The sequence below is a fragment of the Luteimonas sp. RIT-PG2_3 genome (assembly GCF_054902115.1).
In genome coordinates this window covers 57672-288357 of record NZ_JBUBPF010000004.1, presented here as the reverse complement: position 1 = coordinate 288357, position 230686 = coordinate 57672, and the positions used below count along the sequence as shown (strand labels likewise).

At 66.7% G+C, this 230686-nt stretch carries 182 protein-coding genes, 1 tRNA gene, 3 pseudogenes and 2 riboswitches (2 of these 188 only partly in view); of the genes and pseudogenes, 102 read left to right on the top strand and 84 right to left on the bottom strand.

The genetic code is table 11. The features are described 5' to 3' along the window. From ACYX7E_RS08265 to ACYX7E_RS08245, 5 genes are all read left to right on the top strand, one after another. Positions 1-1073: the 3' portion of an OprO/OprP family phosphate-selective porin gene (locus ACYX7E_RS08265; RefSeq protein WP_462080092.1), read on the top strand. 541 nt of this gene lie to the left of the window's left edge; the window shows 1073 of its 1614 coding nt (coding positions 542-1614); its start codon lies beyond the left edge, outside the window; it ends in the stop codon at positions 1071-1073. Between the two features lie 105 nt (positions 1074-1178). Further along, the gene (locus tag ACYX7E_RS08260; protein ID WP_462080091.1) at positions 1179-2183 is read left to right on the top strand and encodes a sulfate ABC transporter substrate-binding protein; all 1005 of its coding nucleotides are present in this window, start codon (positions 1179-1181) and stop codon (positions 2181-2183) included. A gap of 168 nt (positions 2184-2351) precedes the next feature. After that, entirely contained in the window at positions 2352-3233 is an 882-nt protein-coding gene (cysT, locus tag ACYX7E_RS08255; protein WP_462080090.1) for a sulfate ABC transporter permease subunit CysT, read from the top strand. After that, on the top strand, positions 3226-4086 hold the full coding sequence (gene cysW, locus ACYX7E_RS08250) for a sulfate ABC transporter permease subunit CysW (protein WP_462080089.1): 861 nt from the start codon (positions 3226-3228) through the stop codon (positions 4084-4086). The genes cysT and cysW overlap by 8 nt, the downstream gene beginning before the upstream one ends. A 209-nt stretch (positions 4087-4295) precedes the next feature. After that, on the top strand, positions 4296-5339 hold the full coding sequence (locus ACYX7E_RS08245; protein WP_462080253.1) for a sulfate/molybdate ABC transporter ATP-binding protein: 1044 nt from the start codon (positions 4296-4298) through the stop codon (positions 5337-5339). Positions 5340-5382: 43 nt separating this feature from the next. Here the strand turns inward: ACYX7E_RS08245 and ACYX7E_RS08240 are convergent, their stop codons facing one another. Further along, positions 5383-6795 carry a mannose-1-phosphate guanylyltransferase/mannose-6-phosphate isomerase gene (locus tag ACYX7E_RS08240; RefSeq protein ID WP_462080088.1) on the bottom strand — a complete coding sequence of 471 codons (1413 nt, stop codon included), beginning with the start codon at positions 6793-6795 and terminating at the stop codon, positions 5383-5385. A gap of 87 nt (positions 6796-6882) precedes the next feature. Between ACYX7E_RS08240 and ACYX7E_RS08235 the strand changes: the two genes are divergently transcribed. Both ACYX7E_RS08235 and murU read left to right on the top strand, forming a co-directional pair. Next, on the top strand, positions 6883-7890 hold the full coding sequence (locus ACYX7E_RS08235; protein ID WP_462080087.1) for an aminoglycoside phosphotransferase family protein: 1008 nt from the start codon (positions 6883-6885) through the stop codon (positions 7888-7890). Then, on the top strand, positions 7887-8621 hold the full coding sequence (gene murU / locus ACYX7E_RS08230; protein WP_462080086.1) for an N-acetylmuramate alpha-1-phosphate uridylyltransferase MurU: 735 nt from the start codon (positions 7887-7889) through the stop codon (positions 8619-8621). The genes ACYX7E_RS08235 and murU overlap by 4 nt, the downstream gene beginning before the upstream one ends. 67 nt (positions 8622-8688) lie before the next feature. On the opposite strand, the gene hda is transcribed toward murU, so the two are convergent. From hda to ACYX7E_RS08215, 3 genes are all read right to left on the bottom strand, one after another. Continuing rightward, a complete protein-coding gene (gene hda / locus ACYX7E_RS08225) occupies positions 8689-9429 on the bottom strand; it encodes a DnaA regulatory inactivator Hda (protein ID WP_462080085.1) in 741 nt (246 codons plus the stop codon). A 104-nt stretch (positions 9430-9533) separates the two neighbouring features. Then, entirely contained in the window at positions 9534-10721 is a 1188-nt protein-coding gene (locus ACYX7E_RS08220; protein ID WP_462080084.1) for an AI-2E family transporter, read from the bottom strand. 30 nt (positions 10722-10751) lie between these two features. Next, positions 10752-11861, bottom strand: a complete 1110-nt coding sequence (locus ACYX7E_RS08215) for a DUF2066 domain-containing protein (RefSeq protein ID WP_462080083.1) — start codon at positions 11859-11861, stop codon at positions 10752-10754. 275 nt (positions 11862-12136) lie between these two features. Between ACYX7E_RS08215 and purM the strand changes: the two genes are divergently transcribed. The 4 genes from purM (at position 12137) to ACYX7E_RS08195 (ending at position 15516) form a co-directional block, all read left to right on the top strand. After that, positions 12137-13162: a phosphoribosylformylglycinamidine cyclo-ligase gene (purM, locus tag ACYX7E_RS08210; protein WP_462080252.1), complete on the top strand. Its 1026-nt coding sequence runs from the start codon at positions 12137-12139 to the stop codon at positions 13160-13162. A 151-nt stretch (positions 13163-13313) separates the two neighbouring features. Next, entirely contained in the window at positions 13314-13997 is a 684-nt protein-coding gene (gene purN / locus ACYX7E_RS08205) for a phosphoribosylglycinamide formyltransferase (RefSeq protein ID WP_462080082.1), read from the top strand. Positions 13998-14005: 8 nt separating this feature from the next. Next, positions 14006-14803, top strand: a complete 798-nt coding sequence (locus tag ACYX7E_RS08200; RefSeq protein ID WP_462080081.1) for a DUF3108 domain-containing protein — start codon at positions 14006-14008, stop codon at positions 14801-14803. Further along, complete coding sequence (locus tag ACYX7E_RS08195) at positions 14803-15516, top strand: DUF3108 domain-containing protein (protein WP_462080080.1); 714 nt, start codon at positions 14803-14805, stop codon at positions 15514-15516. Before ACYX7E_RS08200 ends, ACYX7E_RS08195 begins: the two co-directional genes overlap by 1 nt. A gap of 119 nt (positions 15517-15635) precedes the next feature. Here the strand turns inward: ACYX7E_RS08195 and ACYX7E_RS08190 are convergent, their stop codons facing one another. The 3 genes from ACYX7E_RS08190 to ACYX7E_RS08180 are packed head-to-tail and all read right to left on the bottom strand — an operon-like array spanning position 15636 to position 17520. Then, positions 15636-15971 (bottom strand): EF-hand domain-containing protein, encoded by a 336-nt coding sequence (locus ACYX7E_RS08190; protein ID WP_462080079.1) that lies wholly within the window; start codon positions 15969-15971, stop codon positions 15636-15638. Continuing rightward, positions 15968-17227 carry a UDP-N-acetylglucosamine 1-carboxyvinyltransferase gene (gene murA, locus ACYX7E_RS08185; protein WP_462080078.1) on the bottom strand — a complete coding sequence of 420 codons (1260 nt, stop codon included), beginning with the start codon at positions 17225-17227 and terminating at the stop codon, positions 15968-15970. Before murA ends, ACYX7E_RS08190 begins: the two co-directional genes overlap by 4 nt. Then, the gene (locus ACYX7E_RS08180; protein WP_462080077.1) at positions 17227-17520 is read right to left on the bottom strand and encodes a BolA family protein; all 294 of its coding nucleotides are present in this window, start codon (positions 17518-17520) and stop codon (positions 17227-17229) included. The genes murA and ACYX7E_RS08180 overlap by 1 nt, the downstream gene beginning before the upstream one ends. Before the next feature lie 178 nt (positions 17521-17698). Between ACYX7E_RS08180 and ACYX7E_RS08175 the strand changes: the two genes are divergently transcribed. The 15 genes from ACYX7E_RS08175 to ACYX7E_RS08105 all read left to right on the top strand — a co-directional run bounded on the left by ACYX7E_RS08175 (position 17699) and on the right by ACYX7E_RS08105 (position 30888). Further along, on the top strand, positions 17699-18700 hold the full coding sequence (locus ACYX7E_RS08175) for a KpsF/GutQ family sugar-phosphate isomerase (RefSeq protein ID WP_462080076.1): 1002 nt from the start codon (positions 17699-17701) through the stop codon (positions 18698-18700). A gap of 43 nt (positions 18701-18743) precedes the next feature. Next, on the top strand, positions 18744-19289 hold the full coding sequence (locus tag ACYX7E_RS08170; RefSeq protein ID WP_462080075.1) for a KdsC family phosphatase: 546 nt from the start codon (positions 18744-18746) through the stop codon (positions 19287-19289). Then, positions 19289-19852: an LPS export ABC transporter periplasmic protein LptC gene (gene lptC, locus ACYX7E_RS08165; protein WP_462080074.1), complete on the top strand. Its 564-nt coding sequence runs from the start codon at positions 19289-19291 to the stop codon at positions 19850-19852. Before ACYX7E_RS08170 ends, lptC begins: the two co-directional genes overlap by 1 nt. Continuing rightward, on the top strand, positions 19833-20378 hold the full coding sequence (gene lptA / locus ACYX7E_RS08160) for a lipopolysaccharide transport periplasmic protein LptA (protein ID WP_462080073.1): 546 nt from the start codon (positions 19833-19835) through the stop codon (positions 20376-20378). Before lptC ends, lptA begins: the two co-directional genes overlap by 20 nt. Beyond that, positions 20378-21097, top strand: coding sequence for an LPS export ABC transporter ATP-binding protein (gene lptB / locus ACYX7E_RS08155; RefSeq protein WP_462080072.1), 720 nt, complete (start codon positions 20378-20380; stop codon positions 21095-21097). The genes lptA and lptB overlap by 1 nt, the downstream gene beginning before the upstream one ends. 153 nt (positions 21098-21250) lie before the next feature. Next, positions 21251-22729 (top strand): RNA polymerase factor sigma-54, encoded by a 1479-nt coding sequence (locus ACYX7E_RS08150; RefSeq protein WP_462080071.1) that lies wholly within the window; start codon positions 21251-21253, stop codon positions 22727-22729. Between the two features lie 257 nt (positions 22730-22986). Next, on the top strand, positions 22987-23313 hold the full coding sequence (gene hpf / locus ACYX7E_RS08145) for a ribosome hibernation-promoting factor, HPF/YfiA family (protein ID WP_462080070.1): 327 nt from the start codon (positions 22987-22989) through the stop codon (positions 23311-23313). Positions 23314-23343: 30 nt separating this feature from the next. Continuing rightward, on the top strand, positions 23344-23814 hold the full coding sequence (locus ACYX7E_RS08140; RefSeq protein ID WP_462080069.1) for a PTS sugar transporter subunit IIA: 471 nt from the start codon (positions 23344-23346) through the stop codon (positions 23812-23814). A 31-nt stretch (positions 23815-23845) separates the two neighbouring features. Further along, positions 23846-24811, top strand: coding sequence for an HPr(Ser) kinase/phosphatase (hprK, locus tag ACYX7E_RS08135; protein WP_462080068.1), 966 nt, complete (start codon positions 23846-23848; stop codon positions 24809-24811). Next, positions 24808-25704: an RNase adapter RapZ gene (gene rapZ / locus ACYX7E_RS08130; protein ID WP_462080067.1), complete on the top strand. Its 897-nt coding sequence runs from the start codon at positions 24808-24810 to the stop codon at positions 25702-25704. The genes hprK and rapZ overlap by 4 nt, the downstream gene beginning before the upstream one ends. Positions 25705-25897: 193 nt before the next feature. Next, entirely contained in the window at positions 25898-26290 is a 393-nt protein-coding gene (locus ACYX7E_RS08125) for a PTS sugar transporter subunit IIA (RefSeq protein WP_462080066.1), read from the top strand. An 11-nt stretch (positions 26291-26301) separates the two neighbouring features. Continuing rightward, the gene (locus tag ACYX7E_RS08120; protein WP_462080065.1) at positions 26302-26571 is read left to right on the top strand and encodes an HPr family phosphocarrier protein; all 270 of its coding nucleotides are present in this window, start codon (positions 26302-26304) and stop codon (positions 26569-26571) included. Next, entirely contained in the window at positions 26571-28292 is a 1722-nt protein-coding gene (gene ptsP, locus ACYX7E_RS08115; protein ID WP_462080064.1) for a phosphoenolpyruvate--protein phosphotransferase, read from the top strand. Before ACYX7E_RS08120 ends, ptsP begins: the two co-directional genes overlap by 1 nt. 238 nt (positions 28293-28530) lie before the next feature. Continuing rightward, positions 28531-29892, top strand: a complete 1362-nt coding sequence (gene mgtE / locus ACYX7E_RS08110; RefSeq protein WP_462080063.1) for a magnesium transporter — start codon at positions 28531-28533, stop codon at positions 29890-29892. A gap of 156 nt (positions 29893-30048) precedes the next feature. After that, positions 30049-30888, top strand: a complete 840-nt coding sequence (locus tag ACYX7E_RS08105; RefSeq protein WP_462080062.1) for a carboxylesterase family protein — start codon at positions 30049-30051, stop codon at positions 30886-30888. 88 nt (positions 30889-30976) lie between these two features. Here the strand turns inward: ACYX7E_RS08105 and ACYX7E_RS08100 are convergent, their stop codons facing one another. Genes ACYX7E_RS08100 through ACYX7E_RS08090 form a run of 3 tightly spaced genes read right to left on the bottom strand, consistent with a single transcriptional unit; the run spans position 30977 to position 32973 of the window. After that, on the bottom strand, positions 30977-31912 hold the full coding sequence (locus tag ACYX7E_RS08100) for an aspartate carbamoyltransferase catalytic subunit (RefSeq protein WP_462080061.1): 936 nt from the start codon (positions 31910-31912) through the stop codon (positions 30977-30979). Between the two features lie 18 nt (positions 31913-31930). Next, entirely contained in the window at positions 31931-32410 is a 480-nt protein-coding gene (gene ruvX / locus ACYX7E_RS08095; RefSeq protein WP_462080060.1) for a Holliday junction resolvase RuvX, read from the bottom strand. Further along, positions 32407-32973, bottom strand: a complete 567-nt coding sequence (locus tag ACYX7E_RS08090) for a YqgE/AlgH family protein (protein ID WP_462080059.1) — start codon at positions 32971-32973, stop codon at positions 32407-32409. The genes ruvX and ACYX7E_RS08090 overlap by 4 nt, the downstream gene beginning before the upstream one ends. Before the next feature lie 115 nt (positions 32974-33088). Between ACYX7E_RS08090 and ACYX7E_RS08085 the strand changes: the two genes are divergently transcribed. After that, positions 33089-33634: a DNA-3-methyladenine glycosylase I gene (locus tag ACYX7E_RS08085; RefSeq protein WP_462080058.1), complete on the top strand. Its 546-nt coding sequence runs from the start codon at positions 33089-33091 to the stop codon at positions 33632-33634. A gap of 189 nt (positions 33635-33823) precedes the next feature. On the opposite strand, the gene ACYX7E_RS08080 is transcribed toward ACYX7E_RS08085, so the two are convergent. From ACYX7E_RS08080 to ACYX7E_RS08070, 3 genes are all read right to left on the bottom strand, one after another. Further along, the gene (locus ACYX7E_RS08080; RefSeq protein WP_462080057.1) at positions 33824-34450 is read right to left on the bottom strand and encodes a superoxide dismutase; all 627 of its coding nucleotides are present in this window, start codon (positions 34448-34450) and stop codon (positions 33824-33826) included. 240 nt (positions 34451-34690) lie between these two features. Further along, positions 34691-35821, bottom strand: a complete 1131-nt coding sequence (locus ACYX7E_RS08075; RefSeq protein WP_462080056.1) for a PilT/PilU family type 4a pilus ATPase — start codon at positions 35819-35821, stop codon at positions 34691-34693. A gap of 162 nt (positions 35822-35983) precedes the next feature. Next, the gene (locus ACYX7E_RS08070; RefSeq protein WP_462080055.1) at positions 35984-37021 is read right to left on the bottom strand and encodes a type IV pilus twitching motility protein PilT; all 1038 of its coding nucleotides are present in this window, start codon (positions 37019-37021) and stop codon (positions 35984-35986) included. Positions 37022-37533: 512 nt separating this feature from the next. Here ACYX7E_RS08070 and proC point away from each other — a divergent pair. The 3 genes from proC to ACYX7E_RS08055 all read left to right on the top strand — a co-directional run bounded on the left by proC (position 37534) and on the right by ACYX7E_RS08055 (position 40094). Further along, the gene (gene proC / locus ACYX7E_RS08065) at positions 37534-38358 is read left to right on the top strand and encodes a pyrroline-5-carboxylate reductase (protein ID WP_462080054.1); all 825 of its coding nucleotides are present in this window, start codon (positions 37534-37536) and stop codon (positions 38356-38358) included. Positions 38359-38479: 121 nt separating this feature from the next. After that, positions 38480-38866 carry a DUF4426 domain-containing protein gene (locus ACYX7E_RS08060; RefSeq protein ID WP_462080053.1) on the top strand — a complete coding sequence of 129 codons (387 nt, stop codon included), beginning with the start codon at positions 38480-38482 and terminating at the stop codon, positions 38864-38866. A gap of 130 nt (positions 38867-38996) precedes the next feature. Beyond that, the gene (locus tag ACYX7E_RS08055) at positions 38997-40094 is read left to right on the top strand and encodes a DNA glycosylase AlkZ-like family protein (protein ID WP_462080052.1); all 1098 of its coding nucleotides are present in this window, start codon (positions 38997-38999) and stop codon (positions 40092-40094) included. 789 nt (positions 40095-40883) lie between these two features. On the opposite strand, the gene ACYX7E_RS08050 is transcribed toward ACYX7E_RS08055, so the two are convergent. Continuing rightward, positions 40884-42086, bottom strand: coding sequence for an amino acid aminotransferase (locus ACYX7E_RS08050; RefSeq protein WP_462080051.1), 1203 nt, complete (start codon positions 42084-42086; stop codon positions 40884-40886). Positions 42087-42476: 390 nt separating this feature from the next. Further along, the gene (gene pdxH / locus ACYX7E_RS08045) at positions 42477-43079 is read right to left on the bottom strand and encodes a pyridoxamine 5'-phosphate oxidase (protein WP_462080050.1); all 603 of its coding nucleotides are present in this window, start codon (positions 43077-43079) and stop codon (positions 42477-42479) included. 58 nt (positions 43080-43137) lie between these two features. Between pdxH and ACYX7E_RS08040 the strand changes: the two genes are divergently transcribed. Beyond that, positions 43138-43965, top strand: coding sequence for a kinase (locus ACYX7E_RS08040; RefSeq protein WP_462080049.1), 828 nt, complete (start codon positions 43138-43140; stop codon positions 43963-43965). Positions 43966-43975: 10 nt separating this feature from the next. Here ACYX7E_RS08040 and ACYX7E_RS08035 read toward each other — a convergent pair whose 3' ends face one another. From ACYX7E_RS08035 to ACYX7E_RS08025, 3 genes are all read right to left on the bottom strand, one after another. Further along, a complete protein-coding gene (locus ACYX7E_RS08035; protein WP_462080048.1) occupies positions 43976-44419 on the bottom strand; it encodes a hypothetical protein in 444 nt (147 codons plus the stop codon). Positions 44420-44510: 91 nt separating this feature from the next. Next, a complete protein-coding gene (locus ACYX7E_RS08030) occupies positions 44511-44969 on the bottom strand; it encodes a hypothetical protein (RefSeq protein WP_462080047.1) in 459 nt (152 codons plus the stop codon). 99 nt (positions 44970-45068) lie between these two features. Beyond that, on the bottom strand, positions 45069-45374 hold the full coding sequence (locus ACYX7E_RS08025; RefSeq protein ID WP_462080046.1) for a hypothetical protein: 306 nt from the start codon (positions 45372-45374) through the stop codon (positions 45069-45071). A gap of 163 nt (positions 45375-45537) precedes the next feature. On the opposite strand from ACYX7E_RS08025, the gene ACYX7E_RS08020 reads away from it, so the two are divergent. The 5 genes from ACYX7E_RS08020 (at position 45538) to hemE (ending at position 51806) form a co-directional block, all read left to right on the top strand. Beyond that, positions 45538-48324, top strand: coding sequence for a protein kinase domain-containing protein (locus ACYX7E_RS08020; RefSeq protein ID WP_462080045.1), 2787 nt, complete (start codon positions 45538-45540; stop codon positions 48322-48324). A 122-nt stretch (positions 48325-48446) separates the two neighbouring features. Then, positions 48447-49016: a shikimate kinase gene (locus tag ACYX7E_RS08015; protein WP_462080044.1), complete on the top strand. Its 570-nt coding sequence runs from the start codon at positions 48447-48449 to the stop codon at positions 49014-49016. Further along, positions 49013-50110 (top strand): 3-dehydroquinate synthase, encoded by a 1098-nt coding sequence (gene aroB / locus ACYX7E_RS08010; RefSeq protein ID WP_462080043.1) that lies wholly within the window; start codon positions 49013-49015, stop codon positions 50108-50110. Before ACYX7E_RS08015 ends, aroB begins: the two co-directional genes overlap by 4 nt. Positions 50111-50180: 70 nt before the next feature. After that, the gene (locus ACYX7E_RS08005; RefSeq protein WP_462080042.1) at positions 50181-50435 is read left to right on the top strand and encodes a WGR domain-containing protein; all 255 of its coding nucleotides are present in this window, start codon (positions 50181-50183) and stop codon (positions 50433-50435) included. A gap of 273 nt (positions 50436-50708) precedes the next feature. Further along, complete coding sequence (hemE, locus tag ACYX7E_RS08000; RefSeq protein ID WP_462080041.1) at positions 50709-51806, top strand: uroporphyrinogen decarboxylase; 1098 nt, start codon at positions 50709-50711, stop codon at positions 51804-51806. Positions 51807-51841: 35 nt separating this feature from the next. On the opposite strand, the gene ACYX7E_RS07995 is transcribed toward hemE, so the two are convergent. After that, on the bottom strand, positions 51842-55396 hold the full coding sequence (locus ACYX7E_RS07995) for a hybrid sensor histidine kinase/response regulator (protein WP_462080040.1): 3555 nt from the start codon (positions 55394-55396) through the stop codon (positions 51842-51844). 227 nt (positions 55397-55623) lie between these two features. Between ACYX7E_RS07995 and ACYX7E_RS07990 the strand changes: the two genes are divergently transcribed. The 3 genes from ACYX7E_RS07990 to ACYX7E_RS07980 are packed head-to-tail and all read left to right on the top strand — an operon-like array spanning position 55624 to position 57520. After that, positions 55624-56376, top strand: coding sequence for a YceI family protein (locus ACYX7E_RS07990; protein ID WP_462080039.1), 753 nt, complete (start codon positions 55624-55626; stop codon positions 56374-56376). Next, positions 56373-56954 (top strand): cytochrome b, encoded by a 582-nt coding sequence (locus ACYX7E_RS07985; protein ID WP_462080038.1) that lies wholly within the window; start codon positions 56373-56375, stop codon positions 56952-56954. Before ACYX7E_RS07990 ends, ACYX7E_RS07985 begins: the two co-directional genes overlap by 4 nt. Further along, the gene (locus tag ACYX7E_RS07980) at positions 56954-57520 is read left to right on the top strand and encodes a YceI family protein (protein ID WP_462080037.1); all 567 of its coding nucleotides are present in this window, start codon (positions 56954-56956) and stop codon (positions 57518-57520) included. Before ACYX7E_RS07985 ends, ACYX7E_RS07980 begins: the two co-directional genes overlap by 1 nt. A 191-nt stretch (positions 57521-57711) precedes the next feature. Here ACYX7E_RS07980 and ACYX7E_RS07975 read toward each other — a convergent pair whose 3' ends face one another. Next, the gene (locus tag ACYX7E_RS07975) at positions 57712-57951 is read right to left on the bottom strand and encodes a glutaredoxin family protein (protein ID WP_462080036.1); all 240 of its coding nucleotides are present in this window, start codon (positions 57949-57951) and stop codon (positions 57712-57714) included. Positions 57952-58015: 64 nt separating this feature from the next. Between ACYX7E_RS07975 and ACYX7E_RS07970 the strand changes: the two genes are divergently transcribed. Beyond that, positions 58016-59398 carry an L-serine ammonia-lyase gene (locus ACYX7E_RS07970; protein WP_462080035.1) on the top strand — a complete coding sequence of 461 codons (1383 nt, stop codon included), beginning with the start codon at positions 58016-58018 and terminating at the stop codon, positions 59396-59398. A 112-nt stretch (positions 59399-59510) separates the two neighbouring features. Here ACYX7E_RS07970 and ACYX7E_RS07965 read toward each other — a convergent pair whose 3' ends face one another. The 3 genes from ACYX7E_RS07965 to metX all read right to left on the bottom strand — a co-directional run bounded on the left by ACYX7E_RS07965 (position 59511) and on the right by metX (position 62922). Next, positions 59511-60533, bottom strand: a complete 1023-nt coding sequence (locus ACYX7E_RS07965) for a homoserine dehydrogenase family protein (RefSeq protein ID WP_462080251.1) — start codon at positions 60531-60533, stop codon at positions 59511-59513. Between the two features lie 74 nt (positions 60534-60607). After that, positions 60608-61858 carry an O-succinylhomoserine (thiol)-lyase gene (locus ACYX7E_RS07960; RefSeq protein ID WP_462080034.1) on the bottom strand — a complete coding sequence of 417 codons (1251 nt, stop codon included), beginning with the start codon at positions 61856-61858 and terminating at the stop codon, positions 60608-60610. Next, positions 61855-62922 carry a homoserine O-succinyltransferase MetX gene (gene metX / locus ACYX7E_RS07955; RefSeq protein WP_462080033.1) on the bottom strand — a complete coding sequence of 356 codons (1068 nt, stop codon included), beginning with the start codon at positions 62920-62922 and terminating at the stop codon, positions 61855-61857. The genes ACYX7E_RS07960 and metX overlap by 4 nt, the downstream gene beginning before the upstream one ends. Positions 62923-63024: 102 nt before the next feature. Beyond that, a riboswitch (SAM riboswitch) is annotated at positions 63025-63153 on the bottom strand. Between the two features lie 118 nt (positions 63154-63271). Here metX and ACYX7E_RS07950 point away from each other — a divergent pair. From ACYX7E_RS07950 to ACYX7E_RS07930, 5 genes are all read left to right on the top strand, one after another. Continuing rightward, a complete protein-coding gene (locus ACYX7E_RS07950) occupies positions 63272-64372 on the top strand; it encodes a phytase (protein WP_462080032.1) in 1101 nt (366 codons plus the stop codon). A gap of 98 nt (positions 64373-64470) precedes the next feature. Continuing rightward, entirely contained in the window at positions 64471-65355 is an 885-nt protein-coding gene (locus ACYX7E_RS07945) for a M23 family metallopeptidase (protein ID WP_462080031.1), read from the top strand. 74 nt (positions 65356-65429) lie between these two features. Continuing rightward, a complete protein-coding gene (locus ACYX7E_RS07940) occupies positions 65430-67046 on the top strand; it encodes a peptide chain release factor 3 (protein ID WP_462080030.1) in 1617 nt (538 codons plus the stop codon). A gap of 160 nt (positions 67047-67206) precedes the next feature. After that, a complete protein-coding gene (gene trhA, locus ACYX7E_RS07935; protein ID WP_462080029.1) occupies positions 67207-67869 on the top strand; it encodes a PAQR family membrane homeostasis protein TrhA in 663 nt (220 codons plus the stop codon). 143 nt (positions 67870-68012) lie between these two features. Beyond that, positions 68013-69968: an AsmA family protein gene (locus ACYX7E_RS07930; RefSeq protein WP_462080028.1), complete on the top strand. Its 1956-nt coding sequence runs from the start codon at positions 68013-68015 to the stop codon at positions 69966-69968. A gap of 54 nt (positions 69969-70022) precedes the next feature. Here the strand turns inward: ACYX7E_RS07930 and ACYX7E_RS07925 are convergent, their stop codons facing one another. Genes ACYX7E_RS07925 through mtgA form a run of 3 tightly spaced genes read right to left on the bottom strand, consistent with a single transcriptional unit; the run spans position 70023 to position 72218 of the window. Next, entirely contained in the window at positions 70023-70451 is a 429-nt protein-coding gene (locus tag ACYX7E_RS07925; RefSeq protein ID WP_462080027.1) for a CBS domain-containing protein, read from the bottom strand. Next, on the bottom strand, positions 70390-71478 hold the full coding sequence (locus ACYX7E_RS07920; protein ID WP_462080026.1) for a glycosyltransferase family 2 protein: 1089 nt from the start codon (positions 71476-71478) through the stop codon (positions 70390-70392). Before ACYX7E_RS07920 ends, ACYX7E_RS07925 begins: the two co-directional genes overlap by 62 nt. Beyond that, complete coding sequence (gene mtgA, locus ACYX7E_RS07915) at positions 71475-72218, bottom strand: monofunctional biosynthetic peptidoglycan transglycosylase (protein WP_462080025.1); 744 nt, start codon at positions 72216-72218, stop codon at positions 71475-71477. Before mtgA ends, ACYX7E_RS07920 begins: the two co-directional genes overlap by 4 nt. Positions 72219-72356: 138 nt before the next feature. Here mtgA and hslO point away from each other — a divergent pair, with 138 nt between their 5' ends. The 5 genes from hslO to ACYX7E_RS07890 all read left to right on the top strand — a co-directional run bounded on the left by hslO (position 72357) and on the right by ACYX7E_RS07890 (position 82407). After that, positions 72357-73262 (top strand): Hsp33 family molecular chaperone HslO, encoded by a 906-nt coding sequence (gene hslO, locus ACYX7E_RS07910; RefSeq protein ID WP_462080024.1) that lies wholly within the window; start codon positions 72357-72359, stop codon positions 73260-73262. A gap of 108 nt (positions 73263-73370) precedes the next feature. Continuing rightward, positions 73371-74237: an XOO1806 family protein gene (locus ACYX7E_RS07905; protein ID WP_462080023.1), complete on the top strand. Its 867-nt coding sequence runs from the start codon at positions 73371-73373 to the stop codon at positions 74235-74237. A 195-nt stretch (positions 74238-74432) separates the two neighbouring features. Further along, positions 74433-77396 (top strand): TonB-dependent receptor plug domain-containing protein, encoded by a 2964-nt coding sequence (locus ACYX7E_RS07900; RefSeq protein ID WP_462080022.1) that lies wholly within the window; start codon positions 74433-74435, stop codon positions 77394-77396. A gap of 376 nt (positions 77397-77772) precedes the next feature. Then, positions 77773-80616 (top strand): TonB-dependent receptor, encoded by a 2844-nt coding sequence (locus ACYX7E_RS07895; RefSeq protein WP_462080021.1) that lies wholly within the window; start codon positions 77773-77775, stop codon positions 80614-80616. A 183-nt stretch (positions 80617-80799) separates the two neighbouring features. Further along, entirely contained in the window at positions 80800-82407 is a 1608-nt protein-coding gene (locus ACYX7E_RS07890; RefSeq protein WP_462080020.1) for a tetratricopeptide repeat-containing sulfotransferase family protein, read from the top strand. A gap of 52 nt (positions 82408-82459) precedes the next feature. Here the strand turns inward: ACYX7E_RS07890 and ACYX7E_RS07885 are convergent, their stop codons facing one another. Next, positions 82460-84322, bottom strand: a complete 1863-nt coding sequence (locus ACYX7E_RS07885) for a 2OG-Fe(II) oxygenase family protein (RefSeq protein ID WP_462080019.1) — start codon at positions 84320-84322, stop codon at positions 82460-82462. Between the two features lie 5 nt (positions 84323-84327). Continuing rightward, positions 84328-84804 (bottom strand): hypothetical protein, encoded by a 477-nt coding sequence (locus tag ACYX7E_RS07880; RefSeq protein WP_462080018.1) that lies wholly within the window; start codon positions 84802-84804, stop codon positions 84328-84330. 116 nt (positions 84805-84920) lie between these two features. Here ACYX7E_RS07880 and ACYX7E_RS07875 point away from each other — a divergent pair, with 116 nt between their 5' ends. Beyond that, complete coding sequence (locus tag ACYX7E_RS07875; RefSeq protein ID WP_462080017.1) at positions 84921-86420, top strand: sulfotransferase family protein; 1500 nt, start codon at positions 84921-84923, stop codon at positions 86418-86420. 21 nt (positions 86421-86441) lie between these two features. On the opposite strand, the gene ACYX7E_RS07870 is transcribed toward ACYX7E_RS07875, so the two are convergent. The 3 genes from ACYX7E_RS07870 to ACYX7E_RS07860 form a co-directional block, all read right to left on the bottom strand. After that, positions 86442-87740, bottom strand: coding sequence for an aspartyl/asparaginyl beta-hydroxylase domain-containing protein (locus ACYX7E_RS07870; protein WP_462080016.1), 1299 nt, complete (start codon positions 87738-87740; stop codon positions 86442-86444). A 153-nt stretch (positions 87741-87893) separates the two neighbouring features. Then, on the bottom strand, positions 87894-89681 hold the full coding sequence (locus tag ACYX7E_RS07865) for a phosphoenolpyruvate carboxykinase (GTP) (RefSeq protein ID WP_462080015.1): 1788 nt from the start codon (positions 89679-89681) through the stop codon (positions 87894-87896). Between the two features lie 125 nt (positions 89682-89806). Further along, positions 89807-90547, bottom strand: coding sequence for a helix-turn-helix domain-containing protein (locus ACYX7E_RS07860; protein WP_462080014.1), 741 nt, complete (start codon positions 90545-90547; stop codon positions 89807-89809). 110 nt (positions 90548-90657) lie between these two features. Here ACYX7E_RS07860 and ACYX7E_RS07855 point away from each other — a divergent pair, with 110 nt between their 5' ends. Continuing rightward, on the top strand, positions 90658-91086 hold the full coding sequence (locus ACYX7E_RS07855; RefSeq protein WP_462080013.1) for a hypothetical protein: 429 nt from the start codon (positions 90658-90660) through the stop codon (positions 91084-91086). 161 nt (positions 91087-91247) lie between these two features. Then, positions 91248-91940 (top strand): DUF2145 domain-containing protein, encoded by a 693-nt coding sequence (locus ACYX7E_RS07850; RefSeq protein ID WP_462080012.1) that lies wholly within the window; start codon positions 91248-91250, stop codon positions 91938-91940. A gap of 17 nt (positions 91941-91957) precedes the next feature. Here ACYX7E_RS07850 and ACYX7E_RS07845 read toward each other — a convergent pair whose 3' ends face one another. Beyond that, positions 91958-92650 (bottom strand): TetR/AcrR family transcriptional regulator, encoded by a 693-nt coding sequence (locus tag ACYX7E_RS07845; RefSeq protein WP_462080011.1) that lies wholly within the window; start codon positions 92648-92650, stop codon positions 91958-91960. A gap of 207 nt (positions 92651-92857) precedes the next feature. Between ACYX7E_RS07845 and ACYX7E_RS07840 the strand changes: the two genes are divergently transcribed. Both ACYX7E_RS07840 and ACYX7E_RS07835 read left to right on the top strand, forming a co-directional pair. Further along, positions 92858-95332: an acyl-CoA dehydrogenase gene (locus ACYX7E_RS07840; protein ID WP_462080010.1), complete on the top strand. Its 2475-nt coding sequence runs from the start codon at positions 92858-92860 to the stop codon at positions 95330-95332. Between the two features lie 54 nt (positions 95333-95386). Beyond that, a complete protein-coding gene (locus ACYX7E_RS07835; RefSeq protein WP_462080009.1) occupies positions 95387-95866 on the top strand; it encodes a hotdog fold domain-containing protein in 480 nt (159 codons plus the stop codon). A gap of 79 nt (positions 95867-95945) precedes the next feature. Here ACYX7E_RS07835 and ACYX7E_RS07830 read toward each other — a convergent pair whose 3' ends face one another. After that, the gene (locus ACYX7E_RS07830; RefSeq protein WP_462080008.1) at positions 95946-97136 is read right to left on the bottom strand and encodes an NAD-dependent epimerase/dehydratase family protein; all 1191 of its coding nucleotides are present in this window, start codon (positions 97134-97136) and stop codon (positions 95946-95948) included. Beyond that, on the bottom strand, positions 97120-98499 hold the full coding sequence (locus ACYX7E_RS07825) for an NTP/NDP exchange transporter (protein ID WP_462080007.1): 1380 nt from the start codon (positions 98497-98499) through the stop codon (positions 97120-97122). Before ACYX7E_RS07825 ends, ACYX7E_RS07830 begins: the two co-directional genes overlap by 17 nt. Positions 98500-98648: 149 nt before the next feature. On the opposite strand from ACYX7E_RS07825, the gene ACYX7E_RS07820 reads away from it, so the two are divergent. Continuing rightward, the gene (locus ACYX7E_RS07820) at positions 98649-100298 is read left to right on the top strand and encodes a GMC family oxidoreductase (protein WP_462080006.1); all 1650 of its coding nucleotides are present in this window, start codon (positions 98649-98651) and stop codon (positions 100296-100298) included. A 150-nt stretch (positions 100299-100448) separates the two neighbouring features. On the opposite strand, the gene ACYX7E_RS07815 is transcribed toward ACYX7E_RS07820, so the two are convergent. Both ACYX7E_RS07815 and ACYX7E_RS07810 read right to left on the bottom strand, forming a co-directional pair. Then, positions 100449-102335: a M48 family metalloprotease gene (locus ACYX7E_RS07815; RefSeq protein ID WP_462080005.1), complete on the bottom strand. Its 1887-nt coding sequence runs from the start codon at positions 102333-102335 to the stop codon at positions 100449-100451. A gap of 139 nt (positions 102336-102474) precedes the next feature. After that, a complete protein-coding gene (locus ACYX7E_RS07810) occupies positions 102475-103077 on the bottom strand; it encodes a LemA family protein (RefSeq protein ID WP_462080004.1) in 603 nt (200 codons plus the stop codon). A gap of 85 nt (positions 103078-103162) precedes the next feature. Here ACYX7E_RS07810 and ACYX7E_RS07805 point away from each other — a divergent pair, with 85 nt between their 5' ends. Next, the gene (locus ACYX7E_RS07805) at positions 103163-104560 is read left to right on the top strand and encodes a serine hydrolase domain-containing protein (RefSeq protein WP_462080003.1); all 1398 of its coding nucleotides are present in this window, start codon (positions 103163-103165) and stop codon (positions 104558-104560) included. Between the two features lie 565 nt (positions 104561-105125). On the opposite strand, the gene ACYX7E_RS07800 is transcribed toward ACYX7E_RS07805, so the two are convergent. From ACYX7E_RS07800 to ACYX7E_RS07780, 5 genes are all read right to left on the bottom strand, one after another. Further along, a complete protein-coding gene (locus tag ACYX7E_RS07800) occupies positions 105126-105590 on the bottom strand; it encodes a hypothetical protein (RefSeq protein WP_462080002.1) in 465 nt (154 codons plus the stop codon). Between the two features lie 1296 nt (positions 105591-106886). Then, on the bottom strand, positions 106887-107282 hold the full coding sequence (gene gcvH / locus ACYX7E_RS07795; RefSeq protein ID WP_462080001.1) for a glycine cleavage system protein GcvH: 396 nt from the start codon (positions 107280-107282) through the stop codon (positions 106887-106889). 69 nt (positions 107283-107351) lie between these two features. Further along, positions 107352-108467, bottom strand: coding sequence for a glycine cleavage system aminomethyltransferase GcvT (gene gcvT, locus ACYX7E_RS07790; protein WP_462080000.1), 1116 nt, complete (start codon positions 108465-108467; stop codon positions 107352-107354). A 65-nt stretch (positions 108468-108532) separates the two neighbouring features. Then, positions 108533-108964, bottom strand: a complete 432-nt coding sequence (locus ACYX7E_RS07785) for an NfeD family protein (protein ID WP_462080250.1) — start codon at positions 108962-108964, stop codon at positions 108533-108535. A gap of 9 nt (positions 108965-108973) precedes the next feature. Then, positions 108974-109936 carry an SPFH domain-containing protein gene (locus ACYX7E_RS07780; protein ID WP_462079999.1) on the bottom strand — a complete coding sequence of 321 codons (963 nt, stop codon included), beginning with the start codon at positions 109934-109936 and terminating at the stop codon, positions 108974-108976. A gap of 122 nt (positions 109937-110058) precedes the next feature. Between ACYX7E_RS07780 and ACYX7E_RS07775 the strand changes: the two genes are divergently transcribed. From ACYX7E_RS07775 to ACYX7E_RS07765, 3 genes are read left to right on the top strand one after another with little or no spacing between them, the layout of a single operon-like run. Further along, positions 110059-110664: an RNA polymerase sigma factor gene (locus ACYX7E_RS07775; protein WP_462079998.1), complete on the top strand. Its 606-nt coding sequence runs from the start codon at positions 110059-110061 to the stop codon at positions 110662-110664. After that, positions 110657-111253, top strand: a complete 597-nt coding sequence (locus ACYX7E_RS07770; RefSeq protein WP_462079997.1) for a hypothetical protein — start codon at positions 110657-110659, stop codon at positions 111251-111253. The genes ACYX7E_RS07775 and ACYX7E_RS07770 overlap by 8 nt, the downstream gene beginning before the upstream one ends. A gap of 51 nt (positions 111254-111304) precedes the next feature. Next, a complete protein-coding gene (locus tag ACYX7E_RS07765) occupies positions 111305-112432 on the top strand; it encodes a PDZ domain-containing protein (RefSeq protein ID WP_462079996.1) in 1128 nt (375 codons plus the stop codon). Between the two features lie 182 nt (positions 112433-112614). Here ACYX7E_RS07765 and ACYX7E_RS07760 read toward each other — a convergent pair whose 3' ends face one another. From ACYX7E_RS07760 to ACYX7E_RS07740, 5 genes are all read right to left on the bottom strand, one after another. Further along, positions 112615-113658: a DUF6607 family protein gene (locus ACYX7E_RS07760; RefSeq protein WP_462079995.1), complete on the bottom strand. Its 1044-nt coding sequence runs from the start codon at positions 113656-113658 to the stop codon at positions 112615-112617. Between the two features lie 8 nt (positions 113659-113666). Beyond that, a complete protein-coding gene (locus ACYX7E_RS07755; protein WP_462079994.1) occupies positions 113667-114338 on the bottom strand; it encodes a Hemin transport protein in 672 nt (223 codons plus the stop codon). Further along, positions 114332-116617: a TonB-dependent hemoglobin/transferrin/lactoferrin family receptor gene (locus ACYX7E_RS07750; RefSeq protein ID WP_462079993.1), complete on the bottom strand. Its 2286-nt coding sequence runs from the start codon at positions 116615-116617 to the stop codon at positions 114332-114334. Before ACYX7E_RS07750 ends, ACYX7E_RS07755 begins: the two co-directional genes overlap by 7 nt. Positions 116618-116932: 315 nt before the next feature. Beyond that, a complete protein-coding gene (hemP, locus tag ACYX7E_RS07745; protein WP_462079992.1) occupies positions 116933-117133 on the bottom strand; it encodes a hemin uptake protein HemP in 201 nt (66 codons plus the stop codon). A gap of 849 nt (positions 117134-117982) precedes the next feature. Next, positions 117983-118954 carry a potassium channel beta subunit family protein gene (locus tag ACYX7E_RS07740; RefSeq protein WP_462079991.1) on the bottom strand — a complete coding sequence of 324 codons (972 nt, stop codon included), beginning with the start codon at positions 118952-118954 and terminating at the stop codon, positions 117983-117985. Between the two features lie 182 nt (positions 118955-119136). On the opposite strand from ACYX7E_RS07740, the gene ACYX7E_RS07735 reads away from it, so the two are divergent. The 5 genes from ACYX7E_RS07735 (at position 119137) to ACYX7E_RS07715 (ending at position 124731) form a co-directional block, all read left to right on the top strand. After that, entirely contained in the window at positions 119137-120264 is a 1128-nt protein-coding gene (locus ACYX7E_RS07735) for a GGDEF domain-containing protein (protein WP_462079990.1), read from the top strand. A 108-nt stretch (positions 120265-120372) separates the two neighbouring features. Beyond that, positions 120373-121671: a NupC/NupG family nucleoside CNT transporter gene (locus ACYX7E_RS07730; RefSeq protein WP_462079989.1), complete on the top strand. Its 1299-nt coding sequence runs from the start codon at positions 120373-120375 to the stop codon at positions 121669-121671. Between the two features lie 22 nt (positions 121672-121693). Continuing rightward, positions 121694-122668, top strand: coding sequence for a ribokinase (locus tag ACYX7E_RS07725; RefSeq protein WP_462080249.1), 975 nt, complete (start codon positions 121694-121696; stop codon positions 122666-122668). Between the two features lie 172 nt (positions 122669-122840). Next, the gene (gene dusB, locus ACYX7E_RS07720; protein ID WP_462079988.1) at positions 122841-123854 is read left to right on the top strand and encodes a tRNA dihydrouridine synthase DusB; all 1014 of its coding nucleotides are present in this window, start codon (positions 122841-122843) and stop codon (positions 123852-123854) included. A gap of 13 nt (positions 123855-123867) precedes the next feature. After that, the gene (locus ACYX7E_RS07715; protein WP_462079987.1) at positions 123868-124731 is read left to right on the top strand and encodes a methyltransferase domain-containing protein; all 864 of its coding nucleotides are present in this window, start codon (positions 123868-123870) and stop codon (positions 124729-124731) included. A 9-nt stretch (positions 124732-124740) separates the two neighbouring features. On the opposite strand, the gene ACYX7E_RS07710 is transcribed toward ACYX7E_RS07715, so the two are convergent. From ACYX7E_RS07710 to ACYX7E_RS07700, 3 genes are all read right to left on the bottom strand, one after another. Further along, positions 124741-125775, bottom strand: a complete 1035-nt coding sequence (locus ACYX7E_RS07710; RefSeq protein WP_462079986.1) for a metal-dependent hydrolase — start codon at positions 125773-125775, stop codon at positions 124741-124743. A 74-nt stretch (positions 125776-125849) separates the two neighbouring features. Then, positions 125850-126686: a UDP-2,3-diacylglucosamine diphosphatase gene (locus ACYX7E_RS07705; protein WP_462080248.1), complete on the bottom strand. Its 837-nt coding sequence runs from the start codon at positions 126684-126686 to the stop codon at positions 125850-125852. Between the two features lie 2 nt (positions 126687-126688). Next, complete coding sequence (locus tag ACYX7E_RS07700) at positions 126689-128569, bottom strand: lysophospholipid acyltransferase family protein (protein ID WP_462079985.1); 1881 nt, start codon at positions 128567-128569, stop codon at positions 126689-126691. Positions 128570-128841: 272 nt separating this feature from the next. Here ACYX7E_RS07700 and metK point away from each other — a divergent pair, with 272 nt between their 5' ends. The 3 genes from metK to ACYX7E_RS07685 all read left to right on the top strand — a co-directional run bounded on the left by metK (position 128842) and on the right by ACYX7E_RS07685 (position 132780). Continuing rightward, entirely contained in the window at positions 128842-130050 is a 1209-nt protein-coding gene (metK, locus tag ACYX7E_RS07695; RefSeq protein ID WP_462079984.1) for a methionine adenosyltransferase, read from the top strand. Between the two features lie 313 nt (positions 130051-130363). Further along, a complete protein-coding gene (locus ACYX7E_RS07690) occupies positions 130364-131791 on the top strand; it encodes a circularly permuted type 2 ATP-grasp protein (RefSeq protein WP_462079983.1) in 1428 nt (475 codons plus the stop codon). Further along, a complete protein-coding gene (locus tag ACYX7E_RS07685; protein ID WP_462079982.1) occupies positions 131791-132780 on the top strand; it encodes an alpha-E domain-containing protein in 990 nt (329 codons plus the stop codon). The genes ACYX7E_RS07690 and ACYX7E_RS07685 overlap by 1 nt, the downstream gene beginning before the upstream one ends. A 6-nt stretch (positions 132781-132786) precedes the next feature. Here the strand turns inward: ACYX7E_RS07685 and ACYX7E_RS07680 are convergent, their stop codons facing one another. Continuing rightward, positions 132787-134037 carry an OmpA family protein gene (locus tag ACYX7E_RS07680; protein WP_462079981.1) on the bottom strand — a complete coding sequence of 417 codons (1251 nt, stop codon included), beginning with the start codon at positions 134035-134037 and terminating at the stop codon, positions 132787-132789. A gap of 158 nt (positions 134038-134195) precedes the next feature. Then, positions 134196-134282, top strand: a riboswitch (S-adenosyl-L-homocysteine riboswitch). Between the two features lie 33 nt (positions 134283-134315). Between ACYX7E_RS07680 and ahcY the strand changes: the two genes are divergently transcribed. Continuing rightward, positions 134316-135776 (top strand): adenosylhomocysteinase, encoded by a 1461-nt coding sequence (gene ahcY, locus ACYX7E_RS07675; protein WP_462079980.1) that lies wholly within the window; start codon positions 134316-134318, stop codon positions 135774-135776. 153 nt (positions 135777-135929) lie between these two features. Here ahcY and ACYX7E_RS07670 read toward each other — a convergent pair whose 3' ends face one another. The 3 genes from ACYX7E_RS07670 to ACYX7E_RS07660 form a co-directional block, all read right to left on the bottom strand. Continuing rightward, a complete protein-coding gene (locus tag ACYX7E_RS07670) occupies positions 135930-136856 on the bottom strand; it encodes a M14 family metallopeptidase (RefSeq protein ID WP_462079979.1) in 927 nt (308 codons plus the stop codon). Between the two features lie 81 nt (positions 136857-136937). Then, complete coding sequence (locus ACYX7E_RS07665; protein WP_462079978.1) at positions 136938-137495, bottom strand: DUF3228 family protein; 558 nt, start codon at positions 137493-137495, stop codon at positions 136938-136940. A gap of 135 nt (positions 137496-137630) precedes the next feature. Beyond that, positions 137631-138761: a GGDEF domain-containing protein gene (locus ACYX7E_RS07660; protein WP_462079977.1), complete on the bottom strand. Its 1131-nt coding sequence runs from the start codon at positions 138759-138761 to the stop codon at positions 137631-137633. Between the two features lie 268 nt (positions 138762-139029). Between ACYX7E_RS07660 and metF the strand changes: the two genes are divergently transcribed. Both metF and ACYX7E_RS07650 read left to right on the top strand, forming a co-directional pair. Continuing rightward, positions 139030-139857 (top strand): methylenetetrahydrofolate reductase [NAD(P)H], encoded by an 828-nt coding sequence (gene metF, locus ACYX7E_RS07655; RefSeq protein WP_462079976.1) that lies wholly within the window; start codon positions 139030-139032, stop codon positions 139855-139857. 241 nt (positions 139858-140098) lie between these two features. Beyond that, complete coding sequence (locus ACYX7E_RS07650; RefSeq protein WP_462079975.1) at positions 140099-140683, top strand: DUF4124 domain-containing protein; 585 nt, start codon at positions 140099-140101, stop codon at positions 140681-140683. 104 nt (positions 140684-140787) lie between these two features. On the opposite strand, the gene ACYX7E_RS07645 is transcribed toward ACYX7E_RS07650, so the two are convergent. The 4 genes from ACYX7E_RS07645 to ACYX7E_RS07630 all read right to left on the bottom strand — a co-directional run bounded on the left by ACYX7E_RS07645 (position 140788) and on the right by ACYX7E_RS07630 (position 149707). Further along, positions 140788-142131 carry a sensor histidine kinase gene (locus tag ACYX7E_RS07645; RefSeq protein ID WP_462079974.1) on the bottom strand — a complete coding sequence of 448 codons (1344 nt, stop codon included), beginning with the start codon at positions 142129-142131 and terminating at the stop codon, positions 140788-140790. Beyond that, the gene (locus ACYX7E_RS07640) at positions 142118-142801 is read right to left on the bottom strand and encodes a response regulator transcription factor (protein ID WP_462079973.1); all 684 of its coding nucleotides are present in this window, start codon (positions 142799-142801) and stop codon (positions 142118-142120) included. Before ACYX7E_RS07640 ends, ACYX7E_RS07645 begins: the two co-directional genes overlap by 14 nt. Positions 142802-143210: 409 nt before the next feature. After that, positions 143211-144149 carry a 30S ribosomal protein S6--L-glutamate ligase gene (gene rimK / locus ACYX7E_RS07635; protein ID WP_462079972.1) on the bottom strand — a complete coding sequence of 313 codons (939 nt, stop codon included), beginning with the start codon at positions 144147-144149 and terminating at the stop codon, positions 143211-143213. Between the two features lie 788 nt (positions 144150-144937). After that, on the bottom strand, positions 144938-149707 hold the full coding sequence (locus ACYX7E_RS07630; RefSeq protein WP_462079971.1) for a hypothetical protein: 4770 nt from the start codon (positions 149705-149707) through the stop codon (positions 144938-144940). A 546-nt stretch (positions 149708-150253) separates the two neighbouring features. On the opposite strand from ACYX7E_RS07630, the gene ACYX7E_RS07625 reads away from it, so the two are divergent. The 5 genes from ACYX7E_RS07625 (at position 150254) to ACYX7E_RS07605 (ending at position 162777) form a co-directional block, all read left to right on the top strand. After that, positions 150254-152086 carry an AAA family ATPase gene (locus ACYX7E_RS07625; RefSeq protein WP_462079970.1) on the top strand — a complete coding sequence of 611 codons (1833 nt, stop codon included), beginning with the start codon at positions 150254-150256 and terminating at the stop codon, positions 152084-152086. Beyond that, positions 152083-152754 (top strand): 4Fe-4S cluster-binding domain-containing protein, encoded by a 672-nt coding sequence (locus ACYX7E_RS07620; protein ID WP_462079969.1) that lies wholly within the window; start codon positions 152083-152085, stop codon positions 152752-152754. The genes ACYX7E_RS07625 and ACYX7E_RS07620 overlap by 4 nt, the downstream gene beginning before the upstream one ends. Continuing rightward, positions 152754-159068 carry an AAA domain-containing protein gene (locus ACYX7E_RS07615; RefSeq protein WP_462079968.1) on the top strand — a complete coding sequence of 2105 codons (6315 nt, stop codon included), beginning with the start codon at positions 152754-152756 and terminating at the stop codon, positions 159066-159068. The genes ACYX7E_RS07620 and ACYX7E_RS07615 overlap by 1 nt, the downstream gene beginning before the upstream one ends. Further along, on the top strand, positions 159065-160417 hold the full coding sequence (locus ACYX7E_RS07610) for a hypothetical protein (protein ID WP_462079967.1): 1353 nt from the start codon (positions 159065-159067) through the stop codon (positions 160415-160417). Before ACYX7E_RS07615 ends, ACYX7E_RS07610 begins: the two co-directional genes overlap by 4 nt. 464 nt (positions 160418-160881) lie before the next feature. Continuing rightward, complete coding sequence (locus tag ACYX7E_RS07605; protein ID WP_462079966.1) at positions 160882-162777, top strand: autotransporter outer membrane beta-barrel domain-containing protein; 1896 nt, start codon at positions 160882-160884, stop codon at positions 162775-162777. Positions 162778-163051: 274 nt separating this feature from the next. Here the strand turns inward: ACYX7E_RS07605 and ACYX7E_RS07600 are convergent, their stop codons facing one another. From ACYX7E_RS07600 to ACYX7E_RS07580, 5 genes are read right to left on the bottom strand one after another with little or no spacing between them, the layout of a single operon-like run. Next, on the bottom strand, positions 163052-163525 hold the full coding sequence (locus ACYX7E_RS07600) for a carboxymuconolactone decarboxylase family protein (protein ID WP_462079965.1): 474 nt from the start codon (positions 163523-163525) through the stop codon (positions 163052-163054). 39 nt (positions 163526-163564) lie between these two features. Next, a complete protein-coding gene (gene glyA, locus ACYX7E_RS07595; RefSeq protein ID WP_462079964.1) occupies positions 163565-164836 on the bottom strand; it encodes a serine hydroxymethyltransferase in 1272 nt (423 codons plus the stop codon). Between the two features lie 10 nt (positions 164837-164846). Then, positions 164847-165032 (bottom strand): hypothetical protein, encoded by a 186-nt coding sequence (locus ACYX7E_RS07590; RefSeq protein WP_462079963.1) that lies wholly within the window; start codon positions 165030-165032, stop codon positions 164847-164849. Beyond that, on the bottom strand, positions 165029-165844 hold the full coding sequence (locus ACYX7E_RS07585) for a YggS family pyridoxal phosphate-dependent enzyme (RefSeq protein ID WP_462079962.1): 816 nt from the start codon (positions 165842-165844) through the stop codon (positions 165029-165031). Before ACYX7E_RS07585 ends, ACYX7E_RS07590 begins: the two co-directional genes overlap by 4 nt. Continuing rightward, positions 165844-167085, bottom strand: a complete 1242-nt coding sequence (locus ACYX7E_RS07580; RefSeq protein ID WP_462079961.1) for a benzoate/H(+) symporter BenE family transporter — start codon at positions 167083-167085, stop codon at positions 165844-165846. Before ACYX7E_RS07580 ends, ACYX7E_RS07585 begins: the two co-directional genes overlap by 1 nt. Positions 167086-167189: 104 nt before the next feature. Here ACYX7E_RS07580 and pdxR point away from each other — a divergent pair, with 104 nt between their 5' ends. Then, a complete protein-coding gene (gene pdxR, locus ACYX7E_RS07575) occupies positions 167190-168686 on the top strand; it encodes a MocR-like pyridoxine biosynthesis transcription factor PdxR (protein ID WP_462079960.1) in 1497 nt (498 codons plus the stop codon). A 61-nt stretch (positions 168687-168747) separates the two neighbouring features. On the opposite strand, the gene ACYX7E_RS07570 is transcribed toward pdxR, so the two are convergent. Further along, on the bottom strand, positions 168748-169833 hold the full coding sequence (locus tag ACYX7E_RS07570) for an alpha/beta hydrolase (RefSeq protein WP_462079959.1): 1086 nt from the start codon (positions 169831-169833) through the stop codon (positions 168748-168750). 316 nt (positions 169834-170149) lie between these two features. Here ACYX7E_RS07570 and ACYX7E_RS07565 point away from each other — a divergent pair, with 316 nt between their 5' ends. Then, complete coding sequence (locus tag ACYX7E_RS07565; protein WP_462079958.1) at positions 170150-170824, top strand: AraC family transcriptional regulator; 675 nt, start codon at positions 170150-170152, stop codon at positions 170822-170824. 455 nt (positions 170825-171279) lie between these two features. Here the strand turns inward: ACYX7E_RS07565 and ACYX7E_RS07560 are convergent, their stop codons facing one another. Continuing rightward, on the bottom strand, positions 171280-173139 hold the full coding sequence (locus ACYX7E_RS07560) for a hypothetical protein (protein ID WP_462079957.1): 1860 nt from the start codon (positions 173137-173139) through the stop codon (positions 171280-171282). Between the two features lie 228 nt (positions 173140-173367). Next, positions 173368-173673, bottom strand: coding sequence for a putative quinol monooxygenase (locus ACYX7E_RS07555; protein ID WP_462079956.1), 306 nt, complete (start codon positions 173671-173673; stop codon positions 173368-173370). Between the two features lie 259 nt (positions 173674-173932). Between ACYX7E_RS07555 and ACYX7E_RS07550 the strand changes: the two are divergent. The 3 genes and pseudogenes from ACYX7E_RS07550 to mobH all read left to right on the top strand — a co-directional run bounded on the left by ACYX7E_RS07550 (position 173933) and on the right by mobH (position 177466). Next, positions 173933-175046 (top strand): annotated as a pseudogene (locus ACYX7E_RS07550) (IS3 family transposase). Further along, complete coding sequence (locus ACYX7E_RS07545) at positions 175030-175287, top strand: hypothetical protein (protein WP_462079955.1); 258 nt, start codon at positions 175030-175032, stop codon at positions 175285-175287. Before ACYX7E_RS07550 ends, ACYX7E_RS07545 begins: the two are co-directional and overlap by 17 nt. A 358-nt stretch (positions 175288-175645) precedes the next feature. Next, positions 175646-177466 (top strand): annotated as a pseudogene (gene mobH, locus ACYX7E_RS07540) (MobH family relaxase). 171 nt (positions 177467-177637) lie between these two features. On the opposite strand, the gene ACYX7E_RS07535 reads toward mobH, so the two are convergent. Continuing rightward, positions 177638-177805, bottom strand: coding sequence for a CPCC family cysteine-rich protein (locus ACYX7E_RS07535; RefSeq protein WP_462080247.1), 168 nt, complete (start codon positions 177803-177805; stop codon positions 177638-177640). Between the two features lie 348 nt (positions 177806-178153). Continuing rightward, positions 178154-185641, bottom strand: coding sequence for a toxin TcdB middle/N-terminal domain-containing protein (locus ACYX7E_RS07530; protein WP_462079954.1), 7488 nt, complete (start codon positions 185639-185641; stop codon positions 178154-178156). Positions 185642-185904: 263 nt separating this feature from the next. Here ACYX7E_RS07530 and ACYX7E_RS07525 point away from each other — a divergent pair, with 263 nt between their 5' ends. Continuing rightward, positions 185905-186234 (top strand): hypothetical protein, encoded by a 330-nt coding sequence (locus ACYX7E_RS07525; protein ID WP_462079953.1) that lies wholly within the window; start codon positions 185905-185907, stop codon positions 186232-186234. Between the two features lie 131 nt (positions 186235-186365). On the opposite strand, the gene ACYX7E_RS07520 is transcribed toward ACYX7E_RS07525, so the two are convergent. The 3 genes from ACYX7E_RS07520 to ACYX7E_RS07510 all read right to left on the bottom strand — a co-directional run bounded on the left by ACYX7E_RS07520 (position 186366) and on the right by ACYX7E_RS07510 (position 190509). Then, positions 186366-188294, bottom strand: a complete 1929-nt coding sequence (locus tag ACYX7E_RS07520) for a tyrosine-type recombinase/integrase (RefSeq protein ID WP_462079952.1) — start codon at positions 188292-188294, stop codon at positions 186366-186368. A gap of 247 nt (positions 188295-188541) precedes the next feature. Further along, a tRNA-Gly gene (locus ACYX7E_RS07515) sits at positions 188542-188612 on the bottom strand. Between the two features lie 85 nt (positions 188613-188697). After that, positions 188698-190509, bottom strand: a complete 1812-nt coding sequence (locus ACYX7E_RS07510; RefSeq protein ID WP_462080246.1) for an autotransporter domain-containing protein — start codon at positions 190507-190509, stop codon at positions 188698-188700. Between the two features lie 319 nt (positions 190510-190828). Between ACYX7E_RS07510 and thiS the strand changes: the two genes are divergently transcribed. The 5 genes from thiS to ACYX7E_RS07485 all read left to right on the top strand — a co-directional run bounded on the left by thiS (position 190829) and on the right by ACYX7E_RS07485 (position 195872). After that, the gene (gene thiS, locus ACYX7E_RS07505; RefSeq protein ID WP_462079951.1) at positions 190829-191029 is read left to right on the top strand and encodes a sulfur carrier protein ThiS; all 201 of its coding nucleotides are present in this window, start codon (positions 190829-190831) and stop codon (positions 191027-191029) included. 133 nt (positions 191030-191162) lie between these two features. Continuing rightward, positions 191163-191960, top strand: a complete 798-nt coding sequence (locus ACYX7E_RS07500) for a thiazole synthase (protein WP_462079950.1) — start codon at positions 191163-191165, stop codon at positions 191958-191960. 57 nt (positions 191961-192017) lie between these two features. Continuing rightward, a complete protein-coding gene (gene trmB / locus ACYX7E_RS07495) occupies positions 192018-192800 on the top strand; it encodes a tRNA (guanosine(46)-N7)-methyltransferase TrmB (protein ID WP_462079949.1) in 783 nt (260 codons plus the stop codon). A 154-nt stretch (positions 192801-192954) separates the two neighbouring features. Further along, positions 192955-194796 carry an SLC13 family permease gene (locus ACYX7E_RS07490; protein ID WP_462079948.1) on the top strand — a complete coding sequence of 614 codons (1842 nt, stop codon included), beginning with the start codon at positions 192955-192957 and terminating at the stop codon, positions 194794-194796. A 263-nt stretch (positions 194797-195059) separates the two neighbouring features. Then, positions 195060-195872 carry a dioxygenase family protein gene (locus ACYX7E_RS07485; protein ID WP_462079947.1) on the top strand — a complete coding sequence of 271 codons (813 nt, stop codon included), beginning with the start codon at positions 195060-195062 and terminating at the stop codon, positions 195870-195872. An 84-nt stretch (positions 195873-195956) separates the two neighbouring features. Here the strand turns inward: ACYX7E_RS07485 and ACYX7E_RS07480 are convergent, their stop codons facing one another. Further along, positions 195957-196325, bottom strand: a complete 369-nt coding sequence (locus ACYX7E_RS07480; protein WP_462079946.1) for a Rieske (2Fe-2S) protein — start codon at positions 196323-196325, stop codon at positions 195957-195959. A gap of 55 nt (positions 196326-196380) precedes the next feature. On the opposite strand from ACYX7E_RS07480, the gene ACYX7E_RS07475 reads away from it, so the two are divergent. From ACYX7E_RS07475 to mscL, 3 genes are all read left to right on the top strand, one after another. After that, the gene (locus ACYX7E_RS07475) at positions 196381-196707 is read left to right on the top strand and encodes a hypothetical protein (protein ID WP_462079945.1); all 327 of its coding nucleotides are present in this window, start codon (positions 196381-196383) and stop codon (positions 196705-196707) included. A gap of 2 nt (positions 196708-196709) precedes the next feature. After that, positions 196710-197423, top strand: coding sequence for a fumarylacetoacetate hydrolase family protein (locus ACYX7E_RS07470; RefSeq protein ID WP_462079944.1), 714 nt, complete (start codon positions 196710-196712; stop codon positions 197421-197423). A 117-nt stretch (positions 197424-197540) separates the two neighbouring features. After that, positions 197541-197951, top strand: coding sequence for a large-conductance mechanosensitive channel protein MscL (gene mscL, locus ACYX7E_RS07465; RefSeq protein WP_462079943.1), 411 nt, complete (start codon positions 197541-197543; stop codon positions 197949-197951). Positions 197952-199140: 1189 nt separating this feature from the next. Here mscL and ACYX7E_RS07460 read toward each other — a convergent pair. The 5 genes from ACYX7E_RS07460 to ACYX7E_RS07440 form a co-directional block, all read right to left on the bottom strand. After that, positions 199141-200076, bottom strand: coding sequence for a TrmH family RNA methyltransferase (locus ACYX7E_RS07460; protein WP_462079942.1), 936 nt, complete (start codon positions 200074-200076; stop codon positions 199141-199143). Further along, positions 200076-201566, bottom strand: a complete 1491-nt coding sequence (locus ACYX7E_RS07455) for an alanine/glycine:cation symporter family protein (protein WP_462079941.1) — start codon at positions 201564-201566, stop codon at positions 200076-200078. The genes ACYX7E_RS07460 and ACYX7E_RS07455 overlap by 1 nt, the downstream gene beginning before the upstream one ends. 212 nt (positions 201567-201778) lie before the next feature. Further along, positions 201779-202342 carry a GNAT family N-acetyltransferase gene (locus ACYX7E_RS07450; RefSeq protein ID WP_462079940.1) on the bottom strand — a complete coding sequence of 188 codons (564 nt, stop codon included), beginning with the start codon at positions 202340-202342 and terminating at the stop codon, positions 201779-201781. Further along, a complete protein-coding gene (locus ACYX7E_RS07445; protein WP_462079939.1) occupies positions 202335-205472 on the bottom strand; it encodes an efflux RND transporter permease subunit in 3138 nt (1045 codons plus the stop codon). The genes ACYX7E_RS07450 and ACYX7E_RS07445 overlap by 8 nt, the downstream gene beginning before the upstream one ends. Positions 205473-205476: 4 nt before the next feature. Then, positions 205477-206580, bottom strand: a complete 1104-nt coding sequence (locus ACYX7E_RS07440; protein WP_462080245.1) for an efflux RND transporter periplasmic adaptor subunit — start codon at positions 206578-206580, stop codon at positions 205477-205479. A 359-nt stretch (positions 206581-206939) separates the two neighbouring features. On the opposite strand from ACYX7E_RS07440, the gene ACYX7E_RS07435 reads away from it, so the two are divergent. Then, on the top strand, positions 206940-208052 hold the full coding sequence (locus tag ACYX7E_RS07435) for a DUF1615 domain-containing protein (protein WP_462079938.1): 1113 nt from the start codon (positions 206940-206942) through the stop codon (positions 208050-208052). Positions 208053-208941: 889 nt separating this feature from the next. On the opposite strand, the gene ACYX7E_RS07430 is transcribed toward ACYX7E_RS07435, so the two are convergent. Both ACYX7E_RS07430 and pyk read right to left on the bottom strand, forming a co-directional pair. Continuing rightward, complete coding sequence (locus ACYX7E_RS07430) at positions 208942-209952, bottom strand: class I fructose-bisphosphate aldolase (RefSeq protein ID WP_462079937.1); 1011 nt, start codon at positions 209950-209952, stop codon at positions 208942-208944. Between the two features lie 339 nt (positions 209953-210291). Further along, positions 210292-211758, bottom strand: coding sequence for a pyruvate kinase (pyk, locus tag ACYX7E_RS07425; RefSeq protein ID WP_462079936.1), 1467 nt, complete (start codon positions 211756-211758; stop codon positions 210292-210294). A gap of 122 nt (positions 211759-211880) precedes the next feature. Between pyk and ACYX7E_RS07420 the strand changes: the two genes are divergently transcribed. Next, positions 211881-212474, top strand: a complete 594-nt coding sequence (locus tag ACYX7E_RS07420; protein WP_462079935.1) for a GNAT family N-acetyltransferase — start codon at positions 211881-211883, stop codon at positions 212472-212474. A gap of 79 nt (positions 212475-212553) precedes the next feature. Here ACYX7E_RS07420 and ACYX7E_RS07415 read toward each other — a convergent pair whose 3' ends face one another. Beyond that, positions 212554-213729: a phosphoglycerate kinase gene (locus ACYX7E_RS07415; RefSeq protein WP_462079934.1), complete on the bottom strand. Its 1176-nt coding sequence runs from the start codon at positions 213727-213729 to the stop codon at positions 212554-212556. Between the two features lie 286 nt (positions 213730-214015). Between ACYX7E_RS07415 and tpx the strand changes: the two genes are divergently transcribed. Continuing rightward, the gene (tpx, locus tag ACYX7E_RS07410; RefSeq protein WP_462079933.1) at positions 214016-214516 is read left to right on the top strand and encodes a thiol peroxidase; all 501 of its coding nucleotides are present in this window, start codon (positions 214016-214018) and stop codon (positions 214514-214516) included. A 97-nt stretch (positions 214517-214613) separates the two neighbouring features. Here tpx and ACYX7E_RS07405 read toward each other — a convergent pair whose 3' ends face one another. The 3 genes from ACYX7E_RS07405 to gap form a co-directional block, all read right to left on the bottom strand. Next, positions 214614-215996, bottom strand: a complete 1383-nt coding sequence (locus ACYX7E_RS07405) for a DUF3999 domain-containing protein (RefSeq protein ID WP_462079932.1) — start codon at positions 215994-215996, stop codon at positions 214614-214616. Further along, positions 215993-218911, bottom strand: a complete 2919-nt coding sequence (locus ACYX7E_RS07400) for a DUF2339 domain-containing protein (protein WP_462079931.1) — start codon at positions 218909-218911, stop codon at positions 215993-215995. The genes ACYX7E_RS07405 and ACYX7E_RS07400 overlap by 4 nt, the downstream gene beginning before the upstream one ends. 124 nt (positions 218912-219035) lie before the next feature. Then, positions 219036-220040 carry a type I glyceraldehyde-3-phosphate dehydrogenase gene (gap, locus tag ACYX7E_RS07395; protein ID WP_462079930.1) on the bottom strand — a complete coding sequence of 335 codons (1005 nt, stop codon included), beginning with the start codon at positions 220038-220040 and terminating at the stop codon, positions 219036-219038. A gap of 168 nt (positions 220041-220208) precedes the next feature. Here gap and ACYX7E_RS07390 point away from each other — a divergent pair, with 168 nt between their 5' ends. From ACYX7E_RS07390 to ACYX7E_RS07350, 9 genes and pseudogenes are all read left to right on the top strand, one after another. Continuing rightward, a complete protein-coding gene (locus tag ACYX7E_RS07390) occupies positions 220209-220832 on the top strand; it encodes an OmpW/AlkL family protein (protein WP_462079929.1) in 624 nt (207 codons plus the stop codon). A gap of 328 nt (positions 220833-221160) precedes the next feature. After that, positions 221161-221973 (top strand): S1/P1 nuclease, encoded by an 813-nt coding sequence (locus ACYX7E_RS07385; RefSeq protein WP_462079928.1) that lies wholly within the window; start codon positions 221161-221163, stop codon positions 221971-221973. A 137-nt stretch (positions 221974-222110) separates the two neighbouring features. Beyond that, positions 222111-222911, top strand: a pseudogene (locus ACYX7E_RS07380) (MBL fold metallo-hydrolase); the annotation flags it as partial. 89 nt (positions 222912-223000) lie between these two features. Further along, the gene (locus ACYX7E_RS07375; protein WP_462079927.1) at positions 223001-223534 is read left to right on the top strand and encodes a hypothetical protein; all 534 of its coding nucleotides are present in this window, start codon (positions 223001-223003) and stop codon (positions 223532-223534) included. 162 nt (positions 223535-223696) lie between these two features. Beyond that, complete coding sequence (gene modA, locus ACYX7E_RS07370; protein WP_462080244.1) at positions 223697-224464, top strand: molybdate ABC transporter substrate-binding protein; 768 nt, start codon at positions 223697-223699, stop codon at positions 224462-224464. Between the two features lie 24 nt (positions 224465-224488). Continuing rightward, complete coding sequence (gene modB, locus ACYX7E_RS07365) at positions 224489-225181, top strand: molybdate ABC transporter permease subunit (RefSeq protein WP_462079926.1); 693 nt, start codon at positions 224489-224491, stop codon at positions 225179-225181. Further along, entirely contained in the window at positions 225181-225801 is a 621-nt protein-coding gene (locus ACYX7E_RS07360; protein ID WP_462079925.1) for a molybdenum ABC transporter ATP-binding protein, read from the top strand. The genes modB and ACYX7E_RS07360 overlap by 1 nt, the downstream gene beginning before the upstream one ends. A gap of 84 nt (positions 225802-225885) precedes the next feature. Then, positions 225886-227850 carry an acetyl-CoA hydrolase/transferase C-terminal domain-containing protein gene (locus ACYX7E_RS07355; protein WP_462079924.1) on the top strand — a complete coding sequence of 655 codons (1965 nt, stop codon included), beginning with the start codon at positions 225886-225888 and terminating at the stop codon, positions 227848-227850. 128 nt (positions 227851-227978) lie between these two features. Next, the gene (locus ACYX7E_RS07350) at positions 227979-228314 is read left to right on the top strand and encodes a BolA family protein (protein WP_462079923.1); all 336 of its coding nucleotides are present in this window, start codon (positions 227979-227981) and stop codon (positions 228312-228314) included. 141 nt (positions 228315-228455) lie between these two features. On the opposite strand, the gene ACYX7E_RS07345 is transcribed toward ACYX7E_RS07350, so the two are convergent. Beyond that, positions 228456-229862 carry a virulence factor family protein gene (locus tag ACYX7E_RS07345; protein ID WP_462079922.1) on the bottom strand — a complete coding sequence of 469 codons (1407 nt, stop codon included), beginning with the start codon at positions 229860-229862 and terminating at the stop codon, positions 228456-228458. Further along, positions 229859-230686, bottom strand: the 3' end of a protein-coding gene (gene mprF / locus ACYX7E_RS07340; RefSeq protein WP_462079921.1) for a bifunctional lysylphosphatidylglycerol flippase/synthetase MprF. Its footprint extends 1755 nt past the window's final position; the window shows 828 of its 2583 coding nt (coding positions 1756-2583); the start codon falls outside the window, past its right edge — the gene reads right to left on this strand; the stop codon is at positions 229859-229861. The genes ACYX7E_RS07345 and mprF overlap by 4 nt, the downstream gene beginning before the upstream one ends.

Genomic DNA, 230686 nt, shown 5'->3' with positions numbered 1-230686 from the left:
GCATCAACCTGGACGATGACGCCAACCCGCAGAACGACACCTTCCTGTGGCGGCGCATCCGTCCCACGCTGCAGGGCACCTGGGGATCGCTGGTCGGCTTCCGCCTGACGCCCGAGTTCGCCGGCGACAGCGCCAGCGTCGTCGATGCCTGGATCGACCTGAAGTTCGATCCGCGCGCCACAGTGCGCATCGGCAAGGTCAAGGGCCCGCTGGGCCTGGAACGCCTGCAGAGCGGCAACGCGATCGCGCTGATCGAACGCGGCCTGCCGACCGAACTGGTCCCCAACCGCGAGATCGGCGTGCAGCTGCAGGGCGACCTCGCCAAGGGCAAGCTCAACTACGTGGCCGGCGTCTACAACGGCGCGCCCGACGGCCGCGATGGCGCGACCTCCAATCCCGACAACGAGTTCGAATACGCGGCGCGCGTGTTCGCCGAACCGTGGAAGGGCAGCGACAGCGTCCTGGCGGGCCTGGGCTTCGGCGTTGCCGCCAGCATCGGCGACAAGATCGGCACCGGCGCCAACGTGTTGCCTCGCTTGCGCACGCCGGGCCAGGTCCAGGTGTTCAACTACGGCACCACGGTCCGCGCCGACGGCGAACACCTGCGCTGGACACCGCAGGCCTACTGGTATGCCGGTCCTGCCGGTCTGCTGGCCGAGTACGTCAACTCCAGCCAGGAACTGGTCGAGACCGTCAGCGGCAACCGCGCCACGCTGGACAATCGCGCCTGGCAACTGGTCGGCAGTTGGGTCATCACCGGCGAGAAGGCCAGTTACCGTGGCGTCGCGCGTCCGGACCAGCCGTTCGCGGTGGGCAAGCCGGGCTGGGGCGCCTTCGAGGTCGTCGCCCGTTACGGACGCCTGGATGTCGACGACGCGACCTTCCCCGTGTTCGCCAGCGCCGCCAGTGCGGTCTCGGGCATCGAGTCCTGGGGTATCGGCCTGAACTGGTACCTGACCGGCAATCTGAAGCTGGCGACCAACCTGACCCGGACCTCGTTCACGCAGGGCGCCGCCGGCGGCGATCGTGCGGATGAGAAGATCCTGTTCACCCGTGCGCAAGTGAGCTTCTGAGGAATCATGCCGATGAACACATCTGACGCCATGGCACACCGTGCCCACGCAACCGGCACCCGCAACGCTTTCCTGATCCCCTCCCCCCTTGCAGGAATCCAGTCCATGAAACGATTGATCGCTACCGTACTGATGGCCGCCGCGCTGAGCTCGGGCGCCGCATTCGCTAAGGACGTCGAGTTCCTCAACGTCTCCTACGATCCGACCCGCGAGTTCTATGCGGAATTCAACACCGCGTTCGCCGCCAAGTGGCAGCGCGACACCGGTGAAACCGTCAAGCTGCGCGCATCGCATGGCGGCTCGGGCAAGCAGGCGCGCGCGGTCATCGATGGCCTCGAAGCCGACGTGGTGACGCTGGCGCTGTCGGGCGACATCGACGAGATCGCCCAGCACACCGACCTGCTGCCGCGGAACTGGCAGACGCGCCTGCCGCACAACAGCTCGCCGTACACCTCGACGATCGTGTTCCTGGTCCGCAAGGGCAATCCCAAGCAGGTCCGCGACTGGAGCGACCTGGTCAAGCCGGGCATCGGCGTGATCACGCCGAACCCGAAGACCTCCGGTGGCGCACGCTGGAACTATCTCGCTGCATGGGCCTGGGCATCCCGCGAATACCGCAAGGGCGACCAGGTCGTCGATTACCTCAAGCGCCTGTTCGCCAACGTGCCCGTGCTCGATACCGGCGCCCGCGGTTCGACCAACACCTTCGTCGAGCGCGGCATCGGCGACGTGCTACTGGCCTGGGAAAACGAGGCGCTGCTGACGCTGGCCGATCCGGCCACGCGCGGCAAGTTCGAGATCGTGCACCCGAGCCTGAGCATCAAGGCTGAGCCGCCTGTCGCGGTCGTCGACAAGAACGTCGCCAAGCACGGCACCGCCAAGCTCGCGCAGGCCTATCTCGAGCACCTGTACAGTGCCGAAGGCCAGCAGCTCGCCGCCCGCCACCACTACCGCCCATCCGATCCCAGCGCGGTGCCTGCCGCCCTGCTGGCACCGTTCAAGCCGCTGCCGCTGGTGACGATCGACAATGCGTTCGGTGGCTGGGCCAAGGCGCAGCAGCTGCACTTCTCCGATGGCGGCTTCTTCGACCAGATCTACCGCCCGCGCTGATGGGGTGGCCCATGACGTCACCGGTGTCGATGCCATCGCTGATGGCATCGGCAACGCTGGCGTCATCACCGTTGATGCAAGCTGCCTCGCCCTTGTTCCAATGACTTGTTCCTTCCCCCTGATGCCGATGCGCCACATGTCCCCCTCCCCCACGTTGTTGCACGGCGCATGAGCGCATCGGCATTGCACCTGCGCGCCCCCGCGCGCAGTCGCTGGCGGCAGCCGCTGCCCGGATTCGGCCTCAGCCTCGGGCTGGGGCTGACTTGGCTCGGCCTGGTGGTGCTGTTGCCGCTGACCGCACTGGCCGTCCATGCCATCGGACTGGGCAAGGCCGGCTGGTGGCGGATCCTGCAGGACGAGCGCGCGATCGCGTCGCTGAAACTGAGCTTCTTCACCGCGTTCTCGGCCGCCGTGGTCGCCTCGCTGGTCGGCACGCTGATCGCCTGGGTGCTGGTGCGTTACCGCTTCCCGGGTCGCCGGCTGCTTGATGCCGTGGTCGACCTGCCATTCGCTTTGCCCACGGCCGTTGCCGGCATCGCGCTGGTGACGTTGTACTCGCGCAACGGTTGGATCGGTCGCTGGCTGGAGCCGCTGGGCATCGAGGTTGCGTTCACGTCGCTGGGCATCATCATCGCGCTGGTGTTCATCGGCCTGCCGTTCGCAGTGCGCAGCGTGCAACCGATCCTGGAGACCCTGGGCCACGAACAGGAAGACGCTGCGGCATCGCTGGGCGCGTCGCGCTTCACCACGTTGCGGCGGGTGATCCTGCCCGAACTGCTGCCGGCGATCCTGACCGGGTTTTCGCTGGCGTTTGCGCGCGGGCTGGGCGAATACGGCTCGGTGATCTTCATCGCCGGCAACAAACCCTACCTGACCGAGATCGCGCCACTGCTGATCACCATTCGCCTGGAAGAAGGCTATTCCAGCACCGCCAGCGCGATCGGGCTGGCCGCGCTGCTGCTGGTGGCCTCGTTTCTGTGCCTGCTGGTGATCAACCTGATCCCGTTGCTGTTCGCCCACGAGCGCAGGGGGCGCCGCCGCAATGACTGACCGCGACCGCGAACACCTGCAAGGGCCCGCGTGGCTGCGCTGGACACTGATCGGCAGCGCCGTGCTGGCGATGACGCTGTTGTTGCTGATGCCGCTGGCCATCGTGCTGGGCACCGCGTTCGCGCGCGGCTTCGAGGTCTGGCGCCAGGCCATCGTCGAACCCGACACCATGGCGGCGCTGCGCCTGACCCTGCTGACCGCGGCGATCGTGATCCCGGTCAACGCGGTCTTCGGCACCTTCACCGCATGGGCGGTGACACGCTTCGAATTCACCGGCAAGCGCCTGCTGATGGCCCTGGTCGACCTGCCGTTCGCGGTATCGCCGGTAGTCGCCGGCCTGTGCCTGGTGCTGCTGTTCGGCCCGCGCATCGGCTGGTTTGCCGACCTCCTGGCGTACTTCGACATCAAGGTGCTGTACGCGCGCCCGGCCATCGTGCTGGCGACGCTGTTCGTGACCTTCCCGTTCGTGGTGCGCGAACTGATCCCGCTGATGCAGCAGCAGGGCAGCGAGGAGGAGATCGCGGCGCGCTCGCTGGGCGCCAATGCCTGGACGATGTTCTTCCGCGTGACCCTGCCCAACATCAAGTGGGGCCTGCTGTACGGCGTGCTGCTGTGCGGTGCACGCGCGATGGGCGAGTTCGGCGCGGTGTCGGTGGTGTCCGGCCACATCCGCGGACTGACCAACACCCTGCCGCTGCACATCGAGATCCTCTACAACGATTCCGGCGGCAGCACCGCCGCCTTCGCGGTGGCGTCGCTGCTGGCGGCGCTGGCGCTGGTGACGCTGGTGCTGAAGCTGTGGCTGGAGGCGCGTCACTCCGACGCGCTGGCGCAATCCCACCGGAGGCACTGAACCATGCCGTCTCCACTGCGCGCCCAGCCCGTCCACTGCCATTTCCCTGTCTTTTCGTGCGGATGCCTGTCATGACCCTTGGATACCACCCCGCCGTCGACCCGCTCGCACGCAGCCAACCGGAAGCGTTTGCGTCCGCATCGGCCGACTTGCATGCCGCTGGACGCGGGATCGGCGATGATGTCGCCACTCCTTCTTCGGTCCATGGCGTGGAACTGCAGATCCAGGGCATCAGCAAGCGTTACGCCGGCACTGCCGCCCTCGATGCGGTGGACCTGCAGCTGCGCGCTGGCGAACTGGTCGCCCTGCTCGGCCCGTCGGGCTCGGGCAAGACCACGCTGCTGCGCGTCATCGCCGGCCTGCTGGCGCCCGATGCCGGTCGCGTCCTGTTCGGCGATGTCGACGCGACCCGCCTGAGCCTGCGCGATCGCAACGTCGGCTTCGTGTTCCAGCACTACGCACTGTTCAAGCACATGACCGTCGCCGAGAACATCGCGTTCGGCCTGCGCAGCCGTCCGCGCAGCCGTCGCCCGGACAAGGCGACGATCAAGCGCCGCGTCGATGAACTGCTGGGACTGATCCAGCTGCCGGAGTTCGGCAACCGCTACCCGGAGCAGTTGTCGGGCGGACAGAAGCAGCGCGTGGCACTGGCGCGTGCGCTGGCGATCGACCCGACTGTCCTGCTGCTCGACGAACCCTTCGGCGCGCTCGACGCCAAGGTCCGCGTCGAACTGCGTCGCTGGCTGCGCCAGTTGCACGAACAGACCGGCCAGACCACCGTCTTCGTGACCCACGACCAGGAAGAGGCGCTGGAATTGGCCGATCGCGTGGTCGTGCTGCGCGATGGCCGGATCGAACAGATCGGCACGCCCGACGAGATCTACTCGCGCCCCGCATCGCCGTACGTCTACGATTTCATCGGCCGTGCCAACGCCATCGAAGGCGCGGTGTCCGGCGGCCAGTTCGTCGCCAGCGGCCAGTCGCAGTCATTGCCCGCGGACGATGTCGTCGACGGCAAGGGCACGCTGTACCTGCGGCCGCACGACATCGCGATCGGCGCAGCCGACGGCAGCTGGCAGGGCGAAGTCGTCGCGCTGCATCGCCTGGCCGACCGCATCACGCTGGAAGTCAGGCTGGCCGGACAGGCACGTACACTTGATGTCGACCTGATCGCCACGCACGGCGTCAGCGTCCCCGCGATCGGCAGCACCATCGGCGTCCGCCCACTGCACTACCGCGTCTTCGCGGCCTGACCGCTCTCCGGCGATCCGCCCGCGGCCCGCTCCACAGCCGCCGCTATGAGCGGCCGTAGACGTCCTCGTAGCGGACGATGTCGTCCTCGCCCAGGTAGCTGCCGGACTGCACCTCGATCAGCTCCAGCATTTCGGTGCCGGGATTCTCGAGGCGATGCCGCGCGCCGAGCGGGATGTAGGTCGACTGGTTGGCATGCAGTTCGAAGACATCGTTGTCGCGGGTGACGCGGGCGGTGCCGCGCACCACGATCCAGTGCTCGGCACGATGGCGGTGCGACTGCAGCGACAGCCGCGCACCAGGCTTGACCTTGATGCGCTTGACCTGGAAGCCGGCATCGGCATCGATCGAATCGTAGCTGCCCCACGGGCGGTGGACCTCGCGATGCAGCACCGCATGGCTGCGCTGCTCGGCCTTCAGCCGCGCAACGACCTCCTTGACCTGCTGCACCTTGTCCTTGCGCGCGACCAGCACCGCATCGTCGGTTTCCACGACCACCAGGTCGTCGACACCGACCAGCGCCACCAGCCGGCGCGCATAGGCGTAGCTGTTGCGGCTGTCGATCGCGATCACGTCACCGTGGTAGGCATTGCCATCGGCGTCCTGTTCGCTGACGTCCCACAGTGCCGACCACGAGCCGACGTCGTTCCAGCCGATGTCGACCGGCAGGACCTGCACGGCATCGGACTTTTCCATGACCGCATAGTCGATCGAATCCGAAGGACTGGCGGCGAAGGCGTCCTTGTCGAGGCGGATGAAATCGCCGTCCTGCTGGGCACCATCGAACGCCGCCTGCATCGCCGACAGGATGTCGGGGCGGTGGCGCGCCAGTTCCTCGAGGTAACGCGAGGCGCGGAACAGGAACATGCCGCTGTTCCAGTAGTAGTCGCCGGCATCCAGGTACGCCTGCGCGGTGGCGGCATCGGGTTTTTCGACGAAACGCAGCACCTGGCGCAACAGCGCGCCCGGTGCCACGGCCCCGGCATGGATGTAGCCGAAACCGGTCTCCGGCGCCTGCGGCACCAGCCCGAAAGTCACCAGCGCCCCGGACTCGGCGGCCGGCAGCGCGGCGGTCACCGCATCGCGGAAGGCCTGAGGATCGCGGACCACGTGGTCTGACGGCAGCACCAGCAGCAGCGGATCGCCACCGTCCCGGCGCGCCTGCAGTGCCGCCACGGCGATCGCCGGCGCGGTATTGCGGCCCACCGGCTCCAGCACGATCGCCGCATGCTCGACCCCGACCAGCCGCAGCTGTTCAGCCGCCAGGAAGCGGTGTTCCTCGTTGGCCACCACGATCGGCGCCAGCCCGCCCAGCCCGGCCACCCGTTGCCAGGTGTCCTGCAGCATCGTCGCCTCGCCGGCCAGCGGCAGGAACTGCTTGGGGTAGGCCTCGCGCGACAGCGGCCACAGGCGCGTGCCGGATCCGCCGGAAAGCAGGACAGGCTGAAGCTGGCTCATGAACGCATTCCGGTCATGTTGGACCTCGCTGAAATGTCCGCCGGAGTTTACTCTTTCGCCAGCCGGCCCCGGCGCGACGGAGATTCCATGGATTTGTCAGCTTCAGATTCACAACGCGAACAGGCACGGGACGCGTGGACCCGGTCGGTGCTGGGCGAAGAGCCCTTCACGCTTGCGCGTGCGTCGATGGATGCCGGTTTCCGCAGCTACTGGCGCGCCACCACGCCCGCGCGCAGCCTGATCGTCATGGATGCGCCGCCCGACAAGGAAGCCGTGCAGCCCTGGCTGGACGTGCACGCCCTGCTGGCGTCCGGCGGCATCCGCGTGCCGGAGGTCCTGGCGCACGATGTCGAGCGCGGCTTCCTGCTGCTCGAAGATCTTGGCAACGAGACCTATCTGCACGTCATCGAAGCCGGCAACGCCGACGACCTGTTCGATGCCGCGTTCGACCAGTTGCTGAAACTGCAATCCATCGCGGTGCCGGCCGACTTCCCCGAATACGATCCCGACCTGCTGATGCGGGAACTGCGCCTGTTCGATGAATGGTTCCTCGGCCGGCACCTGGGCGTCCAGCTCGACGACGCCAGTCTTGCGCGCCTGCAGCAGGCCTACCGGTTCCTGGCCGAAGCCGCGCTGGCGCAGCCGCAGGTGCTGGTGCATCGCGACTACATGCCGCGCAACCTGATGCCCGTGTCCGACTGCACCGCCGTGATCGACTTCCAGGATGCGGTGCGCGGGCCGATCGCCTACGACGTGCTGACGTTGTTCAAGGATGCCTTCCTGAGCTGGCCGCAGGCCGATGTCGACGGCTGGATCGCGCGCTACCACCAGCGTGCGCTCGATGCCGGGCTCCCGGTGCCGGCGCTCGCGCGCTTCCGTCGCGACATCGACCTGATCGGCGTGCATCGCCACCTCAAGGTCATGGGCATCTTCGCGCGTCTGAACCATCGCGATGGCAAGCCCAAGTACGTGGCCGATGCCGCGCGTTTTGCCGGTTATCTCGACGCCGTCGTGCCGCGCTACCCGGAGCTGGCCGCGCTCGACGAGATCCTCGCGCTGCACGTGCATCCCGCGCTGGTCGACGCCGCCGCATGAAGGCATTGATCTTTGCCGCCGGACTCGGCGAACGCATGCGCCCGCTGACCGACCACACGCCCAAGCCCCTGCTGGTGGCGGGCGGCAAGCCGCTGATCGCCTGGCATCTGGAAAAGCTCGCCGCCCTTGGCGTCAGCGACGTCGTCGTCAATACCTCGTGGCTGGCCGCGCAGTTCCCGCAACGGCTCGGCGATGGCGACCAATGGGGCCTGCGCCTGCATTACACCCATGAAGGCAGCACGCCGCTGGAAACCGGCGGCGGCATGCACAACGCGCTGCCGCTGCTCGGCGACGCGCCGTTCATCGCCATCAATGGCGACATCTGGACCGATTTCGATCTCGCCGGCCTGCCGGCCTCGCCTACCGGCGATGCCCACCTGGTGCTGATCGACAACCCCACGCACCATCCCGGCGGCGATTTTGAACTCTCTGCGGATGGTTGGCTGGCATCGGAAGGCAGCGCGAAGCTGACGTTCTCCGGCATTGGCGTCTATCGCCCGTCACTGTTGCAGGACTGGCGCGATGTCATCGGCCAGACCCCGGGCGCCGACGCTACCCCGCCACGCTTCCAGCTGGCGCCTTTGCTGCGCGCGGCGATGCGGCGGCGGGCGGTAACCGGTGAACACCATGCCGGCGCCTGGACCGACGTCGGCACCCCCGAGCGCCTTCGCCAGCTCGAACACGCGCTGGCCGCTCCCGCTGCGCGGGACAGCGCCGACGCGTCCCGATAGCGGCATGTCGGCGGTCTGAGCCAACTCACAACACCCAACGGGGCTTCCTGCGGCACACGCCTGCTTTTCAGCGTAGCGATGAAGCCGCGTCCGCGTCGCGCTGCTCCAGCAACTGCCGCAGGAACGGCACCGTGATGCGTCGTTGTTCGGCCAGCGATGCACGGTCCAGCCGGTCCAGCAACGCGGTCAGGCTGGCGAGATCGCGGTCGACCCGACGCAGCAACCAGTCGATCGCGGCGGCATCGATCTGCAGTCCACGTCGCTGCGCACGCAGGCGCAGCACGTCGCCGCGCCCGGCGTCGTCGAGCACCTGCAATGCGACGCGCGTGCACTGGTTCAAGCGCGAGCGCAGGTCCGGCAGCACCAGCGGCAGCGCATCCGGCCAATCGCGCGCGGTGTAGCAGACGGCCTTGCCGGCATCGTGGGCACGATTGTGGAAATCGAACAGCGCGATCTCGGCATCGCGGTCGCCGGCGATCGCCTCGATGCCATCCAGCGCCACGACATCGGCGTCGTGGATCGCCTGCAGCGCATCGGGCATGCGCCCGACCGCGGCCACCAACGGAAGATAGATCGCCCGCCGTGCCTGCGCCTCGGCCATCGCGCAGATCGCCATCGCCAGGTGGCTCTTGCCGGTCCCGGCCGGGCCGGCGATGTAGACCCCGGCGAACCTGCCATGTGCCGGTGCCGCCGTTACCAACGCGCGCAGCAGGTCGAGCGCGCCGTCGGGGGCGCCGACGAAGGTCTCGAAACGCTGGTCGGGCGGATAGCGCAGCGTCAGCGGCAGTTGCGGCGAAACGGAGGACATGGCGCGGTCGGAACCTGTTCGGAGTCAGTCGCGGGTGCCGCTGGTCTGGCGGCGGCGGAGGTATGCGGGAAGCGCGGACGGCGCGACAGGCATCCGGGCGATGCTCAGCCGTTCCTGTCCTGGATCGCCTGCCCCGGGCTGCCGCCGATCACGATGCTGCTGTCGGCCGCCTTCGGATCCAGCACGATGCCGGGCTTGTCGCCCGCATAGAGCCGGCTCTGCGTGTAACGCTCGTGCGCGTAACGCAGCAGCACGTTGGCGACCGCGGCCACCGGCAGGGCCAGCAGCATGCCGAGGAAGCCGAACAACTGCCCGCCCGCCATCACCGCAAAGATCACCGCAACCGGATGCAGGCCGATCTTGTCGCCGACCAGGCGCGGCGTCAGTACGTAGCTTTCAGCCAACTGGCCGATCGCAAAGACGGTACTGACCAGCAGCAGCAGGGTCCAGTCGAATCCGCCCTCCTGCACGATCGCTGCGACCAGCGCCATGACGATGCCGATCGTCGCGCCCAGGTAGGGCACGAAGCTGATCAGGCCTGCGATGATGCCGATCAACAGGCCCAGGCGCAGGCCAACCACCGACATGCCGACGGCATAGATCGCGCCCTGCGCCAGCATCACCAGGAATTGCCCGCGCAGGAACGCGCCCAGCGACTCACTGGATTCGCGCGCCAACCGGGTCGCGGTATCGATGTGGTCGCGCGGGATCATCGAGGCGACGCGCTCGACCAGCAGGTCCCAGTCGCGCAGGAAATAGAACGTCAGGATCGGCACCAGCACCAGGTTGACGACCCACGCGATCAGCGCGAATCCCGAGCGCGACAGATAGCCGAAGAACGCCGCCGCGATGCCGCCGGCCTGCTGCCAGTGCCCACGGATCAGCTCGATGATGTGCTCGGGATCCATCCAGGCGACGATCTCGTAGCCGGTGCGCGATTCGATCCACGGAATCGCCGTCTCCAGGAACCACGCCCGGTAACCGGGCAGTGCCTCGATCAGGGTCACGATCTGGCGCTCGATCATCGGCACCAGGATCAGCAGCACCAGGGTCAGCAGCAGCGACATCATCACGAACACCAGCGTCACCGCGACCGTGCGCGAGTAACCCCGACGCTCGATGCGATCGACCAGCGGATCGCCCAGCCAGCCCAGCAGCGCGGCCAGCACGAACGGCGTCAGCACCGGACCCAGCAACCAGATCACCCAGCCGGCCGCGAACACCACCAGGCCCCACTGCAGGCGTTTGAGGAAACGCGCCACGTCGGCGTTCGCCGTCTGCACCTCATTCATCGCGATACTCCGTCGTTCCGTGGGGGCAGTTCATCGCAGATGGAACGTCGGGACCAGGTTGCCGCCTTCGACCTCGCTCAGGACATCGCCGTCGACGACGCGGCGAAATCCGGCAATGCCGCTGAGCAGGTCGAGATCGACCTCCAGTTGCCCGGGCATCGCCCGCACCGGACGGAAGCCGCGCACCACCGACATCCGTTGCAGCAGTGCCGACAGGCGGGTGAAGTCCGCACTGCTGTTGATGCCGGTGAAGACCATGCGCTGCGTGGCCGGCTGGCCGCCGGGGCTGGCCTTGGCATAGCGGCGGGTCAGCGCATCGGCGGCGCCATCGGCACCGGTCGCCATCGCCCGGCGCGCGTCGCCGCTGTCCTCGGACCAGCGCGACAGCACGCGACCGTTATCGACGAAGACCCAGTCCGCGGTCCAGCCGCCCTTGTTGCGGTAGAGCTTGCCGACCAGTTGCATCGGCGGGCTGTAGCGCGCCGACAGCCGCGAGATCGCCGCGGTGTCACCGCGCCAGATCGCGCCGACCGCCGCCTGCTCGGCGGTACTGCCGGTCGGCAGGCCGAGACGGTAACCGCGCTCGATCGCACGCTGCAGCACCGGGCGCGCGACATTGTTCTGTTGCAGACCGACCAGGCGCGGCCCCTTGCCGTCGTCGATCGCCAGCCACAGTACCGGCTTGGGCCGGGGCTCCGGCCAGACCGGCAGGCCCAGCGCCGAGGCGATGGTGTCGACGTCATCCTTGCGGAAGCGCACGACCAGCATCGTCGAGAACGTCGGCGCACCCGACGCGCCGACCTGCTCGTCCTGGCGGTAGTCGTAGTGCTCCACGTAGTCCGAGGCGCGCCGCAGTTCCTGGCCCACGCCCGGGCGGCTGGCCGAACTGCGATCGCCCGACAGCTTGGCGAACACCTGCGACAGCGCGCGCGCAAACCCCGCCTGACGCTCGCTCTCGGCCTGGCTGCGCACCGGCACTTCGGCCTCGTACATGCCCTGGGCCGCCGCGCGATCGCCTTCCACGCGCTGCGCCGCTGCCGTGCCGGAAACCAGCACCAGGCCTGCCAGCAGTCCTGCTGCCATCGACCGCGCGCCCAGCGCCCATGCCCTCGTCCATGCTCCACGGTTTGCAGCGCGCATCATCGGTCCCGGATTTCTGCTTTCAACAAGGGTGAAATGGTGCCACAAGTCGGGGCCCGCCCCCTGTACGGTCCCCGCCCGGCCCTTGATGCAACCCATACGCCGCATCGAACGGCGCAGAACGGAGACCCGCACGGCCACGAGCAGCGCATCGGCAGGCGCCACAGCCACCTTGTCGTGCCCCGGCGGCCCCTGTCGGCGTGCGCGGCTGCTAAAATCGCCACCCGCCCGGCAACCGAAGCGCGTTCGTGACCAGCCCCAAGCCCCCGCTCCCCCTGACCTACCGTGACGCCGGCGTCGATATCGACGCAGGCAATGAAGTCGTCGAGCGGATCAAACCGCTGGTGAAACGCAGTTTCCGCCCCGAGGTGATGGGCGGCCTGGGCGGTTTCGGCGCGCTGTTCGACCTGTCCGGCAAGTACCGCGAGCCGGTCCTGGTCTCGGGCACCGACGGCGTCGGCACCAAGCTGAAGCTGGCCCAGCAGCTGAACCGCCACGACACCATCGGCATCGACCTGGTCGGCATGTGCGTCAACGACGTGCTGGTCCAGGGCGCCGAACCGCTGTTCTTCCTCGACTACTTCGCCACCGGCAAGCTCGACATCGACACCACGGTGGCCGTCGTCGGCGGCATCGCCCGCGGCTGTGAACTGGCCGGCTGCGCGCTGATCGGCGGCGAGACCGCTGAAATGCCGGACATGTACCCGCCGGGTGAATACGACCTGGCCGGTTTCACCGTCGGTGCGGTCGAGAAGTCCGAACTCCGCGATGGCCGCCAGGTCCGCCAGGGCGACGTGCTGATCGGCATCGCGTCCAGCGGCCCGCACTCCAACGGTTACTCGTTGATCCGCCGGATCTACGACCGCGCCGGCCGTCCCGGCGACACCGACATCGACGGCGTGCGCCTGATCGACGCGCTGATGGCGCCAACCGCGCTGTACGTCAAGCCGGTGCTGTCGCTGCTGCGCGGCCCGCAGGGCGACGCCGTGCACGCGATGGCGCACATCACCGGTGGCGGCCTGACCGAGAACATCATCCGCGTGATCCCCGATGGCCTGGGCCTGCGCATCGACGCGACCTCGTGGTCGCTGCCGCCGGTCTTCGACTGGCTGCAGCGCGAGGGCGCGGTGCCGCGCGAAGAGATGTGGCGCACCTTCAACTGCGGTATCGGCTATGTGCTGGTGGTGCCGCAGGACCGCATTGCCGCGGTCGAGTCGGACCTCGCGCAGCTCGCACTGGCGCATTGGCGCATTGGCGAAGTGGTGACCGCGCAGGGCAGCGAACGCGTCCATATCGGCTGAGAACCTGTCCACGATCTTGCTGCGCTTGCCAGCTGGCGCGCGTACGGTGGTCAAAATACTCATGTATCCGCACATACACTGCGCTTTCTTCGCTCCGCCACACACCATCTGCCGGCGCTCGCGACAGATCGTGAACCGGTTCTGACCCCGGATGGCCCCTCCTGCTCCTCCGGCCGCCCGGCCGCTGCGCCTTGCGGTGCTGGCCTCGGGTCGCGGCAGCAACCTGCAGGCGATCCTCGACGCGATCGCCACCGGGACGCTGGACGCCCGCGTCGTCGGCGTGTTCTCCGACAAGACCAGCGCCGCCGCGCTGGCGCGGGCCCGCGACGCCGGTATCGCGGCGCAGGCGCTGCGCCCCCGCGGTTTCGCGTCGCGCGAGGCCCATGACCAGGCGTTCTTCGACCTCGTCGATGCCTGCACGCCCGACCTGATCGTCTGCGCCGGCTACATGCGGCTGATCAGCGCCGCCGCGGTGGACGCGCGGCCCGGCCGCATGATCAACATCCACCCGTCCCTGCTGCCGGCCTTCAAGGGCCTGCATACACACCAGCAGGCACTCGATGCCGGGGTCGGCGTGCATGGCGCCAGCGTCCACTTCGTGACCGCCGATCTCGATGGCGGCCCGGTCATCGCGCAGGCCCGGGTGCCGGTGCTGCCCAGGGACGACGCGGCCGCGCTCGGCGCCCGCGTGCTGACCCGCGAACATCCCCTGCTGCTGGAAACCCTGCGCTGGCTGGCCGCCGGCCGCATCGGCCTGCATGAACGCACGGTTCAGTGTGATGGACGTCCTGTGACCGAACCTCTTCAGCTGACAGCCACCGGCCACTTTGCATGATGGCGTCGATGCCATCCGACCACCCCCACTCCTCTGCCGCGTCCAGGCAAGCTCCTGCCAGGTCTGCCCGGCCCACCGCCGCGCTGCGCTGGCAGTGGCGGGCATTGCTGTGCCTGGGCCTTGGCTACGGCGCGGTATCGACGGTGCAGGCCACCGACCTGCAGCCCTTCGTGGCCAGCTACGAGGCCTTCCACAACGGCAAGGCCGCCGGCACCGCCAGCATGCGCGTGGTGCGCAGGGACGACACGCAATGGCGGGTCGATCTTGCGATCCACGGCAACCGCGGTTTTGCCGGCATCGTCGGCCTGAACATCGAACAGAGCACCGTCTTCGACGAAGCCGGCGGGCACTTCCGGCCGTTGAGCCAGAGCACGATGCGGAAGGTCGCGCTGTTCCGCCGCAATACCGTCGGCACCTACGACTGGCAGGCCGGCACTGCGCAATGGACCGGCGACGTCAAGCGCGAACGCCGCGAGGCGGTGCCGCTGCAGCCGGGCGATATGAGCGGCCTGCTGATCAACCTGGCACTGATCCGCGACGCCCGTCCGGGCCAGGCCCTGCACTATCGCTTCGTCGATGCCGGCCGCATCCGCGACCACGACTACCAGGTGGCCGCAGAGACCGAAGCGGTCCAGGTCGGCGAACTGAGCTATGAAGCCATGCGGGTCGACCGCACCAATGGCGGCAACGACGAAACCATCGTCTGGGTCGCCGATGGCGTTCCGACACCCATCCGCATCCTGCAGCGCGAGGATGGCCAGGACGGCATCGACCTGCGATTGATCGAGTACCAAGGAGCCCCCTGATGCGAATCCGAGCACACCTCTCCTCCCGGCTGGCCGCGACCGCCACCCTTGCCCTGTCGCTGGCGGCGGGTCCGCTGCTGGCGGTCGAGCCGTTCAAGGCCGATTACCAGGCCAACTACATGGGACTTCAGGCCAATGCGCAGATGTCGCTGGCCGCCGACGGCCAGAACCGCTGGAAGTACGTGCTCGACATCGGCGGCGCGGGCGCCCGGCTGACCCAGAGCACGACCTTCGAGACCAGTGGCGAGCAGTGGCGTCCGCTGAGCAGCACCGATACCCAGCGTGGCGAATCCGGGCTGGGCGCGATGCTCGTCAAGAACCGCAGCAGCCAGGCCACCTACGACTGGAGCCGCAACGAAGCGCGCTGGACCGGCGACGTCAAGGCCGAGGAATCCGGCCCCGTGCGCCTGCAGCCGGGCGACGTCGACGGCATGCTGCTGAACCTGGTGCTGGTGCGCGATGTCGCCGCCAAGCGTCCGCTGAGCTATCGCCTGGTCGAGGATGGCCGTGCGAAGAACCAGGCCTACCAGCGCGCCGGCACCGAGACCATCACCGTGGCCGGCAAGGAACATCGCGCGGTCAAGGTCGTGCGCACCGATGGCAGCCGCCAGATCACCGCATGGATCGTCGAGGGCCTGCCGGTCCCGGCGCGCATCCTGCAGCAGCGCAACGGCCAGAACCAGATCGACCTGCGCCTGCGGTCGTTGCAGTAGTCGCCTGACGCATTCCCCCTGCACCACCCGTCGCGGTGCAGGCTCGCCGGCGCGATCTCGCTTCACTCATCCGGCAGGCGCGTCGCACATCCAGACGCGCCTTCTCGGCGATGCCTTGCTTATTCGGCCTCGGCTTCAGGCACCAGCTGCACGCGGCAATCCACGCGGATAGGATCTTCCGGCGCACGCCGCCACGCATAGCTGCGACAGACGCGCTTGCCTTCGACACGCTCGCGCACGATCACCGCATGGAACCCCTGCAGCATCTCGGTCTGGCTGACGGTGCCGTCGGCATTCCAGTCCATGTCGCGCATCTGCGCGCCGTTCAATCCGGCCACGCCCATCGACTTCAACGCGAACATCGCCGCGATCAAGGCCAGCATCGCGACCAGCAGGATGACCCTGCGACGCGACAGCCCGCCGCGGCCACTTTTGCCCCCGCCCCTGAGGATCATGAGATCCGCCGGATCCGTGCACCGAGCCCGGAGAGCTTGCGCTCGATGTGCTCGTAGCCGCGGTCGAGGTGGTAGATGCGGTCGATGGTGGTGTCGCCCTCGGCGACCAGGCCGGCCAGGATCAGCGAAGCCGATGCCCGCAGGTCGGTCGCCATCACCGGCGCACCACTGAGCCTGGCCACACCCGTGACGGTGGCGCGATGTCCTTCGATGTGGATGTCGGCGCCCAGGCGCAGCAGTTCGTTGACGTGCATGAAACGGTTTTCGAAGATCGTCTCATCGGTCGTCGAAACGCCGTCGGCGATGCAGTTCAACGCCATGAACTGCGCCTGCATGTCGGTGGGAAAGCCCGGGTGCGGGGCCGTCACGATGTCGACTGCCGTGGGCCGTCGCCCGTGCATGTCCAGCGTGATGCGATCGCCATCGCAGCTGACCTCGGCGCCGGTCTCGACCAGCTTGGCCAGTACCGCATCGAGGGTATCCGGCCGCGCATGGGTCACCGTGACCCGTCCGCCGGTCATCGCTGCCGCCACCAGGAAGGTGCCGGTCTCGATGCGGTCGGCCACCACTTCATGGTGCGCGCCATGCAGGCGCTCGACGCCATGCACGGTGATGCGGGCGGTGCCCGCGCCTTCGATGCGGGCGCCCATCGCCACCAGGCACTGCGCAAGATCGACGATTTCGGGCTCGCAGGCGGCATTCTCGATCGTGGTCGTGCCCTCGGCCAGCGTCGCGGCCATCAGCGCGTTCTCGGTGGCGCCGACGCTGACCATCTCGAACACGATGCGGCCGCCGCGCAGGCGTTCGGCGCGGGCCTTGATGAAACCGTGCTCGACCGTGATCTGCGCGCCCAGCGCCTCCAGCGCCTTGATATGCAGGTCGACCGGACGCGAGCCGATCGCGCAGCCGCCGGGCAGCGAGACTTCGGCGGTGCCGTAACGGGCCAGCAGCGGCCCCAGCACCAGCACCGAGGCGCGCATCGTGCGCACCAACTCGTACGGAGCGATCTGGCTGTGCACGCTACGTGGATCCACGGTGACGCGACTGCCGTCGACATCGTGTTCGACGCCAGCGCCCAGCTCGCGCAGCACCTTGGCGGTGGTCACCACGTCGTGCAGGTGCGGGACGTTGCCGACCGTGACCGGCTCATCGGCCAGCAGGGTCGCGCACAGGATCGGCAGCACCGCGTTCTTGGCGCCGGAAATCCGCACTTCGCCCCGCAGCGGGGCACCACCATTGACGACGATCTTCTGCATCAGCCCTGCCCCGCCTGGCCGGCCTGCTGGCCGCCGCCCGGTTGCTTGCGGGCGTGCTGCTCACGGGCGTGTTCCTCGGGCGTCAGGGTCCGCAACGCAAGCGCATGGATCTCGCCGCCCATGCGGTCGCCGAGCGTGGCATAGACCAGTCGGTGACGGGCGAGCGGCAGTTTTCCGCTGAATGCGCCCGAAACCACCAGCGCCTCGAAGTGCACGCCGTCGGGGCCGTGGACCTCGACCGAGGCGCCGGGAAGGCCTTGTTCAATCAGTTGACGGATGATGTTCGCGTCCAATATGTCCTGTCCTGGGGCTGGCGAGCCCGCTGAAGCGCGCATGAGTCCGATCGGCTGGCAGGGTGCCATCACCGGTTTTCACGCTGGGATGCGCATAAAATGAATGGATTAGCCTAACGGAAACAGCCCCCTCTCGGATATGGCCGCTCCCCAGATCTCACAGCCGGATACGGATTCCGTGGCGCCCTCCGCCGTGGCGGACAAGGCCGACCCGACGGCGCTGGCCGCCAGCGGCCGACGCACCTTCGACATCGAGATCCGCGGGCTCGAAAGCGTGGCCGCGCGCATCGATGGCGCATTCACCCAGGCCTGCCAGCGCATCCTCGCCAGCCGCGGCCGCGTGGTCTGCACCGGCATGGGCAAGTCCGGCCACGTCGCGCGCAAGATCGCCGCGACCCTGGCCTCGACCGGCACGCCCTCGTTCTACGTGCATCCGGGCGAAGCCGGTCATGGCGACCTCGGCATGATTACCGACACCGATGTCGTGTTGGCGCTGTCGTATTCAGGCGAGTCCGACGAATTGCTGACCCTGCTGCCGGTGTTCAAGCGCCAGGGCAATGTACTGATCGCGATGACCGGCCGGCCGCAGTCGACGCTGGCCAGTGAGGCCGATGTGCACCTGGACATCAGCGTGCCGGCCGAAGCCTGCCCGCTGCACCTGGCACCGACCGCCAGCACCACCGCGTCGCTGGCGATGGGCGATGCGCTGGCCGTGGCCCTGCTGGAGGCGCGCAGTTTCACCGCCGACGACTTCGCCCGCTCGCATCCTGCCGGAGCCCTCGGCCGGCGCCTGCTGCTGCATATCGCCGACGTCATGCACAGCGGCGACGACGTGCCGGTGGTGGCCGCCGACGCGTCCCTCAGCGATGCGCTGCTCGAGATGAGCCGCAAGCGCCTGGGCATGACCGCGGTCACCGACCATGCCGGCGTGCTGCTGGGCCTGTTCACCGACGGCGACCTGCGCCGCACGCTGGCCGACCGCAGCCTCGATGTGCACGGGACCACCATCGCCGACGTCATGACCCGCGACCCGGTCACGATCGACAGCGCCGCGATGGCCGCCGAAGCCGCGCGCCTGATGGAGACCCGCAAGATCAACGCCCTGATCGTCGTCGACGCCGCGCATCGCGTCGTGGGCGCCCTGAACATCCACGACCTGCTGCGCGCGCGCGTGGTCTGAGCCGACGCCACGCCCCGCGCCCACCGAGGACCCGATCAGCCCCATGACGTCATATTTCCCGCATTTCCCCGCCGACCTGCTGGCACGCGCCGCCAACATCCGCCTGGCGTGTTTCGACGTCGACGGCACGTTGACCGATGGCCGCCTGTTCTTCGATATGCACGGACAGGAGATCAAGTCCTTCCACGTGCTCGACGGGCAAGGCCTGGTGCAGCTGCGCAAGGCCGGCATCACGGTCGCGTTCATCACTGCGCGCACCAGCGTGATCGCGCTCAACCGCGCACGCGAGCTGGGACTGGAAGGCTTCGATGGCGTCACCGACAAGCTGGTCTGCGTCGATGCGCTGTGCACGCGGCTCGGCATCGACCGCACCCAGGTCTCGTTCATGGGGGACGACCTGCCGGACCTGCCGGTGCTGCGCAGCGTCGGCCTGTCGGTCGTGCCGGCCAACGCGCACCCGTGGGTGGTCGCACCGGCGCACTGGCAGACGCATGCCCGTGGCGGCGAAGGCGCCGCGCGTGAACTCTGCGACCTGCTGCTGACCGCCCATGGCAAGGTCGATGCGTTGCTGCAGGCGGGAGTGCACTGATGCTGGGCTGGCGCGGCGTACTGACGGTGTTGCTGCTGCTGGCTGCCCTGGTCTCGGGCTGGTCGGCCTGGCTCAAGCGCGGCGACGACGCCCCCGTGGCGGCGGGCCTGCAGCGCTCGGACTACGTGCTGCGCGACTTCGAACTGGTGACGCTGGACTCCGAAGGACTGGAGTCCTTCTCGCTGCGCGCACCCGAGCTGCGGCAGACGCCGGGGGCACGCACGATGGAACTGGCGACACCGCTGTTCCTGGTGCCCGACGCCCAGGACCGCCGCTGGGAGCTGCGTTCGCAGACCGGCTGGATCAACGAGAACAGCGACGAGATCCGCCTGCGCGGCAAGGTCGTCGCCGAAAGCCCCAAGGACGCGCCCAACCCGACCGTGATGCACACCGAGGAACTCGATGTCTTCCCGAACCAGAATCTCGCCACGTCCGAAGCCCCCGTCTCCATCACCCGGCCCGGCTCTACAATGCAGGGCACCGGCATGCGCGCGCACCTCGACGCCAACCGAATCGAGCAACTTTCCAAGGTCCACATCCGCTATGAGCCCAAGTCCCGCTAAAGCGACCCTCGCCAGCCTGCTGCTGGTGCTCGCCGCCGCCGCGCCATTCCAGGCCTCGGCGAAAAGCACCGACCGCAACCAGACCCTCGTCGTCGACGCCGACCGCAACGACTGCACCCTCGACGATTCCGGCCCCTGCATCCTGACCGGTACCGTGCACATCGTGCAGGGATCGCTGGACATCCAGGCCGCGCGCGCCGAGATCCGCCAGGCCGGCGGCGAACCGCGCCAGGTCAAGCTGACCGGCTCGCCGGTGCGGATGAAGCAGGAGATGGACACCGGCGGCACGATGAACGCCACCGCCGGGCAGATCGATTACGACCTGCAGGCCGATACCGTCGTGTTCACCGGCAAGGCCGTCGTGCAGCAGCCCGGTCGCGGCAGCATCGCCGGCGAACGCATCGTCTACAACATGCGCACCGGCCAGGTCCAGGGCGGCGGCGAAGGCAGCGGCCGCGTCCGCCTGCAGTTCGAGCCGCGCAACAAGACCACGCCGCCGGCCGCCACTTCCGGGAACGGCAGCTGATGCTGGTCGCCGAAGGTCTGCGCAAGCGCTACAAGCAGCGCGAGGTGGTCAAGGAGTTCGGCCTGACACTGGATGCCGGCGAGGTCGTCGGTCTGCTCGGCCCCAACGGCGCCGGCAAGACCACCTGCTTCTACATGATCGTCGGGCTGGTCCCGACCGATGCCGGCAAGATCGTGCTCGACGGCCACGACATCACCGCCGAGCCGATGTATACGCGCGCCAAGCGCGGCGTCGGCTACCTGCCGCAGGAACCGTCGGTGTTCCGCAAGCTCAGCGTCGCCGACAACATCATGCTGGTGCTGGAACTGCGCGACGATCTCGACCGCAAGTCGCGCCAGGCGCAGCTCGACTCGCTGATGGAAGAGCTGCAGATCACCCATGTCGCCGACCAGATCGGCGCCAGCCTGTCCGGCGGCGAGCGCCGCCGCGTCGAGATTGCGCGTGCATTGGCCGCCAACCCCCGTTTGATCCTGCTCGACGAACCCTTCGCCGGCGTCGACCCGATCTCGGTCGGCGAGATCCAGCGCATCATCGAACACCTCAAGCAGCGCGGCATCGGCGTGTTGATCACCGACCACAACGTCCGCGAGACCTTGGGCATTTGCGACCGGGCGTATATCCTCAGCGACGGCGGCGTGCTCGCGCAGGGGGCTCCGGACGCGCTGCTGGCCAATCCCGACGTACGCCGCGTCTACCTGGGGGAATCGTTCCGCCTGTAACCGCAGCGGTCGCTCTGGACAGGGGGCACGATCCGTTCGTGCGCCCGCCTGGCGCCCCTTCCGTCCGCGGCAGGGGGGTCGGGTGAGGAAAACCGGCGCCATCACGGATGGCGGCCTGCTTTCCAGACCCACCTTGTAGAGCTTCCGGGGACGATGAAACCAAGGCTGCAGACATCGCTGGGACAGCAACTGGTACTGACGCCGCAACTGCGCCAGGCCTTGCACCTGTTGCAGTTGTCGACGCTGGAACTCGAGGCCGAGATCACCGCGGCGATCGAAAGCAATCCCCTGCTGGACTGGGAAGAAGGCGACGACACCCCGGACGCCGACCCCGTGCCCGGCGAACGCGAGACCCTGCTGCCGGAGCGGGAGCCCCTGCTTCCCGACCGGGGCACCGACACCCAGGCCGACACCGGCAACAGCGGCGATGCCGAATGGGACCCCGCCGATGACAGCTGGTACGACCGCAGCGACTATGTCGGCGGCAACAGCGGCGGCGACCACGGCGACGACGACCAGGACCCGGGCAACCGCCTGGTCCAGACCGAAAGCCTGCAGGACCACCTGTCCTGGCAACTGCACCTGAGCCACCTGTCCCCGCGCGACCGCCAGATCGGTGCGGCGCTGATCGATGCCATCGACGACGATGGCTACCTGCGCGAATCCTTCGACGCCATCGCCAGCGCCGTGCAACCCGAATCCACCGTCGGCCACGACGAGATCCTCGCCGTGCTGCGCCAGGTCCAGTGCTTCGATCCGGTCGGCGTCGGCGCACGCGACCTGGGCGAATGCCTGGTGCTGCAACTCGACAACCTGCCCGAAGACACGCCCGGCCGGCGGCAGGCGCGGCGCGCCGCGGCCGAGATGATCGACCGCCTGCCCCGCCTGGGCGCGTCCGGCCTGGCCGATGCGCTCGGCTGCTCGCCGCCGGAGGCCGCCGAGGCCCTGCAACTGCTGCGCTCGCTCGACCCCCGCCCCGGCGCGCAGATCGGCGGCGTGCCGACCGACAACTACGTCACCCCCGACTGCACGATCAGCCGCGTCAACGGAGTCTGGCGCGTCGCCCTGGCCAACAGCCACCAGGCCCGGCTGACCATCCACCGCGGCTACGAGCAGATGATCCAGCACGCCTCCGGCGAGGACGGCGGCTACCTGCGCGGCCGGCTGCAGGAAGCGCGCTGGCTGCTGAAGAACATCGAGGCCCGCGGCGAGACCCTGTTGAAGGTCGTGCGCTGCGTGGTCCACCAGCAATCGGGCTTCCTCGAGTTCGGCGCATCGGCCCTACGGCCGCTGACGCTGCGCGAGGTCGCCACCCAGATCGGCATGCACGAGTCGACCGTGTCGCGCGCGGTGTCGCGCAAGTTCGTGCATACTCCGCGCGGCACCCTGCCGTTGCGCGACTTCTTCGCCTCGGGCATCGACACCGACAGCGGCGGCGGCGCCTCCAGCACCGCGATCCAACAGATGATCCGCGAACTGATCTCGGCCGAGGCCCCGCGCAAGCCGCTGTCGGACGCCCGCATCGCCGACCTGCTGAAGGCTTCCGGCATCCCCTTGGCACGGCGGACCGTGACCAAGTACCGCGAAGCGATGAACATCCCTTCGTCGCACGAGCGCGTGCGGGTCGGTTAGGCCACAGCGCCGGCAGCACGTCCCGACAGATGACGAAACGCTCACGGCGCGCAAACGGCGGGCGTGTTCGTCTGGGCCATGGGTAGACGCACGGAGACGACCGCAAGGCGATGGCGAGGCGCTGAACCAAGCCACCGCCGGGCGGTCCAAATCCGCGTGAGGGCGATCGTTCCGAACGCCCTCACGCTGCGCTACCCTGTCCCCATCGTGGCCACACCGGCCACGGTGCACTACCCCCGAAATCGAGGAGTCTGCCGATGCGCATCGAAACCCACGGCCACCAGATCGAGATCACCCCGGCTTTGCGTGAATACGTCGAATCCAAGCTGCAACGCTTGGCCCGCCATTTCGAGCAACCCGTCGATCTACGCATCCAGCTCAGTCTCGACAAGCCCAACCACTGTGCTGAAGCCACGGCCGTGCTGTCCGGCAAGACCCTGCACGCCGACGCCACCGGCGTCGACATGTATGCCGCCATCGATCTGCTGGCCGACAAGCTCGACCGCCTGCTGCTCAAGCACAAGCAGAAATCCACCAGCCAGCGCCGCGGCGACCCCGCCCTGCGCGAAAGCAGCTTTGGCTGAGCGCGACACCCAGCATCACGATCCCCCACCATGCCCTGGAATGACCTGCTTTCCCCCGACCGCATCGTGATGCTGGTCGAACCCGGCACGCGCACCAGCGTGCTCGATGCCGCCGCCCGGTTGCTGGGCGGCGCATCTCCCACCATCACCCCGCTGATCTCGCAGGCGTTGCGCGATCGCGAAGCCCTGGGCAGCACCGGCATCGGCCGTGGCGTTGCCATCCCGCATGCGCGCTGCCAGGCCTTCAACCAGCCCCGTGGCGCGTTCCTGCGCCTGGACCATCCGGTCGACTTCGGTGCGCCCGATGGCGTGCCGGTCGACCTGGTGTTCGCGATGTGTTCGCCGGAGGGCCTGGTCGAGGACCACCTGCAGCAGTTGTCCTGGGTCGCCGAGCGTTTCTCGGACCCGGAGCTGCGCGAGGCCCTGCGCACCGCCGGCCAGGTGGCGCACCTGCGCAGCCTGCTGCTCGACCGTGCCGTCGCCGGCATCCAGATTGCCTGAACAGATCGACTGACATGGATCGCCGAACCGAATGAATGCAAGCCTGACTGCCCGCGACCTGTTCGACCAGCAGCACGAACGCCTCGCCATGCGCTGGCTGGCCGGTCAATCGGGCGACCAGCGCGTGCTGGAATCTGTCGAAACCCATGCCCGCCGCCCCTCGCTGGCCGGCTATCTCAACATCATCTATCCCAACAAGGTGCAGATCCTGGGCACCGAGGAGCTGGCCTGGCTAGACGGCCTGGACTCGCGGCTGCGTTGGGAGACCATCGAACGGATGATCCAGTACCGTCCGCTGGCCCTGGTCATCAGCAAGGACCAGACCTGCCCCGAAGACCTGCGCGAAGCCGCCGAGGAATCGCAGACGCCGCTGTGGTCCTCGCCCCGGCGCGGCCATGAGCTGCTCAACCACCTGCAGTACCACCTCGCCCGCGCGCTCGCGCCACGGGTCACGCTGCACGGCGTCTTCATGGAGATCTATTCCATCGGCGTGCTGATCACCGGCGAGTCGGGATCGGGCAAGAGCGAACTGGCGCTGGAACTGGTGACCCGCGGGCACCGGCTCGTGGCCGACGACGCCCCCGAGTTCACCCAGATCGCACCCGACGTGCTCGATGGCACCTGCCCCGAACTGCTGCAGGACCTGCTGGAACTGCGCGGACTGGGCGTGCTCAACATCCGCCAGATGTTCGGCGACACTGCGGTCAAGAAGAACAAGTACCTGCGCCTGATCGTGCACCTGAGCCGCCCCGGCGCCGAACCGCACGCCTACGAGGACGGCATGATCCGCCTGACCGGCGACCTCGGCCTGCGCCGCGTGCTCGACCTCGACGTGCCGATGATCACCCTGCCGGTCATGCCCGGCCGCAACCTCGCGGTACTGACCGAGGCCGCGACCCGCACGCATATCCTGCGGGCCAAGGGCATCGACCCCGCGGCCGCCTTCCTGGCGCGCCATTCCCACTTCCTCGAACACGGCAGCGACAGCCCGGCATGAGCGATACCCCGTCCCCACCTTCCCCGCCGGCATCGGCCTCGACCCTGCTGATCGTCTCGGGCATGTCCGGCGGCGGCAAGAGCGTTGCGCTCAAGACCTTCGAGGACCTGGGCTTCTACTGCGTCGACAACCTGCCTGCGGAACTGCTGCCGGACTTCGTGACTACCGCATCGCACCCCGAACGCAGCAGCGAGAAGCTTGCGGTCGGCATCGACATGCGCAGCCGCGGCGACCTCGCGCACGTCCCCGACTGGTTGTCGGCGGTCGGCGCGCTCGGCTTCGATCCCCGGCTGGTGTTCTTCGATGCCAGCGACGACGTGCTGATCAAGCGTTACGCCGAAACCCGGCGCCGGCATCCGCTGACCCACATCGGCCTCGCGCTGGCCGATGCGATCTCGCTCGAGCGCCAGGCGCTGCGTCCGCTGCGTGCGCTGGCCGACGTGATCATCGACACCAGCGACCTCAACGTCCACCAGCTCCGCCGTCGCGTCGTCACCGAACTTGGCCTGGCGCAGGACTCGTCGCTGTCGCTGCTGTTCGAGTCGTTCGCCTACCGGCATGGCGTGCCCGCCGATGCCGACTTCGTATTCGACGCGCGCGGGCTGCCGAACCCGCACTGGGATCCGCGCCTGCGACCACTGTCGGGCCGCGACCCGGACGTACGCGCGTTCTTCGAGGAGCAGCCGATCGTCCGGGAATTCTTCGACGAGATCTCCGGGCTGCTCGACAAGTGGCTGCCGCGGATGCAGTCCGACACCCGCAGCTATGTGACCGTTGCGTTCGGCTGCTCCGGCGGCCGCCACCGGTCGGTCTACCTGGCCGAGGCCATGGCCGAGCATGCGCGCCAGCATGGCTGGCGTGACGTCGCCACGCTGCATCGCGAACTGGGTTGAGCGCGCTGGACCTGTCGATCGCGGCAAGCCATAAGGGCTGGCCGGACGATCCGCGCCCGACGCAGGCTAGCCGGTGGCCCAAGCGTCGGCACAGCGGATGTCCCGATGCGATGACAGGACATCCATCCCGTTTCCCGACGCAATGCCACGATGGCGCTTCCGGGCTGTCACCGCTGTCTGATAACGTTGCGGCATGACCGTTGGCATCCTCCTCGTGACCCACCCTGGCGTCGGCACCGCATTGACCGCGGTCGCCACGACGATGCTGCGCCAGTTGCCCCTGAAGACCGAAGCGTTCGAAGTGCCGTTCGACGGCGACCTCGACGTCCTGCTGCCGCAGGCCAGCGCTGCGTTGCGCAGGGTCGACAGTGGCGAAGGCGTGCTGGTGCTGACCGATGTCTATGGCGCATCACCGAGCAACCTCGCCGCGCGCCTGGCGCAGTTGGGCACGCCGATGCGCAGGGTGTCCGCGGCCAGCCTGCCGATGCTGCTGCGGGTGATGAACTATGCTGAGCTTCCCCTTGACGAACTCCCTGCGGTGGCTGCGGCCGGTGCCCGCAACGGGGTCATCCACGACGACGCCTGAGAGCCGACCCCATGATCGAACGTGAACTGCTGATCAGCAACAAACTGGGGCTGCACGCACGCGCCACCGCCAAGCTCGTCCAGGTGCTGTCGGGATTCCGCTGCAACGCGACCCTGGTCGCCAAGGGCCGCGAGGTCAACGCCAAGAGCATCATGGGCGTGATGCTGCTCGCGGCCGGGCATGGCACCAGCGTGGTGCTGCGCGCCGACGGCGATGACGAAGCCGCCGCCGCCGAAGCCGTCGCAGCCCTGTTCGAACGCAAGTTCGACGAGGAGAGCTGATGCGGAGACAGGTGTCCGGGCACGGCGCCTCTAGGGGAAACGCCCTGGGCCGGGCACGCGTCCGCCTGCCGCACGCACTTGAGGTCACCGAGCAGCACGTCGAACCGGCCGAGGCCGAAGGCGAGCTCAAGCGCCTGCACCATGCCATCGACATCGTCCGTGTCGAGATGCGCAACATGCGCGACCAGCTGCACGGCGCGCTGGCGCACGAAGTCGGCGAATTCCTCGACCTGCACGCCCTGCTGCTCGACGATCCCGAACTCCTGCAGGGACTGGACGAACTGGTGGGCAAGGGCCTGTACACCGCCGACTACGCGTTGCGCCTGCAGCGCGATCGCCTGGCCGCGGTGTTCGAGGCCATGGACGACGACTACTTCCGCAGCCGCATCGAAGACATCGACCAGGTCATCGGCCGCGTGCATGCCGCGCTGCACCGGCGCGAGGCCGACCTCAGCGGCATCGCCGGCGAGATCCTGGTCACCGACACCATCGCGCCATCCGAGCTGGTGCAACTGCAGTCCCAGGGCGTGCTGGCCGTGGTCACCGCTACCGGCAGCGCGCTGTCGCACAGTGCGATCCTCGCGCGCAGCCTGCACCTGCCGCTGATCGTCGGCGCGCACCTGGCGCTGCAGCAGGCCAATGACGGCGACGTGCTGCTGGTCGACGGCAGCAGCGGCGCGCTGATCATCGAGCCCGATGCCGACGACCTGCGCGCGTACCGCAGCCGGCTGCGCGAGGAAAAGCGCGAACGCAAGCAACTGCACCGCCTGCGCCGGGAGCCCTCGCGCACGCTCGATGGCAACGACATCAAGCTGTACGCGAATGCCGAATCGCGCGAGGACGTCGCCGAGGCGCATGCGCTGGGCGCGGCCGGCGTCGGCCTGTACCGCACCGAATTCCTGTTCATGCAGCGCAGCGAAGTTCCGGACGAGGAAGAGCAGTTCCGCGCCTATCGCGATGTCGTGCTCGGCATGACCGGGCGCGTGGTGACGATCCGCACCCTCGACATCGGCGCCGACAAGGCCGACCGCAGCGGACTGGCCTTGCGCGGCGAGCCCAACCCGGCGCTCGGCCTGCGCGGCGTGCGCCTGTCGCTGGCCCATCCTGACCTGTTCGAGACGCAGTTGCGCGCCATCCTGCGCGCGTCGGGCTACGGCCCGGTGCGGATCCTGGTGCCGATGATCAGCAGCCGCGAGGAGATCGTCTCGGTGCTCGCACTGGCGCGCCGCGTGGCCGCCGACCTGCGCCGCGAAGGCAAGCCGATCGCCGATGACGTGCCGGTCGGCGCGATGATCGAGGTCCCCGCAGCCGCGCTGGCGCTGCCGGGATTCATCGGCCTGGTCGACTTCCTGTCGATCGGCACCAACGACCTGGTCCAGTACCTGCTGGCCGCCGACCGCACCAACGATGCCCTCGGCGAGCTCTACACCCCATTGCACCCCGCGCTGCCGCGCCTGCTGCAGTCGATCATCCGGACCGCCAAGGCCCGCGGCAAGCCGGTGGCGGTCTGCGGCGAAATGGCCGGCGATGCGATGTTCACCCCGATGCTGCTGGCGCTGGGCCTCGAGGAATTCAGCCTGCATCCGGCGATGCTGCTGGAAGTGCGCCGGGCGATCCGCGGCCTCGACCAGGCTGCCCTGCGCGCGCGCGCGCCGGCCCTGTTGCGTGCGCACGACCGCGAGGCTCTGCAGCGCTGGCTGCATAGCGTGCAGGCTCACTGAGCGCGCATCGGCGCCCTGCCATCGCTGCGCATGCTCCGCAGGCAGCGAGCGGCAAGCCGCCCCGGCCCCGTACCGACTGAACTTGCCGTGGCCTCAGGGTGTGCAGATTCACATGCGCACGTGATAATGCGTGTTCCCGCACGAGGCTCGCAGGCGCTTGGCGCCGCAACGAGCCCCCTGTCCAGACGATAGCCCCCCGTCGCGGCGCATGCGCCGCGACGCGCAATGGAAGCGAGCCATGGCAGAAGCCGTACGCCACGACAAGACCGCGCGCCAGCTGCGTCTGCTGTCGGACGCGCTCGACAGCGGCCGCCTGGGCCCGGTGCGGCGGCTGATCAATACCCTGGCGCCGGCTGAGATCGGCAACCTGCTCGAATCGCTGCCGCATGAAAAGCGCATGGTGGTCTGGGGCCTGGTCGACGCCGAGGACGACGGCGAGGTCCTGGTCCATGTCGGCGAGGAAGTTCGCGAGAGCCTGCTGGCGGACATGGACACCGACGAGATCGTCGCCGCGGTCGAGGACCTCGACATCGACGATCTGGCCGACCTCGTCGAGGACCTGCCCGATACCGTCATCGACGAAGTCCTCAAGTCGATGGACCGCGAGAACCGCGAGCGCCTCGAACAGGTGCTGTCGTATCCGGAAGACACCGCCGGCCGCCTGATGAACCCGGACGTGGTGACGGTGCGCGCCGACACCACCGTCGACGTGGTGCTGCGCTACCTGCGCCTGCGCGGCGAACTGCCCGAACACACCGACCACCTGTATGTCGTCAACCGCCGCCACCAGCTGATCGGCTGGGTCGCGCTGCAGGACCTGGTCACCCACGACGCGCACACCCCGGTCAACGCCCTGATCGATGCCGACCTGACCGCGATCAACGTCGACGAGTCCGCCGAGCAGGTCGCCCGCCAGTTCTCCGACCATGACTGGGTGTCCGCGCCGGTCGTCGACGACGGCAACGTGCTGCTGGGCCGCATCACCATCGATGACGTGGTCGACATCATCCGCGGCCAGGCCGAGCACCAGGCCCTGGGCGCCGCCGGCCTCGACGAGGAAGAAGACCTGTTCTCGTCGATCCGTCGCGCGGTGCGCGGCCGCGTCGTCTGGCTGGGCGTCAACCTGCTGACCGCGTTCATGGCCGCTTTCGTGATCGGGCAGTTCGAAGTGACGATCGAGAAGGTCGTCGCGCTGGCGGTGCTGATGCCGATCGTCGCCGGCATCGGCGGCAACGCCGCGGTGCAGGTGCTGACGCTGATGGTGCGCGGCATCGCGCTCGGCCAGGTCGGCGCCAGCAATGCGCGCATCCTGCTGTGGAAGGAACTGCGGGTCGCGGTCATCAACGGCATGCTGATCGGCGGCCTGGTCGGCCTGGTCGCCCTCGCCTGGTTCCATGACTGGGTGCTGTCGCTGGTGATCTTCAGCGCGCTGGTGATCAATTTCTGTTCGGCCGCACTGGCCGGCGTGCTGCTGCCGCTGCTGCTCAAGCGCATGCACATCGACCCGGCGGTGGCCGGCACCGTCGTCGTCACTGCCGTCACCGACATCATGGGCTTCTTCAGCTTCCTCGGGCTGGCAACGGCGATCATGATCCGCTGAGGCAGGGCTGCACCCGATGACGCAGCACGCGGGCCCTGGCGCCGTCCTCAGGTCGAAACGCTGCAGTCAGGTATGCCGCCCTCGCGAGGGGTACATTGGCCCGGCACCCGTGGAGATGCACACCGTGGAGACCGCCCCATGCATGGAGACCGCCCGATGCCCTTGCGCCTGTTGCTGCCCTTGTTCGCCGGATGGCTGTTGATGGCCGGCTGCGCCTCGAGCGATCTCGACCGGCCCGCACCGTCCCCGGCCGATCCGGCTGCGGACCAGCCCCACGGCATCGGCCATGGCGATTTCGTCGCGCACAGCCTGTCGTTCGAAGGCCGCACGGTCCGCTACCAGGTCTTCGTGCCGATGCGACTGGAAGCCACGCCCATCCCGCTCGTACTGTTCCTGCACGGATCGGGCGAACGCGGCGACGACAACCGCCGGCAGCTGGAAGCAGGCCTCGGCCCCTACCTACGCGCGCACGGCGATCGCTTCAAGGCGCTGGCGGTGTTTCCACAGGCGCCCCGGCATAGCGAGTGGAGCGGCGACAGCGCGCGCATGGCGCTTGCCGTGCTCGACGATGCCGCGCGCTTCTACGGCGCCGATCCCGACCGCACCTACCTGACCGGCATGTCGATGGGCGGCTACGGGAGTTGGGAGCTCGCACTGATTGCGCCGCAACGCTTCGCCGCGATCGTCCCCGTCTGCGGCGGCATCACCGCGCCCGGTCATCGCCCGACGCTGATGGTCACGCCGGTCGCCGGCGGCGCCGCCGATCCGTTCGCCGCCACGGCCGCCGCGCTCAAGGACCTGCCGATCTGGATCTTCCATGGCGGCGACGATGACGTCGTGCTGCCAGAACAGTCGCAGCGGATGTACGCCGCGCTGCAGCGCCAGCGTGCCGGCAATGTCCACTACACCGAGCTCCCTGGCGTCGGCCATAACAGCTGGGATCCCGCCTACCGCGACCAGGCGATGTGGGACTGGCTGTTCGCGCAGAAGCGTTGAGTGTCCGGTTCGCGCCCATGGGCGCTCCCGCAAGCCTGTGGGAGCGGCTTCAGCCGCGAATCAGAACCCCTGACACCACCCGCACCAATCAGCCCAGCAGGGCCTCCAGCACCGCCATCCGCACCGCGACGCCATTGGCGACCTGGCGCAGGATCAGCGACTGTCTGCCATCGGCCACCGCATCGTCGATCTCGACGCCGCGATTCATCGGTCCCGGATGCAGCACAACCGCGTCGGCCGCCGCACGCTTGAGGCGCGCGGGCGTCAGTCCGTAGCGTGCGTGGTAACCATCCAGCGAATCAACCAGGCCTTCTTCCATGCGCTCGCGCTGCAGGCGCAGCATCATCACCGCGTCCACGCCATCGAGCGCGGCATCGAGGTCATCGTAGACGCTGCAGCCGGCCAGCGTCTCGTCTTCAGGCAGCAGCGACGACGGTCCGCAGACGCGGATCTCGCTGGCACCCAGTGTCCGCAGCGCATGCAGGTCCGACCGCGCCACGCGCGAATGCTTGACGTCACCGACGATGACCACTTTCAGCGCCGAGAAATCCACGCCCTTGGCCTGGCGCAGCGTCAGCATGTCGAGCAGGCCCTGGGTGGGATGCGCGCTGCGGCCATCGCCGGCATTGATCAGCGCGGTCCCGGGGTTGGCCTGCGCCGCCAGTGCCGCCACCGCGCCATCCTGGCTGTGCCGGACCACGAAGCCCTGCACGCCCATCGCCTCGATGTTCTTCAAGGTATCGACCGCGGTCTCGCCCTTGGTCGTCGACGAGGTCGCCGCATCGAAGCCCAGCACGTCCCCGCCCAATCGTTGCGAAGCACGCTGGAAGCTCAGCCGGGTCCGCGTCGACGGTTCGAAGAACAGCGTGCAGACCGCCTTGCCGGCAAGACGCTCGCGCGCATCCTCGCCGCCCGCGAACTGCTGCGCACGGTCCAGCAGGCGCTCCAGCACCGGGCGGGGCAAGCCGTCCAGCGTCAGCAGGTGGCGCAGGTGCCCGTCGGAATCGAGTTGGGAGACGCTCATGACAGGCTCACGACGGTTTCATGTGGAGGGAAGATCTTCAAGATCGACGGCATCTCCGGGCGATGCCAGCCAGCGTTCGACAATCACGGCAGCGGCCACCGCATCCAGCGCGGCAGCATCGCTGCGACGGCGACGGCCTTCGGAACGATCGACGGCGAAGCGATGCGCGGCCTCGATCGAACTCGAACGCTCGTCCATCAAGACCACCGGCACCCGGAAGCGCGTGGCGAGTTCGCGCGCGAACGCATGCGCGCGCTTGCGGATCGGCTGGTCGCCACCATCGAGCGTCATCGGATCGCCGACCACCAGGCCATCGGGGCGCCATTCCTTGTAGACGCGCTCGATGGCCAGCCAGTCGATCGCATCGGCATGCACGTTGACCACCGCCAGCGCACGCGCGCCGTGCCCGAAGGCACTGCCCACGGCCACGCCGATCCGGCGTGAACCGACATCGAAACCCAGCACGGTGCCATCGGCACGGATCGGGCCGCGACTCATGCGTTCCCCGTGTAGTCGGCCATGCGCATCAGGTCGACGCCGATCTGCCCGGCCGCCGCCTGCCATCGCGCATCCAGCGGCGTGTGGAACAGCACGTCGTTGTCGGACGGCGCGGTGATCCAGCTGCTGCCCGACAGTTCGAACTCCAGTTGCCCCGCGCCCCAGCCAGCGCAGCCCAGGGCGACGACCGCATGCTCGGGGCCCTCGCCACGCGCCATCGCTTCCAGCACGTCGCGTGACGTGGTGACCGACAGCCCGTCGGCGATCGCCAGGCTGGAATCCCAGGTGCGTCCGCCGTCGTGGACGACGAAACCGCGCTCGGGGTGGACCGGCCCGCCGGCCAGTACGCGCTGACCGCGCAGTCCGGAATCTGTCGAGGCAATGCCCATCTGCTGGAAGATCTCGCCCAGCGTGTATTCGGAGGGCCGGTTGATGACCACGCCCATCGCGCCATCGCCATCATGCTGGCAGATCAGGGCGACGGTCCGCGCAAAATTGGGATCGTCCATCGCCGGGGCGGCGATCAGCAGCTGATTGGCCAGGGGCAGGAACGGGGAGGACATGCCGGTATTCTAGGGCCTGTTGACGCCATTGACGTGTGTCGCATGCTGTCTCCGGCCACCCGCGGACACCTTTGGTTCAATGCGCGGATGTCGCCGGGGGCGCTATCCTTGCCGCATGAGCGCCTATTGCGACGTCGCCCCTGGACACCCCATCCACGGGCCCTACCACGACACCGAGTACGGTTTCCCGCAACGCGAGGAACACGTGCTGTTCGAACGCCTGCTGCTGGAGATCAACCAGGCTGGACTGAGCTGGGAGACCATCCTGAAGAAGCGCGCGGGCTTCCACGGCGCCTATCACGGCTTCGACGTTGACAAGGTCGCGGGCTATGGCGAGCGCGACCGCAACCGCCTGCTGGCCGATGCCGGCATCATCCGCAACCGGCTCAAGGTCGACGCCGCGATCCACAACGCCGGGATCATCCAGGGCATGCGCGCCTCGCATGGTGGCTTCGCGCAATGGCTGGACGCACACGTCCGCGACGAGACCGGTACGCCGCGCGACAAGGCCGCCTGGGTCAAGCTGTTCAAGAAGACCTTCCGCTTCACCGGCGGCGAGATCACCAACGAGTTCCTGATGAGCCTGGGCTACCTGCCCGGCGCGCACCGTCCGGATTGTCCGGTGGCGAAGAAGCTGGCGCGTCTGCGGCCGAAGCGATAGCCCTCCCACGAGCGCCTTCAGGCGCGACCGGGCGTCCCCCGCTAGCGATCGCGCCAGAAGGCGCTCCTGCACACGCCGCCGATGCCCTGCCCCAACGAAAAACCCCTCCGGAGGGAGGGGCTTTCCTGCGTCACGTCGTGGACCGGAACACATTGCCTACGGCAACGTCCTCCGATCCGGGCCCACCATTCAGCCCTTGACGGCTTCCTGGTAACGGCGCTCAACTTCATTCCAGTCGACGACGTTGTAGAACGCCGCGATGTAGTCCGGGCGACGGTTCTGGTACTTCAGGTAGTAGGCATGCTCCCAGACATCCAGGCCCAGGATCGGCGTATTGCCCGAGCCCACGCCCTTCATCAGCGGGTTGTCCTGGTTGGCGCTGCTCTCGACCAGCAGCTTGCCGGACTTGTCGACGCTCAGCCACGCCCAGCCGCTGCCGAAACGGGTCAGCGCCGCCTTGGTGAAGGCTTCCTTGAACGCGTCGAAGCCGCCCAGGTCGCTGTCGATGTGCTTGCCGACATCGCCGGTCGGGTTGCCGCCACCCTTGGGCGACAGCACGGTCCAGAACAGCGAATGGTTGGCATGGCCGCCGGCGTTGTTGCGCAGCGGGCCGCGCTTGTCTTCGGGCAGCGCGTCGAGGTTGGCGATGATCTCCTCGGCGGACTTGTCGGCCCACTCGGTGCCTTCCAGCGCCGCGTTGGCATTGTTGATGTAGGTCTGGTGATGCTTGGTGTGATGGATTTCCATCGTCTGCGCATCGATGTTCGGTTCCAGCGCATCGTAAGCGTAGGGGAGCTTGGGGAGGGTAAAGGCCATGTAACGTCTCCGAACCTGTCTCAGGGCCCACTATTGTGCCGTGCGCCGCATGAAAACGGCATCATGCCGGCGACAACGCAGTATCCCGGGCAACCTCAAGGCCGCCTGAGGTTGCAGGGCGGAGTCCGCCGGTCCTGGTTTGCCATGGGATGACCAGGCACACAAGGCGAGGCACACCAGTCGATCCTCAGGCACGCGTCGTGCGCCCGGCCCTCACGACAGCCGTGCCCCAGGCGCCGCTCAGGTCACCTCGGCCACCTCAACGCCATCCAGTCCCTGCGACAACGTGCGTGCGTCGCCGCCCTGTGCCAGCTTGATGCGCAGGCGCACTTCGTTGGCGGAGTCGGCGTGGCGCAGGGCGTCCTCGTAGCTGATCTCGCCGGCCTGGTACAGCTCGAACAGGCTCTGGTCGAAGGTCTTCATGCCCAGGTTGGTGGAGTCCTTCATGACCTCCTTGAGCTTGTGGATCTCGCCTTCGCGGATGTAGTCCTGCACCAGCGGGGTGCCGAGCATGATCTCCATCGCGACGCGGCGCGCCTTGCCGTCCGGTGTCGGGATCAGCTGCTGGGCGACCACGCCCTTGAGGTTCAGCGACAGGTCCATCAGCAACTGGCCGCGGCGATCCTCAGGGAAGAAGTTGATGATGCGGTCCATCGCCTGGTTGGCGTTGTTGGCATGCAGCGTACACAGGACCAGGTGGCCAGTCTCTGCGAACGCGATCGCGTGGTCCATGCCTTCGCGCGTGCGCACCTCGCCGATCATGATGACGTCGGGGGCCTGGCGCAGCGTGTTCTTCAGCGCGGCTTCCCAGCTGTCGGTGTCGATGCCGACTTCGCGCTGGGTGATGATGCAGCCTTCGTGCTTGTGCACGAACTCGATCGGGTCCTCGATCGTAATGATGTGGCCGGTCGAGTTCTGGTTGCGGTAACCGATCATCGACGCCAGCGACGTCGACTTGCCGGTGCCGGTGGCGCCGACGAAGATGATGATGCCGCGCTTGGTCATCGCCAGCGTCTTGATGATCGGCGGCAGGTTCAGTTCTTCGATCGACGGGATCCGCGTCTCGATCCGGCGCAGCACCATGCCGACCTGGTTGCGCTGGTAGAAGCAGCTGATGCGGAAGCGGCCGACGCCGGACACGCCGATGGCGAAGTTGCACTCGTGCGTCTTCTCGAACTCCTCGCGCTGCTGCGGCGACATCACGTTCAGCACCAGGTCGCGCGACTGCTGTGGCGTCAGCGGGTTCTGGGTGATCGGCGAGATCTTGCCGTGGACCTTCATCGACGGCGGCATGCCGGCGGTGATGAACAGGTCCGACGCCTTCTGGTGCGCCATCAGCTTGAGGAACGAGGTGAAGTCGATGCTGCTCATGGGTGGCTCCTGTGGCGTCGGGACTCGAGAACCGGGAATAGCGAAGGGTCAGGAGCAGGCTCCTCGACACTTCCGCGTACCCGCCCCGCCTCCCAGCTTTTGCAATTCTCTGCGCTCTGCTCTCAGTTCCAGGCCACCGGTGACCTGCTCCCGTTTACAGCCTTACTCGAAGATGCGCTTGTCCTTCGCGTATTCCCTGGCCTGCGGGCGCGTGACCAGGCCACGCTTGACCAGGTCCTGCAGGTGCTGGTCCAGGGTCATCATGCCGTACTGCTGGCCAGTCTGGATGGACGAATACATCTGCGCGACCTTGTCCTCGCGGATCAGGTTGCGGATCGCGGGGATGCCGACCATGATTTCCCAGGCCGCCGTGCGGCCGCCGCCGACCTTCTTCAGCAGCGCCTGCGAGATCACCGCGCGCAGCGATTCCGACAGCATCGAGCGCACCATCGGCTTCTCGCCGGCGGGGAACACGTCGATGATGCGGTCCACGGTCTTGGCTGCGCTGGAGGTATGCAGCGTGCCGAACACCAGGTGTCCGGTTTCCGCGGCGGTCAGCGCCAGCCGGATCGTCTCCAGGTCGCGCAACTCGCCGACCAGGATGATGTCGGGATCCTCACGCAGCGCCGAACGCAGGGCTTCGTTGAAGCCGTGGGTGTCGCGGTGCACTTCGCGCTGGTTGATCAGGCACTTCTGCGAGGTATGCACGAATTCGATCGGATCCTCGACGGTGAGGATGTGGCCGTATTCGCTCTTGTTGATGTGGTCGATCATGCCGGCCAGCGTGGTCGACTTGCCCGAACCGGTCGGTCCAGTGACCAGGATCAAACCCTGCGGCTGCTCGATCAGCTCACGGAAGATCGGCGGGCAACCCAGGTCTTCCAGCGTCAGCACCTCCGACGGAATGGTGCGGAAGACCGCGCCGGCGCCGCGGTTCTGGTTGAAGGCGTTGACGCGGAAACGCGCCAGGCCGGGGATCTCGAACGAGAAGTCGACCTCGAGGAACTCTTCGTAATCGCGTCGCTGCTTGTCCGACATGATGTCGTAGACCAGCGCGTGCACCTGCTTGTGGTCGAGCGCTGGGATGTTAATGCGGCGCACGTCGCCGTCGACACGGATCATCGGCGGCAGGCCGGCCGAGAGATGAAGATCGGAGGCTTTGTTCTTGACCGAGAACGCCAACAGTTCCGCAATATCCATGCATGATCCCCTGCACTGCCACATCGACCGGTAATGGTAGGAGCCGGACACCCCGGGATGCAGGCCCATGGCCGGCACCGCCGACCGCCGGCTCATCCCCCTGCCGGCAGTATAGCCCCGGGCAGACATTACAATTAAAGCCCTTTCACCCCGTCCACGGAACCTACGGACTTGCCAGCCTCCGCCCTGCAAGCAGCCCTGAACCGGACGGCCGACACGACGCCTGCCGCCGTCGGAGTGCCGTCGCAGACCAGGCGGCTGCCCGTCAGCGCGACCCGGTCGGCGGTTGATGTGGCAGGGCCGACATCCTTGGAAGGGTGCGCATACGGTGAGAACGGCAAGTCGGGCTACCATCCTGGCATTGGGCCCGAGCAGGCGGCCGAGGCCAGCACCGGAGCCAGCGGCGCTATCCAGCGCCCCTCGATCGCGCGATCTTTTCCATGGCGGACCCGCCCGCCACTCCCGACATCCCAGTGCAGGACCCGACGTCCTGCTACCCAACCGGAGCACATATGAGCACGTCTTCCTCGATCGCCTTCATCGGCGGCGGCAACATGGCACGCAGCCTGATCGGCGGCCTGGTCGCCAGCGGCACCGATCCCGCATCGATCCGCGTCGCCGACCCCTATGCGCCCAGCCGCGACGCACTGGCCGCTGACTTCGGCGTACAGGTCTTTGAAGACGCTTCGGCGGCAGTGGAAGGCGCTTCGACGTGGCTGTTCGCGGTCAAGCCGCAGGTGATGCGCGAGGTCTGCGCCGCGCTCGCCGCACAGGCGCAATCGACCCGCCCGGTCGCCGTGTCGATCGCCGCCGGCATCACCTCGGCACAGCTCGAAAGCTGGCTGGGCGGACAGTTGCCGGTCGTGCGCACGATGCCCAACACCCCCGCCTTGCTTGGCGCTGGCGTCACCGGCCTGTTCGCGAACGCGCATGTCGATGCCGATGGCCGCGCACGTTCCGAAGCGCTGCTGGCCAGCGCCGGCAAGACCGTCTGGATCGACGACGAGGGCAGGATGGACGCCGTGACCGGCACCTCCGGCAGCGGCCCGGCGTATGTGTTCCTGCTCGCCGAAGCGATGGAAGCGGCCGCGATCGCCGAGGGTCTGCCGGCGGATGCCGCGCGTACGCTGGTGCAGGAAACCCTGCTGGGCGCGTCGCGCATGCTGACCGAATCGGGCGAAGCCCCGGCCGAACTGCGCCGCCGCGTGACCTCCCCCGGCGGCACCACCCAGGCCGCGATCGAGACCTTCGAGGTCGGCGGTTTCCGCGAGCTGGTCGCCAAGGCCATCCACAATGCCACCGTGCGCGGCGGCGAGCTGTCGGCTGCCAATGATTGACCTGGGGCGCCGTCTGCAGGGATCCATGCCGCAGCGCCAGCGGGCGCTGCTGCTGGTAAGCGCATTGCTGTGCGCATGCACTGCGTCGGCGCCGAGCGGCACGACGTCGATGGAGCAAGCGATGGCGACCCGCGAGCCCGCCGAGGTTCGCAATGGCCAGCACGTGCTGCGCGCCAGCATCGTGCCGACCATGGCCCTCAGCGAGTCCATGGCCAAGCCTTATGGCATTGCGCGCGACGACAACACGGTGCTGTTGCTGGTGGGCGTGCGCCGCGGATCGGCCGATGCGGAGGTGGCGATCCCGGCGACGCTCGGGGTCCGTGTGCGCGACCTGCGGGGCGTGCAGCGCGACGTCGTGTTGCGCGAGATCCGCAACGCCGAATTCATCGACTATGCCGGCAGCGTCAAGGTGCAGGCACCCGATACGCTGACGTTCGAAATCCAGGCCAGCGCGGACGGCATGCCGGCAACCACGCTGCGCTTCAGCCGGGACGTCCACCGGCCGTGATGCATCGCGCTGGATGCCAGGGCTGATGCAGCCGCTCGCGTCCGGGCAGCGTCAGGCACGGCATCGTCCTCGCGCCGGCGCTTACGCTCGGCAACCGGGCGATGAGCGACAAACGGATGACTGATAACAGATGACCGCCCGGACACCGACGCTCGACGACCTGCGCCGCCATGCGGTGGCGCGCACCTTGTTCAAGCCGACCACGCTGCCGGCCGCGATCCGGCGGCTCGGCTTCGTGCAGGCGGACCCGATCCGTGCGCCCGCACGGGCGCAGGACCTGACGCTACGCCATCGCGTCAAGGATTACCGCGCCGGCGATCTCGAGCGCCGCTACACCCGGCTCGCGATCGAGGAAGACTGCCTGGTCAACTATGGCTTCCTGCCACGCGAGCATCTGGCGCTGATGCATCCGCGCGAGGCCAGGCGATCGTGGGATGCGGCCACGCGGCGCCGGGCTGCGGACGTGCTGACCTATGTGCAGGCACATGGTGAGGTCCATCCGCGCCAGGTCGAGCAGCATTTCGCGCACGGCCGGGTGACCAACTACTGGGGTGGCTCCAGCAATGCCAGCACGCACCTGCTGGACGGCCTCCACTACCGGGGCATGTTGCGGGTGGCGCGACGCGACAGTGGCACTCGGGTCTACGCCGCGGTGACGCATCCGCCGACCGACGATAGTCCAACAGGCCGCGCGCAACGTGCCGCGGCGCTGGTCGCACTGGTGGTCAGCAAATACGCGCCGCTGCCGGCAGCCAGCCTGACCTACCTGGTGCGCCTGTTGGGCTACGGCGCTCCGCATCTTGCATTGCAGACGCAGGCAGCGCTGCGTCAGGCCCGCGAGGAGCTCGCAAGCTGCCGCATCGACGGCACGACCTGGTACTGGCCGGCCGACGAGATGCCTGCCTCGCGACGTCACGCGCCTGACGACGCCGTGCGTCTGCTTGCGCCTTTCGATCCGGTGGTCTGGGACCGCCGTCGTTTCGAGCTGCTGTGGGGCTGGACGTACAAATTCGAGGCCTACACGCCGGCAGCCAAGCGCCAGTTCGGTTACTACGCGCTGCCGCTGCTGTGGCACGACCGTGTGATCGGCTGGGCCAACGTCACCGCAAAGGCTGGCCAGTTGCGGCCCGAACTCGGCTATGTCGACAGGAAACCGCGCGACGCGGCATTCCGCACAGCGCTCGACGAGGAACTGCAACGCATGAGCGTGTTCCTCACGGCACGCTAAGCCTGCCGGGCACGTGATGGGAGTCTCCTGTCGGACGATAACGACGACTCAAACTGCAGGGGCTTGCGCGGAAATCCTCCCATGCCGCGATCATGACGGGAGAAGGAGGCGTCGTCGGCTTCGAAAGCATGCCGGCGCCGCAATCCTGACGCTCGCGGCAGTGGCGGGTCGGGCGGAGGTTGCGCCAAGCACGCCATGGATGGCGTGCGCCCGAGTCAGGGCAGGATGCCCTGACCGAGGGAAGAACAGCCGCAGCCCGACACGCCTCTGCAAATCCGGGTGCAACGAATCTGCTTCTTTGCTTTCGAGCCCCGCCTTTCTCGGAGTTAAGGGCAACGGCTTGGCTTCGGAGGCCGCATCGCCCCGTCCAGGGATTACTCCTCGGCTCGGTCAGCCATTCTTGGCTGACTCGCCGCCGCGGGCCATCCATGGCCCGCTCTCCGCAATCCCCGGCCGAGACGACGCTCTGATGGCGGGAGGGCCGATGTCTTCGATGGAGGAGCATGCGCCGAGTGCCTTCCGACGTCGAAATACCGACGCGCGCGGCAGTGGAGGGTCGGGCGGAGCCTGCGCCAAGCACGCCATGAATGGCGTGCGCCCGAGTCAGGGCAGGATGCGCTGACCGAGGGAAGAGCAGCCGCAGCCCGACCCGCCGCTGCAAATCCGAAGCCAATACACCAAGATCCGCGACCCCATGAAGGCACCAAACAAAAGGGCCTCTTTCCGACGACAGGAAAGAGGCCCCGATGTCACTCCCTGCAACCGGCGCGAAGCCGGTGCGGGCCGTCCTCAGCCGCGGGTGACCGCGGCAATCGCGTTGGCGACCTTGTCGAGGTTGTTGGCATTGAGTGCAGCGACGCAGATGCGGCCACTGCCCACCGCATAGATCGCATGCTCGTCGCGCAGACGATCGACCTGCGCCTTGCTCAGGCCCGAATACGAAAACATGCCCGCCTGACGCGAAATGAAGCTGTAATCGCCGACATCGGCCACCGCGAGCTTGGCCACCAGGCCCGCACGCAGCGCATGGATGCGCTCACGCATGCCGGTCAGTTCCTGCTCCCAGCGCGCGCGCAACTCAGGGCTGGTCAGCACGCCTGCAACCAGGGCCGCACCATGCACCGACGGGCTGGAATAGATCGTGCGGATGATCCGCTTGACCTGCGACTGCACGGCCTTGGTCTCGTCGGCCGTGGCACCGACCACCGACAACGCACCCACGCGCTCGCCGTACAGCGAGAACGACTTGGAGTACGAACTGGCAACGACGAACGATTCCACGCCCACTTCCGCCAACAGGCGGATCGCGTAAGCGTCCTGCTCGATGCCCTGGTCGAAGCCCTGGTAGGCGATGTCAATGAACGGGAACAGGCCCCGCTCCTTCAATACACCCGCCACTTCGCGCCACTGCGCGTGGCTGAGGTCGGCACCCGTGGGGTTGTGACAGCAAGCGTGCAGCAGCACTACCGTGCCGGGCTGCAGCTTGTTGAGATCGGCGATCATGCCAGCAAAGTCCAGGCCATGGGCCTGCGCGTCGAAATAGGTGTAGTCGACGATCTCGAAGCCGGCCGCGCCGAACACCGCGCGATGGTTCTCCCAGCTCGGGTTGCTGATCGCGACGGTCGCATGCGGCAGCAGCTTCTTCAGCAGGTCCGCACCCACGCGCAACGCACCGCTGCCGCCGACGGTCTGCGACGTCGCCACGCGGCCCTGCTCCAGCAACGGCGAATCGGCGCCGAACAGCAGCTTGCGGGTCGCATCGGTATAGGCCGGCAAGCCGTCGATCGGCGAGTAGCCGCGCGGACGCGCGTCCTGTGCCAGTTTTCGCTCCACCTCGCTGACCGATGCCAGCAGCGGAATGCGCCCCTGCTCGTCGTAATAAATGCCCACGCCCAGGTTCACCTTGTCGGTGCGGGTGTCGGCGTTGTAGGCATCGGTCAATCCCAGGATCGGATCACCAGGAACCAGTTCCACGTTGGCGAAGAAAGACACGGCGTTGCTCGTCTCGTAGGGGAGGAAGGAGGTCCGGAGCAGCTCCGGAGGGACGTCGCCAGGCCGCGAAGACACGGGGCCGGCAAACCATGCAATCGTAACAGGGATGCGCGGGGCAAACCTTGCGTTTTCAGCACGCGCGGCAGGACAAAGCGTGTGCCAGACGGCATCGCAAACCATTTCCTGCGATCGATCGGCGGCATGTCGCTGCATGCAGCCGCGCCCGGCCTGCATACGCAGGCGCACGTTGCGAGGTGGGCGCTTGACCGCTGTTCGTGCGCAGGCCTGCGGCACCGCGCGCGATGGGCCTGGATTCATCTCAGGCAGGCCATCGACTTCCCCCGGAGACGGTCGGCCGATCCGTCCCGCCAGGGTCTCCCGCTCCCGCGCCTACGGGTACAGCATGCGCTTGCTGCACTGCCCGGCGCAGTCGAACTCATACAGCCAGCGTTCGTGCAGGCGGAACTGCGCGCCATACCAGAACTCGATCCGCTCCGGACGCACGCGCAAGCCGGTCCAGCCAGGCGGACGCGGGACATCGCGCCCTTCGAATTCGCCCTCCAGCCCATCGATGCGCTGCTCGAAGACCTCGCGCGATGCCAGCGTCTCCGACTGCAGCGACGCCCAGGCGCCGAGCTGGCTACCGCGCGGACGCGAGGCGAAATAGGCATCGGCCTCGGCATCGTCGACCCGCACCACCGGCCCTTCGATGCGGACCTGCACGCCATCGCGGACGCGCGGCCAATGGAACAGCAGCGCCGCCTGCGGATTGGCCTGCAGCTCGCGCCCCTTGCGGCCTTCCAGATGGGTGTAGAAGACGAAGCCGCGCGCGTCGTGTGCCTTCAGCAACACCGTGCGTGCTGAAGGGCGGCCATCGCGGGCGGCGGTGGCCAGTGTCATCGCGGTGCGATCGGGCTCGCCGGCAGCCAAGGCCTCGTCGAAGAGGGTGGCGAAAGTGGCGAGGGCTTCGGTCTGGAGGTCTGCGCAGTTCATTGCGCTATTGTTGCGCGATGTCGCACGCCATGCATCCCCTGCCGCAGGTCCTGCCCCGATGAGGGGCTTCGCGCCTGCCCTGGTCGCCACGCTGCTCGACGATGCGTTGGCCGGGCACGTCCGCGGCCACGCGCCCCGCATCTACGGCATCAGCGGCCTGCAGGGCACCGGCAAGTCGACGCTGGCCGCGCAACTGGTCGAGGCCGCGCAGGCGCGAGGCCTGCGCGCGGTGTCGATCTCGATCGACGATGTCTACCTGGACCAGCCCGAACGACAGCAACTGGCGCGCGAGGTGCATCCACTGCTGGCGACGCGTGGGCCGCCGGGCACGCACGATGTCGCGCTGGCCTGTCGTACGCTGGATGCCCTGCGCGCCGGTGAGCGCGTCGAGCTGCCCCGCTTCGACAAGCTGGGCGACCGGCGGCGGCCACGCGCGCAGTGGACGCCCTGCGATGCCGTCGACTTGGTCGTGTTCGAAGGCTGGTTCCTCGGCACCACGGCGGAAACCGGGGATGCCCTGGTCGAACCGGTCAACGCACTCGAACGCAACGAGGACGCCGACGGCCGCTGGCGCCGCTGGTGCAACGACGCCCTCGCCCGCGACTATCCCGCGCTGTGGGCACGGATCGACCGCCTGCTGTTCCTGCAACCGCCGGGCTTCGATGTCGTGCGGGAATGGCGCTGGCAACAGGAATGCGCACTGACGGCGACAGCCGCGCAGGCAGGCGAACCCGCGCCCGGCGGGATGACACGCCCCCAGGTCGACCGCTTCGTCCAGCACTACGAACGCGTCAGCCGGCAGGCATTGCGCACCCTGCCCGCGCTGGCTGCCTCGACGATCGCACTGGACGCAGCCCGCCGCCCCCTGCCCGCGCCCGCTAGCTAGCGCAGGGCGCTCAGCCGCATTTCCTGTACGGCGAGCCGGCGACATGGGCGCGGTACTTGTCCGGCAATGCCGGACCGCCCGGATACCCGAACTCGTAGGCTTCGATGGTCATGACCCCGCGTGCCTCTCCAGCGTTGAGGGTCAACACGTAGGGACGGGGTTCGACCGCATACGGGAAGAACGTCAGGCTGATGCCCTCGTAGAAGTTGCCCATGAAACTGGCGGCATATTCCGGCTGCGTCGCCTTCGGCAGGGCGGGCCCGCCTTCGAACGAGAATCCGGCGCGATCGATGACGACCTGCGGCTGGCGCTTGCAGTCCCCACCCGGCGCGTAGCGGCCGAAATGTGCCTCGAATCCCTGCATGTTCTGCAGCTCGATCGCCCCGGCCTGCGCGCAGCACACCAAGAGCAGGCCTGCGATGCAGATCCTGAAGCCACGACGACGACGCTCCATCTGATGCTCCTCGGCGCGACGGGCGCGCCCGTTGTGGACCGGCCGGGCGAGGGCCCGGCGCTGACGGTCGTCTTCCATCACGCCAATGCCGCTAGGAACGCGGGACCGGACCGGCGGCGGCCAGCGTGGATTCGAGCAGTTTGTTCGCCTTCGACATCTGCGCGCCCAGCCAGAGGCAGTACCCGCCGAAGCCGACGAAGATCAGCCCGACCAGGATCACGCTCAGCGGGATCCCCAGCGCGACCATCAATCCGCCCAGCAGCAACATCAAGCCGGCCGGCGACTTGTTGCGGGTGGCGCGCGTCCGGTTCGCGAAGCCATAGGCCAGCAGACCCTCCGCCTTCTGCGGCCCGGCGGCGACGACCTCGTCGCCGTCGATCACCGCGATCGGCTGCTTGTGCTTGACGATCACCGTGCGTCCAGCGACCTCGAGGGTGACCGTGCGCATTGAACTGGTCTGCCCGCTGACACGTCCCCCGCTGCCCGATACGTAACCGTGCGTCTCGGTATCGCGGTCGAGCACGCGTGCCTTGCCTTGAATGATCTCCACCACCCACTCCTTGCATTGTTTGATTGGAAAACCCGATGCACGTCGCTGCCCGGGCCCCTGCGATACCAACCGCATGAGGATCCAGGCCGTCGGCAGGCCTCAGTGGTTGCGCTTGAAACGGATTCCCATCGGACCCGACAGGGTGTCGTCGTCGATGCGCGTCAGGACCAGCGTCGCCCCCGAGGCCTCCGGGTGGGTCAGCCGGACCTTGTCGTCCTCCACCGCGTAGCGCATCTCCAACTCGACACCGGCCAGTCCGGACGACTGCACGACCGTGCCGTCGCGCCGGAACGTCAGGCTGCTCATGCCCAGCTCGTCGGCGTAGGTCCCGTCGAGACCCTTGCTGCAGCCCACCAGCAGACAGGCATCCAGCACCGCGATCGCCATCCACTTCCACGCCGTCATGTCCGCATCCTCGGTCGCCGCAAGCGCGGTGGGAGGGATGCTGGGCGAGACAGCTGCGGCCTGTCCTCACGGTCACTTCAAGAAACATTCAAGCGTGTGCCGCAGCCGCCACGACACGCCGATCCGCGCTGCCGCGCGGCATGCGCGACGCTATGATCCGGCCATGCCTTCCTCTCCCCCGACCGACAGCCACGCCTACCGCTGGCGCTTCGGCCATGCCGAGTTCGACGAGTCCCGGCACGAGCTGCGCGTTGCCGGCCTGGCCGTCGACGTCGAGCACAAACCCCTGCAGGTGCTGGCGACCTTGCTGCGCCACGTGGGCGAGGTGGTCACCAAGGAAGAGCTCTTCGAGACCGTCTGGGCCGGGCGCGTCACCGTCGACCATGTGCTGGCGACGGCCGTGGGCAAGTTGCGCAAGGCCCTGGGCGAGGCCGAAGCGCGTCGCATCGTCACCGTGCCGCGGATCGGCTACCGGTTTGCCGGCGAGGTCGAACGCACCGCGGCCGGGCGCAGGGTCGGCAGCCCGTTGCAGCTGGAGGCCGGGCAGCCCGTCCCCGGACGCGAGCATTTCCTGCTCGAACGACCGCTGGGGCAGACCTTCGGCAGCGAGGTCTGGCTGGCCCGGCAACCGCGCAGCCGCGATGAGCGCGTGTTCAAGTTCGCGCTGAACGGCGAGCAGCTGTCGGCCATCAAGCGCGAGGCCACGCTGATGCGGGTGCTGCGCGACACCCTGGGCGAGCGCGACGATTTCGTGCATGCGCTGGACTGGAACTTCGCATCGCCACCGTATTTCCTGGAGTGCAATTACGGCGGCCAGTCGCTGCCGGAATGGGCCGGGAACCAGGGAGCCGATGGCCCGCTGGCGCAATGGGACCAGGCACAGCGACTGGCGCTGTTCCTGCAGGTCGCCCATGCCGTCGCCGCCGCCCATGGCGTTGGCGTGCTGCACAAGGACATCAAGCCGGCGAATGTGCTGGTGCGACCCGATCAAGCCGGACGACCCGACCAGGGCGGACACGCGCAGGGCAGACGCTGGCAGGCCTGCCTGACCGATTTTGGAAACAGCCGGCTGTTGCAGCCCGAGCGCTTGGCCGAACTGGGCATCACCGGGCTGGGGATGACCGTGACCCATGCGGCCGGCACCGACAGCTCAGGCACGCCGCTGTACCTGGCGCCCGAGCTGATCGCCGGACAACCGCCGACCGTTCGCAGCGATCTGTACGCGCTGGGCATCCTGCTGTGGCAACTGCTGGCCGGCGACCTGCGGCGACCAATGGCACCCGGCTGGGAACGTGACATCGACGACCCGCTGCTGGTCGACGACCTTCGTCGGGCCACCGATGGCGAACCCGCGCGACGGCTGGGCAGTGTCGACGAACTGATCGGACGCCTCGAGACCCTGCCCGCCCGTCGGGACGACGCGGAGCGACAGGCGTCCGCCGCGCTGCGTGCGGACGCAGTACAACGCGAACTCGAGCGCGCACGCGTGCGCCGTCCCTGGGTCGTCGCCTCGATCCTGCTGCTCGCCACCGGCCTGCTCGCCAGCTCGCTGTTCTGGTACCAGAGCGAACGGCAGCGCCGCGATGCCGCCTTGCAGGCCGCGCGCGCCGAGGCCGTGGTGCGCTTCCTCAGCGACGACCTGATCGGTGCACTCAGTCCCGGCGGCTCGGGCTTCGAGCGCGATCCGACCGTGCGCCAGATGCTGGAGCATGCCTCGGGACCGTTGGCCGATCGCTTCGGCGACGATCCGGCGACGCGCGGCAGCATCCATGCCGCGCTCGGCGACGCCTGGCGCACGCTGGGAGACCGCGAACGCGCCGCCGACCACCTGTGCAAGGCATCGACGCATTACGCCCAGGCTTTCGGCGACGACGGCGAACTGACGCTCAAGACACGCTATGGGCTAGTGCGCACATTGGCCTATGCCGGCGCCACGCCCGACTTCACCGACGCGGCACACGTGCTGGCCGATGCCGACGCGAAGTCCGGCCCGCGTCTGCGCGGCGACAACGAACTGGCGTTGTCTGCGGCCATCGCGCGCGGGCAGTTCCATTTTCAGCAACTGCAGATCGAACCCGCACTGGCTGCGCATCGCCGCGCCGATCGCCTGCAGCGTCTACTGCGCCCCCAAGACGCGATGATGGCGGCACTTATCCGCTCCAACATCGCCGATGCCATGCTCCGCCAGGGCGATGCCGAGGCCGGCATCGCGCAGTTGCAGGCCATCCTCGCCGACCCGCTGCTCGACCCGCGCCGGATCGGCGAGGCCACCGTCGCCGGCTACCGCATCATGCTCGCGCGCGCCTTGCGCAACCTAGGTCGCCATGACGAGGCCCTGCCGCTGGCCGAAAACGCCGCGCAGGTCACCGGACGCATCCTCGGCCCCGACGAATACGCCACCCTGATCCAGCGGTCGACGGTCGCCAGCATCCACGATGCCGCGGGACGCTGCCCCGAGGCCCTGCGGATCGCACGCGACGTGCGAGAACGCATGGCCAGGCGCTACGGCGAGGATCGCCAGGCGACCCTGGTCGAGACCGGCAACCTTGGCTTCAAGGAATACGACTGCGGCGACCGCGACGCCGGGCTGGACTACCTGCGCCAGGCCGAGCGCGGCTTGCGCCGCCACTATGGCGAGGACAACGTCGCCGCACACAGTTTCCGCTACGCGCTGGCGCGCGCCCTGACCGAACAGGGTCGCCATCGCGAGGCGTTGGCGATGGTCGACGGCCTCGACATCAAGGCGCTGACCGCCGGCGACTCGACGCCGGGTTGGGAACATCGTCTGCGGGCGCTGCGCGGACGTATCCTGGTGCTCGATGGCGACACTGCGCGCGGTCTTCCGTTACTGGCCCAAGCGGTCCCCGCGCTGGTCGCACTGGGCACCGAGGACGCCGCCGACATCCAGGCGCTGCAGGGCCTGCTGCAACAGGGCGCCGCGGATCGTTGACGGTCGCCAGCGCGCGCAGCGCGGTGGCAATGCCTTGGTTGCCGTTGCAACCGACTCGCCAGGGATCACGTGGCGCGCCCCGCGGCTGGAGGGCAGATGGCCGCCGCTGGTACGATTCGACCATGAATCCCGCTTCCAACCTGTTGCTGGTCGGCCCGATGGGCGCTGGCAAGTCGTCGATCGGCAAGCGGCTGGCCAGTCGCTTCGGGCTGGTGTTCATCGACGTCGACGATGCCATCGTCGAACGGACCGGCGCGACGATCCCGATGATCTTCGAATGCGAAGGCGAAGCCGGGTTCCGCGAACGCGAGCGCGCCACGCTGGCCGCGCTGCTGGAATCGGACGACCAGTTGCTGGCCACCGGAGGTGGCGCGGTGCTCGATGCCGGCAACCGCCAGCTGCTGCGCGAGCGCGGCTTCGTGGTCTACCTGCACGTCGGCATCGACCAGCAGCTGGCGCGCCTCGCGCGCGACCGCACCCGTCCGCTGCTGGCCAACGCCGACCGCGAACAGGTGCTGCGCGGCATGGCCACGCTGCGCCTGCCCCTCTATGAAGAAGTCGCCGACCTGCGCTTCGACACCAACGTGCATTCGGCCAACAATGCCGCCGATGCCCTCGCCCGACTGCTCGATGCGCACTGGACACGGCCTGCCGCCTTCCAGGCCGAAGCACTCCTCCAGGACCCCACATGAGCCTTGAATCCCCACGCAACGTCGCCGTCGGCGGCGCGCAGCCCTATGCCATCACCATCGGCCCGGGCCTGCTGTCCGACGGCAGCCTGCTGGCCGCGACGATGCGCGGTCGCGATGCGTTCCTGGTCAGCGACAGCAATGTCGCGCCGCGCTATGCCGACCAGGTCACGCAGGCATTGCAGGCCAAGCGCCCCGATGCACGCATCCAGCGCTTCGTCATCGCCGCAGGCGAGTCGTCGAAGACGCTGGCCACCTTCAGCGCCGCCATCGAAGCCCTGGCCGACGCCGGCGCACGCCGCGATGCGACCCTGTTCGCGTTGGGCGGCGGCGTTGTCGGCGACCTTGCCGGGTTTGCCGCGGCCAGCTGGATGCGCGGCATCGACTGCGTGCAGTTGCCGACCTCGCTGCTGGCGATGGTCGACTCCTCGGTCGGCGGCAAGACCGCAGTCGACCTGCCGCAGGGCAAGAACCTGGTCGGCGCCTTCCATCCACCGCGCGCGGTGATCGCCGATACCGGTTCGCTGCGCACGCTGCCGGCGCGCGAACTGCGGGCCGGACTGGCCGAAGTCATCAAGTACGGTGCGATCGTCGATGCGCCGTTCCTGGACTGGCTGGACGCCCACGCCCCGGCCCTGCTGGCCGTCGACGATGCGGTCATGGCTGAGGCCATCGCGCGCAGCTGCGCGCACAAGGCCGCGATCGTCGAGCGCGATCCGTTCGAGCACGGCGAGCGTGCGCTGCTGAATTTCGGCCACACCTTCGGCCACGCGATCGAGACCGAACAGGGCTACGGCGGCGTGAACCATGGCGAGGCCGTCGCCATCGGTATGGTGCTGGCGGCGCGGTTGTCGGAAGGGCTCGGTCTGTCCTCGACCGCGGACACCGAGCGCCTGCGCACGCTGCTGCAGCGCTTCGAGCTGCCGGTCGCCCTGCCGCCCGGGCTGGATCCGGAGGCCCTGCTGGCGCATATGCGCCTGGACAAGAAGGCCCAGTCCAGCGGACTGCGCTTCATCACCTGGCGTGGCACCGGCCGCGCCGAAGTGCTCGCCGACGTCCCCGAAAGCGCGGTCATGGCCGTGCTGGCGCCGGCCTGAGCGCGCCACGACAGGGCGCCGGGCGGCCAGCGGCTACAATGGGGCCCCACCCTCGTAGCGCCCGCACCCGATGCGCCTGCTGCTGCAACAACGTCCAGAAGGCCACGAAGCCCCGCGCTTCGTGCAGCTGAGCCTGCAGCCAGACCTGCTCGGCGGCTGGATGCTGCTGCGCGAAACCGGTCAGATCGGCGGTCGCAGCACGTTGCGGCGCGAATTGCATCCCGACCAGCCCAGCGCGATCAAGGCGCTCGAACAGGCCCGCGACCAGCAGCTCAAGCGCGGCTTCCAGCTGATGTTCGCGCAGGGCGAGGCATCGCGCCTGTGAACAGCCCTATCGGCTGTTCACGCGATGCCGAGCGCCCGGCCATGGATGGCCGGGCCGGTGTCTCCGAAGCACGCGACTCCACGCCATGGACGGCACCGGCATTCCATCCCGCCGCGATCGCGCCTGTGAACAGCCCTGTCGGCTGTTCACACGATGCCGAGCGCCCGGCCAGAGATGACCGCTCTGGCCGCTGAGGCGACGCCACCTCCTGGCGACGGCATCGGCCGCACCGCAACGCACACCCACTCAAGCCCCAAGACTTCCTGCGTAGACATGACCAGCCCTTTGAAGAACGACCGTTTCCTGCGCGCCCTTTACCGCGAGCCCGTCGACTGCACCCCCGTCTGGCTGATGCGCCAGGCCGGCCGCTATCTGCCCGAGTATCGCGCCACGCGCGCCAAGGCCGGCAGTTTCCTGGCGATGGCCAAGAACCCCGAGATCGCCTGTGAAGTGACGCTGCAGCCGCTGCGCCGTTTCGAGCTGGACGCGGCGATTCTGTTCTCCGACATCCTGACCATTCCTGATGCGATGGGACTGGAGCTGTACTTCGTCGATGGCGAAGGCCCCAAGTTCCGCCACCCGGTCCGCGACGCCGCCAGCATCGCCAGACTGGGCGTGCCGGACATGGAAACCGAACTGCGCTATGTCATGGACGCGGTGCGCGTGATCCGCCGCGAGCTCGACGGCAAGGTGCCGCTGATCGGATTCTCCGGCAGCCCATGGACGCTGGCCTGCTACATGGTCGAAGGCGGCGGCAGCAAGGACTTCGCGCGCATCAAGGCGATGGCCCTCAACGATCCCAAGGCGCTGCACGCCCTGCTGTCGGTGACCACCGATGCGGTCGTCGCCTACCTGGCGGCACAGCGCGCGGCCGGCGCCCAGGCGCTGCAGGTGTTCGATACCTGGGGCGGCGTGCTGAGTCCGTCGATGTACCGCGAGTTCTCGCTGCCCTACCTGCAGCGCATCGCGCAGGCGCTCAAGCGCATCGACGACGAGGCGCGCGCGCGCGATGGCAGCGACCGCGTCCCGCTGATCCTGTTCGGCAAGGGCAACGCCGCGCACCTGGAAGCGCTGGCCGACACCGGCACCGATGCCGTGGGTGTCGACTGGCTGATCGAGCTCGGCGATGCCGCGCGCCGCACCGCTGGCAAGGTCGCGCTGCAGGGCAACCTGGATCCGACCACGCTGTACGGATCGCCGGACGCGATCCGCGCCCGTGTCGGCGAGGCCCTCGACAGCTATGCCGCCGGCAATGGCGGCTCGCGCGAGGGCCACGTCTTCAACCTAGGACATGGCATGTCGCCGGACATGAATCCCGACCACGTCGGCGTACTGGTGGATGCAGTGCACGCGCACAGCGCGCGCAGCTGATCAGATCGGATCAGACCCGTCCAGGTCTGATCGCTTCATCCAGCACGATCCCGGCGCTGGGCATCCGCGAGCGCGGACGAGATGCTGTCGATCAGCATCGCGCCGGTGACCGGCTTGCGCAGGAAACCGTCGAAGCCCGACTGCAGCGCCAGTGGTTCGGCATCGGCATCGGCACGAGCGGTCACCGCAAGCACCGGACGCGTAAAGCCCTGCGCGCGCAGCATGCCGACCAGGGTCAGGCCATCGACACCGGGCAGGTCGAGATCGAGCAGGGCCAGGTCGAAGTCCTCGCCTGCAATCTCCGACAGCGCCGCCAGGCCATTCGCGGCATGGGTCACGCGATGCCCGTACGCGGCCAGCAGGCCGCAGATCACGTCGGCGACGGTGGGATCGTCCTCGACCAGCAGCAGCGACAGCGGCGCGTGGGCCTCGGCCGGCGTGGTTGAACTGCCCACCTGATCGCGCGCCGCAGGCGCCTGCGTCGACGGCAAGGGCAGGGACACGATGAAGCGGGTACCCTGCCCGGGCTCGCTGTCCACTTCGATGCGGCCATCCATCGCCGCCGCCAGTTCCTGGCAGATCGCAAGGCCAAGCCCGCTGCCGCCGTAACGTGCCGCGGTCTTCGCGCCCTCTGCCTGTTCGAAGCGATGGAACACGCGCTGGACCTGCTCTTCGTTCAAGCCAGGGCCGGTGTCGGTGACGATCAGGCGCACGCCCTGCGGCGCGAGTGCCTGCACGTCCAGGCCTATTTCGCCACGCTCGGTGAACTTGATCGCATTGCCCAGCAGGTTCAGCAGGATCTGGCGCACGCGCACGGCATCGCCCAGGACGCGTTCGGGCACGTCGTCGGCTACCTGCCCGACGAAGCCGAGCCCGCGTTTTGCGGCCAGCGGCGCACTGAGCTGCACCACATCGCGCACCATCGCCCGCAGGTCGAAGCTGCGTTGCTCAAGCTCGAGCTTGCCGGCTTCAACACGCGCGAGGTCGAGGGCATCGTTGACCAGCCGCATCAGGTGCTGGCCGGCGTGCTGCAGCGATTCCACATATCCGCGCTGGCGAGGGTCGAGCGGTGTCTGCAACAACAGTTCGCTCATGCCAAGCACGCCGGTCATCGGCGTGCGCACCTCGTGGCCGAGCGTAGCCAGGAACCGGGTCTTGGCCAGCGATGCCTGCTCGGCGACCTCGCGCTTGTGTTCGTTGAGTTGCCAGGCGCTGCGGCGGCGCAGGCGTTGGCGATAGGCTGATGCCAGCCACCAGAGCCCCAGCAGCAGCAGCGCTGCTTCGATGACCAGAGCCCAGGGCGAGCGCCACCAAGGAGGCGACAGTCGGATCGTGATCTGCTGCTCGACCGAGGCACTGCCGGCCGCATCCATCGCACGCAGGTGCAACTGATAGCGTCCCGGCGCCAGCCCGCTGAATACGCGCTCGCCGCTGATGCCCTGCGCCACCCATTCGCTGTCGTAGCCGTCAAGACGCGACCAGTAACGGTTGCCCTGCGGGTCGTCATAGGCCAGCAGTCGCATGGTGACCCTGAATTCCTGTTCGTGATGCGCCAGCACGACTTCGTTCGCCATGCCGGCCGGGACCCACTGACCGTCGCGACGGATCGCGATCTCCTGCAGGCGCAACGTCGAGGTCACCGGCGCGACGTCCGGTGCCTGGGTATCGACTGCGACGACATCGCCATCGATCGTCGACCCGACCAGCATGCCGTCACTATCCAGTGCCAACGAGCGCGGATAGAACTCCTGGCTGCCCAGCCCATGCTGCACCCCGACGTGCTGCATATGACGTGCCTGCGGATCCCAGCGATACAGGCCGCGCGGCGTCGACATCCATACGCGATGATTGCGATCCACGCGCAGGCCCAGCGGCAACACGGCGGGCAGTCCGTCGGCGATGGTGACTTCGTCAATACGGCGCCAGCCGCCGGCCTCGCGCCGATAGGCCTGCAGCACGTTGTCGCGATGCAGCCATAACAGGTCCGGCCCATCGAACCCGAAGATCGCGACGCGCGAGCCGCGCAGTTCGCGATCACCCATCAAGGCTCCCGTCTCGGGATCGAGGCGGTCAAGGCCATCCACGCCGGCCAGCCACACGCCGCCATCGGGATGGACTTCCATATGATCGAGGTCCGCATAGTTGAAACCATCCTCGGCGTTGGGCAGGAAATCGCGCAGTACACTGCCACTGCGACTGTCGCGCAACTGCAGCCCCACCGAATTGACGACGACCCACAAGCGATCTCCGGGCGCTGTCGCCAGCATCTGGATCGGGCCCGGCAGCAATGGGTCGACAGGACTGTTGCGGGTCCAGTCGTCGATGCGGCCATCGGTTTCCAGACGCAGCAGCTCGACATTCCCCGCAATCCAGAACCGGCCATCGTCGTCGCGCGCAATCATCCTCGGCCTTGCATCACGCAAGCGATCGCTGAGGTGCTCTTGCATGCGTTCGACGACGCCGGTCCGATCCAGCCGTTCCATCGCGCCATTGGCCGCCAGCAGCCAGACGCCACCTTCCGGCGCAGGAACCAGTGCGCGATAGCTGTCTCCCGCCAGATCCACGCTCCTGCTGGAGAATTGCGCGACCCGACGCCAGTCCGACCTCAGGTACCCCAGCCCTTCTCCGAATACCGGCACCCACAACGCGCCATCGTCCTGCAGTTCGATCGCATGCACCGGATACGCGACCCTGCCAACCGTGGGCTCGAGCGGCATCGGGATGCCACCCTCGGGCACGCGCCAGGCGCCGCGCTGGCTGGTCAACCAGATGCCGCCGGCGGGATCAACCACGGTGTTCATGACAGCGTTCGGGCGTTCGAACATCGATGCCCATTCCGGCTGTTGCCAGCGCCCGCGTCCGTCGCCCGCGTACAGGCCGCTCTCGGCGCCGACCCACAACTGCCCGCCCTGCTCGACGACGGAGTAGATGACCTGACTGCTCTTTCCGCCAGGCAAGGCCACGCGCTGCAGGCGAGATCCATCGACGCGCGCCAGGCCCTCGGTCGTGCCAACCCACAGCACGCCCTTGCTGTCGAACGACATGTTGAAGACGATCGTTCCCGGCAACGACGCGGGGTCGCCGGGATCATGCAGGTACGCCGTCAACTGGCCCGCGGCATCGATGCGGTACAGCCCGTCCATCGTGCCGATCCACAGGTCGTCGCCATGCGTGGCCACGGCGGTGATGGAGTCCGAACGCATGCCCGGATGCGTGGCCGAACTGTAGCGCCGGAAGGTCTTGCGATCGGTATCGAGCATCGCGACGCCGGCCACCAGCGTGCCGATCCAGACCCGGTCGCGGGCATCGACGTGGACGGCCTGCACCTGGTTGTCGGGCAGCGAGCCCGCATCCTGCGGATCGTGCTGCCAGACCTTCATCTCGACGCCGTCGTAACGGGCCAGGCCGTCCATCGTGGCAATCCACAGATAGCCATCGCGATCGCGTTCCAGGCCGAAGACATGGGTGGACGGCAGCCCGGCTGCGGTGCCGACGATCCGGAGTCGCGGCGTTTCCGCCACCTGGGCACGCACACCTCCGGCCAGCATGGCGGCCATGACCAGTGCAGCGATCCCTGTGCGCAGCCCCATCGCCTCACCCTCGTCCCTGGATCCTGAATGCTCGCAACGCATCGTTGCATGCGCAAGCCCACCCTGATTCGCGGCCCCGGCGCTTTCCGACCTAGAATCGCGTTTTGGCAGGCGATCATCGTCGCCCGCATGTGTGGTACCTGCCTGCCTGCTTCAACCCTACACGCGCCCTGCCCGCTCCCTCCTGCCCGGATCGCCCCGCCATCGCAACGCCTGTCGCCCCATCGATGTCCCCGCCGCGACGCCTGCCGTCGCTCGCGCCGACACGGGCGGCGGCAGCGCTGTGCGGCCTTGGCCTGGTGCTCGCCGCGGTGCTGTCGCCTGCGCACGCCCAGGCGCAGTCCTACACCCTCGATCCGGTGCACACCCGGGTCATGTTCGCGATCGAGCACGCCGGCTTCTCGAAGGCCATCGGCACGGTGTCGGGCAGCGAAGGGCGACTGGACTTCGATCCCGACGACTGGCGCAGCGCGCGCCTGCAGGCCAGCATCCCGATCGCGCGCATCGATCTGGGCGATGCAGACTGGAACCGGGCGACGCTGACGCGCAACCTGCTCGACGCCGAGCGCTACCCGACGGCCACCTTCGTCTCGACCAGGATCGATCCGGTCGACGACACCCATGCCAACGTCGTCGGCACGTTGACACTGCGGGGCGTCAGCCGCGAGGTGACGCTGGCGACGACCTTCAACGTACTCAAGCGCCATCCGCTGCCGCCGTTCCGGCGCACCGTCGGATTTTCGGCCACCACTACGCTGTCGCGCAGCGACTTCGGCATCACCGCCTGGCCATCGGTCATCGGCGACCAGGTCGAACTGAGGATCGAGCTCGAAGCCACGCGTACGCGCGCGGGCACCCAGCCCGCCGACGCCGCGCCAACAGATGACGCAACGGATCCTGCAGAGGCCGCCCCGCGGTCGGCCGATCCTGCACCCTCCACACCGACCAGCACGACGCCAGACCGGGAGCGCGATCCATGACCTTGAAGAACACCGAGCACCGGTGGGGCGGCGTCAGCCAGGCCCTGCACTGGCTGGTCGTGCTGCTGATCCTGACCCTGGCCATTGTCGGCCTGACCATGGGCGACCTGCCGCGCACGCCGAAGTACTTCTGGGTCTATACCGCGCATAAGTCGCTCGGCATCACCGTGCTGGTGCTGGTGCTGCTGCGCCTGCTGTGGCGCTGGTATGCCGGCGCGCCCCACCCCGTCGAGGGCACGCCGGGCTGGCAGCACCGGATCGCCTCGGTGACGCATTGGCTGCTGTACGCGCTGATCCTGGCGATGCCGCTGTCGGGCTGGCTGTACGACTCGGCCAGCGGCCTGCGTCCGTTCAAACTGTTCGGCCTGTTCACGATGCCCAAGCTGGTTGGACCGAACGAATCGATCCGCACGTGGTCACACAACGCGCACGAAATCCTGTTCTGGGTGCTGGTCGCCCTCGTCGTCGCCCATGCCGGCGCCGCGATCTACCACCACCTGTTCCAACGCGATGCCACCCTGGCGCGGATGCTGCCCAGGGGCTGGCTGAAGTCCCCTTCCTCTTCAGGAGATGCCTGATGTCCCACAAGCTCACCACGCCGGCCGCTGTTGCCGCCGCCCTGGTCGCGATGTTCGCGGCCCCTGCCTTCGCTGCCGACTATGTGCAGGCCAACGGTTCGGCGCTGTCGTTCTCGACCAAGTACGACGGCGAAACCTTCACCGGCCGCTTCCCGGGCTTTGCGACCAAGCTCAGCTTCGACCCGGCCAACCTGGCCAGCGCCAACCTGGACGTCACCATCCCGCTGGCATCGGCCGAAACCGGCAACGGCGATCGCGATTCGACGCTGAAGACCAGCGACTTCTTCGACATCGCCAAGTTCGCGCAGGCGCGTTATACCGCCACCAAGTTCCGCGACCTCGGCAACGGTCGTTACGCGGCCGATGGCACGTTGAGCCTGAAAGGCGTCAGCAAGCCGGTCACGCTGACCTTCACCTGGACGCCCGGCACCCAGCCGATCCTGACCGGCAGCGCCACCATCAAGCGTCTGGATTTCGGCGTCGGCGGGGGCGATTGGGCCGACACCGGGACGATTCCGGACGAAGTCGCGATCAGCACCAAGGTGCGCCTGAACCCGGCCAACTGAGTCGCGCCAACGTCGCGCCAACCAGGCCGCGTCCGGTCGACGGCGGTCGCTCCCGCACCGCCAGCGACGGGCTCCGGCCAACCCCTTGAAGAGACCTGATCGCACCCGAAGACGTCGCGTCCAGCTGCCGCTGACGCGGCGTCGCTGTTTTCAGGACCGGTCCGTCGCCAGCCCAGGGGGAACCCGGCGGGCTAGACGGCCGCCCGCCCCGCCAACCACTGCCGCAGGCCGTCCACCGTGAACGGCCAGCCGAGTTCCTCGCCACTGCGCTCGTCGCGCAGCACCGGCACCCGGATGCCGTAACGCTGTTCCAGCGCAGCGTCGTCGTCGATGAAGACACTGTCGAACGCCGGCGCCCTGGCCTGCGCCAGCAGGTCGAGCGCCTGATCGCACAGGCAGCAGTCGTCGCGTTGGTAAAGGGTCAGCGGCACCAATATTTCCCGACTTGTGGGCACGCAGGCTCCTGCCCGCGCGCGGTCGGCATAGAATAGCCGCATGGCTGTCAGCACCTTCGATATCTACAAGATCGGCATCGGGCCGAGTTCCTCCCACACGGTCGGACCGATGCGGGCGGCCGCACGCTTTGTCGAGCGCTGGCTGACCGAAGCCGGGCAACTGGACCGGGTGCAGCGCATCCGCGCCGAAGTCTTCGGCTCGCTGGCGCTGACCGGACGCGGCCATGGCACCGACAAGGCCGTGATCATGGGACTGGAAGGGCACATGCCCAACCTGATCGATCCCGACATCATCCCGCCAGCGCTCGAGCGCATCCGCGGCAACAAGCAGTTGCAGCTGGGCGGCACGCACGCGATCGCGTTCGAAGAGAAGCGCGACCTGCTGATGAACAAGCGGCAGAAGCTGCCGTACCACACCAACGGCATGCGCTTCACCGCGTACGACGCTGCCGGCGAGGTCATCGCCACGCGCGATTACTACTCGGTCGGCGGCGGTTTCGTGGTCAACCAGGACGACGCCGCGGAGAACCGTATCGTCGCCGACACCACGCCACTGCCATACCCGTTCCATTCCGGCGCGGACTTGCTGGCGCATTCCAGCAACAGCGGGCTGTCGATCGCCCAGATGATGATGGCCAACGAAGAGTCCTGGCGCAGCCGCGACGAGATCGTCTCCGGCCTGCGTGAACTCTGGCAGGCGATGCAGTCCTGCGTCGCCCGCGGCATCCGCGAGACCGGCACCCTGCCCGGCGGTCTGCACGTTTCGCGTCGCGCGCCTTCGCTGTACGCCGAGTTGTCCGAACGCCCCGAAGCGGCGATGCGCGACCCCTTGACCGTGCTCGACTGGGTCAACCTCTACGCGCTCGCCGTCAACGAGGAAAACGCTGCCGGTGGCCGCGTCGTCACCGCGCCGACCAATGGCGCCGCCGGCATCCTGCCATCGGTGCTGCATTACTACGACCGCTTCTGTCCAGGCAGCAACGAACAGGGCGTGTTCAATTTTTTGCTGACAGCCGCCGCCGTCGGCATCCTCTACAAGGAAAACGCCTCGATCAGCGGCGCCGAAGTCGGCTGCCAGGGCGAGGTGGGCGTGGCCTGTTCGATGGCGGCTGCAGGGCTGACCGCCGCACTGGGCGGCACCACCAGCCAGATCGAGAATGCCGCCGAGATCGGCATGGAGCACAACCTCGGACTGACCTGCGATCCGATCGGCGGCCTGGTGCAGATCCCGTGTATCGAACGCAATGCGATGGGCGCGGTCAAGGCGATCAACGCCTCGCGCATGGCCTTCCGCGGCGACGGCAAACACAAGGTCAGCCTCGACAAGGTCATCAAGACCATGCGCGACACCGGCCGCGACATGCAGGACAAGTACAAGGAAACCTCGCGCGGCGGCCTCGCGGTCAACGTCATCGAGTGCTGAGCGGCGCCATGACCCGGCGTTGCCGGGTCATAACCGGTGTGGCCGTGTCATGGATGGACCGCGCGCTACACGTCGCCCACGCTGCCCGCGCGCAGAACGCGCACCCTGGGCCTCAGCCCTGCGCGACGATCCGCAATACGTCATCCAGCAATGCCGCTGCCGTGACTTCGGCACCGGCACCGGGGCCCTGGATCACCAGCGGTTGCCGCTGGTAGCGGTCGGTGAAGATCGCGACCTTGTTGTCGGTACCCTGCCCGCTGCACAGCGGGTGCGAGGCCGGCAGCGCGCGCAGCCCGACCGAGGCAACACCGTCGGCATCGAAGCGCCCCACGAAACGCAACGCCTGCCCCTGCGCGACAGCGGCCTGATAGCGCTCCAGCACAGGCGCATCCAGCAATGGCAGCAAGCCATCCACGGCATCGCCGCCGGCTGACTGCAGCGCCTGCGGAAGCAGCGAATCGCCCTCGATCTGGTGCACGTCCAGCGGCAGTCCGGCGGCACGCGCCAGGATCAGCAGCTTGCGCTTGACGTCATCGCCGGACAGGTCCTGGCGTGGATCGGGTTCGGTATAGCCGGCCTCGCGCGCCTCGCTGACCAGTGTGGAAAACGGCTGACTGCCGTCGTAGCGCGAGAACAGCCACGCCAGCGAGCCCGACAGGATGCCTTCGACCGCATGCACGCGATCGCCGCCGGCCACCAGTTCGCGGATCGAACGCAGCAGCGGCAAACCCGCACCGACGGTGGCGCTGTCGCCGTACTGCACCCCGCCTTCCTGGGCATCGCGGATCGAGCGGGCACGACCGATGTCGCCACCGGCCCCCAGCTTGTTCGCCGTCACCACGTTGATGCCGCGCAGCAACCATTCGGGATGCCAGTCGGCGACGGTTTCGCTGGCGGTGGCATCGATGACGATATCGCCCGCACGCAGGCTTTCCGCCTCTGCCCAGGGCGGAACCCCGCCGTTGCGCGGGGGCGCCAGGCGTGCGGACGCGATGACTTCATCCAGCCGGCGATCGCAGGCCAGGTGCGTGCGCGAATTGCAGACCCAGGCGCATTCGGGCAAGGGCACGCCCTGCTCGCGCAGGCGCAGGTAGCGCTCGACCAGCGCGCTGCCCACGGTCCCGGTGCCCAGCAGTGCGATCCGCACCGGGACGTTGGTACCGCGACGCTGCCGTTTGGACGGCACGGGCTTGAGCTGGACGACGCTGCTCACGCATCCAGCCTTTTCGGCGCGTCTCCGGAGCGCGCCTCGATGACCCGCTGTGCGCGATCGAGCGCGGCCGCCAGGTCGGCCAGCAAGTCTTCCTGCGCCTCGATACCGACCGACAGGCGCAGCAGGCCATCGCTGATGCCCGCGGCTGCGCGCGCTTCCGGCGTCATCGCCGCATGCGTCATCGTCGCCGGGTGCGCGACCAGGCTTTCGACGCCGCCCAGCGACTCGGCCAGCGTGAAGTACTGCAGCCCTTCGATGAAGGCACGCACGGCGTCTTCGTCGCCGTCGAGTTCCAGCGACAGCATCGCACCGAAGCCCTTCTGCTGGCGCGCCGCCACCGCATGCCCGGGATGCGATTCCAGGCCGGGGTAATAGACGCCGGTCACCGCCGGGTGCGCGACCAGCTGCGCGACGATCGCCTGCGTGTTCTCCTGGTGCACGCGCAGGCGCGCGTCCAGCGTGCGCAGGCCGCGCAGGGTCAGGAAGCTGTCGAACGGCGAGCCGGTGATGCCCAGCGCATTGGCCCACCAGGCCAGCTGCTCGTGCAGCTCCCGGGTGCGCGCGACGACCGCGCCGCCTACCACGTCGCTGTGGCCATTGATGTACTTGGTGGTCGAATGCACGACCACGTCCGCGCCGAACTCCAGCGGGCGCTGCAGCGCCGGCGACAGGAAGGTGTTGTCGACCACGGTCAGCGCGCCGGCGCGATGCGCGGCATCGATGACGAAACGCAGGTCGGTGACGCGCAGCAGGGGGTTGGACGGCGTTTCGATCAGCACCAGCTTCGGCGACTGCGCGAGGGCGTCGGCCAGTGAACGCGGATCGGTCAGGTCGGCGGTGACCAGGCTGAAGTGGCCCTTCTTCGCCAGCGCGTTGAACAGGCGCCAGCTGCCGCCGTACGCGTCGTGCGGCACCACCAGCTTGTCGCCGGGTTCCAGCAGCGCGTTGAGGATCAGCGTGATCGCGCCCATGCCGGTCGCGGTGATCACGCCGCCGGCGCCGCCTTCGAGTTCGGCCAGCGCATCGCCGAGCAGGTCGCGGGTAGGGTTGCCGCTGCGGGTGTAGTCGTACTCGCGCTTGTCCTTGAAGCCGGCAAAGCTGAAGTTGCTCGACAGCACGATCGGCGGCGTCACCGCGCCATAGGCGGTATCGCGATCGATGCCGGCGCGCACGGCCGACGTGCTGGGGCGACAGGCGATCGCGTCGGTGGCGTCAGTCCGGGAGGACGTGGTCGGGGTGTTGCTCATGCGGACTCTCCAGGGTTGCGCAGCGCGGCGGCGAGAATGCCGTCGATGCGATCGGTTTCTTTGAGGAAGGCGTCGTGGCCGTAGGGCGAGCGCAGCACGCGCAGCTGCCCCGGCGTGCCCAGGTGTTCGACCAGGGCGACCGAATCGGACAGCGGCACCAGCCGGTCGCCTTCGACGGCGACAACGGTGGTGTGCACATGGACATCGGCGGGATCGATGCGGTGCAGGTCGATCGATTCCGACAGCCGCAGCCAGGCATTGATCGGCGTGCGCGCGACGTACTGCGCACCGGTCGCATCGAGGTAATCCTCGGCCGCGACGCGGACACGGCCGTTGATGACGACCGGCGCGGCGTCGAAGCGTTCGGCGAACTCCTCGGGCGTGCGATAGCTGAGCATCGCGAACTGCCGTGCCAGCGACAGACCCTGCGCGTCGGCGCACTGCAACTGGCCCAGCGCGACCGCCTTGCGCTGCAGCGCGCGCCAGGCCGCGGCGTAGGGATGGGCGCGATGCGCGCCGCTGACCGCTACCAGCCGCTCAAGACACTGCGGGTGCCGGATCGCGAGTTGCAGGCCGACCAGCGCGCCGTACGAATAACCGACGAACGCGCGCAACCGGGTGATCTGCAGCGCCGCCAGCAGCTGGGCAATCGCTTCGGCCTGGTCGGCGGTATCGATCGGCGCGTCCAGCGTACCGTCGGCGCCGATGAAGTCGATCGCCAGGATGCGGGTGCGGGCCGGATCGAGCGTGCGACCGGTCGCGACCAGGTCGTTGGCCCAGCCCGCTTCCTGGAAGACGGCATTGGACGAGACATGGCGATGCGCGGAAATGCCGCCGGCCACGAACACCACGGGCGCGTGCCCGGGGCCGACCAGTTCGTAACGCAGCGTCAGTTCGCGGATACCGGCATGGCGCATCGGCAGGCGCAGCGCCAGTTCGCCACGGATCGCCGGGTACGCCGCGGTCGGCGCATCCTCATGCACGGACGCGTGCGGCTGGCCGACATGCGACAACGGGAGTTCGTCGTGGGAGGCAACCTGCGGCGTGGCGTCGACAAAGCTCATGGCGATATCCGGAAAAGGGACAAAGCCATCGATGCACGCGGGGCATACCGGAAGATCGCCGGAATCCGGCGGATGCGTCGCCTCCGAGAGAGCGGCGATGCGCAACCATCTTCCGGTGGACACTCAGGTCCCCGCAGGACTTGGCACCGCGACGAAGACAGGCCTGTGGCCTGTCTCCATCAGGTTGCCCCGGCTTCTTCGGGCCTGTCCCTCAGCCGGTCTCGATGGATGGAAAGCATCCTGCCAGCACTTTCCGCCCGCGTCAATCGCTCCATGCCGATAAAGCGATATTTCCTGTCGGCAGCCGCCAATCCTCCAACTTTCGCGTGTGGCTCGGCATAATCCACCCATGCGCAACGTCCTGTTTTTATTCGCCACCCTGGCCCTGGCCGGGTGTGCGACCTCCCCCCGCCCGATCGCCCCACTCCCCCTGTCCAATGCCGCCGCCCCGGCGCCGACGAGCGTCGCGGAACGCTTCCTGACTGAACCCAGGCGGGCGGACGAGCTCGACTCGCTGGCCACCTGGACCACCGAGGACGGCGCCACCTGGCTGATCGCCACCGCCAAGTCCACCCACCAGCTGGTGGTGTTCGATGCCGACAGCGGCCAGTACCTGCGCAGCATCGGCGGCAAGGGCCCGGCCCTGGGCAACTTCCAGCGCCCCAACGGCGTGGTCGTCTATGGCGACCTGGTGTTCGTGTCCGAGCGCGACAATCGCCGGATCCAGGTCCTGTCCCTGCCCGATTTCAGGCCGCTGGGCTCGTTCGGCGAAGGCCAGCTGCGCAGCCCCTACGGGCTGTGGCTGCACGAGCCGGTGCCGGGCCAGCTGCAGGTCTATGTGACCGACAGTTTCATGTACGGCGAGCGCCACGACGTCGTCCCTCCGCTCCAGGAGCTGTCGCAGCGCATCCGCCGCTACCGGCTGGAGATTGATGACGACGGTCGCTTCCAGGCCGCGTTCGTGAGCTCGTTCGGCGGGACCGATGACGCCACCGCACTGCGCGTCGTCGAATCGATCGCCGGCGACGCCGCCCACGACCGCCTGCTGATCGCTGACGAGTACACCGGCAACGGCACCGCCACCCGCGTGCAGGAATACACCCTGGCGGGGCGCCATACCGGGCGCAGCCTGCCCGAGGGCACGTTTGCCGCGGAACCGGAAGGCATCGCGCTGTGGTCCTGCCCCGAGGACCGCGGCTACTGGATCGTCGCCGACCAGTTGCAGCCGCTGACGATCTTCCACCTGTTCGAGCGCCACAGCCTGCGTCCGGTGGGCCGCTTCAGCGGCACCGCCGTGGCCTGGACCGACGGCATCGCGCTGCACGCCTCGCCGACACCGACCTTCCCGCATGGCGCGCTGTTCGCCGTCGACGAGGACCGGGCCATCGGTGCGTTCGATCTCGCGGAGATCGCACGGGCCCTGCAGCTCGACCCGACGTGCATGTACTGACGCCGGCAGCGACACCCGGCCGACATCGTCCCCCGACGATGTCGAGGGGAAGACTGCCGGGACCCACCTGCTGGCGCCTGGCGTCCTTGCAGATCCTGATGATCCTGCTGCCGGGGCTGGCCAGCGTCCATGCCGCGCCGCAAGGCCAGCCGTCTCGCGCCGACCACGACAGCCCCGGCCTCGAACAGCCCGCCCTGCTGGCGACGCTTCGGATCGAAGATGCCGATCACGCCGGCGGCCAATGGATCGTCGTCGAGAACCCGCTGCACGGCCCCATCGAAGTCCTGATCAGCGAGACCTCGCCCCAGGGCACCCAGCATCGCCTGCAGACCGACCCGCCGCTGCCCGTGCGCGGCGTGGTGCCGGCGATGACCCGCCGCATACTGGCCCGCACCGGCTCTCCGCAAGGCCAGCCACGCCTGCGGCTGGTCGCCATCCCCGGCCGGCCTGGCGGCCGCGCAAGCGATGTCGAATACGGCCTTCCCCTGCAGGACGCGGCCCTGCGCGTGACCCAGGGTTGGAACGGGGCCGGCAGCCATGCCACGCCGGAGCACCGCTACGCCGTGGATTTCGCGGCGCCGGTGGGCACGCCGGTGCTGGCCGCACGCGATGGCGTGGTGATGCAGGTGGAATCGGGCTTTGCCGACCGTCTCCCCGGCCTCGGTCGACGCCCCGGCGATGACGACATCGAACGCGCCAACCTTGTCCGCATCCTGCATGACGATGGCTCGATGGCCCTGTACGCGCATCTGCAGCGCGACGGCGTGCAGGTCCTGCCCGGCCAACGGGTGCGGCGCGGACAGGCCATCGCACGGTCCGGGAACTCCGGTTTCAGTCTTGGCCCGCACCTGCACTTCGCGGTCCAGCTCAATCGCGGCCTGCAACTGGAATCGGTGCCGTTCCGGATGTTCGGGCCCGGTGGCGTACTGCGCTTCAGTCCCGGCACCACGCAGGACACGGACGCCACCCCGCCATCGCCCTGAAGGGCATCGGGCGCATCCCCTATAATCCGTCACCATCCCGTTCGAGCCCGGCGCGCCATCGCGTGCCCATTCCCATGTCCGATGCAACCTCCACGGTGGCGACCGAATCCGCCCGCCGCCGCACGTTCGCGATCATCTCGCACCCCGACGCCGGCAAGACCACGCTGACCGAAAAGCTGCTGCTGTTCGGCGGCGCGATCCAGATGGCCGGCTCGGTCAAGGGCCGCAAGGCCGCACGGCATGCGACCTCGGACTGGATGGCGCTGGAGAAGGAGCGCGGCATTTCGGTGACCAGCTCGGTGATGCAGTTCCCGTATGAAGGCCGCATCGTCAACCTGCTCGACACCCCCGGCCACGCCGACTTCGGCGAAGACACTTACCGCGTGCTGACCGCGGTCGACTCCGCGCTGATGGTCATCGACGTCGCCAAGGGCGTCGAGGAACGCACGATCAAGCTGATGGAAGTCTGCCGGCTGCGCGACACGCCGATCATGACCTTCATCAACAAACTCGACCGCGAAGGCAAGGACCCGATCGAACTGCTGGACGAAGTGGAAACCGTACTCGGCATCCAGTGCGCGCCGGTGACCTGGCCGATCGGCATGGGCCAGCGCCTGAAGGGCGTTGTCCACCTGATCACAGGCGAAGTGCACCTGTACGAACCCGGCCGCAACTTCACCCGCCAGGACTCGACCATCTTCCCGTCGCTGGATGCGCCGGGCCTGGCCGAGCGCATCGGCGAGCAGATGCTGGCGCAGCTGCGCGACGAGCTGGAGCTGGTCCAGGGCGCCTCGCACGCCTTCGATCCCGATGCCTACCGTGCCGGCACGCAGACGCCGGTGTTCTTCGGCTCTGGCGTCAACAACTTCGGCGTGCAGCCGCTGCTGGACTTCTTCGTCGAGCACGCACCATCGCCGCAGCCGCGCGAAACTACCACCCGCGACGTTGCACCGCAGGAAGCCAAGCTCAGCGGTTTCGTCTTCAAGATCCAGGCCAACATGGATCCGATGCACCGCGACCGCGTCGCGTTCATGCGCATCTGCTCCGGCCGCTTCGTCGCTGGCATGAAGGCGTTCCACGCCCGCAGCGGCAAGGAGCACAAGCTGGCGAACGCCCTGACCTTCATGGCCAGCGACCGCGAGATCGCCGCCGAAGCCTGGCCTGGCGATGTGATCGGCATCCACAACCACGGCACGATCTCGATCGGCGATACCTTCACCGAAGGCGAGCCGCTGGCCTTCACCGGCATCCCCAACTTCGCACCGGAACTGTTCCGGCGCGCACGCCTGCGCGACCCGCTGAAGCTCAAGCAGTTGCAGAAGGGACTGGCCCAGCTCAGCGAGGAAGGCGCGACCCAGTTCTTCCGCCCGCTGATGAGCAATGACCTGATCCTGGGCGCGGTCGGCGTGCTGCAGTTCGATGTCGTCGCCTACCGGCTCAAGGACGAGTACGGCGTGGACGCGATCTTCGAACCCGTGCAGGTCTCGACGGCGCGCTGGATCCGCTGCAGCGATGCCAGGAAGCTGGAAGAATTCCGCGAGAAGAACGCGACCAACCTGGCACTGGATGCCGCCGGCCAGCTGGTCTACATCGCCCCGACCCGGGTCAACCTGCAACTGGCGCAGGAACGCGCGCCGAGCGTCGAGTTCCTGGCCACGCGCGAGCACGCGCACGCAAACACGGGCGGCTGATTCGGCCGGCAGCGTCCCGCAGGCAACCAGCGTTCGATGCCTGCCGACGCGCTCCCCGCCACGGGCGGGCGGCCCGAGGATGAATGCGCGCCTCCCGGTATCGTGGCCGTTGCGCGCGCGGCCACGACAGCGTGCCGACCGACGCGATACGATGGGCGCCATGACGATCGCCCCCCCACATGGCGAACACCGGACCGGCCCACATCCGATCCGTGAGGAAATCGCCAACGCCCTGACCCACGGCCTAGGCGCGACTGCCGCACTCGCTGGCGGCGCAGTGATGATCACGCTTGCCGCCATCCACGGCGATGGCTGGCAACTCGCCGGCGCGATCGTGTTCGGCATCGCGTTGCTGCTGCTGTACCTGGCCTCGACGCTGTACCACGCCATCCAGCATCCGGTCGCCAAGGGCCGGCTGAAAGTCTTCGACCACTGTGCGATCTACCTGCTGATCGCGGGCACCTATACGCCGTTCACCCTGGTCGGTCTGCGTGGTCCCTGGGGCTGGGGACTGTTCACCGCGATCTGGACACTGGCCATCGCCGGCGTAGCGTTCAAGCTGTTCTACACCGGCCGCTTCAAGCTGCTGTCGACCATCATCTACATCGCGATGGGCTGGCTGGTGATGGTTGCGATCAAGCCGATGCTGACCGCCCTCGACGGCTGGACGCTGGGCTGGCTGCTCGCAGGCGGCCTCAGCTATACGCTGGGCACGTTCTTCTACCATCGCGAATCGATCCCTTATTCGCATGCGATCTGGCACCTGTTCGTCCTCGGCGGCAGCGTCTGTCATTACATCGCGGTGATGGCACAGGTCGTCTGAGCTGATGCCGCTCAAACCAGTGACCACCTGAGACCATCGCTGCCACCGGCATGGCCGGAGCGGCGCACGCCGCTTTCCGGAATCTTTACATCCTGTCGCCACCGTTCGCATGCCGTCGACAATGGCGTGACGATACTCGGTTCATGAACAGGATCGCGGAACACCCCCAAGGCGATAGCTGGCGACAACGGCACCGACGTCCGCTGCAATGGATCGCGTTGACATTGCTCGTGGGCTTGGTGCTGCTCTGGATCTTCTTCGACTGGAACTGGTTCAAGCGTCCGCTGGAATCGCTGGTCGAATCGCGCACAGGCCGCACGTTCCAGATCCAGGGCGATCTTGACGTCGACCTGGGCCGCATCATCGGTGTCGACGTGGGTGGCTTCCGCCTCGGCAATCCTCCGGGGACCGAGCGCGAATGGATGGCGACCAGCGGTCCGGCGCGCCTCGATGTCGCGTTCTGGCCGCTGTGGCGCGGCAGACTCGAGGTCGAACGCGTGACGTCCAAGACGCCGGATCTCTGGCTGGAAACCGGCAAGGACGGCAACAACTGGGATTTCGGGCTGCCTCAGAGCAGCGGCGAACCCAACTGGCAGATCCGGCAGTTGTGGGTCGAAGGTGGACGCCTGCGTTTCAGCGATGCACCGCAGAAGACCCAGCTTGACATCAGCCTCGACAGCGTGGCCGCCAAGGACCAGACGCAGGCGCCAGCGCTTGCGGTGGATGGAGACGGCCAATGGCGCGGCAACGACTTCAAGCTCGCCGGGCAGATCGAATCGCCGCTGGAGCTGACCGAGGAAGGCAGGCCCTACCGGATCGACCTGCGTGCCAGCGCGGGCGCCACCCACGCACGTGCGCGCGGCACGTTGACCGATCCGTTCCAGTTGCTGCAGACCTTCGACCTGCAGCTCGCCTTGCGTGGACAGGATCTTGAAGACCTCTATCCGTTGCTGGGCCTTGCCCTGCCGCCGACCGCGCCCTACGCATTCGATGGCAGGCTGCAGCGCGATGTCGACCAATGGCGCTACAACGGCTTCAAGGGAAAGGTCGGCGACAGCGACCTGGCCGGCGACGTCCATATCGATGCCGCCGGCAAGCGCCCCTACTTCCGTGCGCAACTGGTCTCCCAGCGCCTGGATTTCGACGATCTGGCCGGCTTCGTCGGTGCCGCGCCGTCGACGTCCGGCAACGAGACCGCCAACGCCGAGCAGAAGGCCTTGAAGGCGCAACAGGCCGCCAGCACGCGCCTGTTGCCGGAAACGCCTTACGATCTCGACAAGTTGCACGCGATGGACGCCGACGTGCGCTGGAAGGCGCATCGCATCGAGGCGCCCCAGCTACCGATCGATGACATGGACGCGCACCTGCTGCTGGAAGGCGGCCTGCTGAAACTGCAGCCGCTGAACTTCGGCGTCGCCGATGGCGACATCCGTGCGACCGTCCAGATGGATGCACGCAAGAATCCGATCGTCACCCATGCCGATATCGCGGTACGCAAACTCAACCTGCCCAAGCTCCTGCCCGATTCCGCGCTGGCCAAGGACGCCATCGGCCGCATCGGCGGCGACATCAAGATCCGCGGCCAGGGCAATTCAATCGCCGCGATCTTCGGCAGCGCCGACGGCGACATCGCGCTCGGCATGGGACGTGGGCAGATCAGCAACCTGATCATGGAACTCGCCGGCCTGGATATCGCCGAATCGCTGCGATTCCTGATCGGCAAGGATCGCCAGGTGCCGATCCGCTGCGCGTTCGCCGACTTCTCGGTCAAGGACGGCATGATGCAGACGCGTGCCTTCGCGTTCGACAGCACCGACACCATCATCATTGGCGAGGGCAGCATCAACCTCAAGGACGAACATCTGGACCTGCTGTTGCGGCCGCGCCCCAAGGATCGCAGCCTGCTGTCGCTGCGTTCGCCGCTGCGCCTGTCGGGGACCTTCAAGCAGCCCACGTTCCGACCCGACCTCAAAGCGCTGGGCATGCGCGGCGCCATCGCGCTGGCACTGGCGACGATCACGCCACCGGCGGCCCTGCTCGCGACCTTCGAAAGCGGTCCGGGCGAGGACAGCAATTGCGGTGGCGAGTACGCGCGCTGACCGCGGCCAGGCACAGGGCAGCCCTTCTGGGCAGCCCCCCGGAGGGCTGGCGCACTAGCCAGCGATGTAACGCTGCAACTGGTCCAGCTCGTGCTGCTGGTCCTCGATGACCGCGGCCACCAGGTCCCCGATCGAGATCACCCCCACGATCTGCCCGCTTTCCAGCACTGGGAGGTGGCGGATGCGGTGCGCGCTCATGACCTGCATGCAGGTCCGCACGCTGTCGTCGAGCCTGGCGGTGATGACGTCGGCGGTCATGATCACGCGTACCGGCGTATCCTTGGACGAGCGCCCCGCCAGCACGATCTTGCGCGCGTAGTCGCGCTCGGACAGGATCCCGACCAGTCGTTCGCGGTCCACCACCAGCACCGCGCCGATGCTCTTGCTTGCCATCAGGCGGACCGCCTCGATCACCGCGACATCAGGTGCGGTCGCGAAGACTCCCGACGGTTTGGCTGCCAGCAACTGTCGTACCGTGCGCATGACGCTCGTCTCCCGCGGCCTCGGACTGCCCCGAGCATACGCCTGCCGCCGCCGGAATCCAGTGGTCCACCAGGTACAGCGGCCGCTGCTTGGATTCCTCGTACAAGCGGCCCAGGTACTCGCCGATCATGCCCAGCGCGATCAGCTGCACGCCGCCGAGGAACAGGATCACCACCATCATCGTCGGCCAGCCGGCGACGCGGTCGCCGAACAGCAGCGCCTTGCCGACGATCCATACCGCGAACACGAACGCCATCACTGCGGTCGCCAGCCCCGCATAGGTCGCCAGGCGCAGCGGCGCACTGGAAAAACTGGTGATGCCCTCCAGCGCGAAGTTCCACAGCTTCCACAGGTTGAACTTGCTGGTGCCGGCCGCGCGGGCGTCGCGCTGGTATGGCACCGCGATCCGGTTGAAGCCGATCCAGCCGAACAGGCCCTTCATGAAGCGATGGCGCTCGCGCAGTTGCCGCAACGCAGCCAGCGCCCGTGGCGACAACAGCCGGAAATCCCCGGTGTCGGTCGGGATCTCGGTTTTCGACAGGCGTTGGATCACGCGATAGAACACATGCGCGGTCGCCTTCTTGATCCAGCCCTCGCCCTCGCGTTCGACGCGCGTGCCATGCACATCGTCGTAGCCCTCGCGCCAGCGCGCGACGAATTCCGGGATCAGCTCCGGCGGATCCTGGCCATCGGCATCCAGGATCAACGCCGCACCCTGCTCGACGAGGTCCAGCCCGGCGGTCAGCGCCGCCTCCTTGCCGAAATTGCGCGACAGCCGCAGCGCGGCCACCCGACGGTCCCCGGACGCCAGCCCCTGCAGGACATCCCAGGTGCCGTCGCGGCTGCCATCGTCGACATACAGCACTCGGACCTGCAGGCGCGGATCGGCGGCCATCTCGAGGGTATCAACGATCCGCCGGTGCAGCAGCGGCAACGCTTCGGACTCGTTGTAGGCGGCCACGACCACCGTCAACTGGTCGATGCCGGCCGAGCTGCTCCGCGCCGGCGACGAGGTGACCGCACTCATTCCATGCCCTCCAGATAGGACTGCCCGCCCAACTGGCGGACGTTGCGCTGGATCCATTGCGCGCGCCGCTGCACATAGGGCCCCGGGCGCGCCGCGCTGTAGCGCTTGGGATTGGGCAACACCGCCGCCAGGCGGGCGCTCTGGGCCGGTGTCAGCTTGCCGGCATCGCGGCCAAAGAACGTCTGCGCCGCCGCCTGCGCGCCATAGACGCCATCACCGAACTCCACGACATTGACGTAGACCTCGATGATCCGCTGCTTGGGCCAGAAGGTCTCGATCAGCACCGTGTACCAGGCCTCGACGCCCTTGCGCAGCCAACTGCGTCCGCTCCACAGGAACAGGTTCTTGGCCAGTTGCTGGCTGATCGTGCTGGCGCCCCGGACCTTCCTGCCGCGCGCATTGTGCTCGCGGGCCTTCTCGATCGCGTCCAGGTCGAACCCCGAATGCTCGGCGAAGCGCTGGTCCTCGGCGGCAATCACCGACAACGGCAGGCTGCCCGCGATCTGATCCAGGTCGCGCCAGTCGTAGGCCACCCGGAACCGCCAGTCGCCCTGGCCCAGCGCCTCGAACTGGCGGATCGCCATGAACGAGGAAAAGGGCGGATCGATGACACGCAATGCCAGCACCTGCAGCACGCTCAGGCCCACCGCCCAGACCGGCAGCCACAGCAGGCGCCGGAACCAGCGACGGCCCCGCGAACGCACCGGTTGCGGGCGCGGCGCTTTCCCGTCTCCCGTCATCCCTGCACCTGCTTGCGACCCGGCCGACATGCCCCCATCTTGCACTCCGTGCCGGAACATCCGGCCCGCGCCCATTATTGACGATCGCGCTGCTGCCCCGCGCCATCTCCCCGAATTCCCTTGCCGACCCTGTTACCGATGCCCCTGCCTCCCGATAGCGACCTGCTGACCCGCTTCCTGATCCCCCGCGCCGGCGTGCGCGGGGTCCGCGTCCACCTGCACGAGACCTGGCAGCAGATCCGCTCGCGCAGCAGTTACCCGCCTGCCGCCGCCGAACTGCTGGCCGAGGCCACGGCCGCCGCCGCCCTGTTCACCGGCCACATCAAGATCGACGGCCGCCTGTCGATCCAGGCCCGTGGCGACGCCACACTGCGCACGCTGTTCGCCGAATGCACCGCCGCCGGCACCCTGCGCGCGATCGCCCAACTGGACGATGCGGCCGACGCTCCGCCGGTGTCCCGCGACCTGCGCGAGCTGGGCCCGAACGCGATCCTGGCCATCACCATCGAAACCCCGTCCCCCCACGGCCGCGACCCCAACCGCTACCAGGGCCTGGTCGGACTGACCGCGGACACCCTGTCGGGTGCTTTCGAGGACTATTTCCGCCAGTCCGAGCAGTTGCCGACCCGCCTGCTGCTGGCGACCGATGGCGAGTCCGTGGCCGGCCTGATGCTGCAGAAGCTGCCCGGCGATGCCGGCGACGAGGACGGCTGGGACCGCGCCAGCGCCCTGTTCGACACCCTCGGCAGCGATGAACTGCTGTCCCTGGACGCCGATACCCTTCTGCTGCGCCTGTTCCATGAGGACGGGGTCGAGCGGCTGGGAGACAGGCCCCTCCGATTCGCCTGCTCCTGCTCGCGCGAACGCGTCGCCGGCATGCTGAAGTCGCTCGGCGAGCCCGAGGCGACCGCCGCGGTCATCGACGGAGCGGCCCGGATCCGCTGCGAATTCTGCGGCCAGCAATACGCTTTCGACCCCTCCGAAGTGGCGGCCCTGTTCGCCGACCGGACGCCTGAATCCGAAGCCCCGGAACGGTTGCAGTAGACACCAACAAGGCCCCTGACATTCTTGTTAAATAAACATAAAACTTGTACAGTCAGGGGCCATCACGAAAATTGAACTTTGCCCCACCTTCAGGGTCAATAGCTCACCATGGCACTCCGTCCCGCCCATCTCTGCGTCGCACTGCTGCTCGCCCTAGGCGTGGCAGCCGGATCTGCGCACGCCCAGAACAAGCGCGAACAGACGGTACTACCGATCCTCGACAACGCCAGCGGCAAGGTCCAGGCCTATCTGCTGCTGGAGCCGACCGAGAACGGCAAGACCGGTGCACGCTGGCGCTCTGGCAACAACACGCTTGATGCCGCGTTTGGCCTGGAATCAGGTAATTCGCTGGCACTGCTGTGCCGTCGCGGCAACGGCATCACCAGCACGGTCGGCAACCTGGCACACAACTGCCAGCTCGCATCGCTCGGCGATAGCGCCGAACACACGAGCCGCCGCACCACCGCAACCGCTGCGTTGAATCGCCCCGGCGGCGCGCGCTTCGGCGTCACCCTCGGCGAGGGCCGCGACACCCTCCCCGCCTGGCTCAGCCATTCCAATGGGCATCGCGGACAACGTGCGGACGTCGACCTCAACGACCTGACTGTCTTTGCCCAGAAATCGCTGGGTGACGATGCCTATGTGTCGATTGCTGGAACCGTCGCCAAGGCCACGCTGATCCCTTACGCCTCGGCCCCGGCCGGCCTCAGCGACCGCTGGAGCAGCCGGACCCTGACCGTCGGCGGCGGCTATGGCGCCTTCAGCGCCAACATCATTGGCCAGGTCGTGGACACCCCCGGCCAGCCCAAATGGGAAGGCGTCGGCCTCGGACTGACCTGGCGCACCCCCTGGAGCGGTCAGCTGACCGTGGGCGCCGAGAACGTCGTGACCCGCGGCAAGAACCCATTCTCACCACGCGGCGAGAATCTCGACGAAGGCACCGTGCCTTACGTCCGGTACGAACAGGACCTCTAGTCCTCTGCGCTTGTGCGGAGTCGCCGTTCGCCGGCCATTCCAACGCATTTAAAGCGGTTTATTAACGACACTTTAATTTTTCTCTCCCGCCCGTTAGTATCGGCAGCAACCTTGCCGTTTTTGGCGTCAGTTTTGACGCCTCGGCGATGTTCCGATTGGCATCCGTGCCAAGCCTTACTTGGAGAGAGAGAGAAGATGACATTGAAAAACCACAAGCTCCGCAACGCGATTGCGATTGCACTTGCAGCGGGCGCTTCCACGCTCGCAGCGACGGGATCGGTGTCCGCGCAGGACAACAGCGGCCAGGAAGCGACTACCCTCGATCGCATCGAAGTCACCGGTTCGCGCATCCGTCAGGTCGACGTTGAAACGTCGCAGCCGATCCAGACCATCACGCGTCAGGAAATCGAAGCCCAGGGCTTCCAGTCGGTTTCCGACATCCTGCAGAACATTTCAGCAGCGGGTTCGCCGCCCATCAGCCGCGCCTCGCCGCTGTCTTCGGGCGAAGCCGCAGGTGGACAGGCGATCGACCTGCGTAACCTCGGCGCTCAGCGCACCCTGGTTCTGCTCAATGGCAAGCGCCTGGGCATCACCACCGGTGGTCTCCAGGACATCTCCACGATTCCTGCCGCGATGGTCGAGCGCATTGAAGTCCTGAAGGATGGTGCTTCCGCAGTCTATGGCTCGGACGCGATGGCTGGCGTGGTCAACATCATCACGCGCTCCAATTTTGAAGGCTTGCAGGCCAGTGCGTATTACGGCCAGTACAGTGAAGGCGATGGCGCGGTCGAGAAGTACGACTTCGTGCTCGGCACTTCGACCGAGCGCGCATCGGTGACTGTCGGTATCGAATACGCCAAGGAAAAGGCAGTCTGGTTCGCGGACCGCTCCTTCAGCGCGGAGCCGCTCGGCGACCGTCACCCTGGTGTGAGCTGGACGCCCGTCGGTCAATATGGCGGCTTCATCAGCAGCCCGACGTCGAACACGCTTCCGAACATCACCTATCCCGCAGCCACAACAGCAAATCCTGGCCGCACGGTCCGCGTGATCGTTCGCCCGGGCGGCGACCCGAGAAACCCGGCGGATTACATCGCGCAGAACACCGGCGCGAATCCGATCCACAAGAGCAACTCCGGTGAGCAGATGCACCTGCGCACTCCGCTTGAGCGCAAGTCCATCTTCCTGGACGGCAGCTATGAGCTGACCGACAACGTGCGTTTCCGCACGAACATGCTGTACAGCAACCGCTTCTCCGAGCGTTCGACCGCCGGCTATCCGATGCAGGCAGCTTCGTTCGCCACTTTCGACGGTAACACCGGCGTCCCGCTCCACGCCGACAGCTACTTCAATCCGCTCGACAACAACATCACCAACTGGTGGCGCCGGACGTGGGAAGTGCCGCGCTACTCGACCAGTGACTCGACCACCTACCGCTTCGGCGCCTCGCTTGAGGGTAGCTTCGAAGTGGGCGAGCGCATCTTCGACTGGGATGTCGGCGCCCTGTACAACCAGAACAAGAACGTCCAGGCCTCGTTCGGCAACCTCAACCTTGCCAGCGTTCAACGGGCACTTGGACCGTCGTTCATGAACGCGTCGGGACAGGTCCAGTGCGGCACCTCCGCCAATCCGCTGCCGTTCACCTCTTGCGTGCCGTGGAATCCGCTGCTGCATTACGGCGAGGTCGGTCCGGGGAGCCTGGACAACGCCGCACTGCAGGAGTTCCTGTTCCAGCGTGAGCACTCTCTCGGCAAGACGGAAACCACCATCTACACCGCCAACATCACTGGCGGGATGTTCCAGCTCCCGGGTGGCGAAGCATCGTTCGCGCTCGGTGTTGAGCATCGCAAGGAAGAGGGCGAGTTCATTCCGGATGGCTTGGCGGTCACCGGCGGATCCACCAACCTCGCCGGTCGTGCGACCCGAGGCAGCTACAGCGAGAACTCCGTCTACGGCGAACTCTACTTGCCGCTGCTGACGGACGTCGTCGCCGCTCGCGAACTCAGCCTGAGCCTGTCGAGCCGGTACTCCGACTACGACACCTTCGGCGAAACCACCAACAGCAAGGTCGGCCTGAAGTGGAAGCCGATCGATACCTTGATGGTTCGCGCAACCTGGGCACAAGGTTTCCGTGCACCGACGATCTCCAACCTGTACGGTGGTGGTTCGCAGACCTTTGCGTTCTTCACCGATCCCTGCGACACCCTGTATGGCGCAGCCCGCAACAGCAGCGCCGTCATGTCGCGTTGCGCACAGGACATTGCCAACGCCGCGGCATACCGTCAGCAGCAGCAGGGCTTCGTTCCGACCACCTCGGCCAATGCGCAGACCCCTCTGGCGTTCTTCTCAGGCTCAGGCAATACGGATCTGACCCCGGAAGAGTCAGTCAGCAAGAACGTGGGCCTCGTGTGGAGCCCGGGTTTCGCTGAAGGTTTGAGCTTCAACGTCGACTGGTGGAACATCAACATCGACAACACCATCGTCGCGGACACTCCGACCCAGATGTTGAACGACTGCTACGTCGAGCTCATCGCTTCGCGTTGCGGCACGTTCACTCGCGATCCTGTGAGTGGCATTGTCAACAACATGTCGTACGGCAGCCGCAACGCTGGTTACATCGAAATGGAAGGCTTTGACTTCGGCTCGAGCTACCGCTTCGAGACCGGCTTTGGCCGCTTCGGTGTCGACTGGCAGACCAGCTACACCTCGAAGAACGAGTTCAAGACCGATGACGCCGCGACCTGGGTGACGCAGGGCAACAGCTTTGCCAGCACAACGGGTGTCAATTTCCGCGTCCGTTCCAACCTGGGACTGACTTGGTCGCAGGGTGACCTCGGTGTGAGCTGGAACGTGCGCTACTTCTCGTCGATCAAGGAAACCTGCCTCAGCGCAGTCGCCTATCCCGACGAGTGCAGCGATCCCGGCTACATTGCCACCAACCCGGCTCAGACCCGTGCCATCAACCGCACCGGCTCGGTGTCGTTCAACGACGTGCAGGTTCGCTGGAGCGCGCCCTGGAATGCCACGATCTCGGTCGGTGCCAACAATGTGCTGGATCGTCTCGGCCCGCCGCTGTACTCGCAGCCGGCGGCGAACACCAACTACTACGGTGGTTTCGACATCGGTCGGTTCGTCTACATGAAGTACCAGCAGAGCTTCTGATCCACCTTGTAATCCTGCAACACAACTACGGCCCTTCGGGGCCGTAGTTCTTTGTGGCGCTTTCAAAGACGACGCAAGATCTTTTTGTGCCACACCCTTCCATGAAAGAACTACTGATCCAGAAAAAGGAAAAACACGACGGCCCGACCCGGCACTCTGCAAGACGCTTGCAACGCAGTCAGGGGCTTTCATGCCCGGCAACTGTTCCAAATTCGGGGCCAAAGCTCAATTTGACACCGAAATCAGTCGATTAACGATACTTTAATTATCTCTCTAGCAGGAATACCATCCAATTGTCTTGCAGTTTTTGGTCAATTATTTTGCGGCCGCTGCTGGACTTTTGTGGTTTCCCCACATATCCCTCGGAGAGAGACTGATGAGACTGAAGCGTTCGAAACTTCGCGACGCCATCACGGTAGCGCTGACCGTAGGCGTCGCTGCAATGGCAACGACCGGAACCTCCATGGCCCAGGACCAGACCCAGGCCACTGAACTGGACAAGATCACCGTCACCGGCTCGCGCATCCAGAGCCAGACCATGACGGCATCCAGCCCCGTCACCGAAATCTCGGCAGAAGAATTCCAGTATTCCGGAGCCACCAAGGTCGAAGACCTTGTCAATCAGTACCCCCAGCTGGCGTTAAATTTCGACAACTTCCAGAACAATCCCTCGCAGGGCTACGCAACGGTCGATCTGCGCGAGCTCGGCCCACAGCGCACGCTTGCGCTCGTCAATGGCCGACGCATTCCGAAAGGCCTCGGCGAAACTCCTGATATCAGCATCATCCCCGCCGCGCTCGTACAACGTGTCGACCTGCTGACTGGCGGTGCATCCGCCGTCTACGGCTCAGACGCCATGGCTGGCGTCGTGAATTTCATCCTCGACAACCAGTTCGAGGGAGTCAGCGTCAATCTCGGCTACTCGGCCTACCAACACGATAACGACAACGGCTACCTTCCCTCCAGGATGGATGCGCGTGGCTTCGACTATCCGTCGGGCAACTCCGGGTTCGACGGCATTTCCAAGAGCATCGATCTGGCCATCGGCGGCCGCTTCGGCGAGAACGGTCATGCGATGGGCTGGGTGACCTGGCGCAAGAACGAGTCCCTGCTCCAGGGGCAGCGCGACTACTCTTCCTGTGCGCTTAACGCTGCGGGCACATCCTGCGGAGGTTCCGCGACCGCAGACCCCGGAAATTTCTACATCTTCTCTCCATCGCTTGGCGGCTTTTACGCGCTTCCCAATGCGAGTGGCACCTGGGAACAAGCAGATCCCTTCATCTACAACTATGCGCCGATCAACTACTACCAGCGTCCTGATACCCGTTTCACCGCGGGCAGCAACGTCGAGTACGAGATCAACGAACATTTCAAGCCTTATCTGAGCACGATGTTCGTCAATCGCAAGAGCTCGACGCAGATTGCGCCCTCGGGCGCGTTCTTCACGGACTTGAGTGTTCCCTGCAGCACGTCGGTCTACGGGTCGTTGTGCGCAGACCTCGGCATCCCGGCCGACGAGGATTTCACTGTCTACGTCGCAAAGCGCAACGTCGAAGGTGGTCCGCGCATCGGGCGTGACGACAACACCAGCTACAGCATCACCAGTGGCCTTGCAGGCGCAATCAACGACAACTGGTCCTATGACGCGTCGTTCACCTACAACCGCAGCGTGACCAAGAACGAGAACATCAACGACTTCGTCACCACGCGCGTTCGCGACGCACTGCTTGGCTGCCCGGCCGGTGCCTTCGACGGCTGCCTGCCGTACGACGTCTGGAACGACAACGTCTCGGCGGAAGCGGCACAGGCCCTGCAGGGTGTCGGCATCGTCAACTACACCACCTCGATGAAGGTAGTGAATGCCTACATCACCGGCGACCTGGGCTTTGGACTGCCGTCAGCCGAAGATCCCATCAGTCTGGTGGCCGGCTATGAATGGCGTGCCGAGACCTATGACCGTGTCGCGGACAGCAACATGGCCACGGGCAACTTCACTGGATTGGGCGGCCCGACCAGCAACGCTTCAGGCGAGATCAAAGTCAGCGAATTCTTCCTGGAAGGCGCGATCCCGCTCTTGAGTGATGCAGGCCCACTGGACCACCTTGGCGCGGAAGTCGGCTATCGCTATTCCGATTACAGCAACTCTGGCGCAGTCCATACCTACAAGTTCGGCCTCGGCGCCAACTTCGCGGACAACAAGTTCCGCGTGCGTGCGGGCTACAACCGTGCGATCCGCGCGCCCAACATCACCGAGTTGTACGATCCGAACACGATCAGCCTGTGGGCAGGTGAAGATCCGTGTGCAGGGGCCAGCCCGGAGTACACCCAAGCGCAGTGCCTGCTGACCGGTGTTACCGCAGCACAGTACGGCAACATCGCCGCCAATCCGGCGGGACAGTACAACCAGATCGGCGGCGGCAATCTGGCACTCGTGCCTGAGACCGCGGACACCTGGACACTGGGCTTTGCAGCCAATCCGATCGACAACCTGAACCTGAGCGTCGACTACTACGACATCCGAATCAAGGATGCCATCCAGCCGATCGAAGGTCCCAACATCCTGGCCGGCTGCGCCATCGGCGGCAACGCCGCCCTTTGCGACCTCATTCGTCGCAACGCTGGCACCGGCGACCTCTTCCGTGGCAGCGATCCCAACGTGTCGGGACTGGTCTACAACACGCTGAGCAACTACGGAAACCTGAAGTTCCGGGGTATCGACCTGACGGCAGACTATGCCTGGAACATCGGGGCGGGACGCTTGTCCACCATGTTCCGCGGTACGTATGCACTCGAGCAGACGAAGGAGCCGATTCCCGGCTTGGACGTCACGACCTATGACTGCGCGGGCACCATCAATACGTCCTGTAACGCGGCGAAGTGGCGTCATTTCGCCAATCTTCGTTACAGCCTGGATGGTTACAGCGTCGGACTGCGCTGGCGGTACGTGGGAGAGAAGGACTACGTCAACGAGAACGGCTCGCAGGGCTCCACGGACACCATTCTGGTGGGCAATGGCAACAAGATCGCTGCTTACAACTACTTTGATCTGTCCGGCTCCATGCAATTTGGCGACTACGCAACCTGGACGGTCGGCGTGAACAACATCGCCGACAAGGAACCGCCGATGGTAGGTGGAACGGTGGTGCTCAACGGCAACTCGGTCGGCGGATACGATCAGGCAGGCCGGTACATCTTCACCAGCGTCAGCTTCAAGTTCTGATCCCTTTCGATAGTCCATGAAGCGGCGGGCCCAGGCCCGCCGCTTTTTTTTGCACGTTTCCCCTGCCCAGGCCTCAGGCCGTCATTGACTCAACGCCGTGCTTGCCCGATAACCTTGCTTTCGGCGTCTTCTACCATGACGTCGCCGCACCTTTAGGATGTGCCCACAGGATCCATCGCACCAATGAGCCATGTCGTCCACCCAGGATCTCCGCACCCTCCAGCCCCCCGGCACTTGCTGGAAGCCGGATACCGGCATCTGCAGCAGGGACAATTCGAACAAGCAAGGCACCTGGCAGACAGATTGATCGCCGCTCATCCGGACGACCCGTTCTCACTGGTATTCGCCAGTGAGGTCCAACTCGCGGTCAATGAGCCCCAGGCAGCGCTGAACCTGATCGAGCAGGCGATCTCGCATGCAAACGGCGACGTCGCTCTGCAGGTCAAAAAGGCGCAGCTACTCCTGCAGATGGGTCGGCGCGCCGATGCGATGGCCACGGCGAGCAGCGCAGCCATCCATGCAGATGCCAATGGTCAGGCGCTGTGGCGCATCGGCAGCATCTTCAACAATGGCAATGATCCGGCTGGTGCCATTCCGTACTTCAAGCGCGCGCGCGCGCTCATCGGGGATGCGCCCGGCCTGCTCTACGACCTCGCGGCCGCACAGTTCTTCACAGGCCAGTTCGACCAGGCCGAACAGAACCTCGATCGACTGCTCACCATCGTGCCACAGGCAGGGCACGCCCTGTACCTGCGCTCTACCCTGCGGCGTCAAACGCATGACAACAATCATGTTGCAGACCTCCAGGCACGCCTCAAGACAGGCTTCTCCGATGCCTCTGCGCACGCAGCATGCCTGTACGCCTTGTCCAAGGAACAGGAGGATCTCGGCGACGACGACCTTTCCTTCGCGACCCTGGTGCAGGCAGCGGCACGCATGCGCAGCACGCTCCGCTATGACGTAGGGAGTGAACGGGACGCCCTCGCCAGCATCCGGGACGCGTTCACGGTCCAACAGATGGATCTCCCGACAGCGGGCCATGATGATGATGGCGCCATTTTCATCGTCGGCATGCCGCGTACCGGCACGACGCTGGTCGAGCGGATACTGGGTGGACAGGGTCGCATCGCCCCCGCGGGTGAACTACTCGACTTCGGCAATGCGTTGGGGGCCGCGGTGCAACGCGTTCTCGCCACGCAACCCACGTTGACGGCTGCACAAGCCTCGTTGTCGATCGATTTCGCGAGCTTGGGCCGCGACTACATCGGAGCAGCCAGGCAGGCCGCCGGCGGGCATCATCGTTTCATCGACAAGATGCCGGTGAATTACCTCTACTGCGGCATGATCGCGAAGGCGTTGCCGAACGCCCGGATCATCCATGTAAGACGAGACCCGCTGGACAGCTGCTACGCCGTCTTCAAAACCCTGTTCTACGGCGCCTATCATTTCTCGTACGACTTGCAGGAGCTGGCGACTTACTACATCGCCTACCACCAGACGATGCAGCACTGGCACGAGGTCATGCCCGGAAAAATCCTGGACGTTCACTACGAAGACCTCGTAAGCAACACCGAACGCGAAGCCCAGCGCATTCTTGCCTGGTGCGGACTCGCGACCGACCGGCCGAACCTCGATGAAGCGTCGGTGGCAGCACGTCCCTTCGCCACGGCCAGTGCGGCGCAGGTCCGTGAACCCATCCACCGGCGTTCCGTGCTGAAGTCACGGCGCCATGCCAAGGGCCTGGCACCATTGTCTGACGCACTGGCTGCGGCGGGAATCGACGTCCGCTGAGTGCCCTGTGCGCTTGTCGCTACAAATCCGCCTCACACGCCATAGGCCGGAGTCAGTGCCCGCCGGGGTCAGGCAGCATATCGAATGCCACCGTCAGGCGCGGCGCGTCGTCGATAAATGGCATGGTCCCGTGCCACATGTAGGACGGAAACAATGCGACCCAGCCCGGCCTTGGCCTGATCACGCGTCGCGGCTGCAAGGACAGGCCCAGCTCTTCCAGTGGCTGTCCAAGTTGCAGGCACCCGGCATCGTCGGAACTTGCCGTCATGGACGCCGGCAAGGACACATAGAACGCCGAGCTCAACCATCCAAGCGGATGGACATGGTTGGCATGTCGACCAGACGAACGCAATTTCACTGACCACGAACCCGAGTAACGGACGCGTCCGGTATTCCTGCCCAGGAATGGATGTGCCTCCTCGGTCGGCAAGCCGGACAACCATGTCTCCACCGCGGTACGGAGCGCTGTCTCGGCAGCGACAACGCTCGGCTCGTTGCGGCCAAACAGGCGGCCACGCGTCTGCGATCCATTCCGCAGGGTCTGGTTGACGGGCGCGCGCATCCCGCGATGCATGCCATCCAATGCTTCGGTCAGATGTCCAAGAAACTCGTCCAGACTTGCGCCCGCGGGCGGTTCGGCTGCAACGAAGCCGACGAACCGCTCGTAGTCACACAGCCAGAACTCGCGCGCATCACCCAGCAAGCGCCACGCCGTCGACAGCAGCGCCCATCCTTCCTGGTTGGAGGGATCCAGAAGGGTGGCCAGACTCGCGTGCTTGCTTGCCAGCTCAGGCCGAGACGTGGCCAGATCATGGCGGGCACAGGCATTCAGCAAGGCTGGATTCCTGTCTCCCCCCAGGCGCAGAGCGCGCTCGTACTGCGCACCTGCATCGCTCAGTTGGCCCGCCAGCGTGTTCGCATCTGCGGCAAGCCAGAGAGAGACCAGATCGTCACCAAACCGGTCGCGAATGAATCGGGCCTGTTCGACCGCTTGCTCGCCGTCACGCGCTTCGAGCAGCAGTCGGAGATACGCCATCTGCAATGAGCGGTTGCCGGGTTGCCTGCCGGCAGCGATCCGCAGATCAATCAATGGATCCGACTCTGGTGAGGCGCCGTCGCCGAACTCCCATGCCAGATGTGCAAGATTCACATGACCGGCAGCGAAATCCGGATGCCTCGCCACCGTCTCTCTGGCCATGGCGAGCGCCCGATCCGGCTCGCCTGCATCTGCAAGCGTCCCGGCGACGACATCCATGAACTCCGGCGTCGCGTACCCGAGCGCGGACGCATGCGAGAAGCTTGCGAGCGCCTCGCCAACACGCCCGAGCTCGCGCTGGGTCGCGCCCAGGTTGACCCAGCCTGGGACATAACCGGCATCGATCTCGATCGTGCGCTTGAAGGAAGACAGCGCCCGCTCCGGATGACCTGCAACGCGTTGTGCGTTGCCAATGGCGTGCCATCCAGGCAACGATCGAGGAGCGCGCACAAGCAACCGGTTGAACGTGCCGATCGCCCTTGTCGCTTGCCCTGACTCAAGCTCGACCATGCCTACCTGCATCAGCAACGCCTCATCCTCAGGAGCGCTGGCCAACGCATCACGCAACGTATCGAGCAACTCGATCCCTCGCTGACGCCTGCGCAGCCAGGTCGAAAAATTGAGCAGCATCGGGCGACTCATGGGCGCCAGCGACAGCGCTGCGCGGAAAGACTGTTCCGCCGCGACATCCGCTCCCGATTCCGCCAGGCACATGGCAAGCAGATGATGGGCGTCGGCGGCGCCGGGAGCCTCGGCGACCAATGCATTGGCGAGCATGACCGCCTGCCCATGCTGTCCGGCACGCGCCAGGTGTTGTGCATGTTCGAATGTCTGCGCCTGGGACGCAGTCAGCGGACGAATGCCGGCCGCGGCAGTCATGCGATCTATCTGACGCGCTGCGCGCGCAATGGCACGCCACCTGGAGATATCAACAAATGGGACCCCATCGACGCCTTGCGGACGCTGACCTGGTCGCCCTCGACCATATGCCCCCTGCTGGTCGCCTCGACGATCCGCCAGACCTGTTTATTGTCCAGCGTCAGGGTGCGCTCGCCACGCTGGCCATATGCCAGCTTCACGATGCGTGCCTCGATGCGATCCGGGGAATGCTCCTCGCTGCGCGTACGAGGCTCTGGGGCCAATCCGAACTCGCGTGTCGCCTTCTCGGCCTCGGCCTGCCGGACCTGGGGATCCGGAGGGAAACTCCGGTCATAGCACTCAAGTCGGGCATCGCGCTCCACGACCGCGGCACAAGAATGGGAGGCTGCCGAGACCTGCCCATCAGCGGCGACGGCCGAATTGCCCAGCTGCATCGCCAGCACCGATCCCACACAGCATGCGACCAGCTTCAGTCCAGTCATCCCGACCCCCTATCCCGATTTCGCCACAGGGCATTGCCGTCCAGCATACTCCAGCCACGCCGGTCTCCTGCAACCCAAAGTCCCGTCCACCTCCGCAGCCCCCCCTGATTGACGCGATGCCAACCCTCCTGAGCCAATTGCAATCCGAAGCGGAATCCCTGCTGCGCAGCGGCCAAAGGCATGCAGCGATCGAGGCCTATCGAAGATTGCTATCGACGCATCCGGCGCATGCGGAGGCCTGGTACAACCTGGCCTATCTGCTCAAGCAGGAGGGCCATTATCAGCAGTCACTGGACGCCTATGGTCATGCGCTGCGATCTGGAATCGAAAAACCGGAAGAGATCCATCTCAACCGCGCGGTGATCTACAGCGACCATCTTCGACTCGATGAGCACGCACGCCATGATCTCGAGGCCGCCCTTCAGCTGGCCCCCGACTACCGTCCTGCGCGCCTGAACCTGGGAAACCTGCATGAGGAACGTGGCGAACGCGCGGCGGCGATTTCCTGCTATGCGCAAATTCTGGCCGACGCCGGTGACGGCAGCCACCTGGACCCACACCAGCTCGAAGCGCTGTCCCGATTATCGCAACTCACGCCACCTGGATCGACCGACGATCCACTTCTCGGGCAACTGAGACGCGCGACCGGCAAACCAGGTCCACTGGATGCGCCATCCCGCGCAAACCTGTTCTTCGCCCTTGGGCGGGCGTGTGACCGTCTCGGCGAGTACGCACCCGCTTTCGATGCCTTCGCAAGCGGGAAGCGTATCGCGCACGATGGATACCCCGCCTACGACCGCAGCCAGGCAAGACGCACGCATGATGCATTGATCCGCACCTCGGCGCCTGCGCAGGATCGTCCGGATGACGCCGACTCTCCCGCTCCCATCTTCATCTGTGGCATGTTCCGTTCCGGCTCTACGCTGCTGGAGCAGGTCCTCGCCACGCACCCTCGGATCCATGCCGGGGGAGAGCTCGATCTGCTGCCCAGGCTTCTGCGGGGAATCACGTCGGAACTGATCCAGTCGGGTCGCCCGGCAACGCCTGCCGATCTATCCGCCCTCGCGCGACGCTACATTGAACAACGGGATGTGCTGTTTCCCCAGGCGAGCGGCTTGCGCTACATCACCGACAAACGCCCGGACAACCTCCATCGTGTCGGCATCATCAAGCAAATGTTTCCGCGCGCGCGGATCATTCATACGCGGCGCCATCCAATGGATACAGGGCTTTCCATCTTCATGCAGCATCTGAATCCACGCAGTTTCGCGTACGCCGCATCGCTTGCCGACATCGGTCATCATCACGGCGAGCAGGATCGGCTGATGTCGCACTGGAAGTCCTTGTACCCCAGCGACATCCACAGCTTCGACTACGACGCCTTCGTGATGAACCCCGAGCCCGAGCTCGCCCGTGTGCTCGACTTCCTCGAACTGGAATGGAACGCCGACTGGATGCGATTCCACCTGCAATCCAATACCGTCAAGACCGCCAGCTTCTGGCAGGTCCGCCAACCCCTGAATGCGGAATCTCTGGGGCGCTGGCGCCATTACGAGATGTTCCTGGCCCCTTTGCGCGAAGCCCTTGAACAGGCGAGCGTCGATGTTGCGCGTTGACGAGGGACGAATCCCGCTCGGCTATCCCGCACGTGCACCGCTGCCGGCTGCATCGTTCCTGGTCCGGAACGCGTGCATTGCACTGCTCAAGGCGGTAACGACGTCGCGCTCGGCGTGCGACAACAAGGGATTCCACACATCAAACATCAGGATGACCCGCACCTGCTCACTGTCGTTGTGTGCCTCATGCTCGATGGTGTCGTCGAAGACCCAGCACTTGCCTTCGCGCCACTGTCGCCAGTCGAAGCCGACACGGTAACTGCACTTTTCCGGCACCACCAGGGGCAGATGCGCGACCAGCCGTGCGTTGGTCTCCCCGGTATGCGGCGGTATCTGCGCGCCAGGTGCAAGTGCGGAAAACATTGCATTTGGACACAACCCTGCAATCTCCACCGTATCCACCAGGGCCAATGCCTCTGCCGTCCGTGGGCACTCGGCAAGATGCTCCGCCACCGGTTCTCCATGCGCATACAGATGGAAGCCGCTCCAGTTGCGTGAATGGTTGAGCTTGTCCCACTGGTTGACCGGATCACCGGGGCGGTACTGGATGTAGGGAACGAACTCCTCGCCACGGTTGGCAATCATTGCCTGCAATTCGGTCTTGATCGCATCAGTACGCGACTCCAGCTCGCGCATCCAAGGAAACAGGGCATCATCGTAGAAGGTGATCGCCGGCAGCCGTGGCACATGGAGCTGATTGCATTGCGCGTGATAGGGCCGGCTCTTACCCACCATGATCGAGATCGCCTCGTCCCAGCGCCCCGACAATGACGCCTCCACCGCATCGCGTCCGGCCTTGATCTGGTGTGTGAGGAAGGCTTCCAAGGCTTCTGCGTCGAGATCGACCTTGGCCTTGGCTTCCTGCAATCGGCGACGCAACGCGGCCGGCCACTGGGACTCGTCCACGGCCACCTTGAGTGCATTGCGAAAGACCGACGCCGCCGCATTCGTTCTGCCGTTGCGCTCAAGAAACTCGCCCTTCGACAGCAGGGCAGGCAGGAAATACGGATCGATGGCCAGGGCAGCCGCAATCGCCTGCCATTCCTGATCAGCCTGTCCCACACTGCGATGCACGACACTGATGGTCAGGGGAATCATCGGATCGCGCGGGGCGGCCGCGTGGGCTGATGCCAGCATCTCGAGCGCTTGGAGCACATCGCCACGCTGGTGTGCATGGACACCAAGGCTGAAGAGCGCCTGCACGTGCCCGGGATCGATGTCCCTGACCTGCAGCCAAAGGCGTTCCGCGTCCTGCCACCGCCCCTGTGCCGCCGCGGCGCCTGCTGCCTGTACCAGCCCCATCAACTGATCGACCGACATCGCACCCTCCACGGGACTGCAAGCCCCCATGGCCCAACTCTACCCGGGAACCCCCGGCCCTGACGACCCGGGCCAGCGACTGCCCCGCCGGATGGATTGCGGTCTTTCTCCCATGCTGGGCCTGCCGGGAGGCAGGTCCCGGTCTTCAGGGCATCAGACGCCGAAGCGGTGCAGCTCCGCTGCCAGGCCCTGCGGTGTACGCGGCCCCAGCGCCTCGAAGTAGTCCGAGATGGCAGCCGCTTCCTGCTGCCAGCCCGCTTCGTCGATGCCGAGCAGCGCTTCCAGTTGCGTGGCGCCAATGCCGAGGCCATCGACATTGAACGAGCCGCGATCTGGCAACCAGCCCACGCTGGTCTCTTCCGCCGACACGCGTCCATCCACACGCCCCAGGATCCACTCCAGTACGCGCAGGTTCTCGCCGAAGCCCGGCCACAGGAACTTGCCGTCGGCACCCTTGCGGAACCAGTTGACGTGGAACACCTTGGGCAGGGTCACGCCGGGCCGGTCGAACGACAGCCAGTGGGCGAAGTAATCGCCGAAGTGGTAGCCGCAGAAGGGCTTCATCGCCATCGGGTCGCGGCGCACGATGCCGACCTGGCCGGTCGCGGCGGCGGTCGTCTCCGACGCCATCGCGGCACCGACGAGGACACCATGGGTCCAGTCGCGCGCTTCGAACACCAGCGGCACCAGCGATGCGCGGCGTCCGCCGAACACGATCGCGGAGATCGGCACGCCCTGGGCGTCTTCGGCGCGCGACGACCAGCTCGGGCACTGACGGGCACTGACGGTGAAACGCGAATTGGGATGCGCGGCCGGACCATTGGCCGGGTCGTAGGGCCGTCCCTGCCAGTCCAGCGCCGGGACGCGGTCGTCCAGACCTTCCCACCAGGGCTGGTTGTCCTGCGTGACCGCAACGTTGGTAAAGATGGTGTCGCGCTGGATCGACGCGAGCGCGTTGGGGTTCGACGCCGCCGACGTCCCCGGCGCAACGCCGAAGAACCCGGCCTCGGGATTGATCGCCCACAGCCGGCCATCTTCGCCAGGCCGCATCCAGCAGATGTCGTCGCCGACGGTCCAGACCTTCCAGCCCTGCTCGCGGTAGGCTTCCGGCGGAATCAGCATCGCCAGGTTGGTCTTGCCGCAGGCGCTGGGGAAGGCGGCGGCGATGTAATGCGTCTCGCCCTGCGGATTCTCGATGCCGACAATCAGCATGTGCTCGGCCAGCCAGCCTTCCTGGCGTGCCTGCCACGAGGCGATGCGCAGGGCGTGGCACTTCTTTCCCAGCAGGGCATTGCCGCCGTAGCCGGAGCCATAGGACTTGATGCTCAGCTCTTCGGGGAAATGCATGATGAAACGGCGATCGGGATCGAGCTCGCCGATCGAATGCAGGCCGCGCACGAACACGCCGCCCTGCTCGCCTTCGCGTTCGATCCGCGCCAGTGCGGCTGCGCCCATCCGCGTCATCAGCCGCATGTTGGCGACGACATACGGCGAGTCGGTGATCTCGACGCCACAGCGCGCGAGCGGCGAATCGATCGGGCCCATGCAATAGGGCACGACATACAGCGTGCGGCCGCGCATGCAGCCTTCGAACAGCGCGTCGATCTTCGCGTGCGCGGCGTCGTGTGCCATCCAGTGGTTGTTGGGGCCGGCATCGTCGGCGTCGCGCGTGCACACGAAGGTCAGGTGCTCAACGCGCGCAACGTCGCTGGGATCGGAACGATGCAACCAGCAGTTCGGATGCGTATCGGGGTTGAGCGGCAGCAAGGTGCCGTCGGCCTGCATGATCTCCAGCAACTGCTGGTACTCGGCATCGCTGCCGTCGCACCAGTGGATGCGGTCGGGCTGGGTCAACGCCGCAACGTCGGCCACCCACTGGTTCAACACAGCATGACGACTGCCGGTCGCAGGGGCCGCCTGCGGGCGTGGTACTGCATTCATCCGTTGTCCTCCAAAACGGCATTGCTGCCAAAGTGACGCAAGTGCGGCAATTGTAGAGTTGGGAGGAAGATCGTTCGTGCTGCGTTGCGACAAATGCCGTCGGCATCGGGCAAAACAGCAAAATCTCAGGCCTGTGCCCGCCGGTACGGTGCAAACACCTGAAGCATCCAGGGCTTCTGCGCCAGCACCAGGCTGACCCCCACGCGTTCGTTGGCGGTGAGCCCGGCGTCGCGGGCCAGCAGCCCGTCGAATTCGCGCGCCAGCTCATGCAGGCGCTGGCGGATCTGGCGGACGCCATCGGGACTCAGGCTGCCGCTGAGCAGCAGCAAGGCATCCTGCTCGCCATCGAAGGCGTCGGCGAAGAAATCGCCCAGCAACGTGTGCCGGAAATAACGTTCCATCGGCCCGTCCGTGCGCCAGCGGAAATTACGCGTGGTCAGCGCCCTACCCCGGTTGCCGGGTAGCAGTTCGATGATGCCAAGCCGGTCGAGCCGCACCAGCAATCCGGTCCACTCCGGCAGCGTGAACGCGAAATGCGCCATCACATCGGTCTGCGTCCAACGATTGATCGTCAGGAACATCGCGAGCATCAAGGCCGGATCGTCGACCAGGGCCTGCTCCTGCGCGGCATCGAGTTGTTCGAGTGGCGCACGTCCGCGACTGGCTTCGGCACCGAGCTCACCCAGGCCGATGTTGAGCACTTCGCAGATCTGCTCCAGCCGCACCAGGCTCATCGCACGGCGCGAGAACATGCGTTTGACGGCGGCCTCACTGAGCTTGAGGCGCACAGCCAGTTCGCGATAGGTCACGCCCTGCGCGCGCAGGCAGCGCTTGAGCGAATCGATGAGTTCGACGGACAACGACATGGTCTAACAATCGTATACCGCAGAACCAGCAAACGGCCACCTTGCCGATAAAGATTGCAGTGCGATCCCCCCGGGGCACTCTGCATCCACATCCAACAGGAAGGACATCCATGCATTTACGAATCCGCTACGTGTGCGCTGTTGCCGCATGCCTTGCAGCCGCCGCATGGCATGACCCGGTCTCCGCGCAGTCGCGCGCCGTCAGTGAAGCGTCCACCGCCAGCATGCAGGCCTCGGTCGAAGTGCCGATCGCGATCTACGAAGCGCTGAAGGCTGGTGGGCGCTTCACGATCACCGGCCTGCAGGCCAGCGCGCGCGGCACGGTGATGACGATTTCGCTGGCGCCCGCGCTGGGCTCGGTGCTGCTGGTCGGACTGATCGAGCCGGACTTCAACCTGTCGGAATCACCGGACTCGAGCGTCGGCAAGGTATTGGTGGTATCGGCAGGCCTGTTGCTGATGCTGGGTGAGAAGGTGGTCGCCTTCATTCCCGAGCCACGCGCGCGTGCGCACATCCACAGTCGGCGGTTGACGCCATGACGACCTGGCGGGGCAGCCCTGTCTGGAGCAGGCTTGTCTGGAGGGGCAGGCTGGTCGCGTTGCTGCTCGCATGCGTTGCCAGCAGCGTCCTCCATGCCGGCACGCGATGCGACAGCAAACCACCGACGCCTCGACAACTGGCCGATGCCGCGGCAACCGCATTGCGTGTCGTCGATGCGCTCGACGCACATCCGGCGAGCGTCGCGGTCGTCGCGCGGGTGGGCACCGACCTGTCGAAGTACGGCCTGGTCTACAGCCACGCCGGCTTCGCGTTGCGCGACCACCCCGATGGCGAGTGGACGGTGCTGCATCTGCTCAACACCTGCGCAGGCCCGACGTCGGCACTGCACGCGCAGGGCATGGTGAATTTCTTCGCCGACGACCTGGTCAACCAGGACGCACGCATCGTCTGGCTGCAGCCCGAACTCGCACAGCGACTGGCCGAGCGCCTGCGTGCCCTGCCACGCGATGCGCTGCATACGCCGACCTACAACCTGATCGCGCGGCCGGGCAGTCGCGACTATCAGAACTCCACGGCGTGGGTCCTGGAAACCCTGGCGGCAGCACTGCCGTCGTCCCGGCCGGTCCATCAACGCACACAGGCCTATGCCGTCGCGACGCAACAGGGGTATCTACCCGACCGGATCGACATTCCCTACAGCCAGCGGCTGATGGGCGGATTGTTCGGCAGCAACGTCGCCTTCACCGACCATCCGGTCGGCACCCGCCTCAGCGGGCACTACCCGGTCGTCACCGTGCGTTCGATCCTCGATTGGGTCGATGCGCGTGGGTTATCGGTCGAAGTGCGGGAGTGGCGCAATGGCCAGCGACAGGCGCAGCCTGGACCCGGCTGAAGCCGACGCGCCCGGCTTCAGGCCGGGACCAGCGTCGCCGACAGATGCTCGACGTAGGCGTCGAACTCTTCCTGCGGCATCCGCGCCTGCTGCAATTGCAGGTTCAACTGCAGGAAGCCGACATAGGCAGCATAGGTCAGCCGGGCACGATGCTGCGCATCCTCGCGCCCGAGTCCGGTCTGGCGGAACGATGCGGTGAGGTAGTCGAGACGGCGCTTGGACAGGCGGTCGATGACCGGCTGCACCGAGGGATGGTCCAGCGCTTTCAACAGTGCGCTGTAGATCACGTGCGACTTGAACTCGCGTGCGACCACGTGGAACAGCGCACGCAGGCGCTCGCGTGGATCGGGCACGCGCTCGAGCGAGCCGAACACGGTCTCCTGCTCGACGCTCTCCCAACGCTCCAGCGCGGCCTGCAACAAGGCATCGCGCGACGGGAAATGCCAGTAGAAGCTTCCCTTGGTGACGCCAAGGCGCCGCGCCAGCGGCTCGACCGCGACAGCCGCAACACCCTGCTCGGCAATCATGTCCAACGCGGCCTGCGCCCAGTCGTCGGCGCTGAGTCGGCCATTGCGTTCCGGCTTGGCGTCCGCCGCAGAGACGGCCTGCGCCGACGGCTCAGCCGGCGACGGCGTCGCGGCCGCCGGCCCTGCCGGGGTCTGTGGACGTATCGAGCGGGAGTCCTGCTTGCCTGGAGCCTGTCTGCTCATGCTGTTTCTCCCAGCTGGATGAATCCATACGCATGCGTTCTGAAACGTATTGTGACAAATCGCCCGGCCGCTGACCATCGTCCGCTCACCGCGTTGACATTGGTCGCTGACGAAACCATACTCGGCCGTACGGTTGAATCATGACATGGATGCCACGCCCTCCGGCGTAGTCTTTCCGCAACCGCGCCCACCCATCGGAGCCCGCAGATGAGCGTCGCGATCCCGTTCCTGGTTTTCCTCCTGATCGGCGCATTTGCCGCCTATCACCGCATCCGCCTGGCCTATTGGGCGGCCGCCACCGGCACCGCCCTGGTCGCCTGCTACTTCCTCGGCACCCACCCGCTCGCCACCTTGCTGGCCGGCCTGCTGGTGGTGCTGATTGCAGCCCCGCTGCTGATCCCGGCAATCCGCAAGCCGCTGATCACCACGCCGCTGCTGAAGTTCTTCCGCAAGGTCCTGCCGCCGCTGTCGCAGACCGAACGCATCGCGCTGGAGACCGGCTCGGTCGGCTTCGAGGGCGAGCTGTTCACCGGCGACCCGGACTGGAACAAGCTGCTGAACTATCCCAAGCCGCAGCTGACGGTCGAAGAACAGGCCTTCCTCGATGGCCCGGTCGAAGAGCTGTGCCGGATGACCAACGAGTGGGAGATCAACCACGTCCATGCCGACCTGCCGCCGGCGATGTGGGAGTTCGTCAAGCAGCACAGGTTCTTCGGCATGATCATCCCGAAGGAATACGGCGGCCTGGGCTTCAGCGCGCTGGCGCACCACAAGGTGATCCAGAAGCTGGCCTCGGTCTCCAGCGTCGTCAGCTCCACTGTCGGCGTGCCCAACTCGCTCGGGCCCGGCGAACTGCTGGTGCATTACGGCACCCAGGAACAGAAGGATTACTACCTGCCGCGGCTCGCTGCCGGACAGGAGGTGCCCTGCTTCGGCCTGACCGGCCCGTTCGCCGGATCCGACGCCACCTCGATCCCCGACTTCGGCATCGTCTGCAAGGGCGAGTGGAATGGCGCCAACGTGCTCGGCGTGCGCCTGACGTTCGACAAGCGCTACATCACGCTGGCGCCGGTCGCTTCGCTGATCGGCCTGGCGTTCCGTATGTACGATCCGGACGGCCTGATCGGCGAGACCCGCGACATCGGCATCACGCTGGCGCTGCTACCGCGCGACACCGACGGCGTCGACATCGGTCGCCGCCACTTCCCGTTGAATTCGCCGTTCCAGAATGGCCCGATCCGCGGCAAGGATGTTTTTATTCCGCTGAGCCAGCTGATCGGCGGCGTCGACAAGGCGGGCAAGGGCTGGAACATGCTCAACGAGTGCCTGGCGGTCGGCCGTTCGATCACCCTGCCCTCGACCGCCAGCGGCGGCGCGAAGGCCGGAGCGGTCGTCACCGGCGCCTATGCGCGCATCCGCAAGCAGTTCGGACTCTCGGTCGGCCGCTTCGAGGGCGTCGAGGAGGCGCTGGCACGCATCGGCGGCAAGGCCTATGCGATCAGCGCGCTGTCGCAGGCGACGGCCGCGGCGGTGGATCGCGGCGACGTGCCTTCGGTGCCGTCGGCGATCGCCAAGTACCACTGCACCACGATGGGCCGCGAAGTCGCCAGCGACGTCATGGACGTCATCGGCGGCAAGGGCATCATCCTCGGGCCCCGCAACATCGGCGGCCGCGCCTGGCAGGCCTCGCCGATCGCGATCACGGTCGAAGGCGCCAACATCATGACCCGCAGCCTGCTGATCTTCGGGCAGGGCGCGATCCTGTGCCATCCCTGGGTCATGAAGGAAATGAAGGCCGCGCAGAACCCCGACCAGAAGGCCGGCATCGAGGAGTTCGACCAAAACCTATTCGGGCACATCGGCTTTGCGATCTCCAACGCGGTGCGCTCGTTCTGGTTCGGCCTGACCGGCGCGAAGATCGGTGCCGCCCCCGGCGACGATTACACCCGTCGCTACTTCCGCAAGCTCGACCGCTATTCGGCCAACCTCGCGCTGATGGCCGATGTGTCGATGCTGATGCTCGGCGGCAAGTTGAAGTTCAAGGAATCGCTGTCGGGTCGACTGGGCGATGTGCTCAGCCACATCTACATGACCAGCGCGATGCTCAAGCGTTACCACGATGACGGCGCGCCGCAGGCCGACCAGCCGCTGCTGGCGTGGGCGTTCCACGACAGCGTGCACAAGATCGAGACATCGTTGTCGGCCGCGCTGCGCAACTTCCCGATCCGTCCGGTCGGCTGGCTGATGTGGGCGCTGATCTTCCCGTGGGGCCGTCGTGCCGAAGCGCCCGGCGACCGCCTGGGTCATCGCGTCGCCGCCTTGCTGATGGCACCCAACGAGGCACGCGACCGCCTCGCGCAGGGCGTGTTCATGACGCCGTGCGAGAACAACCCGGGCGGGCGCATCAACAGCTACCTGGCCAAGGCGATCGCGGCCGAGCCGGTGGAGCGCAAGTTCCTGAAGGCGCTCAAGAGCAGCGACATCGAAGCGCTGGATTTCAACAGCCAGCTCGATGAGGGTATGCGCGAGGGCTGGATCACCGCGGACGAGCGCCGGCAGCTCGAGGAACTGCGGACGTTGACACTGGACGCGATCACCGTCGACGACTTCGATACCCACGAACTCAGGTCGGCCAGCTACTACGACCTGCCCCAGCACAAGCGCCAGCGCGAAGCGGCGTAAGCATCCCGGCAACGCCCTCTGACGAGGGCGTTGTCGTTTCCGGGAGGGTCCTCCATGTCCGCAACGATCCTGTCGTTGTATCGGAAGTTCGAATCCAGGCCTTTCGGGCGCCAGCTGTTCTCATGGCTGGTCTGCCGCAAGGCGCCGTATTTCGCCAGCATCCGTCCGCGGATCGTCAGCCTCGCCCCCGGCCGCGGCGAGGCTACGATCGCGCACCGCCGGGCGGTGACCAACCATATCGGCACCGTGCATGCGATCGCGCTGTGCAACCTCGCGGAATTCGTCGGCGGCCTGACCACGGATGCCAGCCTACCGTCCGGCATGCGCTGGATCCCGAAGGGCATGACGGTGAGCTACCTGCACAAGGCCACGGGCCGCATGCATGCGGTCGCCACGCCCGACTTCGCCCCGCACGTCTCCGACAACGGCTACCCGTTGCCGGTCAGCGTGGTGGTCAGCAACGATGCCGGCGAGGCGGTGTTCCGCGCCAGCATCGACATGTGGGTCTCACCCAGCCCCAAGCACGCGTCTTGAGCCTGGCGTCCTGCGCCTACCCTCTTGAGCAGCGCGTCTTGAACAGCGCGTCTTGAAGCCGGGAGAGTTGCGACGGAACTCAGCCTGCCTTCGCGTGCCAGGCCTTCAGCACAGCCGCCTCACGCTCGGGGCTCAGTCCCGCCTTGGGCTTCGCACGCCTGTCCTCGGGCAGCGTCCGCCACCAAGCCAGCGTATCGGCGACGGTCTCGTCCAGTGCGCGGTAGGTCAGGCCGGCCTGCTGCGCACGCACGGTACTGGTGCGGCCGAAGCCGGCGTAGTCGCCTTCGGCCGGAATCCAGGCCGGGAGGTCCTGCCAGGGGCTGACTTCCTGCTGCTTCAGGACATCCACCGGCACCCAGGTCAGCGTCGACGCATGTCCGGGCGGCTGCGGACAGGGCGCACGCACGCAGTTGATGGTGTTCATGCGCTGGGCCACGCGCTGGCAGCTCGCCAGCACGGCCCCCATCGTCAGGGTCCCTGCCGGCGCATCGGCGTTGAAGACAGCGGTGTTGCGTTGCTCGATGACGTGCAGCATGAAGGCGGCCAGGTCACGGACGTCGATGACCTGGGTCAGGCCTTCCGGCGTCCCCGGAGCGAGGATCTCGCCGCCGCGATCGGCACGCACCGGCCAATAGGTGAAGCGGTCGGTGGTGTCGCCGGGGCCCACGATCAGGCCCGGACGGATCACGCTGACGCGTCCCGGCAATACCGTCTCGGCCGCCTTCTCGCACAATGCCTTCAGGCCGCCATAGGTCTCGCCGTTGACCTCGGTCACGCCCGGATCGGCCAGCACCGCGACCGGGCTGGTCTCGTCATTGGCGATGTCGTTGCGGGCGTAGACCGAGACCGACGAGATGATCTGGTAATGCCCCACGCGCGGCGCCAGCAGCGAGGCGACGCGGGTCACGTCGGCGGGCAGATAGGCCGAGGTATCGAGCACCACATCCCAGCGACGGTCGCCTTCGAGCGCGGACAGGTCGGTCTTGCGATCGCCCTTGAGCTGCTCGATGTCGGAAAACGCCTCGCCATCGAAGCGCGCCGGATTGCTCTTGCCGCGGTTGAACAGGGTCAGGTGATGTCCACGCGCGCGCGCGGCTTCGACGAAATGCGGCCCCAGGAAGCCGGTGCCGCCCAGGATCAGGATACTCAGCGGCTTGACGGGCACCGGCCCGGTGGCATCCCTGGACGGGAGGCTGCGCGCGCATGCCGGCAGTGCGGTGACGACCGCGGCGGCGAGGCTGGTGGCGATGAACTCACGGCGATTGCTCATGTGGGCGGGCCTGGGTGCCGGCGCGGCTGCCGGGGTGCTCCGGCAGCGTGCGCTCGGCACGGACCACCCGCCATGCGCCGAAAGTCATGCCCAGCGCGATGCCGATGCCGGCCAGGAACACCGTGCTGGAACCGAACGTCGCCAGCAGCTTGTGGACCCAGACAAAGGTCACGTCGCCGCCGCGGTAGACCGCCGTATCGATGACCGCCTTGGCCTTATAGCGCGACTCGCGGTCGACGCGGGTGTACAGCGTCTCGCGCGCGGGCTTGTTGAGGGAGAACTCGCTGGCGCGCGTCATCACCTGCACGATGGCCACCAGCACCGGCAGCGGCGACGCCGCCAGCAGCGAGAAGCCGACCAGGATCGCGATGGCCGGCAACAGCAGCAGCGGTGCCACGCCATAGCGCCCCAGCAGCCAGCGCGTCAGCACCAGCTGCACCAGCAGGGTCAGCCCATTCACGCCGCCATCGATCATCGAGTAATACGCGGTCGCGGCCTGCGCGGTCGGATAGAACGCGCGCACGATCGCCGCCTGCTCGTTGTAGAGCAACGTGCCGACGCCGACGCCGAAGAACATCAGCATCGACAGCGCGCGCAGCAGCGGGTCGCGAGCGACCAACTTGAGGCCGGCCCAGATCGACCCCCCCATCGGCCGCTCGCCGCTGGCCTCGCCTTGCATGCGCTCGCGCTGCATCGCCCAAGGCCGCAGTTTCAGGATGCACACCAGGCAGACCAGCAGGAAGCCGGCAGACACCAGCAGCAGGTTGGCCACACCGACGTGTGCCACCAGCAAGCGCGTGATCACCGGGCCGGCCAGCGCACCGATGGTGCCGCCGGCACCGATGTAGCCGTAGTAGCGCTTGGCGTGCACGTTGTCGAACACGTCTGCCATGAAACTCCAGAACACCATGACCGCGAACAGGTTGAACACCGCCGTCCACACGAAGAACAGCGCGCCGCGCCCGGACAACCGGCTGTCGAACGCCCACCAGAACCCGACCAGGCAGGCGATGAAGAACAGATAGACCACCGGCAGGAACACCCGGCGTGGGAAGCGCGACACCAGCGCGCCGTACAGTGGCTGCAGCAGCAACATCGTGAAGAAGGTGCAGGTGAACAGCACCTGCAGGGTGTACTGGCCCAGCACGATCCCGTGCGACGCCGCCCAATCCAGCGCGAACGTTGGAAACACCGCGGTGATATCGGCCGACGCGCCCATCGCATCGCGCACCGGGCGCAACACGTAGTAGCCGCACAGCAGACAGAAGAAATACAGCAGGGCCCACCACAGGGGTGGCGACTCGGCCAGGGCATCCCTGAGCCGGCCGGCCTGCACCGGGGCGTCTCCGGGGGAATTGGTCATCGGTGGCCCGCGCACGTCAGCTGCGCGCACGTTAGCCGATGCACCGCGCCGACGCCAGCACGTGCGCGACACGCTGCCGGCGCCCAAGGCCTGCGCCACCGGGGCCGCGGCCGAGCATATGCTCTAGCCGGTCCCCCTACCTTGCGGCGATGACAGGCCCCCACCACCCCGCGCAGCGCCAGGACTACGACTACATCATCGTCGGCGCCGGCTCTGCCGGTTGCGTGCTGGCCAACCGCCTCAGCGCCGATCCCGGCATCCGCGTGCTGCTGCTGGAAGCAGGGCCGCGCGACTGGCATCCCTTCATCCACATGCCCGCGGGCCTGGCCAAGCTGGTCAACCGCAAGGGCATCAACTGGAACTACGACACCGCCGCCGAGCCGCAGTTGAACGGCCGGCGCCTGTGGTGGCCGCGCGGCAAAGTGCTAGGCGGTTCGAGTTCGATCAACGCCATGTGCTACATCCGTGGCGTCCCGGCCGACTACGACGATTGGGCGCGCTTGGGTGCACATGGCTGGTCCTGGTCCGAGGTGCTGCCGTATTTCCGTCGCAGCGAAGGCAACACGCGCGGCGCGGATGCGCTGCATGGCGGCGACGGCCCATTGGGTGTCGCCGACCTGCGCCACCACAACCCGCTGTCCGATGTCTTCATCGCCGCCGCGCAACAGGCCGGCCATCGCTACAACCCGGACTTCAACGGCCCCACGCAACAGGGCGTGGGGCTCTACCAGGTCACCCAGCGCGACGGCGCACGCTGCTCGGCGGCGGTCGCGTACCTGGCGCCTGCGCGCGGGCGCGCCAACCTGCACGTCGTCACCGGCGCGCGCGCCAGCCGCATCCTGGTCGAGCGTGGCGGAGTGGCGGGCAGAGCCGCGCGCGCGCGCGGCGTCGCCTGGAGGATGCGGGGACGCGAACAGCAGGCGCAGGCCACGCGCGAGGTACTGCTGTGCGGCGGCGCGATCAACTCCCCGCAGTTGCTGATGCTGTCGGGCATCGGTCCGGCGGACGACCTGCGCATGCATGGCATCGAGGTAGTCGCCGACGTCGCCGGGGTCGGCGGCAACCTGCAGGACCATCTCGACATCTGCACCCTGCACCACGCCACCCGGCCGATCACCTACGACCGCATCAGCGACCTGCGCATCGGCATCGACTACTTCCTGCGCGGTCGCCAGGGCGCCGGCACCAGCAACATCGCCGAGGCCGGTGGCTTCATCCGCTCGCCGCTGGCCGGCGACGCGCGTGCCGACATCCAGTTCCACTTCGTGCCGGCCATGCTCGACGACCATGGCCGGCACCGCCTGCCCGGCGACGGCTACACCCTGCACGCCTGCTTCCTGCATCCGCGCAGCCGCGGCCGGATCTCGCTGGCCAGCGCGGATCCTGCGGACGCCGCGCGCATCGAGGCCTGCTATCTCAGCGACGCCGACGGCTTCGATCTGCGGATGATGGTCGAATGCGCGCGTGCCTCGCGCGAGATTCTTTCACAGCCGGCGTTCGCGCCGTATCGCGGCACGCCGATCTTTCCCGCGCGCGACGACCTCAGCGACGCGGAGCTTGCGGCCTTCGTCCGCGCCAAGGCGGAGAGCGTCTACCACCCGGTCGGCAGTTGCCGGATGGGCGACGATGCCTTGGCCGTGGTCGACCCTGAGCTGCGCGTGCGTGGCGTCGAACGCCTGCGCGTGGTCGATGCGTCGGTGATGCCATCGCTGATCGGCGGGAATACCAACGCGCCAACCATCATGATCGCGGAACGCGCAGCAGACCTGATCCTGGGCAAGGCTGCGGCTATCGCCTGAGCGCGGGGATGTGAGTGGCGTGTCGCCAGTGCAGTGCACGTCTGGGCGCGGATGGCATGAGCGGGGATTGCAGGAGCGGAGATCAATGCCTGATCGGGCGTCTCTGGTACAGGCACTCCCCGAGCGGGCGCTGAGCGAACGAACGCTGGCCTACGACTGCTCCAGCATCGGCGGCAACGGACAATGCAGCACGCCGCAGATCGTGCGCAGCAGTTCGGCCTCGTCCACCGATACGCGCCCGTCGTGGCTGACCGCGGCGGTGATCGCCTCGACCATGACCTGTTTGGCCAGCGGATCGAGCGCATCCAGCGGCTCCCAGACGCGATCCAGCGCCAGCACGCCGTCGCGCGGCGGCGCATAGGGCACATGGTCGCGCGGCAACACGCGCTGCAATCCCGCCAGGTAGGCGCGCTGCGCCTGCGCCGGATCGATGTTGCCGGCATGCGCCACGACCGCCAGCAGCGTCGCGAACTCCTGCTTCACGCTGCCCGGCTTGCGGCGACCGAAGCGCGCATAGCGCGATGGATCCAGTGATTCGCGCAGTTGCACTTCCAGCAGCCGGCCGAGGCAGTACTCGAACAACGAGACATGGTCGTCGGCATGCACGACCGCATGCACGGTATCCAGGAACACGCCCAGCTCCGGCCGTGGACGCATCCGCAGCACCGGAAATGCCAGCGCAGCCAGCGGCAGGCGCACCATCGGATGCAGGACCTTGAGTTGCTCTTCACGCTGGCGCTCTGCCTCGACCGCCACGGACGCGCCCAGGCGCGCACTGATCTCGACCCGCTGCTTCTCCAGCACGGCCGGATCGGCATCCAGCAGCAGGCCCAGCAGCAGCGGCATCGCGCTGTCGCGATGGGACGCCAGTGCCCGTACGCTGTCCGGCATCTGGCGGACGATGCTGTCGGCACGGCGGTAGTCGTCGTGGCGGGGGTTGGCCACCTGCGCGGCCACCATCGGCGGCGTCACGTCGAGCTGCGAGCCCCGGGCAGGCAGGCGGACGCCGCTGGCCTGGGCCAGCCCCAGTTGCACATCCTCCTCGGTGCCATTGGGAGGCGCCATGCGCCACTGCGCCTGCATCCGCGTCAGGCTCTCGGCCTTGAAGCCCGGCTCCAGTGCCTGGATCCGCTTCAACAGCGGCGGATGCGTCGCAAACAGCCCGCGCAGGCCAACGCCGTCGCCAAACAGCATGTGGCTGACTTCCTCGGCATTGCCGCGATCGGCCATGCGCGCGCCCTCCTCGACGCCGGCGACCTTCTTCAATGCGCCTGCAAGACCCGCGGTCTGCCGGGTGAACTGCACGGCCGAGGCATCGGCCAGCACTTCGCGGCTGCGGCTGACGCCGGCCTTGATCATGCGCCCGAAGAACAGCCCCACCGCGCCGATCAGGATCGCCACCAGCGCGCCGATCAACACCGGCACGCCACTCCTGCCACGCAGCGCAGAGCCGTGCAGCAACAGCTTCCGGCCGATCAGCCCCAGCATCAGGATGCCGAACAGCACGCCGATCAGGTGGATGTTCAGGCGCATGTCGCCGTTGAGGATGTGGCTGAACTCGTGCGCGATCACGCCCTGCAATTCATCGCGGTTGAGTTTCTCCAGCGCGCCGCGCGTGACCGCGACGACCGCATCCGACGGCGAGTAACCGGCCGCGAACGCATTGATCGCCGCCTCATGCTCGAGCACGTAGATCTTCGGCACCGGCACGCCGGATGCGATCGACATTTCCTCGACCACGTTGCGCAGGCGCCGCAACTGGAAATCGGTGGTGTCCTCGGGCACCGGCGAGCCACCCATCTGCAACGCGATCGGCTCGCCACCGCCGCGCAGCGACGAGATCCGGTACAGCGATCCGATGCCGATGACGCCGAGCGTCGCCAGCGAGGCGACCAGCAGCGCGACCGGACGCGGCCCGAAGACCAGCGCGACGCCGAGGTCGACCGCCACGACGATGCCGATGACCGCAAGCCCGAACAGCAGCACCAGCCGGTTGCTGGTGCGGCGCGCCTGCGATTGCCGTTCGAAGAAGTTCATTGGACGCCGGGAACCGGGCGTCCGGAATCGTGGACACCGGGATCTGGGCCGCGACATGCGGCGAACGGATGATCCATGCAACTAAGCCCCCCAATCCCGATACCCCGTGGTGGGTTCCCCGATGCCGATTCCCGGGGCTTCAGAACTGCACCCTGGGCGCCTCGCGCATGTCCGGCTTGTCGGCGGGAATCTCCAGCAACGCGGCCGGCGAGAAATGGAACATGCCCGCGACCACGCTCGAGGGGAACACCTCGCGCTTGTTGTTGTAGGCCATCACCGAGTCGTTGTAGGCCTGGCGCGCGAAGGCCACCTTGTTCTCGGTCGTGGTCAGCTCCTCGGTGAGCTGCATCATGTTCTGGTTGGCCTTGAGGTCGGGATAGGCCTCGACCACCGCCAGCAGGCGCCCGATCGCCCCATTCAGCACGCCCTGCGCCTGCCCCAGTTCCGCCATCGCCGCCGGATCGCCCGGATTGGCACTGGCCGCCGACAATCCCGACACCGCAGCGCCACGGGCCGCGACCACGGCTTCCAGCGTGCCGCGCTCATGCGCCAGGTAACCCTTGACGGTCTCGACCAGGTTGGGGATCAGGTCGAAGCGGCGCTGCAACTGCACGTCGATCTGCGCGAAGGCGTTCTTGAATGCGTTGCGGGCCATGACCAGGCCGTTGTAGATGCCGATCGCCCAGAGACCGAACAGGACGGCGACGCCGATCACAATTACCAGCAAAATCAATCCGCTCATCGTCAAAGCTCCCCTTGTTCATGCAATTTCGGAGACAGACGCTATTATCAATCTGCACTCCAAGCATACGCAGGGGCTACGTCTGATGAAAGCCAAGTCGCCGCGCCGCCGCACCCGCGTGCTGCGTACCGCGCTGATCGCCGTCCTGTTCGCCACGACGCTGGGTTCGGCGGCACAGACACCACCCCGTGACGGCGCGTCCGAACTCGGCGACGAAGAGCAGGATTTCGAATCCGCATCCCCGTTGTCGGACAGCAACAAGCCGATCCCACTGCCGGTCGACGCCAAGCACATGCCGCTGGCCAGCGGCTTCGATGTCGGCCTGTTCGAGGCGATGGCGCAGGACCTGGTCGCCAACCAGCGCGTCCCCGGCCTGGCGATGGCAATCGTCCACGACGGCAAGATCCTCAGCGCACGCGGCTACGGCATCACCGACGTGCAGGCGGCCGAGCCGATCGACGCCCACACCGTGTTTCGCCTGGCCTCGCTGTCGAAATCCTTCGCCGGCACGATGACCGGCATGCTGGTCTCCGAAGGCGCGCTGCGCTGGGACAGCCGCGTCACCGACTTCATGCCCGCATTCCAGTTGTCCGATCCGGCAGCCGCGCAGAACCTGACCGTCGCCGACGTGCTCAGCCACCGCGTCGGCCTGCGGCATCACACCTACGATCGCGACATCGAAGCCAATGCCGACTACCACAGCCTGGTGCAGCGGCTGGCCAGTGCGCCCATGACCTGCGCGCCGGGCGACTGCTACGGTTATCAGAACGTAGCCTTCAGCCTGGTCGGCGACGTGGTCTTCGCGGCGACCGGACAGTTCTACAGCGAGGCGGTCACCAGCCGGATCTTCAAGCCGCTGGGCATGAACGATGCCAGCTACGGACTGGAAGGCATCCAGGCCAGCGCACGTTGGGCCAAGCCTCACATCCGTGCCGGCGCCGGCTGGAAATCGCTGATCCCCAAGCAGACCTATTACCGCCTTGCCCCCGCTGCCGGCGTCAACGCCAGCATCAGCGACATGGCGCAGTGGCTGATCGCACAGAGCGGCCATCGCACCGACGTGCTGCCGGCACCGCTGCTGGCAACCCTGCAGGCGCCGATCGTGGGCACGCCCGGCGAGATGCGCAGCGCCTCATGGCGTGGCCAGCGCCTGAACTCGGCCGGCTATGGCCTGGGCTGGCGTGTCTACGACTACTCCGGACACCGGCTGGTCTATCACGCGGGCGCGGTGCAGGGCTATCGCGGAGTCATGGCGATGATGCCCGAACGCGACCTCGGCATCGTGGTGCTGTGGAACAGCAATAGCGGCCTGCCTTCCGGGCTGCTGCCAACGATCCTGGATCGCGCGATCGGCCTGCCCGCGCAGCGGTGGCTCGACGTCAATCCCGACATCGAGACCCTGTACGCGCAACGCCAGCCATCGGGCAGCGAGCCCGTCCGCGGTGGTCCGCAGACCTCGGCGGCCAACGCGACGCCGCATTGATTGGTCGGGCTCGATTGGTTGGCCCTGGTCGATCAGCCTTGGTCGATCAGCCTTGATCTATCGGCTTTGATCGACCGACGCTGATTGCTCGGTTCTGATGGCTTGGCTCTGGTCGGTCCCCCTTGATCCGGCCGGCCTTGCGCCGTGCCCGCACTGGCCTGCCTGCGCTGAACTGCCTGGACTGACCGACCCGCATTGACGCATGGACCGCTGGCCTTCGAGAAGCCTTGGCGTTCGGTCCCGGCTCGCGTCCCCGTGAACGGACGCCCGGGGCAACGGCAAACAGGCAAGGGATCGAGGCCGGGCGCTGGTTCGACGCGCCTGTCGCAGCCTCCGGTTACCAGCGACCGGCCGCGTTGGTCACGGGCGCTGGCATCTCTGCCACGAGGCGACCCGCCCCGCATTGCACGCGCCCACCTCCCCCATCAACCGCCACCCGGCCCAGGGTGCGGCGATCGTCGACACGCCCTGTCGCCCGCCCGCCGGCAGGCCCGATCGCCCAAAAAAAACTCCCTCTCCGCCTGGGCTTGCGGAGAAGGAGTTCTGATCACGCACTACCGCGATATCAGATCAGCGGCGTCGGGGTCGAAGGAATCACGACTGGCGCGGCCTTCTTGGTCCGCTTCACAGCTTTTTTAGCCTTTTTTTTTGCGACTTTCTTGGCTGGCTTCTTGGCGACCTTCTTCGCGGCCTTCTTGGCCGGCTTCTTGGCAACCTTCTTCGCAGCCTTCTTGGCGGTCTTCTTGACGGCCTTCTTGGCTACCTTCTTCTTGGCGGCCTTCTTGGCAGTCTTCTTCACGGCCTTCTTGGCGGTCTTCTTGACGGCCTTCTTGGCTACCTTCTTCTTGGCAACCTTCTTGGCAGTCTTCTTCACAGCCTTCTTGGTGGTCTTCTTGACCGCCTTCTTGGCGACCTTCTTGGCTGGCTTCTTCTTCGCGACCTTCTTGACGGCCTTCTTGGTGGTCTTCTTCACAGCTTTCTTGGTCGCCTTCTTGGCGGCACTTTTCTTCGCAGCTTTCTTAACGGCCATGTGATGGCACTCCTCGTCAGTTGAATAGCGGAACTACTGCCCAGCACTCAAGCAGCACACGGGTATCGGACCCGCGTACAACCGCCGGCGCGCTCAGCGCGCCGGTACGGATTGGTTACCTGGACCAGCGCGTACCGACGCGGCCCGGGGATCACACAAAAACACCCGCGACGAAGAGCGTTGCGGGTGCCTGATCGAAACGGTTCCAGTTTTCGCAGCGGAGACGATGCCTGCATCCACCTTATTTGAGTTCGGGGCGGAGGTCTGAATTGTGCTGCGCGTTTTTGTCTTGCTAGGGCTCACTCGCTTCTGCAGAAACGTCTGGTTGGGCGAAACCTAATCACGCTTTTTTCAACTGTCAACACCCCCACGCAAAAAAAATCCAGGCCGGTTCCATCCACCGGTCCGGCATCGCCTCGCGCGAGGCGCCGGCCGATACGCTCCGACGACGCCCGACTGCAATGCCATTGCAACAACGCTGTGAACGAAAGCGTACAAAACAAGCCGTTTTTTAAAACAGCATCACGACAGGACGCGCGTTCGACCGACGAGCAGACACGCGCGCCAACGTTGCGACGGCGCGCGCGAGCACCCCAACGCGAGCTGAAAAACAGTTGTCGCGAGCGGCCGCCATTTCGCGTCGCACAAGTCCAACTGCGCAAAACTGCGCAAGCTTTGGAGGACGTTTCGAGGACGCGATCCTCGCCCCGACGACCGTCCGACGACCTGCCCTCGATGACGACGTCGCACCTCGAGCGTCGCTCGCCGACGCTCGGGAGCATCGCTCGCGGCGTCCGTCCGATGCGTTCGCCGATCGGTTGCGCCGCGCGCGACGATCGTCACGGCAAGTCTTCGCGGCACCCATCGGGCCTTCGCCCGCCCCGCGCATCGCAACCGTCGACATGCCTGTTCCGCCACGTCGATTCCACTGCCTCGATTCCGTTACCTCGGTCACAGAGCGGTGACGGGAAGCCGACGCGGGCGACCGGCAAGCCGCACGTGTGCGGACGCATCGTCATGTGCTCATCACGCGACGGCCTGTGTCCGGACGACGCCGGCAGACGGCCACCACGACGCGCACCTGCCGGGATGCGCCACCCCGGATGTCACACATGGAAACGCCCGGCTGCTGTTCGCGGCCGGGCGTCGGGATGCTTCATCGATGTCGCGTTCGCGGATCGGCGCGTCGCCCGCAGGGCACGACGCCGATCCATCTTCCTGGCTGGCGGCGATCGCCCCGGGACCAGGCGAACCTGCCCAACCGGTCGAGCCGGTCGGGCGAGGATCGGGGTCGACTCAGTGCTCGTCGTCTTCGAGCAGCTCGGCGTAATCGTCCGGGCCGAGCAGTTCGTTCAACTCTTCGGGGTCGCTGATCTCGACCACGAACAGCCAACCCTCGCCATAGGCGTCTTCGTTGATCGTCTCCGGCTTGTCGGCGAGCGAGGCGTTGACGGCCACGACCTTGCCGGACACCGGTGTGTAGACATCGGAGGCGGCCTTGACCGACTCGACCACCGCGCAGGCGGTACCGGCATCGATGCTGTCGCCGACGGCGGGCAGGTCGACATAGACCAGGTCGCCGAGCAGGCCCTGCGCATGGTCGGAAATGCCGATGGTGACTTTGCCGTCGCCTTCGACGCGCGCCCACTCATGGGACTTCATGAACTTCAGGTCGCCTGGGATATCGCTCATCGTGGGCTCCGACTCTTAAGGGGGGTGGATGTTGGGAGGGGTAGTTTAACGAAGGCAGCGATCATTGGATCAAGTGCCTTCCATCGGTTTGCCGTCGCGGACGAAGGGGAACTTCACCACACGCACGGGAATGGATTTACCGCGGATGTCGACGCTGACGCCGCCGTCCTGGCCCAGCGCGATCTCGCCGGCAGGCACGCGCGCGAACGCGATCGCCTTGCCCAGCGTCGGCGAGAACGTGCCCGACAGGATCTCGCCGTCGCCATGCGGGGTCAGCACAGTCTGGCCATGGCGCAGCACGCCCTTGTCGTCCATGACCAGGCCGACCAGTTGCCGCGGCACGCCGTTGGCCTTCTGCGCTTCCAGCACGTCGCGGCCAATGAATGCGCGGCCCTCGTCGAGCGCGACGGTCCAGGCCAGGCCGGCCTCGTAAGGCGTGATCGCTTCGTCCATGTCCTGGCCATACAGGTTCATGCCCGCCTCCAGGCGCAGGGTGTCGCGCGCGCCGAGTCCTGCCGGCTTGACGCCCGCATCGAGCAGCGCCTGCCACAAAGCGACCGCATGGGTCTGCGGCACGACGATCTCGAACCCGTCTTCGCCGGTGTAACCGGTACGGGCCACGAACAACGCGCCGAGGGCCGGCTCTTCGATGTCGGCGGCGGCAAACTTGCCCAGCTTGCGGACGATCGTCGCGTTGGCCTCGCCCAGCAGGCCGATGACCCGATCGCGCGCGGTCGGTCCCTGCACCGCGATCATCGCCAGCTCAGGACGCTCGCTGACGTCGACGTCGAACGCCTTCGCCTGCTCGGTGATCCACGCGAGATCCTTTTCACGGGTCGCGGCATTGACGACGAGGCGGAAGAACGCGTCGCCGAGGAAATAGATGATCAGGTCGTCGATCACGCCGCCCTGCGGATTGAGCATGCAGGTGTACAGCGCCTTGCCCGGCACCTTGAGCTTGTCGACCGAGTTGGCCACCAGCGTGCGCAGGAAGGCGCGCACGTTCGCGCCGCGCAGATCCACCACGGTCATGTGGCTGACGTCGAACATGCCGGCGTCGCGTCGCACCTGGTGGTGCTCTTCGATCTGCGAACCGTAGTTCAGCGGCATGTCCCAGCCACCGAAGTCGACCATGCGCGCACCGAGCGCGCGATGGCTGTCGTTGAGGACGGTCTTGCTGGTCATGGCCACTCCCTGAGAAAGAGCGCCATTATCCCAGATACGCGCGCACGAAAGCGCGGGCAATCCCGTCAGGCGCGCTCGACCAGCAGCGTCATGCCGTCCACGCCGACCACGCGCACAGGTGTTTCCACCGGCAAATCCTCTCCGGCCACGTCCCAGAAGGCATCGCCGATCTTGACCCGGCCGCGACCGGCGACGATCGCGCGCTCCAGGGGCACCGTGGTGCCGACCACCTGCGCCGCACGCCTGTTCAGCGTGGGGTGATCGCTTTCGCGTCCACGTCCGCGGAACCAGGTGCGATAGACTTGGATGGACGCGAAGCTCAACACCACGAAGACCGCGACCTGGACCAGCATCGGAATGCCGGGCACCAGCAGTACGCCGAGGAACACCGCGATCGCCGCGAAGCCCATCCACAACATGAAGGCACCGGGCGCCAGCGTTTCCGCCGCGAACAACAGCAGCGCGGCGGCGGCCCAGATCACCACATCCCAGCGCATCGACATGGCTCAGCCTCCGTGGCGCGGCGGCTGGTTGAGCCGCGTCTGGGTATCGCCCTGCTGCTTGCCCAGCGCCTCCTTCGCCAGCTCGGCGATGCCGGCGATCGAGCCGATGATGCCGGCCGACTCCATCGGCATCAGCACGAACTTCTGGTTCGGTGCGGTCGCCAGTTCCTTGAAGGCTTCCACGTACTTCTGCGCGATGAAATAGTTGATCGCCTGGACGTCGCCCTGCGCGATCGCATTGGAGACCAGCTCGGTGGCCTTGGCTTCCGCCTCGGCCAGGCGCTCGCGCGCTTCGGCCTCGCGGAACGCGGCTTCCTTGCTGCCTTCGGCCTGCAGGATCGCGGCCTGCTTGTCGCCTTCGGCGCGCAGGATCTCCGACTGGCGATGCCCTTCGGCCTCGAGGATCACCGCACGGCGCTCGCGTTCGGCCTTCATCTGCCGCGCCATCGAATCGACGAGGTCGCGCGGCGGTTGGATGTCGCGGATCTCGATGCGCGTGACCTTGATGCCCCAGGGATTGGTGGCATGGTCGACCACGTTGAGCAGTTGCGCGTTGATGGTCTCGCGGTTGCTCAGCGACTCGTCCAGGTCCATCGAGCCGATGACGGTACGGATGTTGGTCTGCACCAGGGCGATCGACGCGATCTCCAGGTTGGAGACTTCGTAGGCTGCCTTCGCGGCGTCCAGCACCTGGAAGAACACCACGCCGTCGACCTTCACCACGGCATTGTCCTTGGTGATGACTTCCTGGCTGGGCACGTCCAGCACCTGCTCCATCATGTTGATCTTGCGACCGACGCCCTGCACGATCGGGATCAGGAAATGCAGGCCCGGGCCCATGGTCCGGGTGTACTTGCCGAAATGCTCGACGGTCCATTCGTAACCCTGCGGCACCATCCGCACGGCCTTGAACAGGATGACGATGCCTGCGACCAGCAGGACGGCGGCGAGAAACGTTCCAGGCATGACGGCAGGCTCCCTTTGTCGTTGAATCCAGTATAGGGTCAGGACGGCAGCCGCCCGCCATTTGTGACCGCCCCCGGTGGGGTCTGCGACGCTTTCGCCGGTTGCCGCATCCAGACCTTCATATGGCAGCAGAACCCTCCACCTCGCCCGCCCCCAGGAGCAGCTTCGCGATCGAAGTGCCGGCCGCCCTGCTGGCGCGTGCGCGGCAGGGACACCGACCGGCACAGGAGCAGCTCTACCGCTGGTTCGAACGGCCGGTGTTCACGCTGGCGCTGCGCATCTGCGGCGACCGCGAGGCCGCCGCGGACGTCATGCAGGACACGATGCTGAAGGCGATCTCGCGGATCGGCGATTTCCGCGGCAGCAGTCCGTTCTGGGGATGGATCCGCCAGATCGCCGTCAACGAAGCCCTGATGTGGCTGCGCCGGGAACGCCGGCAGGGCGACGACAGTCCGCTGGACGATCACGAGTTTGCCGACGACCTGATGCCGCCGCCGTCGGCAGCCGCGGATGCCGCGTCGCTACAGCGCGCGCTGGCCCAGTTGCCCGACACCACCCGCAGCGTGCTGTGGCTGTACCACGCCGAGGGCTATACCCATGAAGAGATCGCCGAGCTGATGCAACGCACCCCCAGTTTTTCCAAATCCCAGGTCAGCCGCGGCACCCGTCGCCTGCGCGACCTGCTCGAACCTGCGAACCACATGCCACCGGAGGCGATCCATGCCTGACCGCGCCCTTCCCGACACCGGCACCCCCGACGCTCGCGGCCAATGGTCGCAGCGGCTCGCCGGGCTGCCGCTGGAGACGCCGCCGCCCAATGGCTGGCAGCGCCTCAGCGCGCGCCTGGAGGCTGCAGCGCCCGTTTCAGCGATGACTTCGCCGCACCGGCGCTGGCCATGGTGGATGGCCTCGGCGGCCGTACTGGCGCTCGCGGTCGCGCTGCCCTGGCAACTGCGCGGCCCCGGCGAGGTCACCGACGCGCCGCTGGCATCGACACCTTCCCCCGATGCATCCCCGGCCAACCCGTCGCTTGAACAGCTGTACGCACAGTCCGCGCAACTGGAGGCCGTGCTGCGCGTCGCCAGCGACGACCGCATGGCCAGTGGCACCGCCGCCGCGCTGGCAGGCGAACTGGAAACAAGGCTGGCCACGATCGATGCCGCGTTGATGCAACCCGAGCTGTCACCGGAGCAGCAACGCTCGCTGTGGCAGCAGCGCGTCGACGATCTGCGCCTGCTGACCGGCTTCGAGAGCCAGCAGCGCTGGCTGTCGTCGCAGGGCTCGGCGTTCGACGCAGCCCTGGTCTATGTCGATTGATGCCGCTTACGGCTCACCCAGCACTCTCCCTCTTCCAGCCCCGAGATCACCATGAACACCCGATCGATGTCCCACACGCTGTTGTCGATGGCGCTGGCGACCCTGCTCGCCGCACCGGGCATGGCCAACGCGACGCCCGCCGGCACGCAGGCGACCCATCAACAGGCTTTGGCGCAGGCTCGCGCCGAACTGCAACGCGCCGCCGCGCGCGTCGCCGAACTGTCGCGCGGGCAGCCGGCGCAGCACGCCGCATCGCGCGTGCAGATGCGACACGTCAGCGATCGACCGGTGCTGGGCGTGGTGCTGGGTGCGGATGGACAGCCTGGCGTCCGCATCAGCGGCGTGACGCCTGACGGTGCCGCTGCGAAAGCGGGGCTGCGCGGCGGCGACCGGCTGGTTTCGATCAACGGCAGCCAGATCCTCGGCGCGACCGGCCAGTTGCGCGTCGACAACGCCCGCAAGCTGCTCGGCGGCACGGCGATGGAACGTCCGGTCAAGCTCGGTTACCTGCGCGATGGCCGCGCGGCCAGCCTCGACGTCACACCCAGCCGCCATCCCGGCCTGATGGTCTTCGGCAACGACGTCGATGGCACGGTGAAGATGGACAACGGCCGGATCGTCATCAACCGTAGCGTCGGCGCCCCCGTCAGCATCGACATGGATGCATTGACCGGCATCACCCCGGAAATCCAGCAGGAGATCAGCCGCATCAACAGCGGCGAAGTGCCGCGCCTGCTGTCGGCGTTCCGCTGGAACGGATTGAACCTTGCGTCCGTCGACCGCCAGTTGGGCCGTTACTTCGGCACCGACAAGGGCGTGCTGGTGCTGTCGACCGGCGAACTGGACGGCCTGCAGGCCGGCGACGTGATCCTGCGTGCGGACGGCAGGACCGTCGGCACGCCCAAGCAAGTCATGGACGTGCTGCGCGACAAGCAGGAAGGCAGCCGGGTCGCCGTCGACTACCTGCGCGACCGCAAACAGGGCCAGGCCAGGGTCGCGGTGCCGAAGGCGATGACCTGGCCGCCGATGCCGCCCGCTCCGCCCGCCGCGCCTGCGCCTCCCGCCGCGCAGAAAGCGCTGCCAGCCCCTCCGGCCCCGCCACGCGCGCCCTCGTCGATGGCGCCGGCCGTGCCCCCGGCGCCGCCTGCTCCGCCGCTACCGCCGCCCGCGATCGCCTGAGAACCTGTTTGCGATCTTGCTGCGCTTGCCATCTGGCGCGGGTGCGGTGCTCGAAATGCTCATGTATCCGCACATACACTGCGCTTTCTGCGCTCCACCACACGCCAGCTGCCGGCGCTCGCGACAGATCGTAAACAGGTTCTGAGCGCACATCCTCATGCCGTGGTCGACGGCGTCGCCATTCAAGGCCGGGCGGGATCGGCCCCCAGTGCGGGTTCGACCCATTGCGCGAAGACCGCGTCGATCTCGGCGTCGGTGACGGTCTTTCCGGACTGGATGTCCTGAGCCTGCGTGAATAATGGAATGATCAGCTCCATGCCGTCGACCTTGGTCTTCAGGCGCAACCCCCGCGCCTGCGACAGGCGCGCATCCCAACGCGCGCGAATGCGCGCCCAGTAGTCGCTGGTCGCTTTCCAGTACGCGTACGCGGGCGCGAAGTCGATGCTGTCGGTGCGCCGGTAATCGTTGAACCCCGACTCGCGCGCGATGCCGCGCAGCGGCGTCCCCGTCGCGTCGCGGACCACCTTGGCGTTGTCCTGCTCATGCGTCCATCCCGCCGGCACGATGGTATGCCGATTGACCGCCGCGACCGCGTTGTAATCGCTGCGCTTGGTGTATTCGCGGCGCGGCAGCGGTCGCCAGTCGCTGTCCGACGTCCAGGTCGAAATGCCGTTCTCGTGGCGCCATCGGCCCGTGCCGCAATACCGCGGCGCGTCGCTGACTTCATAGACGCACTGGGTCCAGGCACCGGCCACCAGGTCCGCCGGGATATCGCGCACGCGCCAGGTCTGGTCGGAGGCGAACTCCCAGCGCTGGCGCGCCTGGTACATCCAGTCCTGCCGCCAATGCTTGGTGACGTGTCCGCTTTTCACATCCAGCAGCAGATGCTGCAGCACTACCTTGGTCGGCGTGTCCTCGAGCACGATCACCACCTCGTCGCCGCCGGTACGCTGGGCCGGTGCGCGCTGATAGTCAGACGCCAGCAGCACGGTTTCATCGAAGGCGAAATCGATGGTGTACTCGCCCTGCATCGCCAGGATCGCCTTGCGGTCAGCGACCGGGTCTGGCGCAGGATGCGCGGAGGCCGGTACGCCACCTTCGCCCGCTGCAGAGGCAGGGCGCGGGGGGACTGCCGTCGCCGGCAATGTGCTGGCGCCGAACAAGCACAGCGCCAGCACGGCGCGGATCGTTAGGCCTGCGCAACGGATCCGGGTATCTGCGTCCATGTCGCCCCTCATGTCGGTGTGTGTGGGTGAAACCGGATCAACGGATAGGCGATGTCTTCGCTGCCGCTGGGCGCAGCGGCCGCACGCGCGGTCCGCGCCGCGCGCTGGCAGCAGCAGTCGTCCGACAGCGCTTCGGCATCGGCACTCTCATCCTGCGCGATGCGTCGCGCCATCGCGGCACTGAGCGCGGACACCGCGCCAAGGCTGGCGGCCAGCACCGCATCGTTCGACAGGCTGAAGCCCGGGCCGTTGCGCAAAGCATGCAGCCGCAGGATGCTGGCCTGCCAGGGCCCGCCGCGAACGCGACCGGTCAACCGACGCAGCAGGCGGTCGCCGACGCTGCCGGTCTGCGCGACCTCGCGCTGGATCGGCAGGGTTTCCTGCAGACGCTCCCAGGCCAGGAAATCGCTGTCCGGCAGCAGATACAGGCGCCAGCAGCACTGGCCGTCGCGATCGTAGAACAACAGGCTCTCACGCAGCCCTTCGCTATCCACACCCGCGCTGGCCTCCGCGCGCACCGCCTGCGACCACCCCGACAGTTCGCCGCCGGGCTGCCAGCGGTACAGGCACAGCACCACGCCGAGCCGGGCGAGCTGGTCCGGCGTCGGCAGGCGCGAGGTGGCCGATGCACCCTCGGCCGGAATCGATGACAGGCCCGACATCGCCAAGGCGCTCACCATGCCACCGACAGGCTGGCCGACAGCGACCGGCCAGGGCGCGTGTAGCGGTCCAGCACCGTACTGGCCGCCGCCACGCTGTTGACGTCGGCCCAGTCGGTCCAGGTCTTGTCGGTCAGGTTGAGCAGGCCGACGTTGAGCTTCGCGCGCGGCGCGAAGGCCCAGTGCGCATACAGGTCCAGCACGCCATAGCCCGCAGGGCGATAGAAGCTGTCCTGCGCGGCACGCGTCTTCTTCGCCGCGAACGCCCCGACCAGTTCCACGCCCCAGTCGTCGTGGTCGTACGCAAGGCCCAGCGTGCCACGCAACGGATCGATCGAATTGAGGGGGACATTGGCGGTCTTGTCGTCACCGCGCGCATGCGCCACGGACGCGCGCAACGAGAAGCCATCCCACGCCGGATTGATCGCGCCGAAATCGACGCCGGCCTTGAATTCGATGCCATAGATCCTGGCATCGGCCACGTTCTGGGACTGGAACACCATCAACGGTGTCTGCGGCGGTGCACTGACCAGGACGAAGGATTCGATGAAGTCGCGATACGTGTTGTAGTAGGTCGTCAGGCCGGCGTACACGGCCTCGCCGGAGAAGCGCAGGCCCAGCTCGAAGCCGTTGCTGGTTTCCGGCTTGAGGTCGGGATTGGCGATGACGGTGTAGCCCGACTGCAGGTTGGTGAACCCGACATTGACGTCGCCATAGGGCGGCGCGCGGAAGCCGCGTGCATAGTTTCCGAACAGCGACCATGCCTCATTGAAGCGCCAGATCGCGCCCAGCTTCGGCGAGACGCTGGTTTCGGTCATGCCCTCGACGGCGACGCCGGGATTGTCTTCGGCAAAGATGTTGTCGAGTGTCGGATCGAGCTTGTAATAGTCCACGCGCAACGACGGCAGCACGCTGAGGCGGCCATCGGCGAAGGTCATCTCATCCTGGGCATAGATACCGACCTTGGTCGTCCTGGTGATCGGGAAATCGCGGACCGGAAACCGATCCTGTCCGACCAGATGACTGACCACGCCACTGACCAGGTTGGTCGAGGTGCCGTCACGCTTCTCCTTGCTTTCGGTCCACGAGGCATCGACACCCCAGGTCAGGGCATGCGCGATACGACCGCCCTGAAGCGCCTTGTTGAACATGCCCTGCAGGCCATACACGCGCTGGTCGAAGTTATGCAGCATCAGCCGGCGGGTGTTGTTGCTGCGCAGCTCGGTGGTGCGCTGCGTCGTCTCACTGTCCTGGCGGTAGACCTGCCAGCGCAGGCTGTCGGCAAACGCGGACGCAAGCACGTCGACCTCATGTTCGAGCGAGACGCGTGCGCGTGTCTGGTGGTCCCGGCCCACCTGGTCGAGGATGCCTGCCGCGAACGGGCTCGGCACGGTACGTCCGGTATAGGCATCGATGCGACTATTGTCTTCGTTGGCATCCACGGTCAGGCGCAGGCGCTGGTCGGCACTGGGCGCGAAGACGACCTTGCCCAGCAGGCTGCGGCCATCGCGACGCTGTGGATTGGCGGCGGTGCGCGTGGCATCGGTGCTCTCCACGCGGCCCTGGTTTTCCGTTTCCTTGCCCTGGCGATGGCTGGCCGCGACCATGCCGCTCCAGCGCTCGCCGCCGAAGGCCAGGGTCGCGCCACCGAACAGGCCCTGCCAGTCGCCTTCGTAGCCGACTTTCAGGCCGAAGTAGGCATCCTTGCCCGCGGCCAGCTTGCCCGCGTCCAGGTAATCGGAAGGGTCCTTGGTGACATAGGCGACGACGCCACCCAGCGCATCCGAGCCGTACAGCGAGCTGGCAGGACCGCGCATGATTTCCACGCGCTTGAGGGTGTCGAGGTCGACGAAATTGCGATTGGCATTGATATAGCTGCCGAAGTTGAAGCTGTCGGACACCGCGATGCCATCGCTGAGGATCAGCACGCGGTTGGCGTCGAGGCCGCGGATGCGGAAGCCTCCCAGTGCGCCGAAGCGGCCACTAGTCGAGGTGACCGAGACGCCCGGCTCGTAACGGACCAGGTCCTTGATGTCGCGCACGAGCTGGTCGTCCAGTTGCTCGCGCGTGATGACCTCCACGGTGCTGGGCACATCGACGATCGCGCGAGCGGTGCGGGTGCCGGTCACCACCACGCGGTCGAATTCGGCCACGCGGGCCCCGGCCGCGACGGCATCGTCAGCGGCCGGACCGGTGGTGTCGGTAGGCAGGCCTTCGGCTGCGCTGCCGGCAGCGGCCAGAGGGGACGCAGACAGGGCAAGGCACAGGCTCAGGGCCAGGAACAGCGGGGATGGACGCATCGTCGACTCGCATCATCAAGTTGAAGGCGAGGCAGCTGGCGTCCGCAAGCGCGCAAGGGCGCTCCGGGGGGCGGGCGGGCCTGAGAACCTGTTCAAGATCTGTCGCGAGCGCAGCCAAATGGAGCGTGGTGGAGCGCAGAAAGCGCAATGTACGTGTAGGTACATGAGCAACCGAGCACCGCACGCGCGCCAGGTGGCAAGCGCAGCAAGATCTTGCATTGGTTCTGAGAGAGGGATTACGCATCCGCCAAAAACAGGCCGCTTGCGCAACCTGCCCCGGCGAAGACACACGCTTCCGAAGCCGCGACGACCGGATTACTTGGTCAGGATCAGCTTGTCGTTGCGGGTGTGGCGCAGGCGGTAGTACTCGTTGCCGTGGCGGATGCGCAGTTCGCGCTGGCCTTGCAGCAGCCTGACGCTGTCGATCTCGATGGTCACAGGACCAGCGGGGGCGCGTTCAGGCTCGGAATCGACCGAACGCAACGTAGTCGGGAACGGGGAGGGGCTGACGAGCATGGCGGGATCCTCACGATAGGATCATCGATGCTAATGATTCTCATTTAACTGTCAAGCCCCAATTGCAGCAAAGTGCGATGAAGAACCGTAGATTCTTCTCCAAGGCGAGCGGAGTGTCGTGTATCGATGTCGTGACCTGCAGGCCGCCGACTTCGGAATGCACGTCGCCCCATCCAGGGTTTGTTGCTCGGCTCGGTCAGCCCGTGCCGCTATGCGGTCCGGCCCGGCGAAGCACGCCGGGCGTTCGCAGGGGCTGCGCGGCAGGGCCGCGCAAGCAGCCCTGCTCACCCATGGCTAACTCACCGCCGCGGGCCATCCTTGGCCCGCTTTCCGCAATCCTCGGCCAAGGCGACGCTCTGATGCCGGGTGGGCCGATGTCTTCGCCGGCGAAGGCAGGTGCTAAAGACCTGACAACGCCTCAATCCTGACGCTCGCGGCATTGACGGGGCGGGCGGAGGCGTGCGCCCGAGTCAGGGCAGGATGCCCTGACCGAGGGAAAAGCAGCTGCAGCCCGACACGTCGCTGCAAGTCCAGCACCGGCGATCCGGCTTTCGCACTTTCTCTCTTCCAAGCGAAGCAAAGCAGAAACGTTGTCGGCTTCGGAGCCCGCGTCGCCTCGTCCAGGGCTTGCTCCTCGGCTCGGTCAGCCCTCCATGGCCCGCTCTCCGCAATCCCCGGCCGAGACGACGCACTGATGTCGGCTAGGCCGAGGTCTTCGGAGTTGGGGCAAGAGAGGCCGCAGCCCGCGGCCACTGCAGATCACGCATTTAGTGCTCTGGCAGACCTGTGCCCAAGCTCCAGGGAGGAAAACTTTTAAGCGAGGCACGCCAGGCAGGAAGTGCCAAGCCCTTAGCAGGTCGCAGCTTCCAGCCGGCGCCAGTCGGTGCCCGACAGCCGGTCCAGCACGGCCAGCGCCTCCAGGTTTTCAAGCAGCTGCGGCACCCGGCTGGCGCCCAGCAGCACAGAGGACACGTGCGGGTTGGTCAGGCACCAGGCGATCGCCAGCGGCGCCGGAGCGACGCCCAGCTCGGCAGCAAGTGCAGTGAACCTGCGCGCCTTGTCGAGACGCCCGGCCTTGCCGTCGCCGACCACCATCGCCTGCAGCCAGGCATGGTCGGGATGACCGAGGCGGCTGTCGGCCGGGATGCCGTCATTGTACTTGCCGGTCAGCAGGCCGGAGGCCAACGGTGACCAGATCGTCGTGCCCAGCCCGATCTCGGCATACAGCGGCGCGTACTCCAGTTCCACGCGTTCGCGATGCAGCAGGTTGTACTGCGGCTGCTCCATCGTCGGACCATGCAGGTGGTGCGTGCGGGCGATCTGCGCGGCCTCGCGGATCGCCGTCGCCGGCCATTCCGAGGTACCCCAGTACAGCACCTTGCCCTGCCGGATCAGCGTGTCCATCGCCCACACCGTTTCCGCGATCGGCGTGTCGGCATCGGGGCGGTGACAGTAATAAAGGTCCAGATGATCCACGCGAAGGCGCTTGAGCGCGGCATGGCAGGCGTCGTGTACATGCTTGCGCGACAGGCCCTTCTGGGTCGGTTGCGGCGACTGCGCCGCACCGAAGTAGACCTTGCTGGACACGCAGTAGCCATCGCGCGGCAACCGCAGGTCGGCGATGACGTCGCCCATCACGCGCTCGGCCTCGCCGTTGGCGTAACCCTCGGCATTGTCGAAGAAGTTGATGCCATGATCCCAGGCGGCGGCGATGAGCTCGCGCGCCTGGCCGCGTCCGACCTGGGTCCCGAAGGTCACCCACGCCCCGAACGACAGCGCCGACAGCTTCAGGCCGGAAGAACCAAGGCGACGATATTGCATGCAACGCTCCGCGACGATCTGGGAAGTCCGCGCAGTGTAGGCGATCGTCGCGGCGCCACTGACCGGGCCGGCCTGCCGCCCATGCCCACCCGCAGCCGCCGCCCTGCCCGCCTCCAGGCCCTCCGGCCGTGGTTTTGCCGGCGCGTTATGCTGTCGTCTTTCCCGCAACCGGCCTTGACCGCATGCATCGGCAGTACCTGCGCAATGGCGTGATCGCAACGCTGTGGGCACGCCCGGACGAAGTGATGCTCGAGCATGGCGCCGGCGGCGAACTGCTGGTCGCCAAAATTCGCGCGGTGCTGTCGGGGCTGATCCTGTTGTTGCCGCTGACCGCAAGCCTCGGTGGCGCGGGCTCGACCGAAACCCTGATCGGGCTCGGCATGGCGGTGCTGGTCAACATCATCGCGCAGGTCTGGCTGGTGCTGGCACGGGATCATCGCAGGCATCGCTGGCTGCCCTACGCGACCGGCACCTACGATGTCAGCGCGACCACCGTGGTGCTGGCCCTGATGGCCTGGCACGACCCGGCCGCCGGCCTCAACAGCATCGTCGTCTGGTGCCTGTATGCGATCGCGATCATGGTCACCGCGCTGCGCAACGACGGCCGGCTGACCTTGTATGTCGGCGGCATGGCGATCCTGCAGTACGCGATCGTGGCCGCGACCCTGATCCGCAGCAGCCCGGAAGCCCTAGCCTCGATCGACTATGGCACGGTGTCGACCGGCGGCCAGATCCAGCGCCTGATCCTGCTGTTGATGACGACGCTGCTGACCTGCGCGATCGTCTACCGCATGCAGCGGCTGATCCTGCAGTCCGGACGCGACGGCCTGACCGGCTTGCCCAACCGGGCCTGGCTGCTGCAGCACATCCCGCGACTGTTCGACGCCGCGCGCGCCAATGGCCACACGGTGACGATGGCCCTGATCGACCTCGATCACTTCAAGCGCATCAACGACCTGTGCGGCCACCGCAGCGGCGATCGCGCGATCCGGCATATTTCGGCCTTCCTCAGCGAGGTGCTGGACGAGCACGAGCAGATCGCGCGGATCGGCGGACAGGAGTTCGTGATCCTGCTGCAGGGCCCCATCGGCAGCGCCTGGGAGCGGCTGGACCGGGCGCGCCGCAACCTGGGCCAGCAGCCCTTCCATCCTGAACGCGGCACCGAGTCCTTCAAACTGGGGTTCAGCGCCGGGCTGGCGGCGTTCCCGCAGGACGGCGCCGATGCCTCCACCCTGTTGGGTTGCGCGGACCGGCGCCTGCAGCAGGCCAAGCGCGACGGCCGTGGCCGCATCAACGCGCGCGATATCTGACCGGGCGGCGCCCACGGCGGCCCGCGGGTTGCCCCGGGCAGGTCGCTGCTCTAGGCTGCGAGCCGCAACCGCCTGCGCGGTCATCTTTGCTTTGCGACGGGGAACACGATGGATGGTTTGACGCGGGTCGGCTTCGGCCTGTTCGGTTTGGCGGTGTTGATCGGCATCACTTGGCTGTTCTCCAACAACAAGGGGCGCGTCGACTGGAAGCTGGTCGGCATCGGCATCAGCCTGCAGATCGCGTTCGCCTCGCTGGTGCTGCTGGTCCCCGGCGGCCGCGACGTCTTCGACTGGCTCGGCCACGGCTTCGTGAAGATCCTGAGCTTCGTCAACGCCGGTTCCGAATTCATCTTCGGCGGACTGATGAATGTCGAGACCTACGGCTTCATCTTCGCGTTCCAGGTGCTGCCGACGATCATCTTCTTCGCCGCGCTGATGGGCGTGATGTACCACCTGGGCATCATGCAACTCATTGTCCGCATCATGGCGCTGGCGATCACCAAGGTCATGCGCGTGTCCGGCGCCGAAACCACCAGCGTCTGCGCCAGCGTCTTCATCGGCCAGACCGAGGCCCCGCTGACGGTACGCCCGTACATTTCCCGGATGACCGAATCCGAGCTGATCACGATGATGATCGGCGGCATGGCGCATATCGCCGGCGGCGTGCTGGCCGCCTATGTCGGCATGCTCGGCGGCGGCAACCCGGAAGAACAGGCGTTCTACGCCAAGCACCTGCTGGCCGCGTCGATCATGGCCGCACCGGCGACGCTGGTCATCGCCAAGATCCTGATCCCGGAAACCGGCGAGCCGCTGACCCGCGGCACCGTGAAGATGGAAGTCGAGAAGACCTCCAGCAACATCATCGACGCCGCCGCGGCCGGTGCCGGCGACGGTCTGCGCCTGGCGCTGAACATCGGCGCGATGCTGCTGGCTTTCATTGCGCTGATCGCGATGATCAACGCGCCGCTGACCTGGCTGGGCGAGATCACCGGCGCGCAGGCCGCGCTGGGCAAGCCGACCAACCTGTCGACGATCTTCGGCTACGTGCTGGCACCGATCGCCTGGGTCATCGGTACGCCGTGGCAGGACGCGAACGTCGTCGGCTCGCTGATCGGACAGAAGGTCGTCATCAACGAGTTCGTGGCGTATCTGCAGCTGGCCGACATCGTCAACGGCCGCGTCGATGGCGTCGTGCTCAGCGAACAGGGTCGCCTGATCGCGACCTATGCGCTGTGCGGCTTTGCCAACTTCAGCTCGATCGCGATCCAGATCGGCGGCATCGGCGGACTGGCGCCCGAGCGCCGCAAGGACCTCGCGCGCTTCGGCCTGCGTGCCGTGCTCGGCGGCACCATCGCCACCTTGATGACCGCGACCATCGCCGGCGTCTTGACCAATCTCGGCGCCTAGCCGTCCAGGATCGCTGGTGAACATCGTGCATTCCGGAGTCGTCGTCGTCGGCTCGTTCAATCTCGACCATGTCTGGCACAGCAGCGCGCTGCCGCGTGCCGGCGAGACGCTGCAGGGTCGCTACCAGACGGGTCCGGGCGGCAAGGGCTTCAACCAGGCCACGGCAGCGGTCCGCGCGGGCGCGAAGACGGTGTTCGTCTGCGCGCTTGGCAACGATGCGGCTGGCGACATCGCCCGCGAGCTGTCCATCCGCGACGGCATCGACCTGCGTGCGCTGGCGGCGACCGCACCGACCGGCACTGCCGGCATCTATGTCGACGACGCCGGCCGCAACACCATCGTCATCGGCGCCGGCGCCAACGCCGAACTGAGCGACAGCCACGTCGCCGCACAGGGCCAGGCCATCGCGACCGCCAAGGTCGTGCTGGCGCAGCTCGAATCGCCGCTGCCCTGCGTGCTAGAAGCGATGCGGCTGGCGCGCGCGGCCGGCATCAAGACCATGCTGAACCCGGCACCGGCCAATGCCGACTGCCTGCGCGAACTGCTCGCGGTCACCGACGTGCTGACCCCCAACGAGACCGAGTTCGCCGCCCTGCTCGCCCGCCACACCAGCGAGCGCATCGACCCCGACACCATCGCCACCAGCGACGACAGCCGCCTGCAGCGACTGTGCCGCACGCTGCTGCCACGCGGTACGGTCGTCATCACGCTGGGCGCGGCCGGGGTCTTCGTCTCCCATCGCGCCGACAAGACCCGGGGCGATGTCAGCGACGGCTATCGCCTGCCGGCGGAAGCGGCCGAGGCGATCGACACCACCGGTGCCGGCGACGCCTTCAATGGCGCGCTGGCGGCCTCGCTGTCGCATACCCCGAACACGATCTTCGCCGACCACCTGCGCTTCGCGATCCGCTTCGCGGCGCTGTCGACCGAACGCCGCGGCGGCGCGGCGTCGATGCCCACGCAGGCCCAGGTGCTGGCGCGCTACGGCCGGGACTGAACGCCCGCGCCCGGCAAGCGGGGATGCGGGGCCATGGCGTCGCCAGCTCCCTTTCGGCTGACTCCTTTCAGCTCCCCCCTCACGGCAGGCCTGCGCAACGCAGGCTGACGGCAGACGTGATGCGGACGGCGTGCTGACAGACGACAGCCCTCGACAGGCCTAGAATGCGTGCATGCAGATCGGCCCCCACAGCATTGCGCCCCGGGTGATCCTCGCCCCGATGGCGGGGGTCACCGACAAGCCGTTCCGCCTGCTGTGCAAGCAACTGGGTGCCGGACTTGCGGTCTCGGAGATGACGACCAGCGATCCGCGTTTCTGGAAGACCGAGAAATCGCTGCGGCGCATGGACCATGTCGGCGAGCCCGACCCTGTCAGCGTTCAGATCGCCGGCACCGTGCCCGCGGTGATGGCCGATGCCGCGCGCCACAACGCCGACCATGGCGCGCAGTTGATCGACATCAACATGGGCTGCCCCGCCAAGAAGGTCTGCAATGCCTGGGCCGGCTCCGCACTGATGCAGGACGAAGCCCTGGTCGCACGCATCCTGCATGCGGTCGTCAACGCGGTCGATGTCCCGGTGACGCTGAAGATCCGCACCGGCTGGGACCACGACCAGCGCAACGCGCCGGCGATCGCGCGCATCGCGGAAGATGCCGGCATCGCCGCACTGGCCGTGCATGGCCGCACCCGCGACCAGCAATACACCGGCACCGCCGAATACGACACCATCGCGGCGATCAAGCAGGCGCTGTCTATCCCGGTGATCGCCAATGGCGACATCGACTCGCCGCGCAAGGCGCTGCAGGTGCTGCAGCAGACCGGCGCCGATGCGGTGATGATCGGACGCGCCGCGCAGGGACGCCCCTGGATCTTCCGCGAGGTCGCGCATTTCCTGGCCCATGGCCAGGAACTGCCGCCGCCTTCGCTGGCGGAGATCCGCGACATCCTGCTGGGCCACCTGCAGGCGCTGCACGCGTTCTACGGCGAAGTCTCGGGCGTACGCATCGCCCGCAAGCACCTGGGCTGGTATGCGAAGGACCGGCCCGAGCATTCCAGCGAGCAGCGCGACGCCTTCCGCGCCGTGGTCAACCGCGCCGACAGCGCACAGGCGCAGATCGATCTGACCCGCGACTACTTCGACGCCCTGGTCGCCGGCGTGGCGCCCGCGTGGTCGGTGGCCGCATGAACGCCTGCTGCCGATGCCGCCGCGCATCGCACCCATCACACCCCACGACCCAGGTGTCCCGATGACCTCGCCGACCTATCTGCATGGCTTTTCCGGCACTGAACAGACCCGGTTGATCAAGCAGGCACGCCTGCTCGAAGCGACCTTGTTCAGCCAGATCGACTACACCGGCGCGCAACGCCTGCTGGAAGTCGGCAGTGGCGTCGGCGCGCAGACCGAGATCCTGCTGCGGCGTTTCCCCGACCTCCACGTCACCGGCGTGGATCTCAGCGAGGCGCAGCTCGCCGCGGCGCACGACAACCTGGATCGCCTGCCCTGGTGCCGGGAGCGCTACACGCTGCAGCAGGCCGATGCCGGCAACCTCCCGTTCCAGCCGCGCGCGTTCGATGCCGCGTTCCTGTGCTGGGTACTCGAACACGTGCCCTCGCCGGCGCGCGTCCTCAGCGAAGTGCGTCGCGTGCTGGCACCGGGCTCGCCGGTCTACATCACCGAGGTCATGAACGCCTCGTTCCTGCTGCATCCGTATTCGCCCAATGTCTGGCGCTACTGGATGGCATTCAACGATTTCCAATACGACCATGGCGGCGATCCCTTCGTCGGCGCCAAGCTCGGCAACCTGCTGCTGGCCGGCGGCTTCCGCGATGTCAGCACGACGATCAAGACGCTGCACTTGGACAACCGCGAACCCGCGCGTCGCAAGACCATGATCGCGTTTTGGGAAGAGCTGCTGTTGTCGGCCGCAGGGCAACTGCTTGAAGCCGGCGCGGTCAGCGAAGACACCGTGTCGGGCATGCGCCAGGAGATCCACGACGTCCAGAACGATCCCGACGCGGTGTTCTTCTATTCGTTCGTCCAGGCGCGCGCGACGGTGTACTGAGCGGGGCGCCTAGGGCGCCGCCTGCTCGCCGGCAAGGCGGTCGGGCTCGTGCCAGATCCGCTGCCACATCTGGGGCAACCGCTGTGTCGCCGTCCACGGCCACGACAGCTGCGTTGGCGTGACCGGCCGCCATGCCGCGCCTTCGCGCGAGGCCACGGCGAAGTTGAAGCTGTAATCGGGCTCCGAGCCCATGCGCAGGTCGCTGAGCACCAGTTGGCCGTCGCGCTGCTGGACCTTCATGAAGCCGCGGTTGAACCATTGCAGGCGCTGCACCGCCGGATACGCCTCGACCGCACGCCACGCGTCCATATCGGACCGGTAGGCGCGGAACACCATCGGTTGCCGGTCGGCCGCCAGCGAATGTTCGCCTTCGACGTAACCATCCGGCGTCATCGCCACGACCCGCCACAGCAGCGTATTGAACGGCATCGGCACCGAGAAGCGCGGCGCGTCCTGCAGGCCGATCGCGGCCAGCGAACGTCCGGCCTCGCGCTCGACCAGCGACTTGGCGACCAGCGACCAGCCGAGATAGCCGGTGCTGAGGACAAGGCCGACCATCAACGCCCGCTGCGCGCCCGGCTTCGGGCCGGCCACCGCGGCTACGACGACACCGATCAGCAACCACAGCGTGTACAGGGGATCGATGATGAACACACTCGACCACATCGCCGGATGCAGCGGGATCGGCCACAGCAACTGGGTCCCATAGACCGTGAACGCATCGAGCAGCGGATGCGTCAGCAACGCGAGCTGGATGGCCCAGAACCAGCGCCACGGCGACGCCGCCACGCGTTTGCCGCGACGGCGGAACAGCCACCACAGCATCCAGCCCAGCAATGGAAGGGCCAAGAGCGAATGGCTGATGCCCCGGTGCAGCGTCATGCGCGCGACCGGATCGTCGGTGAACAGCGCGATGACCAGGCCGTCCAGGTCGGGCACCGTCCCCAGCGCAGCACCGGCCAGCAGGGCCGCCCGGCGATGACCGGGTGGCGCGATCGCCGCGGCCACCGAAGCGCCCAGCAGAATCTGTGTGATCGAATCCATGCGCGGATGCTAGCAGGCGCCGCGCACGCACTGGACGCGTGGCGGGGCGACGCGGGGGAGTCAGGCGACGCGCATCAAGCCGCGCGCGTTACCCCGTCGCAGGTCACTCCTTTCAAGGTCACCAGCCGCAGCCGCGGCGCGACCTCGGCCAGGACTTCGCCCCGATGCGACAGCAGGCGCAGCGCACCGTCGGGCTCCTCGACCAGTGCGGTCAGGCTTTCGACCCAGTCGCCGTCGTTGGCGTAGACCAGGCCATCGCGCTGCAACAGCGCCGAACGATGGATATGTCCGCAGACGATGCCGTCCAGCCCGCGCCGCCGCACGTCGTCCAGCCCGGCCTGCACGAAACGTTCGATGTAGCGCTCGGCCGCGCCGCTGCGCCGCTTCAGGAATTCCGACAGCGACCAGTACCGCATGCCCAGGCGCCGCCGCACGTCATTGAAGACGCGGTTGCCGGTCAGGATGCGGTAGTACAGCCAGTCGCCGAACCGCTCCTGCAAGCCGCCGAAATGGGTGATCGCGTCGTAGTCGTCGCCATGCGTCACCAGCAGGCGGCGGCCGTCGGCGGTGACGTGGATTGCGCGTCGACGCAGTTGCATGGCCGGCATCATCAGGCCGCAGAAACGCCGGATCGCGCGGTCGTGGTTGCCGGGCACGTAGATGATCTCGGTACCGGCACGGTGCTGCGCGTGCAGGGCCTCGAACACACGGTTATGTGCGGCGTCCCAGCGCGCGCGTCGCTGTGCCATCCACCACAGGTCGACGATGTCGCCGACCAGGTACAGTTGGCGACAGCGCACGTTGGCGAGAAAATCGGCGAGCTCGGCGGCATGGCAGTGCTTGGAGCCCAGATGGATATCGGAGACGAAGACCGCGCGCCGCATCGGTCCCGTCTTGTTGCTGGTCGACATGCTCATGCCACCACCTCCCCGTTGTCGGTGTCCACGTTGGCGGTCGCGCGCAGCCCACCCTGACCCGACGCCGGCACTGGCGTCGTCGCAGAGGGCTGCAGGTAACGCGCGCGTTTCCTGGGCTGCATCCGCTGCAGGTCCACTTCGATCAGGCCATCGATCGAATCGCCGAAATCCGGGTCGACGCCGAACGCCAGGAAGCGCGCGCCACCCGGCTCGCAAAGTTCGGTGTACTGCTTGTAGAGCGTGGGCACGGCACTGCCCAGCGCGCTGAGGTTCTGGCGCAGCACGCGGAAGGCGGTCTCGGCATCGAGCGTCCCGAAGCTTGGCGGCGCCGCGAAGTACTGGAACGGCCGCAGCGACACCGCCATCGTCTCGCCGTCATCGTCGCCGACACCGCTGCCTGCATCACCGGCAGCGCGCGCATCGGCACCCTCATCGTGCGCGTCGTCGAAGCGGGCGCCGTAATAGTGGGAGTAGTACGCCACCAGTTGTTCTCGCGCCGGCAACGGCAGCGCCGCGCTGATCGAGACCGCGCCGTACAGGTAGCGGACGCGCGGCCAGCGCCGCAGGTAGGCGCCGATGCCCTGCCACAGGTAGTCGAGGCTGCGGCTGCCCCAGTAATCGGGCACGACGAAACTGCGACCGAGCTCCATGCCCTGGGCCAGGCGCGGCACCGCATCGTCGGCATAGCGGAACAGCGAGGCCGTGTAGAGACCCTGCAGGCCGTGCCGGGCCAGGACCGGCGCGCCGCGCGCGACCCGATACGCGCCGGCAATGCGCTGCGAGGCAGGGTCCCATAAGAGAATGTGATCGTAATGCGCGTCGAAGCGATCGAGGTCGCGGCTGCGCCCCGTGCCTTCGCCCACCTGGCGGAAGGTCAGTTCGCGCAGGCGGCCGATCTCCTGCAGCAGCGGACTGTCGCCGGGCATCGACAGCAGGCGGATCTCGATGCCATCGACGGTGCGTCCCAGGCATTGCGTGTCCGACAGCGCCGTCTGCATCGATGCAACGTCAACGGCGTCCGCCAGGGGTTCGGCGACCCGGCCGGCGGCATCGTCGACCGGCGTCGCGATGCGGGACGGGCCGCCATCTCGCCCCAGCGCGTACAGCGTCTGCCGGACCCGTCGCAGGGCCACGGCCGGCGCCATCGCCTGCAGCGGCAGCGCATCTCCGATCCGCAGGCGCAGCCGCCGCTCGCGACGCGCGAACATCTCGCGCGCCAGCAAGACGGTCGCGGCCGGCTTGTACAGCGCCGAGGCGCCGTAGAACCACATCGAGTTGCGCGCGAGGATCCGGATCGGAAGCACCGGCGTATCCGTGGCCCGCGCCAGTTGCACGAAGCCCTTGCGCCAGCGCCCGTCGCGGACCCCGCGCAGGCCCATGCGCGACACTTCGCCGGCGGGAAACACGATCACGCATTGCCCGGCCGCCAATGCCTCGCGGATCGCGCGCAGGCTCGCGGGATCGGCGCGTCCGCCGAAGATCCGCACCGGCAGCAGCAGGTTCGCCAGCGGCGCCAGCGCCGACAGCATGTCGTTGGCGATGATCCGCACGTCCTGCCGGCGCCGGCCCACGCAGTCGAGCAGCGACAGCGCATCGAGCGCGCCGGAGGGGTGGTTGGCGACGATCAGCACGCGTCCGCTGGCGGGAATGCGATCGATGCCGCCCCCCTCGACGTCATAGCGCACCTGCATGTGGCGCAGCGCCGCGGCGACGAACTCCAGGTCGCGCAGATGCGCATGGCCGGCCAGGAACGACGCCACCGCCGCCAGCCCCGACCAGCGCCCCAGCGTGCGCAGCAAGGGCCGCGCGATGCGTTCGCGACGCCCGCGGAACCAGTGCGGGTAGCGCTGTTGCAGGCGTTCTTCGAGCTGGAGCATGTCCATTCCACCTCTGCCGGGTCGGCGGCAGTGTGCTGCGCGCTCGCGACAGCCCGATGGCGGAATTGCGGCGCCGCGATGACAGCCACGGCCCGGCCGGCGTTCCGCGGGCGGTCCGTGTGCGGCCTGTGGCCCGCCCGTAGCGGCCCGGCGACAGGCCTGTCGCGGATCGCTTAACCTGCGTGAAACATCCCCCCCTGCAAGATGCGCCCTTGGCCGCGCCCGTGTATCATCTGCACCCATCTTTTCATCCGAATACAAGGATATAGTCGATGTCCAGCTACCTGTTCACCTCCGAATCCGTCTCGGAAGGTCACCCGGACAAGGTCGCCGACCAGATTTCCGACGCCGTGCTGGACGCGATCCTGGCCCAGGACAAGCGCGCGCGCGTGGCCTGCGAGACCATGGTCAAGACCGGCGTGGCGATCGTCGCCGGTGAGATCACCACCAGCGCCTGGATCGACCTGGAAGCCCTGACCCGCAAGGTCATCGTCGACATCGGCTACAACAGCTCCGACGTCGGCTTCGACGGCGCGACCTGCGGCGTGCTGAACCTGATCGGCAAGCAGTCGCCCGACATCAACCAGGGCGTGGACCGCAAGAAGCCCGAGGAAATGGGCGCTGGCGACCAGGGCCTGATGTTCGGCTATGCCACCAACGAGACCGACAGCTACATGCCGGCGGCGATCCACCTGTCGCACCGCCTGGTCGAGCAGCAGGCCAAGATCCGCAAGAAGAAGAACTCGCCGCTGTCCTGGCTGCGTCCGGACGCCAAGAGCCAGGTCACCCTGCGCTACGAGAACGGCGAAGTCTCGGCGATCGACGCGGTGGTGCTGTCGACCCAGCACGATCCGGGCATCAAGCAGAAGGACCTGATCGAGGCCGTCCGCGAAGAGATCATCAAGCCGGTGCTGCCCGCGAAGTGGCTGCACAAGGGCACCAAGTTCCACATCAATCCGACCGGCAAGTTCGTCATCGGTGGCCCCGTGGGCGACTGCGGCCTGACCGGCCGCAAGATCATCGTCGACACCTACGGCGGCTGGGCCCGTCACGGCGGCGGCGCGTTCTCGGGCAAGGATCCGTCCAAGGTCGACCGTTCGGCGGCCTATGCGGCGCGCTATGTCGCCAAGAACGTCGTGGCCGCCGGCCTGGCCGACCGTTGCGAAGTGCAGGTCTCCTACGCCATCGGCGTGGCCGAGCCGACGTCGATCTCGGTCACCACGTTCGGCACCGGCAAGATCAGCGACGACAAGATCGAAAAGCTGATCCGCAAGCATTTCGACCTGCGCCCGTACGGCATCATCCAGATGCTCGACCTGATCCACCCGATGTACCAGCAGACCGCGGCCTATGGCCACTTCGGCCGCAAGCCGAAGGAATTCAGCTACACCGACGGCAGCGGCAAGTCGCACACCGCGACCGCGTTCTCGTGGGAAAAGACCGACAAGGCCGAAGAGCTGCGCAAGGCCGCGAAGCTGTAAGTTCGCCGCTTGCCATCGCGTCATCGGGAACGGGCCGCATCGCGGCCCGTTTCCTTTTGCGGGCGGGTTGGACCAGGGCTCGTCGGTGCAGGGCTTGCTGGCTCAGGACTTGCTGACTCGGCGCGTACTCGTGTTAGCTGCGGGGCAGTCACCACCGACACGTTCGCCGCGGCCCCGTCCGGGGCCCGATCCATCGACAGGCCCGATCCATTGGACTGTAGGCAATCGGCTGATGCGCCGCAACATCTTTTGCGGGCCCTGATCGTGTGCTATCTGTGGCTGCAGGACTGGCCCACCCCACGCAGGCCCCGACATGCAGGATTGCTACGACGAGATGCACGCAGCGGACGGCAACTGCCGCCCGCATTACCACGCCTTCGACGACTGGCTGAGACGTACACCCGATGAGCAGGTCGCGCACAAGCGACGCGAGGCGGAGATCTCGTTCCACCGCGTCGGCATCACGTTCTCGGTCTATGGCGAGGAATCGGGCAACGAACGGCTGATCCCGTTCGACCTGGTACCGCGCATCCTGCCCGCGTCCGAGTGGCGCATGCTCGAAGCCGGACTGCGCCAGCGCGTGCATGCGCTGAACCTGTTCCTGGGCGACATCTATGGCGACCAGCGCATCCTGCGCGACAAACGCATTCCGGTCGAACTGGTGCTCGGCAACAGCGAGTACCGCAAGGAAATGCAGGGGCTCAGGGTCGCCGCCGACGTCTATTCGCATATCTCCGGTATCGACCTGGTGCGCGCCGGCGATGGCGAGTACTACGTGCTGGAGGACAACCTACGCGTCGCCTCCGGCGTGTCCTACATGTTGGAAAACCGCAGGATGATGGCGCGGCTGATCCCGGAGCTGTTCGCACGCCAGCAGATCGCGCCGGTGGAACGCTATCCCGATGCGCTGCTGGAAATCCTCAGCCAGGCCGCACCGGCGGGCATCGACAATCCGACGGTCGCGGTGCTGACACCGGGCGCGGGCAACTCGGCCTATTTCGAGCATGCGTTCCTGGCCCAGCAGATGGGTGTGGAACTGGTCGAGGGCGCGGACCTGTTCGTGCGCGACGACATGGTCTACGCGCACACCACGCGCGGCCCACAGCGCGTGCACGTGATCTACCGCCGCATCAACGACGACTTCCTCGATCCCGAGGTATTCCGCCCGGAATCCCTGCTGGGCGTGCCCGGCCTGTTCGGCGCCTACCGGGCCGGCAACGTGACCCTGGCCAACGCACCAGGCACCGGTGTCGGCGACGACAAGTCGGTGTATCCGTACGTGCCCGACATGATCCGCTACTACCTCAGCGAGGAGCCGATCCTGCACAACGTGCCGACCTGGCAACTGCGCAAGGCCGACGACCTCAAGTACGCGCTCGACCATCTGCCGGAGCTGGTGGTCAAGGAAGTCCATGGCGCCGGCGGCTACGGCATGCTGGTCGGACCGGCCTCGACGCGTGCGGAAATCGAGGAGTTCCGCGGACGCATCCTCGCCAATCCCGACAACTACATCGCCCAGCCCACGCTGTCGCTGTCGACCTGTCCCACCTTCGTCGAGAGCGGGCTGGCGCCGCGGCACATCGACCTGCGGCCGTACGTGCTCAGCGGCAAGCGCATCCACGTGATCCCGGGTGGCCTGACCCGCGTCGCGTTGCGCGAAGGCTCGCTGGTGGTCAACTCCTCGCAGGGCGGCGGCACCAAGGACACCTGGGTACTGGAATCCGATGGAGGGCTGGCCTGATGCTGTGCCGCACCGCCAACGACCTGTACTGGGTCGCGCGCAACATGGAGCGCGCCGAGAACACCGCGCGCCTGCTCGACGTCGCGCAGCGCATCTCGATGCTGCCCGAGCGACTGGACCGCAACAAGGCCGCCGCCGGACCGTGGCGGCGCGCGCTCGACGCACTGGGCGCCGCGCCGGCGTTCCTGCGCCAGCACGACAGCATCGATGCCGACGGCGTGGTCCGCCACATGCTGCTGTCGCCGGACAACCCGGCGTCGATCTACAGCTGCATGCGCGCGGCACGCGAGAACGCACGCGCGCAACGCGTTGCGATCACCTCTGAAATGTACGAGGACCTCAACACCTCCTGGCTGGAGATCCGCAGCCTGGATGCCGACCGCCTGCGGCGTGACGGCCTCAGCAATACGCTGGAATGGGTCAAGAGCCGTTCGGCCTCGTTCCGTGGCGTCACCATCGGCACGCTCGGCCGTGGCGAGGGCTATCACTTCCTGCAGATGGGCGCCTTCATCGAACGCGCCGACTGGGCGATCCGCCTGCTCGACATCACCGGCAGCGACAGCGACCTGCCCGAGTCCGGCGAAGCGCGCGATGCCGTGCAGTACTTCCAGTGGAGCGCGCTGTTGCAATCGCTGTCGGCGTTCGAGACCTACCGCCGCATGTATCGCGAATCGGTCAGCCCGGCCAACGTCATCGCGCTGATGCTGCTCAACGACGACAACCCGCGCTCGCTGCAGACCTGCCTGGGCGCGATCCACGACGTGTTGCGCACCCTGCTCGGCAGCGAATCGCTGGAAGTCGCGCGCCAGGCCGGCGCACTGGCGGCGCAGGCAAGATACGCGCGCATCGACGAGGTCATTTCCGGCGGATTGGAAAGCTGGCTGCAGGACGCGATGAAAAAACTGACCCGGCTGGGCGAGGAGATCCACCTGCAGTTCATGGCGACCACGCCGGACGCGCGTCCGGCGCAGCGACAGCTGCAGATCTAGCCGCGATCAGGTGCGCAGGAAGATCTCGACGCGACGGTTCAACTGGCGGCCGGCGGGATTGTCCTGGCCGTCGACCTCGTTGGGCGCCACCGGCTGCGCTTCGCCATAGCCCTTGGCCGAGGCCGTCTGCGCGGCGCCACGCTGCCGCAACGCCGCGACCACCGACTGCGCACGACGGTCGGACAGCTCCAGGTTGTAGGCGTCGCTGCCCTTGGCATCGGTATGCCCGCGGATGTCCATCTGCCTGGCCTCGACCTGCTTCAACGCCGACGCCAGCACATCCAGCACTTTGGCCGCATCCGGGCGGATCTCGGACTTGTCGAAATCGAACAGCACCTGGTCGTTCAACGTGATCAGCACCCCGCATGGCGCGCCGGGCGGCGCGAACCGGCGCAGCGGCGGAAACCTGCCGGCCGGCAGCACCTTGGGGATCGGTGCCATCGCCACGGTCCTGGATGGCGTGCCGACCTCGCCGCTGCCGTCGCCATGGTTGCGCACCAGCCCCTGCGGACCGTTCCAGGTGCCGGAGCCATCGGCGTTGATCGTCACCAGGCCCTGGGGCCCGTTCCAGGTGCCGGAGCCATCGCCGTGGTTGCTGATGATGCCGTGGTCGCCGTTCCAGGTGCCCGCGCCGCGGCCATCCAGGCTGATGATGCCGTCAGGCCCGTTGTAGCTGCCAGCGCCATCCGCCTCGACCGCGATGATGCCGTCGTCTCCACCGCCGCTGCCATTGCCGTTGATGGTGCCGCTGCCATCGGCATTGATCGTGATGATGCCGCCCTCGTAGTTGGCGGTACCGGTGCCGTCGGCGTCGATCCTGAAGATGCCCTCGTCGCCATTGCGCGTCAGGTTGCCCTGCGCATCCACGCTGGTGATGCCGGCATCGTTGACCAGCGCGCCGTCGGTGGCGCAGTTGGCGGGCTTGATGCTGACGCCCGCGACCGGATCGATGATGTCCTGCATCGATGCCTGCAAGGCGCGTTGCGCCGGCCCGATGCCGACGATCTCCGGAATCACGATCTGCGGGATCGCCGGAAAATCTCCGTCTCCGGCGGTGCCGGCCTCCGCCCGGACTGCGGAGGTCTGTACGCCGTCGACATCACCGGCCGCAGCGTCGGTCGCAGCCGTCGCGCCGGTCACTGATGCGGAGGCGGCCGCATCGGCCTCGGGCGTGCGCTGGCAGGCTGTCATCGACAGCAACACCAGCAGCGCAGCGGTGGCGCGGATTGGGACAGCCAGCCTGGCGGGATGGGGCATCGTCGTCTCCTTCTGTTCCGGGGTGCGAACGCTGTATAGCAGCCACGGATTCAGGTTTCGTGAGCGTCGCCCGCGCCGTCCCGGCCACGTGAAGACCGGCTGGATCGCGTGCGTCGCAAGCGGGCCCGGAGCGCAAAGGCGCGATATAATCGCTGGCTTGTGCCGAGGGGCGCTGCGACCACGACCGGGCGACCGGCATGGCCAGGCTCGGCAAGGTTTTCCAGCGACAACGGCGCCCGTATCGAGAGTCCCCGGACTCCCTTTTACGGAGCAATGCCATGAACGCACAGATCAAGACGTTTTCCACCGATGGCGACTACAAGATCGCCGATATTTCACTGGCCGAGTGGGGCCGCAAGGAACTCGATATCGCCGAGCACGAGATGCCGGGCCTGATGTCGATCCGCAAGAAGCACGCCGCCTCGCTGCCGCTGAAGGGCGTCCGCGTGACCGGTTCGCTGCACATGACGATCCAGACCGCGGTGCTGATCGAGACCCTCAAGGACATCGGCGCCGACGTGCGCTGGGCCTCGTGCAACATCTTCTCGACCCAGGACCATGCCGCCGCCGCGATCGCCGTGACCGGCACACCGGTGTTCGCCTGGAAGGGCGAGACGCTGGAGGAATACTGGGACTGCACGTTGGACGCGCTGACCTTCACCCTGCCCGACGGCACGCTGACCGGCCCTGAGCTGGTCGTCGACGACGGCGGCGACGTCACCCTGCTGATCCACAAGGGCTTCGAACTCGAGAACGGCTCCAAATGGGTCGACGAACCCGCCGCCTCGCACGAAGAGCAGATCATCAAGAACCTGCTCAAGCGCGTCGCCGTCGAGCGTCCCGGTTACTGGGCGCGCGTGGTCGCCGACTGGAAGGGTGTCTCCGAAGAGACCACCACTGGCGTGCACCGCCTGTACCAGCTGGCCCAGGCCGGTACGCTGCTGGTGCCGTCGATCAACGTCAACGATTCGGTCACCAAGTCCAAGTTCGACAACCTCTACGGCTGCCGCGAGTCGCTGGCCGACGGCCTCAAGCGCGCGATGGACGTGATGCTGGCCGGCAAGGTCGCCGTGGTCTGCGGCTATGGCGATGTCGGCAAGGGCTGCGCGGCTTCGCTGCGTGCCTACGGCGCGCGCGTGGTGGTCACCGAGATCGATCCGATTTGCGCACTGCAGGCGGCGATGGAAGGCTTCGAGGTCAACACTATCGAATCGACCCTGGGCCGTGGCGACATCTACGTCACCACGACCGGCAACAAGGACATCATCCGCGTCGAGCACCTGCAGGCGATGAAGGACCAGGCGATCGTCTGCAACATCGGCCACTTCGACAACGAGATCCAGGTCGATGCGCTGAATGCCCTCAAGGGCGTGCAGAAGATCAACATCAAGCCGCAGGTCGACAAGTACGTGTTCGAGGCTGCCGATGGCAGTGCCGGCAATGCGATCTTCCTGCTGGCCGACGGCCGCCTCGTGAACCTCGGCTGCGCCACCGGCCACCCGAGCTTCGTGATGTCGAACTCGTTCGCCAACCAGACGCTGGCGCAGATCGACCTGTGGGCCAACAAAGACAGCTACGAGAACAAGGTCTACCTGCTGCCCAAGCACCTGGATGAAGAAGTGGCCCGCCTGCACCTGGAGAAGATCGGCGTCAAGCTGACCACACTGACCACCGAACAGGCCGACTACATCGGCGTGCCGGTCGAAGGCCCGTACAAGCCGGACCATTACCGCTACTGATCGCTCCCGCGATCGGCAAGGCAAGAAAACGGGCGCCGCAAGGCGCCCGTTCTTTTTTGTGCCCAACGCCCCTGTGCATCCGAAGGGCATGCACCAACGAAGCAGGAATACTTCAAAGTACGCAGAAGGCGACCACGCTTCAAGGGCCGTGCGTCAGCGCTGCGGCTGCGCCAGGACGTAGGCGATCGCCGCACGGATCGCCGCGACCTGGGCGTCGTTGCATTGTGCGGCGGTCGCGCTCGCGCTATCGGGATAGACCTCGGTCGTGGTGACGTACCGCGCATCGGTGATGCCCGCGCACAGCCCCAGCCGCTTGACCGGATAGTTGATGACGCCATGCGCCACCACCGGCGACCCGATCATCCGCCCCTCGGCATCGGCCGGCGCGATATGGGTCACCCGCTCCACCGCCGCGATCACGGCCTGCTGGAACTCGGGCTGCGGATTGGCGCTGTCGCCGACCAGATAGAAGCCATCCGGGATGCTGCCGGGTTCAAACGCGACGCCATCGCGCGCGGCCAGTGCCGGCCTGAACTCGGACTCGTCGGTATCGGTGGTTTCATGCAGGTCGATGTGCATCAGCACCTGCGCATTGAACGGGGCCACCAGTCGCATCAGCGCAGCCGATTCCGGCGCCGGGCTGTCGGCACGGAACGAACGGTTCGGGTCGATCGCCTGCGGGTTCCAGCGCTGCACGCGCTCGTAGGCCCAGGGACTGATGCACGGCACCACCAGAAGGTTCGCGCATCCCGCGCTGTCATCGGCATGGAGCCGGGCGAACTGCAGGGTGCCCTGGACGCCGCTGGTTTCGTAGCCGTGCACGCCCCCGGTGACCAGCATGCATGGCAAGGCGTCGTCCCAGTCGCGGCTTTTCAGCGCCAGCAGCGTGTAGTGGTCGCCCGCATCCTCGACGCGACCGTACTCGACGACCTCCCACTGTCCGCGCAGGCCTTCGATCGCGGCGACGACCTCGTCCTGGTAGCTGCGCCGACGCTGCTGCCGGGCATGCCACAGCGCGCGTTCCGCGTCGCCCCAGGGTTGCCCGGGAACACCGATGGAATGGAAAGCCTGCTGCGTCACCGCGCCACCTGCCTGCGTGTCACCAAGAGGAGGCGACTGTAGCACCGGCCCGGCCTCGGCTCCGTGCAGGCCTTGCCGTCGTCATGGACGCCAGTTGGCGTTGCGCTCCCAGAACGCGACGCTGCGCTGGTAGGCCTCCCGGTCCAGCGCCACGCCGGAGCCGCCCTCCTCGACTCCGAGCGCGTTGCGCATCATCGTGATCGGCGCCATCGGAATCTCATCGGGCTCGGCGGTGTACATGCAGCCGACCACGCCCCAGTCGCCATCGATTGGCGCGCCTTCCTTCGCCAACTGCGCGGCGCTGTAGAGGATCACGACCAGGTAGTCGGCGACGGGCGGCGTCACGCCTTCGAACCAGCGCACCAGCACCGGGAGTTCCTCGCGCGAACGCGCCTCGTAGGCGGAACGCAGCTGATGACGATTGTCGTCGGTGACCGGCACCGTCAGGCAGCGTGTCGAGGTCCAGTTGCGATGCACGTGCAGTTTGCAGAACGGCGCGTAGCCATCGAGCACCTTCAGCGGCGTGTGTTCGTTGAGGTACCGGGCGAACTGCTCGGGCGTGCAGTCCTGGATCGTGTTGGCACGCGGCGTGCGCGGGAACAGGCGCGTACGCGCGAACGGCGTCAGGAGGATGGACATCGGGTCTCCAGGTCGGGATCGGGCGCCACGGTACAACGCCGGCCGCCGCTCCCGCCAGGCGCCCCGGCGCTGTCGTGCACCGGCATCCAGTCGTTCACCGGCTTCCAGGTGTCAGGCCACCGTTGCCAAGAACCCTCAGGCGACCCGCGCACGCTGCGTGCGGTTGCGGCCGTCGAGCTTGGCGCGATACAGCGCGGCATCGGCTTCGCGATACAGCGCATCGGCATCGGCATGGTGGGCGGCATCGAAGCTGCTGCAACCGATGCTGACCGTCACCGATTCGCGGATGCCGTCGAAGGTCAACCGCGCGCGCTCCAGGCCGCTGCGGAACGCTTCCGCGCGCGCATGCGCCGTCGCCGCATCGACGGGAAGGATCGCGCCAAACTCCTCGCCCCCGAGCCGCGCACACAGCTGTCCCTCACCGACCGGGAAGGCATCGCGCAAGTGACGGGCGAACTCGCGCAGGCAGGCATCGCTGGCGACATGGCCGAAGGTGTCGTTGATGCGCTTGAAATGATCGATATCCAGGATCAGCAGCGACAGCGTGGGCCCGGCGTTCGCCGCCTTCAGCGCGCGATCCAGCGAGGCCGAGAACTCGCGCCGATTGGGCAGGCCGGTCAGGCCATCGACGCGGCTCTGCTTCTCGAAGACATCGCGCTGCTGGCGCAGGTCCTCCTCGAGTTCCAGGCGCGTCCAGTACTCCCGATGGCTGCGGGTCATCACCAGCAGCATGTACACCGTATAGACCAGCCACATGGCGCCGACGCCCAGTGCGACGTTGTTCCACAACACCACCAGGGTCGGTGCCATCACCGCCAGCACGGCGAGCGCCCCGGTCAGCTTGCGCATGCACAGGGTGTGCGCGATCGCCATGCCGAATGCACCGGAGAACAGCAGGGCGATCAACGGACCGGGCTCGGGCAGCATGCGCTGCGCCCAGGCACTGAACGCGCCCCAGCCCACGGCCGTCGCCAGCACCACGGCCCAGATCGAGCGCAGGTAACGCTGCGCAAGGCGTTCGTCGGGGATCGCGGGCGCCGGAAGCAGGACCCGGACAATGGCCAGCAGCAGGAAGCCACCGACCACCAGCATCGAGGGCAGTCGATAGGGCGAGGCCAGCCCGGTCACCGCGAACGCCAGCCCGGCCGCTACCGCATAGAACCAGCCCCCCAATCGTGCACGTTGCCGCGTCTCCATGACCTCCTGCATCAGCAGGTTGCGGGCGCGCAGCAGACTGGGCTGGGATTCGGTCGGTGCATTGGGCATGCGCGCAGAGTAACGGGGATCGCCGGCGCAGGAAAACAGGGAAGCGCAGCATTTTCTGCGCCTTGCGGCCCGCAGCGACGACGCGCGCGTCCGCCGTCGACGCCTGCGCCAGTGACCCCGGCGGAGGCCTCGCGAGGCCATGGCGATGCGCCTGGCCAAGGATACGCGCGAGCGGGCATGACCCGGAGTCGACCCGTACGCCGCAACCTCTTCACATCCATCGCGATAAAGAGATATTATTGCGAGCAACACGCCCCGGCCTGCCGACATGATCCCGATCAGTTTCGAGTTCTACCCGCCCAAGAACCTGGAGCAGCGCGAGCAGCTGGACCGCACCGCGGCCAAGCTCAAGCCCCGCGCGCCGGACTATGTGTCGTGCACGTTCGGCGCCGGCGGCTCCACGCTGAGCTACACCTCGGAGACGGTCCGCCACCTGCAGCAGGAGCACGGCTTCGACGCCGCACCCCACCTGTCCTGCGTCGGCGGCAGTCGCGAGGAGATCCGTGAACTCCTCAAGCTCTACAAGGCCATCGGCTGTCGGCGCATCGTCGCGCTGCGGGGCGACCTGCCGTCGGGCATGGGCCATCCGGGCGATCTCCGCTATGCGTCCGACCTGATCGCATTCATCCGTGCAGAACATGGCGACCACTTCCACATCGAAGTCGGTGCCTACCCGGAAACGCATCCACAGGCCGACAGCGCGCTCGACGACCTGAAGCACTTCAAGACCAAGGTCGACGCCGGCGCCAGCGCCGCGATCACCCAGTACTTCTACAACGCCGACGCCTACTTCCATTTCGTCGATGCCGTGCGTCGACTGGGCGTCGAGGTGCCGATCACGCCCGGCATCATGCCGATCTCCAATTTCAGCCAGTTGCGTCGGTTCTCCGAACAATGCGGCGCCGAGATCCCGCGCTGGATCGGAAAGCGCATGCAGGCCTACGGCGACGATGCCGACAGCGTGCGCGACTTCGGTGCGGACGTCGTGGCCGCGCTGTGCGAACGCCTGATCGATGGCGGCGCGCCCGGCCTGCATTTCTACACGCTCAACCTCGCCAAGCCGACCAATACGGTGCTGTCGCGCCTGGCAGGCTGAACGCAACCGCGTACGCGCGATCGCTTCTGCAGCAAGCGGACTTCATTGCGCCTGCCGGCCCGGCTAGTCTTGTCGGATGCCATGCCAGCCGCCACCGCCGCATCCGATCGCAGGCCCACCGTGGCTGGCGCGATGCAGGGCAACCAGACTCGCGGCGCCTGCCGTCCTGCTCCCTGCAACGCTGCTGACCAACGGGCTGCCTCTCAGCGGACTGCTCCTCATCGGACTACTGCTCATCGGCGTGCAGCCGCCAGCCAACGCACAGGTCAACCGTTGCGAGACGGCGGACGGACGTACGGCCTACACCGACAAGGCCTGCGCGACGATCGGCGCGGTCGACAGCCTTGCGCGTACGGGGCCAGCGTCGACATCGGCGACACCCCGCCGCCGCGCCTGTAATCGCGAACTGCAGGACCTGATCTTCGAACTGACGGCGGCCATCGACAACCGCGACGCGAATCGACTCTCGGGGCTGTATCACTGGCCCGGCGCTTCGACCAGCGGCGGCTACGCGGTCATGGCGCGACTCGACGCGATCGCACAGCGCCCGCTGGTCGGCATCACCGAACTCTATCCGGCCGATCCTCCGCCACCGGCGCCTGTCGCGACGACTTCCGTCGCGCAGGCCGGCATCGGCACGCCCACGATGCCGTCACCGCATCCGCCATCACAGCCGATATCGCCATCCGTGGGCGCACGCCCCGCGCAAGCGCCGCGCCAGCCCAGCGCACTGCGCCTGGAACAGACGCTTGCCAACCAGAGCACGCCATCGCAATCGGTCTTCGGACTACGCAGGCACCTGGGGTGCTGGTGGATCAGCCTGTAGGAGGCGCGCCAGAGATCGTGGCCGTATCCGTTCGCATCGGAATACGCTCCACGCATCGTTGAAACAGGGCGGCACCGTCACGAGCAACCGCGTGCCACGACACCTCACGGCATGCTGGGTGAAAAGAACAGCGTCGCGACCACACCGTGTTCCTGACCCGGGACCACCCGGACATCCCAGTCGTAGAGCTTGCACAGTCTGCGCACGATCGACAGGCCGATGCCGCCGCCCTGCGAGTGTTCCGCATGCGTCCCACGATAGCCGCGTTCGAACAGGCGGGCCGCATCCTCGGCGCTCAAACCAGGGCCGGAATCGATGACCTCGACCGCGCCATCGAGCACGCGGACGATGACGGCGCCTTGCAAGGTGTACTTGACCGCATTGCCGATCAAGTTGCCCAGCGCGACGGACACAGCCGCTTCCGGTGCATCGACGATCAGCCCGGTCGCGCCTTCCAGCTTCAACTGGAGTGGCTTGCCACCCAGTTGCTGGCGATGGGCATCGAACAACTGCTCGGCGACCTTCGCGACATTGGTCGCGCCTCGACCGCGCTCGTTCCGGGACAACAGCAGCAAGGCACTGATCAGGTCGGTGCATTGCTGCTCGGCACGCTGGATGCGGAGCAGTCTTGCGTGCGTCTTTTCGTCCAGTTCAGCGCGCGACAGCAGGAGTTCCACCGCACCCTTGATTACCGCCAGCGGTGTGCGCAGTTCATGGCTGACATCGGCGTTGAACTCCCGGTCGCGCTTGACCACTTCGGTCAGCCGCGCCGAGTAGTCGTCCAGCGCCTTGGCCAGCTCACCCACTTCGTCGTCCGCGAAGTGCGGCGCCAGCGCCTGTGGCTGCACGCTGCCACCGGAACGGCGTAAGCGCTTGGCCAGTTCCGAGACGGGACGCATGACCCGCGATGCAGCCCACCAACCCGTCAGCAACGACAACAGCGAGAACAGCACCACCGCGCCCACCATCGCACGCCGGAACTGCGCCTCACCCTGTGCGGCCTGGGTCATGTCGTACGCGAGGTAGAACCAGGCTTCCGGCGTCTTGCGGACCGCAAGCTTGTAGGACATCGGCTGGCCGAACTCGTCGGTCCCGGTGATGCCATGGATGCCGTCGGCGAGCGAGTACCATTCGGGCCGGTTCACGCGCACGGACTCGAACCGATCAGGCGAATAGATATAGGCCTTGATCTGCGTCACCGGGGCAACCGGATTCAACGGGTCCATCGCGTACTGCCGCGCCGCCTCGTCGATATTGCGGTTCATCACGTCTTCGACGAGCGCGTTCTCGACCCGGTTACGTGCTTCCTGGGTCAGGAAGGCAAACAGCGTCGTCAGTCCCAGTCCCAACAGGACGAAGGACAGGATGATGCGGCTGCGCAGCCGCCGGCGGTAGCGCCTCGTCCTGCTTCGCGCAGGACGCTCCGGCGTCGACTCAGGTTCCGCCATCGGGCTGGGCGATCCGGTAGCCGATGCCATGACGGGTCTGGATCAACGGATTGCCGAACGGCTTGTCGACCATCGCGCGAAGACCATGGATGTGCACGCGCAGGGAATCCGAATCCGGCAGTTCCTCGCCCCAGACGCGGGTCTCCAGCTCCTGTCGGGTCACCACGGCCGGGGATGCTTCCATTAACGACTGCAGGATCTTCAACGCGGTCGGGTTGAGCTGTACCAGCTTGCCGCCACGACGCACTTCCAGCGTGTCGAGGTTGTATTCCAGGTCGGCAACGTTGAGCACCCGCGTCTGCACGCCCTTGCCACGGCGCGACAGGGCATTGAGGCGGACTTCGACCTCCTGCAGCGCGAAGGGCTTGATCAGGTAGTCGTCGGCACCGGAGTCGAAACCGGCGAGCTTGTTGTCGAGGCTGTCGCGCGCGGTCAGCATCAGCACCGGGGTCTGCTTGCGCGCATCGTTGCGCAGCTTGCGGCAGACTTCGAGGCCGTCGATGCCGGGCAGGTTGAGGTCGAGCACGATGGCATCGAAATCATGGACCACGGCCAGGTGCAGTCCGGTGACGCCATCCGCGGCGAAATCGACGGTGTGCCCGCGATCTTCGAGATAGTCGCCGAGGTTGGCAGCGATGTCCTGGTTGTCTTCGATGACGAGTATGCGCATAGGGCTGGAAACTCAGTTGCTGAGGGGCATCCGCCCCGTTGGCCACACGGGCGACTGGCCCCTGCGGCGCGATCTGTCTCTGTCCGGCCGGCGGCGATGACGGGCATCGCTGGCGGCACGGGCGTGGACGGTCTGCGGAAGATACCGCAGCCACCGCCAAACCGGTGTGACCGCCGGCCCGTCGATCAGCCTGCGGCCATCTGCGCAATGGCCCCGGCCCGCCAGCAAGCGCCGGCGCCTCCCACAAAACAAAGGGCCTGAGCGAGACCAGCGCCCAGGCCCAAAAAGGTCGTCCCCATGACCACCACATCCAACCGTCACCACATTGCACCGGCAGGTCCCGAACGGGAGTGCCTGCCTGCGATGCCAAAGTAGCGCCGGGGCAATTAAAGCGCCGTTAAAGCCAGCGTTAAGTTTTCGTGGCCTTGCCGGCACGGCCGCGCGAGGGACGCTCGCGGTTCAGCGGCCCGCGCAAGGCCACCTGTGCGGTGACGAAATCCAGCATCTCGCCGGCCACATCCACGCCGGTCGCGGCCTCGATGCCTTCGAGCCCGGGCGAGGCATTGACTTCCAGCACCAGCGGTCCACGCTCGGCACGGATCAGGTCGACGCCGGCAATGTTCAGACCCACAGCCTGCGCGGCACGGACAGCGACATCGCGCTCGTCTTGGCTGGCGTCGACGGCCTCGGCGCTGCCGCCCCGATGCAGGTTGGAGCGGAAGTCGCCCGCCGCCGCCTGCCGCCGCATCGATGCGACCACGCGATCGCCAACCACCAGGCAGCGCAGGTCCGCGCCTTCGGCCTCGGCCACGAACTCCTGGACCAGGAAGCTCGCATACAGGCCACGCAGGGTCTCGACCACGCTGCGCGAGGCGGACGGCTTCTCGGTCAGCATCACGCCATTGCCCTGCGTGCCTTCGTTGAGCTTGATGACATGCGGCGGCGGGCCCAGCATCGACAGCAGGTCGATGGTGTCGTCGGGGTTGTCGCCGAACACCGTCACCGGCATGCCGATGCCGCGCGAGGCCAGGATCTGGTGGCAGCGCAGCTTGTCACGCGCGATCGCCACCGAGGCCGAAGGATTGGGGGTGTAGCTGCCCATCAGTTCGAACTGGTGCAGCACGGCATTGCCGTAGCGGGTGATCGAGGAACCGATGCGCGGGATCACCGCGTCGTAGCCATCGATCGGCTTGCCCTTGTAATGCATCGCGAACCCCTCGCTGCTGATGCGCATGTAGCAGCGCAGCGGGTCGAGGATGCGCACGCTGTGATCGCGGTGACGTGCCGCCTCGACCAGTTTCCGGGTCGAGTACAGCTTGCTGTTGCGGGAGAGGATGGCGAGCTTCATGGCGTGCCCGGCGGGGCTCCGGAAAAAGGACGCCAACGCGCTGGCGCAGGCCGCCCAAAGAAACGGCGGCATCATCGCGAAGGATGATGCCGCCGATGTCTGGAGCGGGTGATGTAAACAAGCACCCGTTTCCAACCCATTGATTCAGAATGGGTTTTTTGTGTTCGTTAAGCGAGAAACATCCCCATTATGTACCGCCGTCTTCGAGCAGACAACCACGCCTTTTCCATGGTCATCTCCTAACGTCCAGCGAAGGCCATGCCGCGGTGCCCGGCGTGAAGGACCGCCCCGCCGCGGGAAGTCTCGACCTCAGCGAATCGATCGCGTGGCGCTCCGATTCAAGCCTGAGCGTATCGAGGCTCATAGCCTTGTCGGCCCCACCCCTACCGACACATCAGGGAGCCTGAGCCGTCCCGCCCGTGTGACGGTGGCCCAATTGTGGCCGAGCGGCGTACCCATCGTCGCGCCCCCCTTCAAAGGCTGCGATCGGCCAGGAGCAGGCGTTTGCTATGGGTCGACTTCGGACCATTCTGGACAGCAAGCCAAAGGAAAAAGCGGCCTTGCGGCGTGTTTTTCGTTTGTATGGAACCAAGGGGGTACTCGTAAGCTAGCCATAAGCCCCAGGCCTGCCCAAACTTTTGCCGGAGAAAAAGCCTCCGATACCCCAGTTTTAACCCCACGGATCCGTTTTTTAGAGTTACCCGCCCTTGCGCGGGTCCATGTCTAGCCAGCTGACCCTTCCGGCAGCCGCCCTGAATTGGCGACTGGAATTCGGCTGGAATCGATGGTTACATCCTGCGTCTAGCCCCCCTCGCCGCTCTACGTCGACGCATTGGCCGGTTGACGCCCTTAATTGGAGTCCGCTTGTCGAGATCCAGAGTGAGCTCCTGGGCCTGTGGTAGGTTGAACTCCAACATCCTCTCAAAGAGCCGCGACCCTTCGTCTCGCTGACTGGCCCCAAGGTCCTGTAAACGCAGGGCGACTGCCAACAACGGCTCAGTACTCAGGTACCACGAAGTGGCCATATTCCCCATTTGCTCGTTTGCGACGTCCAGCACAGCATTGGCAACCCTCGAAACCCGGTCTGGGTCGTAGACGACGAGACTTTCCAAGATTTCTGGAACCTGTTCCGCGTGTTGCTGGGCCAGGATGCCCGGACGTGAAACGAGAGAATCAAGGAATTCGCGTGTTTGCTCGTCGGGCAAAAAGCCGCCTGTCCTAAATATCTTTGACAACGCGCCCAGCACTGGCTCGTTCGAGCTGCCCACTAGCTGCAGAAGCATTGGATGCACCACCAGACGAAGCATCGGTGAAGGCCACAGCTGCGCCACCGCATGGGCAATTCCGATTCTGCGCATCAGCGCCGCTTCCTCTGTGCCCGCCAGAGCGGTCGCGACCGCATCCCTAGCCCAGCCTTCGGCAGGGAACATCGCATGTCGCAAAGCGGCAAGCTCACCCAAGCCGATGTCGTTCCGCCCCGCTGCTTCAAGGCGTTCGAACCATTGCTGGACCTTGGCTACCGACATCCAGCGAAACGACTCAGCCAGAAAACGCACGCCGTCTGAACTAGCCAATAGTTCGGGATGCGCGTTAAAGAGGCCATCGAGAAATGCTTCCGCACGAGAGCGATTGGCGAGGCTGAGCTTCGATAAGTAGCGCCATTGCATCGCCCGCCAGACTTGGGACGAATCCGATCTCCTCACGTGTCGCTCCAGAATACCCAGCCAGCGATCGACCTGTCTCGGATTGCTCTTCAAGCAGGCTTCGGTCAGAGATCCCAGGATTGGAAAGTTGCCGCCTGGCAAAGCCCTCGACGACGGGCCACCCCAGAGAACGGATGAATCGTCCGACCTGCGCGATGCGCTGTCATCCTCTTCGTCCTGTTCCGTCGGGGTAAGCCAACTTTCCATGCGCTCCATCAACGAATCCGGCACAGGGCAATCTGGCGTCATCGCGGCGCTTACAGTAAATGCAGCCTCTTGGCGAAATCCTTCGCTCGCGAACCCCCCGTCCTCCAATTCCTCAATCAGGGCATAGAGCTCGACCGCAGGAAAACCCGATGAGCCAAGTTCACGAACAACAATCCCGGCCGGGATTTCATTGGTGCCTGGTTTCAACCCCCGCACTACCCTCAGCACCTTTTCACGATCGGTTTTCGCAAGGGCGCCTAACTCTCGGCCGGCCTGAATCGCCCCACCCTTCATCCAGTCAGTCGGATGGTCCCAAGCGGACTCATCACTGAGTTCGTCAAACAAGTTCAGGATGTCCTCATCCTTGCTCCTCGCCATTTGATCAGCCGTCACTGGACTTCCAATCCATTGAGCGCCAGAAAAATAGACGTCCTGGTCGCCGAGGTCCGGAAAAGCGCGTTCCTCCTCCTCCAGCTGCCGGGCCAACTCAGGCCTCAAACGTTCCTTCGGAAGGCCGCGGAGAAGGCGCAGGCGGTGCTGCCTGGCCCACCGCAACCGCTGACGCCTCGTTTCCGCATCTTCCTGTTCTGGCGTTGCTTTGTAACGTTCCCAGCCAAGAATGGTTCCTGCCAAAGAAGCGAGCTGCACGTGGTCTAGGTGAGGACTGACGGCACGGATCAGCGCAACGCTTTCCTTATGGACGTTCGAGTACGGACCTAGCGCGAAGCGACGCAAGTCGCCCTGAATGTAGGCAAGCGCTCTGCCGGGGTATGCCGCCACACACTCCTCAACGCCCTTTGCTAGCAGGCGCTCCGCAACCAGGAGCTGCGAAGATGGGTTCGACTCAACGAAGTCCATAAAGCCTCCGGGGTCGTTGCTTGCCCAGCCTTGCACTCCCCTCCACATCGCCTCGACTAACGGTTTTTCGATTCGCTCTTCATCGTCCATTTCATCAAGAACCAGATCACGACTCTGTCGAAAACCAACCAAAATATCGTGGTCCGGGCGGGCGTTTATCTCCAGAATTTCGATAAAGAGGGGCCAAATCGCCTCGATGAAAGCCTTAGGCGCAGCTTCCGCGATCGCCGGCAGACTGTGAAATTGACGGCCTTCAAGGAGTGAATCAATTCCGTCGTCTGCCGCGTCACCAGGAGCAGCCACCTCATCGCGCGCTTGATCATTTCTTGCACGAGATTGCTGGAGCCGCTGATGGATCCACGCCCTGACAAGTCGAGGAGCTTGATCCGGCAATGTTGCGCTTAGGGCGCTTGATGCAGCGTCCACCGCCCATTCCGCGAGGGTCGTCCTTAGCGAAATGGTTTCAAGCACCTCTACCCAGCCGGGAGCTTTGGGGTCGACATTCGCCAGACCCAGGACTCGCCAGCTCAAGTCGTCCTTTGCCGTATCGGGAAGCCAGAATTCCCTAATGAGCTCGATAACACGCAGCGAATTTGAACCCAATGCGCCTTCCAGCAGGGGAACAACGGCGCGGGCTTCATTCGGCGGCAACGCCATCCAGACTGGCAGATAACCTCCAGCGAGCAGATCAAACCACCCTGGGCTGCCCACGCACGCATTAATGAACCTGGGTCTGAACCAGAGATCATCCAGCGATCGAGAAACCAGCGCGACCTCTGCTGGAAGCGGGGCGTCCTGCCGTCCAATGAGCTCAATGACCAACATCCTCAGATGCGGCCGAAGATCGGAATTCCATAAACGGTCCAGCTCGGCTTGGTAATCCTCTGGACTCGTTTTTCGAAAAAATGCCAGCGCGTGCCAAAGTTGCGGTCGAATCCGCAAACTAGCCTGATTGCGAAGCACTGCATCCGTGAGGCTTCCTGCCTCGTCCAGAAAACTGCGCGCGCGAATGAATTCGTAGAGAGTTTGATGCCGAAATTCGACGCGCCCCGCTCCCTCGTCGAATCGCAAGAATCCCGCCGCAGCTAGCGCTTTTACTTCAGGAAGCCAGTCCTCCACTGCAGCCAGAGGCAATCCAAGAACCTCTCGCTCCGCCATCAGCCGAGCGATTTCAAGGACAGCACGCTTTCGGCGGCCGCTTAGGTCGGACAGAATCTCAGACTGCCACCGCAACTGCAGCATGCCTTGGAAGCTGGTCAGCACGCCCGCTTCCGTCGTTACTTGCAGCAGACCCATAAACACGTCGAGGGCGTGCGGAGAGCGAAGAACTTGCTTTAGCTCTTCATTCCAGCCGGCGGCACTTATTCCGCGTGCGTCTAACACTGCCTGGACGGCTTCCCAGTCGGGAAGCTGCAATGTGACAGGCGTCGCTTCGAGATTGCGCAAGCTTGGATCATGTCGCTGCTCAAAGATTCTGCAGGACGCCACAATGTGAACGTTTGGCGTATCTGCCAAGTCTCTGATTAGATCAAGTAGCACTCGCAGCCGCGCCGAATGCTGCACGACCAGGTCGGCCAAGGCATCGAGCTGGTCGATGATGACGAGAACAGGTCCGACACCCGCGAGCTCCCGAATCGCAACGACGGGATCGTTCCCGATGCCCAGGTAGTTTGAGAGCGCGTCGCGGTCCAAAACGTCCTGAGGCAGTCGATCAGCCTTGATGGCAAGGACCGGCCATCCTTGCTCCTCTTTGATCTGCGCCATCCTTGACAGCATCGCTGACTTACCACTTCCAGGATCACCAAGAAGAAGGGTAAGACTTGAAACGGTTTCATCGATGCTCCCGACCACCTGCTCCAGCTCCGGACGGAGCAGCCAAGATCCGTCCGGCAACGTGCTGGGCCAGGTAAGTAGCGGCGCAGACGCCTTATGGAGACTTTCGCGCAAGACGTGAAAGTCAGCCCGTCCCGCAGCGTCACCGGCAGATTGCGCAGGCAGTTCTTCACTTACCCTGCGAAGGAAGGCGAGCAGACCCTTGTGGATCGTGGCTCTACGATTAGCCGGCTTGGCGATTTGAATATGGTCAGCAGGGATCGGCGTCGGGACAACCTGCGGGATCTGTGGATCGCTGCTATTGCGGTCCACGACAAGAATTCGAGCGCCGAAGGGAATGCCCAGAATTCTTCGCCCAAAGAAGGCGCGATGCGTTTCGAAGAACACCGCAACCTGAAAACCCCGATCAGCTTGAAGCACTCGGAACTGACCGTTTAGGGTTTTGAGCCAAGCATCATCCGCAGTCATATTGACTACTTGCGGATTCGGACGGAGGCCGACGATCGCATTAGCGACAGTCGCGAGGTCCGATCCCTGATGGGGCGTTCCAACGAAAACCACCCCGGCTATTGAATCCAGCAGAGGGCGGAACTTCTGATCACCAAGTGTGGCCGCCTGCACCATCCCTGATTTGATGACAAGACCGCCAAGGCTGTGACCAACAAGGACAAGCGGTCGATCCCGAAGTGCCGACTCATAAAGCAGCTCCGACATAAACGCGACGCCCTGATCAGCGAGATGCATTGCCTGCCCCTTCCATGCGGAAGTCGAGGCGTCATATCCCATGACCCAGACGTTGCACTTTGCGTCTTCGCCCACCCACCTCGGCCACAAAGTTGAATCGTCCGCTGCGTCATGCATCCAGGTTTGCAGCGCATCGCCACCCAGACCGTGGACGAAAACGACATTAATTGCATCGGGGGATTCGCTTGAATGAATCCGAGTGAGCTCCGCCATTTCCGTCCCCTTCTCTACTCTTCCCCGAAAAAAGGGCTGGCGCTCGGCCAGCCCTCCTTATTGTAGTCTTAACCCTCAGCTCGACGGCTGGGCAGCCCCGTAGTCTACGGATCATGCCCCCGAGGATCGGGGAAATGTCGTTGTACCTGATTCGGAAGCGCATGCTCCCTGTAATCTCGGTCGGCCTTCGGGCCAAGATTCAAAGCTGGATAGTCGCCAGCCCGGGGCGGAGCCCGGTCATGAATCTTCCGCCCTAGAGCTCACACGAAACCAATTTTTTGCACCGTCCGCAATGGGTCGTAAGCAGCCCCCCTACCCTACCCACAACAAACCTCCCTAATCCCCCTTAGCATCTACTTTAGATCCGCTGACCTGGCTCGATTGCCGAAAACCACCCTTTGGGGCTTCCCAGCGGTATGTGATAGAGATCAGCGTTGTTCGACCGTCGCGGCGAGATCACTTCGCAGCACACTCCTGACATCTGGGGAAGTGTGGCCAGTTGCGGCTATCCTTGGGCGAAGTTGGACGTGAGAGAGGACCTCCGCCGTGTCATCGACCACCGCATTCCAGAAGCCGCGATGGCTTCGCGACCTCCTGCGGTTCCTACCGCTGAAGAGCCAGTTCGTGCTGTCCGGCAACGTCGGCGACCTGCAGGCCAGCGAAGTCTCGCCCGGCGTGGTCACGCCGCAGGCGTTCCTTGTACACCTGAGCGACGCGCTGCTCGAGGCCGGCTACAGCCAGGTCATCGCGTGGGATCCACTCGCGGGGTTCCGGACGCTGGCGCGGCCCGGCACGGATCCCGCCGACGGCGAGGCGCTGCTGCGCGAACTCGGGCTGACGCCGGTCGAAGGCGCGGCCGCCGCCGGCCCCGACCTGCTCGGCGAGACGCTGCCGCGCCTCGTCGATCGCAACGGCGGTCCGGTCGCGCTAGTCGTCGACTTCGCGTCGCGCTTGATCGTGCGCAACGAAAGCCTGAGCGCCGTCGAGCATCGCCTGTTCACCCAGGCGCTGGTGCTGTCGCACCAGGCCCGCGCACGACCCGCCGGCGACGCGCGCAAACCGTTCTTCAACACCGTGCTATGGATCGTCGACAAGGAAGGCGACCTCCCGGACTGGCTGCTGGTCGACAACCCGCGGCTGCGCCACATCCCCGTGTCGAAACCCGACCTTCCGGCGCGCCGCGCGATCGCGGCCAGCCTGCTGCGCGGCCTCGACGGCGGGCGCGATGCCGATGCGGAGGCATTGCAGCAGGCCACCGACGCGTTCGTCGACGGCACCGAGGGCCTGCTGCTGCTCGACCTCAACGCGATCGCGCAGTTGGCGCGGGTCGAAGGCGTGCCGATGGCGCGCATCGGCGATGCGGTGCGTCGCTACAAGGTCGGCGTCACCGAGGATCCGTGGCTGAAGATCGACCGCCGCCGGATCCGCGAGGCCGACGGCTTCATCCGTCGCCGGGTCAAAGGCCAGACGCATGCGGTCACGCACATGCTCGACCTGGTCAAGCGCGCGATGACCGGCGTCGGCGCCAGCCGCAAGGGAAACCGCCCGCGCGGCGTCGCCTTCCTCGCTGGGCCCACTGGCGTCGGCAAGACCGAACTGGCCAAGACCGTCACCAGCCTACTGTTCGGCGACGAGAGCGCCTACATCCGCTTCGACATGTCGGAGTTCAGCGCCGAGCATTCCGACCAGCGCCTGATCGGTGCCCCACCCGGCTACGTCGGTTACGACGTCGGCGGCGAGCTGACCAATGCGATCCGTGAGAAGCCCTTCAGCGTGGTCCTGTTCGACGAGATCGAGAAGGCGCATCCGCGGATTCTCGACAAGTTCCTGCAGATCCTCGACGACGGCGTGCTGACCTCCGGACGCGGCGATCGCGTCTACTTCTCCGAGGCACTGATCGTGTTCACCTCGAACCTCGGCATTTTCCGCAGCGACGAGACCGGCGCGCGCGTGGCCAATGTGCTGCCGTCCGATCCGTTCGAGGACGTGCAGCGTAAGGTCGGCAGCGAGATCGAGCGTCACTTCAAGCTGGTGCTGAACCGCCCGGAGATCCTCAACCGCATCGGCGAGAACATCATCGTCTTCGACTTCATCCGCGCCGATGTCGCCGCGCAGATCTTCGAGCAGATGGTCGACGCCACGCTCGGGGACCTGCGCGAGCAGCAACTGGAGGTGTCGCTCGCGGCGCCCGCGCGCGACGCGCTGCGCGCGCTGTGCCTGGCCGACCTGTCCAACGGCGGCCGCGGCATCCGCAACCAGCTCGAGGCCTATCTGATCAATCCGCTGGCGCGCGCGCTGTTCGATCAGGACGCGCAGCCGGGCCAGCGTCTCGTCATCTTTGAGCTGTCACCGGAGGACCTGCGGCTGGTGGCGGCTTGAGCGCGACACTCGCCCTGTCGCGGGTGCATTTCCCGGTGACCGCACTCGGGCCCGGGCGCCGGCTGGGTCTCTGGTTTCAGGGCTGCAGCATCCGCTGCCCGGGCTGCATTTCCGCCGACACCTGGGGACCGGGACGCGGCCACACCACCGTCGCCCAATTGCTGGAGCAAGTGCAGCTATGGCTCGCCGGTGCCGACGGCGTGACGATTTCCGGCGGCGAACCCTTCGACCAGCCGGACGCATTGCTCGAACTGTTGGCGGCGCTGCGGCGACGCACCGAGGTCGACGTCCTCGTCTACAGCGGCCACTCGCTGGAACGGCTGGCGCCGCTGCTGGCGCGTGCCGACGGCTTCATCGACGCGCTGATCTCAGATCCGTTCGCGCAGCACCAGCCGCAGACGCGCGCGCTGCGCGGCAGCGACAACCAGCGGTTGAGCCTGCTGACCGCGCTCGGACGCGAACGCTTCGCCGCCTTCGAACGCCCGCTTCGGCCCGACGACAAGGTACTGGACCTGATGCTCGACGACGATGGCAGTGTGTGGATGGCGGGCATCCCGCGCCGCGATGACCTGCTGCACCTGCGCGACCTGCTGCGCGATCAGGGCCACCGCTTGCAGATCAGCGCCGACGTGTCGACGCGCGACGGGCGTGGAGCACCGAACGCGTGATGCGCTTCTGCCCCAACTGCGAGACCGAGCGTCCGCTGCACGAGCTGTTCTGCGAAGGTACGGTGCAGGCGCGCGCCTGCGACTGGGACCTGGCCGGCGAGCCGATCCACGCGCCCGGCTGGCGACCGCAGCCGGTGATGACGCGGGAGGCGGTGCAGGCGGATGCGCCGACGACGAGTGACGCCGAGGTGTCGCGTTGCCGCAACGGCCACCCGATGCAGGCCGGCGACCTGATGTGCCTGGACTGCGGCGCCGAACCGGCGACCGCGCCGCCCACGGCCACCATCGAAGACACGCTACCCGCTGACGCGGCGACCGAAACCGGCGTCGGCGAAACCCGCATCGACGGCTGGCGCCTGTTGCGCGAGATCAGCCGCACCGATGACGTACGCGAGCGCTACCTCGCGCAGCACGAAGACGGCCGGCAGGCGGTCCTGACCCTGTACCGCGCCGGTGCCGAACCCGATCCGGCGATTTACGCCGTGCTGCGCCGGCTGCCGCGCGAACACGTTCCCGAAATCATCGCCACCGGCCGATGGAACGACCGTGCCTACGAAGTCGCCGAGGAACTTACCGGCGGCACCCTCGCCGGCCTCGGCATCGTCGTGCGCGACCTCGACACCGTGCGCCATGTGGTGCGCGAACTCGGCCGCGCGCTGCACGCGTTTGGCGAGGCCGGGCTGCGCCACCGTGACTTGCGCCCGGGTACGCTGCTGGTGCGCCGGCGCGAGCCGCTGGACCTGGTGATCAGCGGATTTGGGTCGGCGCGGCTGTCCGAGTACGACCTCGACATCGTGTCGCCGCTGGAGATCAGTCGGTACATGGCGCCCGAGGCCATCGCCGGTGGTGTCGCCGCCGCGTCGGACTGGTGGAGCCTGGGCATGATCCTGCTCGAGCAGGCCACCCAGGGCGCCTGCTTCGAGGGTATCCATCCCAATGCCTGGCTGATCCACGTGCTCGCGCACGGTGTGTTGTTGCCGGACGACCTCGACCCACAGCTCGCACTGCTGCTGCGCGGCCTGCTTGCGCGTGACCGTCACCAGCGCTGGCAATGGCCGCAGGTTTGCTCGTGGCTCGAGGGCGAACAGGTCGACGCGCCCGCCGCCGCGCAGGGCGAGCAGGACGTCGAGTCCGGCGCCACCCTCGCGCTCGGCACGCGCCGCTTCCACACACCCAGCCTGTTTGCACTGGCCGCCGCCGAAGAACAGCACTGGGCGCAGGCGCTGGACCACCTGCTGCGCGGCGCGCTGGTCACCTGGGCCGAACAGGCCGGGCTGCCGCCGAAGTCGCTCGCCGGCCTGCGCCAGGTCGCGCGGCACGACACGCTGGAAGACGACTTCCGGTTGATGGTCGCGCTGAAGCTGCTCAACCCCGACATCCCGCTGATCCACCGCGGCCGCATCGTCACGCCGGGCTGGCTGCTCGAACAGCCGCTGGACGGCTACGCGCTGGTCACAGGCCCTGTGCCCGACCTGCTCGAATCGCTGGGCAGCGAGAGCTGGCTGTGGCGGTTGAAGACCCGTGCCGGGCTGGTGCGCGAACGTGCCCGCCACAACGACATCGCACTCGACGAACCGCAGCTGCGCATCTACCTGCTGTCGACCTCGCGCGCACGGCTGGCCGCGCAGTGGCAGGAGCGCCAGCGCCTGCTGCCCGACAGCGAGCATCCCGGCATCCGCACGCTGTCCGACCGCCGGTTGCTGGCCGAGGAAGACCTGATCGTGCTGCTCGCCGCGGCGCTCGACCAGTTCCGCTCTGTGGACGTGCTCTTGGGCGAAGCCAGTCGACTGGCGAAGGACGCCGACGTGCCGCGGTTCGACGCCGACGCCGCGCGTGCGCAACTGCAACTCGACCGTCCGACGCTGTTCCGGACTATCGACGAACGCATCGCCGGCTTCGCGCGCTGCGGTCTGGAACGCCTCGACGACTGGGCCGACCAGTTCCGGCTGGAGCGGCGCATGCCGCTGGCGCGCGCGCTGGTGCTGCTGGCGGTGCCTGCCGACGGCTGGCGCCAGCCGCAGAAGCAGCTGTACGTGTCGCAGATCCTCGACTTCTTCGAGAAAAAGGTCGCCACCACCGTGCTGCGCGGTCCACTGGTGCGCATGCACCTGGGAAAGACCACGCACCGCGTCGACCTGCACGAGCTCGACACCGAGCGCCGCCCCGCCGCGGCCCTGCTCGATGCGCTGCTGCAGCGGCAGGCGCGCGCCATCGCGCTCGATCCCGCCGCGTTCGCCGCAAACCCGCTGCTCGACCAGCGCCTGCATGGCCTGCACCGGCAGAGTTCGCTGTACAAGCGCGACACTGGCATCGATGGTCTGCATGTGGGCTTCCCGTTCCTGCTGACGCGCGAGGCCGGCAGCCACACCCGCCCGCGCATCGCGCCGCTGCTGCTGTGGCCGGTGAAGCTGCAACTCGAACTCGGCAGCCGGGGCCAAGCGTCGCTGGCGTTCGACAGCGAGCGCGAGGAAGTCCGTCTCAATCCCGCGATGGAAGCGCTGGTCGGTTCCGAGGCCCTCAAGGCGTGGCGACGCACCGCCGACGAACTGCTCGGCCGCTCGGCGCTGAAGGCGTCCGAGGTGATGGATGCGTTCGGCGTGCTGGCCGACGCGCGCACGCGCGTGCTCGAAGCCCTGCCGCCGGCCACGACCGAGGTGCGCCCACACCACGACCAGCTCGCCTGCGCCGCGGTGCTGTTCCACGTGACCTTCCTTGGCCAAGCGCTCGGCGAGGACCTGCGCCAGCTCAAGGCGCTGGCGCCCGCCGGCACGGGTTTGGAGACCGCGCTGCGTCTCGGCACCGCGAGCCCCGCGCAACTGCCCGCGCCGCCGCCAGAACGCGAGCGCTTTTTCACCGCACCCAGCGATCCTTCACAGGAAGCGGCCGTGCTGCAGGCGCGCGAGGCGCCGGGCCTGCTGGTTGAAGGCCCGCCCGGCACCGGCAAGAGCCAGACCATCGTCAACATGGTCTCCGACGCGATCGGCCGGCAGCGCAGTCTGCTGATCGTCTGCCAAAAGCACGCCGCGCTGGAGGTGGTGCACAAGCGCCTGGTCGCCGAGGGCCTCGGCAGCCGCGTGGTGATCCTCAACGACGTCAACCGCGACCGCGAGCCGGTGATCCGCGCCGTGCGCGAGCAACTGGAGACGCTGTTCGCGTCCGAGCCTACGACGGCGCCGTGGCGGCACGACCGTGAACGCATCGCCGCGCGCATCGAGGCATTGGAAGGCGAGCTCGACCGCTTCCACGCCGGCCTGCACGAGCGCGATCCGCGCACCGGGCTGAGCTACCGGCAACTGCTCGGCGAACTGATCGCCCTGGACGCAGGCGCACCGCCGCTGGAACTCCCGGGGCTGCGCCCGCGCCTAGGCGACCTCGACATCGCGGCGCTGACGCGGCTGGAGGAAGTCTGCGCGCCGCTGGCGCGGCTGTGGCTGCCCGCGCGATATGAAGGCAGCCCGCTGTCCTGCCTGCAGCCGTTCCCAGCGGATGCGGCGACGCTGCAGTCGTTCGAACACGACCTGCGGCAGTTCGAAGACGCCGAGACCGCGCGCCGCGCCGCGCTGCAGGCGCATCCCGCCACATTCGAGGTCGACGACCCGACGCCGCATCGCGACTGGCTGCTGGGACCGGCGCGCGCGCTGCTGGCGCTGGATGAAGGCCAGCGCAGCCGACTCGCGCGCTGGCTGCCGCTGTTCCGCGACGCGACGGCCGGCGGCGACGGTGTCGGCACCCGCACGCTCGCGTCGCTGGAACGGATCGAGCAGCAATTGCGCGTATCCGCGATCGCAGACCACGCACCGCAATGGTCGGCCTCGCTGAGCGCACTGCCTGCGCCCGCGCTGGTGCGGCTGCTCGCGCAGGCCGAGCACCTCCTGCGCCCGCCCTCGTGGTTCACCTCGTTCAACCCGCTGCACCTTCTGCGCCGCCGCAACGTCGCCGGGTTACTCGCACGCCACGGCGAGCGCACGACGGACCCATCGCGTGTTGCCGCACTATTCGCCGCCGCGAAACTGGAAGCGTACTGGCGCCCGCTGCGCAGCGAGTTCGGCGCCCTGCAGCAGTTGCTGGGGCTGTCGCCACCCGCCGCCGACAGCGGCCCGACGCTGGCGACGCAGGTCGCCGACACCCTCGGTCAGCTGCGCGAGGCGCAGGCGCTTGCGGACGCCATCGCTCAGGCCCCGCGCGCCGCACCGCTTGAGGCTGCGGTGCGCGACGGCACCCTGCCCGCGCTGCAGGCACTGCTCGCCGACACCGATGCCGCGCTGGCGCGGCAGGCCGCGCGCCAGCACAGCCGCGACCGCCTACAACGGCTCGTCGACTGGGCCGACACCGACTGGGTCGCGCAGCTACGCCACGCCATCGACCTCGGCCACGACACGCGCGCCTCGCTCGCCGACATCGTGCAGGCGCTGCCGCAACTCGCGGCCTACCAGCAGTTCCGCGTGCGCGCGACTGCGCTCGGCGCCGAGGACCTGGCGTTCCTCGCCCAGCTGCGCGAACACGAGGCGGTGCTGGATCGCGTGCCGGTCGAGCGGCTGGAAACCGAAGTCCGTCGCCTGCTCAATCGCGAGGCACGGTTGGGCTGGAAACTGCGCATGGAGCGTGCGCAGCCGGCGCTGCTGCTCGATGCCGACGAGGCCGCCGCCAAGGTCGCCGCACTGGCGCAAGCCGACGCGCAGATGCGGCAACTCAACCGGCAACTGCTTGCCGACGGCATCGACCGCTCGTTGCTCGGCACGCGCAAGCAGTGGGAAGACGTCACCCGCCTGACCGGACGCCGCTCGCGGCGCCTGCGCGAGTTCCTCGAACTCGGCGCCGGCCTCGGTCTGATGCATCTGCGCCCGGTGTGGCTGATGAACCCCGACGTCGCCAGCCGCGTCCTGCCGCTGCGGGCCTGCCTGTTCGACACGGTCGTCTACGACGAGGCCTCGCAGATGCCGGTCGAGTACGCACTGCCGACGCTGTTCCGTGGCCGTGTGGCCATTGTCAGCGGCGACGAAAAGCAGATGCCGCCGACCGCATTCTTCTCCAGCCGCGTCGAGAGCGACGAGGCCGAACTGTTCGACGGCGAGACCCCGGACGAGGACGCCGAACAGGAGGTCCACGCCCAGTTCGAGGAGACCTGGAACCGCCGCGAGATCAAGGACTGCCCCGACCTGCTGCAGCTTGCACGCGGCGTGCTGCCCACGACCACGCTGGAGATCCACTACCGCTCCGCCTACCGCGAGCTGATCGGGTTCTCCAACGCCGCGTTCTACGGCGACCGCTTGAGCGTACCGGTGCGCCATCCGCCGGCCAAGGTGCTGGCAGAGCGGCCGCTGGAACTGATCCGCGTCGACGGCCTCTACCGGGAGCAAACCAACCCGCAGGAAGCCGACCGCGTCGTCGACTATGTGGCGCAGTTGTGGCGCGACGCCGGCACGCGCCGGCCCACGCTGGGCGTGGTGACGTTCAACCGCAAGCAGGCGGACCTGATCGAGGAACGCATGGAACTGCGCGCCGAGCAGGACGAGGCATTCCGCCAGGCTTTTGCCGAGGAACGCGACCGCAGCGAGGACGGTGAGGACATGTCGGTGTTCGTCAAGAACGTCGAGAACGTGCAGGGCGACGAGCGCGACGTCATCCTGTTCTCGTCGACTTTCGGCCGCAACGGTCAGGGCACGTTCCGCCGCAACTTCGGCGTGCTTGGGCAGACCGGCGGCGAGCGGCGGTTGAACGTCGCGGTGACCCGCGCGCGGCGCAAGGTGGCGATGATCACCTCGATGCCGATCGCCGACATCTCCGACATGCTCGGCACGCAGCGCCCGCCGGCCAGTCCGCGCGACTACCTGCAGGGCTACCTCGAATATGCGCGCGCGGTGTCGGCGGGCGAGTTCGACGGCAGCCGTGCCCTGCTCGCCCGGCTGCAGACCGACCGCCGCGAGGCGCGCACCGCCCGCGCGGCGCAGGGCGACGGCTTCACCGCCGCCGTCGCTGCGTACATCCGCACGCTGGGCTGGGCGCCGGTGTCCGCGAACGAAGGCGACACCTTCGGCCTTGACTTCACGATCGAGGACCCGGCCACAAAGCTATACGTGATCGGCATCGAGTGCGACAGCCCGCGACATCCCCTGCTGCGCCAGGCCCGCGCACGCGAGATCTGGCGCCGCGACGTGCTGCGCCGCTCGGTGCCGCACCTACACCGGGTGTCGTCGCAGGGCTGGCACCGCGACGGCGACGCCGAACGCGAGGCGCTGAAACGCGCGATCGAAACGGCCATGGCCGGCAGCGCCGCGCCCACCTCCAATTCCCGCAACGAGGCCCATCCGACATGAGCGGCCCCAAAGTCGTCCGCATCGTCACTCGAGAGGAAATCCTCGCCATCTGCGAAGGTCACTTACGCCGGCTCGAACAGGCGTTCGAGCGCTGGCAAACTCAAGCCACGCGACTCGGCGAAGTAGGCGTCGCCGAGATCGCCGCAACTCGCGCGCGCCATGACCGCCTGCGCAAGTTGCTGCGGGACGACCAGTTGCTGGCGCTGCAGAAGGAAGTACCCGAGGAAATGGCGTTCCTCGCCCGCGACCTCGCCGATCGCGAGGAACGCGCTGTGGCCGAGGCCGCGCGCGTGCGCCAGTCCCGGCGCAACCTGCGCGACAACGCGGCCACGCTGCTGCGCTCGCTGGAGGCCTCGACCCCGCTCGCCGATTCGTCGCTGGTCGACGCGCTGCGCGCGATCGCCGCAGGTCGCGCGCACGCCGATGCCGACGCCGTCGTCGCGCGCGGGTTCGCGCAGCTCGAACCGGCGAACCTGGCGGACACGCTGAGCGAACAGCAGCACGCCCTCGCCAAAGCGCTGCAGGTGGACTACGAACGCCCAGGCCGCTGGATCGCCGAAGACCGCGCCACCCGCGAACCTCGCCTCGACCGCATCGACCAGCACATCGCCCGCCTACAGACCCTGCACGGCGAAGCCAGCGCAGCCCCCTTCCTGCGCCGTCTCGACGCGATCGAACGCGACCCTGCCGACCCGCGCCGCAATATGCTGCTCGACAGCCTGGTCGTCGACCTCGCCGCGGCCGCCGCGGAGTGGCAGGCACGCCGCGAACGCATCGCGACCCTGCGCACGCTCGCGGCCGAAGCAGAGACACTACTCGGCGCCTCGGGCACCGCACTGTCCGCACAGGTCGCCGCCTGCCTCGCCGCACCCGACTCCGACATGGCGCAGGTCGACGCCCTAGTGCAGCAGTGCACCGATGCCATCGCCGAGGAACTGCACCGCCGCGCCGCTGCCGCCCGCCGCCGCGCCGTCCTCGAAGGCCTGGCCAGCCTCGGCTACGAAGTGCGCGAAGGTATGGAGACCGCCTGGGCCGACGCCGGCAGCGTGGTCCTGCGCAAGGCCGCGAGCCCGGGCTACGGCGTCGAAGTCGGCGGCCGCGCCGAAACCGGCCGCCTGCAGGTCCGCCCCGTCTCCCTGACCGACACCGGCGATCGCAGCCGCGATCGTGACATCGAGACCATCTGGTGCGGCGAATTCACCCGACTGCGCTCGCTGCTCGCCGAGCGCGGCAGCGAACTCACCATCGAGAAGGCCATGGGCATCGGCGAAGTGCCCTTGAAGGTGATCGAATTGGTGGCCGACAATGAAAACTCGACTTATGGAGTAGATTCTCGAAGCACGGGCTGATTCTTCATAGCCAACCCAGGCGTCGATCTACAGAGGTACACCGGCGGAACTAGCGTCCTTCGTCTCCTGGCTGACGGACTTTGCAACTTCACGTGATACGGCTCCGGAACAGCAAACAGGAAAAAGCCACGGCCTACGTACCGCTTTCATGACCCAGGTACCGACACGCGCACCTTCGGCTCGATGACCTGAAGCACTTCGTGTGCGTCTAGGATCGCTTGGTGGATGTTCGCGAACTTCGGCGCACTGATTGTGACGATCAAAGCGTAAGGAATGCTCTCGGCATGGCTAGTCTGTGCTCCGGCATCCCGGGCGTTATAGTGAATGTCGAAGATCGGTCGAAGCAAGCTGGTACCACGGAAGGTATGCTCACCGTGCAAAACTGTCTCCCATTTACCCAGATCGGCGCGAAGTTCGGCTTCATCGCGCCACTCTGAACTAGGGGAAAGGCTGTAGGTTTGAGCATGCTGCGCCCCTTCCTTCTTCTTTTCCTCGTGAGGCCGGAAGGCCACGATGAGCCCGGCCTTCGTGTCCGCGCTCGCATCCGAGGCGCGCTGATCAAACGCGGCGCCGGCAGCCTGACCCTCAGCGGAGACAACCGGTTCGACGGCTTTACTCTTTACGAGGGCGCTCTCTCACTGACGGGGCATAACGCCTACGACGTCGGGTTTGATGGCATCGTCGAAGGTGGCGCTCTTTCACTCAGTGGCAGCCTGCAGGGCAATGCTCTGCGGGTGAACGCGGGGCAGGCGACGGTGACCGCAGAAGGCAAGTTGCAAGGCGCGGACCTGTTCGTATCCACCCAGTCCGAAGATGCACGTGCGGCAAGTGTAAGTTTTAATGGCCTACAGACGGGGGGGGGCGCGACTTGGGTGGGGCCGATGGGACGACTTGGCGGAACAGGCACTCTCGGTGAGACCCGTGTCGCCGGCACAATTGCGCCAGGGAACTCGATTGGCACACTGACCGTCAACGGCGACTATTGGCAGTTGGTCGGCTCGCGCTTTGAAGTCGAGCTGGCACCGCCGGACCAACGCGATGTACTGCAGGTGAAAGGCAAGGCCATGCTGGAAGGTGGAACGGTGGTCGCCCTACGCGGACCAGGTGTCTATGGACTCGGCGAGCGCTATGCATTCCTGTCCGCCGAGAACGGTGTTTCCGGCCGCTTCTTGGCACTCGACACCACTGATATTACACCCTTCCTCAAGCTCAAGCTCGCGTACGCGCCAACGCTCGTGGCACTGGACGTGTCGCGCGGAATGGCCTTTGCGAACCTCGCTGCCACCCACAACCAACGCACCACCGCGGGTAGTATCGACGGATTGAGGGACAGCAACGATCTGGTGAGAACCCTGGTACAGCTGTTCCCGGACAAGGCCATGCCTGCGATCGACCTGCTCAGCGGCGACACCCACGCCAGCGTGCAATCGGCACTGGTCGACAGCAGCCGACACGTACGGAATGCGGCGCTGGATCGGAGTCGGAACATGAACGATCCGTTTGCAGGTCAGTACGACGACAGCGAGCGGTTCGGCGCGTGGCTAGAGCTGCAGGGCACCGGCGGCCAGATCCATACCGACGGCAATGCCGCAGGCGTGGAGTACAGCGGGGGCAATACGTTGGTGGGTGCAGACTACCAGTTCGACAGCGGCCTTCGCCTGGGTGTGTTGGGTGGCATCGGCAATATCGACCTGAAGGTACCCGACCGACTCAACGCTAGAGCAGACCTACGCTCGCGTCAGGCGGGCGTGTATGCCGGTCAGGGCTGGGGCGGCTTCGGCTGGCGCGCGGGTATAACCTGGGGTAATCACGATGCAGACCTGCGACAGAAGATCGAGTACACCGGATTCAGCGACGTGACCCAAGCCAAGTACGACGTCGAGACCCTGCAGGGCTTCGTTGAGTTAGGCTATCGCTTCGGCAATCCGCGCTGGGGCTTGGAGCCTTATGCCCAGTTCGCGCAGGTACGCGTCGAATCCGATGCGTTTAACGAGTCCGGCGCTGCCGCAGCACTGTCCGGCCAGACCCGCGACGTCAATGCCGATCTGACCACTGCCGGGATTCGATTCGACGCCAACTTCAAATCCAAGGATCAGGCGCATACCTGGCTGAGCCTGCGGGGCGGCCTTGGCTATCGCAAGACCGGTGGCGAACTGGTGCCCTGGACCGAGATGGCATTCACAATCGGTGATCGATTCATGGTACACGGCGCGCCCGTAGCGAGTGACGCCACCCTCCTCGACCTGGGCGTGGCGGCTCGCCTGAGCACGAACAGCCTGCTGGAGCTTGGCTACCACGGCCAGTACGCAGACGAAGCCCGCGAGCACGGGGCTTCGCTACGCTGGTCCCTACAGTTCTGATCCACGCGATAGGTGGCAGGGACGCCGCCTATCGCGACAACAGCAACGTTTGGGCATAGGATCGGCCGTCCCTCTCGCTGCATACAGCATTGCACGCACGCTTCCGTATGTCCGCATCGATGCGGCGCACCGGCGGCACGATGCCTGCCCCCCCTCGCCGCATCATAAAGATTCTGTGATCTGCGAGGTGGCGCCTGCTTCGAGTTAGGTCGGTCCCAGCAAGTGCTCAGCTCATCCACCTACCCGGTCGTCGGATGACCGAATTGAACACGTTCTACTGGCGCATGCCGATCGCCAAACGATTGAACGCGCTCATCAGGGCGACAGCAAAGCTGAGGTCCGAGATCTCGGCATCGCTGAAGACGGGCTTCAGCGGCAGGAAAGCCTCGTCGGGCGCATGGGTGTTCGCCACGTCCACCAACGCCTCCGTCCAGGCCAGCGCCAGGCGCTCGCGTTCGCTGAAATGCGCGCTGACCCGCCACCCCGCCAGGCTGTCCAGCTTGGCCTCGGGCATGCCGTCGGCCCGCAGCGCCGCGGCGTGCATCTCCAGACAAAACGCGCAACCGTTGATCTGCGACACGCGCAGATAGACCAGTTCGACAAGTTGCTTGCCGAGGCTGCTCTTGTCGAGAGCTCGTTTCGTCAGTCCGAGTCCTCGATAGGCCTCGGGCGAAAGGTTCTGGTACGGCAAACGAAGAGAAGACATCGATGGACTCCTGACAGAAATAGGGAGGGTGCCGCGCGGCATGCGGCTTCGCACAGCGCGTCCTGCGTGCGTTGGACCTGTTCAGCCGTACACCGGATGGCGCCGGCACAGATCCATCACCCGGGCACGCACATGGTCACGGACCGCCGTCAGCACATCGTCGCCGACCTCGAGTGCATCCAGCACGTCGCACAGCCAGCCGGCCAACTGCTCGCATTCGGCCACACCGAAGCCACGTGTGGTCACCGCGGGCGTGCCGATGCGCAGCCCTGAGGTGACGAAGGGCAAACGCGGATCGTTGGGAACCGAATTCTTGTTGGTGGTGATGTAGGCATCGGCCAGCGCCGCGTCTGCGTCCTTGCCGGTATATGGTTTGGCGGACAGGTCGATCAGCATCAGATGGTTGTCCGTGCCGCCAGAGACGATCGTGTAGCCGCGTTGCTGCAGCACCACGGCCATGCCGCGGGCATTGCTCAACACCTGGCGTTGATAGGTCCTGAACTCAGGGCGCAGCGCCTCCTTGAAGGCCACCGCCTTGGCCGCGATGCCATGCATCAATGGTCCGCCCTGGGTGCCGGGGAACACGGCCGAGTCAAGCTTCTTGTAGAACTCGCTGCCCTGCCCCTTGGCCAGGATGATGCCGCCGCGCGGACCGCGCAGCGTCTTGTGCGTCGTGCTGGTCACCACATGGGCATGCGGCAGCGGATCGGGATACTCGCCCGCCGCGACCAGGCCGGCGACATGCGCCATGTCCACCCAGAAGACCGCCCCCACCTCGTCGGCGATCGCCCGCATCCGCGCCCAGTCCTTGTGACGCGAGTATGCCGAGAAGCCGCCGATCAGCATCTTGGGCCGCGTCCGCCGTGCGATGCGCGCCATCTCGTCGTAGTCGATCAGCCCGGTGTCCGGATCCAGCCCATAAGGCACGATCGTGTAGTGCCGGCCGGAGAAGTTGGCGGGATTACCGTGGGTCAGGTGACCGCCCTGGGCCAGGTTCATGCCCATGACCGTGTCGCCGGGCTGGGCAAGCGCCAGAAACACCGCCGCATTCGCCTGCGCGCCGGCGTGCGGCTGGACATTGGCGTAGTCGCAATCGAACAACGCCTTGACGCGTTCGATCGCCAGACGCTCGGCGACGTCCACGTACTCGCAGCCGCTGTAGTAGCGCTTGCCGGGGTAACCTTCTGCGTACTTGTTGGTGAGCACCGAGTTCTGGACCGCCATCACCAGCGGGCTGGCGTAGTTCTCGGACGCGATCAGCTCGACGTGATCTTCCTGCCGGCGCGATTCGTGCTGGATGGACTGGGCCAGTTCGGGGTCGAAATCGGCAAGGGACAGAGTGGCGTCGTACATGCGTAATGTCCTATCGGGTGGAGTATTCGTGGGGAGGCAGCACCACCAGCAGACCGGCCACGGCAAGGTCGTCAGCGCAGACCCGTTCGCTGGCCGCGTCCAGATACCGCACGGTGTAGCCGCGGGCGACGAGCAGCGGCACCGGTGTGCCCCGGTTCTTGAACGCCAGATGGCGGATGACCACGGCCGCCTTCATGCGGGCGCCACTCCAACGCCCGCGGCATCGGGCCAGTAGTAGTGGTCCGGCAGCAAGCGCGCGCCGAAGATCGCCTGCCCGACCCGGACCACCGTCGCCCCTTCCTCGATCGCGATCTCGAAATCGCCCGACATGCCCATCGACAGGTCGTCGAGTGCCATGCCGGCAGGCGCGTGTTGCCGCAGCCGGTCGCGAAGTCCGCGCAGCAGGACGAAGCAGCGGCGCACGCGTTCGGCCTCGCTGGAGAACAGCGCCAGGGTCATCAGACCGCGTACGCGCAACGCCGGGAACGCAGGCAGCGCCTGCAGGAAGGCCGGTACCTCGTCCGGTGCGAGCCCGTACTTGCTCGCCTCGCCCGAGGTGTTGATCTGCACGTAGACATCCAGCGAGCGGCCCTCGATCTGCAGGCGCCGCTCCAGCGCCTCGGCGACGCGCAGGCTGTCGAGCGCCTGGAACTCGCTGGCGAAGCGCGCCACCAGCTTGGCCTTGTTGGTCTGCAGATGGCCGATGACCGACCACTGCAGATCGGTCAGATCCTGCATCGCCTCCCATTTGCGATGCGCTTCCTGGACCTTGTTCTCACCCAGCAGCCGGCACCCCGCGGCGTGCGCCAAGCGCAGGCTGGCCTCGGGCTTGGTCTTGCTGACCGGCAACAGGCGCACCGTTGCCGGGTCGCGTCCGGCGCGACGACAGGCGGCGTCTATGCGCGCGCGTACCGCCGCCAGGTTGCGCCGGAAATCCTCGACGCTGGTCGCTTCGGGATAGCGGCCGTGCCGGTCGTGCCCGGTCGGAGTGTCGAACGTGGCCGGCATCACTGCGTCGTCCCCTTCCAGGGCATCGCCGTGGCTGCAGCCGCCGGCACCGTCCGCACCCACCGGCCGTTAAGTACCGCGTACGCCACCAGCCCGATCACCAGGCCCCAGAACGCCCCGCCGATGCCCAACAGCTTGATGTTGGCTGCCGCAGCGAGAAAGGTGATCAGCGCGGCTTCGCGGGTCCTGGCGTCGGCCATCGCGCTGGCGAGGCTGCCGCCGATGGTGCCCAACAACGCCAGCCCGGCAAGCGTCGCGATGAAGGTCGCCGGAAACGCCATGAACAGCGTCGCCAACGTCACCCCGAACACCCCGACCAGGATGTAGAACACGCCCGCGGCCACACCGGCGATCCAGCGTTTCGACGGCTGCTCATGGGCCTCGCGGCCCGTGCAGATCGCCGCGGTGATGGCGGCGATGTTGAACGCGTGCGAGCCGAACGGCGCCATCAGCAGCGAGCCCAATCCGGTCAGCGTCACGATCGGATTGGCGCTGGTCTTGAAGCCGTCGTTGCGCAGCACGAGCATGCCGGGCATGTACTGACCGGTCAGCGTGATCAGGAACAGCGGCAACGCGACACTCAACAAGGCGTTGAACGAGAACACCGGCATCGTGAACACCGGTGCGGCCAATGCCAGACGCAGCCCGGCGACATCGACCCGATCCTGGAACAGCAGGAATGCCAGCCCCAGCACCAGGATGCCCACCACCGCATAGCGCGGCGACACCCGCTTGAGCACCAGGTAGGCGACGATCAGCAGGCCCGCCAGCAGAGGATCCAGGCTCACGCCGGCAAAGGCCCCGATGCCGAATTGCAGCAGGATGCCGGCCAGCAGTCCGGCGGTCACGCCCGGCGGGATCAGCCGGATCACGCGCTCGAACCATCCCGACACGCCCAGCAGCACGAAGGCGGCCGCCGAGATCAGGTAGGCGCCCACGGCTTCCGCGTACGGCGTCGTCGCCAGCGCGGTGACCAGAAACGCCGCGGCCGGCGTCGACCAGGCGGTGATGATCGGCTCGCGGGTCGTCCAGCTCAGGACGATGCCGGTGACGCCGACTCCGATGGAGACCGCCCACACCCACGAGGCCGTCAGCTCCGGACTCAGCCCGGCACTCTTGGCCGCCTGGAAGACCAGGATGGAGGTCCCGCCGTAGTTGACGATGACGGAAATCAGCCCGGCGATGACCGGGTGCGGGAGGTCGTTCCAACGAATGGACGCGGTCGTGGGGGCATGGGCCATGTGGAACGGACGACTCCTGCAGCGGCAGTGGACTTGCGGCCCGTATTTATAAGCGCAGAATGGTTGGAATAGACCAGCCACTTTTCGCCAGTGGAGCAGACCACTTGTTCAAGCACGCCCAACTCGAGTCGGTGAAGGCCGCGATCGGCGATCCCGCGCAAGGCGCCCTGCCGCTGCACCTGCGGGTGCAACGCGCGGTGCGCCAGCTGATCCTCGACGGCATGCTCGATGTTGGCCGGTCGCTGCCGGCATCGCGTGCGCTGGCCAAGTCGCTGGGGGTCTCGCGCGACACCATCGAAGTGGCCTACGGTCAATTGCATGCCGAAGGTTTCATCGAACGGCGCGTGGGCAGCGGCAGCTTCGTGTCCGAACGCGCGCAGCGCTTGCCCGGGCGCGGCAAGGCACGGCGGACGACTTCTGACCGCACGGCCCCGCGGCTGAGCCAACGCGGCAGCGCCCTCTTCCAGCGCGGCGGCGTGCGCGACTTCCTGGCGCCGCGCGCGTTTGCGCCCGGCGTGCCGGAGACGCGCAGCTTTCCCCTGCAGACCTGGGAACGGCTGGAACGCCAGGTGCTGAAGGAGTACGGCACGCAGGTCTTGCTGCACAGTCCGCCGCAGGGCATGGCTCCACTTCGACAGGCCATTGCCGACTACGTCAACCTCGAACGCGGCGCGCGCGCCACGCCCGATCGCGTGCTGGTGCTGACCAGCTCCCAGCAAGCCCTGACCCTGTGCGCGACCGTGCTGCTTGATGCCGGCGAGCGAATCCTCGTTGAAGAGCCCGGCTACCACGGCGCGCGCAAAGCATTCGAGGCCGCGGGATTGCAATGCGTGCCCGTGCCGGTCGACGCGCACGGACTCCAGGTCGACCACCTGCTCCAGGCAAGCGGGTGGCCCGACGACCCCGCGCGGGCGGTGTTCCTGACACCCTCGCACCAGTTTCCGACCGGCGCGACACTGGGGCTGGACCGGCGTCTGGCCATCGTCGACTGGGCCCGGGACCAGCAGGGCTGGATCATCGAGGACGACTACGACAGCGAGTTTCACTACGCGGGCAGGCCGACCGCCTGCGTGCAAGGGCTCGATCCGCACGCGCGCACGATCTACATCGGCACCTTCACCAAGTCGCTGTTCCCAGGCCTTCGCATCGGCTACATGGTGCTGCCACCGTCCTTGGTCGCCCCCATGACCGCAGCACGCACCTTGCTCGATGGCCACAGCGCACCGATCCCACAACTCACGCTGGCCCGTTTCATCGAGGGCGGCCACTTCGGCGCCCATGTGCGCGGCATGCGCACTGTCTATGCCGAGCGGCGGGACGTGCTGGCCGCTCTGATCGGCAAGCATCTGTCCCAGTACCTGGAACCCCGCGTCCCGGCCGGCGGTATGCAGATGCCCTGCGTATTCGTCCGTGACCTGCACGAACCCGAGGCCGTGGCCGCCGCCCAACGAGCAGGCATTGACCTGTTGGGCCTGACGACGCTGTACACATCGGACGCCACCACACCGGGGTTTCTGATGGGCTTCGCCGCCCACGCCCCGCCCGAGCTCGCAGCGGGGATCAAGACGCTGGCGAAGGTGTTGCGCGGGCTGCGCCGCTGAGTTGATCCAATCCTGCGCGATGCACACCGAGCCAAGTTCGATGCGAGCCGAGGCGACGGCCTTACCCAGCCGATGCCGTCGACCGCTCTTCGGGCCAGGCATCGACCTCGGTCTCGTCAATGGCCGGGAACAGACCCGCGCTGGCCCTGCCTGGCTGGGCGACCGCATGTCCATGCGTCGCGTCGGCACGACGCTGCGCCACGGCCCAGTCCATCGCCTGCCGCATGCGAGCGATGGCATGCCGACTTGCCGGCTCGGTCTCGCCGTAGGCATGGAACTCGTGCGTCATATGGTCCCAGACATCCAGGCGCACGCCTGCGCCCCGGCCTACTGCCTGCTTGGCGAACGCACGGATCATGTCCACCAGGATTTCCTTGTCACCGGCCTGGATGTACAGCGGCGCCGTGCCGCCGAAATCCTGTCCCATCGGCGAAAGCCCTTCATCGGTATAGGCCCCCTGCCCCTTCAACCACTTCCCGTACTGCAGGGTCTGATAGCCCTGCACCATGTCGTACCGGTCGTTTCCGAACTGGCTCTGGCCCAATCGGCCGATGTACGTCCACGGACTGATCGCGATCGCCAGCAGCGGCTGCGGCAGTTCCGATGCCCGCAGCGCAGCCAACGTCATCAGGACCAGATGCCCGCCGGCCGAGTCGCCGCAGAGGATCAGGTCCGACGGTGCGATCCCCGCCGTCACCAGGCGCCGGTAGGACGACAACGCATCGTCGAGCTGAGCCGGATGTGGATGCTCTGGCGTCAGCCGATACTCCAGCGAGAAGATCCGCACCTGCAGCATGTGCGACAGCATCGCAATGAAATTGCGTGTCACGGCTGCATGAAAGGTGTAGCCGCCGCCGTGAAAATACAGAATCGTCAGCGCGTCTGTGTAGCCTTTCGGGGTAAACCATTCGCCTGGAGGCTCTCCGGCCCGACTGTCCCGCATGTCCACTGGCGGCGGCGCTCCAGCAATCGTGAAGCAACTGTCGAAGTATTCACGCCCCTCTGCGATGTTCTTCAGGGAGAAGGCGTGGTTGAACTGGCGACGATAGAACAGCGTTCCTATTTCAAAGGGCATCGACCACTCGGCAACCAGGGGTTTGCCGACAGCCCTGCGCGCAAGCACCGTCAACGAAGTGGTCAGCAACACCCATGCGCTACGCAATCGATGTGATAGCTTCCCCTGGAATACGGCTCTGGTCATATCCTCTTACTCGGCGGGTCCGTTGGATGAAAGTGGGATTGTCGAAGGAATGAGAAGCGCAGGTATAGAACGCAAGCGACATGGCAGGCTGCCGTCGGAGGCGGCCTGGCTGCATGCCCCGCCCTCCGCCTTGACCGGTTGCGTCCATATCGCGATCGAGCGGGACACGCGCGGGTTGGCGCTCACGTCCTCGGAGCGGATCAACATGTATCCCGCCTCACCTCTGCCCTCCTTGTCCTGGATCCTAGAAGGACAGCTGCACATGGTCGATGTCGAAGACGACGCGTCCGCACGGGCACGCGCCAATGCGATGCCCGCCCTCGTGTTCGCCGGCCCGTTCCGCAAGCCCTCCGCCAGCTGGTCGCCTGGCCCGATCCACGCATTGATGGTCAGCTTCTACCCTGATGCGCTGGCACGGCTGTGGGGCATCAGGCTGCAGGATTACGTAGACACTGTTATTCCTGCCGACAAGGTACTGCCTGCGGAAGCGGTTCCCGCGTTGTTGAGCGCAGGAACGTCGAATGCACCGCTGGAAGCACTAGAGGCACTCTTGGCTCCCCTTTGGCACGACGCACAGCAGGCCACAGGCGTCATGGCGATACGAAGTTGGCTGACGACGCTCACAGCGCGGGGTGTCCATACCCCGAATGGCGTGGGCATGCGACAGGCGCAGCGGCGGATCAAGCGTCTTACCGGACAAAGCCAACGCGACCTGGAGCTGTACGCACGTGTGGAGGGGGCTTTCGCATACGCTGCCCGCCACCCAGATAACCTGGCCTCGATCGCAGCGAACGCCGGGTACAGTGACCAATCCCACCTGGGACGTGAAGTGAAGCGGGTGACCGGACTATCGGCGCAACAGCTGCGTGACAAGATGTTGCAAGACGAAGCGTTCTGGCTCTACAGAGTTCTGAATGCAACCGCTCGAAGTGGCTAGTTCTTTGCAGGAGATCACGGTACCGAGAATGAAAGCAGCCACCCCGTCCGCTGAAGGATGCGCTCCTCGTGTCCTTCAGCGCATACGAGAGCCAGCACCCCAGTGTCCTGCGGGCCAGATACTCGACCAACATCTGTGGCATTTCCATCGGGAGCGGCAACATCCGCATTGGCTCGCCCAGTATCATCAGGAAGCAGTTGGCGATGCCGTCTGCTACTTCGTGGGCACCCCTCAGGCCGATTTTTCTTGCCCTGCGAAATCGCGCCACCTAGGCAGAATTGCGGATCGCTCGTATCGAACCCGTTCGACCTGGTGATGCGCTTGGGCCCAACGCTGCTGACAGCGCACTTGCGGACCGTAACCCTCCGTGCAGGACGTTGGCAAACTCAGATTCGACCTCCCACAGCTGCTCGTCCCTGATAGCGGACATATCCTGCTGATCTTGTCGATAACCCCTATTCGTATTGCGCGTGAACCTGAAGAGTGTGCTCATTGCCATCGAACTCGAAGCGAACTGCAATCACTGCAGCATCCTCGAGTAGTGCCTTAATAGCTGGACCAAGCCGGGTCATGCGAGTGCCGTGATGATCTTGACGCAGCGTAACCTCGTGGCCGTCCGGCAGCTGATACCTGCCGGATGCACCATAGGGAATGGCAGCCGACGGAAAAGCCATCAGACGATTGCGACGAGCTGCCTCCGTGAGTCGTAACACGACTTTCCAGTACGGACCAGCCGGCCGAAGCTGCGACGGACGGGTGCTGGTTGTGGAAGCGTGGAGGCTCCTGGCTAGAACCTCTCGGCGGCGCACTTCGTCGATGGGTCGCCCGCGGATCGCCCACGCACCAGGACCAATCCGCTCGATGCGCCCCGCGCAGTAGAGGTAGTTTGCAAAGGAGTTTCTCGGGATCGGATGATCCGGGTGATTTTCGAGCTCGTAGAGCTCCGCACGCGTTGCGGCTCCGCCCAACTCCTCCAACCGCTGCAGGATCAGCCGGATCGCCGGCTCAACGTCGCCTGAAGGGTCGAAAGCAGCCACGTAGGTGAAGGCATTCGCTGCCGTACGGCGGAAGTCACGGTGTCGCTTTAGGATAGCGTGCACAACATGGGCAGGTGGCACTGGATCGGTCACGTCGGCAGCGTGCGAATCGAAGTCGCGACGACCCTCACGGACTAACCCAGCATAGAGCGTCTCCATGTCAACCGGCGCCCGGGCGGCAGTGAGTATCAGCGCTGCGCGACGCAGAAGCGCAGACAGCTCGGGGGTATTGAACCAACACCAGCGATGGTGATCATCGAGCCACTCAAGCTCGGGCAACGCGCCGAGTGTGCGAACTAGATCACGCAGCGCTACAGGCTTCTTCCTTGTGGTTTCCAGCAGTGCGCGGATGTCGTTCACTAAGGCAGCCCCCGCAAAGCTGAAGATCTTGCGCGCCGCTGACGAGACCTGACTGGTAAAACGCAAATCATCAGCCGACGTCGCAACCACCCTGAGGGTATTGCCAAGTCCATAGATCGATGCCCGATCCATGCCAACCTTTTCGGTGGGTGTCTGTACCTCTTCAAGAAAGCGGATTGCTTCGCGGAGGGGAACAGTACCGAGAAACGGACGCAACTCACGCTCCACGGCTTCCCAAGGCAAACCAACGGACTCCACGACGCGCTGATACACGCTCGCCAACATCGGCAATGAGTGTCCTTCCGCGGCGATGGACGCGAGTTGGAGCATCTTTGCCTCCACCTGCCGTACGCGCTCGCGAGTGACGCCGGCGGAGATGCCGATCTCTTCCAGAGTCTCGGGCCGATCCACACCGAGACCAAATCGACGCAACGTCCAGTCGAGATCGCGGGATCGCTGAGGGCGTCCATGCGCGGCGGTGCCCAAGAGCAGGTCAATTTCTAGCTGCGCACTTCCCGCGTTGCGAAGTGCGTCGACGTCGATAGGCGGGAGCCGTCTCCGTGCTCCAGACGATGAGCGGCCCGCAGTTCTGAGCAGCTCAGCGCAATCGCTGACGGCCTTTGGAATCGATACGTCCAAGATCTGCGCGAACTGCCGCAACTGTGCAGGGGTAAATGTGATGGCGGCACCAGATAGGCGATTGCCCAGCCATCCTACCGATTGCCGCATGGCCATATTCACCTGCAGGCGACTGTAGCGCGACATGGCCATCTCGTTACGAGCCCAATCGCTAATGTTCTTTCGAAGGGCTGCACGCTGTTCGCTGGTCAGTTTGGTGACAGGTCCGTCCATAGGCAAAGTATGACAATTTGGATCGCAAATACAGACATCGACGTCGGCGGCAGCCAAGAGGGTCATGTTGGCACAAGCCGGGCCAGTGGGTTTGCATCCGCCTCTGAACCATCTCCTTTGCATGGCAAGCCAATCATTGTGCCTCGGCGCTCGGAAGCCTCACGTCGCTAGACGCCGGCGAAGTTCCGGCGCGCGTCCTTGTGGGGCGCGACATCTGCGGATCGTCACAGGCTCTCTCAGAACGACATGGCCGTCTATCTTCAATGCCTCATTAAGCCGCGCCGCAATCCGGAGTCAGCCTTGCAGGCTCGATAACTGAAATGCATCCATGAGCAAGAAAGTTCCCGGCGGCCTTTGATACCTTTCTATCATCGGAACCAGTCTCTTAAAGTGCTCGGCATTGCAGTGTGCGTCCAAAGCGGCGCGGTCAGGCCACTCCTCTATGAAGACGAAGTGCCCAGGATCCTTTTGGTCGACATAAAGGTCATACGACAGGCACAGCAGCTCCTCCTTGGTTCTCGCCACAAGCTCTAAATATAGCGGCATGACGTCTTGTATGTGTTCCACCTTGATGAAGTCTTGCGCAATCACTTTCAGCATTCTCTGTGTGTCCGCCTTTTGAGCCCAATGTCTTCCAAATGAGGTTCGCCAGGCTCTCGACCATCGCGTACCCAGACATCCACGGAGATGATCTTGAGCGCGTCTCGATCAAGGTGTACCCCGAGCGCTGCCCCTACGACACGCCGGCATCCGTCGCGCCTGATCGCGTGATCAGCGTGGGTGCCCGCGTAAGCTTCCCCGCCTGACAGACACCACATAAGTAGATCTTTCTGGCATCGTTTCCCAGCCAGGAGGTTCCATGCGCACATCCAAGTTCACCGAGTCGCAGATCGTTGCGGCGCTCAAGCAGGCCGATGCCGGCGTGCCGGTCAAGACATCTGCCGACAGATCGGCATCAGCACAGCGACGTATTACCAGTGGAAGAGCAAGTACGGCGGACTGGAGGCTTCCGAGCTGCGTCGGGTCAAGGAACTCGAGGCCGAGAACTCGAAGCTCAAGCGGATGTACGCCGAACTGGCACTGGACAACGCAGCGATGAAGGATCTGATCGCAAAAAAACTGTAGGGCCGGCGCGCAAGCGCGAAGCCGTTCGGCACCTGGTCGAGGTGCATGGGCGGCCGCTGCGTCGGTCCTGTGCCTGTGTCGGCTTGTCGCGAGCGGCCTGGTACGCACCACCACTGGATTGGACGGTGCGCGATGCCGAATTGATCGCAGAAGTCGCGGGCTTCGTGGACGCGCACCCCAGTCGCGGCTTCTGGAAATGCAGCGACCAGCTGCGCAAGGCACGACCGGACTGGAATCCCAAGCGGATCTATCGGGTGTACAAGGCCATGAAGTTAAACCTGCGCCGCGCCGCGAAGCGGCGCCTGCCAAAACGAGAGCGCGTTGCGCTCTATGTCCCCGCGCTGCCTGACACGGTCTGGTCGGTCGATTTTATGAGCGACGTCCTTGCGTGTGAGCGGTGCTTCCGAACCTTCAACGTCGTCGATGACTTCAACCGCGAGGTGCTGCACATCGAGATCGAAATCTCGATCAATTCCCACCGACTGGTACGAGTGTTCGAGCAGATCAAACGCAACCACGGTCTGCCGCAGGTGATGCGCTCCGATAACGGCCCCGAGTTCCTCGGCGATGTGTTCACCAACTGGCTCAAAGCAAATGGCGTGGCAATCCAGTACATCCAGCCCGGCAAGCCCAATCAGAACGCTTTCATCGAGCGCTTCAACCGCACGTACCGGGAGGAAGTGCTCGACCAGCATCTGTTCGCCCGTCTCGACGATGTCCGCGAGGCCACGCACTGGTGGATGATCGATTACAACGAAGAACGATCTCACGATTCCCTAGGCGGTATGACGCCTGTCGAGTACCGCAACCAAAACGCCGGAAGCTCTATTTTTGAAGTGCCTGCTTGACGGGGGAGCTTACGCCCGAGCGCTCGACAACCGCACGTTGCAGCTGGCACGGCGCATCGCAATCGCCCGGGAAAGCGCCCTCGGCGATATGGTGATTGAGGTGGTCGCGCGCGGCCGCCGCTGGTTCTGCGACAAGGCAAAGCGGAACGAGGCAGCCGCGATCGGTTTCCATCAAACGCCCAACTGCTACGGTTGGTATGCGGACACGCTGATGCTACCCGAGTCACCTCTTCCCGGTTAATTCCCGCCGCACCGGGCCTGCAGTGCGCATCTGGCAGCGATCAGGCGCGGAACGGGCAGGCACGGCTGCCGCGCGCCGCGAACTCGCTTGCCGCCAAACCCGCCGACGGCGCTCGGAGACCTCGTGCTGCGTTCCCTACAGGAAGCGTCAGCAACGCCGCATCCCCGCCGCCACCCGGCCAATCCGGAATCACCGCAGCCGCATTCGCGATGGCATGGACGGTCAGTGGGCCGGTATAGCAAGCGCTGACAAAAGGCCGGCAAGGGGGCACGGGGCCAAGGGAACGGCACCAAGGGGAACGGCCCTACCCGAAAAGGCCAAAAGGCAACGCCCCGCCCGTCCATCACCCGACGTCGCCATGCTCTCGATGTTCCAACGCAAACGGGTTCCACCTGCGGCAACCGACGCGGCATCCGCTCCCACACCGCCGACCGACCTGGCCAAGGGGCTGACGAGACCGCAGTCGGCCGCCTCGCTTCTGGCGACACCGCGCCGCCGGCAGCTGCTGGAACACATCTGGCAGCGCACCTCGCTCTCCCGGGCACAGTTCGCCGCCCTGTATCTGGCGCCGTTGGAGCGCTACGCGGAGCTGGTCCAGCAGCTACCGGCCTCCGAAGCCCATCACCACGCCTACCCCGGCGGCATGCTGGACCATGGCTTGGAGATCGTCGCTTATGGCCTGAAGCTGCGGCAGTCACACCTGCTCCCGGCCGGCACGACGCCCGAGGCACAGGCGGCGCAAGCCGAAGCGTGGACCGCGGGGGTCGCCTACGCAGCGCTGCTGCACGACATCGGCAAGATCGCCGTGGACCTGCACGTCGAGTAAGCCGACGGCAGCATCTGGCATCCCTGGCATGGCGCCCTGCTGCGTCCGTACCGATTTCGGTACCGCAAAGACCGCGAGTACCGCTTGCACAGCGCCGCCGCCGGCGTGCTCTACACCCGTGTACTCGATCGCGCGATTCTCGACTGGCTCAGCGACTACCCCGACGTCTGGTCGGCGTTGCTCTACGTGCTGGCAGGCCAGTACGAGCACGCGGGCACCCTCGGCGAGCTGGTCATCAAGGCCGACCAAGCCTCGGTCGCGCACGCGCTCGGCGGCGATCCGACCAGGGCGATGGCGGCACCCAGGCACAGCTTGCAGCGCAAGCTGCTCGACGGCCTGCGCCACCTGCTGCGCGAAGACCTCAAGCTCAACCAGCCACAGGCCTCGGATGGGTGGCTGACGCACGACGGGCTCTGGCTGGGGAGCAAGACCGTCTCGGACAAGCTCCGCGCGCATCTTCTGTCACAGGGCATCGAAGGCATCCCGGCGAACAACACCGCGGTGTTCAACGTGCTGCAGGACCACGGCATCGCCATCCCGACCCCAGATGGCAAGGCCATCTGGAAGGCCACGGTCACCGGCACCGCCGGCTGGACGAATTCCTTCACCTTCATGCGACTCTCGCCGGCGCTGATCTGGGAAACGAACGAACGCCCCGAGCCGTTCGCCGGCACGGTATCCGTGGATGGAACAGCGCCCGAGGATCCCGCTGCGCCAGGGGCCACGCCTGCCCCTGCCTCTACGCCCGCGCGCCGGGACATCGAAAGCGCCCCTCAACCTTCCGACCCGCACCGGACCGATCCAATCGCGGATCTGCTGTCGGTGCTCGGAACGGCGCCAGTGCGGGCCGATGATTCACCGGCTGATACAGATCCCGCGACTTCCGCTGCCACACCCCACGCAAACACCCCTTCACCCTCGTCCAGCCATGAACCCGCCAGCGGCCCGACCAGCGGCTCACCCTCGGGAGAACAGTTCATCGCCTGGCTCAGGCAAGGCATCCAGTCCCGTCGGATCATCATCAACGACGCCAAAGCACTGGTGCACACCGTCGCCGGCACGGCGTACCTGGTCAGTCCGGGCGTGTTCCAGCGCTACGCCCAGGAGCATCCGCAGACCGCAGGGCTGGCTCGACAGGACAAGCTGCAGGACTGGCAATGGGTACAGAAGCGGTTCGAGAAGCTGCAAATCCATCGAAAGCAGGACAGCGGCCTGAACATCTGGACTTGCGAGGTGCAAGGACCGCGCAAGTCGCGCCGGCTCCATGGCTATCTGCTGATCGATGGCACTACGTTGTTCGACAACGCACCTGTCAACAACCCGTATCTGAACCTAGTCAGCGAAGCGCTGTAGCTCGCTCCGCAAGTAGACGCCCTTGCCGCTCGGCTGGGCGCAGATGAGATATGGCCACTCTCATCATCAAGCGCCCCTCACCTGATCATCAATATGGCCGCCCGTTCATCTCGTGGCGTTCAATAGCTCGTGTAAATGAATTCCTCGCGGATCTATTCATATTCGAAAAAGTCAACGGCTGGCCGACCATTCCCGCTTCGCTTGATTCAAGCTCAACTTGTTTGCACCTCCCGTGTAATCTGGGTCAGAGGATTGAACATGATCATCTTCCCATCCGCATACGTCGCAGCTCTCATATCCGCCTGTTGTCGTGAGGGTTCTCTCTCCGCAGCATGGCATGGCAAACAATTGAGGCTTGAATTCTCAACACTCAAAGACGCATGCCCTGCGGCAGCACAGCAAGAAACAACAGCACAGCGTTGTTTATCCAAACCTGCGCGCCATCTCTAAGGAGATCTCTTCATCCGAATGCAAGTACTCTCCTGGAGAATCCATAGCATCAATTCCGTATAAATACATAACTGCATCCCATATTTCCTCTCTCTGCGAACTCGGAACGAGTTCAAGATTTCCTGATTCGCATTTCTGCATAACGTCATACGCCCATCGATCTGCAGACTCTCTCGTGATTCTTTTTTCAACCACGTCAGAGAATATTTTTCGCACTGCTTCCATATCTACGTTCACTTACCAGCTCCCGGTATAATTTCCAACCGCATCAAACATGTGGTGCACCTTTCTACCGTTATTAAGTTCTGGGCGAACCTGACGAACATTTCCAGCTTGATCCAACAACTCATGCCAACCACGAGTCCGCCCTCTGACAGCGTCGAACTCATGCACGTATCTGCGGCCGATCATTTCGCCTGGCTTATTAGCCGGAATGATGTCCCCATAGTAGCGAACGCGGCCATTTTGTAGCTCTTTAACGCCACCCCTGCCGTACTTTTGTGCATAGCTGAGATGCCTGGAGAGATCAGCTCCCTGCTTGGAGCTCTGTGCAACGGCCTTTGCAAGCCTAGCTCCCTTTGCTCCTGCCGCAACCGCATCACCTATGAGCGGTACCGCGCCCACCATCGACATCGCGGCCAGTCCATAGTTGCCTCGGAACAGATGGATGCCGCCGTTGAGCAGGTCCGCCGCGATCCCTATACCAGGCGCAAAGCCCGCAACATCCAGAGCTGTCTGGAACCCATCGAGCGCTGACGCCCTGGGCGCGGAGGTGCTGAGGTTGTAGGTGTTGAACGACCTGCCGTTGACCGTGTACAGCTCCTGATACAACACCCGGTCTCCGGATGCATTCATATACTCGAACTCAAGACCACCGGCGGTGTAGGTAACGCCGCCGATCAACGACACGAAGTCGCCCGCCAAAAGTTCGCTCTGATACCCGGCAAGCCCCGGACCCTGGCCGTGCACCTGCACAGCACCGAGCGTCTTGGCGCCTCCGCCGTTGTAGGCGCCATCCACGCCCTGCAAGCTGGCCTGCCCCATCATTCCGATCGCCACGTGCGCTGTCGCTGCCACCGCGGCTGCCGTGATGGCCATTTGGGCCAACGTTGGCCCGACGACTGCGGTCACCGTACTTAGGGTCTGGATCGCCGCGGCCATCCAGAACACGTTTCCGCTCGGATCGACGTACTTCAGCGGGTTGTTGACGACGTAGGTGTACGCATTCCAGGTCTGCGTATCGTCCGGCGCCTGGATCACGGGGTCGGCTTGCAGGAACCGTCCCAGCTCCTGATCGTAGATCCGGCCGTTCATATGGATGATGCCGGTGCCGTCGACGTACTCGTGCCCGGTGAAACCTCTGGGCGTATGGGTCGATGCGGTGCCACTGCTTGCGGGATTGGTGGGGTTGCGGCGGTCGCCGAATGCGCTGTAGTCCAGCCGTTCCGCCAACGTGCCGTCCGGATTCGCGATCCGCACGAGGCTGCCGAGGTGATCCTGAAACAGGAACTTGGTGCTGTGGACGATGCCCGATGAGACGACCTGCAACGCGACGCCGCTCGTGTAGCGCTTGAACGTCATCGCCCCGCCCTGGACGATCATCTCGATGCCACCGATGTAGTACGTGATCTTGCCGGCATCCTCGCGCTTGTAGCGCTGGCCATCGGCGCCGTACCAGAAGCGCACGCGTTGGCCGGAGCCCATCAGGATCTCGTGGGCCTTGTCGTCGACCGAGTAGACGATGGTGCGGTCGTTGACGGTACCGGGCGCGTCGCGGAACACCTGATTGCCGCGGGTGTCGTAGGCGTATGTGGTCCTGCCGGCACCGCTGCCGGTCTGACTGACGGCGTGCGGGCTGCCACTGCCGAGCAAGAGCGACTGGATGCCGGTCGTGGCGCCCGTGCCGTTGTTCGTCGCGCCCGACGACATCGTGGCGGCCGCCAAGCCGGCTGTGTCCTGCTTCGTAGTGCCGCCGCTGCGTGACCAGAACGTCGGCCCGACGAAGCCATGCTCGAGTTCCCAATCCTCGTCTTCGCGTTCCCAACTGGGGCGGTCGTCGTCCGAGCTATAGCGTCGCGATCTCAGGTCTGGTGCGTGGCGGACACCGATGTCCCGCCAGGCGGCCGGCACATGCGAGAGGTGGTTGGCGGCATTGCGCCCGCTGCTGAGTGCGCGCTCGATGCGGCTGGGGGACAATGCGGTCGGCACCGCCGCCGCAAGCGACGCGGATGCCGCTGCCACAGGCAGGGACATCGATGCCTGCGCGCCCGGGCTGCCGCAGCCCGCGGCACCGGCATAGCCGTAACCCACGCCATTCTTGCTGCAGATGTTGCCAAGGGCGTCGTAGCCGTTTGCCAGCGTGGGCTGGTTGACGGTCACGCCATCGCGCATCAGCAGCTTGCCCTCGATCAGCCGATTGAGGCTGTCGTAGCTGAAGCTTTCGAGGTAGCGCTGCTCTTTGAGATGCGAACTCAGGTTGCCGGCGGCATCCCAGCCATAGCCTTCGTTGACAAGGTTGCACTGGCTGCCGCCGGCACAGATCGTCGCGAGCCGGCCAGTCAGCGGCCAGTAGGTCCGGGTGATCTCCAGCGCGGCGTTGTCCGCCCGGCCTTCCCGGATCACATTGCCCCAGGCATCGGTCTGCAGGATGCGGCGATGGGTGTCGGTGCCGGTGGCGCAGGGCGTGCCCGGCTGGTCGCCGCCCGTCAGCTCGACGTCGCAGGTCGCCACAAGGTGCCCGCGGGTCCCGTACTGGGATTTCGTCGCTCTGCCGGACACATCCGTTTCGAGACGGACACGTCCCCAGGTATCGTAGAACGTGTTGAATCCGAGCACATGTTCGTCAGCTTCGATGACCCCGCCATACACGCGACCAAGCGCGTCGTAGTACAGGTTCCGGCGCGTGTTCAAGGCGGTATTGGCCTGGCCCGACCACGCCGTGTACTGGCCGGTGACTTCCTCGGAAGTCAACTTCCCCGGCGCGCCGAGGTCGAAGACGAACGTCGATTCCGATTCGGTCATGCCATCGACGCCCTTGGCGCGTGTGCGCCAGATCCGCCCGCGTCCATCGATGTCGTGTTCGATGCGCTGGCCAAGGTTGTCGATCTGCGCGACCAGCTCGCCGAGCGCGTTGTAATGGAACGTGGTGATGCCGGTGTCCGGATCGGACTGCTGCACCTTGCGACCGAGCACGTCGTACTGGAAACTGTTGACGATGTTGCCGCCGCCAACGTTGCGGCTGACGGTCAGCAGGTTGCCGTCGGCCGCATAGGCGTAGTACGTGGACAGGCCAGCGGCATCGGTGGTCGCGACCAGTTCGCCCTTGCCGTTGCGCTGCTGCGTGGTGGTATTGCCGCGGGGATCGGTCGCGCTGGTGGACAGGCCGGCGTAGCCCTGGCTGGCTTGGCTGCCGTCCGGTGCCGTGACGAGCACGGGGCGACCGAGGGCGTCATAGGTGGTGACCGTCCAGAGCCGCGCCGGCGCGGCGCAGACGCCTTCGATCGCCGTAGGCCCATCGGCACCGGCCACGCCTGGCAGGAAGAACGGATGTGAAGCGCGCTTCGGCTTGCCGGCGATGTCGTAGTCGGTACAGGTGGCCGATACATCCTGGCCGGCGATGCCGACGTTGAAGGTCTCGACCGCCTGCATCAGCGGCCGGCCCAGCACGTCGAAGTAGGTCCATTGTCGCGGCGCCCCGGTGCTTGCGACCTGCTGGCGGAACTTGGCGCCGGTCGGACAGGCGACTTGGTTGCACCAGCGATAGGTGGTCAACGATGTGACGCCGCCACTGCTGGCCGGACCTGCGCCTTCGGCGGTCTGCGTCCAGGCGTAGTAATCCCGCCCCAGTCCGCCCTTGATGGAGAAGCTGCGAACGTTGTTGGCATCGATGGCATCGACTGCATCGCCAAATACATTGCGGCCGAGCACGCGGCTGGTCAGCCGCTCCTCGCCGCCACCCACGGTCCAGAACGGCTCGAACGTCGCTACCGGGAAGCGGCCCCAGGCGTCGTACTCGACGCGTGCATAGCGCTTCACCTGCTGGGGTGTGTTGGGATGGAACTGAAAGCCGTTGACATCGCAACCGGTCGCCGGCGCCGCGCAGGTCACGCTCGACAGGCGATTGCCGTAGTGGTCGAGCTGGTGGACCTTGGTGGACGCCAGGTCGGCGGCACCGCCGGGCTGCACGCGCTCTTCGTTCAACTGGCCGGTGACCGCGCCGCTCATCTGGTAGCCGAAGGCGCTGGTGCGGACCACGTCCGGGCGCCCGGGACGACGGTGGGTGACCGTTGTCGATGCCAGGCGACCCAATCGCCAGCGCGACACGTTGTCGGCATAGCTGCTGGCGGTGATGACGGTGCCGGTCGGCGTGGTCTCGCTGCCGGTAAAGGTATCGACAATCGTCTGCGTGACGTTGCCATGGCTGCCATAGGCGAACGCGGTGTTGACCCGGCTGGTCTGCGCGCCGGTGAAGGGATCGCGTAGGGCTTCTTCGGAACCCAAGGTGCGGACGTGCAGAGGTGCCTGTGTGGACAGGCTGTTGGGCGAAGCCTCCCAGGCTTTCTGGCTATCGGAGATCCAGCTACCGCCGAGTGCCGCATGCGCCTGGCCGGGCACGCTGAAGCAGGCACTGGTCATCGGGCCGGCCAGGCAGGCCGGCACCGTGTATGCGCCTGCGACCAGAGACCGCGTCGTCCGCGTCGGCATGCCAATGAACGGGAAATGCTGGGCATAGCGGGTCGTGGTGACGACGTGCCCGCCGGTCTGGTTGGGATCGATGGTCTCGACGGTCTCGAAGCCGAGGAAGCCGCGACCGCCGGACTGCACGCGACCGTTGGCATATCGGTAGTGCACCGCCGCCATCGCTGCGGGATTGCCGGCCTGCGGGGAGCTGCTGGACGCCCGCGCGACCACATAGGTGGGCGCCATCAGATCCATCACCGGCGCACCCCGGCCCCAGTTGACGACGTTGCGCGTTCCACTCGCGCGGCGGTAGACATCCTTGTTGGTCAGCGGCGCATAGGCGATCTCGGTGCGTGCGCCCAAGCCGTTGGTGATGCCGGTGATGACATCGCGCGGCATGAAGCGCGTCGATGCGGTGCTCCGGGAGAGGAACAGGTCGATGTTGTTCTGGTACCTGAGCGCGAGGAAGTCGAGTTGGCCGTCGCCATCGAAGTCCGCGAACATCGGCACCTTGGGCCCCACGTCGCAGCCGGAGCCCTCGCAGATCCTGGCATTGCCGCCGGGCAGCGGCGCGGACGCGCCGTAACCTCCGGCCGGGAGTGAGTGGCGCACGTAGTAGGTCTTGTACGCGCCAAGGTCCACCACGTGCAGCAGGTCGGCGCGGCCATCGCCGTTGACATCGACGAAGCGGCTCTGGTCGCGGAAGTCGATGGCAGGGACACCGACTTGGTCGTATACGAGGCCGCGACCAGTACTGAGCAACACGCTCCAGCCGCTGTTGCTGGTCTCGCGCAAGAAGATATCGGTCAGACCGTCACCGTTTGCATCAGCCAGCGCGATGGTGTGGGGGTCCCCCGTCGTGCCGATGATGGCATGGCTGGCCAGCGTCACCGTGGTGGCGGTCTGACTGCTGACGACCAGCGCATGCAGCCGATCGATCTCGGTTGTGATCAAGCACGGATCAATGTGTTCGTGCTTCGGAGTTCCCTTGAGTTCGTTAACCTCGTAACGATCGATCACTTCACTTTGAGAAATGGACGCCGTCGCCTGCGAGCCAGAACGCGCGCAACTCATGCGGGAAACATGGGTGGTGGTGACCCTGAGCATCAGATCAGATGCCGAGTCACCATTGAAATCCGTCATCTGCACAAAGCCGGATTTCGTCGTCGGCATACCCGAGATCTTCTGCCAGCAATCGCTGATATCGGGATCCGCCCAGTTGCAACGACTTACCGTGGCGTTTAGAGAGGCACTGTCGATCACGACAGCGCGTTCCGCGCCCCAGGCGTAAGCACCTCCGCTCTGGCGCTCCATGTAGCGCGTGCGCAGGCCGCCGCCATTGGGATAGACAATGTCGACGAGACCGTCGCCATTGAAGTCGACCAACTGAACCTGATCCTTGTCGGACTCATACGACGGAATCGTCAGCCCCGCGATCAGGTTCTGCGCGGTATCGAAGTTGCCGTTGCCGGCGCGCCCTTGCGATGGATACAGCCGCCAGGGCTGACCATTGACGCCTTTCAGGAACAGGTCGTCGCGACCGTCACCGTTGTAATCGAACAGGTGCCAGCTGCCTTCACCCGGCGTGAAGTCGCCCAGTTCGGCCGGCGTGCAGATCGATCCGCTCTGGCTGAAGGCCGGCGCGCCGGACTGGTCGATATTGCTGTAGAGCACCGTCAAGTGCTCGGTGGGGCATGCCTCGCCATTGAGCCCGTCCTTGACGACCACCACGTCGAGCCGGCCATCGCCATCGATGTCGCCGAGCTTGTAGCCGGTGAGCTTGGACACGCTGCCGGTCGGCAGGTCGGGCGGGTACTCGAGACTGGCGAACTCGTGGCGCGCACTGCTCCACGAGAATGCTGTGGGCGCGACGCAGACCGCCCCGGTGCTGTCGCGGCATTCCTGGACCCCGATCAGCGTGTCGAGCGCGTTGCCGGACGTGCTGGGCTGGTAGGTCAGCACATAGTGACGCGCCTGATCCGGCGTTGCGCAAGCGATCGTCGCGCAGGAGGTGACGCTATCCAGCCGCCGGCTCTGCGTCAGCACGCCGCCGGAGGCATAGCCCTTGCTCCACTGGACCTCGGGCCGCGCTGAGTAGTTGAAGACGATGCGCGCGTATGGTGCCGACGGACTGCCCGTCTGGCCGGGGAGCAGCAGCTTGCCGGTGTAACGCACCTCACTGAGCAGGTGTTCGCCGGTGCCCGCGCCAGCGGGGCTCTCCAGGTAGAGGTAATCAATGTAGTTGCCGGTCGAATCCTGAAAGCGCGTCTGCGCCCAGGACAGCGCTGCCGCCGGATTGATCGGCGATGTGGTTTCGAAATAACCGTCGGGACGGTTGGCCGATGCGTACTGGTCGCGATCGCCATACCAACTCATGGAGCCGTCTTTGCGTTCGGCCGTGAAGTAGGCCGGGCCATTGGCGCCAGAGGCGTACGCGCAGATGCGCTGGAAGCTGTCGCGTTCGGTGGCCAGGGCAACGCCGCTCTGTCCGCCGGCCGCCGGACAAGTTTCCGGGGACGGCAGCAGGCGCTGTCCATCCAGGCAATATCGGTCGTCGGCGCCGAAGGCGATCGGGCGCGGATTGCCGTCCGGCGTCGCCGCGCCGAGGAAGTCGCCGGCCTCGCGTGTCGCGCGGCAACGACTGATCGACGACATGCCCGAGATCGCCCAGCCCTTGCCCAGCGGCCCGTAGCCGCCCTGGCTGGAATAGGTCAACGACAGCTGCGGCATCACGCCGGCCGTACCGGGCACGCCATAGAGCGGAATCGTGTAGGTGGCCGCGCCGGATTCGTCGACACGGAATTCGGCAGCCGTCGCGGCCACCGAGTCCGAGACCGCATCTACACCAATGACCAGCCGAGGCGGCGAATTTCCGCCCGTGACTTGGGCAACGACCTGCCTGACAACAACGCCCACAGGCATCAGCAGCAATGCGGCAACCAACACCAGCAACCCTGCCGCGGTGCGCGACAGGCGTACATCTTCCCTGACCATTCCAGCCCCCTGGATACCACGATTTCGGAAAACGGCTCCCGACCAAGCCACTACCCCCGCCTGGCAAAACCCCTCGCTAACCGTTTGTTTAGACTCCAATTTTACTTCTTACGCACCGCAATGCGCACTGTCAAGGTAGCGACCGTTTTCGATCTGGAGGTCTCGCCTTTTTCTCGACACGACCTGCACAGTCGACTCGCCATTTTTGACGGAGAGACCAATAAGGGCCGGTTTGCAAGGCGGTTGCCATGTTCACCAGATGTCGCGCACGTCTCTGGCAGACTGGCTCGCCCTGCCGAGTTCCACGCGTTTGCATGTCCCTGCTCTACGAGATCCGCTATCTCTTCACATCCGCAACGGGCGCGCTGACCGAGATCCAGCGTCTGGACTTGCCAGACAGCGCACCAAAGCATCACGTCTATCACTGGCTCTGGATCAGCGACCTGGCGGTCAAGTCCTTGCGCTTCGTCAGCATGCAATCGGTCCCGCAGCAGATGCGCACGTTCCGTGAAGCGCTGCTGCACTTCGACGAGAGCAGCGCGCGCCTGCGTTGGCGCGACGGAGAGACGACCGTGCTGGTCGCCGAGGCGCACCCGGCACTCAACGCGGAGCAGGAGCGATTGGTTCGCAACCATTTGAGCTAGGTGTCGATGGCGCCGACGCTCAGCGCCTCCTAGAACGCCGCCCATCGGCCAGCGTGACCGGGCGTGACCCGATCGATGGCCACGCCTGGCTTCGGCTACACCCAGAGACGCCTCGGCGTCTCGCTCGCACCCTACCCTTGGGTCTGTTGCATCGCCGTGGACGAGGGTTCTGTTTCGCAGGGGCCTTGTGCACGTTGCGTCTTTGGTAGCGATGCTGGGGGCGTGTGCAACACGATCGAGTCGGCTTGACACTGCTCCACCACGGCACGAACGACGACCTGCAGGTTCTTCGCGGTGACCGCGTCGATCGGTGCGCGCCCATCAAGGGCCGGGTGCGGACGCACCAGCGCATCGTAGATGCACCAGCCGTCCACCTCTCGCGTGGTGTGCTTGAGGACGGTCTGCACCAGCCGGCGTTTTAGGGGATCGAGTTGCCAATCCGGCACACGCTGGCCACGGTTGCCCACCTGAAGCGCCAGCAGATGACCCGCCCGGATTTCGTAGCTGATCCAGCGCCGCGATTTTCCCGCGAGCCTGGCGTAGTGGGCCACGGTTAGGTTGTGCGGCGCCTCGAAGGTCTCCAGCAGTTCCAAACGTCGGCGCTGCAATTCCGGGATGATGGGCCACGCGTACTCAGGCAGGTTCACCGCGGACAGGCGATTGCCTGCGGCCGCCCCCATGGGGGCGGCCGGGCTTGGTGGGGCAACGAGCAATCGTGGCGCCTCCGGATTGACCGCAAGCATATCGGTGCGTGCTTGACCTGCCATGGTCGGCAAACCTTGCAAGGTGATGGTCAGATGCGTGCTCGCGGCCTCGACCTGGTTCTGCTCGAACAGATCCAGGCGATCGGCCCAGTCCTGCATCATGACCCGGCGCTGCTCGACGTACTCGGCATGGTTGTAGGTCGCGCTGATCTTGTCTGGATCGGCGTGCGAGAGCTGGGCATCGACCCACTTCTTCGGATAGCCCAGCTCGTTGAGAGCGGTGGAGATCGTGGCTCGGACGCCGTGTCCGGTCAGTCGTCCTTCGTAGCCGAGGAATTTGAGGGCCCGGTTGAGCGTGTTCTCACTGAGGGGGCGCTTGAGGCACGACTGGCCGGGGAAGAGATAGACCTGGGCCGTTGTGACGTCTTCCAGCAGGTGGCGAACCAGTTCCATCGCCTGTACCGACAGCGGCACCACGTAGGGCGGGATGTCGGACAGGCGCTTGCGTCGCTTCTTGCCGGCCAGTTGCCTGCGCTGCTTGAGCCGCACCACTGGAATGATCCACAGCCCTAACTTCAGATCGAACTGATCTGGTGTCGCCAGTCTTAACTCCCCGGTACGCACCCCAGTCAACAGCAGCAGGCGAGCAGCCAATTGAGTCACCTGTCGCCCCTGATACGCACGCAACGTTCTCAAGAACGAAGGCAGTTCTTCCATTCGCAAGAACGGATTGTGCTGAACCGGCGGCAAGGGAACGGCCACGACATGCAGATCCCTCGCCGGATTGTGCTCCATCCCCGGCACGACCACCATGGCGTACTCAAACAACTGCCGAAACCAGGTGCGCACCTTTTCCGCCACCGATAGCGATCCACGCTTCTCGATCCGCCCGACCACCTCCAGCAGGTAGTGCCGCGTGATCTCGTGAATGGTCATCCGACGTAACACCGGAATTACGTCCCTCTTGAACACCCGCCGCATCTGCGCGAGGGTGCTCTGGCGCCCTTCTTCCAAGGCTAGCGCTCGATAGGCAAGCCATCTCTCATAGACGGCCATGAACGTGTATTCCCCCGCCAGCCGGGCAGCCTGCCTCTTCTGCTTGCGAGCGATCCTTGGATTGATGCCCTTGGCTATCAGCGCCCGCGCCTCGTCACGTAAAGCCCGCGCATCACGCAAACTCAACTCGGGGTAAGTTCCTAAGGACATCTTCGACTGTTTGCCCAACCAGTAATAACGAAGGTGCCAAGCCTTGCTGCCCTTGGGCGAGACATGCAGCGCCAAGCCGTCGTAATCACCTAAGGTGTAGACCTTGCCCTTTGCCTTCGCGTTACGGGTCTGTAGGTCGGTAAGTGTCATACGCATCTCCAAATCCCGGATTAAACGGGACAGGAGCCCTGGCTACCATGCGGCCATGCCTTACAGAGCCAGCAATGCGGCAGATCCACCCACCTTCTGATGGACGGAAAAATGTACTTATTCGGAGTGGCTGTAGGTGGACTCCCCTAGCCGTCAACAGACGTTCATAGGCAAGAAAATCCATTAGAGATCAATAACTTGACCCCTCAGCAGACGTCAGTAGAACTCTCTGGACGTCAGTGGAATGAGCGGGTGATGGGAATCGAACCCACGCTATCAGCTTGGGAAGCTGAAGTTCTACCATTGAACTACACCCGCGTTCGCGCCAAGTCTATGCGCGGGTCGTGGCGCTTGGCAACGGCGAGGCGTCCGGCAGTCGAGGCCAGGCGCCTGCGCCGGCGGGTCAGAATCCAGCGCTCAGCGATGCGAACACCATGCTGTGCTTGCCGCCCTTCTGGCCCGCGTTGAGGCTGGCACCGAGGTTGGCGTCGAGGCCGAACAGCTGCGTGCGCGCACCCAGCGTCAACGTGCTGTAGCGACGGTCGTAGTCCAGGCCCGGCACGGCGTAGGGCAAGGTGCCCGGCAGCGACTGCGATTGCGCGAAGGCCTCTTCGGCGGATTTCTCGAGCTCGCGGTCGACGGTCAGTCGCACATAGGGCTGCAGGTGCTCGTGGATGCGGTAGCTGGCCTGCCAGCCGACGCTGGCGATCAGCGAGTCGAAGGACTGGTCGGGATAGGCCAGCGAGGTCGACAGGTCGGGCTCGCTTTCGGCGAAGCCGTCGACATCGATGCGTTGCGCGATCACGCCCAGCACCGGGCCATGCACCAGCGCACCGTCACCGAAGTCCCAGCCTGCGCTCAAGGCCGCGGTCAGGTTGCTACCGTCCGTGGAACCGCGATGGGTCCGCAGCGCGGGCCCCAGCAGCACGTCGCGATCGATATCGAAATCGAGCTGGCTGTAGCTGAGCTGGCCATTGACCCAGGCGCCTCCGGTGCTGCGCCAGCCGAGCACGCCACCTAGCGTGACTTCCGACTGCGTCCACTCGCCGCGCCGCAGGCCCCAGTTGTTGTCCTGGCGGCCATAGCCGGCAAATCCGCCGAAGGTCAGCGCGCCGCGCTGCCAGCCCACGCCTGCCAGCAGCCCGGGGCCGGCGCCGTCGTACTGGTCGCCATGGTCGTAACGCTGGAAATCGCCGCGCGCGTCGAACCACCAGTGGCGGCCGTCCGCATCTGCGCCGCGCCCCACTTGCGCGGCGACGCGCTCGGCGCGGTTGCGACCGGTGCCCGCGGCCGAATGCGGCAGCACCGCGATCTGGCGCGGCGCTTCCAGCACCGAGATCGCCAGGTCGCCGATGATCTTGTGGGCGGCCGACGACGGATGCACGCCATCGGCGAACAGGTACGACTGGTCCGCGCCCGGCACGACATAGCTGCCGGGGTTGCAGGTCAGGGACTGGGCAGTGATCTGCGGCAGGCAGGCAGTGCCGGTGACGTTGCTGAAGCCGAACAGGGACGGATTGGCCACGGCCTCACGCAGGAAGTGGAACGTATCCAGCGGAATCACGCGCAGGCCATTGCCGGCCAGGGCGCCGTACAGCGCATTGTTGTAGGCCAGTGCCAGGCCTGATCCCTGCGCGGCCGCAGCGGAGCCTTGCGCGGAGAACGAGGGCGTGACCCCGATGTCGGGAATCGACGGCACCAGTACATAGCGCGCGCCAGCTGCCTGCAGCGTCCCGACCAGGCCGACCTGCGCAGTTATCGCGGCGCCGATGATCGCCTGCGCCTGGGACGGATTGGCGGCGACCGCGAACAGCTCGTTGCCACCGCCCCAGACCGTGTAGAGCGCGTCCTCGTCGGCCAGCCCGCCAGTCGAACCAAGGTAGCGTTGCGCCTGCGCGGTCAGCGAGGGAATCGGACCAAGCTCTTCAATGCTGACCTGGACGATCCTGGCTCCACCGACGGCGTAGTTGTCGCCGGCCTGGCCATTGCCGTTGGGGCTGGCATTCGTACCGTAATAGTTTGCGAGGTGCTCGGCCCAGACCAGTCCCGGATTGGTCGTGAAGCGGCCGAGGATCGCCGCCTGCGGGCCGGCCTGCTGGACCAGCAGCGGCCGGAAGAAACCGGCGTCGGTCAGGCTGTCGCCGAAGAAGACGGTGCGCGAGAACGGCCCCTCGGCCAGCGCGGGGGTTGCGGCAAGGGCCAGGGCGACGGCCAGCAGGGTCTGACTGGGGCGGAACAATGCCATCTGGGAGAATCTCCTGATTCTTGCGTGGTACGACGCTGGACAGCGCGGGCATGGCCGCAAATCGACATACGCCCCCGCATGGAGCGTCATCGTTCCACAGTCGCGACGCACGCTCACGCCGCAGTGCGGCATGCCGCACCAGCGGACAACCCCATTCCCGAGCGATCCACCGAGCGATCCACCTCGTGCTCGGCCGTCTGCTCGCCCGGGTGCTCGACGAGCGATGGCGTGAGGCGCCGCATCGACGCCTGAAGATGCAAGGCACGCGCGTTCGGGCGACAATTGCGGCATGGACATCATGCTCAATGGCGATGCGTTGACGATCGCGGACGACAGTACCGTCGCGGCCCTGCTGGCCGCCCAGGGCCTGGCCGAGCGCCGGGTCGCGGTCGAAATCAATGCCAGGATCATCCCCCGGAGCCAGCATGCGGGCCACCGTCTGCAGGCCGGCGACCAGGTCGAGATCGTGCACGCCCTCGGCGGCGGCTGAGGCCGGGCCATCGCCAGCGCCACATGCTTCGCGGCACGTCATGCCGCTGCATGGACTCGCAAACGCCCCACCGCAGCTGACCCGACGTCGCACAAACGCTGAACCGCGCGCGCGATTCAGCCATAATCGCGCGATGACCACGCATTCCTTTTCCGATGACAGCTTCGTCATCGCCGGCAAGACCTATTCCTCCCGCCTGCTGACAGGCACCGGCAAGTTCAAGGATCTCGAAGAGACCCGACTGGCCACCGAGGCCGCAGGCGCCGAGATCGTCACCGTCGCGATCCGTCGCACCAACATTGGCCAGAACCCCGGCGAGCCCAACCTGCTCGACGTGCTGCCACCCGACCGCTACACCATCCTGCCCAATACCGCCGGTTGCTACACCGCCGAGGACGCCGTCCGGACCTGCCGCCTGGCGCGAGAATTGCTCGACGGCCACAACCTGACCAAGCTCGAAGTGCTGGGCGATCAGCGCACGCTGTTCCCGGATGTCGTGCAGACCCTGAAGGCCGCCGAGCAACTGGTCGCCGACGGCTTCGACGTCATGGTCTATACCAGCGACGACCCGATCCTGGCCAAGCGCCTGGAAGAGATCGGCTGCGCGGCGGTGATGCCGTTGGCCGCACCGATCGGCTCCGGCCTCGGCATCCAGAACAAGTGGAACCTGATCGAGATCATCGAGAACGCGAAGGTGCCGATCATCGTCGACGCCGGCGTCGGTACCGCTTCGGATGCTGCGATCGCGATGGAGCTGGGCTGCCATGGCGTGCTGATGAATACCGCGATCGCCGGTGCCCGCGATCCGATCCGGATGGCGCGCGCGATGCGCCTGGGCGTGCAGGCCGGCCGCGATGCCTTCCTGGCAGGCCGGATCCCACGCAAGCGCTTCGCCAGCGCCTCGTCCCCGGTCGACGGCCTGATCGGCTAGGACGATCGCGAACATGACCTGCGCCCTCATGCCCATGACTTGCAGCGCCCGCCACGCATGACCGATCCATTCGCCAGCAGCGGCGCCAAGGCACCAGCGAAACCCTTCACCCTGACCGAGGGGCGTCGCGAAGTCCGCAGCTTCGTGTTGCGACAGGGACGCTTCACCGAAGCCCAGCAGCGTGCGTTCGAAGCGCTGTGGCCGCGTTTCGGGCTCGACTTCCGTGCACCGCAGGACGCCGATGCGCCGCGCGACTTCGACGCGGACTTCGGACGCGACGCCCGCCGCGTGCTCGAGATCGGCTTCGGCAACGGCGACGCACTGCGCTTTGCCGCAGGCCAGGACCCCAGCCGCGACTACATCGGCGTCGAAGTCCATGCGCCCGGCGTCGGCCGGTTGCTCAATGCGCTGGCCGCGGATGGCAGCGACCACGTCCGTCTGTATCACCACGACGCGGTCGAAGTGCTGACGCAGGAGATCGCCGACGGCAGCCTCGACGAAGTGCGGATCTACTTCCCCGATCCCTGGCACAAGAAGCGCCACAACAAGCGCAGGCTGGTGCAGCCAGCGTTCGCGGCGTTGCTGGTGCGCAAGCTGCGCGACGACGGCCGCCTGCACCTGGCGACCGACTGGCAGGACTACGCGGAACAGATGTGGGACGTGCTGGATGCGACGCCCGGCATCGCCAACCGCGCAGGCCCGCGCGGCCAGGTGCCGCGTCCGGACTGGCGGCCGCAGACCCATTTCGAGACGCGCGGGCAGAAGCTGGGCCATGGCGTCTGGGACCTGCTGTACGACCGCGTGGCCATGCCGCCTGCAGACCGGGCCGGGACACCATGATGGGCACGGCAGGCCACGCGCGCGCGCGGATCATCGCTCCGATCCCGTCGCACGCTGCCCTGCCCAGCATCGCAGCCGAGACCACCGCCACGCGCATCGACACTGCGCGGGCCGATTGCCGCGCAGCAGGACACGTAGGGCTTGGACGCCGCTGATGGACACCGCACTCGCCCTGACCAACGACATGAAGATCGTCCTCGGCCTGGTCGGTCTGACGATGCTGCTGTTCGTGTTCCAGCGGGTGCGCGCGGATCTTGTCGCGCTGGTGGTGCTGGTGATGCTGGGCCTGACCGGACTGGTCGGCCCGGAGGATCTGTTCAACGGCTTCTCGTCCAATGCGGTGATCAGCGTCATCGCGACGATGATCCTGGGCATGGGCCTGGAGCGGACCGGCGCGCTGAATCGCCTGGCCGGCTGGCTGCTGCGACGCGCCAACGGCATGGAGAACCGCCTGTTGCTGCTGACCTCGGCGATCGCGGGCCTGAACTCCTCGGTGATGCAGAACCCGTCGGTGATGGCGCTGTACCTGCCGGTCGCCTCGCGACTGGCATCGCGTACCGGCATCAGTCTGGCGCGGATGCTGCTGCCGATCGGCATCGCGATCGTCATGGGCGGCACGTTGACGATGGTCGGCAGCTCGCCGCTGATCCTGCTCAACGACCTGCTGACCGCCGCCAACGCCAACCTTCCGTCCGGTGCGGCGACGCTGGAATCGTTGAACATGTTCGCGCCGATGCCGATCGGCCTGGCCCTGCTGGCGGCATCGCTGCTGTACTTCCATTTCCAGGGCGACAAGCAGTTGCGTGGCGGCGGCGATGCCAATGTCACCCCCGCACGCACGCAGAGCTATTTCTCCAACGCCTACGGCATCGACGGGGATGTCTACGAACTGACGGTCACCGCCGACAGCCCGCTGGTGGGCATGTCGCTGGGCGAGGCAGAAGCCAGCCATGACGCGCCACTGATCCTGGCGCTGCAGACAGGCACCGAGGAAGCGCGGCTGGCGCCACCGGCCGACCTGCGGATCTGGGTGGGCAGTGTGCTCGGCGTCATGGGCCCACGCCAGCAGGTCGCGGATTTTGCGCAGAACCAGTTCCTGCGCATGAGCGCGCGCCTGCGCCACTTCGCCGACCTGTTCAATCCCAGCCGCGCCGGCATCTCCGAGGCCGTGATCCCGCCGACGTCGAAGTTCATCGGCAAGACCGCGGCCGAGCTGCAGCTGCGCACCAGCTACCGGATCAGCCTGCTGGCGATCAACCGCGACAAGACCGTGATCCGCGACAACGTGCGTAACACGCCGCTGCGCGCCGGCGACCTGCTGGTGATGCACAGCATCTGGCAGGACCTGGCGACGCATTCGAGCGAGCGCGATTTCGTCGTGGTCACCGACTATCCCAAGGGCGAACAGCGGCCGCACAAGTTCAAGGTCGCGATGGTGATCTTCGCGGTGACGATGCTGATCGCCCTGTCGTCGCGCATCCCGACGTCGATCGCGCTGATGACCGGCGTCGCCGGCATGCTGGTGTTCGGCGTACTGAAGATGGACGAGGCCTACAGCGCGATCAACTGGAAGACCGTGTTCCTGATGGCCTGCCTGATCCCGCTGGGCTGGGCGATGGACAGCAGCGGCGCCGCGGCCTGGGTCGCCGGCCACACCATCGAACGGCTGCCGATCGGCATGCCGGTGTGGCTGCTGGAGATCGCGGTCGCGATCCTGACGGCCGCATTCTCGATGGTCATCAGCCACGTCGGCGCGACCATCGTGATGGTGCCGCTGGCGATCAACCTGGCGCTGGCGACCGGCGGCAACCCGACCGCGTTCGCGCTGATCGTTGCGCTGTCGGCGTCCAACAATTTCGTGACCCAGTCCAATCCGGTGATGTCGATGATCACCGGGCCCGGCGGCTACCGCCCGCGCGAACTGATGAAGATCGGCATTCCGTTGTCGCTGGCCTTCACCTGCATCGTGGTGCTGATGGTCAATCTGCTGTTCTGATCCCACCGCGCCGCTACAGGGACGCTCGGGACCCCTCGGCCCTTGACTCCGGCTTCTCGACCACGCCCATCGACGCCAGACGCTCGTGCGGGTCTGCTCCAGCTGAACTGCTCCGCCGCAACCGCGCCGGCAGCCCCCACGACTGGAATGATCCATGCCGCCGATGTGCGTTCCCATCGCCGGAGACGGCCGCATAGTCATCGTTGACGAGGCCGCGATGCTGCGGCGCTCGCACGGTCCTACGTCCTCGCTGGAGCCTGCCCATGACCCGCCTGCCCTCGCTGTACATCTCACACGGATCGCCGATGACGGCGCTGAACCCCGGCCTGGTCGGTGACCGGCTCGCGGAGATCGCGCGGGCATTGCCGCGTCCGCGTGCGATCGTGGTCGCGTCGGCGCATTGGCTGGGGCGGCAGGCCTTGGTCGGCGGCGCGCAGGTTCCCGACACGATCCACGACTTTGGCGGCTTCCCGCAAGCGCTGTTCGACATCCAGTACCCCGCACCGGGCGACACCACGTTGGCGCAGCGCGTGGCCGCATTGATCGACGCCGCCGGCCTGCCGGTCGCGATCGACCCGCAACGCGGGCTCGACCATGGCGTCTGGGTGCCGCTGCGCATGCTGTATCCAGACGCCGACATCCCGGTGGTGCCGCTGTCGATCCAGCCCCTGCTTGGCCCCGCCCATCAACTCGCGCTGGGACGCGCGCTTGCGCCGCTACGCGATGACGGCGTCCTGATCGTCGGCTCCGGCAGCATCACCCACAACCTGCACGACTGGCATGGCGGCTATGGCGAAGGCCGCAACGCACCGTATGTCCTGCCGTTCATCGAATGGGTCGAGCGCAGGCTGGGCGAGAACGACGTCCCGGCACTGCTCGATTACCGCCGGCAGGCCCCCTTCGCCGAACAAGCGCATCCGACCGACGAGCACCTGCTGCCGTTGTATGTCGCGATGGGCGCCGCCGGTGGCGAGGCACTCGGCGCACAGCGCATCGACGCCGGCATCGATGCCGGCTTCCTCGCCATGGACATCTATCGCTTCGACGGCACCGCGGCGATGTCGCAGGCTGCCTGACCCCGCCGATGGCGCGGACTGGGTGCGCAGGTAATGTCTGCGGGCTCCGCCTGCGGTGCGGTGCACCACCGTTCAGTGCTGCGTTCAGGCCAGGCGCACGTCGCCGTCGTCGATCCTGACCGCCACTTCGCGCAGCGACTCGCCCCGGCATGGCCCTTCGACGCAGACGCCGTGTTCGAGTTCGAAGCTGGCGCCATGGGCGGCGCAGACCAGATGCCCAGCCTTCGACACCAGGAATTTCCCCGGCGACCAGTCCAGGCGCCGCCCGGCATGCGGGCAGATATTGAGCCAGGCCTGCACCTGGCCGCCACGGCGATGCAGGATCAGCGATTCGGCATCGCCGTCGAGGACGCACTCCACTTCGACCAGGCCGCCATCGGGCAAGGCATCGAACCCGATCAGAGGGGTCTGTGGCCCGTTCGCGGTTAACGAAGTTGTTACATCTTCCGACATCACTCACCCGATACTGGCTTTTCCGGCCTCGGGCCACATTGTCTCACGCGATACCATGGCTTCACGTTTCGAACATTCATTCCAGCACCGCTTCAGGACGTTCCGACTGGACGCCCTGCTGACGCCACGCAAGCCCCGCAATCCGCTGCTGCGGATCGGTTTCGGCCTGCTCGGTGTCGCGTTGCTGGCCGTCCTGCTGGTCGTTGGCCTGTTCGTCGGCGCCGCGATGCTGCTGTTCGGGTTGATCCGCACCTTGATGAACAAGCCGGCCGTCCGCCCCGCCGCGGTCGACGCCAGCGTCGTCGAAGGCGAATACCGCGTCGAGCCTGCCAAGTCGACGCGCGCGCCACGCCAGCCCACCAGCCAGCCCTTGCTGCGCTGACCATGGGTGACGTGATTTCGGCACCGGTCCAGCCACGGATCCCGGTGCGCGGCGGCGGCACGTTCCCGCTGCGCCGCATCTACTGCGTTGGACGCAACTTCGCCGACCATGCCAAGGAGATGGGAGCCACGGCCCCCGCCTCCCGCGCTGAACGCGGCATTCCGACGATTTTCCTGAAGCCCGCCGACTCGATCGTCATCGACGGTGCGGCGGCCTATCCGCCCGGCACCTCAGACCTCCACCACGAGATCGAACTGGTGGTGGCGCTGGGCGTGGACGCGCCCGCGGGAGAACTCGACCCTTCCGCTGCCGCGTCACTGGTGTTCGGCTATGGGCTCGGCCTCGACCTGACGCGCCGCGACCTGCAGGCCGCCGCGAAGGCCAAGGGGCTGCCCTGGGATACGGGCAAATCCTTCGACCAGGCCACACCGCTCAGTGAACTGCTTCCGGCCGCCGACGTCGGCGCGCTGGGATCGCGCGAGCTGTCGCTCGAGGTCAGCGGCAAGGTGCGCCAACGCTCCACGCTGGACCAGATGATCTGGGACGTGCCCGAGATCCTGCACGAGCTGTCGCGGCTGTATCGATTGCGCGCAGGCGACATCGTGATGATGGGCACGCCCGCGGGCGTGGCCGCGCTGCAACCTGGTGATGACTGCGTGGGTCGGCTCGACGATCTGCTCGAACTGCGCTGTCGCATCCTGCCGCCGACGGTATAGGCTATGCGGCATGCCGGTGCATCCACACCGGCCGTGTTGCTTCCCGGGCATCCGCAATTGAGCAGATGCCCTTGAGCAGCCAACTCTGACCCCCTTCCAACACAGCAGGAGAAGCCGATGGGCATGATCAGTGAATTCAAGGAATTCGCAATGCGCGGCAATGTCGTCGACCTTGCGGTCGGTGTCGTGATCGGTGCGGCATTCGGCAAGATCGTCACCTCCCTGGTGGAGAACATCATCATGCCGCTGGTAGGCCTGTTGACCGGTGGCGTCGATTTCTCGGCCTGGGCGCTGACCCTGCGCGCCGCCAGCGTCGATGCGGCAGGCGTGGAAACGCCGGCCCTGGTGCTGGGCTTCGGCAACTTCATCAATACGGTCGTGCAGTTCATCATCGTCGCGTTCGCGATCTTCATGGTGATCAAGGCGCTGAACCGCCTGAGCCGCAAGAAGGTCGAGGAAGCCGCACCGGCGGCAACGCCCGAAGACGTGCTGCTGCTGCGCGAAATCCGCGATTCGCTGAAGAAGTAAGCCAACGCGTTGGCAGCCTGCGCGAAGCAGGCCTGCGCCAGCAACAAAAGCCGCGGACTCGAACAGTTCGCGGCTTTTTTTGCCGGATCGCAGATCTTGGGGCTACTGACTCCGTATGCGCAGCGGTGGGTCGGGATCGTGGCGTCGGCAGGCGCTCGACACATGCCCTTACCATCGAAGACATCGTCCCATTCGCCATCAGTGCGTCGCCTCGACCGGGAATTGCGGAGAGCGATCCATGGATGGCTCGCGGCGACGAGTCAGTCATGGGTGAACAGGGGCTGCTTGCGCGGCATGCCGTGCAGCCCATGCGAACGCCCGGCATGCTTCGCCGGGCCGGCCCGGGCCGCACTAGCGGCACGGGCTGACCGAGCCGCGGATTAGTCCCCTGGACGGGGCGATGCAGCTTCCGAAGCCGAAGAAACCAAGCCGTTGCTGTCCACTCGGAGGAGAGCCGAACTCGAAAGCAGAGAAGCAGATTCGCTGAGCCCGGAATTGCAGCGGTGGATCGGGCTGCGGTTGCTCTTCCCTCGATCAGGGCATCCTGCCCTGACTCGGGCGCACGCCATCCATGGCGTGCTCGACGCAGCCTCCGCCCGACCCTCCACTGCCGCGAGCGTTGGTATTTCGGCGTCGGAAGGCGCTCGACGCATGTTCCTCCATCGAAGACATCGGCCCACCCGCCATCAGAGCGTCGCCCTGGCCGGGGATTGCGGAGAGCGGGCCATGGATGGCCCGCGGCGGCGAGTCAGCCATGGGTGAGCAGGGGCTTTTTGCGCGGCACTGCCGCGCAGCCCATGCGAACGCCCGGCGTGCTTCGCCGGGCCGGACCCGTCAGCACTAGCGGCACGGGCTGACCGAGCCGAGGAGTAATCCCTGGACGGGGCGATGCGGCTTCCGAAGCCGGCCAAGCCAAGCCCTTGTCCTCAACTCTGAGAGAACAGAGCCCAAAAGCAGATTCGTTGAACCCGGAATTGCAGCGGCATGTCCGGCTGCGGCTGCTCTTCCCTCGATCAGGGCGTCCTGCCCTGACTCGGGTGCTACGCATCCATGGTGTGCTTGGCGCCGCCTCCGCCCGACCCGCCACTGCCGCGAGCGTCATGATTGCGACGTTGATAGGCAGAGCCCTTCTGATCGCTCCTCGCACACACAAGACAGTACAGGCTCCTCACATCCGAGCCGCCAGTCGCTAGCTCCGCGCGCGCGCCCACTGCGCCAGCAGTACCGCCGTGGCTGCCGCGACGTTGAGGCTTTCGACAGCGCCGCTGCCGGGAATCGACAGCCTGAGGTCACAAGCTTCCGCGAGCTCGCTGCCCATGCCATCGGACTCCGCACCCAGCACATAGACCAGCCGCTGCGGCAAGGCCGTCGCGAACAGATCATCGCCGCCCGACACCAGCGTCGCCGCCAGCAGGAAGCCAGCGTCGCGCAACTGCGCCGCCGCGGCCGCCGTCTTACCCAGGCGTACGAGTGGCAGCGCTTCAGCACCGCCCTCCGCCACACGCGCCGCCGCGCCCGACAATGCCAGCGTCGCGCCCTCCGGCAACAACACGCCCGCGATGCCAAAATGCGCCGCCGAGCGCAGGATCGCCCCGAAATTGTGCGGATTGCCTACCCCATCCAGCCACAGCAGACATTGCGGTCCTGCAGGCAGCGACGGCAGCCATTGCGCCAGCGACGGATCGGACGCACGCAACACGTCCGCGACCACCCCTTCGTGATGACTGCTGGCGGCAAGCTTGCGCAGGTCGTCTTCCTCGACGACGCGGTAGCCGATCCGATGCGCGACGCACCACTGGACCAACGGCTGCAGTTGATGGATCCGCGATTGCAGCAGATAGAGCTTGCGGATCGCATCGGGCCTCGCACGGAAGACCGCATCGACCGCATTCAGGCCGTATATGCGCAACTCGTTGCCATTGGACGCGCGCGCCGCCGGGCGTGACGCCGGATCGGCCGCACGTCCCCGCACCTCGTCTGCATCGCGCGACGTGCGCGACGGCTCACGCGGATAACGCGAGTCACGTGGCTCAGGACGTGGCACCGTACCAGCCTCACCCTCCCGGCGCGCGCGACCGCCCCAGGGCGAATCGCGTCCAGGCCCTACGGGCGGGCGGTTTGTCATCATCGGCTCCGGTTACGCCAGAAATCGGCATTGGGGATGCCCAGCTTATCGGGATCGAAGACCGGGTCCAGTCCCAGCTTCTTCTGCGTCTCGTAATCGCGCAACGCAAGCATCGCCGGCTTCTGCAGGATCAGGATCGCCACGATATTCAGCCAGGCCATCAACCCGACCCCGATGTCGCCCAGCGTCCATGCCATCTCGGCACTGCGCACCGCGCCGAAGATCACCATGCCCAGGATCGCGACGCGCAACAGCAGCACCGTCAGCGGACGCGACTTGTGGCCGTTGAGATAGGTCAGGTTGGTCTCGGCCATGTAGTAGTAGGCCATGATCGTCGTGAACGCGAAGAAGAACAGTGCCACCGCGACGAACACCGCCCCCCAGCCCGGCAGCACCGATTCGATGCCGTGCTGTGCGAAACCCGCGCCGGCCTCGACGCCCGGCAAGGCCTGGTGCAGCATCGCGCCATCAGGGCCGACGACGTTGTACATGCCGGTCGCCAGGATCAGGAACGCCGTCGCCGTGCAGACCAGCATCGTGTCGAAATAGATCGCGAACGCCTGCACGTAACCCTGCTTGGCCGGGTGCGAGACCTCCGCCGCGGCCGCCGCATGCGGACCAGTGCCCTGCCCGGCCTCGTTGGCATAGATGCCGCGCTTGACGCCCCATTCGACCGCCAGTCCCAGCATCGCGCCGAATCCGGCATGCACGCCGAACGCACTGCTGAAGATGATGCGGAACATCTCCGGCACGAAATCGTAGTTCAGCACCATCACCACAACGGCCGTCAGGATGTAGGCCATCGCCATGAACGGAACCACGATCTCGGCAAACGTCGCGATGCGCTTGACGCCGCCGAAGATGATGACCGCCAGCATCGCTGCGACGGTGATGCCGATGCCGAGCTTCAGGGCGGTGCGCGCCTCCATGCCCAGCCATTGGCCGTCGAGGTTGCCGCAGACACCGCCGACGCAGGCATTGGCGATGCTGTCGGCGATCGCATTGGCCTGTACGCCCGGCATCAGCAGGCCCGCGGCGATCAGGGTCGCGAAGGCGAATGCCAGCGCGTACCACTTCAGCCCCATCGCCTTCTCGATGTAGTAGGCGGGACCACCGCGGTAGCGACCTTCGGCATCCTTCTCTTTATAGATCTGCGCCAGCGTGGATTCGACGTACGACGTGGATGCGCCAAGGAAGCCCATAACCCACATCCAGAAGATCGCACCCGGACCACCGAACGCGATCGCGGTGGCCACGCCGGCGATGTTGCCGATGCCGATCCGGCCGGCCATCGACATCGCCAGCGCCTGGAACGACGACACACCGGCATCCGAGCTCTGCCCGGTGAAGGTCAACCGCACCATCTCGACAAAGCCGCGGACCTGCATGAAGCGCGTGCGCAGCGTGAACCAGACGCCCGCACCCAGGCACAGGGCGATCAGGGCCTTGCTCCAGATGATGCCGTTCAACCAGACGAAGAATGCTTCCACAGGCGATCGCCTCCCGGTGACATAGGAATGAAAAGGCAGGCGACGCCGCCCGCAGCGGTGGTCACAAGATAACCGCATTTTTTGCTGCCTGCGACTTCAGCTGTCCAGGAATGCGCCCGCCCGCGCGCGCGCAGGCGTGCGAGTGGCACCCATATCGACGCGCCTGCGCCGCTGCGCTGCCGCCAAACCCGCGTCAATCTAACGCGTCGGCGTCAATCGGACGCGCTGGAGTCCCCTGCGCTCGTGCGCGCGAACAGGCGCAGATCGTGCGTACGACCATGCTTGAACACCGCCGAACGCATCACGCCTTCCTCGACGAAACCGTTGCGCAACAATACCTGCGCCGAACCGATGTTGAAGTCGAACACCGTCGCCTGCAGGCGATGCAACCGTAGCGCAGCGATGACCCACGGCGCATAGACCGCCACGGCGCATGTCATCACCCCGCGTCCCCAGTGGGCCTGCCCCAGCCAGTAGCCCAGCTCGGCCGAGCGGGCGCGTTCGCCGGTGCCACAGCGCGCGCCGATGCCGCCACAGGCCTGGCCATCGATCTCGATCGCGAAGACCGGCTCGCCGAGATCAACCACATGTCCCGACAGGAAAGCTTCGCCGTCCGCCCGCGTGTACGGCGTCGGGAAGCGGCTGCTGAGTCCGCGTTCGACCGCAGGATCATCGGCATGCCGGACCAGCGCATCGAGGTCGTCGACACGCCATGGCCGCAGCACGAAGCCATCACCGGCTAGACGCACGTCGCCCCAGCGCGCGGCCTCAGGCATGGCCGCTGACCGGCGGCGTGCGAGCTTCGAGTTCTTCGAGCTTGCGCGCCAGTGCATCGGGCGAACGCGTGAACGGCGCCAGCAGCGCATAGAACGCCGGCACGACGAACAACGACAGCAGCGTCGAGAACGCGACACCGAAGATGATCACCACGCCGATCGTCGCGCGGCTGGCGGAGCCGGGACCTCCGGCCAACACCAAGGGCACCGCGCCCATGATCGTGGCCGCCGCGGTCATCAGGATCGGACGCAGACGGACCGCCGAGGACTCGGCGATCGCCTCGCGCACGCTGCGGCCTTCATCGCGCAACTGGTTGGCGAACTCGACGATCAGGATGCCGTTCTTCGCCGCCAGACCGATCAGCATCACGATGCCGATCTGGCTGAACAGATTCAGCGTGCCGCCGGTCGCCCACAGACCCAGCAATGCGCCGAGCACGGCCAGCGGCACCGTCAGCATGATCACCAGCGGATGGATGAAGCTCTCGAACTGCGCCGCCAGCACCAGGTAGACGATCAGCAACGCCATGCCGAAGGTCAGCAGCACCGCGCCGCCGGCTTCCTGGTACTCGCGGGACTCGCCCTTCCAGTCGATCTGCGCGTAGTCGGGGAGCTCCTCGGAGGCCACCTGGCGCGTCCACGCCAGTGCCTCACCCATCGTGTAGCCGGGGGCCAGGCCACCGCTGATGGTGATCGCGCGCAGGCGGTTGAAGCGGTTGAACGAACCCGGCTCGGCGATCTCGGTCAGTGTGACCAGGTTGGCCAGCGGGATCAGCTGGTTGCCGCTGCCACGCACATAGGTGCCGGCAAGGTCGGTCGGCGACATGCGATTGTCGCGACCGGCCTGCAGCATCACTTCGTATTCCTCGCCGTTGTCGACGAAGGTGGTGACGCGACGCGAGCCCATCATCGTCTCCAGCGTGCGCCCGATCTCGGTCACCGAAACGCCAAGGTCGGACGCGCGGTTGCGGTCGATGTTGACGCGCATCTGCGGCCGGGTTTCCTTGTAGTCGGTATCCGGATCGACGATGCCGGGGTTGTCGGCCATGCGCACCAGCATGCGGTCGCGCCACTGCGCCAGCTCGGCGTAGTCCGGGCCGCCAAGCACCAGCTGGTAACGCTGGCCGCGGCCGCCGCTGATCAGGCCGCCCGGCACGTTGGCGCGCACCTGCACGCCCGGCAAAGATGCGAAATCCTCGCGCAGGTCGCTGACCACCTGGTCGGTCGTGGTCGTGCGCTTGCCCCACTCCTCCAGGAACACGATCACGCGCCCGGTATGCATTTCCTCGGTCGCGCCCCAGCCACGCGGCACCGCCGAGTTCGCACGCTGGATCGGCTTACCCTCCCCGACGTGCTTGAGCATCATCTTTTCGACCTGCTGCATCTGGCTGACGGTGTAGTCGTAGCCGGCGCCTTCCGGGCCGTCGACGGACACCATGAACCGGCCACGGTCCTCCGCCGGCGCCAGTTCGCTGGGAACGCGCCAGAACAGCAGCATCGTCACCGCGATGCATGCGCCCATCGCCAGCAGCACCAGCGCCGCTACCGATCGCGCGGGCAAGGCCACCAACCGGTCGATGCGCCGGCCGTAGCCGCTGCTGACGCGCGTCAGCTGGCGGTTCACCCAGGCGTTGAAGCCGGTCTCCTTGCCGTGCGGCCGGACCAGCTTGGAACACATCATCGGCGTCAACGTCAGCGCGATGAATGCCGACAGCGCGACCGCGCCGGCCAAGGCGACCGACAGTTCGCGAAAAAGGCGGCCGGTGTTGCCTTCCATGAAGCCGACCGGCAGGAACACCGCGACCAGCACGGCGGTCGTCGCGATCACCGCGAAGGCGACCTGTGCGGTGCCGCGCTTGGCGGCGACCAGCGGTGGCTCTCCAAGGTCGGCCCGTCGTTGCACGTTCTCCAGCACGATGATCGCGTCATCGACGACCAGGCCGATACACAGCACCAGGGCCAGCAGGGTCAACAGGTTGATCGAGAAGCCGAACACGTACAGCGCGATGAACGCCGCGACCAGGCACACGGGCACCGTGACCGCCGGGATCAGTGCCGCGCGCAGGCTGCCCAGGAACAGCCAGATCACCAGGAAGACCAGGCCCATCGCCTCCAGCAGCGTCCAGTAGACGCGGTTGATCGAGGCATCGATGAAGATCGTGCTGTCGAACGCAACGAAGATCTCGGTGCCTTCGGGCAGGGTCTGCTGGATGCGCGCGGCCTCCGCCTTTGCGGCATGCGCCACGTCGAGCGCATTCGCGATCGAGGTGCGCACGATGCCCAGGCCGACGTTGGGGACGGAGTTGCTGCGCATGTAGGAGCGGCGCTCCTCCGGTCCCAGCTCGACCTTGGCGACATCTCCGAGGCGGACGATATAACCGTCGTTGCCCTTGACCAGCGGGATCTGCGCGAACTGCTCGGGATGCTGGTAGCCGCGCTCGACACGCAGCGTGAAGTCCCGCGATTCCGACTCGATCCGGCCCGCAGGCAGTTCCACGTTCTCGTTGCGCAGCGCGTTCTCGATGTCGCTGGCGGTGACGCTGCGCGCGGCCATCGCGTCGCGGTCCAGCCAGATGCGCATCGCGTAACGCTGCCCGCCGCTGAGCTGGACGCGCGCGACGCCATCGAGCGAGGACAGCCGGTCGACGATGTAGCGGTCGGCGAAGTCGGTCAACTCCATCGTGTCCATCGTCGACGAACGCATGTTGAGCCACATGATGGCTTCGGCGTCGGCTTCGACCTTCTGGATCTCGGGTGCGCGCGCCTCCTCCGGCATGCGGTCCATGACCCGGCTGATGGCATCGCGGACGTCGTTGGCCGCGGCCTCGACGTCACGATTGAGGTTGAACTCGATGGTCACGTCGGAACGGCCGTTCCGGCTCTGCGACTCGATCGTCTTGATGCCCTCGATGCCCGCCAGCGCATCCTCGAGGATCTGCGTGATCCGGGTCTCGGCGACCGACGCGGAGGCGCCCGGATAGGCGACCTGCACCGACACGATCGGCGGATCGATGTTGGGCAGTTCGCGCAGCGTGAGGCGCGTGAACGCCATGATGCCCAGTACCACCAGCAACAGGCTGATGACGAGGGCGAAGACCGGCCGCTTGATCGACAGATCTGAAAGTTTCATCCGCTCAGCCCCGCCCGCTGCTGGCCGCGGCCGCAGACGCCGGGGTCGCGACCCCAGCCGGCGCTTCCTTGACCGTCAGGCCGGCACGGAGTTTGCCGGTGCCGTCGATGACGATGCGGTCGCCGTCCTGCACGCCACCGATGATCTCGGCACTGCCTGCGCGCCGCTCGCCCACGGCGACGGTCACGCGCTCGACCGTGTTGTCGGCCTTGACGCGCCAGATGAAGGTATCGCGACCGACCTGCACGACCGCCAGCTCCGGCACCACCAGGGCCTGTCGCTCGGGGCGCTGCAGCACGACCTGCAGCAGCATGCCAGGACGCAGGCGATGTTCGGCATTGGGGAAGTCACCGCGGACCACTACCGAGCGCGTGGCTTCGTCGACGCGCGCATCGATGACCGAGACTTCGCCTTCGAAGGTGACATCGGGCCATGCGACGCTGCTGCCCGACAGTGCCTGTCCCGTGGCCAGGTGCGCGAGTTGGGATTCGGGGACCGGGAAGTCGACATAGACGCGCGAGATGTCGTCGAGCGAGACGATCACCGTTCCCGGCGTGATCAGCGAACCCTGGCTGATCTGGCGGATGCCGAGCACGCCTGCGAACGGCGCGCGGATCACACGGTCGCCGATGTCGGCGCGCATCTGCTCGACCCGTGCCTTGCTGGATTCGTACAGCGCACGCTGGGTGTCGAGGGTCGAGCGCGAGATCAGCTGCTGCTCGACCAGCTCCAGGTTGCGCTTGTGCGCCTGCGCGGCTTCACGCGCGGTCGCCTCGGCGGCCTCGAGCGCGGCCTGCTGCTGGTTGCCCGACAGGGTCACCAGCGTTGCGCCGGCCTTGACCTGGTCGCCGCTCTCGAAATTGACCCGCTGTACCACTTCGCTGACCTTCGCGGTCACCGTGATCGACTCGCGGGCCTTGACGGTGCCCAGCGCCGAAATGGTGTCGTTCCACGGACGCTCGGAAAGCACTGCCGTGGTGACGACGATGTCCCCGCCCATGCCGCTGGCCGCACCCTGCTCGGACTTGCTGCACGCCGCCGCCACGAGGCAGCACAGCCCCGCGATCAGGAACTTCGAAGACGGTCGGAAGGAACGCTGGAATCGCATTGCGGGCACGGCCTGGGAGGAGGGAAACCCCGCGATTCTAGCCGCAGTGCGTGACGCGTACGTGTGCCATCAGATAGGGGCATTGGTGCGTCCGGCGTGTCAACCGAAGCGTTTCCCGCGCGTTACGTTCACCTCGCCTCAGGTGCTTTCACCTGAATTGGCGCTCATCCGATCCGTGGGATCCTCTCCTGCTGATGACCGGGGAGAATATCGCCGATGCGCTCCCGACCTTGTTATGGTCACGGCCAGGCCGGGCCCGCCACAGCGCCTGCCGGAGCACCCGATGAGGCCATGCCCCGTCCTGCTTGATGCATCCCCCGCATGATGCATCCGAGGGGCCAGCTCCGTATGCTGCGGCCATGCCCCTTCCCGCCCCCGCGCCGTTGCGCTGCAGCCAGCCCCTGCTGTGGCTGCTGTGCCTGCTGCTCGGCGGCTGCGTCACTGCGCCGCAGCTGCCCGCCCCGACGCGCCCGCCGAATGACGTCCGCAGCGAGATCGTGCGCCGCATCCCGGCGAGCACGCCCGATCGCGCCGGCTGGGCCGCCGACATCCAGACATCGTTCGCGGCCCAGCGCATCGACCCGAGCCTGGAGAACATCTGTGCGGTCCTGGCCGTCACCGAGCAGGAATCGGGCTACCAGGCCGATCCGGCGGTCGCGGACCTGCCACGGATCGCGCGCGCCGAGATCGACCGCCGCGCTGCGGCCCTGCATGTCCCGAAGCTGCTGGTCGATGCCGCGCTCGCGGTCCGTTCACCCGACGGCCGCAGCTATGCGCAGCGCCTGCAGCGCGTGCGCACCGAACGCGAGTTGAGCCAGCTGTACGAAGACCTGATCGGCAGCGTGCCGCTGGGCAGGCGGCTGTTCGCCGACCTCAATCCGGTGCAGACCGGTGGACCCATGCAGGTCGGCATCGCCTTCGCGCAAGCGAACGCCGAAGGCTACCCATGGCCGGTCGACGGCAACCTCCGCAACGAGGTCTTCAGCCGGCGGGGCGGCATGTACTTCGGCATCTCACACCTGCTGGGCTACCGCACGCCCTATACGCGCAAGGTGCACCGTTTCGCCGACTACAACGCCGGCCGCTATGCCAGCCGCAATGCCGCCTTCCAGAACGCGGTCAGCCTCGCCAGCGGATGGCCGCTGGCGCTCGATGGCGACCTGCTGGTGCCCGGCGCTCCGCTCGACAAACCCGGCCAGACCGAGCGTGCATTACGGACGCTGGCGGGCGACCTGCGCCTGGGCGATCGCGAGATCCGCAACGCCCTGGAGCGCGGCCACCAGCTGGAGTTCGACGACACCGAGCTGCAGGCACGCCTGTACGCACTGGCCGAAGCGCGCGCCGGAAAACCGTTGCCGCGCGCGATGATCCCCGGCATCAAGCTGGAGAGCCCGAAGATCACCCGCGACCTGACGACGGCGTGGTTCGCCACCCGCGTCGACGAGCGCTATCGGCGCTGCCTGCAACGGTGAGCGGCACGCGCCCGCCGATCCAAACACCTGACGCAAGCAAAATCAGCCATTCATGGCCCTCTTTCCGCAGTCTCCGGCAGGACGATGCCCGGTGTCGGATGGGCGGATGTCTTCGATGGTTAGAGCGTAAGAGCTGAAGACCTGCCGACGCCGCAACCGTGGCGCTCGCGGCAGTGGCGGGTCGGGTGGAGGTTGCGCCAAGCACGCCATGGATGGCGTGCGCCTGAGTCAGGGCAGGATGCCCTGACCGAGGGAAGAGCAGCCGCAGCCCGGCACGCCACTGCAAGTCCGGGTTCAACGAATCTGCTTTTGAGCTCTGTTTTTCTCGGAGTTGAGGGCAAAGGCTTGGCTCGGTCGGCTTCGGAAGCCGCATCGCCCCATCCAGGGATTACTCCTCGGCTCGGTCAGCCCGTGCCGCTAGTGCTGCCCGGTCCGCCCCGGCGAAGCACGCCGGGCGTTCGCATGGGCTGCGCGGCAGTGCCGCGCAAAAAGCCCCTGCTCACCCATGGCTGACTCGCCGCCGCGGGCCATCCATGGCCCGCTCTCCGCAATCCCCGGCCAAGGCGACGCTCTGAGGGCGAATGGGCCGATGTCTTCGACGGCGAGGACGCGCTCGACCTGCCAACGCCGCAATCCTGAAACTCGCGGCAGTGGCGAGTCGGGCGGAGGTTGCGCCGAGCACGCCATGGATGGCGTGCGCCTGAGTCAGGGCAGGATGCCCTGACCGAGGGAGGAGCAGCCGCAGCCCGCGACCGCTGCAGGGCGATCAGAAGGGATCAGCCTGCCGCTCTCCGATACCGTAAAAAAACGCCGCCCCAAGGGCAGCGTTCTTCCTTTCAGCGCGAAGTCCGGCGGATCAACCGCACCCGCTCCTTCACGGAACCTGCGCTCAGCGACCCTTGGTCCACTGGCCCAGTGCCGCCAGGCCGTTGTCGCGGGCACGCGAGAACACCGTGGCCTGCGCCTTGGCGACATTGCCGACCAGGTCCTGCGACCACAGCTTCAGCGCCGCCGACTGCATCGCGCGGCCGTACGAGAACGACAGCGGCCACGGATTCGGGCCGAGGCGGTTCATCGCATCCAGGTGCGCGGTCGACTCTTCGTCGCCCTGTCCGCCCGACAGGAACACGACGCCGGGCAGGATCGCCGGCACGGTGGTCTTCAGGCACATCAGGGTCGATTCGGCCACTTCCTCGACGCTGGCCTTCTCACCGCTGGCCTTGCCCGGGATGACCATCGAGGCCTTCAGGATCGTGCCTTCCAGCGCGACGTTCTGGTTGTACAGCGCGTCGAACAGCGAACGCAGCGTGACCTCGGTGACCTCGTAGCAGGCCTCGATGTCGTGGCTGCCGTCCATCAGCACTTCCGGCTCCACCATCGGCACCAGACCCTGTTCCTGGCACAGCGCGGCGTAGCGTGCGAGCGCATGCGCATTGGCTTCGATGCAGGTGCCCGACGGGATGTCGTCGCCGATGTTGATGACCGCGCGCCACTTGGCGAAACGGGCACCGAGCTTGTAGTACTCCTCCAGGCGCGCACGCAGGCCGTCGAGGCCTTCGGTGACGACTTCGCCCGGGAAACCGGCCAGCGCATGGGTGCCCTTGTCGACCTTGATGCCCGGGATGATCCCGTTGTCGGCCATGTACCTGGTGAACGGCACGCCGGACTTGGTCGACTGGCGGATCGTCTCGTCGTACAGGATCGCGCCGCTGACGTACTGGCCGAGGTTCGGCGTGGTCAGCAGCAGCTCGCGGTAGGCGCGACGGTTTTCCTCGTTGTTCGGAATGCCCACGCCCTCGAACCGCTTGGCGATGGTGGCATTGGACTCATCAATCGCGATGATGCCCTTGCCCGGGGCAACCATGGCCAGGGCGGTTTCGGCAAGCTGTTCGATGCTCATGTCTTGTATTGGACCGGCGCGGAGAAAAGAGTGGCAATTATAGCCCCTTCCGCCGGACCGGCCCGGCAGCCGGGGCAGGTCCTGTCTCCGTTGCCGGATAGCCTACGTTGGGCCCTGTGAGCTGTCAGCGGGTGTTGCGTGGCGCAGCGCCTGACTGGCCGTCAGGTCAAGCCGCGCGGCGCCGGATGGCGGCTCACAGGGCCTAACCCGAAGGGCCGGCCGCGTGCGCGCCCGCTGCCGCGTCATCGCTCGGTCGTGGACGGACGTCCACTCCCTCGCTCTTCCTTGCCGCGCACACCCACGCGAGCGGCGCAGGCTATCCGGCAATGAAGACAGGGCCTAGAGCTCGCCCAGCCCCTCGGCGCGGCCGTCGGCGCCGATCTGCAGCAGCCGCAGCGTGTTGGTGGCGCCATGGGTCTCCATGTGCTCGCCGCTGGTGAAGACGACCCGGTCGCCCGGCTCCAGCAGGCCGGCCTCGACCAGCTTGCGGATGCTGCCGCGAGCCGCCTCGCGCGGGGTCTGGCCGCGGCTGTCGTAGTCCATCGGGAACACGTCGCGCATCATCGCCATGCGCCGCCGCGAACCATCGTGGCGGGCGAAGGCATAGATCGGCGCGCTGGAGCGGAAGCGCGACAGGAAGCGCGCGGTGCCGCCGGACTCGGTCATCGCGACGATCGCGCGCACGCCGATGTGCTCGGTCAGGAACATCGTCGCCATCGCGATCGCCTGGTCGGCGCGCGCCAGGTTGCGCTGGGCCTTTTCGAAATCGGTGTCGTGCGCGAACTGGCGCTCGGCGCCGATGCACACGCGCGCCATCGCCTCGACCGAACGCAGCGGGAAATTGCCGGCCGCGGTTTCGGCCGACAGCATCACTGCATCGGTGCCGTCGATGACGGCATTGGCGACGTCGAGCACCTCGGCGCGGGTCGGGATCGGGCTGTCGACCATCGATTGCAGCATCTGCGTGGCGGTGATCACCACCTTGCTGCGTGCCAGCGACTCGCGGATGATCTTTTTCTGCAGGCCCGGCAGTTCGGCATCGCCGATCTCGACGCCAAGATCGCCGCGCGCGACCATCACCACGTCGCTGGCGTCGATGACCTCGGCCAGGTTCTCGATCGCTTCGGCACGCTCGACCTTGGACACCATCGCCGCATCGCAACCATGCGAGCGCGCGATCGCACGCGCTTCGTTCATGTCGGCGGCGTTGCGGCAGAACGACACCGCGATGAAGTCGACACCGATCTCGGCCGCAACCGCGATCAGTTCACGATCGCGTTCGGTCAGCGCGCCCAGCGACAGGCCACCACCGAGTTTGTTGAGCCCCTTGCGGTTGGACAGCACGCTGTCGTTGAGCACGCTGGTGACGATGCGTTCGCCTTCGATGCGGTCGACCTGCAACTGCACCATGCCGTCGTCGAGCATCAGCACGTCGCCCGGCGACAGGTCGCCCGGCAGGCCGAGGTAGCTGACGCCGACTTCATGCTGCGTCCCCAGCGGCGCGTCCGCGCTGGCCAGCAGGTCGAACCGGTCGCCGGTGCGCAGCGCCACCTTGCCTTCGGCGAACTTCTCGACACGGATCTTCGGACCCGGCAGGTCGGCGAGGATGCCCACTTCCTTGCCCACCCGCTGCGCGGCTTCACGCACGGCCTGCGCGCGCGCGATCTGGTCGGATGGATCGCCATGGGAGAAGTTCAGCCGCACCACGTCGACCCCCGCGCGCAGGATGGCATCGAGCACGCCGGGCGCGTCGGTCGCGGGCCCCAGGGTGGCAAGGATTCGGGTACGACGACGGTGTTCGGACATTGCGGACGATCCCTCCCGGGGATGGACGATGGGCGTGGGTGCTACGGCGCAGCGACAGGTGGAAACACCTGTGCATGCTGGACTGTGGCTATCCTAGCCTACCGCGCCGATGGATGAGCACGATGTCCCGGGACATGAACCTGACGCTGTTGCAGTTGCCGGGATTCCCGTTGCTGCAGTCACGCAGGCTGCGCCTGCGCGCGCCCGACGCGGGCGACGCCGATGCGGTATTCGCGCTGTTTTCGGCATCCGAAGTGATGCGTTACTGGCGTGCACCGGCGATGACGCGGCGCGACCAGGCCGTCGCCAGGATCGACGAGATCCTGGCGCAGTTCGAACGCAGGGACATGATCAACTGGGTGATTGCCACGCGTGCCGAAGACCGGGTCGTCGGCACGCTGAGCCTGCATGGTTTCGATGCCCGCCGTCGTCGCGTGGACATCGGTTATTCATTGCATCCCGGATATTGGCGACAGGGACTGGCGACCGAAGCCACGACCCTGGCACTCGACTGGACCTGCAGGACGCTCGATGTCGAACGCATCCAGGCCGACATCGATCCCGGCAACGCGCGCTCGCGGCAATTGCTGCTGCGCCAGGGCTTCAGCAGCGAGGGCCTCCGCGACCGCGCCATCACCGGCAACGACAACGGCGAACCCGAGGCCGAGATCTTCGGACTGATCGCAACGGACTGGCGGCAGCGCGCCAGTCGTTGAGCCGGACTGACGTCAGGCAGCGCGACATCAGGCCACTGGACATCAGGTTACTCAAACCAGGCAGCCGACGCCGCTGGCGTCAGCCAGCGCGCGCCTGCAATGCCGCCACGGCCGGCAGCACCTTGCCTTCCAGGAATTCCAGGAACGCGCCGCCGCCGGTGGAGATGTAGCTGATGTCATCGGCGATGTCGTACTTGTCCACGGCCGCCAGCGTGTCGCCGCCACCGGCGATCGAGAACGCCGGCGATGCCGCGATCGCGCGCGCCAGCGTCTCGGTGCCCTTGCCGAACGCGTCGAACTCGAACACGCCGACCGGACCGTTCCAGACCACGGTCCCGGCCTTGGCGATCAGCTCGGCGTAGCGCACTGCGGTCTCCGGGCCGATGTCCAGGATCAGGTCGTCCGCGGCCACCCCATCGACCGGCTTGACCGTCGCCACCGCATCGGCGCTGAACCTGTCGGCCACGACGACGTCGCTCGGAATCGGGATGTCGGCGCCGCGCGACCTGGCTTCGTCGATGATCGCGTTCGCGGTGCCCAGCAGGTCGGCTTCGTACAGTGACTTGCCGACGGCATGTCCCTGCGCGGCGATGAAGGTGTTGGCAATGCCGCCACCGACGATCAACTGGTCGACCTTGCCGACCAGCGACGACAGCAGTTCCAGCTTCGTCGACACCTTGCTGCCGGCGACGATCGCCAGCAGCGGGCGCGCCGGCTTGTCCAGCGCCTTGGCCAGGGCATCGAGTTCAGCCATCAGCAGTGGGCCGCCGGCCGCGACGGGCACATGCCGGATCACGCCATGGGTCGACGCCTGGGCGCGATGCGCGGTGCCGAAGGCGTCCATGACGAAGACATCGCACAAGGCTGCGTACTTCTTCGACAACGCCTCGTCATCCTTGCCCTCGCCGACATTCATGCGGCAGTTTTCCAGCAGCACGATCTGCCCGGGGGCGACATCGACGCCATCGACCCAGTCGCGCACCAGCGGCACGTCGACGCCGAGCAGTGCCGACAACCGCGCGGCCACCGGCGCCAGCGAATTCTCCTGGCTCCACTCGCCCTCCTTCGGACGCCCCAGGTGCGAGGTCACCATCACCGCAGCCCCTTGCGCAAGCGCGTGACGCAACGTCGGCAGGGACGCGGTGATGCGCTGCTCGGAGGTGATTTCTCCACCCTCGATGGGGACATTGAGATCCTGCCGGATCAACACGCGCTTGCCGGACAGGTCGAGATCGGTCATACGGACGATGGACATCGGGTTACTCGCAGGAAGTCATGGGAAAAGGGGGCCATGCGCGTCGAAGGCAGCCATGCCGACACCGCGCTGGCGGCCAGGCCGGGAAGACCCGACCCGCAACAGGCCGGTATTGTCGGGTGTCGCCATGGGCGGGGCAAATGCGCAGCCGTCGAGGCGAGGCCCGGGCCCTCGCGCACGCGGCGATCCGGACCGTGATCGTCCACAATATCGACCCGCAATATTGATTCGATCATCGCGCCCTACCCGCGTCCCCCTTTCCACCAATCCGACAACAGGCAACCTCATGTCCCAGGTCACCCTTCGCGACACCCCGGTCCGCATCGACGGCGCATTCCCCCCGGTCGGCAGCACGGCGCCCGCCTTCTCGCTGGTCGGCAAGGATCTTGCCGATGTCACGCTGGCCGCCTTCGACGGCCGCCGCAAGCTGCTCAACATCTTTCCCAGCGTCGACACCGGCACCTGCGCGACCTCGGTCCGCCGTTTCAATACGCTGGCCTCGCAGGCCGACAACACCGCGGTGCTGTGCATCTCGGCCGACCTGCCATTCGCGCAGGCGCGCTTCTGCGGCGCCGAAGGCCTGGACAATGTCGCCATGCTGTCGACGCTGCGGGGCCGCGATTTCCTGAAGGACTACGGGGTGTCGATCGCCGATGGCCCGCTGGCCGGACTGGCCGCACGCGCCGTCGTCGTGCTGGACACTGACAACCGCGTGCTGCATGCGCAGCTGGTCAGCGAGATCGCCGACGAACCCGACTACGACGCGGCCCTGGCCGTGCTAGCCTGACCGAACCGCGGAACCCCGGCGGAGCGACCTCGCGCCGCCGACGCACCCAAGGGCGCGCCCCGCGCCTGGCGACCCCTGCGACCCCTGCGTCGCCGCCTCAGTCCGCGTCGGACGCCCCTGGCGAACGCTGGCGCAACAGGCTCATCGCGAAGCCGGCGACGACCGCCGCGCCCACGATCAGCACGCCCCACAGCAGCCAGGCCTTCCAGTCGCGAGGTGTGGGCGCCGCAGTCAGCGCGGCCGCGCCGGCCAATGCCTGCGATGCGCCGATGGTCGCGGTGCCCGGTTGCCAGGCATCGCCACGCTGCCGGCGCATCGCCGCGATCAGCTCCGGCAGCGGCGCCTGCGCACGCGTGGTCCTCACGCTGCCGGCGACGACCGCATACGGCCCCGGCCCCTGTGCCAGGAACACCAGCGATTCGTTGCGGTAACCCAGCCGCAGTTGCGGCGACGCCGCCGACGCGCTGCGGCTGACCAGCTTCCATTGCCGGTCGCGCACCACGTGCCCCAGCATCTGCGACGGCGAGCGGTTGCCATCGGCGCCCTGCCCGACCTGGAACGCCATCCACGGCCCGGCCCGGCGTTGCCACGAGGCATCGTCGGCATCGCGGCTGTAGAGGATCCATTCGGCGGCATCGTTGCCGTCCAGCAGCAGGTCGACCTGCTCGACCGGAAAGCGCCCGTCCAGCCGATACAGGTGCGCGGTCGCATTGGCTTCCTTGACCGCCTGTCCCTGCAGGGCCTGCCACTGCCAAGCCACCGGCTTCAGGCGCGGCGCGATGACGGCATGGATGCGTGTCAGCGGCAGCGACTCGCCCGACGACGCCGCAACCGGCGACAGCCGCAGGTAGCGGCCCTGGCCATCGAGGGGAATACGCCGCTGCTCGAGCTTGGCGCCCCCATTGCGCAGTTCCACCAGTTGCACGTGCGACTGCACCACCTGCCAGCTGCGCAGGTCGTCGCTGGCCTCAACGCGATAGCGATGGTCGAAGCTGGCGTCGCTGCGCCATTCGAGTTCGAGCGCGACGATGCGCTCGCGCACCGCGCTGGCATCGATCAGCCAGGCCCGCGCGTTCGCAGCGCCCGCAACGGTCGATGCACCGGCGCCGCGCGTCTCGATGCGCACCACGCTGCCGTCGGCATTGCGGCGGACTTCCAGCGCGATGTCGTCGACGGCTTGACGGGCATCGACCGGCAGCGGGAACCAGCGCAGTTCGCGATAGCTCGCCGTGCCTGTTTCCGGCTGGGCGGCGGCGAATACCGTCGCCGGAACCGTCTGGCCATCGGCATTGATCACGTCGAGGTCGCGCAGTGCCGGCGATTGCGTCGCGCGGTACAACTCGGTCGAGACCTCCACCCGATACGCGCCGGCATCATCGGTCGCCAATGTCAGCGGCCAGCGCGTGGCGTAATCGGACAGCACGTCGGCCGCAGCCCCTCCCGGCAGCACCAGCAGGCACAACCACCACCAGCGTTTCATGCGCTCACCTCCGCCCGCTCGTCACGACCCGCGTCGTCGCGCGTATCCGGTGCCGCCGTCGCATCGCGCGGCGGTGCCGGGGCCAGGTAACCCACCAGCGTGCACAGCAGGCCGTAGGCGATGAACGAGCCGATGCCCAGCAGGTTGCCGAGGTGCTGGCGGTCCACCAGCACCAGCTTGGCCAGCACCACCGCCATCAGCAGCGCGCCGGCCAGCCACAGGCCGCGGCGGCCCCGTCGCGACCCGATGATCCAGCCGCTGACACCCAGGATGCTCCAGACCACGGTCAGGCTGGTCTGCGCCAGGCTCGCGCCCAACAACGTCGAATCCCAGGCCACGCCGCCAAGCTGGTGGACGCCACGCAGCGTGATCGTCGTGATCAGCACGAAGGCCGCGGCCGGCAGCAGGCGCCTGCGCGCGCCGGTCCACGCGGCCAGCGCCGGCGACCGCACCCACTGCGTGGCCAGCACCATGGCCGCCACCTGGGCCAGGTCCAGCGGATTCACCAGCGGCAGCCACGGCAGCGGGCTGCTGCCTCCGGAGGACATCAGGGCACCGAGCCACCAGGCCGCGATCAACAGAAAGACCGCGACCTGCAGTGGCAGGCGCAGGGCGTCGAAGCGCTCGCCGACCGGGAACCGCAGCAGCGGCCAGGCCAGGATCGAGATCGCCGCCAGGACCAGCCACGGGGCCGCGACCAGCAGCCAGTGCCAGCCATCGCCCAGGCCCAAGTGACCGGCGAGCCACAGCGCGGACAGGGTCAGCGTGACGGCCCAGACGATCCACCAGCACAACTGCGCCCATGCTGCGAACGGCGCATGGCGCGCATCGCCGCTATCGCGCAGGCAGACCAGGCTGCGCAGGCCGAGCAGCGCGAACAGCGCCCAGGCCACCAGGCCGAGCCCGCCGAACGGATGCTGGTGGGACATGTCCTGCACGAACGCCAGCGGCACCGCCATCGCGATCGCCACCAGGCTGGTCCCGGCCAGCACGCGTGCCGGTGCCCGGCGATGCACTTCGGCGGCCAGCCAGCCGGTCAGCGCGACGAAACCGAGCACCCAGTCGACGGCGACGGCGTCGGGTTCGACGTAACGTTCGATCTGGTGCAGTCCGGCGCCGCACCACCAGGCCAGGGCCCACAGGTAGTACGCCAGTGCCGGCGCCGCCTGCCCGCGCTGGCGATAGGCCCAGGCACTGGCCCAACCCGCCAGCGCCATCAGCAGCGCGCCCATGAAGGCGGCATTGAAGATCGGCATCGCCTCCATCTGCCAGGCCTTGATGCCGACGAGGTAGGACACGCCCGCCAGCACCTGCAACGCCAGGCCCGTGACCTGCGGCAACCAGCGTTGCTGGCGCAGGCCCAGCCAGGCCAGCGCGGCGCCTTCCAGCGCGAACACGCAGGCCGTGGCGTTGGCCGACAGTCCCAGCGGCACGGCCAACGTCGCGAAGCCGACCGCGAGCAACGCATAACACTGACCGAGCGCCGCCAGCCGCTCGCGGCGCAGCGTGGCCCATGCCAGCGCGGCATACAGCACGCCCAGTCCCAGCGCGCACAGGGCCAGCGTCATGCGTTCGCCGTGCAACAGGCCGGCCTGCAGCGAGAACGCGATCAGCGGCGTGCCGAACACCAGGCAGCCGTCGATCAGGTCGCGTCGGCTGGCGGGGGAACGACGCGCATGGAGGATCGGCAGCAGCAGGTAGAACACGAAGAACAGCAGCAGGAACGGCTGCGTGCTGGCCAGCTTGGCCGGCGTGTAGTCGAGCACGCCCCACACGGTGCCGATGCCCCAGGTGAAGGCAAAGCCGAGCAGGTTGAGGACACGCCACGACTTGGTCCAGGCGATCGCGAAGATCGCGACATTGAGCACCGCGTAATACGAGAACAACGCGACATGGTTGCCGCTACCGGTCGACAGCCAGATCGGCGCCAGGAAGCCGGCGAGGATGCCGAGCACGGCCAGCGTGCGCGAGTCCTGCAGGACCGCCAGCACGCCCAGGCCTGCGACCAGCAGTACCGTCAGCGCGAACGCAGGCCCGGCGTCGATCAGGGCATACAGCTTGAACGCGGCGAACACCGTCAACAGCAGGATGCCGATCGCTCCCCCCTGCAATGCCAGCGCGAAGGCCGGCTTGCCGCTGCGCTGTCGCCAGCCGAACACCAGCGCGGCCAGCGCGGCCATGGCGATGCCGGCCAGGCGCAACTCGATCGGGAAGCGGAACCAGCCTTCGTCGGTCGCGTACTTCAGCAGGGAAGCGACGCCAGCCAGCAGCACCAGCATGCCGACCTTGACCGGAATGTTGCCGGTGGTGAACCAGCGTTTGACCGCACGCAGGAAGACATCGACGGCGGCGGGTTCGACGGCGGTGGGCTCCGCGCTGCGCGGACGTCGCGGCGGCGCCTGCTCGCCAGCCTTGCGGGGGGCGGCCACCGATGCCGTCGAGGCCGCCGCCGCGACCGGGCGCGGCGGCAGGGGCGGCGGCGAGCCCTGGCGCAGGGAATCGAGCGGGGCAAGCGGATCGAGCGGATCGGGCAGCGTCGCTGCGGGCGTTGCCGGCCCCGGCGGCAGGCTGGCCTGCAGGCGCTCGGCATACGACAGCGCGTCGGCGTTGCCGGACGCGGGAGCAGGGGCGGCAGGGGCAGGCGGCGAGGCGTTGCGGGTGGCCGCGCCGTCGCCGGCCGGAGGCTGCGCGACGCGCGTGTCAGGACGGTCCGCGGCGGCGGGCGCGGCAGCACTGGCGGGCCTTGCCGGAGTTGCCTGCAGGCGCAACTGCGAGACCAGCACTTCCAGTTCGCCGACCAGCACTTCCAGTTCGCCGACCCGCGCCTTCAGGCCGCTGATCGACACCAGCGCCACGATCAGCAGTACCGGCACCGCCAGGACCACCAGCACGGCCAGGCCGATGATGGACTCCATGTCTTGTCTCCCTGCCCGCACCCGGGGACCGGGGCGCAATGCCGTCCACGATAACCGCGCACCGCCCAAAGACAAGAAGCCCCGCAGTGCGGGGCTTCAAGTATCACTTCAGGCTACCGCCCGCTTACTTGGCCGCGACCACGCGGACCATCTCCAGGCACTTGTTGGAGTAGCCCCACTCGTTGTCGTACCAGCTGACGATCTTGACGAAGGTCTTGTCGAGCGCGATGCCGGCCTCGGCGTCGAAGATCGAGGTCCGGGTGTCGCCACGGAAATCGGTGGCCACGACCTTGTCCTCGGTGTAACCCAGGATGCCCTTCAGCGCGCCCTCGGACTGCGCCTTCATCTCGGCCTTGATCTCCTCGTAGCTGGCGTCCTTCTCGAGCTCGACCGTCAGGTCGACCACCGACACGTCGGAGGTCGGCACGCGAAAGCTCATGCCGGTCAGCTTCTTGTTGAGCTCCGGGATCACCACGCCGACGGCCTTGGCCGCGCCGGTGCTGGACGGGATGATGTTCTCCAGGATGCCGCGGCCGCCGCGCCAGTCCTTGTTGCTCGGGCCGTCGACGGTCTTCTGCGTCGCGGTGGCCGCATGCACGGTGGTCATCAGGCCGCGCTTGATGCCCCACTTGTCGTGCAGCACCTTGGCGATCGGCGCCAGGCAGTTGGTCGTGCACGAGGCATTGGAGATGATCGCCTCGCCGTTGTAGGTCTTGTCGTTGACGCCGTAGACGAACATCGGCGTGTCGTCCTTCGACGGCGCCGACAGCACGACCTTCTTCGCGCCCGCGTCGATGTGCTTCTGCGCGGTGGCCTTGTCGAGGAACAGGCCGGTCGACTCGATGACGACTTCGGCGCCCACTTCGTCCCACTTCAGGTTGGCCGGATCGCGTTCCTGGGTCAGGCGGATCTTCCTGCCGTTGACGATCAGCGTATTGCCCTCGACCTTGACGTCGCCGTCGAAGCGGCCGTGCACCGAGTCGTACTGCAGCATGTAGGCCAGGTAGTCGGGCTCCAGCAGATCGTTGATGGCGACGATCTCGATGTCCTTGCCGAAGTTCTGCACTGCCGAACGCAGCACGTTGCGCCCGATGCGCCCGAAACCGTTGATGCCTACCTTGATTGCCATGATGCGCGACTCCCGGACGAGGACTGGAAAAGAACGCCCATTTTAGCAGCATGCAGACGGCCGGGGACGCAAGCGCAATCGCCGCGTTTTTGCAATGACCGCGGTCAATGTGCCCGGCGCGCGCCAGGCGGACACTGTCGCCATCCCCACACAGATGGATTCCGCTCGATGAACAAGACACTGCTTTCCCTGGCCCTGCTGGCCGCCGCCGGCGCGGTCGCGGCCCCGGCGGCCGCCCAGTCGAAGGGCGACTGGACCCTCGGCGTCGGCCTGCACAACGTGTCGCCCAAATCCGACAACGGCGCGCTGGCCGGCGGCACCCTGCCGGTGGAGATCGGCGACAGCGTGCGCCCGACGATCACCGGCGAGTACTTCGTGCGCGACGGCCTGGGCATCGAAGTGCTGGCGGCACTGCCGTTCGAGCACGACATCAACATCGCCGGACTGGGCAAGGTCGGCTCGACCAAGCACCTGCCGCCGGTGGTCTCGCTGCAGTACCACTTCAGCCATGCCGGCACGGTCTCGCCGTTCGTCGGCGTCGGCGTCAACTACACCCGGTTCTTCAGTGAAGACACCCGCGGCGCGCTGGCCGGCTCGTCCCTGTCGCTGGACGATTCCTGGGGCGTGGCCGGCCATGTCGGCGTCGATGTCAGGCTGGCCGAGAACGCCGCGCTGCGCGTCGACGCGCGCTACATCGATATCAGCTCGGACGTCAGCCTGGACGGCGCGAACCTGGGCAAGGTCGACATCGACCCGCGCGTCTATGGCCTCTCGCTGATGTTCAAGTTCTGAACCGCGGCAACGGTCGCGCGCCGCAGCGCGCGCGACCACGTCACGTTTGCGATCTTTGCGATCCACGTCGGACCCGGTGGCAGGCCCCGCAGGAGCGACAGGCGCCAGATGGACCCTCCCTCCAGAGACGGGACCGCGCCATGGCCGGCCACCGGGCCGACACCCGCGACATGCCGGCCCTCCTGGGCGAGCCCGATCCGGTCTCGCCTATTCGGCGCCGTCGACGATGCCGTCTTGAGCCGCTTGAGCGGCCCGATCTGCGCGTTCGAATCGCCCCGCAAGCACCCCGCAGGTCGGCTCGCGGCGCCGGGTGAAATACCATAGGCCGATGATGATCCGCTTCTGCACCGCCCTGATCGCCATCGCCTGCGTGTTGGCGCCGCCCCCCGCCCACGCCTGGGGACCACTGGGCCACCGCCTGGTGGCACGACTGGCCGATACCGGGCTGAACCCGGACGCTCGCCGGCAGATCGAACGCCTGCTGGCGGACGAACCCGAGCCCTCGCTGGCCGGTATCGCCAACTGGGCCGACACCCTGCGCGAGCAGGACCCAGACCTCGGCCGCCGCTCAGCCGCCTGGCATTACGTCAACTTCGACGATGGCCATTGCCGGTACGATGCCAGCGTGCAGTGCCGGGATGGCCATTGCGTCGTCGACGCGATCCAGGCCCAGGCCGCGATCCTCGCCGACCGCTCGCGCCCCGATCACGAGCGCCTGCAGGCCTTGAAGTTCGTCGTGCATTTCGTCGGCGACATCCATCAGCCGCTGCATGCGGGGCTGGCAAGGGACCGCGGCGGCAACACCGTGCAGATCCAGTTCGAAGGCCGCGGCAGCAACCTGCACAGGCTCTGGGACAGCGGCCTGCTGGGAACGCGGCAACTGCGCGAATCCGACTACCTCGCGCACCTGCTGGCGCTGCGTGCGCAGGCATCGCAGGCCGTCGTCCATGTGCAGGCGGCGGATGCCGCCAGCTGGGCCGGGGAATCCTGCGCGATCGTCGCCGCGCCCGGCTTCTACCCGGCAAAGGCCAACGTGCCGGCCAGTTACGTCCAGCATTACCTGCCGGTCGCCGACCAGGCGTTGTTGCGCGCGGGCGCGCGGCTCGCCGCAGTGCTCAACGACGCGCTCGCCCAGGGCTGATCTGCGGCATGCACCCCGCGCAAGGCCACGCTGGCGGATAACGTCCTGCTCACCCGCGACGCTGCAATAATCGAGCCTGCATCGCCCGAATCCATCGCCACGCGCAGCCGCCCTTCCACAGATCCGGCAGGCCTTCCATGCCCCCCACGGTGACACCGTTCTTCCATGACGGCAGCAGTACCTGGAGCTACATCGTTGCCGATCCGGCGACCGCCCAGGCCGCGATCATCGATCCAGTGCTGGATTTCGAGATCGCCTCCGCGCGCACGTCGACCACCAGCGCGCAGCGTCTGCTCGCGCATGTGCAGGCCTGCGCGCTCGATGTGCGCTGGATCCTCGAGACCCACGCGCACGCCGACCACCTGTCGGCGGGGCACTGGCTCAAGCAGGCCTTGCCTGCGGCGACCCTGGCGATCGGCGAAGGCATCCGCGACGTGCAGAAGACGTTCCGGCCGATCTACAACCTCGGCGAGCATTTCCCGATCGACGGATCGCAGTTCGATCGCCTGTTCGGCGACGGCGAGCGCTTCGCGATCGGCGCGCTCGATGCGCAGGTGATCGCAGTGCCGGGGCATACCAGCGACAGCAATGCCTACCTGGTCGGCGATGCGCTGTTCACCGGCGACTCGCTGTTCATGCCCGACGGCGGCACCGCACGTTGCGACTTCCCCGGTGGCAGCGCGAGCGCGCTGTTCGCATCGATCCAGCGCCTCTACGCGTTGCCGGACAACACGCGCGTCTTCGTCTGCCACGACTACGGCCCCAATGGCCGCGACGTCGCCTGCGAGACCTCGATCGGCGCGCAGAAGCGCGACAACATCCACCTGCGCGCGGGCACGACGCAGGACGCGTTCGTCGCACTGCGCGATGCCCGCGACCGCACACTGTCGATGCCGGCATTGATCCTGCCGGCGATCCAGACCAACATCCGGGCAGGCGCGCTGCCAGCGCCCGAATCCAACGGCGTGCGCTACCTGAAGCTGCCGCTGGACCACTGCCTGACCTCCACCTCCCTGGAAGACGCGACATGACCTGCTCCTCCCTGCGCTGTGCGCTATCTGCCCTGCTGGCTGTGGCCGCCGCCCTGCTGCCTTCCCAGGTGCTGGCAGCGGCGCAGGACCACGAACACGACGGCGGCCGCGCCTCGACGCCGGTCGCGCCGTCGCCGCTCGCGGTCGCGATCGATGCCGCCACTCTCGAACGCCTGGGCCCGCGCAAGCCGGTCAACGCCACGGCCCATGGCAAGTCGCTGTCGTGCGAAGGTTTCCCACTCGCGAGTGTGCTGCGCGCGTCGAATGCAATGCCGTCGGAACCGCTGCGTGGCAGCAACGGCCTCGACCGCTATGTGCTGGTGACGGCACGCGACGGTTATCGCGGCCTGTTCTCGCTGGCCGAACTCGACGCGTCGCTCGGCGGCGCCGAGGTGTGGCTGGTCGACCGCTGCGACGGCAAGCCGCTCGGCGACGACGATGGCCCGCTGCGCCTGATCGCGCCCAACGAATCGCGCCCGGCGCGCTGGATCCGGCAGATCGAGGCGATCACGGTGATCGTCGCGCCCTGAGCCGCGCATGCGCGACACAGCATCCCGGCGACAGCCTGTACGCAGGCCCTGCGGTCATTAAGCTGACCGGGACGTTTGCGATACTCGCCTGCCCCCTGCCCACCCCAAGGATCTGTCATGACCCTGCCCTCCTCTGCCCGGATCTCCGCGCTGATGAAGCCGATGCTGGCCCTCGTGCTCGCGACGGGAATGCTGGTCAGCAACGCCTGGGCACAGGCAGCGAGCGCGGCAGCGTCGCCGCTGACGGTGTTCGCCGCCGCCAGCCTGAAGGAATCGCTGGACGAGGCCGCGGCCGCGTACCAGCAGGCCACGGGCCATGAGGTGCGCGTGTCCTACGCCGGCAGCTCGGCGCTGGCACGCCAGGTCGAACAGGGCGCACCGGCCGATGCCTTCATCTCCGCCGACCTGGACTGGATGGACTACCTGGACAAGCGCGGCCTGATCGATCCGGCGACGCGCAACAACCTGCTCGGCAACACGCTGGTGCTGATCGCGCCCGCCACGAGCCGGCAGTCGCCGATCGTGCTGCAGCCGGGCGTCGACCTGCTGCCGGCACTGGGATCGGGACGCATCGCGCTGGCGCTGACCAGCAGCGTGCCGGCCGGCAAGTACGCGAAGTCCGCGTTCGAGACGCTGGGCATCTGGAATGCGCTGCAACCCAGGGTGGCCGAAGCCGAGAACGTGCGTGCGGCCCTGCTGCTGGTCGCGCGCGGTGAAACCCCGCTGGGCGTGGTCTACGGCAGCGACGCGCGTGCCGATGCGCGGGTCAAGGTGCTGGCGACGTTCCCGGCCAACACGCATCCGGCGATCGTCTATCCGATCGCCAGGATCAAGGCCAGCCGGCATCCCGACGCCCCTGGCTTCATCGCCTGGCTGCAAGGCGACGCCGCGTCCGCGATCTTCCGCAAGCACGGCTTTTCGCTGCGCTGATCGCAGCGGCGCAGCGGACCTTCGATGCTCGATTTCACACCCGCCGAACTGACAGCGATCGTGCTGAGCCTGAAGGTCGCCATCGTGGCGGCCCTGGCCAGCCTGCCGCTGGGCATCGCGACCGGCTGGCTGCTCGCGCGCCGGCGGTTTCCCGGCAAGTCGCTGCTGGATGCGCTGATCCACCTGCCGCTGGTGCTGCCGCCGGTCGTGGTCGGCTATGTGCTGCTGGTGCTGCTGGGCAACAACGGCGCGGTCGGCATGTGGCTGTCCGAGCACCTGGGCATCAGTTTCGCGTTCCGCTGGACCGGCGCCGCGCTGGCCAGCGCGATCATGGGGTTCCCGTTGATGGTGCGCACGATCCGGTTGTCGATCGAGGCGGTCGACCGCCGGCTGGAACAGGCCGCCGCCACCCTCGGTGCCAGCCCGCTGCGGGTGTTCTTCAGCGTGACCCTGCCGCTGGCCTGGCCCGGACTGGTCGCGGGCGGCGTGCTCGCCTTCGCCAAGGCGCTGGGCGAGTTCGGCGCGACGATCACCTTCGTGTCCAACATTCCCGGCGAAACCCAGACGCTGTCGTCGGCGATCTACGGCCTGATGCAGGTGCCCGATGGCGAAACCGGCATCTGGCGGCTGGCCGGCGTCGCGGTGGCGATCTCGCTGCTGGCGCTGATGGCCTCGGAATGGCTGGTGCGTCGCCAGCGTCGCGAGGACATCGACTGATGCTGGACATCGACCTGCAACTGCAGCGCGGCCAGTTCCAGCGACACGTACGCATCCACGAGGATGCACGCGTCATCGCGGTGGTCGGCCCGTCCGGCGCCGGCAAGACCTCGATCCTCAACGCGATCGCCGGGCTGCAGACACCGCGCGCGGGCCGCATCGAAATCGATGGCCGCGTGCTGTACGACAGTGCCCGGCGCATCGACGTGCCGACGCACCGCCGTCGCGTCGGCTACGTGTTCCAGGACGCGCGGCTGTTTCCGCATCGCGACGTCCGCGCCAACCTGCTGTACGGCCGGCATGTCGGCCGTCCGTCGCCGGCACAGTTCGATCTCGACAGCATCGTCGCGCTGCTGGGCATCGGCCACCTGCTGCAGCGGCGGCCCGCCAACCTGTCGGGCGGCGAAGCGCAGCGCGTCGCCATCGGCCGCGCATTGTTGTCGCAGCCGGCCATCCTGCTGTTCGACGAACCGCTGTCGGCCCTCGACCAGGCCCGTCGCGAGGAACTGATCCCCTACCTGCAGCGCGTGCGCGACGAGGTCCGGCTGCCGATGATCTATGTCAGCCACCATCCCGAGGAAGTGCGCAGGATCGCCGACGTGGTCAAGGACCTGGGCTGAGGCCTGGATGGGCGCCCGCGGGCGCACGCGTCCGGTTGTCGGCCCCTTCACCAAGCCCGGGCCGGCGCAGGCTAGGCTAGGCCCATGACCCAGTTCCTCGACGATATCGATGCCACCGTCGCGCAGATCCTGGCGCGGATTCCCGGCCCCCTGCATGTCGGCGCACCACTCGGCATCGGCAAGCCGCACCGGTTGTTGAACGCGCTGTATGCCCGCGTCGAAGCCGATCCTTCGCAGACGCTGGCGCTGTACACGGCGCTGTCGCTGGACCTGCCCTCGGCCGGCGGAGGCCTGCAGCAGCGGTTCCTGCAGCCGTTCCTGGACCGGCATTTCGGTGCCGATTTCCCGCGCCTGACCTATGTCGATGCGTTGCGGCGCAATGCGCTTCCCGGGCACATCACCGTCGAAGAGTTCTACATGCAGTCCGGCGCGATGCTGTCGTCGTCGCAGGCACAACGCCATTACGCCAGCCTCAACTACACCCACGTCGCGCGCGCGCTGGCCGACCGCGGCGTCAACTGCATCGTGCAGAAGGTCGCCGCCAACGAGGACGGCAGCCGGCTGTCGCTGTCGTCCAATACCGACCTGACCTTCGATGCCGTCGACGCCCTGGTCGCGCATGGCAAGCCGAGGCCGTTGCTGGTGGCCGAGATCGATCCGCAACTGCCATGGCTCGGCGGCGAGGCGGTCGTCGATGCCGCCTTCTTCGACCTGGTGGTACTGCCGCCGGCGCCGTATCCGAAGCTGTTCGCGCTGCCGCGCCATGCCGTCAGCGATGCCCAGCACGCGATCGGCCTGTATGCGAGCACGCTGGTCCGCGATGGCGGCACGCTGCAGATCGGCATCGGTGCGCTGGCCGATGCGCTGTGCCATGCGCTGGCGCTGCGACACCAGGACAACGCGCGCTACCGCCGTGTGCTGGCTGCGCTGGACCCCACGCTGGACAGCCACCCGGCAGTGATCGCCAGTGGCGGCCTCGGGCCCTTCGAGCAGGGCCTGTATGGCTGCAGCGAGATGATCAACGAGGGCTTCAAGCGGCTGGTCGAGGCCGGCGTGATCCGCCGCAGGGTCGTCGACAAGCCGGCGCTGATGCAACGCGCGAATGCCGGCACGCTCAACGCGCAGGAGCAGGCACTGGTCGAACGCGATGGCGAGTTCCTGCACGGCGCGTTCTACCTGGGCTCCGGGGATTTCTACCACTGGCTGCACACGCTCGACGAAGACACCCGGCGCGGCATCGGCATGCGCCGCGTCGGCGAGGTCAATGCCTTGCCCGAGTACGACGAGGGCCTGGTGCGCATGCAGCGTCGCGATGCACGCTTCTTCAATACCTGCATGATCGCCACCGGTCTTGGCGCGGCGGCGTCCGATGGCCTGGACGACGGCCGCGTGGTGTCCGGCGTGGGCGGGCAATACAACTTCGTCGCGATGTCGCACGCGTTGCCGGATGCGCGTTCGTCGCTGCTGCTGCGTGCCAGCCGCGACGCCGATGGGCAGCGCGAATCCAACATCCGCTGGAACTACGGCCATACGACGATCCCGCGCCACCTGCGCGATCTCTACATCACCGAGTACGGCATTGCCGACCTGCGTGGCAAGGTCGACGAAGACTGCGTGATCGCGATGGCGTCGATCGCCGATGCCGCGTTCCATCACGAGCTGCTGCGTCCGGCCATCGCCGCCGGCAAGCTGCGCGACGATTTCATCGCGCCGGCGACATGGGCCGCGCATACGGCCGCGTCACTGCGCGACCGGTTGTCACCGTTCCGCACCGATGGCACCCTGCCCGACTATCCGCTGGGGAGCGACTTCACCGAGGTGGAGCAGCGCCTGACGGTCGCGCTGGGCTGGTTGAAGACGCACACCGGGACGCTGCCGGCGAAGCTGCGCACGATCGTGGCGGCGGTGATGGACAAGGGGCCTGCGGACCAGGAAGCCCTGCAGCGCATGCAGCTCGATGCGCCATCCACTTGGAAGCAGCGCCTGCTGGCGCGCCTGCTCGCGCACGCGCTGCGACAGACCGCGAAGCCAGCGGGCGCGGCCGCCTGAGCCTGACGTATCGAGCAAGGCGTATCGAGCCGGACGTATCGAGCATGACGCACTGAGCGCGGCGTGCTGGGCGCGACCGAGTGAAAACGGTCCCGGTGATAACATCGGCCCCTGCCCTGGAGACCGAGATGACCCGCCAGCAAGACCGCCCCCGTATCGACAGCATCCGCGACGCGCTGGCCGTGCTGCAGCCGAGCCATCTCGACCTGACGGATGAAAGCCATCTGCACAGCCGCGGCCTGGAAACGCATTACAAGGCGGTGGTGGTCAGCGACAGTTTCGACGGCAAGCGCGCGTTGCAACGGCACCAGGCGGTGTATCGCGCGCTCGGCGACATCATGCAGCAGATCCACGCGCTGGCCCTGCACACGTTCACGCCAGCCGAATGGGCGGCCGAAGTGCTGGTGCCCGATTCCCCGCATTGCCGCGGCGGCAGCAAGCACGACCTCGCCGCCAAACGCTGAGCGCGCTGACCTCCCGCAGGGACCACGCCGCCGTTTGCGTCAGAACCCGATCCCGATCCGTCGCGAGCGCGCCAGATGGCGAACGCTGCAGGATGGCAAGCGCTGCAAGACGGCACACGCGACAAGATCGTGAACAGATGCTCAGTGCGCGTCCATGCGGTCGAGGATCGTTTGCGCCAGGCGCGCGTAATCGCCACCGAAATGATGCCCACCCGGCAGCTCCTCCGCATGCACATGCGCGGGCGCGATCGCCTGGCAGGCGCTGTCGCCATCGCCGGCACCGTAGATGCACAGCGTATCGGCGCTGGACAGACGCTGGACTTCGGGCAGGATCGGCAACGCATCGTCGTCCTTCGATGACAGCCAGTTGCCGACATGGAACTCGAATGACGCCCGCTGGCCGAGTCCCATCAACACCGTCTGCGCGACCTGCGTGCGTGTCGTCACCGGCAACCGGTTGACCGCGAACGGCAGCACGTCGGCCCCCTGCGAATAGCCGACCAGCATGACGCGCGGGCGCTTCCACTGCGCCGCGTAGTAGCGCAGCACGCGATCGAGATCGGCCGCCAGCCCGTCCGGCGTGCGCGCCTGCCAGAAATAGCGCAGCGAATCGAAGCCCACCACCGGAATGCCCTGCGCGGCCAGCGCCGCCGCAACGTCCTTGTCGAGGCCGGCCCAGCCGCCATCGCCGCTGAGCAGCACCGCGAAGGTATCAGAATGACGCCCCTCGGCCGTCGTCTCCACTTCGATCAACGGCAACCCCGTCAAGGCCTGCGGCGGTGGCGGCAGTGCGCGCGGCTGGTGCGCGGCCAGCGACTGCGCGGCGGCCAGCAATGCCGGCAGCCAGGCGCTGGCCGCGCGGGCATCGTGTCGCAGTCGCGGTTGCACCGACAGCGCCGCGCCCGCCGTCCCCTCGACGAAGGCACGCGCCTGTCCGACCGGGAAGCGCGTATCGTGCGCGCCCTGCAGCAACACCCAGGGCATCACCACACGTGCCACCGGTCGCAGCTGCGCCTGGCCGGTTTCGTGCACGACGTGCAGCACCGTGCCCACGCCATCGCAGGACGGCTTGCCCAGCGCCAGCCCGGGCGCGAAGCCGACACTGATCGCGGCAGCGAAGGTCCCGGCATCGGACAGCGCAGCCATCGCGTAGGCCAGTGCAGCACCCTCGCCGACGCCCGCCAGCAACGGGGCGCGATAGGTCGGCAGGCGTGCGTAACCCTGCAGGTAGTGCGAGAGGTTGTCGAGGTCTCCATCGGGGAATACACAGCTCGCGCCTCCGGCCGCGAACGTCCGACGCAGCGCTGCGGTATCGATGACGGCCACCAGCGCGCCTTGCCTGGCCAGCGCGCGCGCCGCCGCCTGCAGGACCGTATCCGGCCCCTGCGCATCCGACAGCAGCAGCACGACCTGGCGGGTATCGCCGATCGCGCGATACAGGCTGACGTCCTTGAAGTTGCCGTGCGACAGGCGCTCCTGCGCCGCCGCGGGCATCAGGACAGACAGCAGGGTCGATGCGAGCACCAGGGCAAACAGCCAGCGCCTCATTTGCTGATGACTCCACGATAGCCGCCGCTGATCAACGCCGCGACGTCGGCCAGCACCAGCAGCGGCGCCACGCCACCCGACGATGCCAGGTAGCGCGCCTCCCAGACCGGATCGAACTTTTCCTTGAACGCGCGCAGCCCGCGGAAGTGATAGAAATTCTCGCCGTGCGCATACAGCAGGCGGCCGACCCGGTGCCAGTTGGACGCCAGCGGATGACCGGCCATTCCCGACAACGGCGCCATACCCAGGCCGAAGCGCGCATAGCCCTGCGCGGAGAAATGCAGCATCAGTTTCGCGAACAGGACATCCATCGTGCCATTGGGCATGTCGCCATGCCGCATCAGGTCCACGCTCGCCTCCTGCCCGCGATCGGTCACCAGGATCGTCGCGAAGGCGATGATCCTGCTGTCCTGACGCACCACCGCGACCGGATGGCGCAGCAAGTACTCGTCCTGGAACGCGCCGACGGAGAAGCGCTTCTCGGCCGCGCGATGGCGTGCCAGCCAGGCATCAGAGACAGCACGCAGCTCATCCAGCAACGGCGCGACGTCGGCGGCCTCGACCAGCTCGAACACCAGTCCTTCGCGTTCGGCGCGGTTGACGCTGGTGCGCAGGTTGCCGCGGCGCTTGCCGCTCAGGGTGAATCCGGTCAGCGGCACATAGGCATACTCACCCAGCTTCGACAGTTGCAGGCCGGCATCCAGATACAACGGCAGCGACGTCGGCCGCACCTGGTAGAAGCAACTGCGCGCACCGGCATCGCGGCTGCGCTCGATGAACTGCCAGACCAGTTCCTGCCACTCCCCCGCGGGTCCGACCGGATC

Coding starts and splice junctions, on each gene's coding strand:
- ACYX7E_RS08260 (WP_462080091.1), top strand. CDS start 1,179: ATGAAACGATTGATCGCTACCGTACTGATGGCCGCCGCGCTGAGCTCG.
- cysT (WP_462080090.1), top strand. CDS start 2,352: ATGAGCGCATCGGCATTGCACCTGCGCGCCCCCGCGCGCAGTCGCTGG.
- cysW (WP_462080089.1), top strand. CDS start 3,226: ATGACTGACCGCGACCGCGAACACCTGCAAGGGCCCGCGTGGCTGCGC.
- ACYX7E_RS08240 (WP_462080088.1), bottom strand. CDS start 6,795: ATGAGCCAGCTTCAGCCTGTCCTGCTTTCCGGCGGATCCGGCACGCGC.
- ACYX7E_RS08235 (WP_462080087.1), top strand. CDS start 6,883: ATGGATTTGTCAGCTTCAGATTCACAACGCGAACAGGCACGGGACGCG.
- murU (WP_462080086.1), top strand. CDS start 7,887: ATGAAGGCATTGATCTTTGCCGCCGGACTCGGCGAACGCATGCGCCCG.
- hda (WP_462080085.1), bottom strand. CDS start 9,429: ATGTCCTCCGTTTCGCCGCAACTGCCGCTGACGCTGCGCTATCCGCCC.
- ACYX7E_RS08220 (WP_462080084.1), bottom strand. CDS start 10,721: ATGAATGAGGTGCAGACGGCGAACGCCGACGTGGCGCGTTTCCTCAAA.
- ACYX7E_RS08215 (WP_462080083.1), bottom strand. CDS start 11,861: ATGCGCGCTGCAAACCGTGGAGCATGGACGAGGGCATGGGCGCTGGGC.
- purN (WP_462080082.1), top strand. CDS start 13,314: ATGGCCCCTCCTGCTCCTCCGGCCGCCCGGCCGCTGCGCCTTGCGGTG.
- ACYX7E_RS08200 (WP_462080081.1), top strand. CDS start 14,006: ATGCCATCCGACCACCCCCACTCCTCTGCCGCGTCCAGGCAAGCTCCT.
- ACYX7E_RS08195 (WP_462080080.1), top strand. CDS start 14,803: ATGCGAATCCGAGCACACCTCTCCTCCCGGCTGGCCGCGACCGCCACC.
- ACYX7E_RS08190 (WP_462080079.1), bottom strand. CDS start 15,971: ATGATCCTCAGGGGCGGGGGCAAAAGTGGCCGCGGCGGGCTGTCGCGT.
- murA (WP_462080078.1), bottom strand. CDS start 17,227: ATGCAGAAGATCGTCGTCAATGGTGGTGCCCCGCTGCGGGGCGAAGTG.
- ACYX7E_RS08170 (WP_462080075.1), top strand. CDS start 18,744: ATGACGTCATATTTCCCGCATTTCCCCGCCGACCTGCTGGCACGCGCC.
- lptC (WP_462080074.1), top strand. CDS start 19,289: ATGCTGGGCTGGCGCGGCGTACTGACGGTGTTGCTGCTGCTGGCTGCC.
- lptA (WP_462080073.1), top strand. CDS start 19,833: ATGAGCCCAAGTCCCGCTAAAGCGACCCTCGCCAGCCTGCTGCTGGTG.
- lptB (WP_462080072.1), top strand. CDS start 20,378: ATGCTGGTCGCCGAAGGTCTGCGCAAGCGCTACAAGCAGCGCGAGGTG.
- ACYX7E_RS08150 (WP_462080071.1), top strand. CDS start 21,251: ATGAAACCAAGGCTGCAGACATCGCTGGGACAGCAACTGGTACTGACG.
- hpf (WP_462080070.1), top strand. CDS start 22,987: ATGCGCATCGAAACCCACGGCCACCAGATCGAGATCACCCCGGCTTTG.
- ACYX7E_RS08140 (WP_462080069.1), top strand. CDS start 23,344: ATGCCCTGGAATGACCTGCTTTCCCCCGACCGCATCGTGATGCTGGTC.
- hprK (WP_462080068.1), top strand. CDS start 23,846: ATGAATGCAAGCCTGACTGCCCGCGACCTGTTCGACCAGCAGCACGAA.
- rapZ (WP_462080067.1), top strand. CDS start 24,808: ATGAGCGATACCCCGTCCCCACCTTCCCCGCCGGCATCGGCCTCGACC.
- ACYX7E_RS08125 (WP_462080066.1), top strand. CDS start 25,898: ATGACCGTTGGCATCCTCCTCGTGACCCACCCTGGCGTCGGCACCGCA.
- ACYX7E_RS08120 (WP_462080065.1), top strand. CDS start 26,302: ATGATCGAACGTGAACTGCTGATCAGCAACAAACTGGGGCTGCACGCA.
- ptsP (WP_462080064.1), top strand. CDS start 26,571: ATGCGGAGACAGGTGTCCGGGCACGGCGCCTCTAGGGGAAACGCCCTG.
- mgtE (WP_462080063.1), top strand. CDS start 28,531: ATGGCAGAAGCCGTACGCCACGACAAGACCGCGCGCCAGCTGCGTCTG.
- ACYX7E_RS08105 (WP_462080062.1), top strand. CDS start 30,049: ATGCCCTTGCGCCTGTTGCTGCCCTTGTTCGCCGGATGGCTGTTGATG.
- ACYX7E_RS08100 (WP_462080061.1), bottom strand. CDS start 31,912: ATGAGCGTCTCCCAACTCGATTCCGACGGGCACCTGCGCCACCTGCTG.
- ruvX (WP_462080060.1), bottom strand. CDS start 32,410: ATGAGTCGCGGCCCGATCCGTGCCGATGGCACCGTGCTGGGTTTCGAT.
- ACYX7E_RS08090 (WP_462080059.1), bottom strand. CDS start 32,973: ATGTCCTCCCCGTTCCTGCCCCTGGCCAATCAGCTGCTGATCGCCGCC.
- ACYX7E_RS08085 (WP_462080058.1), top strand. CDS start 33,089: ATGAGCGCCTATTGCGACGTCGCCCCTGGACACCCCATCCACGGGCCC.
- ACYX7E_RS08080 (WP_462080057.1), bottom strand. CDS start 34,450: ATGGCCTTTACCCTCCCCAAGCTCCCCTACGCTTACGATGCGCTGGAA.
- ACYX7E_RS08075 (WP_462080056.1), bottom strand. CDS start 35,821: ATGAGCAGCATCGACTTCACCTCGTTCCTCAAGCTGATGGCGCACCAG.
- ACYX7E_RS08070 (WP_462080055.1), bottom strand. CDS start 37,021: ATGGATATTGCGGAACTGTTGGCGTTCTCGGTCAAGAACAAAGCCTCC.
- proC (WP_462080054.1), top strand. CDS start 37,534: ATGAGCACGTCTTCCTCGATCGCCTTCATCGGCGGCGGCAACATGGCA.
- ACYX7E_RS08060 (WP_462080053.1), top strand. CDS start 38,480: ATGGCGACCCGCGAGCCCGCCGAGGTTCGCAATGGCCAGCACGTGCTG.
- ACYX7E_RS08055 (WP_462080052.1), top strand. CDS start 38,997: ATGACCGCCCGGACACCGACGCTCGACGACCTGCGCCGCCATGCGGTG.
- pdxH (WP_462080050.1), bottom strand. CDS start 43,079: ATGAACTGCGCAGACCTCCAGACCGAAGCCCTCGCCACTTTCGCCACC.
- ACYX7E_RS08040 (WP_462080049.1), top strand. CDS start 43,138: ATGAGGGGCTTCGCGCCTGCCCTGGTCGCCACGCTGCTCGACGATGCG.
- ACYX7E_RS08035 (WP_462080048.1), bottom strand. CDS start 44,419: ATGGAGCGTCGTCGTCGTGGCTTCAGGATCTGCATCGCAGGCCTGCTC.
- ACYX7E_RS08025 (WP_462080046.1), bottom strand. CDS start 45,374: ATGACGGCGTGGAAGTGGATGGCGATCGCGGTGCTGGATGCCTGTCTG.
- ACYX7E_RS08020 (WP_462080045.1), top strand. CDS start 45,538: ATGCCTTCCTCTCCCCCGACCGACAGCCACGCCTACCGCTGGCGCTTC.
- ACYX7E_RS08015 (WP_462080044.1), top strand. CDS start 48,447: ATGAATCCCGCTTCCAACCTGTTGCTGGTCGGCCCGATGGGCGCTGGC.
- aroB (WP_462080043.1), top strand. CDS start 49,013: ATGAGCCTTGAATCCCCACGCAACGTCGCCGTCGGCGGCGCGCAGCCC.
- ACYX7E_RS08005 (WP_462080042.1), top strand. CDS start 50,181: ATGCGCCTGCTGCTGCAACAACGTCCAGAAGGCCACGAAGCCCCGCGC.
- hemE (WP_462080041.1), top strand. CDS start 50,709: ATGACCAGCCCTTTGAAGAACGACCGTTTCCTGCGCGCCCTTTACCGC.
- ACYX7E_RS07995 (WP_462080040.1), bottom strand. CDS start 55,396: ATGGGGCTGCGCACAGGGATCGCTGCACTGGTCATGGCCGCCATGCTG.
- ACYX7E_RS07990 (WP_462080039.1), top strand. CDS start 55,624: ATGTCCCCGCCGCGACGCCTGCCGTCGCTCGCGCCGACACGGGCGGCG.
- ACYX7E_RS07985 (WP_462080038.1), top strand. CDS start 56,373: ATGACCTTGAAGAACACCGAGCACCGGTGGGGCGGCGTCAGCCAGGCC.
- ACYX7E_RS07980 (WP_462080037.1), top strand. CDS start 56,954: ATGTCCCACAAGCTCACCACGCCGGCCGCTGTTGCCGCCGCCCTGGTC.
- ACYX7E_RS07970 (WP_462080035.1), top strand. CDS start 58,016: ATGGCTGTCAGCACCTTCGATATCTACAAGATCGGCATCGGGCCGAGT.
- ACYX7E_RS07960 (WP_462080034.1), bottom strand. CDS start 61,858: ATGAGCAACACCCCGACCACGTCCTCCCGGACTGACGCCACCGACGCG.
- metX (WP_462080033.1), bottom strand. CDS start 62,922: ATGAGCTTTGTCGACGCCACGCCGCAGGTTGCCTCCCACGACGAACTC.
- ACYX7E_RS07950 (WP_462080032.1), top strand. CDS start 63,272: ATGCGCAACGTCCTGTTTTTATTCGCCACCCTGGCCCTGGCCGGGTGT.
- ACYX7E_RS07945 (WP_462080031.1), top strand. CDS start 64,471: ATGATCCTGCTGCCGGGGCTGGCCAGCGTCCATGCCGCGCCGCAAGGC.
- ACYX7E_RS07940 (WP_462080030.1), top strand. CDS start 65,430: ATGTCCGATGCAACCTCCACGGTGGCGACCGAATCCGCCCGCCGCCGC.
- trhA (WP_462080029.1), top strand. CDS start 67,207: ATGACGATCGCCCCCCCACATGGCGAACACCGGACCGGCCCACATCCG.
- ACYX7E_RS07930 (WP_462080028.1), top strand. CDS start 68,013: ATGAACAGGATCGCGGAACACCCCCAAGGCGATAGCTGGCGACAACGG.
- ACYX7E_RS07925 (WP_462080027.1), bottom strand. CDS start 70,451: ATGCGCACGGTACGACAGTTGCTGGCAGCCAAACCGTCGGGAGTCTTC.
- ACYX7E_RS07920 (WP_462080026.1), bottom strand. CDS start 71,478: ATGAGTGCGGTCACCTCGTCGCCGGCGCGGAGCAGCTCGGCCGGCATC.
- mtgA (WP_462080025.1), bottom strand. CDS start 72,218: ATGACGGGAGACGGGAAAGCGCCGCGCCCGCAACCGGTGCGTTCGCGG.
- hslO (WP_462080024.1), top strand. CDS start 72,357: ATGCCCCTGCCTCCCGATAGCGACCTGCTGACCCGCTTCCTGATCCCC.
- ACYX7E_RS07905 (WP_462080023.1), top strand. CDS start 73,371: ATGGCACTCCGTCCCGCCCATCTCTGCGTCGCACTGCTGCTCGCCCTA.
- ACYX7E_RS07900 (WP_462080022.1), top strand. CDS start 74,433: ATGACATTGAAAAACCACAAGCTCCGCAACGCGATTGCGATTGCACTT.
- ACYX7E_RS07895 (WP_462080021.1), top strand. CDS start 77,773: ATGAGACTGAAGCGTTCGAAACTTCGCGACGCCATCACGGTAGCGCTG.
- ACYX7E_RS07890 (WP_462080020.1), top strand. CDS start 80,800: ATGAGCCATGTCGTCCACCCAGGATCTCCGCACCCTCCAGCCCCCCGG.
- ACYX7E_RS07885 (WP_462080019.1), bottom strand. CDS start 84,322: ATGACTGCCGCGGCCGGCATTCGTCCGCTGACTGCGTCCCAGGCGCAG.
- ACYX7E_RS07880 (WP_462080018.1), bottom strand. CDS start 84,804: ATGACTGGACTGAAGCTGGTCGCATGCTGTGTGGGATCGGTGCTGGCG.
- ACYX7E_RS07875 (WP_462080017.1), top strand. CDS start 84,921: ATGCCAACCCTCCTGAGCCAATTGCAATCCGAAGCGGAATCCCTGCTG.
- ACYX7E_RS07870 (WP_462080016.1), bottom strand. CDS start 87,740: ATGTCGGTCGATCAGTTGATGGGGCTGGTACAGGCAGCAGGCGCCGCG.
- ACYX7E_RS07865 (WP_462080015.1), bottom strand. CDS start 89,681: ATGAATGCAGTACCACGCCCGCAGGCGGCCCCTGCGACCGGCAGTCGT.
- ACYX7E_RS07860 (WP_462080014.1), bottom strand. CDS start 90,547: ATGTCGTTGTCCGTCGAACTCATCGATTCGCTCAAGCGCTGCCTGCGC.
- ACYX7E_RS07855 (WP_462080013.1), top strand. CDS start 90,658: ATGCATTTACGAATCCGCTACGTGTGCGCTGTTGCCGCATGCCTTGCA.
- ACYX7E_RS07845 (WP_462080011.1), bottom strand. CDS start 92,650: ATGAGCAGACAGGCTCCAGGCAAGCAGGACTCCCGCTCGATACGTCCA.
- ACYX7E_RS07840 (WP_462080010.1), top strand. CDS start 92,858: ATGAGCGTCGCGATCCCGTTCCTGGTTTTCCTCCTGATCGGCGCATTT.
- ACYX7E_RS07835 (WP_462080009.1), top strand. CDS start 95,387: ATGTCCGCAACGATCCTGTCGTTGTATCGGAAGTTCGAATCCAGGCCT.
- ACYX7E_RS07830 (WP_462080008.1), bottom strand. CDS start 97,136: ATGAGCAATCGCCGTGAGTTCATCGCCACCAGCCTCGCCGCCGCGGTC.
- ACYX7E_RS07825 (WP_462080007.1), bottom strand. CDS start 98,499: ATGACCAATTCCCCCGGAGACGCCCCGGTGCAGGCCGGCCGGCTCAGG.
- ACYX7E_RS07820 (WP_462080006.1), top strand. CDS start 98,649: ATGACAGGCCCCCACCACCCCGCGCAGCGCCAGGACTACGACTACATC.
- ACYX7E_RS07815 (WP_462080005.1), bottom strand. CDS start 102,335: ATGAACTTCTTCGAACGGCAATCGCAGGCGCGCCGCACCAGCAACCGG.
- ACYX7E_RS07810 (WP_462080004.1), bottom strand. CDS start 103,077: ATGAGCGGATTGATTTTGCTGGTAATTGTGATCGGCGTCGCCGTCCTG.
- ACYX7E_RS07805 (WP_462080003.1), top strand. CDS start 103,163: ATGAAAGCCAAGTCGCCGCGCCGCCGCACCCGCGTGCTGCGTACCGCG.
- ACYX7E_RS07800 (WP_462080002.1), bottom strand. CDS start 105,590: ATGGCCGTTAAGAAAGCTGCGAAGAAAAGTGCCGCCAAGAAGGCGACC.
- gcvH (WP_462080001.1), bottom strand. CDS start 107,282: ATGAGCGATATCCCAGGCGACCTGAAGTTCATGAAGTCCCATGAGTGG.
- gcvT (WP_462080000.1), bottom strand. CDS start 108,467: ATGACCAGCAAGACCGTCCTCAACGACAGCCATCGCGCGCTCGGTGCG.
- ACYX7E_RS07785 (WP_462080250.1), bottom strand. CDS start 108,964: ATGCGCTGGGATGTGGTGATCTGGGCCGCCGCCGCGCTGCTGTTGTTC.
- ACYX7E_RS07780 (WP_462079999.1), bottom strand. CDS start 109,936: ATGCCTGGAACGTTTCTCGCCGCCGTCCTGCTGGTCGCAGGCATCGTC.
- ACYX7E_RS07775 (WP_462079998.1), top strand. CDS start 110,059: ATGGCAGCAGAACCCTCCACCTCGCCCGCCCCCAGGAGCAGCTTCGCG.
- ACYX7E_RS07770 (WP_462079997.1), top strand. CDS start 110,657: ATGCCTGACCGCGCCCTTCCCGACACCGGCACCCCCGACGCTCGCGGC.
- ACYX7E_RS07765 (WP_462079996.1), top strand. CDS start 111,305: ATGAACACCCGATCGATGTCCCACACGCTGTTGTCGATGGCGCTGGCG.
- ACYX7E_RS07760 (WP_462079995.1), bottom strand. CDS start 113,658: ATGGACGCAGATACCCGGATCCGTTGCGCAGGCCTAACGATCCGCGCC.
- ACYX7E_RS07755 (WP_462079994.1), bottom strand. CDS start 114,338: ATGGTGAGCGCCTTGGCGATGTCGGGCCTGTCATCGATTCCGGCCGAG.
- ACYX7E_RS07750 (WP_462079993.1), bottom strand. CDS start 116,617: ATGCGTCCATCCCCGCTGTTCCTGGCCCTGAGCCTGTGCCTTGCCCTG.
- hemP (WP_462079992.1), bottom strand. CDS start 117,133: ATGCTCGTCAGCCCCTCCCCGTTCCCGACTACGTTGCGTTCGGTCGAT.
- ACYX7E_RS07740 (WP_462079991.1), bottom strand. CDS start 118,954: ATGCAATATCGTCGCCTTGGTTCTTCCGGCCTGAAGCTGTCGGCGCTG.
- ACYX7E_RS07735 (WP_462079990.1), top strand. CDS start 119,137: ATGCATCGGCAGTACCTGCGCAATGGCGTGATCGCAACGCTGTGGGCA.
- ACYX7E_RS07730 (WP_462079989.1), top strand. CDS start 120,373: ATGGATGGTTTGACGCGGGTCGGCTTCGGCCTGTTCGGTTTGGCGGTG.
- dusB (WP_462079988.1), top strand. CDS start 122,841: ATGCAGATCGGCCCCCACAGCATTGCGCCCCGGGTGATCCTCGCCCCG.
- ACYX7E_RS07715 (WP_462079987.1), top strand. CDS start 123,868: ATGCCGCCGCGCATCGCACCCATCACACCCCACGACCCAGGTGTCCCG.
- ACYX7E_RS07710 (WP_462079986.1), bottom strand. CDS start 125,775: ATGGATTCGATCACACAGATTCTGCTGGGCGCTTCGGTGGCCGCGGCG.
- ACYX7E_RS07705 (WP_462080248.1), bottom strand. CDS start 126,686: ATGTCGACCAGCAACAAGACGGGACCGATGCGGCGCGCGGTCTTCGTC.
- ACYX7E_RS07700 (WP_462079985.1), bottom strand. CDS start 128,569: ATGCTCCAGCTCGAAGAACGCCTGCAACAGCGCTACCCGCACTGGTTC.
- metK (WP_462079984.1), top strand. CDS start 128,842: ATGTCCAGCTACCTGTTCACCTCCGAATCCGTCTCGGAAGGTCACCCG.
- ACYX7E_RS07690 (WP_462079983.1), top strand. CDS start 130,364: ATGCAGGATTGCTACGACGAGATGCACGCAGCGGACGGCAACTGCCGC.
- ACYX7E_RS07685 (WP_462079982.1), top strand. CDS start 131,791: ATGCTGTGCCGCACCGCCAACGACCTGTACTGGGTCGCGCGCAACATG.
- ACYX7E_RS07680 (WP_462079981.1), bottom strand. CDS start 134,037: ATGCCCCATCCCGCCAGGCTGGCTGTCCCAATCCGCGCCACCGCTGCG.
- ahcY (WP_462079980.1), top strand. CDS start 134,316: ATGAACGCACAGATCAAGACGTTTTCCACCGATGGCGACTACAAGATC.
- ACYX7E_RS07665 (WP_462079978.1), bottom strand. CDS start 137,495: ATGTCCATCCTCCTGACGCCGTTCGCGCGTACGCGCCTGTTCCCGCGC.
- ACYX7E_RS07660 (WP_462079977.1), bottom strand. CDS start 138,761: ATGCCCAATGCACCGACCGAATCCCAGCCCAGTCTGCTGCGCGCCCGC.
- metF (WP_462079976.1), top strand. CDS start 139,030: ATGATCCCGATCAGTTTCGAGTTCTACCCGCCCAAGAACCTGGAGCAG.
- ACYX7E_RS07645 (WP_462079974.1), bottom strand. CDS start 142,131: ATGGCGGAACCTGAGTCGACGCCGGAGCGTCCTGCGCGAAGCAGGACG.
- ACYX7E_RS07640 (WP_462079973.1), bottom strand. CDS start 142,801: ATGCGCATACTCGTCATCGAAGACAACCAGGACATCGCTGCCAACCTC.
- rimK (WP_462079972.1), bottom strand. CDS start 144,149: ATGAAGCTCGCCATCCTCTCCCGCAACAGCAAGCTGTACTCGACCCGG.
- ACYX7E_RS07630 (WP_462079971.1), bottom strand. CDS start 149,707: ATGGCGGAGCTCACTCGGATTCATTCAAGCGAATCCCCCGATGCAATT.
- ACYX7E_RS07615 (WP_462079968.1), top strand. CDS start 152,754: ATGCGCTTCTGCCCCAACTGCGAGACCGAGCGTCCGCTGCACGAGCTG.
- ACYX7E_RS07610 (WP_462079967.1), top strand. CDS start 159,065: ATGAGCGGCCCCAAAGTCGTCCGCATCGTCACTCGAGAGGAAATCCTC.
- ACYX7E_RS07605 (WP_462079966.1), top strand. CDS start 160,882: ATGCTGCGCCCCTTCCTTCTTCTTTTCCTCGTGAGGCCGGAAGGCCAC.
- ACYX7E_RS07600 (WP_462079965.1), bottom strand. CDS start 163,525: ATGCCGCGCGGCACCCTCCCTATTTCTGTCAGGAGTCCATCGATGTCT.
- glyA (WP_462079964.1), bottom strand. CDS start 164,836: ATGTACGACGCCACTCTGTCCCTTGCCGATTTCGACCCCGAACTGGCC.
- ACYX7E_RS07590 (WP_462079963.1), bottom strand. CDS start 165,032: ATGAAGGCGGCCGTGGTCATCCGCCATCTGGCGTTCAAGAACCGGGGC.
- ACYX7E_RS07585 (WP_462079962.1), bottom strand. CDS start 165,844: ATGCCGGCCACGTTCGACACTCCGACCGGGCACGACCGGCACGGCCGC.
- ACYX7E_RS07580 (WP_462079961.1), bottom strand. CDS start 167,085: ATGGCCCATGCCCCCACGACCGCGTCCATTCGTTGGAACGACCTCCCG.
- ACYX7E_RS07565 (WP_462079958.1), top strand. CDS start 170,150: ATGGTCGATGTCGAAGACGACGCGTCCGCACGGGCACGCGCCAATGCG.
- ACYX7E_RS07560 (WP_462079957.1), bottom strand. CDS start 173,139: ATGACCCTCTTGGCTGCCGCCGACGTCGATGTCTGTATTTGCGATCCA.
- ACYX7E_RS07555 (WP_462079956.1), bottom strand. CDS start 173,673: ATGCTGAAAGTGATTGCGCAAGACTTCATCAAGGTGGAACACATACAA.
- ACYX7E_RS07535 (WP_462080247.1), bottom strand. CDS start 177,805: ATGCCATGCTGCGGAGAGAGAACCCTCACGACAACAGGCGGATATGAG.
- ACYX7E_RS07525 (WP_462079953.1), top strand. CDS start 185,905: ATGTCCCTGCTCTACGAGATCCGCTATCTCTTCACATCCGCAACGGGC.
- ACYX7E_RS07520 (WP_462079952.1), bottom strand. CDS start 188,294: ATGACACTTACCGACCTACAGACCCGTAACGCGAAGGCAAAGGGCAAG.
- thiS (WP_462079951.1), top strand. CDS start 190,829: ATGGACATCATGCTCAATGGCGATGCGTTGACGATCGCGGACGACAGT.
- ACYX7E_RS07500 (WP_462079950.1), top strand. CDS start 191,163: ATGACCACGCATTCCTTTTCCGATGACAGCTTCGTCATCGCCGGCAAG.
- trmB (WP_462079949.1), top strand. CDS start 192,018: ATGACCGATCCATTCGCCAGCAGCGGCGCCAAGGCACCAGCGAAACCC.
- ACYX7E_RS07490 (WP_462079948.1), top strand. CDS start 192,955: ATGGACACCGCACTCGCCCTGACCAACGACATGAAGATCGTCCTCGGC.
- ACYX7E_RS07485 (WP_462079947.1), top strand. CDS start 195,060: ATGACCCGCCTGCCCTCGCTGTACATCTCACACGGATCGCCGATGACG.
- ACYX7E_RS07480 (WP_462079946.1), bottom strand. CDS start 196,325: ATGTCGGAAGATGTAACAACTTCGTTAACCGCGAACGGGCCACAGACC.
- ACYX7E_RS07475 (WP_462079945.1), top strand. CDS start 196,381: ATGGCTTCACGTTTCGAACATTCATTCCAGCACCGCTTCAGGACGTTC.
- ACYX7E_RS07470 (WP_462079944.1), top strand. CDS start 196,710: ATGGGTGACGTGATTTCGGCACCGGTCCAGCCACGGATCCCGGTGCGC.
- mscL (WP_462079943.1), top strand. CDS start 197,541: ATGGGCATGATCAGTGAATTCAAGGAATTCGCAATGCGCGGCAATGTC.
- ACYX7E_RS07460 (WP_462079942.1), bottom strand. CDS start 200,076: ATGACAAACCGCCCGCCCGTAGGGCCTGGACGCGATTCGCCCTGGGGC.
- ACYX7E_RS07450 (WP_462079940.1), bottom strand. CDS start 202,342: ATGCCTGAGGCCGCGCGCTGGGGCGACGTGCGTCTAGCCGGTGATGGC.
- ACYX7E_RS07445 (WP_462079939.1), bottom strand. CDS start 205,472: ATGAAACTTTCAGATCTGTCGATCAAGCGGCCGGTCTTCGCCCTCGTC.
- ACYX7E_RS07440 (WP_462080245.1), bottom strand. CDS start 206,580: ATGCGATTCCAGCGTTCCTTCCGACCGTCTTCGAAGTTCCTGATCGCG.
- ACYX7E_RS07435 (WP_462079938.1), top strand. CDS start 206,940: ATGCCCCTTCCCGCCCCCGCGCCGTTGCGCTGCAGCCAGCCCCTGCTG.
- ACYX7E_RS07430 (WP_462079937.1), bottom strand. CDS start 209,952: ATGAGCATCGAACAGCTTGCCGAAACCGCCCTGGCCATGGTTGCCCCG.
- pyk (WP_462079936.1), bottom strand. CDS start 211,758: ATGTCCGAACACCGTCGTCGTACCCGAATCCTTGCCACCCTGGGGCCC.
- ACYX7E_RS07420 (WP_462079935.1), top strand. CDS start 211,881: ATGTCCCGGGACATGAACCTGACGCTGTTGCAGTTGCCGGGATTCCCG.
- ACYX7E_RS07415 (WP_462079934.1), bottom strand. CDS start 213,729: ATGTCCATCGTCCGTATGACCGATCTCGACCTGTCCGGCAAGCGCGTG.
- tpx (WP_462079933.1), top strand. CDS start 214,016: ATGTCCCAGGTCACCCTTCGCGACACCCCGGTCCGCATCGACGGCGCA.
- ACYX7E_RS07405 (WP_462079932.1), bottom strand. CDS start 215,996: ATGAAACGCTGGTGGTGGTTGTGCCTGCTGGTGCTGCCGGGAGGGGCT.
- ACYX7E_RS07400 (WP_462079931.1), bottom strand. CDS start 218,911: ATGGAGTCCATCATCGGCCTGGCCGTGCTGGTGGTCCTGGCGGTGCCG.
- gap (WP_462079930.1), bottom strand. CDS start 220,040: ATGGCAATCAAGGTAGGCATCAACGGTTTCGGGCGCATCGGGCGCAAC.
- ACYX7E_RS07390 (WP_462079929.1), top strand. CDS start 220,209: ATGAACAAGACACTGCTTTCCCTGGCCCTGCTGGCCGCCGCCGGCGCG.
- ACYX7E_RS07385 (WP_462079928.1), top strand. CDS start 221,161: ATGATGATCCGCTTCTGCACCGCCCTGATCGCCATCGCCTGCGTGTTG.
- ACYX7E_RS07375 (WP_462079927.1), top strand. CDS start 223,001: ATGACCTGCTCCTCCCTGCGCTGTGCGCTATCTGCCCTGCTGGCTGTG.
- modA (WP_462080244.1), top strand. CDS start 223,697: ATGCTGGCCCTCGTGCTCGCGACGGGAATGCTGGTCAGCAACGCCTGG.
- modB (WP_462079926.1), top strand. CDS start 224,489: ATGCTCGATTTCACACCCGCCGAACTGACAGCGATCGTGCTGAGCCTG.
- ACYX7E_RS07360 (WP_462079925.1), top strand. CDS start 225,181: ATGCTGGACATCGACCTGCAACTGCAGCGCGGCCAGTTCCAGCGACAC.
- ACYX7E_RS07355 (WP_462079924.1), top strand. CDS start 225,886: ATGACCCAGTTCCTCGACGATATCGATGCCACCGTCGCGCAGATCCTG.
- ACYX7E_RS07350 (WP_462079923.1), top strand. CDS start 227,979: ATGACCCGCCAGCAAGACCGCCCCCGTATCGACAGCATCCGCGACGCG.
- ACYX7E_RS07345 (WP_462079922.1), bottom strand. CDS start 229,862: ATGAGGCGCTGGCTGTTTGCCCTGGTGCTCGCATCGACCCTGCTGTCT.